Origin of the sequence: Amycolatopsis sp. cmx-4-54 (assembly GCF_046548895.1) — a bacterium.
Taxonomy (GTDB): Bacteria; Actinomycetota; Actinomycetes; order Mycobacteriales; family Pseudonocardiaceae; genus Amycolatopsis.
In genome coordinates this window covers 337,602-562,119 of sequence record NZ_JAEBEJ010000006.1, presented here as the reverse complement: position 1 = coordinate 562,119, position 224,518 = coordinate 337,602, and the positions used below count along the sequence as shown (strand labels likewise).

Annotated in this window: 230 protein-coding genes, 2 tRNA genes and 2 pseudogenes; 74 read left to right on the top strand and 160 right to left on the bottom strand. The window is 68.6% G+C overall.

The features are described from left to right. Window positions 1-224: 224 nt before the first annotated feature. From ACLJQ7_RS23325 to ACLJQ7_RS23315, 3 genes are all read left to right on the top strand, one after another. Complete coding sequence (locus tag ACLJQ7_RS23325; RefSeq protein ID WP_410650275.1) at window positions 225-737, top strand: hypothetical protein; 513 nt, start codon at window positions 225-227, stop codon at window positions 735-737. 83 nt (window positions 738-820) lie between these two features. After that, a complete protein-coding gene (locus ACLJQ7_RS23320) occupies window positions 821-1,414 on the top strand; it encodes a hypothetical protein (protein WP_410650274.1) in 594 nt (197 codons plus the stop codon). 21 nt (window positions 1,415-1,435) lie between these two features. Then, on the top strand, window positions 1,436-2,431 hold the full coding sequence (locus ACLJQ7_RS23315) for a DUF2203 family protein (protein ID WP_410650273.1): 996 nt from the start codon (window positions 1,436-1,438) through the stop codon (window positions 2,429-2,431). 3 nt (window positions 2,432-2,434) lie between these two features. On the opposite strand, the gene ACLJQ7_RS23310 is transcribed toward ACLJQ7_RS23315, so the two are convergent. Both ACLJQ7_RS23310 and ACLJQ7_RS23305 read right to left on the bottom strand, forming a co-directional pair. Then, window positions 2,435-3,289: an esterase/lipase family protein gene (locus ACLJQ7_RS23310; RefSeq protein WP_410650272.1), complete on the bottom strand. Its 855-nt coding sequence runs from the start codon at window positions 3,287-3,289 to the stop codon at window positions 2,435-2,437. 108 nt (window positions 3,290-3,397) lie between these two features. Beyond that, the gene (locus ACLJQ7_RS23305; RefSeq protein ID WP_410650271.1) at window positions 3,398-3,832 is read right to left on the bottom strand and encodes an Lrp/AsnC family transcriptional regulator; all 435 of its coding nucleotides are present in this window, start codon (window positions 3,830-3,832) and stop codon (window positions 3,398-3,400) included. A gap of 115 nt (window positions 3,833-3,947) precedes the next feature. Here ACLJQ7_RS23305 and ACLJQ7_RS23300 point away from each other — a divergent pair, with 115 nt between their 5' ends. Together ACLJQ7_RS23300 and ACLJQ7_RS23295 are read left to right on the top strand one after the other, a co-directional pair. Then, window positions 3,948-4,787, top strand: coding sequence for a reductase (locus ACLJQ7_RS23300; protein WP_410650270.1), 840 nt, complete (start codon window positions 3,948-3,950; stop codon window positions 4,785-4,787). Window positions 4,788-4,792: 5 nt separating this feature from the next. Further along, window positions 4,793-5,617 carry an aldo/keto reductase gene (locus ACLJQ7_RS23295; protein ID WP_410650269.1) on the top strand — a complete coding sequence of 275 codons (825 nt, stop codon included), beginning with the start codon at window positions 4,793-4,795 and terminating at the stop codon, window positions 5,615-5,617. On the opposite strand, the gene ACLJQ7_RS23290 is transcribed toward ACLJQ7_RS23295, so the two are convergent. Continuing rightward, a complete protein-coding gene (locus ACLJQ7_RS23290) occupies window positions 5,618-6,232 on the bottom strand; it encodes a LysE/ArgO family amino acid transporter (RefSeq protein WP_410650268.1) in 615 nt (204 codons plus the stop codon). Window positions 6,233-6,298: 66 nt separating this feature from the next. Here ACLJQ7_RS23290 and ACLJQ7_RS23285 point away from each other — a divergent pair, with 66 nt between their 5' ends. Beyond that, window positions 6,299-7,177, top strand: a complete 879-nt coding sequence (locus ACLJQ7_RS23285) for a LysR family transcriptional regulator ArgP (RefSeq protein WP_410650267.1) — start codon at window positions 6,299-6,301, stop codon at window positions 7,175-7,177. A gap of 95 nt (window positions 7,178-7,272) precedes the next feature. Next, window positions 7,273-7,860, top strand: a complete 588-nt coding sequence (locus tag ACLJQ7_RS23280; RefSeq protein ID WP_410650266.1) for an HhH-GPD-type base excision DNA repair protein — start codon at window positions 7,273-7,275, stop codon at window positions 7,858-7,860. Between the two features lie 7 nt (window positions 7,861-7,867). Here the strand turns inward: ACLJQ7_RS23280 and ACLJQ7_RS23275 are convergent, their stop codons facing one another. After that, a complete protein-coding gene (locus ACLJQ7_RS23275; protein ID WP_410650265.1) occupies window positions 7,868-9,556 on the bottom strand; it encodes an FAD-binding oxidoreductase in 1,689 nt (562 codons plus the stop codon). A gap of 467 nt (window positions 9,557-10,023) precedes the next feature. On the opposite strand from ACLJQ7_RS23275, the gene ACLJQ7_RS23270 reads away from it, so the two are divergent. After that, window positions 10,024-10,650: an LmbU family transcriptional regulator gene (locus tag ACLJQ7_RS23270; protein ID WP_410650264.1), complete on the top strand. Its 627-nt coding sequence runs from the start codon at window positions 10,024-10,026 to the stop codon at window positions 10,648-10,650. A 231-nt stretch (window positions 10,651-10,881) separates the two neighbouring features. Beyond that, window positions 10,882-11,658 carry an SDR family NAD(P)-dependent oxidoreductase gene (locus tag ACLJQ7_RS23265; protein WP_410650263.1) on the top strand — a complete coding sequence of 259 codons (777 nt, stop codon included), beginning with the start codon at window positions 10,882-10,884 and terminating at the stop codon, window positions 11,656-11,658. Between the two features lie 71 nt (window positions 11,659-11,729). Here the strand turns inward: ACLJQ7_RS23265 and ACLJQ7_RS23260 are convergent, their stop codons facing one another. Both ACLJQ7_RS23260 and ACLJQ7_RS23255 read right to left on the bottom strand, forming a co-directional pair. Beyond that, window positions 11,730-13,223 carry a DHA2 family efflux MFS transporter permease subunit gene (locus tag ACLJQ7_RS23260; RefSeq protein ID WP_410650262.1) on the bottom strand — a complete coding sequence of 498 codons (1,494 nt, stop codon included), beginning with the start codon at window positions 13,221-13,223 and terminating at the stop codon, window positions 11,730-11,732. A gap of 205 nt (window positions 13,224-13,428) precedes the next feature. Then, window positions 13,429-13,890, bottom strand: a complete 462-nt coding sequence (locus ACLJQ7_RS23255) for an RrF2 family transcriptional regulator (RefSeq protein ID WP_410650261.1) — start codon at window positions 13,888-13,890, stop codon at window positions 13,429-13,431. A gap of 316 nt (window positions 13,891-14,206) precedes the next feature. Here ACLJQ7_RS23255 and ACLJQ7_RS23250 point away from each other — a divergent pair, with 316 nt between their 5' ends. From ACLJQ7_RS23250 to ACLJQ7_RS23180, 15 genes are all read left to right on the top strand, one after another. Then, window positions 14,207-15,370 (top strand): 3-deoxy-7-phosphoheptulonate synthase, encoded by a 1,164-nt coding sequence (locus tag ACLJQ7_RS23250; protein WP_410650260.1) that lies wholly within the window; start codon window positions 14,207-14,209, stop codon window positions 15,368-15,370. A 70-nt stretch (window positions 15,371-15,440) separates the two neighbouring features. Continuing rightward, a complete protein-coding gene (locus ACLJQ7_RS23245; RefSeq protein WP_410650259.1) occupies window positions 15,441-16,787 on the top strand; it encodes a salicylate synthase in 1,347 nt (448 codons plus the stop codon). Beyond that, on the top strand, window positions 16,784-17,827 hold the full coding sequence (locus ACLJQ7_RS23240; protein WP_410650258.1) for a ketoacyl-ACP synthase III family protein: 1,044 nt from the start codon (window positions 16,784-16,786) through the stop codon (window positions 17,825-17,827). Before ACLJQ7_RS23245 ends, ACLJQ7_RS23240 begins: the two co-directional genes overlap by 4 nt. A gap of 1 nt (window position 17,828) precedes the next feature. After that, window positions 17,829-19,457, top strand: a complete 1,629-nt coding sequence (locus ACLJQ7_RS23235) for a (2,3-dihydroxybenzoyl)adenylate synthase (RefSeq protein WP_410650257.1) — start codon at window positions 17,829-17,831, stop codon at window positions 19,455-19,457. Window position 19,458: 1 nt separating this feature from the next. Continuing rightward, window positions 19,459-19,716: a phosphopantetheine-binding protein gene (locus tag ACLJQ7_RS23230; protein ID WP_410650256.1), complete on the top strand. Its 258-nt coding sequence runs from the start codon at window positions 19,459-19,461 to the stop codon at window positions 19,714-19,716. Beyond that, on the top strand, window positions 19,713-20,129 hold the full coding sequence (locus tag ACLJQ7_RS23225) for a cupin domain-containing protein (protein ID WP_410650255.1): 417 nt from the start codon (window positions 19,713-19,715) through the stop codon (window positions 20,127-20,129). The genes ACLJQ7_RS23230 and ACLJQ7_RS23225 overlap by 4 nt, the downstream gene beginning before the upstream one ends. After that, complete coding sequence (locus ACLJQ7_RS23220) at window positions 20,126-20,452, top strand: hypothetical protein (RefSeq protein ID WP_410650254.1); 327 nt, start codon at window positions 20,126-20,128, stop codon at window positions 20,450-20,452. The genes ACLJQ7_RS23225 and ACLJQ7_RS23220 overlap by 4 nt, the downstream gene beginning before the upstream one ends. After that, window positions 20,449-20,850 (top strand): cupin domain-containing protein, encoded by a 402-nt coding sequence (locus ACLJQ7_RS23215; RefSeq protein ID WP_410650253.1) that lies wholly within the window; start codon window positions 20,449-20,451, stop codon window positions 20,848-20,850. The genes ACLJQ7_RS23220 and ACLJQ7_RS23215 overlap by 4 nt, the downstream gene beginning before the upstream one ends. Continuing rightward, window positions 20,843-21,562 (top strand): cupin domain-containing protein, encoded by a 720-nt coding sequence (locus ACLJQ7_RS23210; protein ID WP_410650252.1) that lies wholly within the window; start codon window positions 20,843-20,845, stop codon window positions 21,560-21,562. The genes ACLJQ7_RS23215 and ACLJQ7_RS23210 overlap by 8 nt, the downstream gene beginning before the upstream one ends. Beyond that, the gene (locus ACLJQ7_RS23205; RefSeq protein WP_410650251.1) at window positions 21,559-21,945 is read left to right on the top strand and encodes a cupin domain-containing protein; all 387 of its coding nucleotides are present in this window, start codon (window positions 21,559-21,561) and stop codon (window positions 21,943-21,945) included. The genes ACLJQ7_RS23210 and ACLJQ7_RS23205 overlap by 4 nt, the downstream gene beginning before the upstream one ends. A 19-nt stretch (window positions 21,946-21,964) precedes the next feature. Next, complete coding sequence (locus tag ACLJQ7_RS23200) at window positions 21,965-23,542, top strand: GMC oxidoreductase (protein WP_410650250.1); 1,578 nt, start codon at window positions 21,965-21,967, stop codon at window positions 23,540-23,542. Then, entirely contained in the window at window positions 23,511-24,746 is a 1,236-nt protein-coding gene (locus ACLJQ7_RS23195) for a DegT/DnrJ/EryC1/StrS family aminotransferase (RefSeq protein ID WP_410650249.1), read from the top strand. Before ACLJQ7_RS23200 ends, ACLJQ7_RS23195 begins: the two co-directional genes overlap by 32 nt. Window positions 24,747-24,748: 2 nt before the next feature. Then, window positions 24,749-26,263, top strand: coding sequence for an iron-containing alcohol dehydrogenase (locus tag ACLJQ7_RS23190; protein ID WP_410650248.1), 1,515 nt, complete (start codon window positions 24,749-24,751; stop codon window positions 26,261-26,263). Next, window positions 26,260-26,829, top strand: a complete 570-nt coding sequence (locus ACLJQ7_RS23185; protein ID WP_410650247.1) for a VOC family protein — start codon at window positions 26,260-26,262, stop codon at window positions 26,827-26,829. Before ACLJQ7_RS23190 ends, ACLJQ7_RS23185 begins: the two co-directional genes overlap by 4 nt. 94 nt (window positions 26,830-26,923) lie before the next feature. Continuing rightward, entirely contained in the window at window positions 26,924-27,412 is a 489-nt protein-coding gene (locus ACLJQ7_RS23180) for a quercetin 2,3-dioxygenase (RefSeq protein ID WP_410650246.1), read from the top strand. A 2-nt stretch (window positions 27,413-27,414) separates the two neighbouring features. Here ACLJQ7_RS23180 and ACLJQ7_RS23175 read toward each other — a convergent pair whose 3' ends face one another. The 4 genes from ACLJQ7_RS23175 to ACLJQ7_RS23160 are packed head-to-tail and all read right to left on the bottom strand — an operon-like array spanning window position 27,415 to window position 29,348. Then, a complete protein-coding gene (locus ACLJQ7_RS23175; RefSeq protein ID WP_410650245.1) occupies window positions 27,415-27,981 on the bottom strand; it encodes a GNAT family N-acetyltransferase in 567 nt (188 codons plus the stop codon). A gap of 7 nt (window positions 27,982-27,988) precedes the next feature. Next, the gene (locus tag ACLJQ7_RS23170; RefSeq protein WP_410650244.1) at window positions 27,989-28,570 is read right to left on the bottom strand and encodes a hypothetical protein; all 582 of its coding nucleotides are present in this window, start codon (window positions 28,568-28,570) and stop codon (window positions 27,989-27,991) included. Then, window positions 28,552-29,196: a spermidine synthase gene (locus ACLJQ7_RS23165; protein WP_410650243.1), complete on the bottom strand. Its 645-nt coding sequence runs from the start codon at window positions 29,194-29,196 to the stop codon at window positions 28,552-28,554. The genes ACLJQ7_RS23170 and ACLJQ7_RS23165 overlap by 19 nt, the downstream gene beginning before the upstream one ends. Next, on the bottom strand, window positions 29,193-29,348 hold the full coding sequence (locus tag ACLJQ7_RS23160) for a hypothetical protein (RefSeq protein ID WP_410650242.1): 156 nt from the start codon (window positions 29,346-29,348) through the stop codon (window positions 29,193-29,195). The genes ACLJQ7_RS23165 and ACLJQ7_RS23160 overlap by 4 nt, the downstream gene beginning before the upstream one ends. 41 nt (window positions 29,349-29,389) lie before the next feature. On the opposite strand from ACLJQ7_RS23160, the gene ACLJQ7_RS23155 reads away from it, so the two are divergent. Beyond that, window positions 29,390-29,578, top strand: a complete 189-nt coding sequence (locus ACLJQ7_RS23155; RefSeq protein ID WP_034304523.1) for a DUF1918 domain-containing protein — start codon at window positions 29,390-29,392, stop codon at window positions 29,576-29,578. 3 nt (window positions 29,579-29,581) lie between these two features. On the opposite strand, the gene ACLJQ7_RS23150 is transcribed toward ACLJQ7_RS23155, so the two are convergent. Continuing rightward, a complete protein-coding gene (locus tag ACLJQ7_RS23150) occupies window positions 29,582-30,751 on the bottom strand; it encodes an MFS transporter (protein ID WP_410650241.1) in 1,170 nt (389 codons plus the stop codon). Between the two features lie 176 nt (window positions 30,752-30,927). Between ACLJQ7_RS23150 and ACLJQ7_RS23145 the strand changes: the two genes are divergently transcribed. Beyond that, window positions 30,928-31,242, top strand: coding sequence for an ArsR/SmtB family transcription factor (locus tag ACLJQ7_RS23145; protein ID WP_410650240.1), 315 nt, complete (start codon window positions 30,928-30,930; stop codon window positions 31,240-31,242). Window positions 31,243-31,426: 184 nt separating this feature from the next. Further along, the gene (locus tag ACLJQ7_RS23140; RefSeq protein WP_410650239.1) at window positions 31,427-32,599 is read left to right on the top strand and encodes an MFS transporter; all 1,173 of its coding nucleotides are present in this window, start codon (window positions 31,427-31,429) and stop codon (window positions 32,597-32,599) included. Between the two features lie 64 nt (window positions 32,600-32,663). On the opposite strand, the gene ACLJQ7_RS23135 is transcribed toward ACLJQ7_RS23140, so the two are convergent. Then, the gene (locus ACLJQ7_RS23135; protein ID WP_034304513.1) at window positions 32,664-32,963 is read right to left on the bottom strand and encodes a DUF3017 domain-containing protein; all 300 of its coding nucleotides are present in this window, start codon (window positions 32,961-32,963) and stop codon (window positions 32,664-32,666) included. A gap of 154 nt (window positions 32,964-33,117) precedes the next feature. Between ACLJQ7_RS23135 and ACLJQ7_RS23130 the strand changes: the two genes are divergently transcribed. Beyond that, window positions 33,118-35,718, top strand: a complete 2,601-nt coding sequence (locus tag ACLJQ7_RS23130) for a glycohydrolase toxin TNT-related protein (protein ID WP_410650238.1) — start codon at window positions 33,118-33,120, stop codon at window positions 35,716-35,718. Window positions 35,719-35,790: 72 nt separating this feature from the next. Here the strand turns inward: ACLJQ7_RS23130 and ACLJQ7_RS23125 are convergent, their stop codons facing one another. The 8 genes from ACLJQ7_RS23125 to ACLJQ7_RS23090 all read right to left on the bottom strand — a co-directional run bounded on the left by ACLJQ7_RS23125 (window position 35,791) and on the right by ACLJQ7_RS23090 (window position 44,640). Next, window positions 35,791-36,414 (bottom strand): pentapeptide repeat-containing protein, encoded by a 624-nt coding sequence (locus ACLJQ7_RS23125; RefSeq protein WP_410650304.1) that lies wholly within the window; start codon window positions 36,412-36,414, stop codon window positions 35,791-35,793. Between the two features lie 25 nt (window positions 36,415-36,439). Beyond that, window positions 36,440-37,510, bottom strand: coding sequence for a reverse transcriptase family protein (locus tag ACLJQ7_RS23120; protein ID WP_410650237.1), 1,071 nt, complete (start codon window positions 37,508-37,510; stop codon window positions 36,440-36,442). Window positions 37,511-37,649: 139 nt separating this feature from the next. Continuing rightward, the gene (locus ACLJQ7_RS23115) at window positions 37,650-38,132 is read right to left on the bottom strand and encodes a VOC family protein (protein WP_410650236.1); all 483 of its coding nucleotides are present in this window, start codon (window positions 38,130-38,132) and stop codon (window positions 37,650-37,652) included. A gap of 68 nt (window positions 38,133-38,200) precedes the next feature. Next, window positions 38,201-38,710: a hemerythrin domain-containing protein gene (locus ACLJQ7_RS23110; protein ID WP_410650235.1), complete on the bottom strand. Its 510-nt coding sequence runs from the start codon at window positions 38,708-38,710 to the stop codon at window positions 38,201-38,203. Window positions 38,711-38,816: 106 nt separating this feature from the next. Further along, complete coding sequence (locus ACLJQ7_RS23105) at window positions 38,817-42,170, bottom strand: error-prone DNA polymerase (protein WP_410650234.1); 3,354 nt, start codon at window positions 42,168-42,170, stop codon at window positions 38,817-38,819. A gap of 3 nt (window positions 42,171-42,173) precedes the next feature. Further along, window positions 42,174-42,326, bottom strand: a complete 153-nt coding sequence (locus tag ACLJQ7_RS23100; RefSeq protein ID WP_410650233.1) for a hypothetical protein — start codon at window positions 42,324-42,326, stop codon at window positions 42,174-42,176. Window positions 42,327-42,328: 2 nt separating this feature from the next. Beyond that, window positions 42,329-43,921, bottom strand: coding sequence for a DNA polymerase Y family protein (locus ACLJQ7_RS23095; RefSeq protein ID WP_410650303.1), 1,593 nt, complete (start codon window positions 43,919-43,921; stop codon window positions 42,329-42,331). A gap of 14 nt (window positions 43,922-43,935) precedes the next feature. Beyond that, on the bottom strand, window positions 43,936-44,640 hold the full coding sequence (locus tag ACLJQ7_RS23090) for a hypothetical protein (protein WP_410650232.1): 705 nt from the start codon (window positions 44,638-44,640) through the stop codon (window positions 43,936-43,938). A 178-nt stretch (window positions 44,641-44,818) separates the two neighbouring features. Here ACLJQ7_RS23090 and pip point away from each other — a divergent pair, with 178 nt between their 5' ends. Further along, window positions 44,819-45,766, top strand: coding sequence for a prolyl aminopeptidase (gene pip, locus ACLJQ7_RS23085; RefSeq protein ID WP_410650231.1), 948 nt, complete (start codon window positions 44,819-44,821; stop codon window positions 45,764-45,766). Here the strand turns inward: pip and ACLJQ7_RS23080 are convergent. From ACLJQ7_RS23080 to ACLJQ7_RS23070, 3 genes are all read right to left on the bottom strand, one after another. Further along, on the bottom strand, window positions 45,763-46,680 hold the full coding sequence (locus tag ACLJQ7_RS23080) for a hypothetical protein (RefSeq protein WP_410650230.1): 918 nt from the start codon (window positions 46,678-46,680) through the stop codon (window positions 45,763-45,765). The two genes, pip and ACLJQ7_RS23080, sit on opposite strands and share 4 nt — an antisense overlap. A 293-nt stretch (window positions 46,681-46,973) precedes the next feature. Continuing rightward, window positions 46,974-47,423: a VOC family protein gene (locus tag ACLJQ7_RS23075; protein ID WP_410650229.1), complete on the bottom strand. Its 450-nt coding sequence runs from the start codon at window positions 47,421-47,423 to the stop codon at window positions 46,974-46,976. A 2-nt stretch (window positions 47,424-47,425) separates the two neighbouring features. Next, window positions 47,426-47,911, bottom strand: a complete 486-nt coding sequence (locus ACLJQ7_RS23070) for a pyridoxamine 5'-phosphate oxidase family protein (RefSeq protein ID WP_410650228.1) — start codon at window positions 47,909-47,911, stop codon at window positions 47,426-47,428. 178 nt (window positions 47,912-48,089) lie between these two features. Here ACLJQ7_RS23070 and ACLJQ7_RS23065 point away from each other — a divergent pair, with 178 nt between their 5' ends. Continuing rightward, window positions 48,090-48,794 carry an SRPBCC family protein gene (locus ACLJQ7_RS23065; RefSeq protein WP_410650227.1) on the top strand — a complete coding sequence of 235 codons (705 nt, stop codon included), beginning with the start codon at window positions 48,090-48,092 and terminating at the stop codon, window positions 48,792-48,794. Here the strand turns inward: ACLJQ7_RS23065 and ACLJQ7_RS23060 are convergent. The 9 genes from ACLJQ7_RS23060 to ACLJQ7_RS23020 form a co-directional block, all read right to left on the bottom strand. Further along, on the bottom strand, window positions 48,791-49,564 hold the full coding sequence (locus tag ACLJQ7_RS23060; protein WP_410650226.1) for a hypothetical protein: 774 nt from the start codon (window positions 49,562-49,564) through the stop codon (window positions 48,791-48,793). The genes ACLJQ7_RS23065 and ACLJQ7_RS23060 overlap by 4 nt on opposite strands. 233 nt (window positions 49,565-49,797) lie before the next feature. Beyond that, complete coding sequence (purH, locus tag ACLJQ7_RS23055; protein ID WP_410650225.1) at window positions 49,798-51,360, bottom strand: bifunctional phosphoribosylaminoimidazolecarboxamide formyltransferase/IMP cyclohydrolase; 1,563 nt, start codon at window positions 51,358-51,360, stop codon at window positions 49,798-49,800. After that, complete coding sequence (gene purN / locus ACLJQ7_RS23050; RefSeq protein WP_410650224.1) at window positions 51,357-51,974, bottom strand: phosphoribosylglycinamide formyltransferase; 618 nt, start codon at window positions 51,972-51,974, stop codon at window positions 51,357-51,359. Before purN ends, purH begins: the two co-directional genes overlap by 4 nt. A 76-nt stretch (window positions 51,975-52,050) precedes the next feature. After that, complete coding sequence (locus tag ACLJQ7_RS23045; RefSeq protein ID WP_410650223.1) at window positions 52,051-53,487, bottom strand: DUF6350 family protein; 1,437 nt, start codon at window positions 53,485-53,487, stop codon at window positions 52,051-52,053. A gap of 144 nt (window positions 53,488-53,631) precedes the next feature. After that, a complete protein-coding gene (locus ACLJQ7_RS23040; RefSeq protein ID WP_410650222.1) occupies window positions 53,632-54,444 on the bottom strand; it encodes a DUF5336 domain-containing protein in 813 nt (270 codons plus the stop codon). Window positions 54,445-54,740: 296 nt separating this feature from the next. Continuing rightward, the gene (gene sucD / locus ACLJQ7_RS23035; protein WP_410650221.1) at window positions 54,741-55,628 is read right to left on the bottom strand and encodes a succinate--CoA ligase subunit alpha; all 888 of its coding nucleotides are present in this window, start codon (window positions 55,626-55,628) and stop codon (window positions 54,741-54,743) included. A 1-nt stretch (window position 55,629) separates the two neighbouring features. Continuing rightward, a complete protein-coding gene (gene sucC, locus ACLJQ7_RS23030; protein WP_410650220.1) occupies window positions 55,630-56,799 on the bottom strand; it encodes an ADP-forming succinate--CoA ligase subunit beta in 1,170 nt (389 codons plus the stop codon). A 117-nt stretch (window positions 56,800-56,916) separates the two neighbouring features. After that, window positions 56,917-57,276, bottom strand: a complete 360-nt coding sequence (locus ACLJQ7_RS23025) for a hypothetical protein (protein ID WP_410650219.1) — start codon at window positions 57,274-57,276, stop codon at window positions 56,917-56,919. Beyond that, the gene (locus ACLJQ7_RS23020) at window positions 57,273-59,141 is read right to left on the bottom strand and encodes a hypothetical protein (RefSeq protein ID WP_410650218.1); all 1,869 of its coding nucleotides are present in this window, start codon (window positions 59,139-59,141) and stop codon (window positions 57,273-57,275) included. Before ACLJQ7_RS23020 ends, ACLJQ7_RS23025 begins: the two co-directional genes overlap by 4 nt. Window positions 59,142-59,736: 595 nt before the next feature. Between ACLJQ7_RS23020 and ACLJQ7_RS23015 the strand changes: the two genes are divergently transcribed. Next, window positions 59,737-60,423, top strand: coding sequence for a M23 family metallopeptidase (locus ACLJQ7_RS23015; RefSeq protein WP_410650217.1), 687 nt, complete (start codon window positions 59,737-59,739; stop codon window positions 60,421-60,423). 692 nt (window positions 60,424-61,115) lie between these two features. On the opposite strand, the gene pcrA is transcribed toward ACLJQ7_RS23015, so the two are convergent. Further along, on the bottom strand, window positions 61,116-63,521 hold the full coding sequence (pcrA, locus tag ACLJQ7_RS23010; protein WP_410650216.1) for a DNA helicase PcrA: 2,406 nt from the start codon (window positions 63,519-63,521) through the stop codon (window positions 61,116-61,118). 90 nt (window positions 63,522-63,611) lie between these two features. Here pcrA and ACLJQ7_RS23005 point away from each other — a divergent pair, with 90 nt between their 5' ends. The 7 genes from ACLJQ7_RS23005 to ACLJQ7_RS22975 all read left to right on the top strand — a co-directional run bounded on the left by ACLJQ7_RS23005 (window position 63,612) and on the right by ACLJQ7_RS22975 (window position 70,645). Further along, window positions 63,612-64,031, top strand: a complete 420-nt coding sequence (locus tag ACLJQ7_RS23005) for a DUF1707 domain-containing protein (protein WP_410650215.1) — start codon at window positions 63,612-63,614, stop codon at window positions 64,029-64,031. A gap of 167 nt (window positions 64,032-64,198) precedes the next feature. Beyond that, entirely contained in the window at window positions 64,199-64,486 is a 288-nt protein-coding gene (locus ACLJQ7_RS23000; protein ID WP_410650214.1) for a chorismate mutase, read from the top strand. 222 nt (window positions 64,487-64,708) lie between these two features. Then, the gene (locus ACLJQ7_RS22995) at window positions 64,709-65,014 is read left to right on the top strand and encodes a hypothetical protein (protein ID WP_034304453.1); all 306 of its coding nucleotides are present in this window, start codon (window positions 64,709-64,711) and stop codon (window positions 65,012-65,014) included. Window positions 65,015-65,352: 338 nt separating this feature from the next. Beyond that, on the top strand, window positions 65,353-66,648 hold the full coding sequence (locus ACLJQ7_RS22990) for a hypothetical protein (protein WP_410650213.1): 1,296 nt from the start codon (window positions 65,353-65,355) through the stop codon (window positions 66,646-66,648). Window positions 66,649-66,903: 255 nt separating this feature from the next. Then, window positions 66,904-67,749, top strand: coding sequence for a hypothetical protein (locus tag ACLJQ7_RS22985; RefSeq protein WP_410650212.1), 846 nt, complete (start codon window positions 66,904-66,906; stop codon window positions 67,747-67,749). A 219-nt stretch (window positions 67,750-67,968) separates the two neighbouring features. After that, window positions 67,969-69,588: a serine/threonine-protein kinase gene (locus ACLJQ7_RS22980; RefSeq protein WP_410650211.1), complete on the top strand. Its 1,620-nt coding sequence runs from the start codon at window positions 67,969-67,971 to the stop codon at window positions 69,586-69,588. Window positions 69,589-69,601: 13 nt separating this feature from the next. Next, entirely contained in the window at window positions 69,602-70,645 is a 1,044-nt protein-coding gene (locus ACLJQ7_RS22975; protein ID WP_410650210.1) for a serine/threonine-protein kinase, read from the top strand. Window position 70,646: 1 nt separating this feature from the next. Here ACLJQ7_RS22975 and ACLJQ7_RS22970 read toward each other — a convergent pair whose 3' ends face one another. Together ACLJQ7_RS22970 and ACLJQ7_RS22965 are read right to left on the bottom strand one after the other, a co-directional pair. Next, window positions 70,647-71,315: an alpha/beta fold hydrolase gene (locus ACLJQ7_RS22970; RefSeq protein WP_410650209.1), complete on the bottom strand. Its 669-nt coding sequence runs from the start codon at window positions 71,313-71,315 to the stop codon at window positions 70,647-70,649. A 70-nt stretch (window positions 71,316-71,385) separates the two neighbouring features. Beyond that, window positions 71,386-72,318 (bottom strand): LysR family transcriptional regulator, encoded by a 933-nt coding sequence (locus tag ACLJQ7_RS22965; RefSeq protein WP_410650208.1) that lies wholly within the window; start codon window positions 72,316-72,318, stop codon window positions 71,386-71,388. Between the two features lie 102 nt (window positions 72,319-72,420). Between ACLJQ7_RS22965 and ACLJQ7_RS22960 the strand changes: the two genes are divergently transcribed. Further along, window positions 72,421-73,362: a DMT family transporter gene (locus tag ACLJQ7_RS22960; protein WP_410650207.1), complete on the top strand. Its 942-nt coding sequence runs from the start codon at window positions 72,421-72,423 to the stop codon at window positions 73,360-73,362. Window positions 73,363-73,439: 77 nt separating this feature from the next. Here ACLJQ7_RS22960 and ACLJQ7_RS22955 read toward each other — a convergent pair whose 3' ends face one another. The 3 genes from ACLJQ7_RS22955 to ACLJQ7_RS22945 are packed head-to-tail and all read right to left on the bottom strand — an operon-like array spanning window position 73,440 to window position 75,879. Beyond that, window positions 73,440-73,808, bottom strand: coding sequence for a DUF4345 domain-containing protein (locus ACLJQ7_RS22955; RefSeq protein ID WP_410650206.1), 369 nt, complete (start codon window positions 73,806-73,808; stop codon window positions 73,440-73,442). After that, window positions 73,809-74,516, bottom strand: coding sequence for a response regulator (locus ACLJQ7_RS22950; protein WP_085939730.1), 708 nt, complete (start codon window positions 74,514-74,516; stop codon window positions 73,809-73,811). Between the two features lie 7 nt (window positions 74,517-74,523). Continuing rightward, window positions 74,524-75,879 (bottom strand): PspC domain-containing protein, encoded by a 1,356-nt coding sequence (locus tag ACLJQ7_RS22945; RefSeq protein ID WP_410650205.1) that lies wholly within the window; start codon window positions 75,877-75,879, stop codon window positions 74,524-74,526. Window positions 75,880-77,793: 1,914 nt separating this feature from the next. On the opposite strand from ACLJQ7_RS22945, the gene ACLJQ7_RS22940 reads away from it, so the two are divergent. Beyond that, a complete protein-coding gene (locus ACLJQ7_RS22940; RefSeq protein WP_410650204.1) occupies window positions 77,794-79,065 on the top strand; it encodes a PspC domain-containing protein in 1,272 nt (423 codons plus the stop codon). Then, on the top strand, window positions 79,058-79,291 hold the full coding sequence (locus tag ACLJQ7_RS22935; RefSeq protein WP_410650203.1) for a hypothetical protein: 234 nt from the start codon (window positions 79,058-79,060) through the stop codon (window positions 79,289-79,291). Before ACLJQ7_RS22940 ends, ACLJQ7_RS22935 begins: the two co-directional genes overlap by 8 nt. A 236-nt stretch (window positions 79,292-79,527) precedes the next feature. Here the strand turns inward: ACLJQ7_RS22935 and guaA are convergent, their stop codons facing one another. Beyond that, on the bottom strand, window positions 79,528-81,084 hold the full coding sequence (gene guaA / locus ACLJQ7_RS22930) for a glutamine-hydrolyzing GMP synthase (protein ID WP_410650202.1): 1,557 nt from the start codon (window positions 81,082-81,084) through the stop codon (window positions 79,528-79,530). Between the two features lie 126 nt (window positions 81,085-81,210). Here guaA and ACLJQ7_RS22925 point away from each other — a divergent pair, with 126 nt between their 5' ends. Genes ACLJQ7_RS22925 through ACLJQ7_RS22915 form a run of 3 tightly spaced genes read left to right on the top strand, consistent with a single transcriptional unit; the run spans window position 81,211 to window position 84,291 of the window. Continuing rightward, window positions 81,211-81,747 (top strand): DinB family protein, encoded by a 537-nt coding sequence (locus ACLJQ7_RS22925; RefSeq protein WP_410650201.1) that lies wholly within the window; start codon window positions 81,211-81,213, stop codon window positions 81,745-81,747. A gap of 45 nt (window positions 81,748-81,792) precedes the next feature. After that, window positions 81,793-82,827, top strand: a complete 1,035-nt coding sequence (locus tag ACLJQ7_RS22920; protein ID WP_410650200.1) for a zinc-dependent alcohol dehydrogenase family protein — start codon at window positions 81,793-81,795, stop codon at window positions 82,825-82,827. Between the two features lie 18 nt (window positions 82,828-82,845). Further along, window positions 82,846-84,291, top strand: a complete 1,446-nt coding sequence (locus tag ACLJQ7_RS22915) for an aldehyde dehydrogenase family protein (RefSeq protein ID WP_410650199.1) — start codon at window positions 82,846-82,848, stop codon at window positions 84,289-84,291. On the opposite strand, the gene ACLJQ7_RS22910 is transcribed toward ACLJQ7_RS22915, so the two are convergent. The 4 genes and pseudogenes from ACLJQ7_RS22910 to ACLJQ7_RS22895 all read right to left on the bottom strand — a co-directional run bounded on the left by ACLJQ7_RS22910 (window position 84,288) and on the right by ACLJQ7_RS22895 (window position 88,546). Then, a complete protein-coding gene (locus tag ACLJQ7_RS22910) occupies window positions 84,288-85,724 on the bottom strand; it encodes an FAD-binding oxidoreductase (RefSeq protein ID WP_410650198.1) in 1,437 nt (478 codons plus the stop codon). The genes ACLJQ7_RS22915 and ACLJQ7_RS22910 overlap by 4 nt on opposite strands. A gap of 64 nt (window positions 85,725-85,788) precedes the next feature. Beyond that, window positions 85,789-86,052 (bottom strand): annotated as a pseudogene (locus tag ACLJQ7_RS22905) (ATP-binding cassette domain-containing protein); the annotation flags it as partial. Between the two features lie 55 nt (window positions 86,053-86,107). Then, entirely contained in the window at window positions 86,108-86,830 is a 723-nt protein-coding gene (locus ACLJQ7_RS22900; RefSeq protein WP_410650197.1) for a maleylpyruvate isomerase N-terminal domain-containing protein, read from the bottom strand. A gap of 9 nt (window positions 86,831-86,839) precedes the next feature. Continuing rightward, window positions 86,840-88,546, bottom strand: coding sequence for a GMC oxidoreductase (locus ACLJQ7_RS22895; protein ID WP_410650196.1), 1,707 nt, complete (start codon window positions 88,544-88,546; stop codon window positions 86,840-86,842). Between the two features lie 120 nt (window positions 88,547-88,666). Between ACLJQ7_RS22895 and ACLJQ7_RS22890 the strand changes: the two genes are divergently transcribed. Continuing rightward, window positions 88,667-89,044 carry a hypothetical protein gene (locus ACLJQ7_RS22890; RefSeq protein ID WP_410650195.1) on the top strand — a complete coding sequence of 126 codons (378 nt, stop codon included), beginning with the start codon at window positions 88,667-88,669 and terminating at the stop codon, window positions 89,042-89,044. Between the two features lie 111 nt (window positions 89,045-89,155). Here the strand turns inward: ACLJQ7_RS22890 and ACLJQ7_RS22885 are convergent, their stop codons facing one another. The 3 genes from ACLJQ7_RS22885 to guaB all read right to left on the bottom strand — a co-directional run bounded on the left by ACLJQ7_RS22885 (window position 89,156) and on the right by guaB (window position 92,512). After that, window positions 89,156-90,289 (bottom strand): GuaB3 family IMP dehydrogenase-related protein, encoded by a 1,134-nt coding sequence (locus tag ACLJQ7_RS22885; protein ID WP_034304399.1) that lies wholly within the window; start codon window positions 90,287-90,289, stop codon window positions 89,156-89,158. 160 nt (window positions 90,290-90,449) lie between these two features. After that, window positions 90,450-90,920: a DUF3574 domain-containing protein gene (locus tag ACLJQ7_RS22880; RefSeq protein ID WP_410650194.1), complete on the bottom strand. Its 471-nt coding sequence runs from the start codon at window positions 90,918-90,920 to the stop codon at window positions 90,450-90,452. An 80-nt stretch (window positions 90,921-91,000) separates the two neighbouring features. After that, window positions 91,001-92,512, bottom strand: coding sequence for an IMP dehydrogenase (gene guaB / locus ACLJQ7_RS22875; protein ID WP_125680005.1), 1,512 nt, complete (start codon window positions 92,510-92,512; stop codon window positions 91,001-91,003). Window positions 92,513-92,647: 135 nt separating this feature from the next. Between guaB and ACLJQ7_RS22870 the strand changes: the two genes are divergently transcribed. Beyond that, window positions 92,648-93,034, top strand: a complete 387-nt coding sequence (locus ACLJQ7_RS22870; RefSeq protein WP_005166667.1) for a DUF5319 domain-containing protein — start codon at window positions 92,648-92,650, stop codon at window positions 93,032-93,034. 110 nt (window positions 93,035-93,144) lie between these two features. On the opposite strand, the gene ACLJQ7_RS22865 is transcribed toward ACLJQ7_RS22870, so the two are convergent. The 5 genes from ACLJQ7_RS22865 to ACLJQ7_RS22845 form a co-directional block, all read right to left on the bottom strand. Beyond that, entirely contained in the window at window positions 93,145-94,086 is a 942-nt protein-coding gene (locus ACLJQ7_RS22865; protein WP_410650193.1) for an anti-sigma-D factor RsdA, read from the bottom strand. After that, on the bottom strand, window positions 94,087-94,659 hold the full coding sequence (locus tag ACLJQ7_RS22860; RefSeq protein WP_026467317.1) for a sigma-70 family RNA polymerase sigma factor: 573 nt from the start codon (window positions 94,657-94,659) through the stop codon (window positions 94,087-94,089). A gap of 380 nt (window positions 94,660-95,039) precedes the next feature. Then, a complete protein-coding gene (locus ACLJQ7_RS22855) occupies window positions 95,040-95,636 on the bottom strand; it encodes a response regulator transcription factor (RefSeq protein WP_003073605.1) in 597 nt (198 codons plus the stop codon). 140 nt (window positions 95,637-95,776) lie between these two features. Further along, entirely contained in the window at window positions 95,777-96,616 is an 840-nt protein-coding gene (locus ACLJQ7_RS22850) for a hypothetical protein (RefSeq protein WP_410650192.1), read from the bottom strand. A 9-nt stretch (window positions 96,617-96,625) separates the two neighbouring features. Next, window positions 96,626-97,537, bottom strand: coding sequence for a MerR family transcriptional regulator (locus tag ACLJQ7_RS22845; RefSeq protein WP_410650302.1), 912 nt, complete (start codon window positions 97,535-97,537; stop codon window positions 96,626-96,628). A gap of 248 nt (window positions 97,538-97,785) precedes the next feature. Here ACLJQ7_RS22845 and ACLJQ7_RS22840 point away from each other — a divergent pair, with 248 nt between their 5' ends. Beyond that, the gene (locus tag ACLJQ7_RS22840) at window positions 97,786-98,088 is read left to right on the top strand and encodes a WhiB family transcriptional regulator (protein WP_037335869.1); all 303 of its coding nucleotides are present in this window, start codon (window positions 97,786-97,788) and stop codon (window positions 98,086-98,088) included. A gap of 222 nt (window positions 98,089-98,310) precedes the next feature. Here the strand turns inward: ACLJQ7_RS22840 and groL are convergent, their stop codons facing one another. Both groL and groES read right to left on the bottom strand, forming a co-directional pair. Beyond that, window positions 98,311-99,924, bottom strand: a complete 1,614-nt coding sequence (groL, locus tag ACLJQ7_RS22835) for a chaperonin GroEL (RefSeq protein WP_410650191.1) — start codon at window positions 99,922-99,924, stop codon at window positions 98,311-98,313. Window positions 99,925-100,024: 100 nt separating this feature from the next. Next, the gene (gene groES, locus ACLJQ7_RS22830; protein ID WP_007031106.1) at window positions 100,025-100,318 is read right to left on the bottom strand and encodes a co-chaperone GroES; all 294 of its coding nucleotides are present in this window, start codon (window positions 100,316-100,318) and stop codon (window positions 100,025-100,027) included. A gap of 289 nt (window positions 100,319-100,607) precedes the next feature. Between groES and ACLJQ7_RS22825 the strand changes: the two genes are divergently transcribed. Together ACLJQ7_RS22825 and ACLJQ7_RS22820 are read left to right on the top strand one after the other, a co-directional pair. Further along, window positions 100,608-100,742 carry a hypothetical protein gene (locus ACLJQ7_RS22825; protein ID WP_410650190.1) on the top strand — a complete coding sequence of 45 codons (135 nt, stop codon included), beginning with the start codon at window positions 100,608-100,610 and terminating at the stop codon, window positions 100,740-100,742. Between the two features lie 33 nt (window positions 100,743-100,775). Then, window positions 100,776-101,467, top strand: a pseudogene (locus ACLJQ7_RS22820) (UbiA family prenyltransferase). On the opposite strand, the gene ACLJQ7_RS22815 reads toward ACLJQ7_RS22820, so the two are convergent. Beyond that, entirely contained in the window at window positions 101,464-102,114 is a 651-nt protein-coding gene (locus tag ACLJQ7_RS22815; protein WP_410650189.1) for an HAD family hydrolase, read from the bottom strand. The pseudogene ACLJQ7_RS22820 and the gene ACLJQ7_RS22815 sit on opposite strands and share 4 nt — an antisense overlap. 214 nt (window positions 102,115-102,328) lie before the next feature. Here ACLJQ7_RS22815 and ACLJQ7_RS22810 point away from each other — a divergent pair, with 214 nt between their 5' ends. Continuing rightward, the gene (locus tag ACLJQ7_RS22810; protein WP_410650188.1) at window positions 102,329-104,224 is read left to right on the top strand and encodes an N-acetylmuramoyl-L-alanine amidase; all 1,896 of its coding nucleotides are present in this window, start codon (window positions 102,329-102,331) and stop codon (window positions 104,222-104,224) included. A gap of 15 nt (window positions 104,225-104,239) precedes the next feature. Here ACLJQ7_RS22810 and ACLJQ7_RS22805 read toward each other — a convergent pair whose 3' ends face one another. After that, the gene (locus ACLJQ7_RS22805) at window positions 104,240-105,628 is read right to left on the bottom strand and encodes a glycosyltransferase (RefSeq protein ID WP_410650187.1); all 1,389 of its coding nucleotides are present in this window, start codon (window positions 105,626-105,628) and stop codon (window positions 104,240-104,242) included. Beyond that, window positions 105,628-106,131, bottom strand: a complete 504-nt coding sequence (xrtP, locus tag ACLJQ7_RS22800) for an exosortase P (RefSeq protein WP_410650186.1) — start codon at window positions 106,129-106,131, stop codon at window positions 105,628-105,630. Before xrtP ends, ACLJQ7_RS22805 begins: the two co-directional genes overlap by 1 nt. Before the next feature lie 427 nt (window positions 106,132-106,558). Here xrtP and ACLJQ7_RS22795 point away from each other — a divergent pair, with 427 nt between their 5' ends. The 3 genes from ACLJQ7_RS22795 to wecB all read left to right on the top strand — a co-directional run bounded on the left by ACLJQ7_RS22795 (window position 106,559) and on the right by wecB (window position 108,791). After that, window positions 106,559-107,335 (top strand): choice-of-anchor P family protein, encoded by a 777-nt coding sequence (locus tag ACLJQ7_RS22795; protein WP_410650185.1) that lies wholly within the window; start codon window positions 106,559-106,561, stop codon window positions 107,333-107,335. 21 nt (window positions 107,336-107,356) lie between these two features. Continuing rightward, the gene (locus tag ACLJQ7_RS22790; RefSeq protein ID WP_007031099.1) at window positions 107,357-107,536 is read left to right on the top strand and encodes an LPXTG cell wall anchor domain-containing protein; all 180 of its coding nucleotides are present in this window, start codon (window positions 107,357-107,359) and stop codon (window positions 107,534-107,536) included. A gap of 103 nt (window positions 107,537-107,639) precedes the next feature. After that, window positions 107,640-108,791 (top strand): non-hydrolyzing UDP-N-acetylglucosamine 2-epimerase, encoded by a 1,152-nt coding sequence (wecB, locus tag ACLJQ7_RS22785; RefSeq protein ID WP_410650301.1) that lies wholly within the window; start codon window positions 107,640-107,642, stop codon window positions 108,789-108,791. Here wecB and tsaD read toward each other — a convergent pair. From tsaD to tsaB, 3 genes are read right to left on the bottom strand one after another with little or no spacing between them, the layout of a single operon-like run. Continuing rightward, the gene (gene tsaD / locus ACLJQ7_RS22780; RefSeq protein ID WP_410650184.1) at window positions 108,788-109,834 is read right to left on the bottom strand and encodes a tRNA (adenosine(37)-N6)-threonylcarbamoyltransferase complex transferase subunit TsaD; all 1,047 of its coding nucleotides are present in this window, start codon (window positions 109,832-109,834) and stop codon (window positions 108,788-108,790) included. The genes wecB and tsaD overlap by 4 nt on opposite strands. Beyond that, complete coding sequence (gene rimI, locus ACLJQ7_RS22775; RefSeq protein WP_410650183.1) at window positions 109,834-110,313, bottom strand: ribosomal protein S18-alanine N-acetyltransferase; 480 nt, start codon at window positions 110,311-110,313, stop codon at window positions 109,834-109,836. Before rimI ends, tsaD begins: the two co-directional genes overlap by 1 nt. Continuing rightward, window positions 110,310-110,963, bottom strand: a complete 654-nt coding sequence (tsaB, locus tag ACLJQ7_RS22770) for a tRNA (adenosine(37)-N6)-threonylcarbamoyltransferase complex dimerization subunit type 1 TsaB (protein ID WP_410650182.1) — start codon at window positions 110,961-110,963, stop codon at window positions 110,310-110,312. Before tsaB ends, rimI begins: the two co-directional genes overlap by 4 nt. Before the next feature lie 287 nt (window positions 110,964-111,250). On the opposite strand from tsaB, the gene ACLJQ7_RS22765 reads away from it, so the two are divergent. Together ACLJQ7_RS22765 and ACLJQ7_RS22760 are read left to right on the top strand one after the other, a co-directional pair. Then, complete coding sequence (locus ACLJQ7_RS22765) at window positions 111,251-112,672, top strand: acyl-CoA synthetase (RefSeq protein ID WP_410650181.1); 1,422 nt, start codon at window positions 111,251-111,253, stop codon at window positions 112,670-112,672. Further along, window positions 112,669-114,033 carry a carboxyl transferase domain-containing protein gene (locus ACLJQ7_RS22760; protein WP_410650180.1) on the top strand — a complete coding sequence of 455 codons (1,365 nt, stop codon included), beginning with the start codon at window positions 112,669-112,671 and terminating at the stop codon, window positions 114,031-114,033. The genes ACLJQ7_RS22765 and ACLJQ7_RS22760 overlap by 4 nt, the downstream gene beginning before the upstream one ends. 43 nt (window positions 114,034-114,076) lie before the next feature. On the opposite strand, the gene tsaE is transcribed toward ACLJQ7_RS22760, so the two are convergent. The 8 genes from tsaE to glmS all read right to left on the bottom strand — a co-directional run bounded on the left by tsaE (window position 114,077) and on the right by glmS (window position 123,683). Next, the gene (gene tsaE / locus ACLJQ7_RS22755; RefSeq protein WP_410650179.1) at window positions 114,077-114,541 is read right to left on the bottom strand and encodes a tRNA (adenosine(37)-N6)-threonylcarbamoyltransferase complex ATPase subunit type 1 TsaE; all 465 of its coding nucleotides are present in this window, start codon (window positions 114,539-114,541) and stop codon (window positions 114,077-114,079) included. After that, window positions 114,541-115,638, bottom strand: a complete 1,098-nt coding sequence (locus ACLJQ7_RS22750; RefSeq protein ID WP_410650178.1) for an alpha/beta fold hydrolase — start codon at window positions 115,636-115,638, stop codon at window positions 114,541-114,543. Before ACLJQ7_RS22750 ends, tsaE begins: the two co-directional genes overlap by 1 nt. Then, entirely contained in the window at window positions 115,635-116,774 is a 1,140-nt protein-coding gene (gene alr / locus ACLJQ7_RS22745; protein ID WP_410650177.1) for an alanine racemase, read from the bottom strand. The genes ACLJQ7_RS22750 and alr overlap by 4 nt, the downstream gene beginning before the upstream one ends. Before the next feature lie 28 nt (window positions 116,775-116,802). Next, window positions 116,803-117,894 carry an ABC transporter ATP-binding protein gene (locus ACLJQ7_RS22740; RefSeq protein ID WP_410650176.1) on the bottom strand — a complete coding sequence of 364 codons (1,092 nt, stop codon included), beginning with the start codon at window positions 117,892-117,894 and terminating at the stop codon, window positions 116,803-116,805. Between the two features lie 4 nt (window positions 117,895-117,898). Beyond that, a complete protein-coding gene (xylB, locus tag ACLJQ7_RS22735; protein WP_410650175.1) occupies window positions 117,899-119,326 on the bottom strand; it encodes a xylulokinase in 1,428 nt (475 codons plus the stop codon). Beyond that, window positions 119,316-120,131 (bottom strand): DeoR/GlpR family DNA-binding transcription regulator, encoded by an 816-nt coding sequence (locus ACLJQ7_RS22730; protein ID WP_410650174.1) that lies wholly within the window; start codon window positions 120,129-120,131, stop codon window positions 119,316-119,318. The genes xylB and ACLJQ7_RS22730 overlap by 11 nt, the downstream gene beginning before the upstream one ends. Window positions 120,132-120,365: 234 nt before the next feature. Beyond that, on the bottom strand, window positions 120,366-121,805 hold the full coding sequence (locus ACLJQ7_RS22725) for an NAD(P)H-hydrate dehydratase (RefSeq protein ID WP_410650173.1): 1,440 nt from the start codon (window positions 121,803-121,805) through the stop codon (window positions 120,366-120,368). A gap of 15 nt (window positions 121,806-121,820) precedes the next feature. Continuing rightward, entirely contained in the window at window positions 121,821-123,683 is a 1,863-nt protein-coding gene (gene glmS, locus ACLJQ7_RS22720; RefSeq protein WP_410650172.1) for a glutamine--fructose-6-phosphate transaminase (isomerizing), read from the bottom strand. Between the two features lie 171 nt (window positions 123,684-123,854). Between glmS and ACLJQ7_RS22715 the strand changes: the two genes are divergently transcribed. Next, window positions 123,855-124,679 carry a dienelactone hydrolase family protein gene (locus ACLJQ7_RS22715; RefSeq protein ID WP_410650171.1) on the top strand — a complete coding sequence of 275 codons (825 nt, stop codon included), beginning with the start codon at window positions 123,855-123,857 and terminating at the stop codon, window positions 124,677-124,679. 48 nt (window positions 124,680-124,727) lie between these two features. Here ACLJQ7_RS22715 and ACLJQ7_RS22710 read toward each other — a convergent pair whose 3' ends face one another. From ACLJQ7_RS22710 to ACLJQ7_RS22690, 5 genes are all read right to left on the bottom strand, one after another. Then, window positions 124,728-125,261 carry a hypothetical protein gene (locus ACLJQ7_RS22710; RefSeq protein ID WP_410650170.1) on the bottom strand — a complete coding sequence of 178 codons (534 nt, stop codon included), beginning with the start codon at window positions 125,259-125,261 and terminating at the stop codon, window positions 124,728-124,730. A gap of 28 nt (window positions 125,262-125,289) precedes the next feature. Further along, window positions 125,290-127,701 (bottom strand): hypothetical protein, encoded by a 2,412-nt coding sequence (locus ACLJQ7_RS22705; protein ID WP_410650169.1) that lies wholly within the window; start codon window positions 127,699-127,701, stop codon window positions 125,290-125,292. Further along, entirely contained in the window at window positions 127,701-128,015 is a 315-nt protein-coding gene (locus ACLJQ7_RS22700) for a hypothetical protein (RefSeq protein ID WP_016331125.1), read from the bottom strand. The genes ACLJQ7_RS22705 and ACLJQ7_RS22700 overlap by 1 nt, the downstream gene beginning before the upstream one ends. 138 nt (window positions 128,016-128,153) lie before the next feature. Beyond that, window positions 128,154-128,459 carry an acyl carrier protein gene (locus tag ACLJQ7_RS22695; RefSeq protein WP_410650168.1) on the bottom strand — a complete coding sequence of 102 codons (306 nt, stop codon included), beginning with the start codon at window positions 128,457-128,459 and terminating at the stop codon, window positions 128,154-128,156. Further along, window positions 128,449-130,110 (bottom strand): fatty acyl-AMP ligase, encoded by a 1,662-nt coding sequence (locus ACLJQ7_RS22690; protein WP_410650167.1) that lies wholly within the window; start codon window positions 130,108-130,110, stop codon window positions 128,449-128,451. The genes ACLJQ7_RS22695 and ACLJQ7_RS22690 overlap by 11 nt, the downstream gene beginning before the upstream one ends. 62 nt (window positions 130,111-130,172) lie before the next feature. On the opposite strand from ACLJQ7_RS22690, the gene ACLJQ7_RS22685 reads away from it, so the two are divergent. After that, a complete protein-coding gene (locus tag ACLJQ7_RS22685) occupies window positions 130,173-131,105 on the top strand; it encodes a cytochrome P450 (protein WP_410650166.1) in 933 nt (310 codons plus the stop codon). Window positions 131,106-131,109: 4 nt separating this feature from the next. Here ACLJQ7_RS22685 and ACLJQ7_RS22680 read toward each other — a convergent pair whose 3' ends face one another. From ACLJQ7_RS22680 to rplM, 6 genes are all read right to left on the bottom strand, one after another. Next, entirely contained in the window at window positions 131,110-131,595 is a 486-nt protein-coding gene (locus ACLJQ7_RS22680; RefSeq protein ID WP_410650165.1) for a hypothetical protein, read from the bottom strand. 29 nt (window positions 131,596-131,624) lie between these two features. Continuing rightward, entirely contained in the window at window positions 131,625-134,084 is a 2,460-nt protein-coding gene (locus ACLJQ7_RS22675; RefSeq protein ID WP_410650164.1) for a hypothetical protein, read from the bottom strand. Next, complete coding sequence (locus ACLJQ7_RS22670; RefSeq protein WP_410650163.1) at window positions 134,081-134,392, bottom strand: hypothetical protein; 312 nt, start codon at window positions 134,390-134,392, stop codon at window positions 134,081-134,083. The genes ACLJQ7_RS22675 and ACLJQ7_RS22670 overlap by 4 nt, the downstream gene beginning before the upstream one ends. A 136-nt stretch (window positions 134,393-134,528) precedes the next feature. Beyond that, entirely contained in the window at window positions 134,529-135,863 is a 1,335-nt protein-coding gene (gene glmM / locus ACLJQ7_RS22665; RefSeq protein ID WP_410650162.1) for a phosphoglucosamine mutase, read from the bottom strand. A gap of 257 nt (window positions 135,864-136,120) precedes the next feature. Continuing rightward, window positions 136,121-136,624: a 30S ribosomal protein S9 gene (gene rpsI / locus ACLJQ7_RS22660; RefSeq protein WP_410650161.1), complete on the bottom strand. Its 504-nt coding sequence runs from the start codon at window positions 136,622-136,624 to the stop codon at window positions 136,121-136,123. A 14-nt stretch (window positions 136,625-136,638) separates the two neighbouring features. After that, on the bottom strand, window positions 136,639-137,091 hold the full coding sequence (rplM, locus tag ACLJQ7_RS22655; protein WP_005166833.1) for a 50S ribosomal protein L13: 453 nt from the start codon (window positions 137,089-137,091) through the stop codon (window positions 136,639-136,641). Between the two features lie 276 nt (window positions 137,092-137,367). On the opposite strand from rplM, the gene ACLJQ7_RS22650 reads away from it, so the two are divergent. Together ACLJQ7_RS22650 and ACLJQ7_RS22645 are read left to right on the top strand one after the other, a co-directional pair. Continuing rightward, entirely contained in the window at window positions 137,368-138,258 is an 891-nt protein-coding gene (locus ACLJQ7_RS22650) for a hypothetical protein (RefSeq protein WP_410650160.1), read from the top strand. A gap of 59 nt (window positions 138,259-138,317) precedes the next feature. Continuing rightward, the gene (locus ACLJQ7_RS22645) at window positions 138,318-139,061 is read left to right on the top strand and encodes a DUF4333 domain-containing protein (protein WP_410650159.1); all 744 of its coding nucleotides are present in this window, start codon (window positions 138,318-138,320) and stop codon (window positions 139,059-139,061) included. Between the two features lie 123 nt (window positions 139,062-139,184). Here the strand turns inward: ACLJQ7_RS22645 and ACLJQ7_RS22640 are convergent, their stop codons facing one another. The 5 genes from ACLJQ7_RS22640 to eccCa all read right to left on the bottom strand — a co-directional run bounded on the left by ACLJQ7_RS22640 (window position 139,185) and on the right by eccCa (window position 146,466). After that, window positions 139,185-139,469, bottom strand: coding sequence for a WXG100 family type VII secretion target (locus tag ACLJQ7_RS22640; RefSeq protein ID WP_410650158.1), 285 nt, complete (start codon window positions 139,467-139,469; stop codon window positions 139,185-139,187). 52 nt (window positions 139,470-139,521) lie between these two features. After that, the gene (locus ACLJQ7_RS22635) at window positions 139,522-139,842 is read right to left on the bottom strand and encodes a WXG100 family type VII secretion target (RefSeq protein ID WP_350573364.1); all 321 of its coding nucleotides are present in this window, start codon (window positions 139,840-139,842) and stop codon (window positions 139,522-139,524) included. Window positions 139,843-140,074: 232 nt separating this feature from the next. After that, window positions 140,075-140,437, bottom strand: coding sequence for a hypothetical protein (locus ACLJQ7_RS22630; RefSeq protein ID WP_410650157.1), 363 nt, complete (start codon window positions 140,435-140,437; stop codon window positions 140,075-140,077). A gap of 12 nt (window positions 140,438-140,449) precedes the next feature. Continuing rightward, window positions 140,450-142,390, bottom strand: a complete 1,941-nt coding sequence (locus ACLJQ7_RS22625; protein ID WP_410650156.1) for a type VII secretion-associated protein — start codon at window positions 142,388-142,390, stop codon at window positions 140,450-140,452. Window positions 142,391-142,458: 68 nt separating this feature from the next. After that, window positions 142,459-146,466: a type VII secretion protein EccCa gene (gene eccCa / locus ACLJQ7_RS22620; RefSeq protein ID WP_410650155.1), complete on the bottom strand. Its 4,008-nt coding sequence runs from the start codon at window positions 146,464-146,466 to the stop codon at window positions 142,459-142,461. A 469-nt stretch (window positions 146,467-146,935) separates the two neighbouring features. Between eccCa and eccD the strand changes: the two genes are divergently transcribed. Then, window positions 146,936-148,300 carry a type VII secretion integral membrane protein EccD gene (gene eccD / locus ACLJQ7_RS22615; RefSeq protein WP_410650154.1) on the top strand — a complete coding sequence of 455 codons (1,365 nt, stop codon included), beginning with the start codon at window positions 146,936-146,938 and terminating at the stop codon, window positions 148,298-148,300. A gap of 23 nt (window positions 148,301-148,323) precedes the next feature. Further along, the gene (gene mycP, locus ACLJQ7_RS22610; protein ID WP_410650153.1) at window positions 148,324-149,964 is read left to right on the top strand and encodes a type VII secretion-associated serine protease mycosin; all 1,641 of its coding nucleotides are present in this window, start codon (window positions 148,324-148,326) and stop codon (window positions 149,962-149,964) included. 87 nt (window positions 149,965-150,051) lie between these two features. Here mycP and ACLJQ7_RS22605 read toward each other — a convergent pair whose 3' ends face one another. The 3 genes from ACLJQ7_RS22605 to eccB form a co-directional block, all read right to left on the bottom strand. Further along, window positions 150,052-151,191 (bottom strand): WXG100 family type VII secretion target, encoded by a 1,140-nt coding sequence (locus ACLJQ7_RS22605; RefSeq protein WP_410650152.1) that lies wholly within the window; start codon window positions 151,189-151,191, stop codon window positions 150,052-150,054. A gap of 4 nt (window positions 151,192-151,195) precedes the next feature. After that, window positions 151,196-151,510: a hypothetical protein gene (locus ACLJQ7_RS22600; protein ID WP_410650151.1), complete on the bottom strand. Its 315-nt coding sequence runs from the start codon at window positions 151,508-151,510 to the stop codon at window positions 151,196-151,198. A 68-nt stretch (window positions 151,511-151,578) separates the two neighbouring features. Beyond that, window positions 151,579-153,192, bottom strand: coding sequence for a type VII secretion protein EccB (eccB, locus tag ACLJQ7_RS22595; RefSeq protein ID WP_410650150.1), 1,614 nt, complete (start codon window positions 153,190-153,192; stop codon window positions 151,579-151,581). A 558-nt stretch (window positions 153,193-153,750) separates the two neighbouring features. Between eccB and eccE the strand changes: the two genes are divergently transcribed. The 3 genes from eccE to ACLJQ7_RS22580 all read left to right on the top strand — a co-directional run bounded on the left by eccE (window position 153,751) and on the right by ACLJQ7_RS22580 (window position 156,858). Further along, window positions 153,751-154,932, top strand: coding sequence for a type VII secretion protein EccE (eccE, locus tag ACLJQ7_RS22590; protein ID WP_410650149.1), 1,182 nt, complete (start codon window positions 153,751-153,753; stop codon window positions 154,930-154,932). Further along, window positions 154,929-155,651 carry a hypothetical protein gene (locus ACLJQ7_RS22585; RefSeq protein WP_410650148.1) on the top strand — a complete coding sequence of 241 codons (723 nt, stop codon included), beginning with the start codon at window positions 154,929-154,931 and terminating at the stop codon, window positions 155,649-155,651. The genes eccE and ACLJQ7_RS22585 overlap by 4 nt, the downstream gene beginning before the upstream one ends. 244 nt (window positions 155,652-155,895) lie before the next feature. After that, window positions 155,896-156,858: an endonuclease domain-containing protein gene (locus tag ACLJQ7_RS22580; protein ID WP_410650147.1), complete on the top strand. Its 963-nt coding sequence runs from the start codon at window positions 155,896-155,898 to the stop codon at window positions 156,856-156,858. Here the strand turns inward: ACLJQ7_RS22580 and truA are convergent. The 14 genes from truA to ACLJQ7_RS22510 form a co-directional block, all read right to left on the bottom strand. Next, window positions 156,828-157,661, bottom strand: coding sequence for a tRNA pseudouridine(38-40) synthase TruA (truA, locus tag ACLJQ7_RS22575; protein ID WP_410650300.1), 834 nt, complete (start codon window positions 157,659-157,661; stop codon window positions 156,828-156,830). The two genes, ACLJQ7_RS22580 and truA, sit on opposite strands and share 31 nt — an antisense overlap. A 73-nt stretch (window positions 157,662-157,734) precedes the next feature. Continuing rightward, on the bottom strand, window positions 157,735-158,298 hold the full coding sequence (gene rplQ, locus ACLJQ7_RS22570; protein ID WP_034304270.1) for a 50S ribosomal protein L17: 564 nt from the start codon (window positions 158,296-158,298) through the stop codon (window positions 157,735-157,737). 75 nt (window positions 158,299-158,373) lie between these two features. Further along, window positions 158,374-159,447, bottom strand: coding sequence for a DNA-directed RNA polymerase subunit alpha (locus ACLJQ7_RS22565; protein WP_005166811.1), 1,074 nt, complete (start codon window positions 159,445-159,447; stop codon window positions 158,374-158,376). A gap of 127 nt (window positions 159,448-159,574) precedes the next feature. After that, a complete protein-coding gene (gene rpsD, locus ACLJQ7_RS22560) occupies window positions 159,575-160,180 on the bottom strand; it encodes a 30S ribosomal protein S4 (protein ID WP_184899070.1) in 606 nt (201 codons plus the stop codon). A gap of 23 nt (window positions 160,181-160,203) precedes the next feature. Beyond that, complete coding sequence (gene rpsK, locus ACLJQ7_RS22555) at window positions 160,204-160,611, bottom strand: 30S ribosomal protein S11 (protein WP_004558885.1); 408 nt, start codon at window positions 160,609-160,611, stop codon at window positions 160,204-160,206. 18 nt (window positions 160,612-160,629) lie between these two features. Further along, on the bottom strand, window positions 160,630-160,815 hold the full coding sequence (locus tag ACLJQ7_RS22550; protein ID WP_034304268.1) for a hypothetical protein: 186 nt from the start codon (window positions 160,813-160,815) through the stop codon (window positions 160,630-160,632). Continuing rightward, entirely contained in the window at window positions 160,812-161,192 is a 381-nt protein-coding gene (gene rpsM, locus ACLJQ7_RS22545) for a 30S ribosomal protein S13 (RefSeq protein WP_005166805.1), read from the bottom strand. Before rpsM ends, ACLJQ7_RS22550 begins: the two co-directional genes overlap by 4 nt. A 205-nt stretch (window positions 161,193-161,397) precedes the next feature. After that, window positions 161,398-161,511, bottom strand: coding sequence for a 50S ribosomal protein L36 (rpmJ, locus tag ACLJQ7_RS22540; protein WP_004558882.1), 114 nt, complete (start codon window positions 161,509-161,511; stop codon window positions 161,398-161,400). Window positions 161,512-161,547: 36 nt separating this feature from the next. Further along, window positions 161,548-161,769 carry a translation initiation factor IF-1 gene (infA, locus tag ACLJQ7_RS22535; protein ID WP_005166804.1) on the bottom strand — a complete coding sequence of 74 codons (222 nt, stop codon included), beginning with the start codon at window positions 161,767-161,769 and terminating at the stop codon, window positions 161,548-161,550. Window positions 161,770-162,232: 463 nt separating this feature from the next. Next, window positions 162,233-163,009: a type I methionyl aminopeptidase gene (gene map, locus ACLJQ7_RS22530; RefSeq protein WP_410650146.1), complete on the bottom strand. Its 777-nt coding sequence runs from the start codon at window positions 163,007-163,009 to the stop codon at window positions 162,233-162,235. 44 nt (window positions 163,010-163,053) lie between these two features. Next, window positions 163,054-163,608, bottom strand: coding sequence for an adenylate kinase (locus ACLJQ7_RS22525; RefSeq protein ID WP_410650145.1), 555 nt, complete (start codon window positions 163,606-163,608; stop codon window positions 163,054-163,056). After that, on the bottom strand, window positions 163,605-164,912 hold the full coding sequence (gene secY / locus ACLJQ7_RS22520) for a preprotein translocase subunit SecY (protein ID WP_410650144.1): 1,308 nt from the start codon (window positions 164,910-164,912) through the stop codon (window positions 163,605-163,607). The genes ACLJQ7_RS22525 and secY overlap by 4 nt, the downstream gene beginning before the upstream one ends. Window positions 164,913-165,218: 306 nt before the next feature. After that, on the bottom strand, window positions 165,219-165,851 hold the full coding sequence (locus tag ACLJQ7_RS22515; RefSeq protein ID WP_410650143.1) for a LysE family translocator: 633 nt from the start codon (window positions 165,849-165,851) through the stop codon (window positions 165,219-165,221). A gap of 51 nt (window positions 165,852-165,902) precedes the next feature. Beyond that, a complete protein-coding gene (locus ACLJQ7_RS22510) occupies window positions 165,903-166,427 on the bottom strand; it encodes a hypothetical protein (RefSeq protein WP_410650142.1) in 525 nt (174 codons plus the stop codon). A 3-nt stretch (window positions 166,428-166,430) separates the two neighbouring features. On the opposite strand from ACLJQ7_RS22510, the gene ACLJQ7_RS22505 reads away from it, so the two are divergent. Further along, a complete protein-coding gene (locus ACLJQ7_RS22505; protein WP_410650141.1) occupies window positions 166,431-166,745 on the top strand; it encodes a hypothetical protein in 315 nt (104 codons plus the stop codon). A 254-nt stretch (window positions 166,746-166,999) separates the two neighbouring features. On the opposite strand, the gene rplO is transcribed toward ACLJQ7_RS22505, so the two are convergent. The 26 genes from rplO to ACLJQ7_RS22375 all read right to left on the bottom strand — a co-directional run bounded on the left by rplO (window position 167,000) and on the right by ACLJQ7_RS22375 (window position 181,891). Further along, window positions 167,000-167,446 (bottom strand): 50S ribosomal protein L15, encoded by a 447-nt coding sequence (rplO, locus tag ACLJQ7_RS22500; RefSeq protein ID WP_410650140.1) that lies wholly within the window; start codon window positions 167,444-167,446, stop codon window positions 167,000-167,002. Next, window positions 167,443-167,628 (bottom strand): 50S ribosomal protein L30, encoded by a 186-nt coding sequence (gene rpmD / locus ACLJQ7_RS22495; protein WP_378434148.1) that lies wholly within the window; start codon window positions 167,626-167,628, stop codon window positions 167,443-167,445. The genes rplO and rpmD overlap by 4 nt, the downstream gene beginning before the upstream one ends. A 1-nt stretch (window position 167,629) precedes the next feature. Beyond that, the gene (gene rpsE / locus ACLJQ7_RS22490; protein WP_007031046.1) at window positions 167,630-168,274 is read right to left on the bottom strand and encodes a 30S ribosomal protein S5; all 645 of its coding nucleotides are present in this window, start codon (window positions 168,272-168,274) and stop codon (window positions 167,630-167,632) included. A 34-nt stretch (window positions 168,275-168,308) separates the two neighbouring features. Beyond that, window positions 168,309-168,707 (bottom strand): 50S ribosomal protein L18, encoded by a 399-nt coding sequence (gene rplR / locus ACLJQ7_RS22485; protein WP_007031045.1) that lies wholly within the window; start codon window positions 168,705-168,707, stop codon window positions 168,309-168,311. A 2-nt stretch (window positions 168,708-168,709) separates the two neighbouring features. Then, the gene (gene rplF / locus ACLJQ7_RS22480; protein WP_034304256.1) at window positions 168,710-169,249 is read right to left on the bottom strand and encodes a 50S ribosomal protein L6; all 540 of its coding nucleotides are present in this window, start codon (window positions 169,247-169,249) and stop codon (window positions 168,710-168,712) included. 16 nt (window positions 169,250-169,265) lie between these two features. After that, window positions 169,266-169,664, bottom strand: a complete 399-nt coding sequence (gene rpsH / locus ACLJQ7_RS22475; protein WP_005166791.1) for a 30S ribosomal protein S8 — start codon at window positions 169,662-169,664, stop codon at window positions 169,266-169,268. Window positions 169,665-169,742: 78 nt separating this feature from the next. Then, entirely contained in the window at window positions 169,743-169,928 is a 186-nt protein-coding gene (locus ACLJQ7_RS22470; RefSeq protein ID WP_005166789.1) for a type Z 30S ribosomal protein S14, read from the bottom strand. Between the two features lie 4 nt (window positions 169,929-169,932). Further along, window positions 169,933-170,496: a 50S ribosomal protein L5 gene (gene rplE, locus ACLJQ7_RS22465; RefSeq protein WP_007031042.1), complete on the bottom strand. Its 564-nt coding sequence runs from the start codon at window positions 170,494-170,496 to the stop codon at window positions 169,933-169,935. A 2-nt stretch (window positions 170,497-170,498) separates the two neighbouring features. Then, window positions 170,499-170,813, bottom strand: a complete 315-nt coding sequence (gene rplX, locus ACLJQ7_RS22460) for a 50S ribosomal protein L24 (protein ID WP_181777239.1) — start codon at window positions 170,811-170,813, stop codon at window positions 170,499-170,501. 3 nt (window positions 170,814-170,816) lie between these two features. Then, window positions 170,817-171,185 (bottom strand): 50S ribosomal protein L14, encoded by a 369-nt coding sequence (rplN, locus tag ACLJQ7_RS22455; RefSeq protein WP_005166785.1) that lies wholly within the window; start codon window positions 171,183-171,185, stop codon window positions 170,817-170,819. 77 nt (window positions 171,186-171,262) lie between these two features. After that, window positions 171,263-171,544 (bottom strand): 30S ribosomal protein S17, encoded by a 282-nt coding sequence (gene rpsQ, locus ACLJQ7_RS22450; protein ID WP_410650139.1) that lies wholly within the window; start codon window positions 171,542-171,544, stop codon window positions 171,263-171,265. Beyond that, window positions 171,541-171,789 (bottom strand): 50S ribosomal protein L29, encoded by a 249-nt coding sequence (rpmC, locus tag ACLJQ7_RS22445; protein ID WP_007031040.1) that lies wholly within the window; start codon window positions 171,787-171,789, stop codon window positions 171,541-171,543. Before rpmC ends, rpsQ begins: the two co-directional genes overlap by 4 nt. Then, window positions 171,789-172,208, bottom strand: coding sequence for a 50S ribosomal protein L16 (gene rplP, locus ACLJQ7_RS22440; protein ID WP_004558864.1), 420 nt, complete (start codon window positions 172,206-172,208; stop codon window positions 171,789-171,791). Before rplP ends, rpmC begins: the two co-directional genes overlap by 1 nt. A 3-nt stretch (window positions 172,209-172,211) precedes the next feature. After that, window positions 172,212-173,069 carry a 30S ribosomal protein S3 gene (rpsC, locus tag ACLJQ7_RS22435; RefSeq protein ID WP_410650138.1) on the bottom strand — a complete coding sequence of 286 codons (858 nt, stop codon included), beginning with the start codon at window positions 173,067-173,069 and terminating at the stop codon, window positions 172,212-172,214. Next, complete coding sequence (gene rplV / locus ACLJQ7_RS22430) at window positions 173,069-173,485, bottom strand: 50S ribosomal protein L22 (protein ID WP_007031038.1); 417 nt, start codon at window positions 173,483-173,485, stop codon at window positions 173,069-173,071. Before rplV ends, rpsC begins: the two co-directional genes overlap by 1 nt. A gap of 29 nt (window positions 173,486-173,514) precedes the next feature. Continuing rightward, a complete protein-coding gene (gene rpsS, locus ACLJQ7_RS22425; protein WP_003102083.1) occupies window positions 173,515-173,796 on the bottom strand; it encodes a 30S ribosomal protein S19 in 282 nt (93 codons plus the stop codon). A gap of 18 nt (window positions 173,797-173,814) precedes the next feature. Next, window positions 173,815-174,648: a 50S ribosomal protein L2 gene (rplB, locus tag ACLJQ7_RS22420; RefSeq protein ID WP_005166779.1), complete on the bottom strand. Its 834-nt coding sequence runs from the start codon at window positions 174,646-174,648 to the stop codon at window positions 173,815-173,817. A gap of 16 nt (window positions 174,649-174,664) precedes the next feature. Further along, the gene (gene rplW, locus ACLJQ7_RS22415; protein ID WP_378238597.1) at window positions 174,665-174,976 is read right to left on the bottom strand and encodes a 50S ribosomal protein L23; all 312 of its coding nucleotides are present in this window, start codon (window positions 174,974-174,976) and stop codon (window positions 174,665-174,667) included. Next, window positions 174,973-175,662 carry a 50S ribosomal protein L4 gene (rplD, locus tag ACLJQ7_RS22410; protein ID WP_410650137.1) on the bottom strand — a complete coding sequence of 230 codons (690 nt, stop codon included), beginning with the start codon at window positions 175,660-175,662 and terminating at the stop codon, window positions 174,973-174,975. The genes rplW and rplD overlap by 4 nt, the downstream gene beginning before the upstream one ends. A gap of 2 nt (window positions 175,663-175,664) precedes the next feature. Next, complete coding sequence (rplC, locus tag ACLJQ7_RS22405; protein WP_410650136.1) at window positions 175,665-176,315, bottom strand: 50S ribosomal protein L3; 651 nt, start codon at window positions 176,313-176,315, stop codon at window positions 175,665-175,667. 34 nt (window positions 176,316-176,349) lie between these two features. After that, window positions 176,350-176,655 (bottom strand): 30S ribosomal protein S10, encoded by a 306-nt coding sequence (rpsJ, locus tag ACLJQ7_RS22400; protein ID WP_003102098.1) that lies wholly within the window; start codon window positions 176,653-176,655, stop codon window positions 176,350-176,352. Window positions 176,656-177,064: 409 nt separating this feature from the next. Next, window positions 177,065-178,258 (bottom strand): elongation factor Tu, encoded by a 1,194-nt coding sequence (gene tuf / locus ACLJQ7_RS22395; protein ID WP_005166772.1) that lies wholly within the window; start codon window positions 178,256-178,258, stop codon window positions 177,065-177,067. Between the two features lie 124 nt (window positions 178,259-178,382). Continuing rightward, window positions 178,383-180,482, bottom strand: a complete 2,100-nt coding sequence (gene fusA, locus ACLJQ7_RS22390) for an elongation factor G (protein ID WP_410650135.1) — start codon at window positions 180,480-180,482, stop codon at window positions 178,383-178,385. Between the two features lie 75 nt (window positions 180,483-180,557). Then, window positions 180,558-181,028, bottom strand: a complete 471-nt coding sequence (gene rpsG / locus ACLJQ7_RS22385) for a 30S ribosomal protein S7 (protein ID WP_005166770.1) — start codon at window positions 181,026-181,028, stop codon at window positions 180,558-180,560. Further along, window positions 181,028-181,402: a 30S ribosomal protein S12 gene (gene rpsL / locus ACLJQ7_RS22380; RefSeq protein ID WP_003102113.1), complete on the bottom strand. Its 375-nt coding sequence runs from the start codon at window positions 181,400-181,402 to the stop codon at window positions 181,028-181,030. The genes rpsG and rpsL overlap by 1 nt, the downstream gene beginning before the upstream one ends. Window positions 181,403-181,744: 342 nt before the next feature. After that, window positions 181,745-181,891: a hypothetical protein gene (locus ACLJQ7_RS22375; protein WP_091597937.1), complete on the bottom strand. Its 147-nt coding sequence runs from the start codon at window positions 181,889-181,891 to the stop codon at window positions 181,745-181,747. 325 nt (window positions 181,892-182,216) lie between these two features. On the opposite strand from ACLJQ7_RS22375, the gene ACLJQ7_RS22370 reads away from it, so the two are divergent. From ACLJQ7_RS22370 to ACLJQ7_RS22355, 4 genes are all read left to right on the top strand, one after another. Then, window positions 182,217-182,783 carry a YbaB/EbfC family nucleoid-associated protein gene (locus tag ACLJQ7_RS22370; RefSeq protein WP_410650134.1) on the top strand — a complete coding sequence of 189 codons (567 nt, stop codon included), beginning with the start codon at window positions 182,217-182,219 and terminating at the stop codon, window positions 182,781-182,783. A gap of 130 nt (window positions 182,784-182,913) precedes the next feature. Next, complete coding sequence (locus ACLJQ7_RS22365) at window positions 182,914-183,273, top strand: hypothetical protein (protein WP_410650133.1); 360 nt, start codon at window positions 182,914-182,916, stop codon at window positions 183,271-183,273. Between the two features lie 15 nt (window positions 183,274-183,288). Further along, complete coding sequence (locus ACLJQ7_RS22360; protein WP_410650132.1) at window positions 183,289-184,476, top strand: hypothetical protein; 1,188 nt, start codon at window positions 183,289-183,291, stop codon at window positions 184,474-184,476. Window positions 184,477-184,479: 3 nt separating this feature from the next. Then, window positions 184,480-185,085, top strand: coding sequence for a hypothetical protein (locus tag ACLJQ7_RS22355; protein ID WP_410650131.1), 606 nt, complete (start codon window positions 184,480-184,482; stop codon window positions 185,083-185,085). A gap of 4 nt (window positions 185,086-185,089) precedes the next feature. Here ACLJQ7_RS22355 and ACLJQ7_RS22350 read toward each other — a convergent pair whose 3' ends face one another. The 8 genes from ACLJQ7_RS22350 to ACLJQ7_RS22315 all read right to left on the bottom strand — a co-directional run bounded on the left by ACLJQ7_RS22350 (window position 185,090) and on the right by ACLJQ7_RS22315 (window position 192,647). Beyond that, a complete protein-coding gene (locus ACLJQ7_RS22350) occupies window positions 185,090-185,590 on the bottom strand; it encodes a GNAT family N-acetyltransferase (protein WP_410650130.1) in 501 nt (166 codons plus the stop codon). Window positions 185,591-185,661: 71 nt separating this feature from the next. Then, entirely contained in the window at window positions 185,662-186,147 is a 486-nt protein-coding gene (locus ACLJQ7_RS22345) for a hypothetical protein (RefSeq protein ID WP_410650129.1), read from the bottom strand. 55 nt (window positions 186,148-186,202) lie between these two features. Then, window positions 186,203-186,436 carry a hypothetical protein gene (locus ACLJQ7_RS22340; protein ID WP_410650128.1) on the bottom strand — a complete coding sequence of 78 codons (234 nt, stop codon included), beginning with the start codon at window positions 186,434-186,436 and terminating at the stop codon, window positions 186,203-186,205. Window positions 186,437-186,462: 26 nt separating this feature from the next. Further along, window positions 186,463-186,687 (bottom strand): hypothetical protein, encoded by a 225-nt coding sequence (locus ACLJQ7_RS22335; protein ID WP_410650127.1) that lies wholly within the window; start codon window positions 186,685-186,687, stop codon window positions 186,463-186,465. Window positions 186,688-186,721: 34 nt separating this feature from the next. Next, on the bottom strand, window positions 186,722-188,470 hold the full coding sequence (locus ACLJQ7_RS22330) for a hypothetical protein (protein ID WP_410650126.1): 1,749 nt from the start codon (window positions 188,468-188,470) through the stop codon (window positions 186,722-186,724). 80 nt (window positions 188,471-188,550) lie between these two features. Further along, window positions 188,551-190,395 carry a hypothetical protein gene (locus tag ACLJQ7_RS22325; RefSeq protein WP_410650125.1) on the bottom strand — a complete coding sequence of 615 codons (1,845 nt, stop codon included), beginning with the start codon at window positions 190,393-190,395 and terminating at the stop codon, window positions 188,551-188,553. A 635-nt stretch (window positions 190,396-191,030) separates the two neighbouring features. Then, window positions 191,031-191,231 (bottom strand): LPXTG cell wall anchor domain-containing protein, encoded by a 201-nt coding sequence (locus ACLJQ7_RS22320; RefSeq protein WP_410650124.1) that lies wholly within the window; start codon window positions 191,229-191,231, stop codon window positions 191,031-191,033. Window positions 191,232-191,357: 126 nt separating this feature from the next. Next, the gene (locus tag ACLJQ7_RS22315; RefSeq protein ID WP_410650123.1) at window positions 191,358-192,647 is read right to left on the bottom strand and encodes a hypothetical protein; all 1,290 of its coding nucleotides are present in this window, start codon (window positions 192,645-192,647) and stop codon (window positions 191,358-191,360) included. Window positions 192,648-192,786: 139 nt separating this feature from the next. Here ACLJQ7_RS22315 and ACLJQ7_RS22310 point away from each other — a divergent pair, with 139 nt between their 5' ends. Further along, entirely contained in the window at window positions 192,787-193,056 is a 270-nt protein-coding gene (locus ACLJQ7_RS22310) for a hypothetical protein (protein ID WP_410650122.1), read from the top strand. A 236-nt stretch (window positions 193,057-193,292) separates the two neighbouring features. Here ACLJQ7_RS22310 and ACLJQ7_RS22305 read toward each other — a convergent pair whose 3' ends face one another. From ACLJQ7_RS22305 to rplJ, 15 genes are all read right to left on the bottom strand, one after another. Beyond that, entirely contained in the window at window positions 193,293-197,204 is a 3,912-nt protein-coding gene (locus ACLJQ7_RS22305; RefSeq protein ID WP_410650121.1) for a DNA-directed RNA polymerase subunit beta', read from the bottom strand. Between the two features lie 89 nt (window positions 197,205-197,293). Continuing rightward, window positions 197,294-200,794: a DNA-directed RNA polymerase subunit beta gene (locus tag ACLJQ7_RS22300; protein ID WP_410650120.1), complete on the bottom strand. Its 3,501-nt coding sequence runs from the start codon at window positions 200,792-200,794 to the stop codon at window positions 197,294-197,296. 951 nt (window positions 200,795-201,745) lie between these two features. Next, window positions 201,746-202,741 (bottom strand): hypothetical protein, encoded by a 996-nt coding sequence (locus ACLJQ7_RS22295; RefSeq protein WP_410650299.1) that lies wholly within the window; start codon window positions 202,739-202,741, stop codon window positions 201,746-201,748. An 84-nt stretch (window positions 202,742-202,825) separates the two neighbouring features. Continuing rightward, window positions 202,826-203,347 carry a hypothetical protein gene (locus ACLJQ7_RS22290; RefSeq protein ID WP_410650119.1) on the bottom strand — a complete coding sequence of 174 codons (522 nt, stop codon included), beginning with the start codon at window positions 203,345-203,347 and terminating at the stop codon, window positions 202,826-202,828. A gap of 31 nt (window positions 203,348-203,378) precedes the next feature. After that, window positions 203,379-204,644, bottom strand: coding sequence for an MCE family protein (locus tag ACLJQ7_RS22285; RefSeq protein WP_410650118.1), 1,266 nt, complete (start codon window positions 204,642-204,644; stop codon window positions 203,379-203,381). Continuing rightward, window positions 204,644-205,888, bottom strand: coding sequence for an MCE family protein (locus ACLJQ7_RS22280; protein WP_410650117.1), 1,245 nt, complete (start codon window positions 205,886-205,888; stop codon window positions 204,644-204,646). The genes ACLJQ7_RS22285 and ACLJQ7_RS22280 overlap by 1 nt, the downstream gene beginning before the upstream one ends. Before the next feature lie 23 nt (window positions 205,889-205,911). Next, a complete protein-coding gene (locus tag ACLJQ7_RS22275) occupies window positions 205,912-207,090 on the bottom strand; it encodes an MCE family protein (RefSeq protein ID WP_410650116.1) in 1,179 nt (392 codons plus the stop codon). Next, window positions 207,087-208,073 carry an MCE family protein gene (locus ACLJQ7_RS22270; RefSeq protein WP_410650115.1) on the bottom strand — a complete coding sequence of 329 codons (987 nt, stop codon included), beginning with the start codon at window positions 208,071-208,073 and terminating at the stop codon, window positions 207,087-207,089. Before ACLJQ7_RS22270 ends, ACLJQ7_RS22275 begins: the two co-directional genes overlap by 4 nt. Continuing rightward, window positions 208,070-209,101 carry an MCE family protein gene (locus ACLJQ7_RS22265; RefSeq protein WP_410650114.1) on the bottom strand — a complete coding sequence of 344 codons (1,032 nt, stop codon included), beginning with the start codon at window positions 209,099-209,101 and terminating at the stop codon, window positions 208,070-208,072. The genes ACLJQ7_RS22270 and ACLJQ7_RS22265 overlap by 4 nt, the downstream gene beginning before the upstream one ends. Beyond that, window positions 209,098-210,441 (bottom strand): MCE family protein, encoded by a 1,344-nt coding sequence (locus ACLJQ7_RS22260; protein WP_410650113.1) that lies wholly within the window; start codon window positions 210,439-210,441, stop codon window positions 209,098-209,100. The genes ACLJQ7_RS22265 and ACLJQ7_RS22260 overlap by 4 nt, the downstream gene beginning before the upstream one ends. After that, complete coding sequence (locus ACLJQ7_RS22255) at window positions 210,438-211,274, bottom strand: MlaE family ABC transporter permease (protein ID WP_063274319.1); 837 nt, start codon at window positions 211,272-211,274, stop codon at window positions 210,438-210,440. Before ACLJQ7_RS22255 ends, ACLJQ7_RS22260 begins: the two co-directional genes overlap by 4 nt. Window positions 211,275-211,277: 3 nt before the next feature. Beyond that, window positions 211,278-212,030: an MlaE family ABC transporter permease gene (locus ACLJQ7_RS22250; RefSeq protein ID WP_125791473.1), complete on the bottom strand. Its 753-nt coding sequence runs from the start codon at window positions 212,028-212,030 to the stop codon at window positions 211,278-211,280. A 38-nt stretch (window positions 212,031-212,068) separates the two neighbouring features. Then, window positions 212,069-213,238, bottom strand: coding sequence for an ABC transporter ATP-binding protein (locus tag ACLJQ7_RS22245; RefSeq protein WP_410650112.1), 1,170 nt, complete (start codon window positions 213,236-213,238; stop codon window positions 212,069-212,071). A gap of 512 nt (window positions 213,239-213,750) precedes the next feature. Next, window positions 213,751-214,137 (bottom strand): 50S ribosomal protein L7/L12, encoded by a 387-nt coding sequence (rplL, locus tag ACLJQ7_RS22240; protein ID WP_276366348.1) that lies wholly within the window; start codon window positions 214,135-214,137, stop codon window positions 213,751-213,753. A 47-nt stretch (window positions 214,138-214,184) separates the two neighbouring features. Further along, window positions 214,185-214,736 carry a 50S ribosomal protein L10 gene (gene rplJ / locus ACLJQ7_RS22235; RefSeq protein ID WP_276366346.1) on the bottom strand — a complete coding sequence of 184 codons (552 nt, stop codon included), beginning with the start codon at window positions 214,734-214,736 and terminating at the stop codon, window positions 214,185-214,187. Window positions 214,737-215,064: 328 nt separating this feature from the next. On the opposite strand from rplJ, the gene ACLJQ7_RS22230 reads away from it, so the two are divergent. After that, window positions 215,065-215,910, top strand: coding sequence for a hypothetical protein (locus ACLJQ7_RS22230; RefSeq protein ID WP_410650111.1), 846 nt, complete (start codon window positions 215,065-215,067; stop codon window positions 215,908-215,910). A gap of 127 nt (window positions 215,911-216,037) precedes the next feature. Here the strand turns inward: ACLJQ7_RS22230 and ACLJQ7_RS22225 are convergent, their stop codons facing one another. From ACLJQ7_RS22225 to ACLJQ7_RS22200, 6 genes are all read right to left on the bottom strand, one after another. Next, on the bottom strand, window positions 216,038-216,802 hold the full coding sequence (locus ACLJQ7_RS22225) for an alpha/beta fold hydrolase (RefSeq protein WP_410650110.1): 765 nt from the start codon (window positions 216,800-216,802) through the stop codon (window positions 216,038-216,040). 77 nt (window positions 216,803-216,879) lie between these two features. Further along, window positions 216,880-217,593 carry a 50S ribosomal protein L1 gene (gene rplA, locus ACLJQ7_RS22220; protein ID WP_410650109.1) on the bottom strand — a complete coding sequence of 238 codons (714 nt, stop codon included), beginning with the start codon at window positions 217,591-217,593 and terminating at the stop codon, window positions 216,880-216,882. Between the two features lie 81 nt (window positions 217,594-217,674). After that, the gene (gene rplK, locus ACLJQ7_RS22215) at window positions 217,675-218,109 is read right to left on the bottom strand and encodes a 50S ribosomal protein L11 (protein WP_020633284.1); all 435 of its coding nucleotides are present in this window, start codon (window positions 218,107-218,109) and stop codon (window positions 217,675-217,677) included. Window positions 218,110-218,187: 78 nt separating this feature from the next. Further along, window positions 218,188-219,021: a transcription termination/antitermination protein NusG gene (gene nusG / locus ACLJQ7_RS22210; protein ID WP_410650108.1), complete on the bottom strand. Its 834-nt coding sequence runs from the start codon at window positions 219,019-219,021 to the stop codon at window positions 218,188-218,190. A 78-nt stretch (window positions 219,022-219,099) separates the two neighbouring features. Beyond that, window positions 219,100-219,552, bottom strand: a complete 453-nt coding sequence (secE, locus tag ACLJQ7_RS22205; RefSeq protein ID WP_007031001.1) for a preprotein translocase subunit SecE — start codon at window positions 219,550-219,552, stop codon at window positions 219,100-219,102. Window positions 219,553-219,579: 27 nt separating this feature from the next. Next, window positions 219,580-219,652, bottom strand: a tRNA-Trp gene (locus ACLJQ7_RS22200). A 206-nt stretch (window positions 219,653-219,858) separates the two neighbouring features. Here ACLJQ7_RS22200 and ACLJQ7_RS22195 point away from each other — a divergent pair. Both ACLJQ7_RS22195 and ACLJQ7_RS22190 read left to right on the top strand, forming a co-directional pair. Next, window positions 219,859-221,088 carry a pyridoxal phosphate-dependent aminotransferase gene (locus tag ACLJQ7_RS22195; RefSeq protein WP_410650107.1) on the top strand — a complete coding sequence of 410 codons (1,230 nt, stop codon included), beginning with the start codon at window positions 219,859-219,861 and terminating at the stop codon, window positions 221,086-221,088. Then, window positions 221,085-221,981, top strand: coding sequence for a TIGR03619 family F420-dependent LLM class oxidoreductase (locus tag ACLJQ7_RS22190; RefSeq protein ID WP_410650106.1), 897 nt, complete (start codon window positions 221,085-221,087; stop codon window positions 221,979-221,981). The genes ACLJQ7_RS22195 and ACLJQ7_RS22190 overlap by 4 nt, the downstream gene beginning before the upstream one ends. A 37-nt stretch (window positions 221,982-222,018) precedes the next feature. Here the strand turns inward: ACLJQ7_RS22190 and ACLJQ7_RS22185 are convergent, their stop codons facing one another. Further along, window positions 222,019-222,168, bottom strand: coding sequence for a hypothetical protein (locus tag ACLJQ7_RS22185; RefSeq protein WP_410650105.1), 150 nt, complete (start codon window positions 222,166-222,168; stop codon window positions 222,019-222,021). 117 nt (window positions 222,169-222,285) lie between these two features. On the opposite strand from ACLJQ7_RS22185, the gene ACLJQ7_RS22180 reads away from it, so the two are divergent. After that, complete coding sequence (locus tag ACLJQ7_RS22180) at window positions 222,286-223,218, top strand: SGNH/GDSL hydrolase family protein (RefSeq protein WP_410650298.1); 933 nt, start codon at window positions 222,286-222,288, stop codon at window positions 223,216-223,218. Window positions 223,219-223,286: 68 nt separating this feature from the next. On the opposite strand, the gene ACLJQ7_RS22175 is transcribed toward ACLJQ7_RS22180, so the two are convergent. The 4 genes from ACLJQ7_RS22175 to ACLJQ7_RS22160 form a co-directional block, all read right to left on the bottom strand. Then, window positions 223,287-223,691: a MaoC family dehydratase gene (locus ACLJQ7_RS22175; RefSeq protein ID WP_410650104.1), complete on the bottom strand. Its 405-nt coding sequence runs from the start codon at window positions 223,689-223,691 to the stop codon at window positions 223,287-223,289. Continuing rightward, window positions 223,688-224,137 (bottom strand): MaoC family dehydratase N-terminal domain-containing protein, encoded by a 450-nt coding sequence (locus ACLJQ7_RS22170; RefSeq protein WP_410650103.1) that lies wholly within the window; start codon window positions 224,135-224,137, stop codon window positions 223,688-223,690. Before ACLJQ7_RS22170 ends, ACLJQ7_RS22175 begins: the two co-directional genes overlap by 4 nt. An 88-nt stretch (window positions 224,138-224,225) precedes the next feature. Continuing rightward, window positions 224,226-224,390: a 50S ribosomal protein L33 gene (rpmG, locus tag ACLJQ7_RS22165; RefSeq protein ID WP_005152047.1), complete on the bottom strand. Its 165-nt coding sequence runs from the start codon at window positions 224,388-224,390 to the stop codon at window positions 224,226-224,228. 45 nt (window positions 224,391-224,435) lie between these two features. Further along, window positions 224,436-224,508: transfer RNA gene (locus tag ACLJQ7_RS22160), tRNA-Met, on the bottom strand. Window positions 224,509-224,518 lie beyond the last annotated feature (10 nt).

The following is a 224,518-nucleotide window of genomic DNA, read 5'->3' as shown; positions in this document are numbered from 1 at the left end:
TCCGCGGATCTTCGCGTTCTTCTTCAGTCTCTCCGGTAGCGGTACAAGCGTACTGCTTAACGGTCCTGGATGGTTCCAGTAGTGGTCGGTATCAAGTCTCCACGAGGCGGTTGTGACCGACGTCACCCGGTCGGACGACGGTCATCCGGCCGTCACGGGACCGCGCGGGCCGCGACATCATCGAACAGCACTCCTCTGCCGGCCCACCGGAAAGGGCGGTCCCCATGACGAACAACCCCTACGCCGTGCCTCCGTACGAGCAGGCTCAGGCTCCGGAGCCTTACGGCGCCCAGCCTAGGCAAAGCGGCCGCGCGGTGCCCCGGGTGATCAGCGGGCTCGGCGGTGTCCTGCTCACGCCGGTCGCGCTGAGCGTGACGATCTACGGCGGCTCGCGGCTCCAGCGGAGTTTCTCGCAGTACATGTCCGTCACCGAAGACCCGCTCGGCCTGATCCTGTTGATCGTCGGTGGCCTGCTCCTGCTCGGCGTCGCGTTCCTCGGCGCACTGTCCGGGCTCGGGCCGGTGGCGGGCGGGCTGCTGTGGGGAGTGCTGCCGGGCCTGACGTTCCTCCTGAGCCCGCGCGACGTCATGAGCCTCGTCTACGACGTCGGCGGCAGTGATCTCGGCGTCGGCATGGTGACGTGGCTGGTGATGGGCGCCCTGTTCGCGAGCGGATTCCTGCTCATCGGGGCAGGTCTGGTCGGCACCCTCGCGCGGCGCCGCGCGGATCGCGTTTAGCGGGCTAAACGCGCTCCGGCGGAGATCGAAGTGAACCGAAGGGGGCCCGCGTCCGTAGTCCGGTGCAGGGAGGTGACCCGCCCATGTCATCGCACCGGTACGTCGCGGAGTACGACGACGAGGACTACCAGGAGTACGGCGAGTACGAGCAACCCGAAAACCCGCGAGACCCGCGAAGGCCGTACGAGGACGTCGAGTCGTATGAACCGTACGAGCCTTTCGACGAGGACCTGAGCCCCGAAGACCCGCGCGCCGGCCGAGGTGTGCGGCGCGTCCTCAGCGGCGCGGGTGGCCTGATCCTGACGCCGGTCGCCCTCGGCCTGCTGGCGTGGGGCGGCCTGCGGCAGCAAATGCTCGTCCAGGCCACGCTCAGCATCCAGCGTGACGTCCTCAGCATCGGCCTCCTCGTGGGCGGCGGGATCCTGTTGCTGTCGGTCGGGCTGCTCGGCGCGCTCTCGGCGACCGGCCCGATCCTCGGCGGCCTCGTCTGGGGTGTCGCCCCCGGCGTGGCCACGATCGCGGTCCCGGAATGGGGCTTCCGCCTGGTGAAGTACCTGCCGCAGAACGACGTCACCCACGGCGTCACGAGCTGGCTGTTCATCGGCGGACTGCTCGCGACGGGTTTCCTCCTGATCGGTGCGGGCCTCGCGTCGAGACTCGCCCGGCGGCGCCGCTGAGCGGGCTGGGACCATCGGCGCATGGGTTTGTTCACCGTTCCCGAAGCCCGCGCCGAGCTCGCCCGGCTACGCCCCGTGCTCGACGAGCTGGTCCGCCTGCGCGCCGACGCGGCCGAACTCGCCGCGTCCCTGCGCCCTGGCGGCCGCGAGACCGCGCTCGGCGGGATGCCGGAATGGAAGGCCGCGCAGGCCCGGCTGGACGACCTGATGACCACCGTCCAGCGGACGGGTGCGGAGCTGAAGGGATTCGCCCCGCTCCTGATCGATTTCCCCGCCGAACTCGACGGCGCCGACGTCCTGCTCTGCTGGCTCGAAGGTGATGCGGAGCTGTCCTGGTATCACCGCGCCGACCTGGGTTTCGCCGGACGCCGCCGTCTCCCGGATAAGGTCGCGGTCGTGACCGAGGAGATCGCGGCCGGGCTGTTCGACGGCATCGCCGCGCACTACGACGAAGACACCTTTCACGGCTTGGTCGCCGACGCGCTCGTCGACGGCCTCGGCTGCACGGCACCCGAGCGCGTTCTCGACGTCGCGACCGGGACTGGGGTGGCCGCGTTCGCCGCGCTGCGCCTGGACCCGGGCGAAGTGCTCGCGATCGACCTCTCGCCGGGCATGATCGCCCAGGCCGAGGCGAAGGCGGCGGCGCACGATCCCGGCAAACGCATCACCTGGCAGGTCGCTTCCGCGGTTCCGTCGCCGGTGGAGGACGAGGGCGCGGACGCCGTGCTGTGCGCGTCTTCGCTGCATTTCCTCGGCGCGGCCGCGCTCCGCGACTGGCTGCGGGCGCTGCGCCCGGGCGGCAGGGTCGGTTTCAGCCTGCCGCTCGCGTCGGCGTTCCGGCCTTCGGAGGCGTTCGCCGCCCTCGTCCCCACCGACCTGAAGCTGCCGGAAACCGAGGACGACGCGGCGGAACTGGCCTCCGGGGCCGGGTTCACCGAGGTGACCGTGAAACGCCTCGACGTCGAGACCGAGGATCGGGTCCGGTCGGTGTTCGTGGTGCACGCGACCAGGCCCTGACCCCTACAGCGGCGCGAAGAACGGCACGCATTTCGGCGCGGACGCGTTCTCCGGGTCGAGCGCCTTGAGGATCAGGCTCGTCACGTTCGGATCGATCGCCTGGCTCAGGTGCCCGGAAACGTCGGAACCGCACCTGTCCTGCAACACGATGTCGGTCGCGCCCGGCTCGTCCAGGACACCGCTGGTGTACGGCGTGACCACTCGATCATGGCGGCTCACGATGCTCGTGTAGGTCGGCCCCGGCACGGTCACGCCGCCGCGGGCGAGGTCGTCGAGGAACTCCGACGGCGCGAGGTATTCGCGACACGCCCCGCAGACGCCGTCGGCGAGGAGATCGATGCCGGGCAACGTCAGCACGGCCTTGGCGAGGCCCGAGAGACCGTTGAGCGACGTGCCCTTGAAGTTCGAACCGAACCCGACGAAATGCTTCACCTTCTCCGCGCCTCCCTCGAATTTGAGGTAGTACGCGGGCATCGTCGTGCCCTCGGAATGCCCGACGATGTCGACCTTGTCCGCGCCGGTGCTCGCTCGCACGCGGTCGACGAACGCGCCGAGTTCGACGGCGCTCTTCCGCATGGAGGCGAGCCCGCCGAACAACTGCCCACCCAGGACGGTGGCGCCGTAGGTCAGCGAATAGACGCAGTAGCCGGCGTTCTTGAGCTTCGGCGCGTGGTGGAACCAGTTGGTCGTCGCGTTGCCGCCGAGGCCGTGCACCAGCACCACGGGCTCGGCGTGACTCGCGCTCGGCCGGCACGACCAGTCGTTCCAGCCGCTCGACGGTGCCGCGCTCGCCGCCGCCGGGACGGCGATCGTGAACGTCAAGGCCGCGATCAGCGTGGTGAGGATCCGAGCCCGCATCCCTGCCTCCGGTTACTCGTCAGTATATGATGCGAGTCATCATGCGTCACAAACCGACGACCAGGACCAGGAGAAAAACCAGACTTACCGGCCGCTTCTTGTGACGGATTACAAGGGCAGCAGCACTCGCCGTTCGATCGGGCTGGACATGACGATCGATGTCGTCGTGGCACCCAGCACGGAGAGATCCTCCAGCAACTCTTCCAGGTGCGTGGTGTCGCGCACGGCGATCTTGAGGATCCAGCAGTCCTCCCCCACCACATGGTGCAGTTCGAGGATCTCCGGCCGGTCCATGATCTTCCGCGTCCGCGGATGCCGGACGGTGAACCCGCTGTGCGGCGCCATCCGCACGAACGCCCGCAGCCCCAAGCCGACCCCGGCGGGCGAAACGAGCGCCGCGTAGCCGGTGATCGTGCCGCCGGCTTCGAGCCGTTTGACGCGCTCGCCGACGGCGGCGGGACTCAGCGAAACACGGCGCCCGAGCTCGCTCAGGGTGATGCGGCCTTCCTCCTGGAGGAGTTCGAGGAGTCGCCGATCGATCACGTCCAGTGAGCTTTCGGTGAAACCACGATCAAGCCGAGATTCTTTCAGTGATTCCGCCGATTCACCCATGTTCTCCCCTTCAAGCACCCGGATCGCCACCGTAACACTGGTATCCATGAAGAAAGTGCTCGTTCTCGGCGGAAGCCGGTACTTCGGCCGCGGGGTGGTCGAGCGGCTGCGTGACGCCGGCTCGGACGTCACCGTCCTCAACCGCGGCTCCGCGCCTGCCCCGTCCGGCGTCGCTCACCTGCTCGCCGACCGTGACGACGAAGCCGGGTTGAAGGCCGCACTGGGTTCCCGTTCCTTCGACGTCGTTCTCGACCAGGTCTGCTACACACCGGTCCAGGCGGAGATCGCACGCCGTGTGTTCCGCACGGACCGCTACGTGATGACGTCCACGATCGAGGTCTACGACCAGGTGCGGGCCGAGACGCCGATGACCGAATCACTGGTCTCCCCCGTTCCGATCGACCTCGGGGCCCCTTCGTACGACTACGGCGAAGGCAAGCGACAGGCCGAGACGGTCTTCGCGGCGGGAGACGCACCGTTCGCTTCGGTGCGCGTCGCGCACGTCCTCGGCGGCGAGGATTTCACCGGGCGGCTGCGCCATTACGTCGAACGGCTGGACGCGGGGCACGCCGTGGACGTCCACGCGAAACCGCGGCCGTCGACGTTCATCCACGCGAGTGAGATCGCGGACTTCCTGACCTGGGCCACGCTCGCGGATTTCACGGGTCCGGTCAACGCCGGCTCCCACGGCGAACTTTCCGCCGTGGACATCGCCCGCGCGATCTCGATCGAGCCCCGGTTCCGGGTCGTCGAACGGGACGCCTCGCCGTTCTCCTTCGACCGGTACGCCGTCCTGGACACCTCGCGCGCGACGGGCCTCGGCTTCTCCTTCTCCTCCACCACCGATTGGCTCGGCGAAGCCATCGAAGACACCAGAAAGGCTTGAGCCCCATGCGTTACCGCAGCATCGGAGACGTCGAAGTGAGCGCGATCGGGCTGGGCGCGATGCCGCTGTCGATCGAGGGCCGCCCGGATCGGGACCGCGCGATCGCCACGATCCACGCCGCGCTCGACGCCGGTGTCACGCTGATCGACACGGCCGACTCCTACCACTGGCACGCGGGTGAAACCGGCCACAACGAGATGCTGATCGCCGACGCGCTGGCCGTCCGCGGCGATTCGGACGGGGTCCTCGTCGCGACCAAGGGCGGTCGTGGCCGTCCCGGTGACGGTTCGTGGACGGTCACCGGAACTCCCACGCACCTCAGGAACGCCTGCGAGGGCTCGCTGAAACGGCTCGGCGTCGACACCATCGGGTTGTATCAGCTGCACAAGCCCGACGAGAACGTGCCGTGGGCGGAATCCGTCGGCGCGATCAAGGAACTGGCCGACGAAGGCAAGATCCGGCTCGCCGGGATCTCCAACGTCTCCCGCGCGCAAATCCTCGAAGCGCGGGAAATCCTCGGCGCGACACTGGTTTCGGTGCAGAACGAGCACGCGCCCGCGCAGCTCGCGCACGAACCGGAGCTGGCCCTGTGCACCGAACTCGGGCTCGCCTACCTGCCGTGGGGTCCGCTCCGCGGCATCGGCGGCGAATTCCTTTCCGTGGCCGAAGAACTCGGGGCCAGCCCGCAACGGGTGTGCCTGGCCTGGCTGCTCGCGAAGTCGCCGTCGATGATCGCGATCCCCGGTTCGACGAGACCCGCGACCATCCGCGATTCGGCGGCCGCGGCCGATCTGGTGCTCACCGCCGAAACGCTGGCTCGCTTGCCGTGATCAGGCTCCGGCCACCAGCGCCACCCCGAGCCCGATCATCGTCGCGGCGACCAGCCCGTCCAGCACCCGCCACGACGACGGCTTGCGGAAGAACCCGCTGAGCAGCCGCGCGCCGAAACCGAGCGCGAGGAACCAGATCACGCTGGCCGACACCGCACCCACGCCGAACGCCCACCGGTCGCTGCCGTGTCCGGCCGCGATGGCGCCGAGCAGGAGGAGGGTGTCGAGGTAGACGTGCGGATTCAGCCAGGTGATCGCCAGCGTGGTCAGCACGATGCGGCGCAACGAGCCGCCGGTCTCCGGGCCGCCGGTCTCCAGGGCGGCCGGCTTGAAGGCGCGACGGGCCGCGAGGGCGCCGTAACACAGCAGGAAAGCACCGCCGACCAGCGCGACCATGGTCAGCGCTTCGGGTGACGTCCCCACCAGCGCGCCGACGCCGCCGACGCCGAGACTGACCAGGATGGCGTCCGAAAAGATGCAGATCAGCACCACGACGAGCACGGATTCGCGCCGGATGCCCTGGCGCAGCACGAAGGCGTTCTGTGCGCCGATCGCGACGATGAGGGCCATGGTGGCGCCGAACCCGGCGACCGCGCTGAACAGAACGTCTCCCATACGGATGACATTAGAAAGCCACTCGTCAACAGTACAGCTAAAGATTCTTACGTAAGATTAGCGTTCGTGATGACAGATCTGCCTCTCGACCTGGTCCGCACGCTGCTGGTGGTCGCCGACGAAGGCACGTTCGACGCGGCGGCCTCGGCACTGCACGTGACCCCGTCGGCGATCAGCCAGCGCGTCAAGGCGCTCGAACAGCGCACCGGCCGGGTCCTGCTGATCCGCACGAAACCGGTACGCCTGACCGAATCCGGGCAGGCGGTCGTGCGGTTCGGCCGTCAGACGGCGCTGCTGGAGGCCGACACCCGGGCCGAACTCGGCCTGACCACCGGCGACGAGCCGGTCCGATTGCCGATCGCGGTGAACGCCGATTCGCTGGCGACCTGGTTCCTGCCCGCCCTCACGAGAGTGCCGCCCGAGCAGAAGATCTGTTTCGAACTGCATCGCGAGGACCAGGACCACACCACGAGCCTGCTGCGGGAGGGCCTGGTGATGGCCGCCGTGACGTCGTCACCCGATCCGGTCGCGGGGTGTTCGGTGCACCGGCTCGGGCACATGCGCTACCTCGCCGTCGTGAGCCCGGCACTCGGCACGGACCTCGACCTCGCCGAAGCACCCGTCGTCGTCTTCGACCGCCGTGACGACCTCCAAGACCGCTTCGCGCGCGAGCGCGGCACGATCGCGAGCCGGCTGCGGCACTACGTCCCGTCGTCCGAAGGGTTCTTCGACGCCGTCGCGGCCGGGATGGGCTGGGGCATGGTGCCGCTCGCGCAGATCGGCGACCGCCTGCGCGACGGCAGTTTCGTCTGCATCGACCCCGATCACCCGATCGACGTACCGCTGTTCTGGCAGCAGTGGAAACTCGACTCCCCCGCGCTGGCGGCGGTTCCGGCCGCCATCACCACGGCGGCCGCGGAACTGCTGGTCGACCCACAAGGATGAAGACGCGCGGACCGGCCGGGTCGTGAGATCCTGGGCGCAGGACGCGCGGATCGCGGGTGACCGCCGCGCCACCTCTGATCCGGGAAGATGATGCCATGCCGAACGAGCTCCGACTGACCGGCGACGCCGATGCCGACAAGCTGCTCAACGACGATCCGTTCGCCCTGGTGACCGGGCTCCTCCTTGATCAGCAGTACCCCATGGAACACGCCTTCCGGGGGCCGAAGAAGATCGCCGACCGGATGGACGGCTTCGACATCCGCAAAATCGCCGAAGCCGACACCGAGACCTTCGTCGAACTCTGCGTCATCCCACCCGCCATCCACCGCTACGGCGGCTCCATGGCCCGGCGCGTCCAAACCCTGGCCCAGTACGTCATCGAGCACTACGACGGCGACACCACCGCGATCTGGACGGCCGGACGGCCCAAACCCAACGGCGAAGAGGTCCTCAAACGCCTCAAAGCCCTCCCCGGCTACGGAGAACAAAAGGCCAAGATCCTCCTCGCGCTCCTCGGCAAACAACTGGGCGTCCAGCCCAAGGGATGGCGCGCCCTCGCCGGCGCCTACGGCGACCGCGGTTCCCGCCGTTCCATCGCCGACGTCACCAGCCCCGAGACCCTCGCCCAGGTCCGCGCCTTCAAGAAAGCGGCAAAGGAAGCCTCCCGGGCGAACGCCGAATAGCCGCGGATCAGGACGGACGTTTGACGGACTGCTTGTGCCGGAAGACGTCCTTCGGGTCCCACTTGGCCTTGACCTGTTGCAGGCGTGCGTAATTGCTCTTGTAGTACAGGTCGTGCCAAGGAACCTTGGACGAATTGTATGCGGGGTCCGACAGGTCGGTGTCGGGGTAATTGACGTAGCAGCCGTCGGTGCGGTCGTTGGGCACCGGAACTCCGCCGGTGGCGCCGTAGAGCTCGGCGTAGAACTTGCGGACCCAGGCCAGGTTCTTGGCGTCGTCGCCGGGGGCGGACCAGAACGTCTGGCACAGCGCCTGGAAGGCCGAACTCCGGTGCGAGGCGGCGGTCGCGGCCGGGTCCACGGCGTTCACCTTCCCGCCGTACGGCAGCAACAGCAGCATCGCGTTCGGGTTGTCGATCGTGGTGCTCGTGAGGTGCTTGTGGATGACCGCCAGATCGGTGTCGGTGAAGGCCTTGCGATGGTAGGCCGACTTGTGGTCCGCGCGGAGCGTCGGATTCGTCAGCATGGGCGAATTGGTCGCCAGCAGCCGGACCGACTGGAACCACGGCAACCGCTGGGCGTTGACCAGCTGCGGCATCGCGCTGTATTCGCCCACGTTCCCGTCCAGCGGACGCACCGCCGCCGACATGCCGTCGCGGATTTCGGCCACGAAATCCTCCAGCAACCGCTCCGCGTTCGGAACGTCGCCGTCGACCTGGACGAACATGCCCACGTTGCCATTGGACTTGTGATTCAGGGCGAGTGAAGCCGACAAGGCCGTGCCCGGCGAATCCGGCGCGCTGTTGCGCTCGTGCCATCCGGTGAAGTTCTTCACCAGCCTGGCGAACTTCGCCTCGGTGAGTTCCGCCCACGAGAACGACATTCCGTTGACCAGGACGGTCGACGGCGGTTTGGGCAGCGCGGTGGCCGGATCGGCACCGCTCACGCCGGGTGAGCGCAGCCAGTAGCGGGTGATCACGCCGAAGTTCCCGCCGCCGCCACCGGTGTGCGCCCACCACAGATCACGGTTGGGATCGGCGGGCTCGCGGGTCGCCACGACGCTGCGCGCCTTGCCCGCTTGATCGACCACCACGACCTCGACGGCGTACAGGTGGTCGACGGTGAGCCCGAGGCGCCGGGACAGCGGGCCGTCGCCACCGCCGCAGATGTGCCCGCCCGCGCCCACCGAGTAGCACCGTCCACCCGGGAGGGTCACACCCCAGCCCTTGTAGAGGGTGGCGTACAGATTCAGCAGCCGCGCGCCGGGTTCGACGGCGAAGGCCTTCATGGCGGGGTCGTAGCGGACCGAGTCCATTTCGGACATGTCGATCACCGTGCGCACGTCGGGATTGCTGACGAAGTCCTCGTAGCAGTGCCCGCCGCTGCGCACGGCGATCCGCCTGCCCGACGTGACCGCGGCCTGGACGGCGTCGACCACCTGCTGGGTCGAACCGACCAGCTGGAAACAGTCGGGGGATCCGACCCAGCGCTGATTGTTCCCGGTGATCAATTCCCCGTATCGGGGGTCGCCCGGCTTGACGGTGAAGGGACCGAACGGGTCGGCCGTCCGGTCGGTCGCGTTCGCGGTCCCGGAGCCGAGGAACGGGAGCGCGGCGGCGCCGACGGCCAGCCCCGCGCTCGCGCTGAGAAATGCCCGCCTGCCCTTTCCGCGCGCGGCATCGGCGATTCTTTCGTCCATTGTTTTTCCCCACTGAAGTCAGGTCGAATACGCGCTGGAGATCAAGGGCAGAACAAAGATGACGGACCTCGCCGTCGAGCCGAGCCGTCGGAGAATACGCGCCGCTGCCCCCACAGCACCCCATCCTCGGCGGGCCCCCGTGCCACCAAGTGAGCGCGAGCCTACCAGAGCACCGCAGCCATTGGTGCGCATTCGGAGTAGCCCGTAACAGGCGTCACGGGCAACGCATATGAGTAACGACTGGGCTACTATCGGAGGTGGCCTATGGGGGGTGTCCATGCGGTGAGTTCACGGCGTCCAGCCGGTATACCCGGAGCGGTTTCACGGAGTGAGACGCGCGCGGGCCGTCCCTTATCGTTTCACCGACGGCTCCGTCAGGTCGCCCATTGTCTGCTGCGTCGATCCACGCCGTCTGGAATTCATCGCTAGTACACCAAATGACAATGTCCGACCCTTCAGGGGGAACTGTGCCACCAACCAACCGAGATGTTCTCGAGCCGGCGCAACTGGAACCGAAGACGCAGGCCCGCGCCGACCAGGTGCTGATTTCGCGCCTTGGCCTGCGTATTCCGCCCAGCCTCACCTATGGCGACTGGGAACGAGCAGGAGTACAGCTTTCCCGGATCTTCGATTCGTCGGCCTGGTGTCTTGGCGACTGGCTGGTCTGCGGTCAGGAGAACTACGCGGATCGCTATGTCCGGGCCATCGACGCCGCCGGGCTCGACTATCAGACCCTGCGTAACTATGCCTGGGTCACTCGCCGATTCCGACTGGAAAGACGCCGGGAACTGCTGAGCTTCCAGCATCATGCCGAGGTCGCCGCACTCGACGCCAGAGCACAGGACCATTGGCTGGATCGTGCCGAGAAAGAGAGATGGTCGCGCAACGAACTCCGCCGTCGGTTGCGCGGGATCAAATCGAACAAGAAGGCGGCCGCGGAGCCGGCCTCGGTGGTACCGAGGCTGGCCGTTGCCAGGGAACGCGTCGAGCGCTGGCGGGCCGCCGCACAGCAGGCGGACGATCACTTGGAGAACTGGATGGTACTGATACTGGACCGGGCGGCGGAGGATATATTGAGCACGAAATCGACGTGATGACGGTGAATGCCTGTCGGTGAGCCGCGACGCTCTCCGAAAAGGGATATTACACGTGAACGCGGTTTCGGGGAGAACCCGATCGGCGGCCGTCGGTTCGTCCCGCTGGCGGGACGGACTTCCGGAGCGGCCGCCGGTCCGGGCGAATGCGGGATTCGGTCATCTGAGACCGGGCGATGATATGACGATCCAGCACCACTAGTGCCGCTGAAGCGGTGGAGGACACTTTTCATGACGACGAAGACAACACGTGTCGCGGTAGTGACCGGAGCCGGAAGGGGAATCGGCCTGGCGATCGTTCGCGCGCTGGTCGAAGACGGATATACGGTCGTCGCGGGCAGCCGCACCGTCACCGCCGGATTGAAGGAACTGACCGCGGACGCGCTCGAGGCCGATCTCGGCCATCCCGACGAGCCCGCCCGCGTCGTACGGCACGCTCTCGACCAGCACGGCGGGATCGATTTGCTGGTCAACAATGTCGCGGGCACGTCGACGCCGCCCGGCGGATTCCTTCAGCTCGACGACGAGGCGTTCCTGCACACCTTCAATGTGACGTTCATGTCGAATGTCCGTGCGACGCGGGCCGCGCTGCCGAGCCTTTTGGAGCGCCGCGGCGTGGTGATCAACATCAGTTCGGTCAACGCGAAACTGCCCCAGCCGCGGCTGGTCGCGCAATCCGCGGTCAAGGCCGCGGTGTCGAACCTCGGTAAGGCACTCGCCGAGGAGTTCGGCGGCCAAGGTCTGCGGGTGAACACGATTTCGCCCGGCCCGGTGTGGACCGACCTGTGGACTTCACCCGGCGGCCCCGGCGAAATGATCGCGAAACGAGCGGGTGCCACGCTGGACACGTTCAAGGACCAGCTGCCCGCCACCGTCGGCACCTCGACCGGCGAGTTCGCCGACCCGGAGGAGATCGCGGCGCTCGTGGTGTTCCTCGCCTCCGGCAAGGTGGCCAACATGAGCGGTGCGGATCTGGTGATCGACGGCGGGATGATGAAGACCGTCTGAGCCGGTTGACCGAGAAGGCCCCTTTCGCCGAAGCGAAAGGGGTCTTTTCGGCATCCTGTGGTGTGCCGGATTCAGCGCCCCGCAGTGGTTTTCGCCGCCTGCGCGGTCGCGGTTTCGGCGGCGCGGGGTCGTCCCACGAACAGCGCGGACGCGACCAAGCCGACCAGCAGGACCAATGCCGGCAGGTACATGGACTGGCTGAGCGCGCTGCTCAGTTTGTGCAGCACCGTTTCGCGCAGTTCGGGTGGCAGGTCGCGCACGCTGGTGCCGTCGCCGCTTTCGCCGATCGGACCGGCCGGAAGTCCCTGAGCCGCGATACGTGTCGACAGCAGCGCGCTGATGGCCGCCGAGCCGAGCGTGAAGCCCATCTGGCGGGTGGTCAGGAACACGCCGGAACCGGCTCCCGCCTGATGCATGGACAGGTTCCGGATCGCGTTGGCCGCGAGCGGCGCCCAGACGAAGGCGTTCGCGATACCGGCGATCGCGCCGAGGACGACGAACAGCGCCAGTGACGAATCCGGCGTCATGATCCACGTGTAGCCGAACAAGGTCCCGGCGAACAAGGCGAAACCGATGGTCGGGATCATCCGCGGCGGCAACCGGTCGGCGATCTTGCCGACGAAGGGCGCGAGCAAGCCGGTGAGGATCGCCATCGGAGCGAAGACCATCGCCGACTTCGTCGGTGACAGGTCCCGCACCTGTTGCAGATAGAAGTAGGCGACCACGAACAGGCCGTTCACCGCCGCGGCCATCGAAGTGACGGCCACATTGGACAGTGAGAAGTTGCGGTCCTTGAACAGGCTCAGTGGCACCAGCGGTTCCCGCGTGTTGCGCGACTGGTTGAAGACGAACAGGATCAGCACGGCGACGCCGGCCACGATCAGCGCCCAGATGACGAGGTCCCAGTTCCGGGCGTTACCCTCCTGGATGCCGAACACCAGCAGGAACATCCCGATCGCGGAAAGCGCCATACCGGTGATGTCGAACTTGTGCTCCCGGGTCTCCAGCGCGGGCACCAGCCAGACCGCCAGCACGAAGGCGACGATGCCGATGGGCACGTTCACGTAGAAGATCCACTGCCAGCCCTGCCAGTCCACCAGCACGCCGCCCACGATCGGGCCGACCAGCGCCGCCAGCCCGGCCGCGCCGCCCCAGAGGCCCATGGCCGCGCCGCGTTTGTCCGGCGGGAAGGTCCGGGTGATGACGGCCATGGTCTGTGGTGTCATCAGAGCCGCGCCCAGTCCCTGCACGACGCGCGCCGCGATCAGCATGTCGATACTGGTGGACGCTCCGCACCAGAGCGAGGCCCCGGTGAACACCACCAGGCCGATCAGGTAGACGTTCTTGGGGCCGAAGCGGTCGCCGAGCCGTCCGGTGATCAGCAGCGGCACCGCGTAGGCCAGCAGGTACGCGCTGGTGGCCCAGATCGCCTGGGAGATGTCGGCGTGCAGGTCCGCCATGATCGCCGGGTTGGCCACAGCGACGATGCTCATGTCCAGCAGGAGCAGGAAGAAACCGACGATGACCGCGTAGAGCGCGGGCCACGGGTTGGATTTCGAGGACATGGCTTCCGTTTCTGGTGTCCGTGCCGGTGGATCGGGCCGGTCGTGAGTGGCGTTCCGGCCCGGTTTTCCTGTCATATCGCGTGATCGGATGGACGACACGCGTGATCAGACGGACGACACGCGTGATCGGATGGACGACACGGCCTCGCCGGGGCTCTCACGCGTGTCGTCCCGCTGATCACAACCAGAAGGGCTCCTGTGACCTTCAGGCGCGGCCGGCGCGAAGAGCTTCCTCGCGGGCGAGCTCGCGACCCTTGGCCAGCACCTGCTGGACGAGATGCGCGATCGTCGTGCGGCCGAGCCGTTCTTCCATGGCCTGCTCGGCTTCCCGGAACTCCGCGTCGAGCAGCGCGCGCATATGGCGGCCGACATCGCATGTGGTGCTGGGCGGATGGGCATGCCTGGTCAGGATCGGTCCCTGCTCGACCGCGGTGTACGCGTCGTAGAGCGTGATCTCCTCCGGTGGGCGGGCCAGCGTCCAACCGCCGCCGCGCCCCTCCGTGGACCGCACCAGCCCGGCGTCGCGGAGGCTGCCGAGAATGCGCCGGACCAGCACCGGGTTGCTCGCCAGGCTGTCCGCGATCTCCGCCGACGTCAGCGAATCGTCCCAGCGCGCCAGCATCGTCAGTGCGTGGATAGCCGCCGCGCTCCTGCTGCTGAGAGCCACCCGTCCCCCCTTCGAAACTGCAACCAGCATAGTTTCAGTTCGGGTCGTCGTCAACGACGGGGTGGGACCGTCCCGATCGGGCGCGAAGTGGCGGATCCGCCGCGAGCGCATTTGTCCCGCTGGCGAGACGGGCGGGGAACGGCAGACCTACTCAGGTGCCCGTTGTTCTGCTAGATTCGGTTATCGAATCCGCCGCGAATTCCTGCGGTATTCGGCGCGCAAAGTCGCCGCCCATGCCCAGCGGCAGGTAATGATCGAACGTCGCCAGTCAGGCAAATCAAGTTTCGGCGGACTTTGCTCATTGGGGGAGGCTCTTGTGCGGAGTGAGCTACCGGTGATTTCGGCCGAATCGGCTTTGCAACAGCCGGAATGGCCGGATCACCAGCACGTACGAATGGTGAGAGAGGTGCTCGCCGATCGGCCGCCATTGGTATCCGCGGACGATGTCCGGACATTGGGTGCCCAATTGTCCAGGGTCGCGGCGGGTGAACTACTGGTCGTGCAGACAGGCGACTGCGCCGAGGATCCGGCGGAATGCACGCCGGGTTATGTGGCCCGCAAGATCGCCCTGGTGGACATGCTGGCCGGGGCGCTGAAGATGGCCACGGGCAAGCCCGTCCTGCGAGTGGGGCGGATCGCGGGCCAGTTCGCCAAACCGCGGTCGAGGCCGACCGAACGGGTCGGCGGTGTCGACCTGCCCGTCTATCGCGGTCACCTGGTCAACAGCCCGGAACCGGACCCGCTGCTTCGGAGGCCGGACCCGGATCGCCTGCTCGACGGCTACGACGCGGCGAGCGCGGCGATGGAGTACCTGCGCCTGCGCAACCGCGAACGGCCGGAGGCGTCGGTCTGGACCAGCCACGAGGCACTGCTGCTCGACTACGAGCTGCCGCTACTGCGCCGGACCGAGACCGGCCGGTGGCTGCTCACTTCGACGCACTGGCCGTGGATCGGCAACCGCACCAACCAGCTGGACGGTGCCCACGCGGCGCTGCTGGCCACGATCGACAACCCGATCGCCTGCAAGGTCGGGCCGGATATGACGCCGGACGCGCTGGTCGCGCTCTGCGAGCGGCTCGACCCCTTCCGCACCCCCGGCAGGCTCACCCTCATCGCCAGGATGGGCATCGAGAACGTGGCCGAGCGGCTGCCACCGCTGGTCGCCGCGGTCCGCGAGGCGGGCCACCGGCTCGGCTGGCTCACCGACCCCATGCACGGCAACACCGTGAGCGGCCCGGACGGGCTGAAGACCCGGTTCGTGGAAACGGTCGCGAAGGAGATCGCCGAATTCAGGCGTGCGGTGGCCGCGGGGCGCGGGGTGGCCGCCGGACTGCATTTGGAGACCACGCCCGACGAGGTCACCGAATGTGTCGCCGATGAGTCGATGATCGGCCACGTCGGCGACAAGTACACCAGTTTCTGCGATCCGAGACTCAACCCGAAACAGGCCATCGAAGTGATTTCGGCCTGGCGCCGGTAGCACACCCCGGTTGAATTCGGATCCGTATTCCTTTTCCGGTCGTCGTGTCAGCAGAATCGAGGTCTTTGTAATGGGCGGGACAGAGTGGGCGCAATACGTCGAGACGTCGATCGAGGTGGCGGGGGATCCGCTCGATCTGTCGGCAAGGCTGGCCGAGGCGGGCCCGCACGGCGAATTCGTCATCTACGAAAAGGACGGGCACTGGTCCTATGCGGGCGGGGTGCTCGCCGAGGTGATCCTCGACCGGGACGGAGCCCGGCTCGGCGGCGTACGGACCGCGCGACTGCCCTGGAGCGATCGGCCGTTGCGTCAGGTCAAGGAACTGCTCGGAACGCTGCCGGTCCGCGGCTGGCGGGCTTATGGCGCCGCGACGTTCGAGCTGTCCTACGCCAAGGACGGTGATCGCGAGCATGTGGACGACCAGCCCCTGCTGCATCTCGTGGTGCCGAAGAGCGAGGTGCGCATCGGCTCCGGCCGGGCATCGGTGCGCTCCACCGACCCGGACACCCTGGCCGTCCTCGTCGACCTGCTCGTCCGCCCGGTCGAAGGCCGGGAGAGCGACGCGGTTCCGCTCGACGTCAGGCAGACCGGCCGCGACGAGTACCGCGCCGCGGTCGCGGGCGCGGTACAGGACATCGCCGACGCGCGGCTGCAGAAGGTGATCCTGTCCAGGCTCGTGCAGGTGGAAGAGGACATCGACCTGGTCGGCACCTATGTGCTCGGCCGCCGCCGGAACACCCCGGCCCGGTCGTTCCTGGTCCGGCTGGGCGGGCTGGAGGCCGCCGGGTTCAGCCCGGAGATCGTGGTCAGCGTGACCGAGGACGGCACGGTCGTCAGCCAGCCGCTGGCCGGCACCAGGGCGCTCACTTCGGATGCCGCGACCAACGACCGGCTGCGCGGGGAACTGCTGTCGGACGAGAAGGAGATCTTCGAGCACGCGATATCGGTGAAGGTCGGCAACGACGAGCTGCTCACCGTCTGCGAACCGGACTCGGTGGGTGTCCGCAATCTGATGACGCTGGAGGAACGGGGCAGTGTCCAGCACATCGCCTCCCGCGTGACCGGCAAACTCGCCGCCGGTCACGACGCTTGGGACGCCTTCGCCGCCGTCTTTCCCGCCGTGACCGCGTCCGGGGTGTCGAAAGAGGCCGCGTACGAGGCCATTCGCCGCTACGAGACCGAGCGCCGCGGCCTGTACAGCGGAGCCGTACTGACCGTGGACGAGTCCGGTGCGATGGACGCCGCGCTGGTGTTGCGGACGGTCTACCGCCAGGACGGCCGGACCTGGCTGCGGGCCGGCGCGGGCATCGTCGGCCGGTCGCAGCCGGACCGGGAGTTCGAGGAGACCTGCGAGAAGCTCGACAGTGTCGCGCGTTTCCTGGTCGCCGCCGAGATCAAGGCGGAGGTGCCCGCGTGAGGACCGACGACGTCTGTCTCTCCGGGATCGGCAGCGTCCTGCCCGGCCTGGTGAGCACCGAACACGCGGTGGCGCAAGGCTGGTACGACGAGGCGGCCCGCGAGGCGTCGGGGATCCTGTCGGTCACGGTCGCCGGGTCGACGCCCGCGCCGGACATGGCGGTCGGGGCCGCGAACCTCGCGATCCGGCGGTCCGGCCGGGCCGCGGACGATTTCGGGGTCCTGCTGCACAGCCACGCCCACCACCAGGGCCCGGACGCCTGGTCGCCCGCGCACTACATCCTCAACAACACCTTGGACCGGCCGATCCCGGCGATCGAGGTCAAGCAGGGCTGCCTCGGCGGGCTGGCCGCGCTCGAACTCGCCGCGACCCGGCTGCTGGCCAATCCGAGTCACCCGGCCGCCCTCGTGACCGCCGCGGACAACTTCTCCATCCCGCTGGTGGATCGCTGGCGCACCTCCTCGGCGTTCGTGCTCGCCGACTCCGCCGCCGCGGTGGCCCTGTCCCGCGGCGACGGATTCGCCCGGCTGCTGGCGATCGGTTCGGTGTCCGACGCCCGGATGGAGGCACTCGACCGCGGCGGCGACCCGCTGTTCCCACCGGGGGTGACCGTCGGGGAGCCGTTGGACTTCACCAAGCGGCGGGAGTACATGCGCGAGCAGTGGGCGCAGGGGGTCACCCCGCCCATCGGCTACTTCGGCGACAAGATCGTCGCCGTCACCGAGTCGGTGCTCAAGGAAGCGGACGTCACCTTCGACGAGATCGCCAGGGTCGCGCATCCCGGTTTCGGCTGGGAATCACTGGAGACGATGTTCCTCGACCCGCTGGGGATCGACCCCGAACGCGGGATCTGGGACTACATCAGGCGAATCGGGCACGCCGGGGTGACCGAGGTGTTCCTCGGGCTCGAGCATCTGTGGACCTCCGGGCAGGTCGGCCCCGGTGACCGCGTGCTCCTGGTGTCCTCGGGGGCGGGCGCCTCCATGGGCGCCGCCGTCGTCGAAATCCTCACCGCCCACCAGCCGGCGACGGAGAACTGACGTGTTGGAAGGATGCACCCCCTGGCCCGCCGATCTGGCGCGGCGATACCGGGAAGCCCTGCTGTGGCGGGGTGAAACACTCGGCACCGTGCTGCGGACGGCCGCCGCCGAGTACGGCGACGCCACCGCGCTGGTGCACGGCGACCGCCGGATCACCTATGCCGAACTCGACCGCTGGGCGGACCGGATGGCGGCGGGGTTCGCCAGGTACGGCATCGCCCCCGGCGACCGGGTCGTGGTCCAGCTGCCCAACGTGCCGGAGTTCGTCGCGGTGTGTTTCGCCCTGTTCCGGCTCGGCGCCAAACCGGTGTTCGCGCTGACCGCGCACCGCTCGCAGGAGATCGGGCATCTGTGCCGGATCACCGGCGCGGTGGCGTATGTGCTGCCCGGCGTGCACCGTGGGTTCGACCACCGGGTGCTGGCGAAGGAAGTCCGCTCGGGAGCGCCTTCGCTCCGGCTGTTGTTCAGCCTCAGCGGCATGGGCGGCGACGTCATCGATTTGTCCACTGTGGACGCCGAACCCGGAGAACTCGCCGAGCAGGAGCCGTCGGACGCGGCGTTCTTCCTGCTTTCCGGCGGGACGACGGCACTGCCGAAGGTCATTCCGCGCACCCACGACGACTACGCGTACCAGGTCCGCGCCACATCCGCGGTGCTCGGAATGTCCACTTCGGACGTTTACCTCGCGGTTCTGCCACTGGAGTTCAACTTCACCTGGGGCTGCCCCGGCGTGCTCGGCACGCTGGTCTCCGGCGGCACGGTGGTGCTCGCCGACGACCCGACGGCCGACGACTGCTTCGCCCTGATCGCCGGCGAGCGGGTCACCGTGACCTCGGTGGTGCCGAGCATCGCCCAGCTGTGGCTGGAGGCGGCGGAGTGGTCCGAGGCGGACCTGTCGAGCCTGCGGGTCGTCCAGATCGGCGGCGCCAAACTGCAGCGGTCGGTCGCCGAGCGGATCACCCCGGTCCTCGGCTGCGAGCTCCAGCAGGTCTTCGGCATGGCCGAGGGACTGCTCACCCTCACCAGGCTCGGCGACGCGCCGGAGGTCGCGCTGGGCACCCAGGGCAGGCCACTGTCCGAAGAGGACGAACTCCGGATCGTCGGCCCGGACGACCGCGAGGTCGCCGACGGCGAGATCGGCGAACTGCTCACCCGCGGCCCCTACACCTTGCGCGGCTACTACCGCGCGCCCGAGCACAACGCGATCGCGTTCACCGAGGACGGCTTCTACCGCAGCGGGGACCTCGCCCGGCTCACCGCCGACGGTGATCTGGTCATCGAGGGCCGGATCAAGGACGTGATCATCCGGGGCGGCGACAAGATCTCCGCGGCGGAGGTGGAGGGGCACCTGCTCGGTTATCCCGGAGTCCTCCGCGCGGCGGTGGTCGGCGTACCGGACGACTTCCTCGGGGAACGGACCTGCGCCTACCTCGTGGTGAACGGTGAACGCCCTTCGCTGCCCGACCTCAAGCGCGCACTGCACGACTGTGGGCTGGCGGGCTACAAGCTTCCCGACCGCGTCGAGTTCGTCGACGAACTCCCGGTCACCCCCTTGGGGAAGGTCGACAAGGTCGCGCTGGTGCGGCTCGCCGAGCGATCCCGTCTGTCGGTAACGAACCGGAAAGGCTGACATGGACACCGATCCCCCGTCGAAGACGCAACCACCCGGCGAACAGGAACTGCGCGAACTCCTGGCCCCGTTGCTCGATACCCGGCCCGAGGAGGTTCCCGGCGACGCCAACCTGATCCTGCTGGGCTTGACTTCGATCGACATGATGCGGCTGGTCGGCCGCTGGCGCCGGGCCAAGGTGCCGGTCGTCTTCGAAGAGCTGGCCTCCGCTCCCACGCTGAACGGCTGGCTCACCCATTTCGACGGACTGCGGGCATGAGCGGCGCTCTGGTGGTCGCCGATCTCGACCAGGCGTCCGTCGTCCACGGCGTGCACGGCGCGGACGGCGCCTCCGAATGGAAGGCGTTCGCCCGCCGCCATGACCTGTTCGGTTACTGGGAGGCGGTCGAATGGGCCGCGCTGCCGCCCGGCGGGATCAGCGGCGAACACGTGCACACCCGGACCGAAGAACTGTATTTCATCATCTCCGGCACGGGGACCATGCTCCTCGACGGTCAGGAGCATCCGGTGCGGGGCGGTGACCTGATCCTGAACGGCATCGGCACCCGGCACGGCTTGATCAACGCAGGCGACGACCGGCTGACCTGGCTCGTCATCGAAGTGGTCGGCCCGCACCTGGCCGCCGTCTATTCCGAACACCAGAAGCTGACCGAAAATGGGGGAAAACGATGAGCAACGCCGTGGTGATCAATCTTCGCGAGGTGCGGGAGATCGACGCGCGTGTCTTTCTGAGCGGGCCGCTCGGCCGGATCCGGCTGCCGCAGTTCGAGCCGGGACAGCAGGAGACGCTGGTCGCCGAGGACCAGGAGCACACCCTGTTCATCGTGCGCGGCAACGGAACCGCGGTGACCGGATCGACGACCGTCCCGCTGCGCGCCGGCGTCGCGCTGACCCTGCCGTTGGGCAGCAATGTCACGGTGGAAGCGGGCGACGAGGGCCTGGAACTGTTCATCGCCAGCCTCGCCACACCGCAGGCCGCCGGGGCGGCGCGGTGATCGTCACCAACGCCGATGGGCTGAGCCGGAGCCAGGACGGCGGCGCTTGGCGCTGTCTGGCCCGGCGCGGCATGCTGCACAGCGAATGCGAGGCCTTCGACTATCTCCGCTTGCCGCCGGGCGGTACGCGGGACGGGCGCGGCAGGGACGGTGTCGACGCGGTCTGGTTCGTACTCGATGGTGAAGGCGAATTCCGGGGCGGTGCCGAGGATTCCGTCCCGCTGCGCCCTGGTGACCTCGTCCTCTGGTCCGGGGGGACGCGCGGGTCGGTGCACAACCCGTCCAGCGGAAACCTCGAACTGCTGTCCTTCGCGGTGCTGCCCACCGCGGTGACCGACCGGCTTCCCGCCCGGATCCCGGTGGCGCCCGCACCCTTGACCGGAGCCGACCATGGCTGACCGGCTGATCGTCACGACCCTGGACGAGCTGTCCGAGGTCTACGAAATGCACGGCGGCGAGAAGGTCGCCCGGTGGAAATGCCTTGCCAGGCGGAACAACCTGTTCGGGGCGTGGGAAGCGGTGGAGTGTTCCTTCCTGCCCGCGGGCGGGGCCAGCGGGGTGCACCTGCACAGCCGGACCGAGCAGTTCGACTACGTGGTGTCCGGCAGCGGCGTGATGACAATCGACGGCGTCGATCATCCGGTCACCGCCGGCGATCTGCTCACCACCTGCCTCGGCACCCGGCACGGCATCCGCAATGTCGGTGACGAAGACCTGATCTGGCTGGTCATCGAGGTTTCCGGCCCGGGAATGGTGCCGGAGGTACCCGCGCAGGACACCAGTGGCGACCGCGCCGAGGTGATCAAGCTCCGCGAGGTCCGCGAGGTCGACGCGCTGGACTATCTGTCCGGACCGCTTCGCCGGGCCCGGCTGATCGAGCTCGCGCCAGGGCGGTCCGAGACCTTGGTGGCCGACGAGCAGGAGCACGTTCTGTTCACGCTCGGCGGTACCGGGTCCGCGACGTCCACGTCCACCACCGTCCCGTTGCGCTACGGGGTCTCGGTCGGGGTGCCGTTCCGCGGTTCCGTCACGGTCGAGGGCGGGCCGGACGGACTGGAGTTCTTCGTGGTCAGCCTGGTCGTCCCGGCGAACGTGGGTGGTGCGGAATGATCGTCTCGAACTCCGGTGACGGGCTCACCCGGACCCTCGACGGCAGCGCCGGCGAAGCGGTGTGGCGGTGCCTCGGGCGCCGCGGGATGTTGTTCAGCGAATGCGAATCCTTCGATTTCGTCCGGCTCGCTCCGGGGGCGGTTCTCGACGAACGCGGCCGGGGTGACATCGAGGAGGCCTGGTTCGTGCTTCGCGGCGAGGCCGAGTTCGCCGAGGACGGCCAAGACCCGCTGCTCGCCCGCGAGGGCGAACTCGTCTTCTGCGCGCACGCGACGGCCGGTCGATGGCGGAACACCGGCGACTCCCCGCTGGAAATGCTGTTCCTGGCGTTGATGCCCGCTTCGGTGAGCCTGCGGTTGCCGACCCGGACACCGTCCGACTGACCAGGGAAAGGAGAGTCCCATGAGGCACCAGCGAATCGACGTCGACGTCCTCGTCGTCGGCTCCGGGCCGGTGGGCGCGACCTTCGCGCGCACGCTCGTCGAAGGCGGGCGCAGTGTCCTGATGGTGGACGCCGGACCGCAGCTCTCCAGCCGTCCTGGCGAGCACTTGAAGAACCACTTCGCCTACCAGCACAGCCACGAGCGCTTCGGCGGTCTGGTCGGCGGGCATCTGCACCCGCTGTCGGTTCCGGCCGCCGAGCCGGCCGAGCCCGGCCGGTTGATCAGCCTGGACGCGGGCGTCGCCACCTACGCGGTCGGCGGGATGGCCACCCATTGGACCGGTGTGACCCCCCGGCACCACCCGTCCGTCGAACGGTCCGACGCCTTCACCGCCGCCGAGTGGGACCGGCTCTACGGCGACGCGGAGACACTGCTCGGCACCGGAACCGACCTGACCGCGCACGCGGTCTCGCATCAGGTCGTCCTGGACGCGCTCGCTTCGGAATACCGGGAACTGCCCGGCGGGTACGGGGTGCGGCATCTGCCGATGGCGGCGCGGCGCCGCGCCGACAACCCCCGGCTCGTGCGCTGGACCGGAACGGATACCGTGCTCGGTCCGCTCGCCGACGGCGGCCGGGACGGGTTCGTGCTGCGCGAACAGCATCTGTGCCGTCGTCTCGTATCGTCGCCGGACGGCGGGCGGATCGAGTACGCCGAGATCGAGGACCACCGCGACTGGCGGACTCTGCGGGTCACGGCGAACACGTACGTCCTCGCCGGTGGCGCCGTGCTCACCCCACAGCTGTTGTACGCCTCCGGTATCCGTCCGCGGGCGCTCGGCCGCTACCTCACCGAACAGCCGGTCGCCTTCTGCCAGGTCGTACTCGGCGACGACCTCGTCGACGGCGTGGCGGCCGACGAGCGCTTCGCCGAGCGGGTCGCCGCCCACCGGGCACGCCATCCGGAAGATCCCTTGCCCATCCCGGCGGACGACGCCGACCCGAACGTCTGGATCCCGGTGTCACCGGACCGTCCGTGGCACTGCCAGATCCATCGCGATCTGCCCTACGCCGATCTGGTGCCGAACCGGGAGATCGACCACCGGCTGGTGGTCGACCTGCGCTGGTTCGGGCTCGTCGACCCGCGCCCGGAGAACCGGGTGCGGTTCTCCGACACCGAACAGGACGTCTTCGGCCTGCCGCGGCCGGGCTTCGACTTCTCGCTCAGCGACCGGGACCGTGAACGACAGCATCGGATGATGGCGGACCTGCGGCGGGCCGCGGCGGCGCTCGGGTCGTACCTGCCAGGGTCCGAGCCGCGCTTCGTCGTTCCCACCCTTCCGTTGCACATCGCGGGAACCACCCGGATGGGCACCGACGCGGACACCAGCGTGGTCGACCCCGGTTCGAAGGTCTGGGGCGTCGAAAACCTCTATCTCGGCGGAAACGGCCTCATCCCGACACCCAACGCGAGCAACCCGACCCTGACCAGTGTCGCGATGGCACTGCGGGCGGCGCGCGGAATTCTCGGCACGGAAAATCCATCCTCGGCGGAAAGGCGCGCAGATGAGCGGCCCGGGCTACTTGTTCCTCGGTGATGAAGAAAAGGCGTTGGTCACTCGTGCGCTGGACACCTGGCAGCTGAACAGGTACCGGTTCGACGAGACCGCCGAACCGTCCATGGTGTTCACACTCGAACGCGAATTCGAGCAGCGCACCGGCGCCGCCCACTGCCTGGCGGTGAACAGCTGTACCTCCGCGCTGCTCACCGCGCTCGCGGCCTTGGGCGTCGGCCCCGGCGACGAGGTGATCGTCCCCGGCTACACGTTCATCGCGTCCATCGCCGCCATCGTCCACCGCGGCGCGGTCCCGGTGCTCGCCGAGATCGACGAGTCGCTGACCCTCGACCCCGAGGACGTGGCGCGCCGGATCACCCCCGCGACCAAGGCCATCCTCGCGGTGCACATGCTGGGTGCGCCCGCCGCGCTGGACGAGCTGCGCCGGATCGCGGACGACCACGGCCTGTTCCTGATCGAGGACGCCGCCCAGGCCATCGGGGGCCGATACCGGGGCCGCGCCCTCGGCACCATCGGCGACGCCGGCGCCTTCTCCCTCAACCTGTTCAAGATCATCACCAGCGGTGACGGCGGGCTGCTCACGATCGCGGACGACGCCGTCTACGAACGGGCTTTCGCCTTCCACGACCACGGGTTCAAACCGATGCGTCACGGCATCGCCGACGCCGACTCGCTGTTCGGGCTGAACCTGCGGATGCACGAACTGAGCGGCGCCGTCGCGCTCGGCCAGCTGCGCAAGATCGATCTCATCCTGGAAACCCTGCGCAAGCAGAAGACCGCGCTGGCCGAGGCGATCGGCGAGCTGCCCGGCGTCGAACGCAGGCGGCTCAACGATCCGGACGGCGAATGCCACTCCTTCTTCGTCCTGCGGTTCGAGACCGTCGAGGTGGCGCGGGCGGTGGCCGCCAAGCTCGGCACCGCCACGCTCATCGACTCCGGCCGTCACTACTACGGGAACATGCCCCAGCTGATCAGCCGTCGCATGCCCACCGCGTCGGAACACCCCTTCGGGTGTCCGGCCCATCCCACCGAGGCGCGGTACGAGCCGCACATGCTGCCCCGTACCGACGACATCCTCGGCCGGTCGATCACGCTGTCCGTCGGCGTGGTCGACGCCTATCTCGGCGCCGGATTCGGTATCACCCCGCTCTCGTCGTCCGACGAGATCGCGGCCGTCGCCACCGCAGTGAAGTCAGCCGTCAACGAAGTGGTCGCGAGGACGTGAACATGCAACCGGTCGAATCGAAACCGGTGGAGACGGGTCTTCCCGCCCACCACTGGCGGGTCGAGGCCCAGCTCCCCGTCGACTACGAAGTCCAGCTGACCACCGGCGTACTCGATCCGTCCAACCCGGCGTTGCTGGACGCGGGCACCCTCGTCCGCGCCGAGCGGCTCCGGCGGTTCGTGGTGGTCGACGCCGAGGTCTACGCCATCTACGGCGACAACGTGCGCAAGTACCTGGAACACCACAACGTCGAATACAGCCTCTGCGTCCTGCCCGTCTCGGAGGAGACCAAGACGATGGAGTCGGTGTTCACCGTGGTGAACGGACTCGACGCGTTCGGGATCTCCCGCCGGAACGAGCCGATCATCGCCATCGGTGGCGGCGTCGTGCTCGACATCGTCGGCCTGGTCGGCAGCCTGTACCGGCGCGGGACCCCGTACGTCCGGGTCCCCACCTCACTGATCGGGCTGGTCGACGCCGGGGTCGGCATCAAGACCGGGGTGAACCACGGCAGCCACAAGAACCGTCTCGGCTCGTACTTCGCGCCGACGGTGGCGTTGCTGGACCGCGATTTCCTGGCCACATTGGACGGTCGGCACATCAGCAACGGGCTCGCGGAGATCCTCAAGATCGCGCTGATCAAGGACGCGCGGTTGTTCCAGCTGCTGGAGGACCACGCCGAGTTGCTCCTCGCCGAGCGGCTCACCGGGCAGACCCAGACCGGCGACCTCGTCGCCGGTGAGGTGTTCAGCCGGGCGGTGGGCGGCATGCTGGAGGAGCTGCGGCCGAACCTGTGGGAGAAGCAGCTGGAACGGGTGGTCGACTACGGTCACTCGTTCAGTCCCACTCTGGAGATGCGGGCGCTTCCCGCGTTGCTGCACGGCGAGGCCGTGACCATCGACATGGCGCTGACCACGGTGATCGCCGAGGCCAGGGGTCTGGTGTCCACAGTGGACCGTGAACGGATCTTCCGGCTCATGCGACGGCTGCGCCTGCCCGTCTGGCATCCGTTGATGGAAGCCGAGCTGCTGGAACACGCACTGCGGGAGACCGTCCGGCACCGGGACGGGCGGCAACGGATGCCGATCCCGGTCGGGATCGGCGCGGCCTGCTTCCTCAACGACCTCACCGCCGCCGAACTCGCCCGTGCGGCGGAAATCCTTCGTACGCTGCACGAGCCGGGGGTGAACGAGGTGATCGTCACCGACGTCGGCGGCCGGTCCGATGCCACCGGGAACCGGCTGATCGACCGGGGCGGGCTGAGCAGCACGTGGCAGGCCATCCACTGGGCTTCGCTGCCGCCCGGCGCCCTGCGGGAAGAGGACACGCGGACCGCTACGGGCAAGTTCTGTTTCGTGCTGGCGGGCGAAGGTGAACTGCGTATCGACGAGGTGTCGCACGACCTGCGCCCCGGCGACCTGATCGCCACCCGGGCCGGTGCGGTGCACCGGTTCGCGAACCAGGGCACGGAACACCTGAGCTGGCTGATGATCGAAGTGCCCGGAGGCGTGACGTGACCCGGCCGTCGGTGCGGGAGACCCGGCAGCGGGGCATCCCCGGAGCCAGGGCGGTGCACCATGTCGCCTACACCGTCCCGGATCTGGAGCAGGCGATCGAGTTCTTCGTCGAGGTCATCGGCGCGGAGCTGATCTACACCGAGGGCCCCGTACAGGACCGGGACGGCGACTGGATGACCCGCAAACTCGCCGTGCACGCCGCGGCGGTCGCCAGGGTCGCCATGCTCCGGCTGGGGCCGGTGACCAATCTGGAGCTCTTCGAGTACACCGCGCCGGATCAGCGCCGCGAACTTCCCCGCAACAGCGACTGGGGCGGTCACCACCTGGCGATCCACGTCACGGACGTCGACGCCGCCGCGGCCTATCTGCGCGCCCAGCCGGGTGTCCGGGTCCTCGGCGACCCGGAGACGATCACCGACGGGCCGATCGCGGGAGATCGGTGGGTGTACTTCGTGAGTCCGTGGGGGATGCAGCTGGAGTTGATCAACATCCCCGCGGGCGCGCCGTTCGAACGGGAGACCGCCGCGCGCCCGTACCAGTCCGACCGGCCGTGGTCCAACCGCTGAGGATCGCCCGGAAGACGGATACAACGCGTGAACCCGCCCGGCCGGAGGCCCCGCGATCGCGGCGCGGGTTCACCAACAGACACTGAGGAGCAGCATGACCGAACCATCCGCGCTCGTTCCCGCCGGCCACGGGCCGACGACCTGGTTCGACGGCAACGTCTACACCGTGAAGGCGAGCGCCGAGAGCACCAATGGCGCCATGTCCGTCCTGGAGTCCTCGATCCTGCCGGGCAGCGGTCCGCCGCTGCACGTCCACACGCAGGAGGACGAGGCGTTCTACGTCCTGTCCGGCCAGCTGAGTTTCACCGTCGGCGACGAGGAGTTCCTCGGCAGGGCGGGGGATTTCGTGCTCGTCCCCCGCGGCATCCCGCACTGCTTCAAGAACATCGGCGCCCACGTCGCTCACACGATCTTCGTCTACACCCCCGCCGGGTTCGAGAAGTTCTTCCAGGAAGCGGGAGATCCGGCCGTACCGGGTATGCCGGTCCCGACGTGGGGGCCCGCGGAGTTCGAACGGGCGGCGGAGATCGCCGTCCGCCACGGCTGGGAGGGACCGAGGACAGGTCAGGAGGCCGGCCGCTGACGTCACTTCTTCTCGGCGCACGGCCACGGTCCCGGGGTCTCGGCGGGCAATTCGACCTGCTCGGCTTCGGTGCGGAACAGCCGGAAGCCGCGCGCCTGGTAGTTCTTGAGCGCGGCCGGGCCGTCCGTGGTGCAGGTGTGGACCGTGACACGGCGTGTGGTCGTCCTGCCCGGCCAGCGCTCCGCGAGCGCCCACGCCTCCCGCAGCGCGACGGTCAGCAGGTGCCCGCCGACGCCCTTGCCGACGAAGGACGACATCAGGCCGAAGTACGCGAGTTCTACTTCGCCGTCGACAGTGCCGTCGAGTTCGAAGTAGCCGCACGGCGTCCCCTGCGCGTAGGCCACCCAGGTCTCGACGCCCGGCCTGTCCAGCCACTCGACCCACTGCGCCCACGTCCAGCCGAGCCGGTCGATCCAGAACCAGTCGCCGCCGACGGCGGTGTAGAGATAGCGGTTCAGTTCCGGGCTGACCAGCTCGGCGCGGGCGACCTTCACCGGGACGGCCGGCGGTTTCGCCGCGTTCAGGTCGTCCGGTGAGGTCTGCTCGAGGTGCCAGGTCGTGATCTCCATGCGGTGATCATTTCACCCAGACCCGCAGCGGCCCCAGAGCCGTGTAACCGTTGCGAAGTGCGGCGACGAGGTCTTCTCCGTGCTCGTAGCCGGTGATCGGCAGGCCGGGGAAGCTCGCCGCGACGGCCGAGGTCGCGCCGCGCCAGGCGTCGTCCAAGTCACCTTGAGTGTACAAATTGGACAGTCCGGCGAAATCGCCGCCCCGGTTGGCCGTCACTCCGGCGACCCCGTTCGACCACAGGGCGACGGACGCGTCCCCGAAGGAGTCGGCAACGCGGGACCAGCCCGGTTCGAGCGGCACTTGCGCCGTACGAGTGATCCAGGTGGCCTCGAAGAGGACCTCGAAACCCGCCCGCGAAAGATCCAGGCAGCCGAAGCTGTCCTTGACCGCACAGCCCGGCGAGGTGTCGATCCCGTCCAGGACTTCTTCGGCCGTCGCGTCCGGCGTCAGGGTCATCGCGTCGGGGTACGACGGCGGCGTCCGGCTCGCCGATTTCCAGACGCGGGCGGTGAAGGTGCCCGTCCGGCACACCGTGTCGCACCAGCGGGCGTTGACCCGCACGGCGTCCGCTACACCCGCGCGAACCACAGCACGTCCGGTTCTCCTTGCGGCACCGGGATCTTCAGCTCCCGCACCTCACCGAACCGCGCGCGGAGCCGCTTCGCGAACGACGGCACCGACTCGGCGCTCCACACCCCGAGCACACCGCCGGGCCGCAACCGCGCGGCGAGCAGGTCGAGGCCTTCGCCGGAGTACAGCTTCGCGTTCCCGTCGGTGACCGTCCACTCAGGACCGTTGTCGATGTCGAGGCACAGCGCGTCGAACCGTTCTTCCGTCCGGCGCAACCACTTCACCAGATCGGCCTCGACGACGGTGACCCGATGGTCGGACAGGGCGTCGTCGTGGACGTCCTTGAGCGGGCCCTCGCGGTTCCAGCCGATCACGGCGGGCTCGCGCTCGACCACCACGACCTCGCCGACCCCGGGATGGTCCAGCGCGGCGCGCAGCGAATAACCGACGCCGAGGCCGCCGATCAGCATGCGTGCCTTGCCCGGAAACAGGTCCGCCGCCACCGACACGAGCAACCGTTCGGATTCACCGTTCCGGGTGTCCATCAGGAAGACGCCGTTGGCGATGACCTCGAAATCGGCTCCGGTCCGGCGGAGCACCAGTTCGCCACTCTTCCCGGCGACCTTGTCGAGTACGTCGGTCATCCGGGCAGCTTATCGGCGACGGTCACCGCAGGGCCGCCGATTTGTACCCGCCACGGGATTTCGACGACGGTGTCGAGAAAGCCGAGCGCATCCGGCGGAACGCCCTGCTGCTCATGGCCCAGCACGGCGATCGCGTCACTGGCGAGAATCACCCCGACGCTCCTAACCTGGAAAGCTTCGGAGGTGATTTCTCATGCAGGCGACCGTCGGAGACGAGATCCACGTGCACGGGCGCACGGTCGGATCGGCCGGGCAGCGCGGTGAGATCCTCGAGGTACGCGGCGAACACGGCGCCCCGCCGTATCTCGTCCGGTTCGCGGACGGACACGAAGGGCTGGTGTTCCCCGGCCCCGACTGCGAAGTCCAGTCTCGTGCCGAGTAGTCGTCACTCGGCCGGCGCGGGCCGCGGCACGCGGTTCCGCCAGCCCGCCACGACCACGGCCGCGCCGAGCGCGGTCAGCACCGCCGCGATCTCGGGCAGCAGGAGCGGCCCGCCGCCGCTCAGCACCGCTCCCCCGACCAGGCCGGAGAGGCCGACGCCGAGATAGATCGCGGACGCGTTGAGCGAGAGGACCAGTCCGGCGTTCTGCTTGGACAGCTCGATCAGCCGGTGCTGGATCGGCGGGTTGACCGACCAGGTGGCCAGGCCCCACAGGAAGAGGACGACGGCCGCGCCCACGACGGTGGTCGCCACCAGCGGCAGCAGCGCGAGCACCACGGTGATCCCGCCGAACACGACCAGCAGCGGTCCCCTGGCGCCCCAGCGGTCGGCCGCGCGGCCGCCGAGGACGTTGCCGAGCGCGCCGCCTGCCCCGTAGACGAACAGGAGCAGGCTGACCGTCGTGCCGTGGATGCCCGCGGTGGCGGACAGGACCGGCGAGATGAAGGTGTAGACGGAGAACGCGGCGAGGCAGCCGAGCACGGTCGCGCCGAGCATGGCGAGGACGCGCGGATCCTTGGCGACGGTGAACCGTTCGGCCAGCCGGACCGGGGGCGGCGCCGGGACGGCGGGCAGGACCAGCCGGACCGCGAAGGCCCCGAGGAGCGAGAAGGCCGCGACGAGTGCGAAGACGGCCTGGTAGCCGACGCTCTGCGACAGGACGCTGCCGAGCGGGACACCCAGGATCGTCGCGACGGTGAGCCCGCCGAAGACGAGCGCGACCGCGCGGCCCCGGCGTTCCGGCGAAGTGAGTTCGGCGGCGACGGCGCTCGCGGCCGGGGTGAAGACCGCCGCGCCGATCGCGGTGACGACCCGCGCGAGGAGCAGGGTCACGTAGCCGGGCGCGAGGGCGGCGAGGGCGTTGCCGATGGCGGTGACGACGAGGGCGGCGACCAGGAGCGTGCGCCGCTCCCAGCGGCCGGTGACCGCGGCGAACAGCGGTGAGCCGACCGCGTACGCGATGGCGAAGGCGGTGACCAGCTGGGCGGCGGCCGTCTCGGAGACCGCGAGCTCGCCGGTCAGCGCGGGCAGCAGCCCGGCGACGACGTAGCCGCTGGTGCCGACCGCGAAGGTACCGAGCGCCAGCACCGCGGTCCTGGGTGGTGCGAAATTCATGAGTCCCCAGCTCCAGACCCCACAGAGCGCGATTAGCCCGCTAAACGCAGGTCGGGGCCGGATCGCGATTAGCCCGCTAAACGCAGGTGGGGGTCGTTGTTCGATGGTTGTCGTAGTTCGATGGAGACCGTACTACGAACTCGCCGGAAGTTCGAGGGGCGTCGTACTATGGACGGATGGCCGCGACGCAGCAGTACGTCTATCCCGATCAGGGCGAGATCCGGATCGAGGCGGTCCTCGCCGCGCTCGCGGACCCGGTCCGGCTCGACATGGTCCGCCAGCTGGCCGCGTCCGGCACCGAGATCTCGTGCAGCGGATTCGACGTCGCCGTGACCAAGTCCACACTCACCCATCACCTGCGCACGCTGCGCGAAGCGGGCATCATCATGGGCCGCCAGCAGGGCACCGCCCGCTACAACTCCTTGCGCCGCAAGGATCTCGACGAACTCTTTCCCGGCCTGCTCCAGGGAGTGCTCGCCGCCCGCCGCTGAGGGTGGGCAGCCTCACCCCAAACCGGGATGACAAAGGCCCCCTTGATCGGTTGAACTGGATGCAGGACAGCGGGGCCGCACGCGCTGTCTTCTTTTGTGTCCGAGACCTAAATCGATTCAGCTCCCCATCCGCGACGCTGGGCGAGTAATCGTTTACTTCACGTTCGACCCCGGAAGGAGAGCCGTGCCCGTCGCGCTGCTCGCGCTCGCCATCGGTGCCTTCGGCATCGGGACCACCGAATTCGTCATGATGGGCGTACTGCCCGAAGCCGCCGCGGACTTCGGCGTGTCGATCCCGTCCGCCGGTTACCTCATCTCCGGCTACGCCCTTGGCGTCGTGGTCGGTGCCCCACTGCTCACCGCCGCCGCCGTCCGGCTGCCGCGCAAGACGATGCTGCTGGCGATGATGGGGCTGTTCACGCTCGGCAACGTCCTATTCGCGCTCTCGCCGAACCAGGAGTTCGGCGTCGCCTTCCGCTTCCTCGCGGGCCTGCCGCACGGCGCGTTCTTCGGCGCCGGCGCCGTCGTCGCGTCCAGCCTGGCCAAACCGGGCGAGCGCGCGAAGGCCGTCTCGATGATGTTCATGGGCCTGACCCTGGCCAACGTCGTCGGCGTGCCGCTGGGGACGCTGCTCGGCCAGAAGGTCGGCTGGCGCGCGACCTTCGGCGTCGTCGCCGTGATCGGCCTGCTCGCCATGGCCGCGATCGCGAAACTGGTCCCCCACCAGGGCAAACCGGTCGAGCCGTCGCTGCGCGGCGAACTCGGCGCCTTCCGCCGCCCGCAGGTGTGGCTCGCGCTCGCGATCGTCACCTTCGGCCTCGGCGGCGTGTTCGCCTGCCTGTCCTACATCGCGCCGATGCTGACCGACGTCACCGGCTATTCGCCGTCCCACGTCACGCTGCTGCTCTCCCTGGCAGGCGTCGGCATGACGATCGGCAACTACCTCGGCGGCAGGCTCGCCGACAAGGCGCTGATGCCGAGTCTCTACGTCTCGCTGATCGGGCTCGCTTCGGTGCTGGCGATCTTCACCTTCACCGCGAACGGCAAGGTCGGCGCGGCGGTGACGATCTTCTTCGTCGGTCTGGCCGGCTTCATGATCGGCCCGATGATGCAGGCCAGGATCATGGAGAAGGCGGGCGGGACGCCGTCGCTGGTGTCCGCCGCCGTGCAGTCGGCGTTCAACATCGCGAACTCCATCGGCGCCTACCTCGGCGGTCTGGTGATCGCCGGCGGGCTCGGCCTGGTCGCGCCCAACTGGGTCGGTGCGTCACTGGCCGTGCTGGGACTCTCGCTGGCCGTGGTGTCCGGCGGCATGGACCGCCGCGAAGCCCGGCCCGCCCCCGCCATGGCTTCCTGACTTTCCGTGCGCGTGAAGGCCCCCTTCCCTCGGCTCAGTCGAGGGAAGGGGGCCTTCACGCGCGTCAGGACAGGGGGCCGCCGGTGATCGTGAAGGCGATGAACAGGATCAAGACGGAAAGCGCGCCGTAGGTCAGCACGTCGACCGGTTTGCCCCGGATCGCCAGCAGCCCGGCCTTCGCCTCGGGCAGTACCGCCCGCAGCAGGCCGGCGAGCAGCAACGCGCCGCCGATCAGCGCGGCCCCCTGCCGCCAGTGGTACTGGCCGATCCGCAGGGCGGCGACCGCCACCACCAGCATCACCAGCAGGAACGGCAGGTGATGGAGCAGTGCCCCACGGTCACGCCGTTGTCCGGCCACCGCCATCAGTCCTCGTCCTTCAGGGTCGTTTTGGCGATTCGGTTCACTCGGTCAGTATCCCGGGTGAGTGACCCGGCACCAGGTCAGGGCATCTTCTTGAAGAGTCAATAGCGGCAAAACCCACATGCGGGGTGCACACGAGCGCGGATACGGTCAAAATGTGACCGTGGCACAACCGACGACTCAGCTGAACGCGACCGAGCAGGACACCCTGGTCAAACAGATCGGCCTCGCCCTGCTGCGGGCCGCTCCGCGTGATTGGCGGAAGGTGACCGCCGAGTACCGAGCCGTCGGCAGGTACCACGAGATGACCGGCGAGATCATCACCGAGGACGGCACCTCGCACGAATGGGTCGCGACGCACGACATCGCGACGCTGTTCGGCAGGCTCCGTGCCGGGATGTATCGCGACGGCCGCGGCACCTGGTTCAACGCCCGTTACCAGCTCGACCACCCGTCCAGCTACAACCTCGAGTACAACCGCGACGAGCCGCAGTGGCGTCTCGCGCCGCCTCCGCAGGCGCTCTCCGACGAACTGCGCATTTTCCCCCGCTCCGAGGAGAACGTGCCCGAATGGCTGATCCGGCGCATGTCCGGCCTCGGCCCCGAGCAGCCAGGACCGCATTTCCGCATCGCCCGCATCTTCGACACCATCGGCCCGGCCGGGCGTCCGGTGATCAACCGGCCCGACCTGGAGATCGAGGAGCAGGACAGGCTGCTCGATTACCTCGACCGCGCACCGCTGGTGGTCACCGAACGCGGCTATGACATCGACCGGCTCGCGCAGAACCCCGAGGCCACCGTCCCGGTCGCCTTCCACAGCGACGGCCAGTGGATCTGGCCCGCCGCCGTGAACTTCTACCTGCGCCAGTACGGCGTCTCGCCGGAACTCGACCTGATCGAGCACGTCCGGCAGAACGACTTCACGCTGCCCGAGGTCGACCCCCCGACGCTGCAGGCCGCGGCGGGGTACCTCACCCGGGGGAATCAGCCTCCGCAGCAGCGTCCCAACGGCCCGGGCGGACCTGGTGGCCCCGGTGGGCCTGGTGGACCCAACAACGGCTCGCCCGCGGGCCCGCCTCCGCAGGGGCCGCCGCAGAACGGCCCGGTGCCGCCCCAGCAGGCCGCGCCCGGTGGCCCCGCGGGCCCCGGTCCGAACCAGCCCCCCGCCCAGCCACCGCACCAGCAGGGCCGGGATCAGGTCGCGATGGCCGCCGCGGCCGCCGCACCGGTCGCCGCGGCGGCGGCCATGCCCTCCGCCGAGACAGGCGTCCCGGACCAGGCCGAGCAGGCCCAGCGGTACGAAGACGACTACGACACCCGGGACTACCAGGCGCAGGACTTCCACGAAGCCGCCGCCGAGCAGCAGTACGAAGACGGCTACGAAGACCCGTACGCGTCCGAACAGGACGTCTTCACCGACGAGGAGCGGCAGGGCACCGAACCCGAGCCGGAACCTCGGGCCGATCCGGAGGCCACCACGTACGCGCGGGCCCCGCAGGCCGACGCCTACGAGCAGCCGCCGCTCGAGGAAGAACAGGACGCGTACGCCCGGCAGGAAGAAGACCAGCCGTACGCGCCCCCCGAAGAGGAGGCGACCACCGGTTACACCCCGGTCGAGCAGGCCGACGCCGGTCCCGAGTTGCCTCTTCTCACGCACGACGCGGAGCGGAACGTGGCTCCTCCGCCGTCGGACACCGAGGTCACGCAGGTCGACGCCCCGCCGCAGGAGCGGGGGACCTTTGCTACCGCCCCCGTGTCCCACCCGGAGCCCGAGCCGCGGCGCGCCGAGCACCCCGAGCCGGTGCTGAACGAGTTGCAGGCGAAGTTCGACGAACTCGACGTGCCCGGCGACGTCTACCGCATCGGCTCGCCCGCCGAGCACGGCTGGAGTGTCGAACCGGTCGACGGTGGTGGCTGGCGGGTCGGCTGGTACGACGGGAAGCTGACCAATCCGGCGGTGTTCGGCGACGCCGAGGACGCGGCCGCGTTCATGCTCGGCAAGGTCCTGCTGAACCCGAACGGTGCTCCGCCTCCCTCGGAACAGCCCGCCGTCGCGGAGGAACCTGTCGAGGAGCCTGTTCCGGCGCCGCCCGTGCTGGCGACGCTGTCCCCCGAGATCGCGACCGGTTCGCATCCGGTGCCGCCGCGGGAGTCGATCCCGGCGCAGGAACAGACCGCGTTCACGACGGCCGAAGAGCTGCTCGGGGACGATTTGGACGACGAGCCCGCTCCGGTCCCGCCCGCGCCCCCGGTGCGGCCGAACCCGGTGCTGGCGAGCCCGCCGCCCGCGCCGCCGCGGCGCGAGCCGCCGGTGACGACGCCTCCGCCACCGCCGATGCGGCGCGAGGAACCGGCCCGTCCGCCGGCCCCGGCGAACGCCGCCGGGGCGCCCGACGCCAAGCAGAACTGGCCGATTTCGCCGCTCAACGGTGAACCGCCGCTGACGCTGTTCCGTGGCAAGGAGCTGCGTGAGCTGCCCGCGGGCAGCGAGCTGGACCGCTTCGGCGGCCCGAACGGGAACCTGACCTATGCGGCCGGGACGCCGTTCGAGGAGCGCTCGCTCGTGCCGGAGTGGGTGAACCGGCCGTACCACGTCTATCGCGTGCAGCGTCCGTTCGAAGCCCTCGCCGGTGTCGCGATCCCGTGGTTCAACCAGCCCGGTGGCGGGTCCGCGTACCTGCTGCCGGCGTCCATCGAGGAACTGCTCGCCGAGGGCGACCTCATCGAGCTGGACCCGGGCGAACCGCCGATCGACTAGCCCCCGCATGTGCAATGAAAGGTCCTTTCCTGGCGAATTTCGCAAGGAAAGGACCTTTCATTGCACGCGGGGTCAGTGGATGACGAGGCCGTGCGCGGCGGCGTAGGCGATCGCGGTCTCGGTGTCCACGTGGACCCCGGAGAGGTTCGCCTGCACCAGGCCGTTGGCGTCGAGCCGCGCGCCGCGCAGGTCCGCGCCCTCGAACTTCGCGCCCGCCAGCCGGGCGCCGGTGAGGTCCGCGCCACGCAGGTCGGCGCCGGTCAGGTCCGCGTCGAGCAGGTTCGCCTCACGCAGTCGCAGGCCGCCGAGGTCCACTTTGGACAAACGGGCCTTGCTGAGCGAGACCAGCGAGAGGTCGCATTCGGTAAAGGCGATCTTCTGGAACCGGCAGTCCACAAAGGACGATCCGAGCATCGAACAGGAGCTCCACCGCGTGCTCGCCAGCACACTGCGGTCGAAGGTGCACGAGCGGAACGCGGACGCCTCGTGGCGCGAGCCTTCGAAGTCGGTCTTGGTGAAGTCGCACTGGTCGAAGGTGCAGCCCTGGGTCCGCAGCCCGCGCAGGTCGGCCTCGGTGAAATCGCAGCCGACGAAACTGCGTTTTTCCCACCACTGCTGGGAAAGGACGGCTTCTCGGAAATTCGAAGCACTCCTTCCCGCTGAGAAGTCATCCGGCTGAGCCTCGGCGGTCTCGATCACCGGTCCAGGATCCCATACCCGCTCAAACCCAGGTTATCCCGCCGAACAAGGCGCGCAACTTCGCCGCCCGACGCTCCGACGACGCGGCGATCCAGCCGATCCGGCCGAGCAGATGGGCGCGGAAGTCGGGATGTCCGGCCCGGTTCTGCTCATCCGGGCCGATCCGGACACAGTTGTGCAGCAGCGCACGCAGGGCGTCGTAGTCGGCACGCGTCGCGGCGGGCGCGCTGTTGACCACCAGTCCCGCGACCCGTTGCCGTTGGTGCGCGGCGGCGATGGAGGTCTTGTCGTCCCGGAGCCGGAAGCCCTCGTCGGTCACGATCCGCCGGACCCCGGGCAGCAACCGGTGCAGCGGCAGGGAATCCCCGGAGAACGCCAGATCGTCGGCGTACCGCGTGTACGCGGCACCCAAGGCCTGAGCGAGGCCGTCGATCCGCCGGTCGAGATGGTGCGTGACCGCGTTCGCGACCGCGGGTGAAGACGGCGCGCCCTGCGGAAGATGCGTGCCCGCCAGGTTGCTCAGCAGCCGCACGCGCGCCGGATCCCGCCGGCCCGCGGGCACGGTGGCGAGGACATCGGGCGGAACGGCGGTGGTGAGCACGCCCGCCAGCGCTTCCGCCACGGCGGACGGATACCCCGCGAGGGCGAACAGCGCCGAGATCCGGCGCGCGGACACCGTCGGGAAGAACCCTTCGAGGTCCATCCTGACCACGGTCTTCCGGCCCGCATGCGGTGCCGCGCACGACATCGGCGACCGTCCGCGCCGGAACCCGTGCGCGGCCTCGTGCACCGGCAGCGCGTCGACGACGTGCCGCACGATCCGGCGCTGCAGTTCGGCGAGTCGCGGTTTCGGCCGCTCGATGAGCCGCACGCCGCCCGAAGCGGTCGGGATCCAGCGGTAGGTGTAGTGCCGGATCGGATCGGCCGCACGCCTGTTCCAGCCCTTCGCGTCGGCGAACCACGAGAGTTCGCCGGGGGTCAGGTCGAGCGCGGCGGCGCACTCGTCGAACGTCACCCAGCGGGCCACCTGGAAGCGCCAGACCGGCGGCAAGGGGTCGAGGAGCGACGCGGAGGTGACTCTTTCTCCTGTCATCCGCGCGGACTCGCACGCGAAGCATGCCGCGCTCGCGCGGGACGCCTTGTCTCGCTGACTTCGTACTCCCCGGGGTTGCCCCGGAGTGGGTGGTGATCCACCGGCTCACCTCCGCGTCGCGATCACCACCCTACCGAAATCAGCGGCTCGGGATGATCTCCGTACCGGAGACGTACCGCATGGCCTCGATGAACTTCGGGTCGTTCATCCGGCGCTCCATCTCCGGATAGTCGAGGTCGGCCAGCCGGGTCTGGATCCACCACAGGTTGCCGAACGGGTCGCGGACCCGGCCGACGCGGTCGCCGAAGAAGAGTTCGGTCTGCCTCGTCACCTCTTCGGCGCCCGCTTCGATCGCCCGGCGCTGCGTCTCGATGCTGTCTTCGACGTAGAGCCGCAGGTGCGCCGGAGTGTCGACCCAGTGGTCCCGCGAGTCGAACAGCATGACGACCGAGTCGCCGATCCGGACCTCCGCGTGCCCGATCTTCCCGCCCTCGACGTACACCGGGTCGCCCAGCGGCTCGGCGTCGAAGACGCGCTTGAGGAAGTCGATCATGCCCGCGGTGTCGCGCGAGATGATCCACGGGGTGACCGAGTGGTAGCCGTCGGGGATCGGGTTGGTCATCGGGGTTCTCCTCGGTCGTCGTGGTGCGATGAGAAGAACACTAGAACCCGTATAGGACAGATCGTGTCCTAATGCGATTTCAGCAGGAAAGATGGCTTCTTTTCCTGCCACTCCGGCATGTCCAGCGAGTTGAGCACCTCGACGATCCGCTTCTCCTCGTACCGGAAATGCGTCTCCATGATCGCCGTGAGCCCGTCCAGTTCCCGCTGGACGAAGAGGATCTCGTCCTGACTCGACCCGGGGCCGACACCGGCGACCAGCTCTTCGAGCCGTTCGATGATCCCGGTCATGACCTCGTGGTCGTGCGCGAGCTCTTCGAGCGACGGCCGCAATTCGGGGAATTTGTCCGCCAGCACGAGGAAAGCACCGCCGTCCTCGCCGGTGTGATGCCTGGTGAGCGCCGAGCAGAAGGTGAGGCAATGCGCCCGGAGATCGCGCAGCCGCTCGGCGCGCCCCGCCGCGACCGACCCCAGGTCGTCGTGCAGCGCGGCCAGCTCTTTACGCAGCCAGTTGTGAACCTGAACGAGTTGATTTCCGAACGCCGTCAACCGGCCGTCCGTTCGAGAAGGGGTTTCCATGATTTCCCATGGTCCGGCGCCTCCATGCCCGCGACGGTCTCTTTGCCGGGTGCACTGCGACGCTGGATCAACTTCAGCACGACGCCCCGATGATCGTCAAGAGGGTTCAGCGGAAGTCACGGGACTTGGCGGTGATCCGCAGCGGCAGATGCCTGATCTGTTCGGCGAGGACGTTCACCACCTCGCCGGTGCGCTCGACCACGCCCCGGACCAGCAGCGCGGGGCTGCCGCGGGCGACCCGGTGGTAGCGCTGCCACACCCCCATCGTGCAGATCACGTTGATCATCCCCGTCTCGTCTTCGAGGTTCATGAAGGTGACCCCGCCCGCCGTCGCCGGCCGCTGGCGATGGGTCACCGCGCCGCCGGTCAGCACCTGCGCACCGTGCGGGATCCCGCGCAGGCCCGCCGCCGTGACGACGCCGAGTTCGTCGAGGTGCTCCCGGACGAACTGGGTCGGGAAGCTGTCCGGCGACACCCCGGTGGCCCAGACGTCCGCGGCCGCGACGTCGATTTCGTCCATCCCCGGCAACATCGGCGCCCTGGCCCCGGTGACGAGTCCCGGCAGTTTCTCCGGGCTTTCGTCGGCCACCGCGCCCGCCGCCCAGAGCGCGCTTCGCCTGCTCTCGCCGAAACAACCGAAGGCACCGGCCGCGGCCAGCGCCTCGACCTGCGGTTTGGTCAGCCGCACCCGCCGGGCGACCTCGGACAGATCCGCGAACGGGCCATCGCGTTCCCGCTCCTCGACGATCTTCTTCGCCAGGTTCTCGCCGATCATCCGCACGGTGGACAGCCCGCCCCGCACGGCGCGCAGTTCTCCTCCGTCCGGCAAGGGTTCCAGCGTCGCGTGCGGAAGACTCGCGTTGATGTCCGGGCCGAGCACGCGCACCCCGTGCCGCCGCGCGTCGGCCACCAGCGACTGCGGTGAGTAGAACCCCATCGGCTGCGCGCGCAGCAGACCCGCCAGGAAAGCGTCCGGGTGGTAGTACTTGAAGTACGCGCTCGCGAACACCAGCAGGGCGAAACTCAGCGCGTGGCTCTCCGGGAAGCCGAAATTCGCGAACGCCTTGAGTTTGCCGAAGATCTTCTCGGCGAGCTCGCCTTCGACGTCGTTCTTCGCGGCGCCTTCGAGGAATCGCCGTTTGAGCCTTTCCATCTTGTGTTCGGAACGTTTGGCGCCCATGGCGTGCCGCAACTGATCCGCCTCCGCCGGGGTGAAATCGGCGACGTCGAGCGCGATCTGCATCATCTGTTCCTGGAACAACGGGACGCCGAGGGTCTTCTTCAGCGCGTTCTCCAGTGTCGGATGGTCGAAATCCCATTTCTCCTGGCCGTTCTTGCGCCGGATGTAGGGATGCACCGAACCACCCTGGATCGGACCGGGCCGGATGAGCGCGACCTCGACCGCCAGGTCGTAGAACGTCTTGGGGCGCAAGCGGGGCAGCGTGGCCAGCTGCGCGCGGCTTTCCACCTGAAAGACACCGATCGCGTCGGCGCGGCAGAGCATTCCGTAGATGTTCTGATCCTTGAGATCCAATTCGGAGATGTCGACCTCTTCCCCTTTGTGGTCGTGAACGAGATCGATCATATAGTGCAGGGCCGACAACATTCCGAGCCCGAGCAGGTCGAACTTGACCAATCCGGCGGCGGCGCAGTCGTCCTTCTCCCACTGCACGACACTGCGATTCTCCATACGGGCCCATTCGATCGGGACCACCTCGCTCACCGGCTGTTCGCAGATCACCATGCCGCCGGAATGGATGCCCAGATGCCGAGGGAAGTCTTCGAGCGCGCAGGCCAGCTCCACGACCTCTTCCGGGATGTCGTGATCGTGGTCCTTCTCCGTGGCCCGCAACGCACCCCAACGGTCGATCTGCTTGCTCCACGCGTCCTGCTGGCCGGGCGAGTACCCCAGCGCCCGCGCCGCGTCCCGGACGGCGGACCGCGCCCGGTAGGTGATCACGTTCGCCACCTGCGCGGTGTTCAGCCGCCCGTATTTCCGGTAGACGTACTGGATGGCCTCCTCCCGGCGATCGGATTCGATGTCGAGGTCGATATCCGGGTAACCGTCGCGTTCCGGGGCGAGGAACCGTTCGAAGAGCAGACCGTAGCGCACGGCGTCGACCTTGGTGATGCCGAGCGCGTAGCAGACTGCCGAGTTCGCGGCCGATCCCCGGCCCTGGCAGAGGATGTCGCTCTCCCGGCAGAACCGCACGATGTCCCAGACGATCAGGAAATAGCCGGGGAAACCCAGTTCTTCGATGATCTCCAGTTCGTGCTCGATCAGCTTCCTGGCCTTTTCGCGGTACTCCTCGTCCTTGTTCTTCTCGTGCTTCTTCGCTCCCGCGTAGGTGAGTTCCCGGAGGTAGGACGCTTCGGTGTGGCCTTCCGGAACGTCGAACGGCGGCAACTTCGGCTCGATGTGGTGGAGTTCGAACGCGCACTCCCGGCCGAGCAGCGCCGCGCGCTGCACGGCGCCCGGATACCGCGCGAAGATCTCGGCCATCTCCTCCCCCGACCGCAGGAACGCCGTTCCCGCGGCGGGCAGCCAGCCCTCCATGTCCTCCATGCCTCGCCGGGCGCGGATGGCGCTGAGCGCGTCAGCGAGCGGAGCCCGCTCCGGCCGGGCGTAGTGCGCGGCCGTGGTCGCCACCGTCGGGAGCCCGAACTCCTCGGCCATTTCGCTCAACAGGTCGTTGTGCGTGCTGTCCAAGGGAAGGCTGTGGTCGATGAGCTCGACGTAGACGTTCTCCCGGCCGAAACAGTCGATGAGTTCCTTCAGCCGCACGACGGCCGCGGCGGGCCCTTCGGTGACGAGCGCCTTACGCACCGCGCCTTTTCGGCAGCCGGTAAGCACCACGCACTTCCCGCGTACCTCTTCGGCGACCGCGCGCAGGTCGTAGACCGGCCTGCCCTTCTCCGCCCTTTCCTTGGGGGACAACGACCGCCTGTCGAAACCGTGCAGCTGTCCGGCGGTGATCGCCCGGTTCAGGCTCAGATAGCCGTCCTTCTGCTTGGCCAGCAGGAGCAGATGCTCCCCCTCGGGATCGGTGAAGCCGTTCTGCGGCCCGGAAAGCCCGAAACTGAGTTCCGTGCCGAAGACGGTGTGCACGCCCAGTTCCCTCGCCGCTTCGGCGAAGCGCACCACTCCGTACATGCCGTCGTGATCGGTGAGCGCGATCGCGTCCAGGCCCAGCCGCGCCGCCTCCTCCACCAGCTCCTCGGGATGGCTCGCCCCGTCGAGGAAGCTGAAGTTCGAATGGCAGTGCAGTTCGGCGTACGGCACCCGGCACGCGGTGGCGCCGTCGTCATCACCGATCAGCCCGGTCAGATCCGCGGGCGGCCGATAACCCTGCCGCTTGGCACTCCAGGCGGGGCTGTCACCGCCGTCGCCGGGCGGCACCTCGCCCGCGAGCTCGCGGGCGAGGTCCTTCCACGGCCGCGGAGGGTTGTTCCAGCCCATGGGTCACCGGTTCTCGGTCGAGCTTCTCGGCGCGGGGACGAACACTTCCGCGCGCGGGACGCAGGCCGCCCAGGCGGTGTCCAACTCGGCACGTTGCACCGGGATGGCCGGTTCATCCAGCCAGCGCCGTACCAGCCGCGTGTACTCCTCGTCCATGGTCAGTCGTACTTCCCTTCCAGTGTCCACATCGGATTCTTGTGGTGTTCGAAGCGGAGCAGCACCGCTTCTTCGGCGTCCTGGCCGTCGGCCAGCAGCACCTGCAACCGCATCCGGGTCCCCGACCGGGCGTGCCCCGCCCCGGCCCGGACACCGACGAACCACGGCCCGGCCCAGGCGATCACCTCGCGCGGCTCACCGCCCTCGAAACCCACGAGGTACGGAGCGGCGGTGACCCGGCGGCGCGCGGTGATCTCCACGACGCGCCCGTTCTCGTCCAGTACCTGAGCGGGCACCGGGCGGGTGAACACCGTCGCCGGGGAGGGCGACGGGAGCCGCCCCGCCCAGTTCGCGTCCGCCTGCGCCGACTTCTCCCGCCTGTCGCCCCACGGCACCAGCCGGACCCGCTCGGCGGGATCGCGACCGCCGTCGAGCACCGCGGTGAAGACGCTCTCCGGACCGAGCAGACCCTGCACCCGCACCAGGGCGCGGCCTGCCCGCTCACCGGACAGGTCTTCGTCCTCTGTGGACGGACGCAGCACACCCGTCGCGCCCGCCTGCCACAACCCGAGCTGCAGCGACCGCCCTTCGACCGTCTCCTCCGGCTCCAGCCGCAACCGAACGACGCCGGAGTGGGGGCGGTCCTTGGCTTTCAGCCAGCCTTCGAACTGCCAGCGCACCCTGTCCGCGACACCGAGCGGGGTCAGCGGTTCGGCGCAGCGCCACACCCGGCCGAGTTGTTCGCCGGTCTCGGTGGTGGCGTAGATACCGAGCCGGGTGCAGGCCAGCCCGTGCGCGACGAGCCCGGCGTGGAAGCGTTCGCCGAGCCCTTTCGCCACGAACGCGGCGGCGTCCACCCGGTCGATCGGCGGGTCGAACGCCTTCGCCAGGGAGAGTTCCGGTGGCGGCCGCCGACGCGACGGCGGACGTTCGGACCGTCCCCGCGCCAGCCGGTGCGCGAGCACGCCCTCCGCACCGAAGCGCGCGGAGACGTCACTTTCGCTGAGGGCCGCGAAGGCGCCCAGCGTGTGCAAGCCGAGCTGCTTGAGCAAGGTGACCAGCTCGGCGCGGTCCGCCTCGGGTTGATCGAGCTCGCGGATGGGCAACGGGGCCAGGAATTCCGCCGTGCCACCGGGTTCGACCAGCGTCGACCGGCGGGCGGCGAGCGTCGCGGCGAACAGGCCGTCGGCGACGCCGACCTGGCTTTCCACTCCCGCCGCCACGGACACTTCGTCCACGAGTCTTTCGAGAAGGCCGTGCTCACCGCCGAAGTACCCGGCCGCGCCGTCGACCGGGACGGCGACGATCCCTGGGCGGACCACTTCGACGCCGACGGCCAGCTCCTCCACGGCCCGTGCGACGGACTCGAAGAGCCGGGCGTCAAGACCGTCGTCCTCGCCGAAGACCGCCAGCTCCGGGCAGCAGGACTGGGCCTCGCGCCGCCGCATCCCGCGGCGGACGCCGTAGCCCCTGGCCACCGCGGTGCAGGCGACCACACGGTTCGCCGAGAAGACCGCGGCGGGACGGCCGACGGGTTCGCCCGCGACGGCCGCGGCGGCGACCGCGGGCCAGTCCGGGCACCACAGCACCAACATGCGCACAGGTGAGTTCACGCCGTCCCCCACCTGGTCGCGGGGAAGTCCGCCCGCTCGACCTCGCCTTGGCCGGGAAACCGCAATAAGGCCGACATCGGCCGGGCGGCCGCGCCCCGGCCACCCGTCCGTACCTCCGCCTCACGGGTGCGCAGGTAGCCCGCGCCGCCGCCGGTGAAACCCGTCCATCGCGTGCGACGACAGCTCAGCTCGACTTCCGCACCGGGCCAGGAGCCCAGCGAAAGCAGCACCGACCCACGGTTGCGCGCACGGGCGGACAGCCTTCTCGCCACGTCGGGCCGGGCCAGTCCCGGACCGACGACCACGAGGTCGAAGCCGTCGAGCAGGGCCGCGGTCACCGCCGGGAACTCGGCACCGGGACGGGGGACCAGCGCCAGCCTGCCCACCTCGACCCCGAGTTCCGCGGCGGCGACCACCCCGAGCGCGGGCAGGCCGACCGCGGCCGCCCACGCACCGCCGGCGGTCGCGGCGGCCAGCAGGGTGAGCATCAGTGACGTGGACCCCAGCACCGAAACGGTGCTCCCGCGCCGGAGCCCCGCGGCGGGCAGCAGACCGGACAACGCCGGGGACACCGGGAGCACCCTTCCCGTCGTCCTCGCGTGTTCGGCCGCGGAAGCCACGCCACTGGCCGTGCTCACTCCTGGCAAGGCCGCCAGCCTCGCCAACGGCAAGGCCCGTGCCTCGACCACCTCCGCTGTCACCGGACCTCGCCTCCCCACGACACCTAGACCGTCCCTTGTGGACGGCACCGGCATGCCACGGGGAAGGCGGCACTTCGAACGCTTGTTCGATGACTCCAGTAGACCGGGTGGCGCAGCGGTTGTCAAGCGAGCCGGGGCCGACCGCCGGAAACCGCGCCGCGTGCCCGACGATGGACCCATGTACCCGGAGATCGAGCCCCACGCGTCAGGCCACCTGGACACCGGAGACGGCAACCTCGTGTACTGGGAGGAATGCGGGAACCCCGACGGCAAGCCCGTGGTGTTCCTGCACGGCGGCCCCGGCGGCGGCTGCTCACCGTCGCACCGGCGGCTGTTCGACCCGTCCGCCTATCGGATCGTCCTGTTCGACCAGCGCGGGTGCGGGCGGTCGCTGCCGCACGCTTCGGCGTCGGGCGATCTTTCGTCGAACACGACCTGGCATCTCGTCGACGACATGGAACGCCTGCGGGAGTCGCTGGACATCTCCCGGTGGCAGGTGTTCGGCGGATCCTGGGGATCGGCGCTGGCGTTGGCGTACGCCGAGAAGCACCCGGAACGGGTGTCGGAACTGGTGCTGCGCGGGGTCTTCACGCTGCGTTCGTCCGAAGTGGACTGGTACTTCCGGGGTGGCGCGGCGAACGTCTTCCCGGACCTGTGGGAGAAGTTCAAGGCGCCGATCGCCGGACTCGACGGTGATCCCGTCGAGCTGTACGCGAAACTGCTCGCCGACCCCGACCCCGCGGTGCACGGCCCCGCCGCCGTCGCGTGGAGCACCTGGGAGGGCGCGACGATAACGTTGCTCCCCCGCCCCGAACTGGTGGCGGATTTCGCCGTGCCGGAGTACGCGCTGGCTTTCGCACGCATCGAGAACCACTATTTCGTGCACAACGGCTGGCTCGAGGAGGGGCAGCTGATCCGAAACGCCGCCGTGCTGAAGGACATCCCCGGCGTGATCGTGCAGGGGCGGTACGACCTCGCCACGCCCGCGGTATCCGCGTGGGACCTGCACAAGGCATGGCCGGAATCGGAGCTGGTGATCGTTCCTGACGCCGGGCACGCGTACGACGAGCCCGGCGTCCTGGCCGCGTTGCTGGCGGCGACGGACCGGTTCCGCGCTCAGCCCTAGCGAGGAAGCGGCGCCGGGTGGTACCGCCGGAAAGCGGGCGCGGCGGTACCACCTTCACCGTGCAGCCAGTCGTAGAGGAAGCGGAACTCCGGGCCGAACCGGTTCGCCTCGGCGTTCAACCGTTCCGGTGACGTCGACGGCCAGCGACCGGTCTCGACGCGGTCGCCGTAGGTCCGCTCGTGTTCGGGGGCGACGCCATCACCGATGGGGTGCAGCGTGACGACGGGCGACCGGCCACGTCCCGTCGGTGTCCCGACGCGGGTGAGCCATCGGGCGGCGGCGTTGTCTGCCTTGACCCGGGGCGCTTCGGCGAGCGCGGCCAAGTCGGCGCCGAGATCCAGGCCGGCCTCACGGTAGGCCTGGTTCACGAGGTCACGTTCACTGGATCGGGCGAGCACGTCGCGGTAATCCACCCCGGTGTTCCCGACCGGGTTCCCGCCGGCCCGCACCTCCAGATCGGCCCGGTGCGCGCCCCGGGACAGCTGGTCGTAGACGGCCAGAACGAACTCCGTCTGCTGACGGATCTGCGCATCGACATCGGTGGACCGGGGTCGATGCGCCGTCGACCAGCCGGGGGCGTCGGCGAACGCGGTGGCGAGGGCGAGCCGCGCCCGTCCATCGGGTGATTCCAGCGCCTTCGCGAGCACCTGGCGGGCTTTCTCGAGGTTCGCCCGCGGGTCGGCGATGCGGACGACCTCCAGTTCCGGCGCCAGCAGCGTCCGGACCGCGAACCCGAGGTCGAGCGCCTGACCGAACAACGCGGAACCGCCCGCGACGGGACCGCACATCGCCGGCACGCCGTCGATCCGGTGCGGAAGCCGCTCGGACAGCAGGACCGCGTTGAGCCCGCCGCCGGAAGCTCCCCAGGTGAGCACCTGCTCCGGACGGCCGACGGTGCGGTCGAACCACGACATGGTCTTGAACGGCTTCGAGGGCCGAGAAGCCGTTCGGCTTGCTGTACAGCGACGCGGCCAACGCGTAACCCTCACCGAGGAGCACGGGTTTCGCCTCCTCCTGGCCCGCCAGCTCGATCTCCTCGGGCACGTAGCCCGGCGGATAGATGCCGTGGTTGTACAGCAACAACTTGCCGTTCCAGTTCGACGGCACCTCGACCCGGTACCGGGCGCCGTCGATCGCTCCGGTGTGCACGCGGACGTCGTCCGTCGCGATGGCGGGCGCGCCGGTGACGATCAGCGCGGCTTCTCGGCTACGTCTCCCGGCGTACGAGCTCTTCCGCCAGCTCGACGACGATCCCCTCTGGACCGCGGACGTAGCAGAGCCGATAACTGTCCTCGTAGCGCACCAGCTCGCCGACGAGCGTGCCGCCATGCGGCCGCAATCGCTCGAGGACGTCGTCGATGTCCTCCACCGAGAACACGAAGTGGCGGATGCCGGGCATGTTCATCGGCGCGCGCGGATCGGCTTCCGGCCCCTCCGGCGTATGGAACTTGATCAGCTCCAGGCCGCCGTGGCCGTCCGGCGGGCGCAGCACCACGATATCCGTCCGGACCCCTTCCAATCCGGTGAGCCGGTCGACCGTGTCGCCCTTGAGCGACGCTTCACCTTCCAGTTCGAGGCCGAGCGCGGTGAAGAACGCCTTGGCCGCGCCGAGATCGTGGACGACGACGCCGACGTGTTCCAGCTTCTTGAGTGTCATGCTCAGGCACTCTTCCGGCGGATGAGCTCCTCGACGGCGGAGGGCAGGGTGGTCTCGAAGTCGATGAGCTTGGCCCAGGTCGGGGTCGTCACGACGCGAACCATGCCGTCGTAGAGCGACCGCACGTTTTCCTCCCACTCGACCCGCTGTTCGGGCGTCATCTCATAGGTCCCGTTCCACCGCAGGTACTCGTCGGGGATGCCGTCGACGTAGTCCAGTTCGACGGTGCCACGGAGAAGCAGGACCTTCGGCGGGTGCGATTCGGTGTCGATCGTCAGCGCGACGGCGGGGTCGCGGCGCAATGCCGGCAGCTTCGGGGCGTTCGTCGAGGTGCACATGACAATCTCCTTGCCGTTCCAGTGGATGCCGATCGGGATCGACCGCGGCGTGCCGTCGAGCGCGGTGTAGGCCAGTCTCACCAGGTCACGGGCCAGGAGCTCCTGGCTGAGCGGGCGGTTCAGGATCTCGTCGATCGTGTTCTGCTGCATGTCGCTCTCCTCGGGTCGCCGTCTTCGCGGACACCCCAGGGACGCCGCTGTCCAGCGCACTTCGACACTCCAGAACGTGACCCGAGTCACATCGCCTTTAGCGGGCTATACGCGATCCGGTGTCGAAAGCGCCCCTGGCCAGGCGTCGCTCTTGTAAAGGCAGAGAGAGGGACAAGTCATGGCGAAGGAATCCGAGGTCCGCTTCGAGGGCTTCCTCCCCACCACACCCGCGGACACCTGGGCCGCGATCACCACGGGCAGCGGCGGCTGGCTCTGGCCGATCCGGTACGAACCCCGCGACGGCGGTGCCGAGTCGGGCCTCACCCCCGACGGCGGCATGGTCACGGTCTGGAAGCCGTCACGGCGCTTCGTCACCTACGCGGAAGACGAGAGCGGCTGGTTCAACACGCTCGAATACGTTCTCGAACCGAAGGACGGGGGCACGTACCTGCGCTACGAGCACACCACCGTCCTCGACGACTGGGACGTCGAATACGACGCGTGCCGTCAGCACACGTCGTTCTATTACCACTCGCTGGGCGAGTACCTGACGCACTTCAACCGGCGTCAGGCGAAGTACTTCAAGACCGACGCGCCCGACACGTCGAAGGCCCCGGAGGCGTTCGAGGCCGTGCGGGCGGCGATCGGCGCGAAGGCCGTGGGTGACCGCGTGTATCTCGATGTCCCCGGTGTCGAGGGAGTCGTCGACTACCTGACGCCGACCTTCATCGGCGTCCGGACCGAAGACGCGCTGTACCGCTTCTACGGCCGGAACGTCTGGGGCTGGCCTGTCGGCATCGGGCATCACCTCTTCGCCGAAGACGCCGACGCGGACGAGGCCGAGAAGGCGTGGACGGCCTGGCTGAACGGCCTGTACGCCTAGCGGGGCAGGTTCTTCACGAGCTCCGCGCCGACGGACTTCGCCACTTCGGCGGACTCCGCGGGCGGGATCGGCGAGTTCGTGAAGAACCCTTTGTCCCATCCCTTGTAGGTGACGATGACGACGTACACGCCCTGGGTGACCCGCAGCTCCGCGCCGCTGAAGGCGCTGTCGGTGGCGAGAGAGACGAGAACCGCCTTCTGCCCGATGCCCTGCACCTGCTGCTGACGTTCGGACGGCGCGGCCGACCCGGTGGACGACTCCGCCGCGCGCTTCGCGGCGTCCGGCCCCTCGTAGCGGTACACCATGACCTGGAGCGCGCGGTCATGGACGTTGTCGCTCTCCGGCGGCAGCCAGGAACAGCCCTGCTGCTTGGTGACGATCTCGCCCGCTTTGAACTCGTTGTCGCGGACGCCCTGGAAGCTGCTGGTGAACGTCTTGTTCAGGATCTCCGGGGAGAGGGCGCACTCGGCGGGCGGCTGCTGCGAGACCGGTGCCTTGCCGACCGACGAGTAGTACTCGGACGCGAAGATCCCGCCGGGGATGCCCAGCCCGAGAAGGACCACGCCACCCACGATCAGGCCGACGATCAGCCCGGTCTTTTTCTTCTTGGGCGGCCGGCCGTAGCCGGGCTGCCCGGAGCCGGGCGGCGGACCGTACCCAGGCTGAGGCGGGCCGTAACCCGGCTGCTGTCCGTAGCCCGGCTGGCCTCCCTGCCCGGGTGGCGGGCCGTAACCCGGCCCCTGGCCGTACCCCTGCGGCGGCTGGTGCACCGATCCTCCCCTACCGATTCGCGTACATCCGGATCGCGTTTAGCCCGCTAAAGGCGACAGGCGCCCGGACCTGCGTTTCGCGGGCTAATCGCGATCCGCGGCCAGCATGGCACGACCGCCGCGGTCGGGCACCGAAATGCCCGTGGTCCGGTCCACCCCGCCGGATCGCGATTAGGGGGCTAAACGCAGGTCCGTGCCCAGATCGCGATTAGGGGGCTAAACGCAGGTCGGCGTCAGTGGGCGAAGTGGCGCGTCCCGGTGAGGTAAAGGGTGACCCCGGCGGCCTCGGCGGCGGCGATGACCTCGGCGTCGCGGATCGAGCCACCCGGCTGGACGACGGCGCGGACGCCGGCCTCCAGCAGGACCTCGAGCCCGTCCGGGAACGGGAAGAAGGCGTCCGAAGCGGCGACGGAGCCCTTCGCCCGCTCCCCCGCCCGCGACACCGCGAGCCGCGAGGAGTCGACCCGGTTGACCTGGCCCATGCCGACGCCGACGGTCGCGCCGTCGTTCGCCAGCAGGATCGCGTTCGACTTCACCGCGCGCAGCGAACGCCACGCGAACTCGAGGTCGGTCAGCGTCCGCTCGTCGGCGGGCGCGCCGGTCGCCAGGGTCCAGTTCGCCGGGTCGTCGCCCTCGGCGGCGATCGTGTCGACGGTCTGCACCAGCATGCCGCCGGAGATCGGCCGGAACTCGATCGGATCCGGCGACGTGATCGCGGGCAGCTTCAGCAGCCGCACGTTCTTCTTGCGCTGAAGGATCTCCAGCGCCTCGGCGTCGAAGTCCGGCGCCAGGACGACCTCGGTGAACACCTCGGAGATCTGCTCGGCGGCCTCGCGGCTCACCGGCCGGTTGGTCGCGATCACCCCGCCGTAAGCCGAAACCGGGTCGCACGCGTGCGCCTTCCGGTGCGCCTCGGCGATGTCCTCACCGACCGCGATCCCGCACGGGTTGGCGTGCTTGATGATCGCGACGGCCGGGGCGTCGAAGTCGTAGGCGGCGCGGCGCGCGGCGTCGGTGTCGACGTAGTTGTTGTACGACATGGCCTTGCCGTGCAGCTGTTCCGCGTGCGCGAGGCCCGGCCGCCAGTGCTTGTACAGCGCGGCCTTCTGGTGCGGGTTCTCGCCGTAACGCAGGACGTCACCGCGCTCCCACGAAGCACCGGTGAAGTCCGGGAAACCGGAGTCGTCCGCGGGCGCGTAGACGTTCGCGAACCACGAGGCGACGGCGGTGTCGTACGCCGCGGTGTGCGCGTAGGCCTGCGCGGCGAGCCGCTTGCGGTCGGCCAGCTCGAAACCACCGGCGGCGACGCGCTCCAGCACCCACTCGTAGCGGGAGGGGTCGACCACGACGGCGACACTGTTGTGGTTCTTCGCCGCGGCGCGCACCATCGCCGGGCCGCCGATGTCGATGTTCTCGACACAGTCCTCGGGGCTCGCGCCCGAGGCGACGGTCTCCGTGAACGGGTACAGGTTGACCACGAGCAGGTCGAACGGCGCGATGTCGAGCTGCTTGAGCTGCTCGACGTGCTCCGGGCGATCGCGGTCGGCGAGCAGGCCCGCATGCACGCGCGGGTGCAGCGTCTTGACCCGGCCGTCGAGGGACTCCGGGAACCCGGTGACCTCTTCGACCGGCGTCACCGGCACCCCGGCGTTCGCGATGACCTTCGCCGTGCCACCGGTCGACACGATCTCGACACCCGCCGCGTGCAGCCCGGTGGCGAGTTCGAGCAGGCCGGCCTTGTCGGAGACGCCGATCAGCGCGCGCCGGACGGGACGCTGTCCCTGTGCGGTACTCACGAAAACCTCACCTTTCGTCCCTCGACCGCGCACCCGCTCCGGCCGAGTTTTTCGATCGTTTCCACCAGGAGCCTGCGTTCCACGGCCTTGATCCGCTCGTGCAGGACGTGCTCGTCGTCGTCGGGCTCCACGATCACCGGCTCCTGCGCGATGATCGGCCCGGTGTCGACTCCGGCGTCGACGAAATGAACCGTCGACCCGGTGACCTTGACGGCCATCGCCAGCGCGTCGGCCACGGCGTGCGCGCCGGGGAACGACGGCAGCAACGCCGGATGGGTGTTGATCACGCGGCCGGGGAACCGCGCGAGGAATTCGGCGCCGAGGATCTTCATGAACCCGGCCGAGACGACCAGGTCCGGCTGGTAGGCGGCGACGGCTTCGGTGATCGCCTTGTCCCACGCCGCGCGGTCCGGGTGATCGGCCATCCGCACGGTGAACGACGGAACGCCCGCGCGTTCGGCCCGGGCGAGCGCCTCGATTCCGGCGCGGTCCGCTCCGACGGCGACCACCTTCGCCGGGAAGTTCGGCTTTTCGACCGCGTCGAGCACGGCTTGCAGCAGCGTGCCGGAACCGGACGCGAGGACGACGAGCTTCACCGGAGTGGGCAGGTCCAACCGACTAGCCAGAACGGGCTCCTTGCCACGGCGGTACGCACTCGGGCGTACGGCGCTTCACCTGGTCGCGACAACCCTAACGGTCGTCACCGGGCGCGCTTTCGTCGCCGGACCCGTCGGTGGATTCCGTCACAGCGTCGTCGACTGCACCGTCCTGCTCAGGCTCGGTTTCGGGCTCCGCTTCCGGCTCCTCTTCGACCGGAGCCTCGTCGACGTCCTCCGCCGGCTCTTCGGCTTCGGACTCGGTTTCTTCCTCCGCCGGTTCCGCCGGTTCCGGCTCGACGAGGTCTTCCTCGACTTCGGGTTCACCCGGGGGTTCGGGGGCGTCGTGCGCTCCGGCGAAGAACGCGACGAACCCGCCGGGGACGACGATCCAGCAGAAGGCGATCACGGACGCGACCCCGACCGGCACGCTGACCGGATCGAACGGCCCGTCTCCGAGCCTGCCACCGGCAAGGGTGCCGAGGATGACGCAGCCGAACGCGACGAGCGCGCCCGCGACGGCGACCGCCCGCATCCGCAGCATCGGATCCTCGTCGATCGCGCGGATCCGCCAGCCGACCAACGCGCCGACCAGCGCGGGCAGGAGCAGCAACGCGGGCCACCAGACGGCGTGCTGCGACGGGATCCCCGCCAGCAGCGGCACCCCGGGCAGCTTGCCTTCCTGGTAGCCGAACATGCCGACGGTCAGCGAACCGACCGAGAAACCCGGCCCGGTGGTGAACGACAGCGCGGCGACGACCGCGTTCGGCAGGTACGCGACGGAAAGCACGAACAGGCCGAAGCTCGCACCGAATCCCGGCTCGAACAGGCTGTCCACAGTGGACCACGAGAGCGCGGTGGCCGCGGTGAACACCGCGGCGCCGCAGGCGATCAACGCGGCGAGGCCGAGCGCGCCCGCCCGCAGGCCCTGGACGGCCACCGGGTCGAACCGGTCCCGCACCGCGGCCGGGAGCCCGCAGACCTTGGCGACTCCCGCGATGGCGGTGAGTCCGGCGAGGAGGCCCGGCACGCAGAAGGCGGTCAGCGGGTTCACGTCGACCGGCGATCCGCCCGCCAGCAGGGCGACGAGCACACCGAACAGGGCGTGGGCGCCGGCGATCGCCGTCACCACCGGAACGGCGTCCGCCGGGGTCCGTCCGCCGACCCGGCGGGCGGCACGCGCGGCCGCCCGCGCCACGAGCCAGCCGACGACGAGCGTCGGCAGCAGCGGCAGCACGCCGAGCGGATGACCGCCGAGGTCGAGTTCCACCTGCCACGAGGCGAGCCAGCCGGGGCCGGCGGCGAGCAGGGCGCCGGTGGCGGAGAACCGGGACCGGTCGGCGGCGAACGAGACCATCGCGAGAACGGCCGCGATGGCGGTGAAGGAGAACAACAGGGGCGCGCAGGCCGCCGCGAGCAACACACGAACCCGCTTCGCCCTGGAGACCTCCAGCTCGGGGACGAGGTCGCTCACCGGCTCTTCGCCCGGCGGGCGTTCGTCGCGGGTGAGCAGCTTCATGATCCGCACCATGACATCCGGACTGGGCCGTCCGGGTGAGGCACGCCGCCGCCCGTCGGCGCACGTGGCCCAACCCACCCGGTCGGGTAACCCCGAAAAGAAAAGCACCCGCCGTGACACGGAGAGTCACAGCGGGTGCTTTTTTCGTGCGAGAGGTCAGCTCTGCTGGCCGAAACCGCCGGGCGGCGTGCCCGGGTTCTGGCCCGGCTCCGACGAGGAGGACGGCGGCTGCTGGAAGAACTGGCCCTGCTGCGGCGCGTACGTCGTGGCCTGCTGGCCCGGCGGCTGCGTGACCGGCGGCTGGAACCCGCCGGGCTGCGAGAACGGACCGGACTGCTCACCCGGCTGCTGCCCCTGCTGGCCCGTGCCGGGGAACGGCTGGACCTGCGTGGCGGCGGCCGGACCCTGCTGACCCTGCTGGCCGAACGGACCCTGCGGGCCCTGCTGCGGGAACTGCTGGCTGTACGGGGCCTGCGGCGCCTGCTGCTGGGGCTTCGCGGCGGGCAGCTTGATGACGTCGTGCTCGAAGAGCAGGGCGGCGACCGCGACCAGCATCTGCAAGATGCCGAGGATCAGCACCACGGTGAGGATGCCCGGGACCGAGACGTCCTCACGGCCGCTCCCATAGCCGATGACCAGGTCCAGCGCCCCGAACGCACCGATGACGCTGAACAGCGCGGCGAACGGCAGCGTCTTCGGGCCGCGCGGCAACGCGTGCAAGGCCGCGAGCAGACCGCTGACCAGCAGGAATAGCGAGACCTGTCCGGCGGCGTCGGCCTCGTCGGAGAACCCGATGAAGAACTGCACCAAGCCGAGGACGGTGACGGCGAGCGCGAGCAGCAACGCCAGGTTCAGCGGACTCGCCTGCGACGGCGCCTGCTGCTGCGGAAAGGCTCCCGAGCCGGGGTTGGGGTGTTGCTGGCCGCCACCCTGCTGGGGGTAGCCGGGCCCACCGCTGGGATAGGACATCCGAATGCTCTCCTGTCGTTCGACCGGCACCCCGGGGCGCGCGGAACTCCCGGGACAAACGAGGCGGCTGTGATGCTCGAACGCTAGCGCACACGCGGTCACCCCACGCCTCGGGCTCTGAGACGTCTCTACACCCGGCCAGGTTCCGTGCGGAACCCCTCGGCGAGGACCGGATCGCGATTAGGGGGCTAAACGCACGTGCGTTTAGCCCCCTAATCGCGATCCGCGCGGAAACAGGCGGGCCGGGCACCGGTGAGGGTGCCCGGCCCGCCGGGGAAAGCTCAGTCTCCGAAGGGTCAGAGGCTGTTGTACAGCTCGCGCGCCAGGACGGCGGTCTCGCTCGGGGTCTTCCCGACCTTGACGCCGGCGGCCTCGAGGGCCTCCTTCTTGGCGGCGGCCGTGCCGGAGGAGCCGGAGACGATGGCGCCGGCGTGGCCCATGGTCTTGCCCTCGGGCGCGGTGAAGCCCGCGACGTAGCCGACGACCGGCTTCGTCACGTTGTCCTTGATGTAGGCCGCGGCACGCTCTTCGGCGTCGCCGCCGATCTCGCCGATCATCACGATGACCTTGGTCTCGGGGTCGGCCTCGAACGCCTCGAGGGCGTCGATGTGCGTCGTGCCGATGACCGGGTCGCCGCCGATGCCGACACCGGTCGAGAAACCGATGTCACGCAGCTCGTACATCATCTGGTAGGTCAGCGTGCCCGACTTCGACACGAGACCGATCGGGCCGGCACCGGTGATGTCGGCCGGGATGATGCCGGCGTTCGACTTGCCGGGACTGATCACGCCGGGGCAGTTCGGCCCGATGATCCGGGTCTTGTTGCCGGTCGCGACCGCGTGCGCCCAGAAGTAGGCCGAGTCGTGCACCGGGATGCCCTCGGTGATCACCACGGCGAGCGGGATCTCGGCGTCGATCGCCTCGATCACCGCGTCCTTGGCGAACTTCGGCGGCACGAAGATGACCGAAACGTCGGCGCCGGTCTCCTTGATGGCCTCCTCGACCGTGCCGAACACGGTGAGGTCCTTGCCCTCAATGGAGACGGTCTGACCGGCCTTGCGGGCGTTGACGCCACCCACGATGTTCGTGCCGGACTTCAGCATCTTGGTCGCGTGCTTCATGCCCTCGGAGCCGGTGAGCCCCTGGACGATGATCTTGCTGTTCTCGTTGATGAAGATCGACATCTCACGCACCTGCCGCGGCGAGCTCGGCGGCCTTGTCGGCCGCGTTGTCCATTGTGTCCACCACGGTGACGAGCGGGTGGTTCGCGTCGGCAAGGATCTGACGTCCCTCGACGACGTTGTTGCCGTCCAGCCGCACGACGAGCGGCTTGGTGGCCTCGTCGCCCAGGATCTTCAGCGCTTCGACGATGCCGTTCGCGACCGCGTCGCAAGCGGTGATGCCACCGAAGACGTTGACGAAGACGCTCTTCACGTCGGTGTCGTTGAGGATGACGTCCAGCCCGGCCGCCATGACCTCGGCCGAAGCGCCGCCGCCGATGTCGAGGAAGTTGGCGGGCTTGACGCCGCCGTGCTTCTCGCCCGCGTACGCCACGACGTCCAGCGTGGACATCACGAGGCCCGCGCCGTTGCCGATGATGCCGACCTCGCCGTCGAGCTTGACGTAGTTGAGGTCCTTGGCCTTGGCCTTCGCCTCGAGCGGGTTCTCCGCGTCCTTGTCGACCAGGGCCTCGTGGCCCGGCTGACGGAACGAGGCGTTCTCGTCGAGGGTGACCTTGCCGTCGAGGGCGATGATCTTGTCCTGCGGGTCACGGACCAGCGGGTTGACCTCGACCAGCGTGGCGTCCTCGGAGACGAAGGTCTCCCAGAGCTTCACGACGACGTCGGCGGCCTCGTCGACGACCTCCTCCGGGAACTTGCCCGCGGTCAGGATCTCGACGGCCTTCGCCTTGTCGACACCGATGATCGCGTCGACCGGGATCTTCGCGAGCGCTTCGGGACGCTCGACGGCCAGCTGCTCGATCTCCACGCCGCCTTCGGCGGAAGCCATCGCGAGGAAGGTGCGGTTCGCACGGTCCAGCAGGAAGGAGAAGTAGTACTCCTCGGAAATGTCCGAGGCTTCGGCCACCAGCACGCGACGCGTGATGTGGCCCTTGATGTCCAGGCCGAGGATCGCCTCGGCCTTCTCGGCGGCCTCATCCGGCGTCTGGGCCAGCTTGACGCCGCCCGCCTTGCCGCGGCCGCCGGTCTTGACCTGCGCCTTGATGACGACCTGGTTGCCGATCTTCTCGGCGGTGGCCTTGGCTTCTTCGGGGGTGTTTGCCACGGCACCCGGCAGAACCGGTACTCCGTGGGCGGCGAAGAGATCCCTCGCCTGGTATTCGTAGAGGTCCACTACTCCAGTCTCCTGACGACACGCCACTGTGGTGGTCCGTTGCCGGACCGCGCTGTCGGACCAGTCGAGGTTAGCGACCTGCGCAGAAGCAGGGGACTCCGCACCTGGTGAAGTCGGTCACCGTACGCGGTCAGACGGTGTTTCCACGGTGTGAGACCGCACACCGGAGACCCAGTTCGCCGCGTCTTCCAGGGATTCGAAGGAGTTTTCGAACCCGCTCGGGCCGTTACCGACCGCGAAGAGGAGAACGCCGGGGACCGCCTCGGCGAGTCCTTCCGGTTCGCTCGCGCCGCGCAGGACGCCGAGGATGTCCGGATCCTCCTGGTCGACCGTCCTGGCCGCTTGATCGACCGTGTCGAGGCGCCCGACATAGACGACCTCGACGCCGTCATCACGCAGCAGCCGTCCGAGCGCGACCGCCGCGCCTTCCTCGACGTCGAACTCGGCCAGCACGACGCGAAGAAGACGGCGCGTCATCCGGCCCGCCGTGAGCCCGCGACGGCCATCCCGGCCGTGACGAGGGTGGCGACGGCGCCGCCCAGCGCGAGCCAGAACCCGATCCCGGCCGACGAGCCGTCGTACTCCGAGCCGACGAGCGGAAGTTCCGCCGCACGCAGGCCGAGCACCAGCGCGGCCCCGGCCAAGGCGGCCGCCGCCGCGATAGGCCGTGAACGCGGGACGAGGGCGTACAGGCCGAGAACGACCGCGAGCGCGCCGAGCAGGCCCCACGACGCCGCGCCGAAGTGCGACCACAGTCCCGGAGCGGTGTAGCCAGGCGCGGTGAACACCGGCGTGCCGAACGCGGCGATCGCCAGTACCGCCGCCGCGACGAGCGGGGTGAGCACGTTCCCGCTCGCCCGCGTCCCGTCCAGGCCGGTGTCCAGTTCCGCGTTGTCGTCAGCGTCATCAGCGTCATCAGCATCGTCGGAGACGTCGCGTTCGACGACGCCGGTGATCACCGCGGCGAGCGCGGCCACGGCCGCCAGCACGAGCGCGATGAACGTCCACGTGACGCCAGGGCCCGCCGAGTAGCCGACCTTGTCCGGCAACGGCACCGGCAGGTCGACGCCGAACAGCGCCGGGTCCACCGCCTTGTCCTCGGTCACGGACAAGGCGGCGCTCAACACCGCCGCGCCCGCGAGGACGACACCCGCCCACGTGGCCGCGACGACTCCCCGGGCGAACGCCGAGAGCCGCGGCACGAAGACGAATAGCGCGGGCACGGCGAGCACGACGGCCGCGCCGAGCAGCAGCCAGCGCACCGGCGTCTCGGGGACCGGCGTCGGACCGTTGGCCTTCAGTACCGGGGCCAGCGCACCCGCCGTCGCGGCCAGGGCGGCGAGCAGCGCCAGACCTCCGGTGGCCAGCCGCCACCAGAACAGCCCCGGCAGCCTGACCTCGCCCGCCAGGTCGCCGGTGACGGCCTCGTCCGTTTCCGCGACGTCGAACCGGGTGAAGGCCAGCCCCACCAGCGCCAGGCCCGCGACGGTCACGACCACCGAACCCGGCGCGACCGAAAGCCGGTCCACGACCAGCCCCGCGATCACGGGCGGGAAACCGACCGCGAGCGCGGCCAGCCCCGCTCCGGCGAACCCGCCCTTGCCGACCTCGGCCGAAGGCGAACTCACCGCCACAAGCGCGGTCAGCGGCAGCAAGGCCGCGAGCAACAGGTACCCGGCCATCGCGACCGTCGGGCCCTCGAAGGCGTTCTTGGCCAAGAGGTACGCGTTGCCCGAACCGAACGGCGCGAGGAGCAGGCCGACCCCGCCCGCCACACCGAGCACGGGCCCGAGCAGCCGCCAGCGGCGCCGTCCGTCGAGTTCGCCCGCCAGTTCCGCCTCGTCGCGAGCGGCTCCGGCGGCGAACGCTCCGGCCGCGAGCGTGAGCAGGTGGCCCGCCACCAGCGGCCACAGCCCCGGTCCCGCCGGAGGCAGCGCGAGCAGCCTGTCGGCGAGGAACAGTTCCGGGCGCGCGGCGAGGGAACCGTCGGCGAGCAGCTGCAGATCAAGCAGGAGCCGTCCGGGCGCGAGCGCGGTGAGCCCGAGGACCAGACCCGCCGCGAGCCCCGAGCGTCCGGTGACCAGCGCGTAGAGCACGGCCGCCGCGGGCGCCAAGGCCAGCACGACCAGCAGCGGAGCTGCGGTGAAACCAGGCGAACCACCCTGGATGACGGGCAGCAGCGCGCCGACCGCCAGCGCGACCGCACCGGCCGACACTGACCCTGCCGAGAGCAGGAGCGCTCGCGGGCGGGAGCCCGGTTCGCTCCGGAGAAGTTCGGCGGACGCGGTACCGGAGACGGCTTGCCCGGCGGAGTCGCCAGGGTGCCGTGAGCGCGAAGTCATCGACGGCGACGCTAGCAAGCCGGGGTCGGCACGGCCCGGCAGCAGGGGCGTCGTGGTTCTCACCGGCGCTCGGCCAGTCCCGGAAGAAGGGTTGAAGCGGCCCAGTCCGGGTAAACCTCCTTCAACACCGTCGGGCAACCGCTTATTTCCCTCGTTTGCCTCCTTTCGGCCTTCCGGTACCCCCGAATGGCCCTCTGATCTTGTAACGCAAGTCACACGGTTGTGAGTAAACCTCCTCTAACTTTGGGTAATTTTCACTGGACAACGGCCAGATCGCCGTCGCCCGTTCGGCCGAGAGCGCCGTCAGATCTTGCTGATCGGGGTGCCGCTTCGTTACTGTCCCGGGGTCCCCATTACAGTCAGATCACGAATGAGAGCACCGAACGAACCACCCCCGAGGTCGTTCACCGGGATCCCCCGCCCGGGCTCTTGATCCGACTCCCCGAACATGGAAGGCCCCGTCTTGGCTTCACACCGCTCCCCCGGCGGCCAAGCTCCTTCCCCGGCGCTCGAGAACGCACTCGATGGTGCGGTCGTTCGCGTCCGGGGCTCGCACCGCCTGTCGCCCCCGTCCTCGGCCCTTCGTGGTCGTGTCGTGGTCGCAGCCGTCGCTGCCGGCGCCTTCGCGGCCGCCGCTGCCGGGCAGACCCTGAAGTCCGTTTCGGAATCCTCCGACGCCGCCGTCACCCCACTGGCCAGCACCCAGGACGCGAGCGCTTCGTTCGCCCTCGGCGGCGGAGCCGGTGGTGGCGCCCCCGAACTGCTTCCGACGAGCCAGCCGGCGAACGCCTCCGCCGAAGCCCAGAAGCTCTCGGAGAACAACAGCATCACCCAGGCCCGCGTCAAGCGTGAGGCCGAAGCGGCCCGCAAGGCCGAAGAAGAGGCCAAGCGGCCCAAGACCTGCATGCCGACCAAGGGCAGCTTCACCTCGGGCTTCGGTGCCCGGTGGGGCACGAGCCACCTCGGCATCGACCTCGCAGCCCCGATCGGCACGCCGATCGTCGCGGCCTCCGACGGCACGGTCATCGAAGCGGGCCCCGCCAGCGGTTTCGGCCTTTGGGTCAAGGTCCAGCTCGCCGACGGCACCGTCCACGTCTACGGCCACATGAACTCGTTCTCCGTCCGCGAGGGCCAGAAGGTCAAGTGCGGCGAGGAGATCGCCGAGGTCGGCAACCGTGGTCAGAGCACCGGCCCGCACCTGCACTTCGAGGTGTGGCAGAACGGCACGAAGAAGATCGACCCGCGCCCGTGGCTCGCCGCCCGTGGCGTGAACGTCGGCTGATCGAGCCGCGGCTTTCCTTTCACCACACCGTTTCACCACGCCGGTGACTCCGCCCGCGATGAGGGCGCGCCGGGCAACGACGCTCTGGTGCGCCTTCAGGACCTCCGCTTTCCCCCTCCGAAGACATCGGCTTCGCGGACAAGGGGAAGCGTCGTAGGCCGTCCGGCCAGGAGCATCTGTGGTTTTACGGGCTCTCAAAGCCTCACGCGACGCCGCCGGGCTGCTTCCTGACGAAGTACCCCACGGCGATCTGCCAGACCGTGCAGAGACCCGCCGGGCGCCGTTCGATCGGCCGCCATCCGGCGAAAAGTCCCCGAGTGAGATTTCGGCACCCGGCTGGCCGCGGCCCGAACAGCCATCGCCGCGCGTGACCGCATACGACACACCGTCCGGCCCCGTCCGGTTCGTGCGTCCGCAATAACGCGCGCCAGGCCGCGACCAGCCTGAGCACTTCCGGCGGTTCCGGACCCCGATCCGTCCCCGCCCCTTCTTCAACACCCCGCAAGTACTCGAGTACCCCACTCGAGAGAACCCCAAACAAGACCCCGTCCACACCGTGCGCCCCCTCCTCGTGATCGGGGCACACCGGCTCGTCCAGCCTACCCCAGCGCATCGAACTCGTGTTCGATGACACAGGTATACGGGAGGGGTCCGACAGTTTTCGCGAGCGGCGAAGAAACCGCAGGTCAGAGCTAGAGTTTGACCATCGGGACGCTGCCGATGAGCATCAGCCGGACCTTGCCGGCGGCGCCGAAGTCGATCGTCGCCGTGGCACGGGGGCCCGCGCCGTCGCAGGCGACGACGGTCCCGAGTCCGTACTTGTCGTGGCTGACCCTGTCGCCGACGTCCAGTTTGAGCGCGACGGTGTCCTTCCAGCCCTTGCCGAACGGGCTCGTGCCCGCCGACCTCGAAGGCACCGAGCCACCGCCGCGGCTCCCCCAGGTCGTCGCGGCCCGCGGCGATCCACCCGACGAACCGAAGCCGCCGGAGGAAGAGGAAGGCGCGAGCCTGCGCCAATCGACCAGATCCGCGGGCAGTTCGTCGAGGAAGCGCGAGGCCGGGTTCATCTGCGGCTGGCCCCAGGCGGAGCGCACCATCGAACGGGAGACGTACAGCCTCTTCCTCGCCCGCGTGATCGCGACGTAGGCGAGCCGGCGCTCTTCGGCGAGTTCGGTCGGGTCACCGAGCGCGCGCATATGCGGGAAGATCCCGTCTTCCCAGCCCGTTCCGAAGACTACCGGGTACTCGAGGCCCTTCGCGGTGTGCACGGTCATCAACGTGACCACGCCCGCGTCGTGCCCCTCTCCGTCGTCGCCGCCGTCGGGCGACGGGACCGAATCCGCGTCCGCCACCAGCGAGACCCGCTCCAGGAACGCGGGCAGCGAGCCCGGCTCCGGCACCCCCGGCTCGGCCTCCGGCAGTTCGCCGTCCGGGCCGGCGACCTCGGCGGTGAATTCGGTGAACTCCCGCGCGACGGTGACGAGTTCCGTCAGGTTCTCCACCCGCGACGCGTCCTGCGGGTCATCGGACTCCTCGAGTTCCGTGCGGTAGCCCGTGCGCTCCAGGACCGCTTCGAGGATGTCGGCGACTTCCGCGCCGCTCTGGACGACGTCGCCGAGCTCGTCCATCAACTCGACGAAACCGGTGATCGCCTTGGCGGAGCGCGGGTTCAGCAACGGCACCTCGCCGTCGACCGCGCCGCGCAACGCCTGCGCGAACGAGATGCGCTCGCGCTCGGCGTACGTCGCGATGACCGCTTCGGCGCGGTCGCCGATGCCTCGTTTGGGAACGTTGAGGATACGGCGCAGGCTGACCGTGTCCTCCGGGTTCGCCAGCACCCTCAGGTACGCGAGCATGTCCCGGACCTCGCGCCGTTCGTAGAACCGCACCCCGCCGACGACCTTGTACGGCAGGCCGAGGCGGATGAAGATCTCTTCGAAGACACGGGACTGGTTGTTGGTGCGGTAGAAGACCGCGACGTCGGAATAGTCCGCTTCGCCCTTGTCCGCCAGCGCGTCGATCTCGCCCGCGACGAACGCCGCTTCGTCGTGCTCGTTGTCCGCGACGTAGCCGACGATCTTCTCGCCGTCACCGGAATCGGTCCACAACCGCTTCGCGCGCCTGTTGGGGTTTCGCGCGATGACCGCGTTCGCCGCGTTCAGGATCGTCTGGGTCGAGCGGTAGTTCTGCTCCAGCAGCACGGTCCGCGCGTTCGGGAAGTCGCGTTCGAATTCCTCGATGTTGCGGATCGTCGCGCCGCGGAAGGCGTAGATCGACTGGTCCGCGTCACCCACGACGCACAGTTCGGCGGGCTCGATGCCCGCCTCGTTCGCCTCGGTGCCGACCAGCTCGCGGATCAGCGTGTACTGCGCGTGGTTCGTGTCCTGGTACTCGTCGACCAGCACGTGCCGGAACCGCCGCCGGTAGTACTCGGCGACGTCCGGGTACCGCTGCAGGAGTTCGACCGTCCGCATGATGAGGTCGTCGAAGTCGAACGCGTTGGCCTGGTTCAGCCGCCGCTGGTACTCGACGTAGACCTCGGCGACGCGGCGTTCGAGGTCGTTGCCCGCGTCGGCGACCGCCGTCTCCGGATCGATCAGTTCGTTCTTGAGGTTCGAGATGTGCACGGCCAGCGTGCGCGCCGCGTACTTCTTCGGGTCGATGTCGAGATCCCGGGCGACGAGGGTGATGAGCCGCTTCGTGTCGTCCGAGTCGTAGATCGAGAAACTCGACGACATCTCCAGCGTTTTGGCCTCACGGCGCAGGATCCGCACGCACATGGAGTGGAACGTCGACACCCACATGGCGTTCGCGCGGCGGCCGACGAGGTCGCTCACCCGCTCCCGCATCTCCGCGGCCGCCTTGTTGGTGAACGTGATCGCCATGATCTGGCCGGGGTGCACGTCCCGTTCGGCCAGCAGGTACGCGATCCGGCGGGTCAGCACCCGGGTCTTGCCGGAACCCGCGCCCGCGACGACCAGCAGCGGCGAGCCCGCATGGGTCACGGCCTCGCGCTGTGCCGAATTCAGGTCGTCGAGCAGGTCCGAGTGCCGAGGCTTGGCCGGACCGTCCGCTGGGAGATCGAAGAGGGTGTTCATCGCCGGTCCACGCTACAGCGCCGGGCGTAGGCGGTGTTGCCGCCTGCCGTCCGACGCGCGAGCGGTGTTCGCGGCGGAGGATCGGATGCCATGGACACCAACGGAATTCCCTCCCGGCTCAGGGCAGCCGACACCGACCGGGAGCGGGTCGTCTCGCTCATCCAGGCCGCCGGCGGCGAAGGCCGTCTCACCCTCGAAGAAGTGGAAGAGCGGCTCGGCACCGTGTATTCCACCAAGTACACGGACGAGCTCGCCGCGCTCACGGCCGATCTGCCGAAACCCGTGCCGAAGCGGCGCCTGGTCGTCTTCGGGCATCCGGCGGTGCGGATCCATCTCGCGGTCGCCGTCGTGCTTTCGGTGCTGCTGATCGTCCGCTGGACGGCTTCGGGGGTGCCGTTCTTCTGGCCGGCGATGCCGATGTTCTGGCTGGCCATGAGCGTCCTCGTGCACGCCCGCGTCCGCGGAGCGCGCCGCCGCTTCGAGCCGGAGGAGGGTTTCGCTGTGGCATAATGAACCGCATGCGGCATGTGACGCGATTTTTTTACGGGACCCGGACTCCGGCTCCCGTGATCGCATAGTGCCGAAATGCCATCACCCGAAGCCCCGGAGTCCACGGACCCCGGGGCTTTACGCTGTTCCGGGGGCCAGCAGGGAATCCGGACCGAAGAGAGGTCCCGATGAGCACCACACAGAAGCCGGACGCCGACGAACCCACCGCCACCGCCGAAGAGATCGATGAGCTCCGCAAGGAGATCGACTTCCTCGACGGCGAGATCCTGCGGCTGGTCAAACGCCGCGTCGAGGTCTCCAAGACGATCGGTGCGGCCAGGATGGCCGCGGGCGGCACCAGGATCGTCTACAACCGCGAGATGGACGTGCTGGCGCGCTACCGCGAACTCGGGCCGGAGGGACGGCAGCTGGCGATGGCGCTGCTCAACCTCGGGCGGGGCAGGCTGGGGCGGTAAGCGGTAGCAAAGGTCCCTTGCTCCCACGACGCACCCGGATCGCGGTAGCAAAGTCCCTTGCTCCCACGACGCACCCGGATCGCGGTAGCAAAGGTCCCTTGCTCCCCCGGATCGCGTTCAGCGGGCCGAACGCGATCCGGCCACGTCACGATCCTGTGCCGTGAGACGAAACTCAGGGTGTTCCCCGAGCCATGACGGCCCGGGACAGGGCAAACTGGACACATGATTAACCTCATCGCCGTGATCATCGCGATCGCCGGTGTCCTGGCGGCATTGGGCCATCTCGGTTATCTCGCCATGCTGAACAACGCGGCGGGTAAGCGCGCGGGCGGCACCCCCATCGCCCAATACGTCAAGACGCGCTGGCCGATCGCGGCGGGTACCACGGCCGCGTCGCTTTTCGCCTGGCTGCTCACGAGTGGGGGAACGACCCTCGACGTCATCGCCATTTTGCTTGCAGCGGGTAGCGGGATCACGGCCACGAAGGCCCTGCAATCGACCCAGCAGAAGTACCGCAGCGGCAACTGAACGGCTTCACCAGCCCCGATAGCACTCCGTAACGTCACCAAGGCCCGTTCGGCCGCGCCCGACTGAGTGAAACATCTGCAACTTGCAGACTGGGTGAAGACTTGCGGGTGTCGAACTTTTAGTGTGGACCTCGTGTGGACCCTTGCGTCTGGGTCGGGCGATGCCCGCATGGCGCGCGGGGGCGATGGCCCCGCGCGCCCCCAGTCGTATGCGCGTGCATTTGCTCACGAGACTGCTTGGGAGTCTGCAAGCGAGGGATCCCGTGAACCCGCTGCTCCGTTCGGCTTAACCGGCGTCACATCGCCGTCAGGGCCGGCTCGTGAGGGGGTCGCTCGGACATGAACGGCTGGGCGGAACACCAGGGACGGGACGACGCCACGCAAGCGGGCCGCCACCGGGCGGGAAGTACCGAAGGCTGGACTCCCGCCGTGCCACCGCGGCGCCGGCGCCCCACCGGGCACGGGCATCACGCGCACCGCGAGGTCGCCCCACCCTCCACCGGTTCCCTCCCGCTTCCGCCACCGCGGGCCAGGAGGGCGCCGAGCCCCGGCTACGCCCCATCGAGCGGCCGTCTGCCGCTCCCCCAGCCCGCTCGCGAGGTCACCGTGGAGCACCCAGCCCACCAGGCCCGAGTCGAAGTCTCGTTCACCGATCCTCCCGTGGAAGAACGGCGCGCGAAGGCCGCTCAGCGCACGAAGGTGACGCTGACCGCCCCCGCCCCCCGCCGTCCCGAGCCGATCGAGATCGACGACGGTATCGACGATGATGACTGTGTCGACGGTGTTGAGAGTGTCGACGGTGATGACTGTGTCGACAGCGACGTCCGCGTCTACCTCGCCCCGCCGGTCGACGGTCTGAGCACCTTCGACCTCGGTACGGTGCCCGCTTCGGTGACGCCGCCCAAGACCTGGCGCAAGGCCGCCTGGTTCGCGGCGGCCGCGTCCGCGCTGGTCGTGGTCGGCCTGCTCTTCGCCGGTTCGTTCCTGGTCGGCAAACCGCTGCCGGAGCAGCAGAGCCAGGGCGGCTGGCCCGGATACCGCGGTGGCAGCCCGCTGACCCAGGACGGTCTCGCCGGCCATCCGGCCACACCGCCGCAGGGCGGCGCGGCGGGCAACCCGTCCGAATCCGCGTCCGAGTCCTCCACCGGTGACGACCGCAGCTCCGCCAACTCCGGCACCCCCTCGGACGACGAAAGCGCCGGGACCGGCTCGTCGCGGCCCGACTCCGGCGGACCGGCGACGTCCGGGCGGCCCACGCCGTCGTCGAGCGACCGGCCGCAGAAGCCGCCGGTCGTCCCGGCCAACCGCACCACCACACCGGGCCCCTGGTACGCGTCGCAGCCGGACGCGCAGGCGATGGGCGACAACACCGAAGTCTTCCTCAACTCGGTCACCACGAACCCGCAACAGGCGTCCGCGGTGACCTCCGGCGGCCTGCGCGAAGAAGGCGCGGAGGGCCTGCGGGACCGCTACCGCGATGTCGCCTACTTCGAGGTGAAGAAGGTCAGCATCGACCAGCGCCGCGGGGTCACGGTCAACACCGTCGAGGTCACGCACAAGGACGGGACGAAGACCATGGAGCAGCGGACGTTCACCTTCGGCGACGACGACAAGATCGTCGACGACGGCATGTAGGCGACCACGCACGTGCAAGTGTCCTGTTCCTCTGCACGTGCGGTGCGCTGAGCGGTCGTCCCTGGTCCGGGTGGGTGACCTAAGCTGCCGTTCGTCGTATCGCGACGGCATTCCGGCGATGGCCCCTGGCCGTGGACCGTCCGCACAGGGTTACCTGACGACTGCAGGGTCCGCACCGTTCAGAAGACGGCCGCGCGGACCAAAGGCATCGGCCGAACGGCCCAGCGCCTGCCCCGGACCAGAGCGAGGAATTTCGTGCTTGATCGACAGCGCATACGGCGTGAGGACGCCGTACGTGTCGAGGACGTCATCCCGGAAGAGATCCTGAACGACACCCGCGTCGACCGCGAGTATCTGGAGCAGGTCTTCCGAGAGCCGCAGAAGTTCGTTCCCGCGCGCACCCGCGTAGAGCGGTCGCCGCGGCCCGAACCCGAGGTGGACGAGCCGGAGAGCCGGGCCGCCCGGCGGGCCAAGCTGGCCGGTCTGGTCGCCGCCGGACTCCTGGTCGCGGGCGCCGTCGTCACCGCGGGCGTGCTCGCGGGCGCGCAGCCGCAGGGCACCGTGCCGGGTGCCGCCGCACCCGAGGTGATGAGCGGAGCCGCCGCGCTCGGCGGGCTCGCCGTCCCGGACTCCACCGAGCCGCAGCACAAGCACGAGACGCCGACGCCGTCGGGCACCACCACGACGCCTCATCGATCTTCGGGCACCGGCTCGGGTTCACTCCCGCCGCAGGGTTCGTCGTCCAGCAGCACCAGCTCGCAGCCCGCCGTCAAGCCCGCCGCGGTCAACACCGCGGAGGACAAGATCGACGCGGTCCGGAAGTTCTACCAGACCGTCGACGCCGACCCCTACGGCGCGATGTCGCTGGTCACGCCGGTGCTGGCCAAGTCCGAAGCCGGTCGGCTGATCGAGGCGTGGAGCGCCATGGACGCCATCCAGATCCAGGACATCCGGGATCAGGCCGACGGCACCATCCTCGCCGTCGTGACCATGCGCAACCCGGACGGCGGCCTCCTGCGGGTCACGCAGGTGCTCGAATTCGCCGACGAGACCTCCGGCCTGATCACCGACGCGCGACTGTTGTCCGCGCAGCACATGTGACGGACACCGCGCGTGCAACAGCCCTCCACCCAGGGCGATCAGAGTGTGCCGCGTGTGTGTGCGCAGAGTGAGCGCCTAGCCTTGTCACGAGTCGGTCTCGGAAAAGCCGGCACACAGACCACTACATGTGCATACGCTCCAACGCTGTGGCGTGCCGAAGGCCGCACCGCGCACGCGGACGATTCCGCGTCGTGAAGACGGAGCCCAAAGGGAGGTCGCGTGAGCGACGAGGGTCGCCTGGTCGCCGGTCGATATCGCATCGCCGGGCGGATCGGCACGGGCGCGATGGGGGCCGTGTGGCAAGCGCACGACGAGGTACTCGGCCGCACGGTGGCGATCAAGCAGTTGCTTCTGCAACCCGGTCTTGAGGCTCACGACGCCGAAGACGCCCGTCAGCGCACGATGCGCGAGGGGCGGATCGCCGCCAGACTGCACCACCCGAACGCCATCTCGGTGTTCGACGTCGTCACCGACGACAACGGCCAGCCGTGCCTGATCATGGAGTACCTGAACTCCACCAGCCTCGCCCAGGTGCTGCAGGAGGAGCGGACGCTGCCGCCGACCGAGGTCGCGCGGATCGGTGCGCAGGTCGCGGCGGCGCTGACCGAGGCGCACGCGGTCGGCATCGTGCACCGGGACATCAAGCCGGGCAACATCCTGCTGGCGCCCAACGGCACCGTGAAGATCACCGACTTCGGCATCTCGCGGGCGAAGGACGACGTCACGGTCACGAAGACCGGGATGATCGCCGGAACCCCCGCCTACCTGGCGCCCGAAGTGGCCATCGGCGGCGACCCGGGCCCGGAGTCCGACGTCTTCTCACTCGGCTCGACGCTCTACGCGGCCTGCGAAGGCCAACCGCCGTTCGGCCTCAGCGAGAACACGCTGAGCCTGCTGCACGCGGTCGCGGCCGGGCAGATCATCCCGCCGCGTCAGTCCGGCCCGCTCGCCAGCGTGCTGGCCGTACTGCTGCACCCGGAGGTGCGGCACCGCCCCACCGCCGAAGAGTGCGAAGAGCTCCTCGCCGCCGTCGCGCGGGGTGAAACGCCGCTGGGCGGCCCCACGGACGACACCGTGCTCGCCGCCCCGATCGCGGGCGCCCTCGCGGGAGCGGGCGCGACCCAGGCGCTCGACAGCGAGGCCGCCGGTCACTCGGGCTCGCTCCTCGACGAACAGGCCGCGGCCGGGTCGTACTACGACGACGAGGACGACTACCACCAGCCGCCCGCCTCGGGCTACCCGGAAGACGACTACGACGGGTACGACAACTACGACGAGACGGCGCTGCTGGCCGAACGCGGCCACCCCGGCGGCGGCCCGGCGCCGACGCGCGCCGTCCCGATCCCCGCGGGCGACTACGACGATCCGTACGACGACGATTACGACGACCCGCCCCCGCCGCCGCCCACCCGCGCGCAGACCAGCCCGGTGGACGAGGACGACGACGAAAAGCCGGGCGCGTGGAAGAAGCCCGCGATCATCGGCGGTGTCGTGGTCGTGGCGCTGGCCGCGCTGGGGTTCTGGCTGCTGAGCCCGAACAACCCGGAGACGCCCGCGCAGGTGGGGAACTCGTCGACGAAGCCGACGCCGTCCGCGACGTCTTCCGCTCCGGAGACGACCGACACGCCGACGGAGACGGAGTCTGCCGAGCCGCCGAAGGAGACGTCTTCGTCGAAGAAGACGACGAGCCGGGCGACGCAGCCGCAGGAGCCGGACCCGCCGACGCCGACGAAGACGCCGAGCAAGACTCCCTCGAAGACGCCGACTCTGACGACACCGACCACGCCGACTACGCCGACGACCCCGACCAGCCAAACGGGCGAGCCCGGCGGAGCATGATCCGAGGCTGCAATTGAGTTCTGAAGGTTCCATCGTCGGCGGCCGATACCGCCTGGACCAGCCCATCGGGCGCGGCCGGGCAGGCATCGTGTGGCTGGCGTTCGACACCCGCCTGCTGCGCACGGTCGCGATGAAGCGCATGTACCTGCCCGTCGGCCTGCCGCCGGACCGGGCGGAGCAGGCCAAGGCCGTCGTCGTCCAAGAAGGCAAGGACGCGGCCAAGTTCGAGCACGCCACCGCCATCAAGGTGTACGACGTGCTGCCCGACGGGGCGGACGTGTGGCTGGTGATGGAGTACATCCCGTCCCGCGGGATGGCGACCTTCCTCGCCGAGCACGGCAGGCTGACCGCGGAACAGGCCGCCGGGCTGGGCATCGTGCTCGGCCGCGCGCTGGCCGCGATGCACGAGTCCGGGGTGGTGCACCGGACCGTCGAGCCGGGCACGGTCCTGCTGGCCGACGACGGCGGCGTGAAGCTCACCGACATCGGCATCACCGGCGGCGGTCCGAGCCCCGCGTACCGCGCGCCCGAGGTGGCACGCGGCGAACCGGCGACTTCGGCGTCCGACGTGTTCTCGCTGGGCGCGACGCTGTACACGGCCGTCGAGGGGGTGCCGCCGTTCGGTGAGGACGGCGAGTCCTCGGAACGGCCACCGCAGACCGCCGGGCCATTGGCGGGCGCCCTGCGCAAGATGCTGCGGGCGGAGCCGGACGCGCGGCCGACGATGGCCGACACGGTGCGCTCCCTGAACGCGATCACCGAGGGACGGCAGACGGCGTTCATCCCGCCGACCGCGCCCGCCATGCCGACGGTCCCGGCCTCGATGCCGATGCCGATGCAGCAGGCGCCGCAACAGCCGGTTCCGCAGTTCCCCCAGCACCAGCCGCAGCAGTATCAGCCGCCGCAGCCGCAGTACGCGCCACCGGCGCAGCAGTACGCGCCCGCCGCGCCGGTGGCGGCGAAGTCGCGGGAGACCCGGAAATGGCTGATCATCGCGGGTGCCGTGGTGGCGGCGATCCTCCTCGGTGTGCTGTTCGCGGAGCTGTTTTTGATCTGATTCAGAGCCGTTCGAGGACCAGCGTCGCCAGTTCGACCGGACGGCTGAGGTACGGGCTGTGGCTCGCCCGCCAGGTCACCGTCGTGTCGCAGCGCGCGGCGCAGTGGGCCACCAGTTCCGGTGCGAGCGCCCGGTCTTCGGTGCAGGCGATGTACGTGCTCGGCGTGTCCTTCCACGCCGAGCCTTCCGGTGACTCGTCGAAGATCGTCACCGGTTCCGGGCGCAGCAACGCCGTGGCGCGCTCGGCGACGGCGTCCGTGCAGTCGGCGTACATGGACTCGCGGACGGCGGCGAGATCGAGGTGGGTCAGGCCCGCGTCGTCGAAGGTCAACGGCACCTGGTCGGGTTCGCGGCCGGTCTCCTCCTTGATCCGTTCGATCCAGTACTGAGCGGTTTCCCCTGGCTCGCTGACGATCGCGGCCAGATAGATCAGGTGCGAAATCCCCTGAAGCCCGCCGGCGGTGAGCCCGCCGAAGGAATGCGCGAGCACCACCGGCGGCTCGGCCGCTCGGTCGACGAGTTCCTGGACGGTCCGGGTGGTTTCGGCGATCGGACGGCCGCCGAGGTCGGGGACGGTGACCTCGGCGCCTTCCCGGCGCAGGTGCTCGACGACGTCGTCGAAATGGGCGGGCTGGTGCCAAGAGCCGTGCAGGACGATCAGGGGACGCACGGAGGTCCTTTCTCTGGCGGGATTCGTGGCTTCCTGCCAGGTTGTCGACCGCCCGTGCGACTGTTCAAGCTCAGCCGGTTTTCGTGCCCACTCGGCCAGTCCCGCTTACCTGTCCGGCCCCTTCGCGGATCGCGAGGAGGAACCGTCGCACCGCCGGGTGTTCCCTGGCGTGCGCGGCCACGGCGGCGTGGATGGACCGCACCGGATCCGGCCGCCGGACCTTCCGGATGGCGACGCCGGGATGCGGGGCGCCGAGGCCGAGTTCCGGGATCAGCGCGACACCGAGCCCGGCTGCCACGAACCCTTGTGCCGTCTGGTAATCCTCGGATTCGACGACGTGGTTCGGGGCGAATCCGGCCGCGCCACAGGCGTCGAGCAGGATGTCGCGGCAGGCGCCGGGGAGACCGTCGACGCCGACCCACGGATCCTCGGCGAGTTCACCGAGATCGAGGACGCGTTTGCGGGCGAGCCGGTGGTTCTTCGGCAGGATCGCGCGGTACGGATCATCCAGCAGGTGGACGTATTCGACCCCCTTGACCCGGGGGGTGCTGCTGGGGAGCACGATCATCGCGACGTCGGCCTTGCCCGACTCGATCTCGGGCATCGAGTCGTCGGGCTCGACCAGTTTGAGGTCGAGGCGGACGCCCGGGAAGTCCCGGCGCAGCGCGGCGACGGCCAAGGGCACCAGCGACGCGCCGGCCGTGGCGAAGTAGCGGATCGCGAGCCTGCCCGTGCGGCCTTCCTTGAGTTCGGTGAGCGCGGCTTCGGCCTTCGCGAGCTGGGTGCTCAGCGTTTCCGCGTGTTCGGACAGCAGCGAACCGGCGGGTGTCGGCCGCACGCCGCGACCGACACGTTCGAGCAGTTCGACGCCCGCTTCCCTTTCCAGGGTGGACAATTGCTGGCTGATCGCGGAAGGTGTGTAGCCGAGATTCCGGGCGGCGGCGGTGATCGACCCACTGCTGATCACGGCTCGGAGGACCTGCATGCGGCGGACGTCCAGCATGCCCCGATCTTACAGTTCTTCTTAAGGCTCCCTGCAGTTATTTTCGCTTGTCCTTACGCGTTGGCGCGGCGAAGCTGGGCCAGGCACTTAAGGAGGACTGGGGTGGGCGAGACGAAGACCCTACTGCGGATCGGCGCGCTGGCGCTCATGTGGGGATCGAGTTTCTTCTGGATCAAACTGGGGCTCGCCGCGTTTTCGCCGGTGCAGCTGGTGCTGGCGCGGGTGGCGCTCGGCGCGGCGGTGCTGATCGGGCTCTGCTACCTCGGCCGGGGCCGGCTGCCGTCCGGACGGCGGATCTGGGGACATCTGGCCGTCGCGGCGTTCTTCCACAACGCGCTGCCGTTCCTGCTGTTCGCGTGGGGTGAGCTGACCGTCGACTCCGGGATCACCGGGGTGCTGAACTCGACGACACCCCTGTGGGTGCTGCTGGCCGCGCCGATGATGGGCGCGCGGACGAAGATGACCGCGGTGCGGATCGCCGGGCTCGTCGCCGGGCTCGCCGGGATCCTGCTGATCTTCGCGCCGTGGGAGGCCTCCGGCCTGCTCAGCTGGGGTGCGCTGGCGTGCCTCGCGGCGGCCGCGAGCTACGGATTCGCGTTCGTCTACGAGGGCAAACACCTCACCGGTACCGGTGACTCGCCGCTGTCGCTGGCCGGCGGACAGATGCTGCTGGCGACCGGGTTCCTGCTGCTCGCGATGCCGATGGGCGGGTTCGAGCCGATGAACCTGAGCACCGGCGCGGTCGTCGCGGTGGTGATCCTGGGGATCGGGTCGACCGGGATCGCGTTCGCGCTGAACTACCAGCTCCTCGCGAGCGAGGGCGCCGTCGCGGCGTCGATCGTCGGCTACCTGCTGCCGGTGGTTTCGGTGCTGCTGGGGGCGGTGTTCCTGGCCGAGCCGCTGAACCTGCGGGTGATCGCCGGGATGGTCGTCGTGCTGGGCGGGGTCGCGCTGACCCGGCTCCGCCCGAGGGAGCAAGGGACCTTTGCTACCACTCCGCAGGTCGAGCGCCCTTTGGCCGCCGCCGGGGAGGCCGCGCCCTGACCTGCGTTTAGCGGGCTAATCGTGATGCGGTGGGGCCTGGGGGCTCGCCGGATCGCGTTTAGCCCGCTAAACGCAGGTCAGAGGGTCGCGACGATGAGCAGAGCGGCGAGAACGATCTCGACCCAGAAGTAGAGCCAGCTCGGATAGAACCCTTCGGGCCGCTCCGCGAACCGCGCGACCAGCCGCCCGAAGGCCATCCCGGCGAGCGCGACGGCCACCGCGATCGCGGCGCCCCGCTGGATCCCGCCGACGTCGAAAGCCGCGAACCCGAGCAGTACCGCGACAGCCACACCGAAGCCGCCGTACACCGCGCGCACCTCGGTCCGCGCCGTCACCGACTCCAGCGAAATGCCGAACGGCCGGATCAGCCGTTTCGGCGCGACGAGCCCGAGCAGCCCCATGCCCAGGAAGAACACGCCCACCAGGCCGATGAGAACGGGCGCCATCTAGACGAGACGCCGGTCGGAAGCCCAGCGCGAAAGCTCGTACCGGTTCGAAAGCTGCGTCTTCCGCAGCACGCTCGACACATGCGTCTCGACGGTTTTCACCGAGATGAACAGCTCGGACGCGATCTCCTTGTACGCGTACCCGCGCGCGAGCAGCCGCAGCACGTCGCGCTCCCGCGGCGTCAGCAGGTCGAGGTCCGGGTCGCTGATCGGCGCGGAACCCGGCCGGTCGGCGAACGCGTCGAGCACGAACCCGGCCAGCCGCGGCGAGAACACCGCGTCCCCGTCCGAGACCCGCACGACGGCGCGCACGAGTTCCTTCGACGAGATCGTCTTCGTGACGTACCCCCGCGCCCCCGCGCGGATCACGGCGATCACGTCCTCCGCGGCGTCGGAGACCGACAGCGCGAGGAACACGACGTCCGGCAGTTCCGGCCGGACCCGGCGCAGCACCTCGGCGCCGCCGCCGTCCGGCATGTGCACGTCGAGCAGCACGACCTGCGGTTTGGTCCGGGCGATCCCCGCGACCGCTTCGGCGACCGAGCCCGCCTCACCGACCACGCGGACGTCGTCGGTGATCGAGTCCAGTTCGGTGCGCACACCCGCGCGGAAAAGCGCGTGGTCGTCGACGAGGAAGACCTTGACCGGCTCCCGCGTCTGCTGGTTCTCCGTCACGATGCTCCCTCGCTCGCCCTGTCCCGTGAGCATAGCGACCTCACGCCGCGCCCTTCCCCGCCTTGACCGGCATCTCCAGCTGGACCTCGGTTCCTTCACCCGGTGCGGTACGAAGCTTGAGCTTCCCGCCGTGCCGCTCCATCCGCCCCCGGATGGAATCGGCGAGCCCGTGCCGATCACTCGGCACGACGTCGGGATCGAACCCCTTGCCGCGGTCGCGCACGAAGACCGTCACCGCCGTCGGCTCGACCTCGGCGTACACGCTGACCTCGTCGACCCCCGCGTGCTTGGCGGCGTTGACGATCGCTTCGCGCGCCGCCTGGACCAGCGCCGTCAGTGGCTCGTTCAGCGTGGCCTCCCCCACGACGACCTGCTGCACCGAGATCGCGAACGCGTCCTCGACCTCGCCGCACGCGGCAGCGAGCACTTCGGACAGCTGACCGCTGACGGCCTCTTCCTCGGTCTTCTTGTTCTTCCCGTACCCCGACGGCCCGTACAGCCAGCCGCGCAGCTCCCTTTCCTGACCGCGCGCGAGCCTCGCGACCTCGCGCGGCGATTCCGCCTGCTTCTGGATCAGCGCCAGGGTCTGGAGGACCGAATCATGCAGATGCGCGGCGATCTCAGCGCGTTCGTCGGTGCGGATGCGGGCCATGCGCTCGTCGGACAGGTCGCGGACCAGGCGCAGCCAGAACGGGACGGTCAGCACGGCCACCCCGAACAGCGTCGCGATGACCGCGACCAGCGCGAACTTGACCTGGTCGATGCTGCCGCTCTCCAGCACGACGACGCCGATACCGGTCATCACCAGCGCCACCCCGGCGACCACGCGGATCGCGGCCGACCAGCCACCGCCGCCGAGGAACGCCGTGGCGACACCGCCCTTGGCACCGAGGCGCCACCGGCGGCGTTGCGACTCGTCGGCCTCGCGCCAGACGACGGCCGCGCCGATCATGGCCAGCGCCAGCGGAATGGCGACCCAGCCGCTGATCAGGCCGGTGAGCGTGCCGCTGGCGACGGCGAGGCCGACACCCAGCGCCATGAGGCCGAAGGCCTGCTGCTTCTCCTTCGGCGCGGATTTCTCCGGCTCGACCTCGCCGGATTGCTGCTGGACGAACACCCAGAGCAGGCCGTACGCGAGAAGACCGGTGCCGTTCAGCGCGGCCAGCAACGCGAACGCTGTCCGGACCCAGAGCACCTTGACGCCGAGGTGGTCGGCGAGACCGCCCGCGACACCCGCGATGGCGCGGCCGGACCGGCGGCGATACATCTTGGGCGGCTCGAACGGTGCCGGGGACAGGCTGCCGGGAACGGGCACCGGAGGGCGCTCGATGATCGTCGGCTTCACCTGTTCGGCGAGGTCGGTCGGGGCGGGTTCCTGCACGTTCTCCATGGTCACACGGAGTTGGGGTACCGATCCATCCGGGAAACCCCTGACTCTTCCCGCTGGGGGAAGCTCAGCTTCACCTGCCGACTTCAGTCCGGCGGGCGTCCGGAACGGCTTCGTCGCCGGCACGGCGGCCTTCGCGAGGTCAGTCGTGATGCTCCCATCCAGAACGAGCCGGTCAATCACGAGCGGGCCGTCGCCCTCGCGGGTTCGACGGCCTTTTCAGCCAGAGGGCCCCGGCATAAAAGTGAGACCAGGCGACCCTCGCTATACCGGGTCGCCTGGCCTTTCTGTAGTTCCACACCAGCGCTCGCGAGCGCTCGGAGCCCGCCTATGGCGCAGTGCCTTCTTCCCCTGCCGCCGGGAGACCGACAGCGCCGAGCCTGCGCAGGGCGGCCGGTGTCGTCTCAGGCACGATCGCGGCGTGCGTGAAAGAGTGCTGGTCCGGGCACACGAGTGTCGCGTCCGCCAAGACGGTCAGCGGAGCCGTCGCGCCGCATTGAGGGCAGGCAATCGGCCGCATTGCCCCACCCTCCGCGGCGATGTCGATCCCGTTCACCTCACACGAGCTTCCCGGTTCCTTTTCAGGGCCACCTGACCGCGGGGTTTCCATAGCTTCACCGTACTTGACAACCACACCGGCTAGACACAGGCGGGCTTGGCGGTGCGCCAAAAGTAGTCACGACCGGGCACCTTGACCGAACCATAGTAACAATCATTCGCGAACCCAGACATTGGGCACCTTTGATTGTCCCAGGCTCGGAGGTGAAGGTCTCCGAGAAACGAACCAGGCCGGTATTCAGCCCGCTGACCTTGAGTTGCGACGGACCGAATCTCGAACCACTACGGTTATCGAACCACACCGTGGCCGGAATCCCGGGGCCAGTACTAACACAGACAAGTGAGTTGTTCAAGCTCGGAATAGGGCTGCATTCTTGGGCGTACGCGGGTCACCAGTTCTCGCCGGAGCCTTGCTGACATCGACCGGCGCGTTGACCTCGCTTGGCGTGGCAAGCGCTGCCGGAGCGAGCGAGAACATGGCGCCAGCGGCAAACACTCCAACCAGCAGCCGCCTGCGAACTCCGACATGTGAATTCTGCATCATTCCCCCTGAGAACTGATACATCATCGAGCAACGACTTAGTCAAGTAAGTCACAGCTACCCCGGCAGGCTACCGCCGGATGATGGAAGGCTCGAAGAGAAGTAGACGACAAACGACAGCAGGTACTTGAAACTGAATACCCATAGGGTAATTACGAATCCCGCACTCTCCACAATTTCGACCAGCCGATTCGTGATGGATAGGGGCGTCATGCCACTCCAGTTCACCCATGCGTCCGAAGCGGTTCTTCGCGATGTTGAGGTTGAGCATCCCGTTGGGGTCGCCGTTTGTCATACCCGCGAGGCCAGGGAGCTTCGGTTGAGCTGTGCGGTCACGACCACGGCGCGGTAGTGAACGAGGTCTACGTCTACAAGTCGCGGTTCATCCGGCCGTGGCCGAAGGCCGACTGCAACAGGGTATGGACGTGAAGCGCGGAAAGACGAGCGTTGCACACGCCACCCGCGTTCACGACCGACCTCGCTGAAGCACTGGGAATGCTGCCACGAAGGCAAGCGCCACCCATCTCTCTCGATCACGCGTGAGTACGTCCAGTAGACCCAGAGTCCGCGCAGGCCCGTGTCCTGGTCGCCCTCGGCGAGCCGCAGGCCCTGAAGGCCGTGGGACCGCGCGGGGCGGACCCCGGCGACCAAACCCTCCCGAAGTGTCTTCCGATGAGACCGCCTGACCTGGGCGAATGACTCCCAGAAGTGCCCACCGACTCCACAGTGCTCCGAATCACGTTCCCCCGCGCTCACGATCTCGGGGGAACATCAGGGACGTTCCCGGATGTGGCGAGGGCCCGCCGGGGCGCATTCTTTGTGGCATGAGTGGGAGTGAGACACAGGTTCCGAAGCGCGGCCCCGCGGCCGGCTTCGAGGAGACCGTCAAGGATTTCTGGCGGAGCAGGCCGGTCCGCCCGGTGGCGGGCCGCAAGTTCGCCGGCGTCGCCGCGGGCATCGGCTACCGGTACGGCATCGACCCGACCGTGGTCCGGGTCGCGCTGGTCGCCGCGACCGTGTTCGGCGGTTTCGGCGTCTTCGTCTATCTGCTGGGCTGGCTGTTCCTGCCGCGGGAGGGCGACCCCGTTTCCGCGTTCGAGGGCCTGATCGGCCGGGGCCGCGCGTCGAGTTCGCCGGCGTTCGCGGTACTGCTGCTAATCCTGCTGTTCCCAGGTCTCACCTGGACCTTGAGCGGCGGCTGGATGACCGACGGCACCGGACTGATCGGTTTCGCGCTGCTGGCCGTCGCGCTGTACCTGCTGCACCGCAATCGCGGTCAGTTCAACCGGCCGACGATGCCCGCTCCGGCTTATCCGACGGCCGCGTTTTCGATGGCGTCGGCGTCGGCGGCCTCCACCTCGACGGCCACCGAGGGCGGCTGGGACCCGCTCGCGGCCGACCCGTCCGCTTGGGATCTGCCGAACGCTTCGCCCTCCGGCGGGCTGCCGCCGCAGACTCCTCCGCCGCCTCCCGCGCCGCCGGCGCCTCGCGGCCGTAAGTCGAAGATCGGCGCCGCGACCTTCGGGATCGCCGTGCTGGTGGCCGGGGTCGGCACGGTTCTGGGCCTGGACGGCGAGGCGTGGTTCACCCTGCAGCACGTCATCGGGCTCACCCTGGGTGTGGTCGGCATCGGGCTGGTGGCCGGCTCGTTCGTGCGGGGCGGTCGCGGGCTGATCGGGCTGGCGGTGCCGCTGGCGATCGTCGGGATGGCGCTGACCACGGTCCCGTTCGAGAACTTCTCTGTGAAGGGCGGTGTCGGCGACCTGCGGGCGACGCCGAGCCAGGTGTCCGAGGTGCTGCCGGAGTACCACCGCTCCGCAGGAAACATCGACGTCGACCTGACCAAGCTGCCCGCGGGGGCCTCGGTGACCACGAAGGTCTCCAACGGGGCGGGCAACTCGACGGTGCTCGTGCCGGCCGGTGCCGAGGTGAAGGTCTCATGCGAGACGGGAGCGGGCGAGGTCGACTGCCTCGGCCAGTCCCGTTCGGGGGTCGGCGAGGACACCGTCGACTTCACCTCGCCGGGCGACAACGGGCAGAAGATCACTGTGAAGGTCGAGAACGGTGTCGGGAACGTGGAGGTGCGTCGTGGCTGAGTACGACTACGACAACGCGCAGACTCAGTCGTCGCAGCCCGCGAAGCGCGGAGTGGACGTCTTCACCCTGATCATCGGAATCGCGACGCTGCTGGTATCGGGTTACGTCCTCTCGGACGGCTCCTCGTGGCTCCCGCAGTTCGACTTCCGGTGGGTCATGGCAGGCGGGGCGATCTTCGTCGGCGTCCTGCTGCTCGCCGCTTCGCTACGCAAGAGCCGCCGCTAGCGGCGCCGCTCACGCTCCACCCACTCCGAAGGCCCCGGCCCCTCGCCGGGGCCTTCGCCTTGCTCCCACCCCCAGCGCACGACCTGCGTTTAGCCCCCTAATCGCGATCCGGGCCGCGCCAGGTGCCCACGGGCCACCGACCTGCGTTTAGCGGGCTAAACGCGATCCGGTCGCCTGGGTGCCCAAAGGCGGCAGATCGCGATTAGGGGGCTAAACGCAGGTCGGCCCGGGATCGGTCACTCCCACTCGATGGTGCCCGGCGGCTTGGACGTGACGTCCAGGACCACTCGGTTCACCTCGGCGACCTCGTTGGTGATGCGGGTCGAGATCCGCTCCAGGACCTCGTAGGGCAGTCGCGTCCAGTCCGCGGTCATCGCGTCCTCGGACGACACCGGCCGCAGCACGATCGGGTGCCCGTAGGTCCGCCCGTCGCCCTGGACGCCGACGCTGCGGACGTCGGCCAGCAGCACCACCGGGCACTGCCAGATCTCGCCGTCCAGCCCGGCCGCGGTGAGTTCCTCGCGCGCGATGGCGTCCGCCGCGCGCAGCGTCTCGAGCCGCTCGGCGTCGACGGCGCCGATGATCCGGATGCCGAGCCCCGGGCCGGGGAACGGCTGCCGCTGCACGATCGTCTCCGGCAGCCCGAGCTCCAGCCCGACGCGCCGCACCTCGTCCTTGAACAGCAGGCGCAGCGGCTCGACGAGCTCGAACTGCAGGTCGTCGGGCAGCCCGCCGACGTTGTGGTGGCTCTTGATGTTCGCCGCGCCCTCGCCGCCGCCGGATTCGACGACGTCCGGGTACAGCGTGCCCTGGACCAGGAACTTGTAGTCGCCTTCGGCCTTGAGATCGCGCTCGGCCTGCTCGAACACGCGGATGAACTCGCGCCCGATGATCTTGCGCTTCTCCTCGGGGTCGGTGACCCCGGCCAGCGCGTCGAGGAACCGGTCGCGCGCGTCGACGGTCACCAGGTTCACCCCGGTCGCGGCGACGAAATCGCGCTCGACCTGGGTGCGCTCGCCGGAGCGCAGCAGACCGTGGTCGACGAACACGCAGGTCAGCCGGTCACCGATGGCCCGCTGGACCAGCGCGGCGGCCACGGCGGAGTCGACGCCGCCGGAGAGCCCGCAGATCGCCCGGCCGTCGCCGACCTGCTCGGCGATGCGCTTGACCTGGTCGTCGACGATGGACGACGTCGTCCACTGCGGCTTGATGCCCGCGATTTCGTGCAGGAAGCGGCGAAGCACCTCCTGGCCGTGCGGCGAGTGGTGCACCTCGGGGTGGTACTGGACGCCGGCGAAGCGGCGCTCGACGTCTTCGAACCCCGCGACGGCGGCGCCGTCACTCGAAGCGGTCACGGTGGCGCCCTCGGGGGCCTTGGTGACGCTGTCGTTGTGGCTCATCCAGGCGAGCTGGTTGCCCGGGAGGCCGGCGTGCAGCACGCCGCCCTCACCGGCGACGCGGACCTCGGTGCGGCCGAACTCGCGGATCCCGGTCGGCTCGACCGTCCCGCCGAGGGCCTGCGCGAGGACCTGGTGGCCGTAGCAGATGCCGAGGATCGGCACGCCCGCGTCGACCAGCCCGGGGGCCAGGGCGGGAGCGTTCTCCGCGTACACACTGGAAGGACCACCGGAAAGGATGATCGCGGCGGGGTCCTTGGCGAGGATGTCCTCGGTGGTGGCGGTGTGCGGGACGACCTCGGAGTAGACCTGCGCCTCACGCACGCGCCGCGCGATCAGTTGCGCGTACTGCGCCCCGAAGTCCACGACGAGTACCGGACCGGTGGGACTGGGCACCTGAAACCTCCAGATCAGAGCAGTACGCTTCCCCACCATCGTCCCAGGTGGGCCGGGTCACCCCGCCGCCAACCCCCTCACGATTCGGGACAGCGGATGACCGCGAGGCGTCCTACCTTCCGGAACATGGACATCGACTGGAGCAAGGAACTCTCCGAACAGCTCGACTGGCACTGGACGCAGCATCTCCGGCCCCGGCTGGACACCCTCACCGACGACGAATACCTCTGGGAACCCGCCGAAGACTGCTGGACGATCAGCCCCGACGAGAACGGCGCTTTCACGATCGACTGGGCGTATCCGGAGCCGTCCCCGCCGCCGGTGACGACGATCGCGTGGCGCCTGGCCCACATCGTCATCGGCGTCTTCGCGATGCGGACCGCGTCGCACTTCGGCGGTCCGCCCGCCGACTACCAGACCTTTCCCTACGCGGGCTCCGCCGAGGAAGCGCTGAAGCAGCTCGACGACGCGTACGCGCGCTGGCGTGACGGCGTCCGCGGCCTCACCGCCGAAGACCTCCAGCGCCCCTGCGGCGAAGCCGAAGGCCCATACGCGGAGTACCCATTCGCGACCCTCGTCCTGCACATCAACCGGGAGGCCATCCACCACGGCGCCGAGGTCCTCCTGCTCCGCGACCTCTACAGATCGCGTTTAGCGGGCTGAACGCGACGCGCCCATACTGGGGGCCGGCCGAGGAAAGGACCCGACTTGCGAGCGACTCTCATCTACGGCGCGGGTGACGTACGCGTCGAGACCGTCCCGGACCCGAAGCTGAGCGCACCGACCGACGCCCTCCTCCGCGTCGTCCGCTCCTGCATCTGCGGCAGCGACCTCTGGCCGTACGGCAGCATGCCCACGCGCGACCGCGGCGTCCGGATCGGGCACGAGTTCCTCGGCATCGTCGAGGCCGTCGGCTCCGACGTCACCACGCTCAAGCCCGGCGACCTGGCCGTCGCGCCCTTCGTCTACTCCGACAACACGTGCCAGTTCTGCCGTGAAGGCCTCCACACCTCCTGTCTGCACGGCGGCAACTGGGGCGCGAAGGGCGTCGACGCCGGCCAGGGCGAGGCCGTCCGCGTCCCGCAGGCCGACGGCACGCTGGTGAAACTGCCGCAGACCGAGGACGACGACCTGCTCGCCTCGTTCCTCACGCTCTCCGACGTGTTCGCGACCGGCCACCACGCCGCGGTCAAGGCGGGCGTGAACGAGCGCACCACCGTCACTGTCATCGGTGACGGCGCCGTCGGTCTCTCCGCCGTTCTCGCGGCGAAGCGCCTCGGAGCCGAGCACATCATCCTGATGGGCCGTCACCGGAGCCGCACGGACCTCGGCCGCGAGTTCGGCGCGACAGACGTCGTAGCCGAGCGCGGCGACGAAGGCATCGAGAAGGTCCGAGAGCTGACGAACGGTGAAGGCACGCACGCCGTCCTCGAATGCGTCGGCACGAAGCCCGCCTTCGAGATGGGCGTCGGCGCGGTCCGCCCCGGTGGCACGGTCAGCCGCGTCGGCGTGCCGCAGTACGCCGAGGGCCCGATCGGCCCGTCGCTCTTCCGCCGCAACATCACGGTCACCGGCGGCGTGGCCCCCGCCCGCCACTACATCCCCGAACTGCTCGAAGACGTCGTCGAGGGCAGGTACCAGCCGGGCAAGGTGTTCGACCGGACCATCGGGCTCGAAGAGGTCCCCGACGGTTACCGCGCGATGGCGGACCGCGAAGCGCTCAAGGTGCTCGTCAAACCCTGACTGGAATACCTTGTCCCCATGGACATGATCACTCCGGAGCCGCGCCCCGCCTGGATCGCCGGACGCCCCGAGCAGGGCGCCTCGACGGTCACCGTGCATCACCCTTATGACGGCAGCGAAGTCGCCACCGTCGCGGTGCCCGGACCGGAGCAGGTCGAACGAGCGGTGAGCGCGGCGGCGAGCGTCGCGAAGGAGTTCCGGCGTTCCTCGGCGCACAGCCGCGCCGCGGCGCTCGACCACGTTTCGCGGGTCATCGCCGGCCGGGCCGAGGAGATCGCCGAGGTCATCACCGCCGAGAACGGCAAGCCGCTCAAGTGGGCCGAAGCGGAGGTCCGGCGCGCGGTGTCGGTGTTCCGGATCGCGGCGGAAGAGGCCCGCCGGTTCAGCGGCGACCTGCAGCGCTTGGACACCGACCCGGCGGGCGAGGGCAGGCTGGCGCTCACCCGGCGCATCCCGCGCGGCCCGGTGCTGGGCATCGCGCCGTTCAACTTCCCGCTGAACCTGGTGGCGCACAAGGTCGCGCCGTCGCTCGCGGTCGGCGCGCCGATCATCGTCAAACCCGCCCCGCGCACGCCACTCTCCGCGCTGATCCTCGGCGAGATCCTGGCCGAGACGGATCTGCCGGAAGGTGCGTTCTCGGTGCTGCCGCTCGGCAACGAGGAGACGTCGGCGCTGGTCGCGGATCCTCGGCTGCCGGTCGTGTCGTTCACCGGATCGGGTCCGGTCGGCTGGTCGATCGCGGACGCCGCGCCGCGTAAGCACGTCGTGCTCGAACTCGGCGGCAACGCGGCCGCCGTCGTCCTGCGCGACTGGCCGGATCCCGAAGGTGCCGCGGAGCGCATCGCGACCTTCGGCAACTACCAGGCCGGACAGTCCTGCATCGCCGTGCAGCGCGTGATCGTCGAACGCGAGGTCGCCGAGGAATTCGTGCCCGCCTTGGTGGAAGCCGTGCGCGCACAGCGAACCGGCGACCCGTACGACAAGAACACCGACGTCGGCCCGGTCGTCGACGAGGCCGCCGCGGAGCGGATCGTGGCGTGGATCGACGAGGCCGTCGCCGCGGGCGCGAAGCTCCTCACCGGCGGCAAGCGGGACGGCGCGACGGTGGAGCCGACCGTGCTCACCGACGTGCGACCGTCCACAAAGGCCTGGGCGGAGGAGATCTTCGGACCGGTGCTCGCCGTGTCCATTGTGGATGGTGTCGACGAGGCTTTCGCTTCGGTCAACGAATCCGCGTACGGCTTGCAGGCAGGCGTGTTTACCCGCGACGTGCATCTGGCCTTCTACGCGTCGACGGAACTCGAAGTCGGCGGCGTGATCATCGGCGACGTCCCGTCCTACCGCGCGGATCAAATGCCGTACGGCGGCGTCAAGGGATCGGGCGTCGGCAGGGAAGGCGTCCTCGCCGCGATGCACGACCTCACCGAGGAACGGGTCACCGTCTTCACCGGCATCGACCTCTAGTCCGGGGTGACGGCCTGCGCGAATCCGAACACCTTGTCCGGGTCGTAGGTCTTCGCCACCTGCTTGAGGCGGGTGGCGTTGCCGCCGTAGTAGGCCGTCATCCAGTCGGGCAGGGCGGGGTCGATGTAGTTGACGTAGCCCCCGCCCAGCCCGAGCCCCGTCACCACCTCCGCGACGGAATCCGTTGCCGTGGAACGGTTACGTGCGTCCGCCTGGCTGTAGATCTGCACACTGCCGAGTGCTTTCCGATGCCAGAACGCGGTGGCGTCCGGGGCGATGTCGGCGACGGCGCCGCCGAGACCGTCGACCAGCAGGTCCATTCCGCGCCTGCCCTTGAGGATCGACGTCAGCTTCGCGGGATCCGCCGGCTCGCCGAGAATCCGCGATGAGGCCACAAAGGACTGACGGCTTTCGCTGCCGGAAAAGTGCTTCATCGCGCCAAGATAGTCGAGCTGCTTCACCGTCCGCGTCCCACCGACCTGGTCGAGCAACCGGGCAAGTGAAGCGGAATCGCCGACGTAGCAACCGGAAATCCGCGCACCGACCGGAGATCCGCCGGACAGCACCACGTTCGCCCACAACTCCGGCGGGGCTTCGGGAAGCCAACGCTGCCACTCGGCGAGAACGTCGTCCGCGCTGCCTGCCGGGAAACGCAAGGAGAACACCGAAACGGCCGACGGCGCCGGATCCGTGCGGAAGGTGAACGAGGTGACGACGCCGAAGTTCCCGCCTCCCCCACCGCGCAACGCCCAGAACAGCTCCGGCTCGGAATCAGCCGACGCCATCCGGAGTTTCCCGTCCGCCGTGACGACCCGCGCGGACACCAGATGGTCACACGTGAGACCGTATTTCCGGGCCAGGACGCCGATTCCGCCGCCGAGTGTCAGCCCGGCGATCCCGACGCTGGGACAGGAACCCGCGGGCAGGCAACGGCCGGCGTTACCGAGAGTCGCGTAGACGTCCTTCAGTTTCGCGCCCGCGCCGATCACGACCTGTTCACCTTGGACGTCCACTGAGGACATTCCACTCAGGTCGATCATCAAGCCGCCGTCGGGAACCGAATAGCCGGCGTAACTGTGGCCACCACCGCGCGCGGCGATGGGAACCCGTCTCGCGGCGGCGGAAATGGCCGCCTGCACGTCTTCGGGCTTGGCGCATTTCGCTATGGCAGCGGGATTGAGCCCATCGAAGGCCGGGTTGAATACGCGTTTGGCACTGTCGTAACCGGAATCCCCCGGCAGGAGCAGGGAAACCTTCGTCCGCAAGGCCGCCCAGTCCGGCGGACCGGACGGCGGCGTGACGCCGGTACTCGGCGGCAACGACGTTCCCGGAGCGGAACTGGGCGCCTGCGCGGGAGGCGCGGCGGAACACGCCGTCGCGGCCACCCCGGCCACGGTCGCGCCGGCGAACTTGAGGAACGCCCTTCTCTCCATGCCCGTTAGACGTCCAGCGGGCGAGCAGGTTGCGGCACTACCCCCGAAAGTGTACGACCAGCGGCGCCAGGTCGAGGTAGGTGATCGGCTCGTCGAGCAGGAGCAGGCCGGTCTCATGCGCCGGCGTCATCGAGATCCACGCCCGCTGCGACAACAGGCCGATCATCTTGGCGATCTCACGGATCGGCAGCTTGTCGATACACTCACCGTCGAGCAGCACCGCGCCCTGGCGTGGCTTGAGCAACTGCGCCAGCGCGCGCAACAGGGCCGACTTGCCGCAGCCGTTGGGCCTGCAGGAGGCGCACGCCATGCTGGACGACATCGCCAAGCAGTTCGGCGTGGACTCGTTCCGTAGCTGATCCAGTCTTCTTTGGACGGTGCCGTCACAGCCAGCGTGGCAGCGTCGGCACATCACCGTCCAAAGAGGAACCATCGCTGCGGCCGGTGACCCAGGCCAGCACTTCGCCACGGGTCCCGGTCAGCGTCGTCAGTTGCCCTTCGCTCATCCGCCACTCGTGGCGGTACCCGTCGTCTTCGGCGGCGACCAGGAGCACGGCGGGCAGTTCGCCGCCGTACATCCCGATGGCGTTGCCGACGACGGTGTCGAACTCGTCACCGAGCAGATCGGCGACGCGGGTGAAGTCGTAGCCGAGGTCCAGATCGGCGAGATGGATCGACGTCTCGGAGAGCCGGAGCCAGAGCACGAACTCCGCCGGGATTTCCCGTCCCTGCCGGGCGCGCACGCGGACCTGCCACGCGGCGTCCGGCAGGCTCTCCGCGACCTGGACCAGACGCGCGGCGGAGCCGACGACGTCCTCGGCGATGTCCTCGACGGACCGGTACGCGCCCTTCTCGATGTCGTGGTCCCTGACCGACTCGCCGACGTACATCGGCGTCTCGATGCCGGATTTGGCCCAGGTGAGCAGGTTGACCAGGCCGTCGGCGTTACGCGCGAGATGGGACAACAGATGCGCTCGCGTCCAGCCGGGCAGCGCGCTGGGACCGCGCACGGCCTCCTCGTCCATCCCACGCACGACGCGCTCCCATTCGTCGTGCAGGGCGCGGACGCGGTTCAGCAGGGCGTGTGCGCGTTCGGAGGCTGTCACACCCCTAAGTTACCGCCGAAGCGCCGCGGGCGCGTCCGCCGGAACGGACGGGTTCTTCGGCGCGATCGGTTCGAGCCGTGCGTACGGCGAGTCCTGCGACGGCCTGCTGTCCTGTTCGCCCTTGTTGGGCCAGAACGAGAAGGCCCGCTCGGCCTGCGCGGTGATGGTCAGCGAGGGGTTCACGCCGAGGTTGGCCGTGATCGCCGAACCATCCACAATGGACAATCCGGGATAGTTGAACACGCGGTGGTACGGGTCGATCACGCCGTTGTCGGGTGCCGTGCCGATCGGGGCGCCGCCGATGAAATGCGCCGTGAGCGGGATGTCGAAGATCTCGCCCCAGGTGCCGCCCGCCATGCCGCCGATGCGCTCGGCGGTGCGGAGGTTGGCCTCGTGCCCGGCGGGGATGAAGCTCGGATTCGGCTCGCCGTGGCCCTGCTTGGACGTGTACTTGCGGCGGCCGAAGAGCCCGCGTTTGGTGTACGTGGTGATGGAGTTGTCGAGGCTCTGCATCACCAGCAGGATCACCGTGCGCTCGCTCCAGCGGTAACCGTTGAGCAGCTTCACCGTCTGGACCGGGTGCTTGAGCATGAAGTTCACGGCCTGGCGCCAGCGCGGGACCGCCGAATCGCCTTCGGTGGCGATGGTCTGGAGCAGGCTCATCGCGTTGCTGCCCTTGCCGTAGCGCACGGGCTCGATATGCGTGTTCTCGTCGGGGTGGATCGACGACGTGATCGCGACGCCGCGGCTGAAATTCCGCTCCTCGTCGACCGAGGTCCGGGCGGCGCCGATGATGGCCTCGGAGTTCGTGCGGGTCAGTTCGCCGAGACGCGGCGAGAGCTTCGGCAGCTTGGCGGTGTCGCGCATGCCGTGGAGCAGGTTCTGCGTGCCCCAGGTGCCGGCGGCGAGCACCACCTGCGCGGCGGTGAGCTTGTGCCGGAACCTGCGCGAGGTGGTCCCGGTCTTCTTGATGCTCACCTCGTACCCACCTGCGTTTAGCGGGCTAATCGCGCTCACGGTGGTCAGGGGGATGACCTTCGCGCCGTCCTTCTCCGCGAGGTACAGGTAGTTCTTGACCAGCGTGTTCTTGGCGCCGACGCGGCAACCGGTCATACAGGCGCCACATTCGGTACAGCCGGTGCGCGCCGGGCCCGCGCCGCCGAAGTACGGATCCGCGGCGCGCTCCCCCGGCTTGCCGAAGTACACGCCGACGGGCGTCGGGTGGTACGAATCCGGCACGCCCATGTCCTCGGCGACGCCCTTCATCACGACGTCCGACGGCGTGACGCTGGGGTTGGTGACGACCCCCAGCATGCGGCTGGCCTGGTCGTAGTGCGGGCCGAGCTCGGACTCCCAGTCGGTGATGTGAGACCACTGCGGGTCGACGTAGAACGGCCTCAACGGCCGGTACAGCGTGTTCGCGTAGACCAGCGAGCCGCCACCGACGCCCGCGCCGGCGAGCACCATGACGTCCTTGAGCATGTGGATGCGCTGGATGCCGAAGCAGCCGACCTGGGGCGCCCAGACGTAGCGGCGAAGGTCCCAGGACGTCTTCGCGAACTCGTCGTCGGCGAAGCGGCGGCCCGCCTCGATGACGGCGACGCGGTAGCCCTTCTCGGTCAGGCGGAGGGCGGCGACACTGCCGCCGAACCCGGAGCCGACGACGATCACGTCGTAGTCGAAGTCGTCTTCAGTGGTGGTGTTACTCGCAGTCACACCCTCGACTGTAACCCCGGCCACCCCTTCTGACCAGAGGTAAGTTACTCGTCGGTTACCTTCCATCCGAATGCACGAACGCGGCTGGGGCATCATCGACCGGTGGATACGGATGCCCCGGTGGCGATCGATTTGACGCGTGACGAGCGCACGGTGCTGCGCTGTGGCCTGGCGGAATGGGGTGGGCCGGCCGCGTGCACCGACGAGCTCGCCGTCGCGATGGGCTTCAAGGACGTGACCGACCTCTTCGAGCAGGCGCGAAGGTTGCGCGCGGCGCTGGCCGACGAAGAACCGCTACGCGCGTCGGAATGGCGTAAGACTCTCGTCGCGACCGAGATCGTGTTCGCCAGCGACGTCTTCGGCTCCGGGATGGACTGGTCGATCACCACGGGCTTCGCGGACGACGAAACCCTCCCGATCCTGCGGGACCTCCAGCGGAAGATCGCCCGCGCCCTCGGTCCCTCTCGCTACCGCCCCCGGCCGCCGGAGCGCCTTTAGCGGGCTAAACGCGATACAGGAGGGACGCATGGGGCTGATGGGACACCTGAGCACAAAAACGGCCCGGATCGCGATTAGGGGGCTAAACGCGATCCGGGCCGGGAGCGAGCGTCAGCGGCGGACGGTCAGGCCCACCCGCTGGAACTCCTTCAGGTCCGAGTAGCCCGTCTTCGCCATCGCGCGGCGAAGCGCGCCGAAGAGGTTCACGACGCCCTCGGCGTCCGAGGACGGCCCGAAGAGCAGCGTCTTCAGGTCGACGGCGTAGTCCGGCCCCAGCGCCACGCGCGAACGCGGCAGCGACGGGTGCGCGGCCGCCGACGTCCAGTACAGCCCCTGCCCCGGCGCCTCGGAGGCGGCGGCCAGCGGCGCGCCCAGCATGACCGCGTCGGCACCGCAGGCGATGGCCTTGGCGATGTCGCCGGACGTGCTCATCCCGCCGTCGGCGAGCACGTGGACGTACCGGCCACCCGTCTCGTCGAGGTAGTCGCGGCGCGCGGCGGCGGCGTCGACGATCGCCGTCGCCATCGGCGTCCCGATCCCGAGCACGCTGTCGGTGCTCGTCACGCCGCGGCTGGCCCCGTGGCCGACGATGACGCCTGCCGCGCCGGTGCGCATCAGGTGCATCGCGGTGCGGTAGTCGCTGACGCCGCCCGCGATCACCGGGACGTCGAGCCGTCCGATGAAGTCCTTCAGGTCCAGCGGCTCGGCGTCCCGCTGGACGTGCTCGGCGGAGATGATCGTGCCCTGCACAACGAGGATCTCGACGCCCGCCGCGAGCAGGTCCGGCGTCAGCTCGGCGGCGTGCTGCGGGCTGACCCGCGCGGCCACGGTGACCCCGGACTCGCGGACGGTCTTGATCGCCTCGGTCAGCAGGTCCAACCGGATCGGGGCGGAGTGCAGTTCCTGCAGCTCACGCACGATCGCGGTCGGGTCCTCGGTGTCCTCGGCCGCCCGGACGAGGCGGAAGATCGCGTCCTCGACGTTCGGGTGCCGCGCCCACAGTCCTTCGGCGTTGAGGACGCCCAGCCCGCCGAGCTCGCCGACGGCCACCGCGGTTCCCGGCGACACGATCGCGTCGGTGGGGTGGGTGACCAGCGGCAGCTCGAAGCGGTACGCGTCGATCTGCCAGGCGGTGGACACGACCGAAGACGACCGGGTGCGCCGCGACGGCACGATCTCCACGTCATCGAGGTCATACGCCCGCCGCGCGGTGCGGCCCATGCCGATCTCGACCAGATCCCGCACGTCAAGTCCCTTCTCACCGACGACCGTTACACCCCATTGTCGCTAGGCCGCGTGGGTGACCTGCGCACGGGGCACCCGAACCGGGCCGGAAGTCACACCAGCCCCATGTGCCCCACCGTTTCACGTTTAGCCCGCTAAAGGCGCTCCGGGGGTCGGGGGGTCAGAAGGAGACCTTCTCCACGGAGTCGGTCCGGAGGACGGATTCCTGTGCGAAGGCCTTCTTGTAGTCGGTCCGGATCTCTTCGATCTCACGGTTCGCGTCGCGGTCGCTGAACGGATACACGACGACGATCACCTTCGACTTCTCCCGCGAGATCACGCCGTCCGAACCGCGCCACTGGCCGCGCCCGGTCAGCTCGGTGAACCCGTCCGGGAACCTCGGCGTGATCACCTTGTCGGTGAACGCGGCGAACTCGGCATCGGTCAGCTCACCACCGCCCGGCTTCGTGGTCCCGAAGTACAGCTCGGTGCGCTTCCACACCTCACCCGGCGACGCCTGGAAGGCGACGGCCTCGGGCGTGGACGGTGCGGCGGAAGCGGCGGGGACGGCGGAAGCGGCCACCCCGCCGCCGAGCCCGAGGGCCGCGGCGGCGAAGACGGCCAGAGCGGTCCGGCGCGACGTGAAAGACATCGGTTCCTCCCAGGAGACTTGATCAGCGAGCCAAGTCTCCCGGGAACGGAACCGGATCGGTAAGTGTCCTAAAGGGCGGACTAACGGGTGGTGTAGTTCGGGGCCTCGACGGTCATCGTGATGTCGTGCGGGTGGCTCTCCTTGAGCCCGGCCGCGGTGATCCGCACCAGCTGCGCCTCCTGCAGCTCGGGGATCGTCGACGCGCCCGCGTAGCCCATGCCCGACCGCAGCCCGCCCACGAGCTGGTGGACGACGTTCGCGAGCGGCCCACGGAACGGGATCCGTCCCTCGATGCCCTCGGGGACCAGTTTGTCCTCGCTCAACACGTCGTCCTGGGCGTAGCGGTCCTTCGAGTAGGACTTCGCCTGGCCGCGCGACTGCATGGCGCCCAGCGAGCCCATCCCGCGGTAGGTCTTGAACTGCTTGCCGTTGACCAGGATCAGGTCGCCAGGCGATTCCGCGGTGCCCGCGAGCAGGCTGCCGAGCATCACCGTGGAAGCGCCGGACGCGATCGCCTTCGCGATGTCACCCGAGTACTGGATGCCGCCGTCGCCGATCACCGGGATCCCGGCCGGGCGCGCCGCCTGGTCGGCCTCGTAGATCGCGGAGATCTGCGGGACGCCGACCCCGGCGACGATGCGGGTAGTACAGATGGAACCGGGGCCGACACCGACCTTGATCCCGTCCGCGCCCGCATCCACCAGCGCCTGCGCGCCTGCCCTGGTCGCGACGTTGCCGCCGACGATGTCGACGGTGTCGCCCAGTTCCTTCTTCAGCAGCGCGACGGTCTCGACGACGGCGCGGGAGTGCCCGTGCGCGGTGTCGACCATCAGCACGTCGACCCCGGCGTCGGCCAGCGCCATCGCGCGCTTGTGCCCGTCCGGGCCGACGCCGACGGCGGCACCGACGATCAGGCGGCCGTTGGTGTCCTTGGAGGCGTTCGGGTACTGCTCGGTCTTGACGAAGTCCTTGACCGTGATCAGCCCGCGCAGCTTGCCGGCGCCGTCGACGATCGGCAGCTTTTCGATCTTGTGGCGGCGCAGCAGGCCGAGCGCGGCCTCCGCGGTGACCCCGACCTGCGCGGTGACCAGCGGCGGCTTCGTCATCACCTCGTGCACCGGGCGCGTGTGGTCGACCTCGAACCGCATGTCGCGGTTGGTGATGATGCCCACCAGGCTTCCGGCCGCGTCCGTCACCGGCACACCGGAGATCCGGAACCGGGCGCACAGCGCGTCGACCTCGGCGAGGGTGTCCTCGGGCGAGCAAGTGACCGGGTCGGTCACCATTCCCGCCTCGGAGCGCTTCACGACCTCGACGGCGGCGGCCTGGTCGTCGATCGGCAGGTTGCGCTGCAGCACGCCCATTCCGCCCTGGCGCGCCATCGCGATCGCCATCCGGCCTTCGGTGACCGTGTCCATGGCGGCGGAGACCAGCGGGATGTTCAGGGTGACGTTGCGGGAGAGCCGGGTGCGGGTGCTGACCGCACTGGGCACCACGTCGGACTCGGCCGGCAGCAGCAGCACGTCGTCGAAGGTCAGCCCGAGCATGGCGAACTTGCTCGGGACGGGGGCGGTGACGCTGTCGCTGGTCATAGCAGGCGAAGGGCCTTCCTGGCGGTGTTGAAGGGGAGCCGCCGTAGCTGTTGGCATCACGGCGCGGGCCTGCCCCTCATGATATCCGGGCCGGGCGGCCGCCCGGCCCGGGTGGGCGCCCGGTAGCGTGCAGACGTGCCGCAAGATGCGTTGCCCCCAGACCCGTTCGCGGATGACCCGGACGACCCGGCCCGCGCGTTCATCGACGACGCCGACCGGCTCGACGAGCCGATCAGCGACGAAGAGCGCACCGAGTTGCTGGCCGACCTCTCCGATCTCGCCGTCTACCAGGCGCTCCTCGAGCCGCGTGGGGTGCGCGGGATCGTGGTCGACTGCGGTGAATGCGACGAACCCCACTACCACGACTGGCATCTGCTGCGCGCCAGTCTCGAGCAGTTGCTCGCCGACGGCCGCATGCGGCCGCACGAGCCCGCGTTCGACCCGAACCCCGGCGACTACGTGAGCTGGGACTACTGCCGCGGGTTCGCGGACGGTGTCACGGCCAACGAAAGCGCCTACTGATCGCGTTTAGCCCGCTAAAGGCGATCGCCTTTAGCGGGCTAAACGCGATTTGAGACGGCGAAGGGCCTGGTGAGAGAGATCTCACCAGGCCCTTCGGCGTTTGCGGGGTGCTACGTCGTCTCGCCCGCGGCGGGTGCCTGCGCTCCGGCACCCGGCGTCGGCTCGTTCCGCGAGCCACCGGGGTCGTTGCCCGAGGCTGGCGGCGTCGTCGACGTCGTGGGCGGCGGCTCGCTGCTCGTGGTCGGCGGAGTCGGCGAGGGGGTCGTGGTGCCCGGCAGAGTCGTGCCGGGGTTGCCGCCTCCGGGCAGCGACGTCGGCGAGGGAGTCGGCTGCGGAGTGGGCTGCGGCGTGGTCGCGACCGGTGTCTGCGACGGCAGCTGCTGATCCGGCGGCAAGGGCTGCTGACCGGGATTCTGCAACTGAGCACTCAACTGGCGGTGCTGTTCGAGCAGCTGACCGCGGTTCTCTTCGTCGGTCACCTGACTCAGCGCGGCCTGGGCCTCGTCGAGCGCCTTGCGGGCGTCGTCGAGGCGCCCGCCGGCGAGCGCGAGGTTCGCCTTCTCGAGATCGAGTTTGGCCGCCGCGGCGGCCTCGACCGACCGGGCGTGGTCGGCGTAAAGCACTTTGGTCAGGCCCCAGAGCGTGTCACCAGGCTGCGCGTCCTTCGCGGCGAGACCGGTACCGGCGAAGGCGATGGCCAGGACGGCCGCGGCGGCGGCCACCGGGACCAGCAGCCGGCGTCTTCCCCCGTGTTTGCGGGCGAGCGCGGCGGTCTTCACGGTGACGACGGCGGTGTCGACGTCGACGAGTTCCGCGAGCGGTTCGCTGTCGATGTCACGCCGCCAGGCCAGCAGCAACGCGTTGAGCTCCTGATCGCCGAGGTCATCGGCCATCTTCGGATCCGAGCCACCGAGCGCGTCGAGCAGCGCGTCGTCGGCCTGAACGGCCGACAGATCCGCGGCGAACTCGGCCTCCGAGGGCGTCAGCCCTCTTTCGAAGGCCGTCAGTTCACGATCGGTCCCAGGGGAGAACCGATGGTCGCGATCGGTCACTCAGATCACCTCCTCAGCGGCCAGAACCTTACGTAGGCGCGCGAGGGCGCGATGCTGGGCCACCCGGACGGCGCCGGGCGTGGACCCCACGGCCTCGGCGGTCTCCTCGGCGGACAATCCCACGACCACCCGCAGGACCACGATCTCACGCTGTTTGTCGGGGAGGACCCGCAGCAGCTGCGACATGCGCTCGTTCAGCTCGCCCTGGAGGGCACGCTGCTCGGGACCGACGCCGCCCTCGACCTCGTCGGGGACTTCGGCGACCGGTTCGGCGCGGTTGCGGGCCGCGGCGCGATGCGCGTCGGCCACCTTGTGCTGGGCGATCCCGTAGACGAAGGCCAGGAACGGGCGGCCCTGATCACGGTACGAAGGCAATGCCGTGAGCACCGCGAGACACACCTCCTGAGCAACGTCGTCTGCGGAAGCGAACGAACGCTCCTGCCTGCCAACCCGAGCGCGGCAGTACCGCACTACCAAAGGACGGATGGCCGCCAGCAACCGCTCGACCGCTTGAGGATCACCCTCAACAGCAGCGGCGACCGGCTCATCCAGTCCGTCCCCCACATTGGCCATCGCAGACAACAGTCCCAGTGTTACGTATAGGCGTGCAAAGAGTCCGGCGTGTGACTTCGGAATCCACTACCGGTGACAGCTACCGTACCGCTCGGGCTCGCCGCCTTCGTTGACGGCCGTCATCGGCGCGCCGCCCTGTCGGCGAGCACGCTGAACCCGGATCTTCCTGGTCCCTTTCGCTCGTGGTCGAACTTTCAACGAGCCGGAACACAGCGAGGTACGACGGTCCGCCCGGAGGCGGACTCGCTCGGGCCAGGGTGCCCGAGCAGTGAACGTAAAGGCGCGAAGCGTGACAGGGAACACAGGTACGGGCCGGGGTACACCCCCGGCCCGTTCGTCACCCGTTGTGCGATCTCGCCGTAGAAATCAAGAAAGCGGTGTCAGGAAACAAGCCCACGGCGGAATCCGTGGGCGACCGCCTGAGCGCGGTCTCGCACGCCGAGCTTGCGGAACAAGCGGCGGGCGTGGGTCTTCACGGTGTCTTCGGACAGGTACAGCTCGCGGCCGATCTGTCCGTTGCTCTTGCCCTGGCTCATCCCGCGAAGCACCTGAAGCTCTCGCTCGGTGAGCTGGACGCCGGGGTCGGACGGCTGACGCGGCGCCGGCACCGAGGTGCTGGCGAGCGTGTGCGCCAGTGCGGCGACCAGCTCGGGACGCGAGGCGTCCCAGCGCAGGTAGCCGCGAGCACCGCCGGCGATGGCGGCGGCGATGCTGCCCGCGTCGTCCGGGGCGCCGAACACGATCACGTTCGCTTGGGGGTTCGCCGAGACGAGCCGCCGGGTGGCTTCGACGCCGGTCGGGACGGCGCGCTGGGTACCGACCAGCACGACGTCGACCGGCTGACGGGAGTACCGGGCCAGCAGCTCGTCACCGTGCGCTACGCAGTCGATGCGACTGACCCCTGGTACCGCGGACATCACTCGAGTGAGCCCTTCGCGGACACTGCGTCGGTCGTCGCAGATCAAGACCGTCGTCACGGGGTTTCCTTCCTGCAGCCGGGTGACATTCCACTTCCCCTATCGGACGCTTTAGCCCGAACCTTGACACGATCCGGTGGCTTTTTTGAAAGTTTCTTAGCCCGGTTGCCGGAATGGGCCCTCCAACAGGCTAGACGCCCTCAGCGGGGGACCCACGGAGATTCCCGTGCGAGCCGCCTCCCGCAAGGATCTGCGTGCCGTAACACTGCGTGCAACAGTTCGGCACCTCTGAATCGATACTCATCGGCGTGTCCTGCCGAGAAGTCGGCCGAGACCCGGCATGCCACCCACAGAAGTGAATTGAATTCGTATTTCTCGGCGGTTTCCCGCGCGCTCTCGACCAGCGCTTTCGCGCGGTCCCGCTCAGCGGAACCGGCATTCACCATCGTCACGCCGAGTACAAGCTGTGATTTGACGACGTGCCGGGCGGCACCCCGCGCCAGCGCCGTTTCCAGTGCCATTTCCGCAGGTGCGATCCCCGCGGCGGAAATGTTACTCGCCAGTTCGATTTCTGCGCCCACCCAACCGGCCCTGGTCCGGGTCCGCCAGTTGCCGAGGTGCACGTCCGCACGAGCGAGCAACCGCCGGGCGGCGGCCAGCCTGCCGAGCCCGAGATTGTCCGCCGCGAGGCCGAGGAGGGCGTCCGCCCGCGCCCCCTCGGCGTCCAGACCGTCGGGGTCGGGTTCGGCTCGCGGCTCCGTGATCACCCGCGCGAGCGCCTCGCCGTCGAGGACGAGAGCCGCCGCGTGCCCGCCCAGCTGCCGCCGATGCGAAGCCAGCGTGCTCGCGGCCAGCGACGCGACCACCGGATCCTTGCCCGCGCGCAAACCGCTCAGCAGCGAGGCCGCCGCCGCGTACCGGCCGCGGGCGCCGAGCCCGATCGCGGCGAGCAACCGGCCACGAGGCGACGCGGGCACCGCGAAGGGACTCGGCGGTGGCACGCCGTCGCCGAACGCGGCGGACCGCAAGGACGATTCCATGCGTCCTTTCTATCGCCTCGCACCGACAAGAACGTGCTCTATCCGGTCGGCGGCGGTCGTCAGTTCGCCGAGCAGTTCGATCTTGTCCGGGAGGGTGGCGGGATCCCAGCCGGGACCGCACGCGAACAGCCTGCTGCGCTGACGGCCGCGGGACACCCTGGCGAACAGGCGCGGGTCCGCGGTCGCGTGCCTGCCCGACCACAGGACCACCGCCGCCGGGACGCTTCGGCGCACGGTCACCGCGAGCACTTCGGCGGGCAGGGACGCCCCGAACAGCTGAGCGCCGATCCGGCGTCCCGCCAGCGCCGCGGCGAGCGCGTACATGGGCAGGTTGTCGCGCTCGTCCGGGACGCAGGTCAGCAGGACCGGGCGCTGGTTTCGCGGTTCGCGCAGCACCGGCGTCGCGCGGACGAGGGCGGCGTACACGCATTCGGCGAGCAGGTACTCGACCTCCGCGCCGGCGCTGACACCGCGCCAGCGCGCGCCGAGCGCGGTCAGGACCGGCGACACGACACCGGTCCAGGCCGGCAGGACGCCGAGTTCGCGGATCGTGTCGGCGAGCATGCGCTGGACCGCGCCGAAGTCCATCGCGAGCGCGGCGGTGCTCAAGCGTCGGGCGAGACGGGACGGGACGTCATGATCGTCGGCGGGCGGCGTGGCCCGCTCCTCCACTTGGACCATGACGGCTTCCGGCGGCTCCGTCGCCGTCCTGGGCATCTGCTCCAGTGCGTACTTCGCCGCTTCAGCCGTCGAGGCGCCGCGAAGCAACGCGCGCTGCATCAGTTCGAGGCGGCCGATGTCGGAACTGCCGTAGCGACGGTGACGGCCATTGGTGTGGCGACTCGGTCCTACGCCGTATCTGCGGTCCCAGGTGCGCAGGGTGGACGGCGCGACCCCGAGCCGACGAGCGACCGAGGCCACCGGCAGGGTGGGTTCTTCACTGCTGATCCGAGATCCCACTCGACCCAATATCCAGGCAGGCAGGGACCGGGGCAACCGGAACGGAAAGTACCGCTCACACATCCGGGGGATGCCTAACGGCTGAATCGTCTTGAATCTCTTGAACAAGTATTGGCGCGCTTCTAACGTTACCGCCGTTGCACCGAATGGAGTATCCGCAGCGCAGCAGAGCAGGTAAACGCTTCGACCGGATGACGGAGGCGGTCAGGATGGCGGACACACGCAGGCTCCCGGGGCCCAACGCGGATGTATGGGACTGGCAGCTCGAAGGGTCGTGCCGAGGCATGGACAGCGCGTCCTTCTTTCACCCTGACGGCGAGCGGGGGCCGGCGAGAGCCCGCCGCGAGGCGAGGGCCAAAGCCGTGTGCCTGGCCTGTCCGGTACTGGCCATGTGCCGGAACCACGCGCTCGCCGTGCACGAGCCGTACGGGATCTGGGGCGGACTGTCGGAATCGGAACGCGAGCACATCATCAAGGCGGACAAGCGCACATTGAGCATGTCGAACGGCTGAACCGGCCGAGTCGGCGACGCGGCAGGGCGGCATCCGGGTGGGGTGCCGCCCTTCCGCGTCTCCGGCGCCGGAGCGCGATTAGGGGGCTAAACGCAGGTCGCGCCGGGCCCGGGCACCCACCCCACCCAGATCGCCTTTAGCCCGCTAAACGCAGGTCGGCGCCGGGCACAGCAAAACGGGGCGGCACTCCGGCTGGAGTACCGCCCCGCTTCGGGGATGGAACTAGTGCGCGTGGCCGTGACCGGCCGCGGCGGGCTCCTCCTCGACCGGCTTCTCGACGATGGAGCTCTCCGTCGTGAGCACGAGCCGGGCGATGGAAGCAGCGTTCGCCACCGCGGACCGGGTCACCTTGACCGGGTCGACGATGCCGGCGGCCAGCAGGTCGGTGAGCTCACCGGTGGCGGCGTTGAAGCCGTGCCCCCAGCTCTGCTCCTGGACCTTGTTCACGATGACCGCGCCCTCGTGGCCCGCGTTGGTCGCGATCCAGAACAGCGGGGCGGACAGCGCGTCACGGACGATGCGGACACCGGTCGCTTCGTCGCCCTCGAGGCCGAGGCCGCCTTCGAGCTCCTTGACCGCGTGCACGAGCGCCGAGCCACCGCCGGGCAGGATGCCCTCTTCGACGGCCGCCTTGGTCGAAGCCACGGCGTCCTCGATGCGGTGCTTGCGCTCGTTCAGCTCGGTCTCGGTGGCCGCGCCGACCTTGATCACCGCGACACCGCCGCCGAGCTTCGCCAGCCGCTCCTGCAGCTTCTCGCGGTCCCAGTCGGAGTCGGTGTTCTCGATCTCCTTGCGGATCTGCGCGACGCGTCCCGCGATGTCGTCCTTGGTGCCGCCACCGTCGACGAGCGTGGTGTCGTCCTTGGTGACGACGATCCGACGCGCGTTGCCCAGCTGGGCCAGCGTGGTCTCGGACAGCTTGTGCCCGATCTCGGCCGAGATGACCTCGCCGCCGGTGACGACCGCGAGGTCGTCCAGGAACGCCTTGCGGCGGTCGCCGAAGAACGGCGCCTTGACCGCGACGGCGGTGATCGTCTTGCGCAGCGAGTTCACGACGAGGGTCGACAGCGCTTCGCCGTCGACGTCCTCGGCGATGATCAGCAGCGGCTTCTTGGCCTCGACGACCTTCTCCAGCACCGGGAGCAGGTCGGCCAGCGCCGAGATCTTCTCGCGGACGAGCAGGATGTAGGCGTCCTCGAGGATCGCCTTCTGCTCCTCCGGGTTGGTCGCGAAGTGCGCCGACAGGAAACCCTTGTCGAACTGCACACCCTCGGTGATCACGAGCTCGGTCGCCAGCGTGGACGACTCCTCGATCGTGATGACACCGTCTTCGCCGACCCGCTCGACGGCCTCGCCGAGCAGGGCGCCGATGGCCGCGTCACGCGAGGTGACGGTGCCGACCTGGGCGATGTTGTCGCGTCCCTTGACCGGGGTCGCCTTCTCCTTGAGGACCGCGATGACCTTCTCCGCGGCGGCCTCGATGCCACGGCCGACGGCGGTCGGGTTGGCACCGGCGGCGACGTTGCGCAGGCCGACCTTCACCAGCGACTGCGCGAGCACGGTCGCGGTCGTGGTGCCGTCACCGGCGACGTCGTTGGTCTTGGTGGCGACACTCTTGGCGAGCTGGGCACCGAGGTTCTCGAACGGGTCGTCGAGCTCGATCTCGCGAGCGACGGTGACGCCGTCGAGGGTGATGGTCGGGCCACCGAACTTCTTGTCGAGCACGACGTGGCGACCGCGCGGGCCGAGGGTGACCTTGACCGCGTCGGCGAGCTTGTTCACCCCGCGCTCGAGCGCGCGACGAGCGTCCTCGTCGAAACTGATCTGCTTGGGCATGGCGTGTTCCGCTTACCTTCCAGTTCTAAAGCTCGGAAAACACGAACGCCCCGGTCCCCGGCAATGCGGGGCCCGGGGCGTCATGCGCTGAGAGCGGACGTCAGTTGATGACGGCCAGCACGTCGCGGGCGGAGAGGATCAAGTAGTCCTCACCGTTGTACTTCACTTCGGTGCCGCCGTACTTGGAGTAGATGACGACGTCGCCGACGGAAACGTCGAGCGGGACGCGGTTGCCCTTGTCGTCGATGCGGCCCGGGCCAACGGCCAGAACCTTGCCCTCCTGGGGCTTCTCCTTGGCGGTGTCGGGGATGACGAGGCCGGAAGCGGTCGTCTCCTCGGCCTCACTCGTCTGGACAACGATCTTGTCCTCGAGCGGCTTGATGTTCACGCTCACCGGGTTGACCTCCACGGTCGTCGAAAGCGTTGGCAGGATGAGTTACGGCTCCTACCACCCCCGCCGTCGCGGGTGCCGGGGCGTGTTCGGGCCGTGCAATTAGCACTCTAGCCATGTGAGTGCCAGCTTCGCAAGGAGGGTCCGCTCACCTCGTCCCCGAGCGCCTGACCGGCCGTTTTCACACCCCGATGATCGACGGCTGCCCATCCGGTTATCGCGGCTTGCACCTGAGGGCCGAGTTCGTGCCGGGCAAGCCGCCGCGGCCCTAACGTCGGGCCGGGGAGGCACGATGTCGCTGCTCGCCGCTCGGGCCAAGCTACCGGTGTACCTGCGCCTGATGCGGGCGGACAAGCCGATCGGCGCGCTGCTGCTCCTGTGGCCGACGTTGTGGGCGCTTTGGATCGCGGGTCCGCCGTCGCCGTGAATCGTCGCCGCCTTCGTCGCCGGAGTGTGGCTGATGCGCGCGGCGGGGTGTGTGGTGAACGACTACGCGGACCGCGGGTTCGACGGGCACGTCGAGCGCACCGCGAACCGTCCGCTGCCCAGCGGCGCGGCGACGGGCACGGAAGCACGACGGCTGTTCGGCGTCCTGGTGACGCTTTCCTCACTGGTCGCCATGACGCTCGACACGTTGGCCGTCCTGCTCTCGGTGGTGGCGTTGGCACTGGCGTGCGTCTATCCGTTCGCGAAGCGCTATACGCATCTGCCGCAGGTGGTGCTGGGCGCGGCGTTCGGCTGGTCGATCCCGATGGCGTCGCCGCCGTGGTCGGATCCTTGCCGCCGCTTTGCTGGCTCCTGTTCCTCGCCAACCTTCTGTGGGTGGTCGCCTACGACACGCAATACGACGCGGTCGACCGGGAAGACGACCTGAAGATCGGCGTCAGGTCCACGGCGATCCTGTTCGGCCGTCACGACCGGACTGCCATCGGTGTGCTGCAGGGCACGATGCTGGTGGTCTTGGTCGTGGTCGGCTTCGCGGGCTCGCTCGGCTGGGGGTTCTACGCCGCCGTCGCGACGGCGGGCGCCCTGTTCGTCCATCAGGCCAGGCTGACCGCACGGCGGGAGCGTGCGGGCTATTTCCGCGCGTTCATGGCGAACAACCACGTCGGCCTGGTGCTCTTCCTCGGCCTGGTGGCGGATCGCGTTTAGCCCGCTAAACGCAGGTCGGCGAGGGCACCCACCAGAGCATCGGGGTCGAGAGCGGCGAGGGTCCGACGCTTGCCGGGCGTCTTCGCGAGGGCGATCGAAGCGACTCCGGCGGCGCGGGCGGCCAGGATGTCCGCGGCCGAGTCGCCGACCATGACGCACTGTGCCGGCGACGTGCCGAGCGCCTTCATCGCGGAGTCGAGGAGCGCGGGTCGAGGCTTCAGCCTCGCGGGATCGCTCGACGTCCGCGCGCTGATCCCGCGCACGAACTCGGCGAGTTCGTGCATCCCCAGGAAGGACCGGACCGCGTCGACGGAGTTGTTGCTGACGATCGTCACTGTGAATCCCTGTGCACGCCAGTCATGGAGTACCTCCACGACACCGGGAGCCGGCGAGGTCAGCGCGACGGCCTCCCCCTCGAAGCGGCTGAGTTGCCGCTCGACGACGTGCGCGGCGTTCGGCCCGCACGAGGCGGCGTACCGGAGCACGTCGAACGGATCGGACGAAGCGATCACCTCGGGCTCGATGAGGCGTTTGAGCCTGTCCGCGACCTCGCTCGCCGGGAGCCTGGCGAACACGTCGCACACCGGCCCGTCGAAGTCGAGGAAGACGTGGTCCTTCTCCTGCAGAAGCTCCTTCACCCCAGTCATGCCCCCACCTTGCCACCGACCTGCGTTTAGCCCCCTAATCGCGCTCCGGCCACCGACCTGCGTTTAGCCCCCTAATCGCGCTCCGGCCACCGACCTGCGTTTAGCCCCCTAATCGCGCTCTGGAGGGACCTTACGAACGAAGCCGGTTTCTGGTTAGGTTCCGACATTGGGGTCGGTCCTGTTCAGCAGACCTAGTCACTGGGGGTATACGCCCATGCCGCGTCCCTTCCGTCCCGTAACCCTCGAGCCGCTCCGGCGCCGGTCCAAACGGACCGCCGGGCTCGCGGTCCTCGCCCTCGCCGCCGGCCTCCTCGCCGCCGTCCCCGCCGAAGCCGCCCCTGCCGACCAGCAACGTCAGCGGGACTTCGCGGCCGCCGCGCGGGAGTTCGGCGTCCCGGAGAACGTCCTGCTCGGCGTCTCCTTCCTGGAGTCGCGCTGGGATTTCAACGCCGGCACCCCGAGCACGTCCGCCGGATACGGCCCGATGCACCTGACCGACCTGCGCGACGCGGGCACGGGCACGCATCACGACGAAGGCGAGGAGGACCCGCGCGGCGACGACGCCCGCCCGGCGAAGCTCCCGGCGACTCCGGCGCCGAAGCCTCCCCCGCCCGGTCTGCAGACCATCGACGAGGCGGCCGCGCTCATCGGCCAGGACGTCGCGACGCTGCGCACGAACACCACCCAGAACATCCGCGGTGGCGCCGCTCTCCTGGCGAAGTACCAGCGCGACACCGGCGACTGGCGAGCCGCCGTCGCGCGCTACAGCGGCGCGAAGGACGCGGAGGGAGCGCAGTCCTTCGCCGACGAAGTGTTCGACACCATCTCCAAGGGCGTCAGCCGCAAGACAGACGACGGCCAGAACGTCACCCTCGCCGCGTCACCGGCGAGCCCGGCGCGCGCCCAGGCCGACGACCCGAAGATCGAGTGCCCGAAGAAGATCTCGTGCCTTTCGGTGCCGGCGCCGTACCAGGAGCTGCCGAACAACGACTACGGCAACCACGACAAGGCGGACCGGCCGAAGAGCCAGAAGGTCGAATACATCATCATCCACGACACCGAGGGCTACTGGGACACGGCGATGGACCTGGTCACCGACCCGACGTACGTGAGCTGGCACTACACGATCCGCTCGTCCGACGGTCAGATCGCACAACACGTGCCGACCAAGGACGTCGCCTGGCACGCGGGCAACTGGTACGTCAACGCGAAGTCCGTCGGCATCGAGCACGAGGGCTTCGCCGCGAAGGGCACTTGGTACACGGAGGCGATGTACCGCACGTCCGCGAAGCTCGTCGGCTACCTCGCGCGGAAGTACGACATCCCGCTCGACCGCGCGCACATCCTCGGCCACGACAACGTCCCCGGCACGATCCCCTCGACCATCCGGGGCATGCACTGGGATCCGGGCCCGTACTGGGACTGGGCGCACTACTTCGAGCTGATGGGCGCGCCGCTTTCCGGTTTCGGCCGTCCCGGCTCACCGCTGGTGACCATCACCCCGGACTTCGCCACGAACCAGCCCGCGTTCACCGGTTGTGAGGCCGCTGGAAAGCCTTGCCCGGCAAGGGGTTCCGGTTCGGTCGTGCTGCGCAGCGAGCCGAGCGACTCGGCGCCGCTGCTCAAGGACATCGGCCTGCGCCCGGACGGTTCGGCGAGCACGATGGCCGTTTCCGACATCGGCAGCCGGGCCGAGACCGGCCAGCGGTACGTGGTCGCCGAGCGGCGTGACGGCTGGACGGCGATCTGGTACCTCGGCCAGAAGGGCTGGTTCCGCGACCAGCGCACGACGAGCCCGGCGTTCGGCCTGGTCGTCACGCCGAAACCCGGCCTGACGACCGTGCCGGTGTTCGGGCGCGCGTATCCCGAGGCCGAGGCCTATCCGGCGAACGTGCCGGTGCAGCAGGTGATCCCGCTGCCGTACACGTTCTCGGCCGGGCAGCGGTACGCCCTCGGCAACGTCCTCGGTTCCGAGTACTACTCGGCGACGACGTTCGACCCGGCGAACCACGTGGTCGTCAAGGGCAAGACGAAGTACGTGCAGATCCAGTTCGGGCATCGCATCGCCTTCGTGAAGGCGGACGACGTCCGGATCCTGCCCGCGCTCTGAAAACCGTCCCCGGGGTCAGGAGTCCAGCGCGACCTTGACCCCGGGGGCGTGCTCGGTGTTCCGCCGCGTCTTCGACCAGCCGTTGCGGCCGCGCACCAGCCGGAACAGCGCCCGCCACGACGTGATGTAGAACGTGTAGATGTACAGCGCGTAGGCGAAGCCCATCCCCAGTCCACGCAGGACATTGCGGCTCTTCAGGCATTTGAACTGATAGATCGGGCCCCATACGATGAACGGCAGCAGCCCGAACGAGCCGTAGATGGCGAACAGGATCCACGCGCCGTCGTCGGCGAACCAGGTCCAGACCTGTGCCGGGTCGCCCGCGGTGCTGAAGAGCAGCAGGATGAACGGGATCGGGTACAGCAGCGAGCCGAGCAGCTGCATCCACGGCTGCGCGAGGTAATACATCATCTCCGCCGCGCCCAGCGTGCTCACGTGCGGCGAATCCCAGATCCGCCGGAGATACCGCGAACACTGCATCGTGCCCTGGCCCCAGCGCGTGCGCTGTACCAGGAATCGCCGCAGGCTGTACAGACCTTCCTGTTTCACATGGGAATCCGGGGTGTAGCCGGTCCGCCAGCCCGCGGTCAGCAGGTGCACGCCGAGTTCGAAATCCTCCAGCAGCGAACCGCGCCACGGCTGTTCGTCCGGCCCGGCGATCGAGTCCAATGCGGACAGCCGGGTGAACTGACCGTTGCCACCCATGGAGATCGTGCCGGTGAACCCGCGCGAGGTCTGGATGGCCGCGATGGCCGTGCGGAACTCGAGATCCTGCATCTGGGCCAGCTTCAGCCCGAAAGCGCGCGAGAACCAGTTCTTCCCCGGCGGGCGGGCGTCGGCGTTGCCCATCCAGACGTCGAGCTGGACCGCGCCGATCGTCTCGTCGCCGAAGAGATGGTCCGCGGCGCACACCTCGAGGCAGTTCGCCGCCGGCCGTCCGTCCGCGTCGACGACCACGACGACCACGTCGTCCCGGCTCGCGTCCGGTCCCATCCAGTCGTTGAGCGCCTGATAGGCCGCGTTGAGCGCGTCCCCCTTGCCCGTCCGCGCCTCCGGACGGCGCCGGGGAACGAGATGCAGGTACGGGTCGTAGCCGCCGTTGCGGCGCCAGATCGACCTCACCACCCGCGCCGTGCGGTCCTCGGAGTCGTCGTCGACGACCCAGACGTGCGCGTGCCGGAACGTCGACCGCAGGTACCGCACGGTTTCGCGGATGACGGTCTGTTCGTCCCGGCACGGAACGAAGAAATGCCAGGTGAAGTCGGCGGCGTCACCGACCGGCGCGGGTTTGCGCCGCAGGTACGGCACGACGATCACGACCACGTACACGATGAACGCCACGCTCATCGTGAGCGCGAAGGCCTGCGTGATCGCGAGAAGGATCTTGATCGAGCCGCCGCCCATCAGGCGGCTCCGCGTTCGGCACGCGGCTTGCGGGTGCTCAGCCAGACGAACAGCACGAGCGCGACCGCGCCGCCGAGGACGCTGACCATCGAACCGAGCAGGGTGTGACCCCAGTAATAACCTTCGTCGATACCCATCACGTTCACGAGCCCGACGATGGCCAAAACCCTCATCTGATTGACAAGAATGACGACGATCGCGGCAATCGCCAACGAAGTGAACAGTCGCTTCGCATTTTTCGGACGGAAATACAACATGACGGCGGTCACCAACAACAAGGGCAACAACATGAATGCCGACGAGCATTCCGGAGTCATTCTTAACCCGAGTGGAGTATCGCCGGACAACCCAAAGTAGACAGTCTCGCGTTCACCGGCGACAAAGACACCCGATGTGGTGATAACCCTCAGTATCAGGCCCGAGAGCTGGACTTCGAAAACCCGGTACAGGCGTTCGGCCAGCACCAGGCCGACCGCGACGGCGAGTACCGCCAGCACCGCCATACGCAGCGGAAATCGGCTTGAACTCGGCAAAGGAGCGCTCGCAACGGCCACGGTGACCCTCTCAGGAAAGACGCAGCAGACGACGGAGGACGTCGAAGCGGACAGGGACCTCGCCGACGAGAGTAAGTCAGCGAGAACCGGCCCTTTCGACCGGGGTTCGCCTTTTCAACTTGATCGTGGGCCTTTCGGCACGATCGTGGAGAAACTTACTAGACCGAAAGAGTGACACTGTCGGAACCTGTGGCAATTGACCGCAAGATCACCCGATCCGGTGATCCTCGTGGTTTTTCGTTCAATCTAAGAAACACTCGGCGATAGACGATCCGCGAGCCGAGTCAGGCCAGCCGAGGATTCGTCCGCGACGGTTGTGCCACTCGTGCCGACCGCAGATGTAGAGAAATCCCCACCAATCAATTCGGAGGACCAGTTGAAGAACACGCACCTCTTGCGACGAGGTGGATTGCTCGCCGCTGTGGTGGCGACTGTGGCCATCGCCGGCGCGGCGCCCGCCTCGGCGGCCCCCGGTGACGGCTCCGCGTACGGCGTCAAGGTCGATGTGAAGCTCCTCGGCCTCGACGCGGTGAAAGCCGGGCCGCTCGCCGAGGCGAAGACCTCCGGGCCGACCGCCAACAGTCTCGCGAAGGTCGATCTCACCGGTGTGCTCACCGCGGGCGCGATCAACACCGAAGCCAAACGCGACGACAACTCCGGTGCCGTGACCGCCAAGGCCAGCACCGCCGATGTCGGCTTGCCGCTGCTGAAGAGCACGCTCGGCACGGTCGGTGTCAAGGTCGTCGAAGCCACCTGCACCGCGACCCAGAAGGGTGTGCAGGGTGCGACGAACCTGGTCGGCGCGAACCTCGGCAGCGCGGGGGCGGTCGACTCGACGCCCGCGCCGAACACGCAGATCAAGGTCGGCCTCGGCACCGTCAACGTCGCGACGATCATCCTGAACGAGCAGATCAAGAACAGCGACGGCAGCCTCACGGTCAACGCCATCCACGTGAAGCTGCTCGGCCAGGCCCTCACCCCGCTCGGTTCCGGTGACGTGATCGTCTCCTCGGCCACCTGCGGTCCGGCCGGCCTGCCCGTGCCGCTCGCTTCGGGCGCGGGGCTGTGGATCGGTCTCGGCCTGCTCGGTGCCGTCGCCATCCCGGTCGGTATCCGCGTCGTCCGCAACCGGCGTCCGGCGACCACCGCCTGACCTGGGTGAAGTGAGGTCGAAATGTACAAATTGCCTGGCGCCGGAGTCGGCGTCGCCGGTGGCGGGGTGGGTGCCCTCGCCGCCACCGGGGCCGATGTCGGCTGGTGGCTGGCCGTCGGGGTGATCCTGCTGGTTCTCGGAACCATCGCGGTCATCGCGGGCTATCGCCGCACGAAACGGCTCGGCGAGATGGGAAGCTGACGCTTCCCGGACCAACCGGCCGCCGGCGTGTGCCCCTCGCACGCCGGCGGCCGGCCCCCGCGTTTTGCGGGACACTCGAAACGTGGATGAGGAGCGCGAACGCGTGGATGTGATGTTGCTGGCCGGAACGCGGCCGGAGGCGGTCAAACTCGCGCCGCTGGCGTTGGCGCTGGCGGGGCACCCGCACCTACGGCCCTTCGTCGTCCACAGTGGACAGCATCAGGGCATGGTCGAACAGGCGTTGATCCCGTTCGGGCTGCCGGTCGACGCCTGGCTCGACACGCCACCCAGGGCCACCGGCACGCAGGCGGAGCTCGTTTCCGGGCTGCTGCCCGCGCTCGACGATGTGCTGCGACGCGTCGCCCCGGCCGCGGTCGTCGTCCAAGGCGACACGACGACGGGGCTGGCCGGCGCGCTCGCCGCGTTCTGGCAGGGCATCCCGGTCGTGCATCTGGAGGCGGGCCTGCGCACACACGACCTCGCCGCCCCGTTCCCCGAAGAGGGGACGCGGCAGATGATTTCGCGGATCGCCGCGCTGCATCTCGCGCCGACACCGGCCGCCGCGGCCGCGCTGCGCACGGAAGGTGTTCCGCGCCAGCGGATCGCGGTCACCGGCAACACCGTCGTCGACGCCGTGATCGCGATCGCCGAGCGGGATCTCCCGGCGAGGGACACCGCGCTCGCCCTGCTGGAGATGGAGATCGCCGAGGCAGGCGAACGCCTCGTCCTCGTGACGTCGCATCGGCGCGAGTCCTGGGGCGAGCCGCTGAGCCGAACCCTCGCGGCCATCGGACTGATCGTCGCGGAGCACAGCGACGTCCAAGTGCTGTTCCCGGTGCATCCCAATCCGGCCGTGCGGGATCAGGTGACGGCCGCGCTCAGCGGGACCCCGCGGGTGACGATCACCGAGCCGCTCGAATATCCCGACCTCGTGCGCGCGCTGCGGCTCGCCGAGCTCGTCCTGACCGATTCCGGTGGTATCCAAGAGGAAGCGCCGACCTTCGGCACGCCCGTCCTCGTGCTCCGCGACGTCACCGAACGGCGCGAAGCGATCGAGGCGGGCTGCGCCTGGCTGGTCGGGACGGACACCGGCCTCATCGCGGACACCGCGGCGAAGATCCTGAGCGGCGATCTCCATCCGACGCATGCCGGAAACCCTTACGGTGACGGCAATGCCGCCGCCTTGTCGGTGGCGGCGCTGGAGGAACTGCTCAACCTTTCCCCGGCGCCGCGCACTACCGCCGAATCGCGTTAGATCGAGACGATCTGCACCGGCAGCGCCGGATTGGCGGAGAAGTCGAGCGACGCCCGCGGCCGACCGGCGGCGACCACGTGCGCGCCGAGCGCGGCGATCATCGCGCCGTTGTCCGTGCACAGCCGGGGCCGCGGAACGCGCAAGGTGATGCCGGCTTCGGCACAGCGCTCGGCGGCGAGTTCGGACAGGCGGGAATTCGCCGCCACGCCACCGGAAATCACGAGCGTGTCCACGCCGTGTTCCTTGGCGGCGCGGATCGCCTTCATGGTGAGCACGTCGGCGACGGCCTCCTGGAACGACGCGGCGACGTCGTCGACGGGAATCTCCTCACCGCGGCGTTCGGCGCCTTCGACCCAGCGCGCGACAGCGGTTTTCAAGCCGGAGAAGGAAAAGTCGAACTTGGCGTCGCGCGGCCCGGTCATCCCGCGAGGGAACGCGATCGCCGCGCCGTCGCCGTTCTTGGCGGCCTTGTCGATGGGCGGGCCGCCGGGGTACGGCAGGCCGAGGACGCGGGCGACCTTGTCGTAGGCCTCGCCCGCGGCATCGTCCACAGTGGACCCGAGTTCGGTGATCTCGGAGGCGATGTCTTCCACCAGCAGCAATTGCGTGTGCCCGCCCGAAACGAGCAGGGCGAGACAGCGGTCCGGCAGCGGGCCGTGCTGGAGCGTGTCGACGGCGATGTGCCCGGCCAGATGATTGACGCCGTAGAGCGGGATGTCGAGCGCGGCGGCATAGGCCTTGGCCGCGGCGACGCCGACCAGGAGCGCGCCCGCGAGGCCGGGTCCAGCGGTGACCGCGATCGCGTCCACATCGGACAGTTTCAGCCCGGCCTTTTCGAAGGCCCGCTCGACCGTCGGGACCATCGCCTCCAGGTGCGCGCGGCTGGCGACCTCGGGTACGACGCCACCGAAGCGGGCGTGCTGGTCGACGCTCGAGGCGACCTCGTCGGCGAGGAGTTCGACCGTGTTGTCGTCGTGCAGGCGGACGAGGCCGACACCGGTCTCGTCGCACGAACTCTCGATGCCCATGATGATGCGCGGCATCAGCCCGCCACCTCGTCTCGGACCTGGGCCCGCGGGCGGGCCATCGTGTAGGCGTCGGCGCCGGAGGGCTGGTAGTAGCGCTTCCGGAGACCGATGTGTTCGAAACCGTGCCGCTCGTAGAGTGTGATCGCCGCGTCGTTGTCGGTGCGGACTTCGAGGAAGACCGGCGCGGCGAGTTCGTCCGCGCGGTCGAGGAGTGCCTTCAGCAACATGGTGCCGATGCCCTTGCGCTGGTGGACGGGGTCGACGCCGATCGTGTGAATGCTCGCCTCGTAGTCGCCTCGGCGGCCGACGACGGCGAGCCCGGCGTAACCGATGACCTCGTCGCTTTCATCCGGACGGACGACCAGGTAGTAGCCGCCGCCGTCGAGTTCGGCGTGGAAGGCGTACGCGGTCCATGGCGAGTCGCCGGGGAAGAGGATCTTCTCTATCTCGACACAGCGGGGAATATCATTGCGGCGTAAGGGTTCCAGCCTCACGGCGTGGTCACCTTCTTGCGCGCGGCCGGCTCGACGGCGTCCGGGCGGCGGAGGTACAGCGGGGTGAGCGGGGCGGGCTCGTGGTCGAAGTCGGCCGCCTTGACCAGTCCGACGGGTGACGGGAAGCGCGGCTCGATCGGCTGGACCCCGAGGACGTCCGCGTAGAGGAGCGCGCCGTCACCCGCCGCGACCTTGATGGCGGTCTCGAGGTCGGCAGGCCGCTGGACGTGCGGTCCGTCGGTGCGGGAACCGTCGGCGGCGTACGCGGCCCAGTAGACCTCACGACGCCTCGCGTCGGTGAGGACGAGGAAGGGCGCTTCGCCGGGGGCGACGTCGGCGGCGATCGCGTCGAGGCTGCACACCGGGTACGCGGGGATGCCGAGCGCGTGGGCGAGCGACGCGGCGGTGGCCATACCGGCGCGAAGGCCGGTGAAGGGGCCTGGGCCGACGCCGCAGACGATGGCGTCGAGGTCGCGAAGCGTGACGCCCGCGGCCTTAACGGCTTCGAGGGCATGGGGCGTGATCAGCTCGCCGTGTGCGCGCGGGTCGACCGTGACGCGGTCGCCGCGCGACTCGAGGACGTCGCCGTCCAGGGCGACGAGGCCCGCGGTGACCGCCGGGGTCGAGGTGTCGATGGCCAGTACCAGCACGGTTACCCAGCCTACGACCAGCGCCCCGGATCACGATTAGGGGGCTAAAGGCGATCGGGTGGCGTGGCCGCTCCCCCGCCGCCGGAGCGCGTTTAGCCCGCTAAACGCGCTCCGCCCGGGACCTGCCTCTCCGGCCCCGGCACCCTGCCGCCGGATCGCGATTAGGGGGCTAAAGGCGATCCGCCCGCAGCGTGTGAAGCAGGTCGCAGGGGTACGGGTGGGCAGCGCGGTACGGTCCTGCGAGGGCCACGTGCCCCGGCCGGCGGAGTCGAGCAGGAGGTCACACGGTGCCCGATCGGTTGTTCCCCACGCTGGCGAGCGGCTCGGCCAAGGAGGCGCTCCGCTTCGGCGACATCTCCCTCACCTACGACGACGTCGCGGCCGTCGCCGGCACACTCGCCCGCGACCTGCCGAGCGGCCGCGTCGCTGTCTGGGCGACGCCGTCGGTGCACACCAGCGTCGCCGTCGTCGCCGCCCTGCTCGCCGGCGTCCCCGCCATCCCGCTCAACCCGAAGATCGGCGAACGCGAACTCGCGCACATCCTCACCGACAGCGAACCCGTCCTCGTACTCGCCGAGCCGGGCGTCGAGCTGCCCGCCGGCCTCGGCGGCCCGCCGCGCCGCGACATCGTCCTCGAAGGCACGCCTGTCGATCTCCCCGCGGAACCGGACGCCGAAACCCCGGCGCTGATCGTCTACACCTCGGGCACCACCGGCCCGCCCAAGGGCGTCGTCCTTCCCCGGCGGGCCATCTCGACCACTCTCGACGCGCTCGAAGACGCCTGGGAATGGACCGCCGACGACGTCCTGGTCCACGGTCTCCCGCTGTTCCACGTGCACGGCCTGATCCTCGGCATCCTCGGGCCGCTCCAGCGCGGAGGGTCGGTCCGGCATCTCGGTCGCTTCTCCACCGAAGGCGTCGCGCGCGAACTCGCCTCCGGGGCGACGATGATGTTCGGTGTCCCCACCATGTACCACCGCATCGCGGGCGAAGTCGGTGAAGACCCGTCGCTCGCCGAAGCGCTCAGCAGCGCCCGGCTGCTCGTCTCCGGGTCGGCCGCGCTGCCCGTCCACGACCACCAGCGCATCACCGCGGCGACCGGCCGACGCGTGATCGAGCGTTACGGGATGACCGAGACCCTCATGAACACCAGCATCCGCGCCGACGGCGAGCACGTGCCCGGCACGGTCGGTGTCCCGCTGCGGGGCGTCGATCTACGGCTGGTCGACGAAGCGGGTGAGCCCGTCGAGGAGATCGAGACCGTCGGCGAGATCCAGGTCCGCGGGCCGAACCTGTTCACCGAGTACCTCAACCGCCCCGACGCCACCGAAGCCGCCTTCGACGACGGCTGGTTCCGGACCGGCGACATGGCGACCCGCGACGCGGCCGGATACGTGAAGATCGTCGGCCGGAAGGCGACGGATCTGATCAAGAGCGGCGGCTACAAAATCGGCGCGGGTGAGATCGAGAACGCGCTCATGGAGCATCCCGCGGTCGCGGAGGTGGCGGTGACCGGCGAGCCCGACGACGACCTCGGCGAGCGCATCGTGGCCTGGGTGGTGCCCGAAGGGGAACGTCCGGCGGAGTCGGAACTCGCCGACCATGTCTCGCGCCTGTTGTCGCCGCACAAACGGCCGCGAGTGGTCCGCTACCTGGAAGCGTTGCCGCGCAACGACATGGGCAAGGTCATGAAGCGGGCGCTCGGATGAGCAGGTTCTCCGCGCGGTCCGTCGTCAAGGAGATCGCGACCGGTTTCGAGGATCTGGACGTTCCGCGTTCCGAGGAGCCGGACGACGGGCCGATCGGCTGGCCGGGTTACCGATCGGCACGCGAGGCCGCCGAGGAGCGGTCCGGTGAGGACGAGTCCGTGCTCTGCGGAACCGCCAAGATCGGCAACGTCGAAGCTGTCGTGATCGCGTTCGAGTTCGGCTTCCTGGGCGGGTCGATCGGCCAGCGGACCGGTGATCGCGTCGAAGCGGCGTTCGCACGGGCGGTCGAATCCCGGTTGCCGGTGGTGTCGCTGATCGCGACCGGCGGCAGCCGCATGCAGCACGGGATGCGGGCGCTCACGCAGTTGCAACGCATCGCGCGGGCGGCGGCCGGAGCCCGATCGGTGCCGCAGATCTCGGTATTGCGCGATCCGACCACGGGCGGCGGCTGGGCGACCCTCGGTGCGAGCGCCGACGTCGTTCTCGCGCTACCCGGGGCACAAGTCGGTTTCGCCGGTTCCCGCGTACGGCCTGCCGACGCTTCTCCGGAGGCGTACACGGCCGAAGCGAAGCTCGCGTGGGGCCAGGTCGACCAGATCGTGGCGCCCTCCCACCTTCCCGCGGCACTGGAACGGTGGCTTCGCCTGCTGACTTCGCCGACGCCGGAAGCCGCGGAGCCTCCCGGTGCACTCGGAGCGACGGACTTGCCCGGCAGCGGATGGGACGCGGTCCAAGCCGCGCGCTCTGCCGAGCGGCCTAGGGCAGCGGAGTACCTCGACGCGTACTTCGACTGGCGTGAGGAAGTCTCGGGCGACAGGTGCGGCGGCGTTGACTCCGGTGTCTTGTGCGGCTTCGGCTGGCGAAGCGGCCGAGCGATCGCGTACGCGGCACAGTGCGGGACACCGACGCTGCCCGCGGGCTTTCGGACGGCGGCGCGTCTGGTGCGGCTCGCGTCGAGGCTCGGAATCCCGGTCCTCACCCTCGTCGACACTCCCGGAGCGGCGAACGACGAGGCGGCTGAGCGGGCCGGGGCCGGCGCGGCGATCGCTGAGTTGTTCGAGGCGGTCGCGAGCGCGGCCGTGCCGATCACGACGCTGGTGATCGGTGAGGGCGGATCCGGGGGCGCGCTCGCGTTCGCGGCGCCGGGGTCGACATGGGTGACGCCCGGCGCGTACTTCTCGGTGACCTCGCCGGAGGCGGCAGCGGCGATCCTCAAACTGCCCGCCGACGAAATCCCCGCCCTCGCGGACCGGCTGCGGCTACGCCCCCAAGACCTGGTGGACCTGGGCATCGCTCGCTCCGTGGTGGGCCAGAGCGCGATTAGCCCGCTAAACGCAGGTCGGCCCACAGATCGCGATTAGGGGGCTAAACGCAGGTCGCCCCGCCCACGGCCCCGGATCGCGATTAGCCGGCAAAACGCAGGTCGGGCGTGCGGGACGTCCAGGTGCCGTGTGGCTCCAGGGTGACCATGCGGACATCGTCTTCCCGGCGCTCCAGGCGCACGACGAGGTAGTCGTCCGACAGGCGTTCGGCCGCCCCCTCGCCCCACTCGACGACCAGCGCGGACCGCTCCAGTTCGGTATCGAGGTCCAGGTCGTCCAGCTGCGAGAGATCCCCGCCGAGCCGGTACGCGTCCACGTGCACCAGCGCGACCCCGGAATCCCCAGCCGGATGCACCCTGGCGAGCACGAACGTCGGCGAGCTGACCCGCCCGCCGACGCCGAGACCGTCCGCGATCCCGCGGGTCAGTGTGGTCTTGCCCGCTCCGAGCGGCCCGGCGAGCAGCACGACGTCACCCGCGCGCAGCAAACGTCCGAGCTCACGCCCGAAATCGATCGTCGACTCGGGAGTCGGGAAAGCGAAATTCATCAGCGTTGCCACCACCAGGTCCGCCGTTCGTAAGTCTCACCATCGGTGCCCGTGCACCGTTGCACCAGGTCGATCAGGTGACTGTTCACCAGTTCGGGTTGTTCCAGCTGCACCATGTGCCCCGCGCCGCGGACGCGCACCAGCTCGGCATCCGGCAGCTCCGCCGCGATCCGCTCGGCGTGCGCGATGGGCGTGAACCGATCGGAATCCCCACCGATGACCAGCACGTGCGCGTGCTTCAACCCGGCGAGCGCGGCGTACCGGTTGTGGCTGCCGAGCGTGTCGACGAAGTTCACGAGCCCGCGCACCGGCGTGACTTCGAGCATTTCCAGCATGAAGTCGACGAGTCGCGGAGACACGTCACGGCTGCCGAAGGCCAGTCTGCGCACGGCCTGCCGGGTCAGCTGCCCGCCTGCCGCGCGTACGAACTCGACGAGCCCCGGCTGCCAGCCGGCCAGCCCGCCGACGCCTCGCGTAAGCGGGTTGTACTTCGAGAGCAGTGATCTCGGTAGTCCCCGAGCGCCGACTTCGCCCGCCGCGGTCGCGATGAACGCGACGCCGCAGACACGGTCTTCGAACAGCTCGGGATGCTCCGAGGCGAGCTCCATGATCACCATGCCGCCCATCGAGTGCCCCATGAGCACGATGGGCCCCTCCGGCACCACCGACCGCAGGACCATGTCGAGGTCGCGCGCCAGCTGCTCGATGGTGCTGGTCTCGGCGTTCGCGACGCCGGACTGCCCGTGCCCGCGATGGTCGAAATACACCTGACGCACGCGCGGCAGCTTCAGCGACGCGAGGTCTCGCCGCTGGAAATGCCAGCAGCGCTTCGACAACGCGAAACCGTGCACGCCGACGACGGTCAGCTCCGGTTCCCCTCCATCGGCCGGATCGATCTCCTCGACCGCGAGCGGCGTGCCGTCCTCCGCCGCCACTGTCGAGGTCCGGTCCGGTGCGAGATCCCCCAACGGCTCGTCCACGAACGGATCCTCACTCTGCCGCCGCTGCTGTGCGGCGACGGCGATCGCCGCGGCGGTGCCGGTGGCCACGGCCCCGACTCCGCCGACTATGGCCAGCAGTCTTCGTGAAGGTGTCACGAGCCTGCCTCCAGATACGTTCGGTGGACACGCGGGCGGTACATCGAAGTCACGATCTCGTAGTCGATCGTCCCCAGCTTGTCGGCCCATTCCCGCGCCGTGGGCTCGCCAAACGCGCCCCTGCCGAAAAGGATCACTTCGCTGCCGATGGACGGCTCGTCGTCTCCGCAGTCGACGATGAGCTGGTCCATGCAGACGCGGCCGACGACCGGCCGTCGCTTTCCGCCGAGCAGGACGTCCATCCGCCCGGACAGCGACCGCGGCACGCCGTCGGCGTATCCGACGGGAACCAGCGCGAGGGTGGTGTCACGTTCGGCCGTCCAGCTGTGGCCGTACGAGACCGATTCACCGGCCGGGATCCGCTTCGTGAGCACGACCGACGATTTGAAGGTCATCGCCGGACGCAGATCGTCGTCGGTGGGCACCGGGTTCAGCCCGTAGATCGCGATCCCGGGGCGGACGAGGTCGAAGTGCAGGTCGGGCCTGGTCAGCACGGCGGCGGAATTCGCGATATGCCGCATCGGGTCCAGGCCGGCGGCGCGGGCGATGTCGTAGGCCTCGTCGAACCGCTTCGCCTGCGCGTCGATGGAGGGGTGGCCGGGCTCGTCGGCGCAGGCGAGGTGCGACCAGATCGCGACGACCTCGATGAGCGGCTTCGCGGCCGCCGCGGCCTTGACCAACGCCGGCCATTCCGCAGGTGGACAGCCGTTTCGGGACAGTCCGGTGTCGATCTTGAGGTGCACGCGGCAGATCGCGTTTAGCCCGCTAAAGTCGCGTGCCCGGCGAATGCCGTCGGCCACGCGGGCCAGCTCGTCGAGGGAGCTGACGGCGACGTCGATGTCTTCGGCGACCGCGGGCGCGAAGTCGGCTTCGGGAGTGTCGAGCCAGCTGAAGAGGCGGACCCCGATCCCAGCCCGGCGCAGCGCGAGCGCCTCGCCGAGGGAGCAAGTGCCCAGCCAGGTCGCCCCACCCTCGACAACGGCACGGGCGACTTCCAGGGCTCCGTGCCCGTAACCGTCCGCCTTGACCACGGCCATGGTCTGAGCCGAGGGGGCGCGGGATGCGAGCAGGGCGACGTTGTGCCGGATGGCGGACAGGTCGATGACGACCTCGGCACGCGGGAAACTGGCGGTCATAACGACCACCAGTTTCCCACGAACCGGCTCAGGACAGGCGCGCCCCGTCGGTGGCGGAGAACACGTGCAGTTCGTCGGGACGGATCCGCAGGTGCAGGGTGTCGCCCATGGCCGGCGGCTTGCGCGGGTCGACACGGGTGACGACGTTCGGCTTCGTGCCTTCGGCGTCGGTCTCGGCCAGTTTGCCGTACACGTACGCGTCCGAGCCGAGCTCCTCGACGAGCTCGACCTTGACCGGCACGGTGCCGTCCTCGCTGGTCGTCACCTCGAGCGACTCCGGGCGGAAGCCGAGGGTGACCGTGTCGCCGTCGGCCTTGGCGAGGATTTCACGGGTCAGCGGCACGCGCGCGCCACCCAGCTCGGCACCGTCTTCGGTGAGCTTCGCGGTGACGAGGTTCATCGCGGGCGAGCCGATGAACCCGGCGACGAAAGCGTTTGCGGGCCGGTCGTACAGGGCGCGCGGGGTGTCGCACTGCTGGAGGAGACCGTCCGAGAGGACCGCGACCCGGTCGCCCATCGTCATGGCCTCGACCTGATCGTGCGTGACGTACACGGTGGTGACGCCGAGGCGGCGCTGCAGCGCGGCGATCTGCGTACGGGTGGAGACACGCAGCTTCGCGTCGAGGTTCGACAGCGGCTCGTCCATCAGGAAGACCTGCGGCTCACGCACGATGGCGCGGCCCATCGCGACACGCTGGCGCTGACCACCGGAGAGCGCCTTCGGCTTGCGGTCGAGGTACTGCTCGATGTCGAGCAGCTTCGCCGCGTCGAGCACCTTCTGCTTGATCTCCGCCGCCGGGCGGCCCGCGATCTTCAGCGCGAAGCCCATGTTCTGGCCCACGGTCATGTGCGGGTACAGCGCGTAGTTCTGGAACACCATCGCGATGTCGCGGGCCCGCGGCGGCAGCTGCGTGACGTCGCGATCGCCGATCCACACGGCGCCTTCGTCGATGTCTTCGAGGCCGGCGAGCATCCGCAGGCTGGTGGACTTGCCACAGCCGGAAGGGCCGACCAGCACGAGGAATTCGCCGTCGGCGATCTCGAGGTCGAGTGCGTCCACGGCGGGCCGCTCGGAGCCCGCGTAGCGCCGGGTCGCCTTGTCGTAGGTGATCGTGGCCATCGGTTCAGTCCTCTTTCGGTTTCGCGGAAATGCCGTGCCCGAGTTCGCGGGCTTCGAGATGCCGTCGCCGGATCCGGCGCCCCTCGGCGCTGTCCGCCTCGGTCGGCTCGAGTGGGGTGTAGCCGTGCTGTTCCTGCCAGCGGGGAGGTTCCGTGCTGGAAGCGAGGGCCCAGGCCGCCTGCCGCGCGGCACCGACCGCGACGTACTCGGCGACTTCGGGGATGACGACGGGCACGCCGAACACGATCGGCGCGACCGCGCGGACGGCGGCCGACTGCGCGCCGCCACCGATCAGGAGCACGCGGCGGACTTCGAGCCCCTGCTCGCGCAGGGCGTCGAGACCGGCGGCGAGCCCGCACAGCATGCCTTCGACAGCGGCGCGGGCGAGGTTCTCGGGCGTCATGTTCGCGCGGGTCAGGCCGAAGAGCGTGCCGCTGGCGTCCGGGAGGTTCGGCGTCCGCTCACCGTCTAGGTAAGGGAGGAAGGTCAGGCCACCGGAACCGGGCATGGCGGCGAGCGCCAGCTTGTCGAAGTCCGCGAGTTCGACGCCGAGCATCGCGGACGTGGCCGTGAGCACGCGGGCCGCGTTGAGGGTGCAGGCCAGCGGGAGGAAGCGGCCGGTGGCGTCGGCGAATCCCGCGACGATTCCGGACGGGTCGGCGCTCGCGGTTTCGGAGACGCCGAAGACGGTGCCGCTGGTGCCCAGCGAGACGACGACGTCACCGGGGGCGAGTTCGAGGCCGAGCGCGGCGGCCATGTTGTCGCCGGTTCCGGCCGAGACCAGGATCCCGTCCGGGGTGTGGCCCGCGGCTTCGGTGGGGCCGATGACCTTGGGCAGTTCGGGCGTGCGGCCGCCGAAGGCATGCGCGAGCAGGTCTTGGCGGTACTCGCCGGTGGCGGGCGAGAAGTACCCGGTGCCGGAAGCGTCGCCGCGGTCGGTGACCGGCTCGGCGCCGTCACCCAGCAGTCGCCAGGTCAGCCAGTCGTGCGGGAGCAGGACACGGGCGACGCGATCGGCCAGCTCCGGCTCGTTCTCGGCCATCCAGCGCAGCTTCGTGACGGTGAAGCTCGCGACCGGCACCGAGCCGACGGACTTCGCCCAGCTCTCCGGACCGAGTTCGCCGCTGAGGTCTTCGGCCGCTTTCGCGGACCGGGTGTCGTTCCACAGCAGCGCGGGCCGGACGACCTCGCCCGCCTCGTCGAGGGTGACCATGCCGTGCTGCTGGCCGCCGACGCCGATGGCGCCGACGCCGTCGAGCAGGCCGTCGGCGGCCTCGCGGAACGCGTCCCACCAGGCGGCGGGGGCGACCTCCGTGCCGTCGGGGTGCGAGGTGCGGCCGGTGCGGACGATCTCGCCGGTGTTCGCGTCACAGACGACGACCTTCGTCGACTGGGTCGACGAGTCGATTCCGGCGACGAGGTCAGAACTCATATTCCGGGCCCTCCGGTGCGCATTCGACCTGCTCGATGGCGGTTCCCGCGGTGAGCGCCGCCTCGATCTCCTCGGTGGGCGCCTCTTCGTCGGTGATCAGGAGGTCGTAGTCGCCGATGTCGCCGTACGCGTAGGTGGCCGTGCGGCCGAACTTGGAGTTGTCGACGACCAGGACGTTGCGGTCGGCGGTGCGCAGCGCGGCCTTCTTGAGTTCGGCGTAGTCCTGGACCGGGTGGAACAGGCGGCCGACCGCGACCGCGGCGACCGAGACGAACGCGATGTCGGCGTGCGTGCGGTCGAGGAACGCGATGACGTCCGGGCCGGCGCACGAGTCGAACTCGTGGTGGTAGCGGCCGCCCGCCAGGACGATCTCGACGCTCTTGGCCGGGCCGAGGATGCGGGCGGCTTCGAGCGAGTTGGTGAGGACGGTGAGGTCTTCGATCTGGCCGAGGCGGCGGACGAGCGGGAAGAGCGTCGTCGAATCGTCGACGAAGACCGTCTGGCCGGAGTGGACGTGCGCCGCGGCGGCCTCGCCCAGGGCGTCCTTTGTGGCCTGGTTGAAGGTGTCGCGGAAGCGGGCGGCGGACTCCATGGTCGTCGCGGAGTAGGCCTCGACCTTGCCGCGGAGTTTGCGTAAAAGGCGACGGTCGGCGAGGTCGTCGAGGTCACGGTGCATCGTCATCAGGCTGACGCCGAAGCGGGTGGTGAGGTCGTCGATGCGGACGTCGCCGGTGGCGATGACGTGGTCGAGGATCTCCTGGCGTCGTTGCTCGACGGCGGCGTCCGAGGGCCTGGTCTTAGACATGGGCGACACCGTTCACGACGCGGACCATCGCGGTCTCGGCGGGGTGGGTGTCGGCGCTCACACCTGCTTCTTACCAGATTATTCGCCCGGAGTTAACACGTAACTCGATAACTCCCGCATTTTTTGTCACCTCCCCCTCTGGCTCACCGACCTGCGTTTAGCCCCCTAATCGCGCTCTGAGGGCACCCGCCCGCAGAGCACGGTTAGGGGGCTAAACGCAGGTCGTGGCCCTGGTCAGGGGGTCAGGCGGCGGACGGACCGGATGGCATCCGGGACGGCGCCGAGGATGCCGGAGGCCGAGGTCGGGGCGCCGTCGGCGGCGAGGGACCCGGCGAGGGAGTGGACGTGCGTGGCCGCGCCGGCCGCCAGCCACGGGTCGAGCCCGGCGGCGAGCAACGCGCCGACCAGACCGGACAGCACGTCCCCCGAACCGGCCGTCGCGAGCCACGACCCCCGCGGCGTGTTCACCAACGCCCGCCCGTCCGGCGCCGCGACCACCGTGCAGTGCCCCTTCAAGAGCACGACGGCGTCGTACTTCCGCGCGGCCGAACGCGCCGCCGCGACCCGGTCCGCCCCCGGCGGCGAACCCATCAGCCGCTCGAACTCCCCCGCGTGCGGCGTCAGCACGAGCGGCGTGTCCGGATCGCGCGCGTCGAGCACGTCGGGCGAACGCGCGATGATCGTCGTCGCGTCGGCATCCGCGCACACCGGCACACCGCGACCGAGCACGAACCGCAGCACGTCCCGCCCCTCGTTCCCGGTGCCGATCCCCGGCCCGACGACCCAGGCCTGCACGCGGCCCGCGTCGGTCACCGAACCCGTCGCGATGATCTCGGGCCACTGCCCGCGCACGACGTCCGCGGCGTGACCGGCGTACCGCACCAGCCCGGACGTCGCCCGCACCGCCGCACCGGCCGCGAGCACGGCCGCCCCCGGATATGTCGCCGATCCGGCGGCCACCCCGACCACGCCCTGGCTGTACTTGTCGTCATCCGGACCGGGCACCGGCCACGCCGCGGCGACGTCCGCCGTATCGAGCCGCCGCAGATCGGGCTCACTGAGCCGCAGTCCGATGTCCACCAGCGAGACGTCGCCACAGGACGCGGGCGCGAGGGCGTGCACCGGCTTGAGCGCGCCGAAGGTGACGGTCCGATCCGCCACGACCGCCGGGCCGTCGACGGCACCGGTGTCCGGATCCACCCCACTCGGCAGATCGACCGCGAGCACCGGCGAACTCACGTGCTCCAGCAACGCCGCGGCATCCGGCCGCAGCGGCCCACGCGCCGAAATACCGACGATCCCGTCGACGACGAGATCGGCCCACCGGATCCACTGTGGACTGTCCTCAAGGGACACGACCTTGCCGCCGGCTCGCTTCAAGGCGGCCAAACCTGGGCCGTGTGCGCGTTCAGGCTTCAGCAGGATCGCCGAGACTGCGACATTGCGGCGGCGCAGGAAAGCACCGGCCCACAGTGCGTCACCGCCGTTGTTGCCCGACCCGACGAGCAGCGTCACCCGCCGCCCGGATACCGAACCCGTGTGCTCGGCGAGCATGTCGGCGGCGTGTATCGCGAGGCCGAAAGCCGCGCGCCGCATGAGCTCGCCGTCGGGGGTGACGGCGAGCAACCGGTCCTCCGCCGCGCGAATCCGTTCCGTGGTCCAGATTCCCTGCACGACGCCTCCGGTCTGCTACTCGACGGTGACCGACTTCGCCAGGTTACGCGGCTTGTCGACGTCGTACCCGCGCGTGCGGGCGATCTCGGCGGCCAGCACCTGCAGCGGCACCGTGGAGACCAGCGGCTGGAGCAGCGTCGGCACGGCCGGGATCTCGATCAGTTCGTCGGCGAACGGGCGGACGGTCTCGTCACCCTCCTCCGCGATCACGATCGTGCGGGCGCCGCGAGCCTGGATCTCGCTGATGTTCGACACCAGCTTCGAGTGCAGCACCGCGCGCCCCTTCGGCGACGGCATCACCACGACGACGGGCAGGCCTTCTTCGATCAGCGCGATCGGACCGTGCTTGAGCTCGCCCGCGGCGAAGCCCTCGGCGTGCATGTACGCCAGTTCCTTGAGCTTCAGCGCGCCTTCGAGGGCGACCGGGAAACCGACGTGACGGCCGAGGAACAGCACGGCCTTCGAGTCGGCGATCCGGCGGCCGAGGTCACGGACCTGGTCCACAGTGGACAGGACCTTCTGCACCGCGGCGGGCATGGCCTCGAGTTCGGCGAACTCACGGGCGACCTCGTCCGGGTACTTGGTGCCGCGGGCCTGCGCGAGCGCCAGGCCGACCAGGTAGTTCGCCGCGATCTGCGCGAGGAACGCCTTCGTCGAGGCGACACCGATCTCCGGGCCGGCGTGCGTGTAGAGGACGGCGTCGGACTCGCGCGGGATCTGTGCGCCGTTGGTGTTGCAGACCGCCAGGACGCGGGCCTTCTGCTCGCGGGCGTGGCGGACGGCTTCGAGGGTGTCCGCGGTCTCGCCCGACTGGGACACGGCGACGACCAGCGTCGCGCGGTCCAGCACCGGGTCGCGGTAGCGGAACTCGCTGGCCAGCTCGACCTCGACCGGGAGACGGCACCAGTGCTCGATGGCGTACTTGGCGACGAGGCCCGAGTGGTACGCCGAACCACAGGCGACGACGAAGACCTTGTCGACGTCACGCAGGTCCTGATCGGAGATGCGCTGCTCGTCGAGGATGATCCGGCCGCCGTCGAAGTGGCCGCGCAGCGTGTTCGCCAGCGCTTCCGGCTGCTCCTCGATCTCCTTGAGCATGAAGTACTCGTGGCCGCCCTTTTCCGCGGCCGAGAGGTCCCAGTCGACGGTGAACGGCTTGGCCTGGGCGGCGTCGCCGTGGAAGTCGGTGACCTCGTACCCGTCGCGGGTGATCACGACGAGCTGGTCCTGACCGAGCTCGACCGCCTCGCGGGTGTGCTCGATGAACGCGGCGACGTCGGAGGCGACGAAGTGCTCGCCCTCGCCGACACCGACGACCAGCGGCGACGAACGGCGCGCGGCGACGACGGTGTCCGGCTGGTCGGCGATGGTCACGACCAGGGTGAACGCGCCTTCGAGACGGCGGCAGACCGCGGCGACGCTGGCCGGGAAATCGCCCTTCGTGTCGCCCTCGGTGTACGCGCGGGCGATCAGGTGCGCGGCGGTCTCGGAGTCGGTGTCGCTCGCCATCTCGACGCCGTCGGTCTCGAGCTCGGCGCGCAGGGCGGCGAAGTTCTCGATGATGCCGTTGTGCACGACGGCGACGCGCTGGGAGGCGTCGCGGTGCGGGTGCGAGTTGCGGTCGACCGGCGCGCCGTGGGTGGCCCAGCGGGTGTGGCCCATCCCGGCGGTGCCGGTGAAGGCGTCCCTGCCGACGGTGTCGAGCTGGGTCTCCAGGTTGGCCAGGCGGCCCGCTTTGCGTTCGACGTTCAGCGCGCCGGCGCCGTCGAGGACGGCGACGCCCGCCGAGTCATAGCCGCGGTACTCCATCCTGCGCAGGCCGCCGATGACGACGTCCAGGGCCGGGCGGTGTCCGACGTATCCCACGATTCCACACACGCCCACCAGCCTAACGACGGAAATTCGGCCCCTTCCCCCGGGCGCCCGCACCTGCGTTTAGCGGGCTAAACGCGACGCTTAGGCACGCTAAGCAGCGCAGTTAGCCCGCTAAAGGCGAACGCCGGGGCGGCGCGCGGGCCGGACGGGGGCGCGGGCAGTAAGGTCACGAGCATGGCCAGCAAGCCCAAGCAGCTGCTCGCGGAGCTGTCCCACCCAGGTCCGCACGAGGTTCTGCGCGGCAACCTCGCCCTAGTCGGACTGCCCGGCGTCGTGTTCACTCCCCGTTCGGGACTCGGTCTGCCCGCGATCGCGTTCGGGCACGGCTGGTTGCAGCCGACCGGGAGCTACCGCCATCTGCTCCGGCACCTCGCGAGCTGGGGCATCGTCGCGGCGGCCCCGGCCACTCAGCGCGGCCCGTTGCCTTCGCATCGGCTGCTGGCAGGCGACCTGCTCACGACGCTCGACCTGATCACGGCGGTCCGCCTCGGACCGGACGGCATCAGCGTCGACCCGGCGAAACTCGGCTTGGCCGGGCATTCGACCGGCGGCGGTTCGGCGGTGCTGGCCGCCGCGCAGGCCGCCGAGAGCGACGGGCGGCCCGAGATCCGCGCGGTCGCGACCATCACTCCCGCGCAGACGCTGCCGCCGGCGACGGTGTCGGCCCGCTCGGTGACCGCGCCCGGCCTGCATCTCGCGGCGGGCCACGACCTGGTCGCGCCGCCCGTCGGACATGCCGAGGCCATCGCGGACGCGTGGGGCGGGCCGGTGCAGCTGCGGACGCTCGGGAAGTCGTCGCATCTCGGCGTCACCGAGGGCAAGCACTGGAGCCAGCTGCTGCTGCACGGGAAGCCGCACCGCGGGACCCAGCAGCTGACGCGGGCGCTGTTCACCGCGTTCTTCCTCACGCACCTGACGGGGACGACGAAGTACCAGCCCCTGCTGGACGCCGACGTCAAACGCGCCCCCATCGAACTCCAGGACGAACCCGCGGCCTGACCCCGGATCGCGTTTAGCCCGCTAAACGCGATCCGGCGCCGAAGCCGGTCAGTCGACCATCCACGAGTTGTTCGAGAAGTCGTCGTCGTCGAATCCCTTGTCGTCACGGGCGTGACGACCGCGGCGACGCGCGGGCGTGCCAGGCTCTTCGGGCGCCGCGGCGCTGGGAGCGGGTGTCGGCGCCGCGGGCGGGACGTCCACCGTCGCCGGCATTCCGGGCACCCCCGGCGCGACCGGGAGCGGCGGAGGAGGCGCCGGCCGCGACGCGTCAGCACGGGCACCGAACTCGGCGAACCGGGCGTCCGGCTTCTCCTCGTCCTCGATGTCGAAGCCGATCGTGTGGCTGCGGTCGGCGGTCGTCTTGCCGGTCAGCCAGCCGCCCGCCTCCTTGCTCCGCTTCCCCAGCTCCTGCATGTGCGCGGCGTACTTGTCGTGGATGGCGGCGTCCTTCTGCATGGTCTCCGCCGCCTGGGCCTTGGCGTCGGCGAGATGCCGCTCCCGCAGCCCGCGCTGCTCCAACTGCTCCGTGATGGCGGCGTCCTGCCTGGACATGGCGGCCGCCAGCCGGTCAACAGCGCTCATCGGTCCTCCCTCGTTCCCCGGCTACCGATCATCGCTCGTAGCTGATCGAACGGTCGCCGCCCTCGTCGTCGAGCGATCCGCTGATCCGGCCGCCCGCGCCACTGGTCTCGAAAATGCCACCCTCGACGCGGTACTGGCTCGACCCGCGCTGCGTGTCACCCCCGCCGCCACCGGCCGCGCCGCCCATGGCGCCCATTCCACCCATCATGCCGCCCATTCCTGCGGGCGAGCTCCCGGCACCGGCGCTCGCGGGCGCCGGGTCCATCCCGCCGGGAGCCATCCCGAGACCGCCCTCGGCCCCGGAAGGCTGCGCGCCGCCGCCGGACTGCATGCCCGCTTCCAGCGAACCGGCTTCGTTCAGCGACCCCGCCGAACCGCCGTCGAGGGGGCTGCCGATCGCGCTTTCGAAGCTGCCGCCGCCTCCCGCGGTCGGCACGGTGCCCTCGCCACTGGCACCCGACGCGCCGCCCGCGGCGGCTTCGGCCCCCGCGGACACCGAAGCGGTCCCTTCGGCACCGACACCGACCTCGACTCCGCCCGGAGCGCTGAAGCCACCACCACCACCACCACCGCCGCCGCCACCGGGCGCCAATCCGCCGTCGGCCGGGGCGGGCATGGGACGAACGTCTTCGACCTTGCCGGGCTGCGGGTTGCCGGGGTTCCGGTCGTCGAGGCCGTTCTTGATGTCGTCGGTCTCGAGGGTGTCGCCGGGCTTGAGCTCCTTCTTCTCACCCTTTTCGTCGAGGGTGTAGGTGGTCGGCTCGCCCTTGCCGTCGTCGACGGTCACCACGGTCGGACCGTTCGGTCCCTGCGGCTGCTCGGCGGTGATCTTGAGGTTGCCGTCCTGGATGTGGATCTTGCCGTCCGGGCCGGGCCGGTAGACGCCGTCGGCGCCGGGCTCGCCCTCCTTGACCGTGCCCTTCGGCCCGAACTCGCCGTCCTTGCCCTCTTCGCCAGGCTTGCCGTCTTTGCCCTCTTCGCCCTTCGGGTCGTCGAAGTCGAGCTTGTAGTCCTTCTCGTTGCCCTTGCCGTCGTCGACCTTGATGTCCATTTTGCCGTCTTTATCCGGCTCGGTCATCTCGATCTTGTTGTCGCCCTTTTGGACGGTCATGGTGTCCTGACCGTCGATGCCGTCCTTGATCGCCTCGCCCGTCGCCGGGTCGATCGGGTACGGCTTGCCGGTCTCGGGGTCCAGCTCGAGCGGCTTGCCGGTGACCGGGTTCGTGCCCTCGGCGGGCTTGTCCTCGGGCTTCGGCGTTTCGGGAACCTCCGCGGCCGGCGGCGTGCTGGCGCCGCCTCCACTGCCGCTTCCGCCGCCACTCCCGCTTCCGCTTCCACCACCGCTGCCGCCGCCGGTGTCCCCACCGCCGCCCTTGTCGTCGCCCTTGCCCTTGCCGTCGTCGGCGGGCGGCTTCTCGGCCCCGGGCGCGGGGAAGGGGTTGGTGTAGTCCTCCATGAATCGCGAAAGCTCGTGATACTGGGTGTTGATCGTCTCGGTCGCGTTCTTGCAGAGCTTCTTGAAGTTCTCGTACCGCTCACCGAATTCGGTGGCGAAAGAACCCTTCAGCCACTGCTTCGCGGCCCCGATCGCGTAGTCCTTGTTCTCGTCGTTCAGCTTGCAGTCGTCGTGACGCAGCCGTTCGGCGAGGTTGTTGCCCGGACACGCGGAGTCGAGCCAGTACGCGACGTCCATGAGCTTTTCTTTGGAATCGACCTTGCCGTTCGCGATTTCGACGACCTGTTTCGCGATGTACAAAGGCGCCGTGGCGACTTTGTCGACGCGCAGTTTCAGCGTTTCGTCGACTTTCAGCTTGAGCGCGCTGTAGATCTTGTCGATGGTCGAAGGCACCAGTTTGATGGCACCTTCCATCTGCGCGATGAGTTCTTTCGCGTCGGGCTGGATCCGCTGCTCGTACTTGACCTTCGCGGCCGTCGCGCCCTCGCCCTTCCAGTCGTGGAAGAGCGTGGTCAGCGCCGAAGTCGCGTCCTTCTGGGTCTGCTCGACGATCTTCTTGGCGTCGGTGAGGTCCTCGACCTCGTCGAACATCTTCTGGAAATTGATCTCCCGGTTCTCGTGGAACCGGTCCCAGATGTCGGTCTTGTAGCTGATTTCGCCCGACTTCTCCGGCATCTTGTTCCAGACCTGCTCGGCCCAGTCGGAGAAGAAGTCCAGTGCCGGCTTTCCGAGATCGAGCACCTGGTCGGATTTGGTGGTCGCACCCCCGGCGGCGGGCCGGGACATGGCGTCGAGGTCCTTGGCGGCCTGTTTCGTTTCGGCCGCCTGCTTCTTGTCGCCCGCCGCGTTCGAGTCACGTTCGGCGACGGCCTTCTTGTAGGCCTCTTCCCTGCTCCACGGCATCATCAAGGCGTCTTTCGTGCCCTGGGTGACGTAGGGGTCCTTCAGCATTTCGTTGATCTGTGCCTGCGTCGGTTCGCTCATTACTGGGCTCCCGCCTTGTTGGCAGCCGCGGCGTTCGCCTGGTCGGACGAGGTGTAGCGGGTCGACGCGGTGCTGACCCCGCCGGCGAGCTGGGTGAGCTGGCCCGCGTACCCCTTCATCGCGTCGGAAATGGCGAGGATCCCGGTGGCGTAACCCTTTTGGTAGTCCTTGTGGACCCGGCCGAAGTTCTCGGGCCCGACCTGGGTCGGGCCCACCTTCCCCGCCTCGGACGTCGTTTTCTCAGCCGCGCGCTCCAACGACGTCGACGCCGTGAGCATCGCCTCTGAATCGGCTTTGTAGCCCCCGTCCGGCATGACCGGTGCCCCCTTCGTCCCGCTCTGTATTCGCCTCGTTGTCCTACCTACGACGCACGCCGACGACATCAGGTGCCGTCGCATATGCACAGAATGTACCCACCGGCCATCGAGACCGCAGGAACATTCACACCTTTGCTAACTCAAACGATTTCGGCGCAAGAAGCCTGGTAGACCGCGCTTTCGCGGTTTGGCGCCTGCCTCGATGGCCTCGGCGAGCACGGTCGCCGCGCCCCGGATGTCGACCAGGCGATCCAGTTCGTCGAGATCGAGGTCGACACCGAACTCCACTTCGACCGTCGCCAGCAGCCGGACGCGGCGCCGGGAGTCGACGCCCATCTCGGCGAAGGGCGTGTTCTCGTCGATGGTGTCCGGATCGACGTCGAAGGTTTCACAGACGAGGGCCTTGATCTCGTCGACGTACTCGCTCCCGTCAGCTGCCATGGGGGAATTCTGTCCCATCCGCGGTCCAGTACCGCGTTCTGGCCGCGGAACGCGCGACCTTGCCGCTGGAGGTCCTCGGCAGGCCGCCGGGTTTCACCAGGAAGAAGGCGCGAAGCCGCACGTCGTGCCGTTCGGCGACGGCGCGGGTGGCGGCCCGCGCGATCTCGGCTTCGTCGAGGTCGGAGGATTTCCGCGCGCGCTCGGCGACCACGACGACACCCTCCCCCTCGTCGCCGTCGACCGAGAACGCGGCGACGCGTTCCGGCCCTAGAACGGGGTGTGCGGCGGCGACCGTCTCCTCGATGTCGTGGGGGCTGTGATTGCGGCCGTCGATGATGATCAGGTCCTTGATGCGGCCGGTCACCGACAGCCTGCCGTCGCGGATCATGCCGAGGTCGCCGGTGCGGAGCCAGCCACCTTCGCCGTCGAGTTCGGCGCCGAACACCTCGGCGGTCGACTCCGGACGGCGCCAATACCCGGCGGCCACGTTGGGCCCCTTGACCCAGATCTCGCCCGTGTCGACTTTAGCGGGCAAACTGCGATCCGACGGCGGGACGACGCGGACCCGCTGCCCCCTGGGCCAGCCGATCTCGACGATTTCCCGGCCGTCCACTTCGGTCACCACCGGGCCGCCGGAATCGCCGCTGGCGACGTAGACCGTGGCCTCGGCCAGACCGTAGGACGGCCGGAACGCGCCCCTCGGGAAGCCGTGGGGTTCGTAAGCGGCGAGGAACTCCCGGACGGTCGCCACCCGGACCGGCTCACTGCCGCTGAGCGCGATCGACACCGTCGAGAGGTCGTACTCGGCGCGCTTCGATTCGGGCACGGCCTCGGTCACCAGGTCGTACGCGAAGTTCGGGGCCGCGGTGAGCGTGTTCGGATACGACGACATCAGCAGCAGCCAGCGCTCCGGGCGCCGGATGAACTCCAGCGGCGCGATGAACACCGTCCGGCCGCCGGCGTGCATCGTCCCGGCGAGCAGCTGCGCCAGCCCCATGTCGTGGAAGAACGGGATCCAGCCGACGCACGTGGTGTGCTCGTCGACGTCGTAGGCGTCGCAGATCTGCCAGCAGGCGGCCGACAACGCCCGATGCGTGATGATCACGCCGGCCGGAGATCGTGTAGTGCCGGAGGTGTACTGCAGGTAGGCGGGGTCTTCGGGGGAGACCGGCGACGGCGGTGACTGGTCGGCCGGGTCCAGCGGCAGGGTGTCGACGGCGATGATCTCGCGGGGCATCGGAACCGGCTCGGCCCCGGCGAACTCCGTCAACCGCTCGACCAGGGCCTCCGACGTGAGCCAGATGTCGGCGTCGCAGTCGTTGAGGACCCCGACGAGCCGCTCGCGGTGAGCGCGGACGTCCGGTGCGGACAGTGGCACCGCGACAGCCCCGGCGTACAGCGCGCCGAAGAAGGCGACGACGTAAGAGAGGTCCTGCCGCGCCGTGATCGCGACGCGGTCTCCTGGCTGGATCACCTCACGCAGCTTCGCCGCGACAGCGCGGACGTGGACGAGCAGTTCAGCCCAGGTCAGCGTGTCCTCGACGGGCTCGTGCCGGTTCGAGCAGTCGAGGTGCGTGTACGCCGGACGATCGACATCGGCGCGTTCGAGCAGGCGGCGGACGAGCGGGGTCCGCAACACTTCGTCGGGCACTTCTGGTGACGGTTCTGCAGGCACTGGCACATCCTCCGGCCGCGCATGGGCATCATACGAACGTGGACGACTTCTTCGTGCTGGACGATCCGGCGGATCGCGTCAAGGCCCTGCGCGACCGCGAGCTCAGCTCGAACCCGGGCGGTGCCGCGGCCGAGACGCCGAACCTCCTGCTGATGGACGGCGCGGACCACCGGCGGCTCCGCGCGGTCGTCAAGGAGGTCATCGCCCTGGTCGAGCCCCTGCCGAATGCCCTGCTCAGCGACCTACGCGTCACGATTAGCCCGCTAAAGTCGAGTGCGCGCTTCGACCTGGTGACCGATTTCGCCAGGCCGGTGGCGGCCAGGGTGACGGAGGCGGTGCTGGGCACGGTCGAGCCGCTCGGCGAGAAGCTGCTGACGAACCTCTCGGAGACCGCCGCGAATCTGGACGTCTGGTCGGGCGGGCCCGCCGGGGCCGACACCGCCGCGCTCAGGGTCGCGATGTTCTTCCTCAAGGCGACGGCCGTCGAAGGCGGCGGGCTGGCGCTGCTCCGCGAAGCGCACGAAGCGGGCCGGATCACCGAAGACGAGCTGATGATCACGCCGGTGATGCTCGCCCACGCGGCGTACGAGAACTCCATGAACTTCCTCGCCCTCGCCGGACTCGAACTCCTACGCCGCCCAGACGTCCTCGACGACGTACGCGGCCTGATCCACGAAATCGCCCCGACTCGCTTCGCCGCCCGCCGCGTGACCGCGCCATTCTCTTTGGCGGGCAAGGACTTCACGACCGGGGACAAACTGGCCATCCCGCTGGGCCCCGACGCCGAACTCGCCTTCGGCCTCGGCCGGCACACCTGCCCCGGCTCGCGAGTCGCGGTCGCCGAAGGCGAAGCCGCGCTTCGCGCCCTTGCCGAGGTCCTGACTCCCGACCACGTCGTCGAGGAAGTGCGGTACAAGACGCACGCCGTCTTCCACGGCGTCGAGCGGGCCATCGTCGCGCTGCGAACCTGACCGCTCAGGTCGCCAGCCAGTCGGTGTCGGCGAAATCGTCGTCGTCGCCCCGCGCGGCGGCCGCCCGCCGGTGCCGCCCGGCCGGGCGCTCCTCCGGCACGGGCGCCGGAGGTGGCGGGGGCTGCGGCGGCGCGGGAACGGGCGGAGCAGGCGGCCGGTACGCGATCGGCGGATCCTCGGCCGTCCGGTATCCGGCGCGGCGCTCGTTCTCGGTCTCGTCCTCCTCGAACCCGAAGTCGCCGTCGTCCTCGACCTTCTCGCTGAGCGTCGACTCGGTCGCCCAGCCTCCCGCGGCCTTGGCCTTACGGTTTCGCTCCTGCAACCGGACGATGACGCCGCCCTGGATCTTCGACTGTTTCTCGAACTTCTCCTTGGCCTCGGAGAGCGCCTCTTCACGGCGCTTGTCGAGCAGAGCCATCCTGGCGGAGTTCTCGGACTCCAAGTTCGCCAATTTGCTCTTCATCGCGGCAAGCGCGTCTTCGGAACCCACGGTCAGTCCTCCCTCGCTGATGCCGGCCGCTAGCGGAACCCGATGACACCGTCGTCGTCGAGAGAGCCACTGATCCGGCTGCTCGACGTCGCGGTGTCGAAGAGACCGCCGTCGACGCGGTAGCCGCTCGAGGTGCGCTGCTGATCCTCGCCACCGCCGCCCGCTCCGGCACCGCCCATCATGCCGCCGCCCATCATGCCCATTCCGCCGCCCATGGCCATGGCGGACTGCTCGCCGCCGCCCGGCGCCGAGCCGAGCCCCGAGGAGGTGGACGTGGACGCGCCGCCGCCGGCTCCCGCCGGGTCGGAGGCCTCGCCGAGTCCGTCTTCGCCCATGGGGTTGCTCAGCGACTGTGGTGACGTCGACTCCGAATCCGCCGCCGGTGCGGTCTGCTCGGTGGCGGCCGCCGGGACTTCGACCGCGCCGGAAACCGGAATGTCGTGCGTTCGCGCGGACTGGCCGCCGTTGTGCGATGCCGGCTCCGGAGCGGCCTGCGCCGCCGCATGGTCCCTCGCCACCGCTTCGACCGGCTGACCGGGACTGTGCTCGGCGGCGTGCCTGCCACCCGGCACGGCGGCGGTGTCCGAACGAGCTTCGGGAGCGCCGCCGTCGATTGTCTTGGCCGCAGGGCTCTCTTCGCCGAGGGTGTAGGTCGTCGGTTTGCCGCTGCCGTCGTCGACCGTGACGCGGGTGGGTCCATCGGGCCCGTCCGGCCGCTCGGCGGTGATCTTGAGGTCACCGTCCTCGATGTGGATCTTCCCGTCCGGACCGGGTTCGAACGCCTGATCATCCGCACGCGGAGTGTCCGGCACCTGAGCGGCGCCCCCCGGTCCGCGGTTCGGTGTGTCGTCCGGCAACGGCCGCGAGTCACCGAAGTCGAGCTTGTACTCCTTCGGCTGCCCTGCGCCGTCTTCGACCGAGATCCCCATCTTGCCGTCCTTGCCGGGCTCGGCCATGGAGATCTTGTGGTCACCCTGCTCGACGGTGACGGATTCCGGGCTCTCCGGTTTGACCGCCTCGCCGGTGCGGGGATCGATCGGATACGCCTCGCCGGTCTCCGGGTCGACTTCGAGCGGCTTGTCCGTGACGGGGTTGATGTTCGGATCCGGCGGGGTCGGCGGCGCCGGAGGAGCGGGAGGTTTCGTGTCGCCGATCGGCGTGGTGTCGCTCCCACCGCCACTACCTGGCCCGGCGCCCGGACCTCCGCTACGACCGCCGCCGTCGTCCGATCCTCCGCCGGTCTTGAACCCACCGTCCGAGGTTCCGGCCGCCGCGTCGAGATTGACGAACGGGTTCTCTTCGAGCTGGCCGAAGAAGTCGGTCAGGCCCTGCCAAGCCCCCGCGACCGCGGTGTGGGTGTTGGCGCACATGGTTCGGAAGTCGGTCAGGTACTTCGAGTAGAAAGCGTTGAAGGTGCCTGACAGATAGGCCTGGACCTGCCCGATGATGTGATTGATCGTCTCGTCGTCGAGGTCGCAGTCCTCGTCGTTGATCATGTCGCGCGACTGCTGATCGAGGAACTTCGAGCAGTGCTTGAAATCGTCCTGGCTGGCGTTGTTACCGAGCTCGGCGATGCGGATGATCCGATCAAGGTCCTGCGCGGTCACCTCGCCGAGGCGGTCGCACGACGCCTTGATCATCCAGTCGGCCTTGTCGCGGCAGAACTTCGCGACCGATCCGGCCGCCGTCATCATCGCGACGGCGGCGTGTTCCGCACCATCTGCGACGACCTTCGTCTTGGCCTCGTAGTTCTGCTGATAGGTCCGCGCCTGGTCGGCGGCGGCACCCTCCCAGCCGCCGAGGTTCTTGTTCATCTCCCCGGACACGTCACCGGAGGAAGAGGCGACCGCTTCCTTCAGCTTCGTGAACTCGTCGGCACCGGCCGCGAACTTGCCGAACGGGATCTTCCGCTGCTGGTCGTACAGCTCACGCAGCTGATTGATGTCGGCGGGCGCACCGGAACGCACCGCCGCGACCGAACGGTTGTAGAGGGGTACGAAGATCTCGATGTTCTGGAACGACGCTTTACCGAAGTCGAGGATCTGGTCCGAGGTTTCCGCGGCGGGATTGGTGGCGGTCGCTTTGGAGGCCATCTGATCGAGGCCCGCCCTGGCGTCTGCGTTGGCCTTCTGGTTCGCCTGGCGGCCTTCTTCGGCGAACTTGTCGACATAGCCCTTGGCGTTGCCGTAGGCGACCTGGACACTTTCTTCCAGGCTGTTGATCACCGGGATGTCGGACAACATCCCGCCCCAGAAGTTGTTCCCGTTGAGATCGCCTTCGCTGATCTTCATCTGCGCCTTTACGGCGTCACGGAAACCGTTCTTGTCCTCATCGCTGGCGAAGCCGACCTCATCGGGGTCTTCGTCTTCGATGTAGTCGATGTACTGAAGGGCGAGATCACGCCGGACGTCCCACGGGATCCGCGTGTCGTTGATGATCTGCTCGACCTCGGCACGGGTCGGGAGGTCGTCTTCTTCCTGGGCGGTCACCGGCCGCTCGCCTTCACGGCCTGGCTCGTGTCGGCTTCGTTGGCCTCGTACTTGCCGCCCGAAGCGGTCAGCTTCTGCGCGAACAGATCAGCGGCCTTGAGGTAGCTGTCGGCCATAGTGGCCAGCCGTGTGACGGCCGGCCGGTACGGACCGTAGCTGTCCTGGTGCCCCTGCCCGAAATCCAGCGCGATCAACTGGATGTCCTTGACCGCGGCCAACGGCTGTTCCAAAGCGTGCTTCGGAATGTCGCTCAATGCCTTGGCCGCCTGCGTCAACGCCTGCGGATCGACCTTGTGGCCGCCGGCCATGTCTCCCCCTCACCCTGGGCAACGATCTGCGTCGGAGATCAGACGTGACCCAAGCCCTCCCGGTGCCGTTCCTTGCACACGGAATGTACCGGGCCGGTAACCCCAGCGCAGTGACTTGCGGAGATCGTGAGAGCGGTTACGAGGCGGAGGAGACGACTCCCGCGAGCCGGTCGGCGGCCGCCTGTGCGGTGTCGTGCGCGGGGGCCTCGACCATGACGCGGACCAGTTGCTCGGTGCCCGACGGGCGCAGCAGGACACGGCCTTCTTCGCCGAGTTCGGCCTCGACGGCACCGACGGCGTCGCGGACCGCGGCCGAGACGGCGACCGCCGCCTTGTCCGCCACCGGGACGTTCACCAGCACCTGCGGCAGGCGGTTCATGACCGCGGCGAGCTCGGCGAGCGGTTTGCCGGTCGACGCCATGCGGCTCATCACACGCAGCGCGGTGAGGAGGCCGTCACCGGTGGTCGCGTAGGCGGGCAGGACGACGTGGCCCGACTGCTCGCCGCCGAGCGCGAACCCGCTCGCGCGGAGCTCCTCGAGGACGTAGCGGTCGCCGACGGCGGTGGTGACGAGGTTGATTTCGTGCGCGCGCATCGCCAGGTGCAGGCCGAGGTTGCTCATCACGGTCGCGACCAGGGTGTTCTTGGTCAGCTCGCCGGACTCGGCGAGGGCGAGCGCGAGGACGGCCATGATCTGGTCGCCGTCGATGAGTTCGCCCGAGGCGTCGACGGCGACACAGCGGTCGGCGTCACCGTCGTGCGCGATCCCGAGGTCGGCGCCGTACTCGACGACGGCGGCGCGCAACGCTTCCGGGTGATTCGACCCACAGTGCTCGTTGATGTTCACGCCGTCCGGGTCGGCGTGGATCGCGATGACCTCGGCGCCGGCCTTGCGGTACACCTCGGGGGCGGCGAAGGAGGAGGCGCCGTTCGCGCAGTCGACGACGACACGCAGGCCCGCGAGCGGGTGCGGGGTGGCCGACAGCAGGTGCTCGATGTAGCGGTCACCCGCGTCGGGGACGTCCTTCACCCGGCCGACGCCGATGCCGGTCGGACGGGTGACGGGAGCGGCGAGACCGGCTTCGATCTCGTCTTCGATCCCGTCGGGAAGTTTGTGGCCGCCCGCCGCGAAAAGCTTGATGCCGTTGTCGGGCATGGGGTTGTGGGAGGCGGAGATCATCACGCCGAGATCCGCTTCGAGCGCGCCGACCAGGTACGCGACGGCGGGCGTCGGGAGGACGCCGAGGCGGAGCACGTCGGCACCCGCGGAGGTGAGGCCCGCCACCACGGCGGCCTCGAGCATCTCGCCACTGGCACGCGGGTCACGGCCGACGACCGCGACCGGGCGGTGCGAACGGTCGTGGGCGGCGAGGACGCGGGCGGCGCTGGCGGCGAGCGAGAGCGCCAGCTCCGGGGTCAGCTCCTCGTTGGCGAGGCCACGTACGCCGTCGGTACCGAATAGACGAGCCATCTGTCGACCTCCTTGAAAAACCACCACGACAACCTAGCCAGTCCCCCCGCCTGCCCGCCCGCGCCCCCGTTTCGCCTTTAGCGGGCTAATCGCGACGCGCGCGACTTTAGCGGGCTAAACGTGACACGGGTGGGGCGCATGGGGCGAGTGTGACTGGTGGGACTTCGGGGCGAGCGGGGGCCGAAGGACCCCGGAAACACGGAAGCGCCCATCCGAGAGACGGATGGGCGCTTCCGCGGGTTGCGCCAGAGGCGCGATCAGCGCTTGCTGTACTGCGGAGCCTTACGGGCCTTCTTGAGGCCGTACTTCTTCCGCTCCGTGGCGCGGGCGTCACGGGTCAGGAAGCCGGCCTTCTTCAGGGCCGGACGGTCGTCGGCGTCGACCTCGACGAGCGCACGGGCGATCGCGAGACGGAGCGCACCGGCCTGGCCCGAGATCCCGCCACCGTGCAGGTTGGCGAAGATGTCGAACGATTCGGGCTTGTCGACCGTCACCAGCGGCTCACGGATGAGCTGCTGGTGCACCTTGTTCGGGAAGTACTCTTCGAGCGTGCGGCCGTTGAGCTTGAACTCACCGGTACCGGGAACGACGCGCACCCGGACAACGGCTTCCTTACGACGGCCGACGGTCTGGGCGTTGCCACCGGCGGCACGCGACGGGCGCGGGGTGGCCGGGGTCTCGCTGGTCGCGACGGCGTCGCCGACCGGAGCGGTCTCCGTGGTCGCGACAGCCTCGACGGCCTCGGTCTCGGTGCTGGTCACAGACTGTTCCTCACTCACTGCGCGACCTGCGCGATCTTGGTGATCTCGCGCGCCTGCGGCTGCTGCGCGGCGTGCGGGTGCTCGGCACCGGCGTAGACCTTGAGCTTCTTCGCCTGGGCGCGGCCGAGCTTGTTCTTCGGGAGCATGCCCTTGACGACCTTCTCGAGCAGGTGCTCGGGCTTGGTGTCCAGCAGCTCGCCGAAGGAGCGCTTACGCAGACCACCGGGGTAACCGCTGTGCCGGTACGCGAACTTCTGCTCGCGCTTGTTACCGGTGAGCGCGACCTTCTCGGCGTTGACGATGATGACGAAGTCACCGGTGTCCACGTGCGGGGCGTAGGTCGGCTTGTGCTTGCCGCGCAGCAGCGTGGCGACCTCGGTCGCGAGCCGGCCGAGCACGACATCCTCGGCGTCGATCACGTGCCAGGCACGAGTGACGTCGCCGGGCTTGGGGCTGTACGTGGGCAAGGGTCTACCTCGTCGTCAACATTGCGTGTGGGTTCTGTGCGGGCCTAGCGCTTACGCGCCGCAGCGCACAACGACATATGAAGATACCCCCACGCCCGACCCTACTGCGAAGCGGGGGTCGGTCCGGGGTCCCCTACTAGGACCGGCGCCCGGCGGGCGCCCCGCAACTGTACCCCGCCGGTGTGGCGGAACCGCCCACGGCATCGTCCTTCGCGGGAGAGGATGAGACGATCCGGACGCGCACCGCGCGCGGGGGACTCGATCAGGGGAACGGCGATGACCAAACGTCCAACGACCATCTTGTGCGTGCTGAGCGCCGTGCTGGCGCTCACCACCGCCTGCGGCCAGGGGCGGGCGGGCACCGCCGTGCCGAAGGGTGACGACGCGGCGACCTACGTCGGCACGAAGTTCGAAACGGCGATGAACAAGCTCCAGGACACCATCGGCCAGCAGCGCGACGTCACCAGCGAGTCGGGCGCCTACTTCCGGTTCGACGAGAAGTACATCCGCAGCACGATCTCCTCGGCCCGCACCGGTTCGCCGGAAGGCCGGATCAGCCGTCAGCGCTCGCAGAAGAACCCGGACGACAGCATCGACTGGTACACCCCGGCCGACGGGACCGTCGAGTACGTGTACCTCGGCCCCGTCTACAAGAGCCTCGCCCCGACGCCGTGGGTCTCGATGCCGAAGTCGGAGGCGGGGCTGGCGATCCCGTGTGCCTGGGTCGGGATCATCACCGCCTGCAAGATGGCCGACGCGATCGCCGTGTCCTACAACGCGGACAAGAAGATCGTGAAGGGCGCCAAAAGCCTTCCGGAGAACCGGATCGAGCTGACCGCCGACGTCCCGTTCGGGAAGTTCATGGAACGGCGGGTGGAGGTCCTGCCGCCGTCGATCAGCGGGGCGGTCACGGCCGAGATGAAGAAGGCCCCGGTGCGCACCACCGTCTCCCTCAACTCGGACGGCACGCTGAACCAGATCGTCATGGACGCCAAGTTCGAAGGCGGCGGGCACAAGATCGAGCTGCGCTACGACTTCCGCTTCACCGGCAAGGCGAGTACGCAGGACCTGCCCAAACTGCCCGACGCCTCGCAGATCACCGTGCTGCCGGACAAGGCGGCCAAGGAGGACTTCAATCGCCGCTTCAGCGAGTTGAAGGGCGTCTGAGGCATGGCTCCCTTTAGTCCCGACGCCGTGAAGTTCCCGAAGTCCCGAGGTGACCACCGATGAGCCAGCCCCCCGAACAGCAGCCGCAGCAGTGGTGGCAGCCGCCCGCGAATCCCCCGAACCAGCAGCAGGGCTGGCAGCAGGAGGGCCAGGCCACCGGACCGCATGCCGGGCAGTGGCAGCAGAACGACCCGAACGCGGCGGCCACTGGCTCCTACACGGGGCAGTGGCAGCAGCAGCCCGGCGTCACCGGGTCGTTTTCCGGGCCCTGGCAGCAAAGCGGCGCCCCCGCGCCGGGGACGGCATGGCAACAACAGCCGCAACCGCAGCAGCAGCCCGTGCCGCAGCAGCAGGATTGGCAGGCACAGCAACAAATTCCGGGCACTCCCCCGCAGGGACAGTACGGCGGCGGGTTCCAGCCCGCCCAGCAGACACAGTCTTCTCAGTACGGCGGGCTCGGTGCTTTCGGGGCAGAGCCGAAGAAGCCCAAGGCGGCCAAGAAGACCTTGCTGATCGGCGGGATCGCCGCCGCCGTCGTGATCGCGGGCGGCGTCGGTGCTTGGCTGCTCGGCGCGTTCGCGGGCGACACGCTCGACCAGAAGTCGGTCCAGGACGGTGTCGTCCGCGTGCTCAACGAGCACTACGGGGAGCCGGACGTGAAGAACGTGTCCTGCCCGTCCGGTCAGCCGGTGGAGAACGGCACCACGTTCGACTGCTCGATCGATCTTTCGGGACAGCAGAAGAAGGTCACCGTCCGGGTGCTGAACACCACCCCGGAATTCGAGGTCGGTTCACCACACTGACCCCGCTGCCGGACGAGAAAAGCCGCGACGATCCCGTCGCGGCTTTTCCTTTGACACAAACGAAACGGCGGGCTCGGCATCCGGAGATGCCTGCCCGCCGTTGCTCGTTCGGAGCCGGAAGACTCAGAACAGGCCGGTGACGCCCTGTTCCGTGGCCTGGTAACCGTCGGCCAGCTGCGGCAGCACGCCGGCGACCTGCGCGAGCAGCTGCTTGAGCTCCTCGAACTTGTTGTCCCACTCGGTCTGCGCGGCGATGTACGCGGTCTGCGCGTCACCCTGCCAGGTGTTGACCAGCGGAGCGAGGTCGCTCTTCAGCTGACCGAAGAGGGACTCCAGCTCGCCTCCGGTGGTCTTGCAGTCGTCGGCCGCCGCGTGGATCGTGGCGTAATCGACCTTCATCTCGCCCATGAATTCCTCCAGTGATTAAGAAAAGTCTTGGATTTTGCGGGGTGAAGCCAGCTCAGCCGAGGACGCCGAAGCCCTTGTTGACCGAGTTGATGAGTTCCTGCTGCTGCTGCTCGGAAGCGTTGTACTTCGAGCCGGCCTGCTCGAGCAGGTCACCGATGTTCTGGAGGGCCTGGTTGAGTCCGCGGCCCGTCTCGTCGAAGCGCTTCATCACGTTGTTGAACGCGATCGAGGCGTCGCCGGTCCAGCCCGCGCGGGTGGCCTCGATGTTGTCGCGAAGCTTGCTCAGGTTCTGGTCCATCGAAACGCGAACCTCGGTCACCCGCTTCTCAGCCTGGGTGAACTGCTCGACATTCCCCTGAAAACCGCCAGCCATGGGAGCTACCCCCTTCGTTCGTGGTTATCCGTACTCGGTGAAGTTCGTTTGGTACGGACCTACGACGGAGACACTGCCACGTCTGGTTCCCTCTTGTCGCTCGTTGGTTTCAAGTAGTTGCTTGCGTTAACGCTCCCGGCGGGAACCGGACGCGGGAACTCGGCGCGCGCGCCGCGGTTCGCCCACAGAAAATGGCTCTCACCACGCGATTTAGCGAACGCACACAGATCGTTCAATCGCCGCGGCTCATGATTCGCGACTGCGAAAAGTCCTCATCGTCATCACCCACACGTGGCCGTCTGGCCGCCGGTTCTGGCCGAAGGGGAACCAACTCGGCCGCCGAGGGCAAAGCGGGAACCGGAAGACCGGCGCCGACGCGGAACCGTTTCGCCGCGTTCCGGACGACGGCGGGAGTCGGCGCGGTCTCGCCGCCCGCGAGCCGTCCCTTGCCGAATTGCTTCGCCAGTTCGGCGTTCTCACCCCGGCGGCGTTCGTAGCGCGCCTTGGCCGTGCGGGCGACCTGCCGCGCATAAGTGACCGCGTCGCGCCCTGTACGCGCGAAGTGTTCGGCGGCGGTCTCGGGTTCGGGTGGCATGCGCCTCCCCCTTCAGTTGATGACCACCATCGTCTTGACGACCTGCTCGCAGGCCGCGCTCACGCGTTGTTCGAGCGGTGAGCCGGTGCCGTACTGGCACCCGATGTGAACGCGAGTCTTTCCCTGCACGACGACGTACCAGTCGACGCGCGCGCTCGGCTTGGTCTCGCGGTAGTAGATGACGGTCTTCCCGGCGTACTGCGCGGCACCGTTGAAGCCGCTGTACTTGTCCGGCTCTTGCCGCGCCAGCGCGGCGAGTTCGTCGACGAGCTTCTGTCGGTCGGCCGTCGCGTCGTAGTCCATCACGTTCTCCTGCGCGACCACGAGGTCGTCGCCGGTGAGGGATTCGCTGGGGTGGATCACCACCTGACGCTTGGCGACGCGGTCGTCGGTCTGTGTCCAGTCCGGCGGCGCGATGAAGCGGTAGTCGTACTGGGCGAGCGTGCGGCCCTCCGGCTCGGCCTCGCCGCTGTTGACCGCCAAGAGGATGCCTCCGACGACCGCCGCGACGGCCACCACGGCGCCGGCGATGATCCAGGGCAGCTTCTTGTTCTTCCCACCGCTCTCGGCGGGCTTGGGTTCCCGGGCGGGCTCACCCGGCCGCCACGGCGGGGGCGCCGCCATTCCCTGCTGTCCCATCGGAGGCGACGGCGGCCCTTGTCGCGTCGCGTTTAGCGGGCTAAACGCGCTCTGCGGCGGTGGGCCGGGCGGGAACGGAGGGCGCGGGACATCGGGACGCCGGTCGGCCGGGGCGGGCGCGGGGCCGCCGCCGACACGGGAGACCGCGGAGCCCGCGAGCGAACCCGTCCGGTCGGGATCGATCAGCACGGCGCGCAGGGCACCGCGGGCGACCACGGTCTCCGGCTGATCCAGGGTCGTGGGTACGACACCGGTCCGCTCGTGCACCAGCCGGGACACCATCGGGATCCGGCTGGACCCGCCCACGAGGAAGATCGCCGTCAGCTGCTTCGGCCGCAGCCCGGAATCGCCGATCGCGGCCACGGTCAGCTCGACCGCCCGGCCGAGCGGGCCCGCGATGAGCCGCTCGAGGTCCTCCCGGGTCACATGCGCGTCGGCGAACGGCGGCGGCATCGGGACGTCTGTGTACGCGTGCCGCGACAGCGTCTCCTTCGCGCCCCGCACGTCCTGCCTCAGGACGCGGCGACGCCGTCTGTCCGTGAGCTCGCGGCCCTCGACGAGCTTCCGCCATTCCGGCGGGTCGACGGACGACACCAGCGAACCGACGTGTTCCAGGAGCGCCTGATCGACGTCCGCTCCCCCGAAGCTCGGATCGCCCCGGGTGGCCAGCACCTGGAACCCGGCGCGTTTAGCGGGCGAACTGCGATCCGCCGGGCTGCCGGGCATGCGCTGCACCACGGAGACGTCGACGGTGCCGCCGCCGAGGTCGAGTACCGCCAGCGCGTCGCCGGGGCGGCCGCTGAACTCGATGGTGCGCTCGGAATTGAGGTCGGCCGGGGCGAACGTCGCCGCGTGATAGACCGCCGCGGCGACCGGCTCCGGCACGAGCGCGACCTGACGCGCGAGCCCGCCCGCCGCCTGCCGGAGCAGCCGGGTACGGGTCGCGCCCCAATCGGCGGGATGGGTCAGGACGAGCAGCTCGACCTCGGCGTCACCGGCGAGCCGGCGCGCCTCGGTCACCGCGCGCTTCAGCACGGCGTGGACGACGTCGGTCACGCGCAGGACGTTGTCGCCCAGCAGCAGGTCGCCTTCGTCGATCCGGCGCTTCGGATTCGGCTCGTAGCGCGACGGATCCACCGCCGCCTGCCGCTCCGCCTCCTGGCCGACGAACAGCGTCCCGTCCGGCGCGGCGTAGACCGCCGACGACATCAGGGGCTGCCCGTCCACCACGACGACCTGCGGCTCGCGGCCGTTGATCGAAGCGACTACGCAGGTGCTCGATGTCCCGAAGTCCACCGCAACCCGCACTGTCACAAGCCACTCCCGCAGATCGTCGTCGTCATCCCACGCCCGGCCCGTACCTCACCTGGTTCCGCGGGAGGTCAGTCCGGCTGGATCCACGAGACCTGCATGAGCTGCTTGCCGTGCTTCCGGGTCACGAGGTTGCCTCGGCCCGGCGGCATCTGGCTCGGCTTCACGTTCGCGACGAGGTTGCCTTCGTCGCGCGAGCCGTTCATGACCATACCGGGCGCCGCGATCTCCCTGAGCTTGCCGAGGATCGGGTCGAACATCGCTCGGCTCGCGCCACCACTGCGGCGCACGACGACGATGTGCAGACCGACGTCCTTCGCCTGCGCGAGGAATTCGGCGAGCGGCTTCAGCGGGTTGCTCGTCTGCGTGGCGACCAGGTCGTAGTCGTCGACGATGACGAACAGTTCCGGACCGGTCCACCAGGACCGCGTCTTCAGCTGCTCCTGCGTGACGTCCGGGCCGGGGAGCCGCCGGGTCATCGACCCGTGGACGTCCTTGACCATGCTGTCCAGCTGCGCGGCGGACACCGCGTAGCCGAGCAGCTGGTCTCCGCCGACGAAGCCGAGCATCGTGCGCCGGTAGTCGACGAGGATGATGACCGCTTCCTGCGTCGTGTACCGCTCGGTGATGCCCCGGGTGATCTGGCGCAGCAGGTTCGTCTTGCCCGACTCGCCGTCCGCGAACGCGTAGAAGTGCGAATCGGCGGCGAAGTCGAGGTAGATCGGCTGGAGGTCTTCCTCGTTGACACCGATCGGCACCAGCTTCGTGTTGCGCTTGGTGTCGATGGACAGGACCTCGTCGTAGGTGACCATCTCCGGCAGCAGGCGGACCTGCGGCGCCGGGCGGCCCTTCCACGCGGCCTTGATCTTCGCGACCGCGTCGGCGACGCCGGCGGCGACGTCGTCCGGGTTGCTCGATCCGTCGATCCGCGGCAGACCGGTCAGCAGGTGTAGCTTGTCCCTGGTGAGACCGCGGCCGGGACGCGCGGCCGGGACGTTCACCGCGACCCGGCGGTCGATGTCCGACTCGCTCGGGTCACCGAGGCGCAGCTCGAACCGGGAACCGATCATGTCCTTGATCGCCGGACGGATGTCCGCCCACCGGTTCGCCGCGATGATGACGTGCACGCCGTACGAAAGACCCTGGGTGGCGAGCTTGGTGATCGAGATCTCCAGCTCGTCGAAGTCGTCCCGCAGCGCCTTCCAGTTGTCGACGATCAGGAAGGCGTCACCGAAGGCGTCTTCCTCGGGCTTGATCTCGCCCCGCCGCTTGCGGTTGCGGAACTCGTTCATCGAGTCGATGCCCATCGCACCGAACCGGCCTTCCCGCTCGGTGAGCAGGGTGGTCAGCTCGGCCACGATCCGGCGGGCCTTGTCCGGCTCGCGCCGGGCGACGGCCACCCCGCCGACGTGCGGGAGGCCCTGGAGACCGGCCAACGTACCGCCACCGAGGTCGAGCGCGTAGAACTGCGCTTCCTCGGGGGTGTGGGTCAGCGCCATCGACATGATCAGCGTCCGGAGCATGGTCGACTTGCCCGACTGCGGACCCCCGACGATCACACCGTGCCCGGCGCCACCGGAGAAATCGGCCCACAGCAGGTCACGACGCTGCTCGTACGGGCGGTCGACGATGCCCATCGGCACCTGGAGCCGTCCGTTGCCGAAGAACCCGACCGGGGAAAGACCGCGGTCGTCGGTGGGGTTCAGGTTCGGCAGCAGGGTGTCGAGCGAGTTCGGTTCCTTGAGCGGCGGCAGCCACACCTCGTGCGCGGGCGGGCCCTGGCCGATCAGCCGGGACACGATCACGTCGAGCTCACTCGGCTCGACGGCCTCCTCCGACTTGGCCTCTTCCACCGGCGCGGCCTCGATCTGCTGCGGCTCCGGCTCCTTCGGCAGTTCGACGAAGTCCGGGACGAACAGCTGCGGGCGCTTGTCCGCGCGGACCACGGTCGCGACCGGGCCGGCGGCCTTGATGCCCGCGGGCCGGTACGGGCCCGAGACGTACGCGGCCTTGAAGCGGACCAGCGTCGAGGTGTCGTACTTGAGGTAACCGCCACCGGGCACGGACGGCAGCTCGAACGCGTCGGGCACACCGATCGCGGCACGGGATTCCGCGGCGGAGAAGGTCTTCAGACCGATGCGGTAGGACAGGTGCGAGTCGAGACCGCGCAGCTTGCCCTCTTCCAGCCGCTGCGACGCGAGGAGCATGTGCATCTGCAGCGACCGGCCAAGACGGCCGATGGCGACGAACAGGTCGATGAAGTCCGGCTTCGCGGCCAGCAGCTCGGAGAACTCGTCACAGACGATGAAGAGCGCGGGCAGCGGGTCGAGGTCGGCGCCGTTCTCGCGGGCCTTCTCGTACTCCCAGACGTTCTTGAAGTTACCGCCGTTCTTCAGCGCCTCCTGGCGCCTGTTCATCTCGCCGGCCAGCGCGTCCTTCATGCGGTCGACCAGCGTGACCTCGTCCGCGAGGTTGGTGATCACCGCGGAGACGTGCGGAGCGGCGTCCAGACCGAGGAACGTCGCACCACCCTTGAAGTCGACGAGGACGAAGTTCAGCGTGCTCGACGAATGCGTGGCGAGCATGCCCAGCACCAAGGTGCGGAGGAACTCCGACTTACCGGAACCGGTCGCACCGATGCACAGGCCGTGCGGGCCCATGCCCTCCATCGCGGCTTCCTTGATGTCCAGCTCGACCGGCTGGCCGTACTCGCCGACGCCGAACGGGACGCGGTAGCGGTCTCGCACCGGACGCGGCCGCCAGGCCTGCTGGACGTCGAAGGTCATCGGGTCGCCGGGAATGCCCAGCAGCTCGAGCAGACCGGGGTTGGACAGCAGCGGCTCTTCCTCGGCGGCGTCCTGCGCGGCGGTGCCGACGCGGTACGGGGCCAGGAGCCGCGCCAGTGCTTCGGATTCGACCACGCTGAGCGTGTCCGGGCGGCCGAACCACTCGACGCCGCCGGCGCTGCGCGCGCCGAGGCGGTCTTCCTCGACGACCAGCCGCAGACCGCGACGGGCCGCGAGGTTGCCGATGGAGTCGGAAAGGTCGATCAGGGTGACGCCGACCAGCCCCTCTTCGAGGATGATCTGCTCCTCGCGGGTGACCTCGGCGTCGTCGACGATGATGACGACGTGCGGCTGGTCCGGGGCGGGCGTCGCGTTGCGGGAGAAGCGCTGGCGGTCACGGAGTTCCTCGTCGAGCCACTGCTCGATCTGCGCGAGGGAGCCGGCCATCATCCGCAGCTGGCCGATACCGTCGGCGAGCGCCGGGTGCTGCGCGTGCGGCAGCCACTTCGCCCACTCCCACTCCTCCTTGGCGCGGCCCGCCGTCGCGACCGCGATGAGGACGTCGTCGGGGCTGTGGAAGGTGACCAGCTGGGCCAGCATCGCCCGGGTGAGACCGCGGGTGAGACCGCGGTCGCCCTGCATGCTGACCGCGGCGAACCCGCGGAGGGTGATCTGGGTCGGCAGGTCCGGGACGATCGAATGCGCGCGGACGAACCGGCGCAGGGCCAGCGTCGCGATCGGCTCCAGCTCGTCGACCGGGCCGGTCTGCGGCGGCACCAGCCGCGTCGCGAGGCGGTGCGAGCTGCGGCCGACGCGGAGGTGAAGGAAGTCCTGGTCGTTCTGGCGGCGTTCCCACATGCGGCGGCTCGCGGCCAGCGACCACATCGTCTGCGGGTCGGGGTGGACCCACTCGAGAGCAGCGCGCTGGTCGACCATGGCCTCGCGGGCCCTGTCGCGCATCTGGCCGAGGTAACGCAGGTAGTCCTTGCGGTCCTCGTCCATCTCGGCCTTCTTGGCGCCGCCGCCCTTGCCCGCGCCGCCGGCCATCATGCCGACGGTGCTGAGCACCATCATGCCGCCCATCATCATCATCATGGGATTGCGTCCACCCGTGGTGAACATGAAGACCATCATCCCGAGGGAGGCGACGATCATCACCGCGGGAAGCAGCTTCATGACGATGTTGCCCGGGATGGTGCGCGGCACCTCAGGCGGCGGTTCGAGATGCACCTCGCCGCCCGGCGGCCGCGGCGCCGCCAGACGCGGTGACTTCTTGAACTGCAGCGTGCTCATCGAAGGACCCCTCTTCAAACTCGACGATGGCGGCCACCGTTGGTGCGCGTACTGGTGCGCGAGACAACCTATCGAACGTGGCCGACGAAATCCGGACAACGCCGAGAACGGCCCCGGCCGGGACCGTACGCATGTCGGGAGTGTAGGGCTCCGGCTCCGCCGACGTGCGTTTAGCGGCCTAACTGCGATCCGGCGCCCAGACGCCCGACGTGCGTTTAGCCCCCTAATCGCGCTCCGGCGGTCGTGGGGCACCCGGGCGCCCAGGGCTCCGGCGCGTGACGATTAGGGGGCTAAAGTCGACGCGCCGGCGGCCGACCTGAGGGGGCTCGGGGGTCGCCTCTCTTACTTTTGCCGGTCTTTTTCCGACAGTCGATGATGTGGGCACCCGGGTTCGGTATAGGTTCCCCGGGGAGCAGACTCTCAGGGCAGGGGGAAGGCAGTGGCAACGGGCACGACGGTATTCAGCAGGGTGACGGTGGTCGCGCCACGCACCCGGATCGACGTGGCTTTGCCGGCTGACGTCGCGGTGGCGGACCTGCTGCCCATGCTGTTGGAGATGGCGAAGGAGGCGACGCCGGACGGCGGCGCCCGCCACGGCGGCTGGGCGCTGGCGAAGCTGGGCGACGCACCGCTCGACCCGAGCCGGACCCTCGCGTCCCTCGGCGTGGTCGACGGCGAGCTGCTGCAGCTGCGCAAGCGCAACGAGAACCCGCCGCCTCCGCTCTACGACGACGTCGTCGACGCGATCGCCGAGTCGTCTCCGGACAGCTTCCGTCCTTGGACCAAGGAGACGGCACGCCGCTTCGGGCACATCGCGGGCGGCCTCGCACTGTTCTTCGCGGCCCTCGCGCTCTTCACCAGTGGTTCTTTGTACGGCGGCAACGCGCTCGCCGCCGCGATCGCCGGCGGTGTCGGCGCGATCGCGTGCGTCGCGATCGGCGCGACGCTGGCCAAGGCCTACCAGGCCCAGGCCACCGGTGTCCTGATCGCCGCCGCGGGCGGTCTGCCGCTGGCGTTCGTCAGCGGGTTCTACATCGTGCCGGGGCTGTCCGTATGGGCGAACCTGCTGCTCGCGAGCGCCCTCGTGATCATCGTGGCGGCGGTCTGCATCCTCGTCATCGGGCACGGGATCACCATCTTCATCGCGGCCGCGACGACGGCCACGATCTCGGCGCTGACCTTCCTGGCCGCGACGCTCATCGACACCCCGATCGCCGGGATCGCCGCCGGCGCCACCGCGTTCTCACTGGCCTGCATCTCGATCCTGCCGCGCGCGACGATCAAGCTCGCGGCCCTCCCGACGCCGCACGTTCCCGGCAGCGCCGAAGAGCTCAAGGAAGACTCGGGCTTCCCGGACTACCGCGCCATCGAGCGCCGCACGGCGGTCGCCCACGAGTACATGACCGGTCTGCTGACCGGCTGCGGCGCGGCCACGGCGTTGTTCGCGATCATCGCCTCGACTTCGCCGACGGTCTTCGGCCCGATCCTCGGCGTGATCGCCACGCTGGTCCTGCTCCTCAGGGCGCGGGCGTACGCGAACGGCGCGCAGGCCATCGCCCTGCTGACCACCGGCATGGTGTCCGGCGCGGGCATCCTGCTCGGCTGGATGTGGTCGGCGAGCCCGCTGAACCGCGTCCTGTTCGTGTTCGGCGTGCTGCTGCTCATCGGCGCCGGCGCGCTCGTGGTCGGCGTGATCTTCCCGAACCAGCGCTTCTCGCCGCCGCTGCGGCGGACGGTGGAGATCTTCGAGGCCGTCTTCATCGCGACGGTGCTCCCGCTGGCGCTCGGCGTCATGGATCTCTACACGACGCTGCGCCACCTCAACTTCAAGTGACGACCCGATCGGATGATGCTCTGATGGCCGTAGCGCGGAAGTCCAGGGGGACGCGCGTCCGCCACCTCGGCCTCGCCGGACGCACCGGAGCGGTGCTGCTGGCGGCCGGGATCGGTGTTCTCTCACCAGCGCCGGTGGCTCTTCCCGCGTGGGCACAGCAAGGCAGCGTCGCGCCGGACGCCGGCGGCTACTACGCGATCCCGCCCCGGGTGGACCCGTCCAAGAAGCCGGCCGACTCGGGCAAGCCGGACAAGACCTACGAGAAGAAGACCGAGTGCGTCCAGCGCAGCAAACTCGGCGGCGACCAGGTCGACATCAAGAACCGGCCTTGGGGCCAGGAGTACCTGCAGATCGAAAAGGTCCACCAGCTGATGCGCGGCGCCAAGAAGTCGGTGGGCGGCGGCATCAAGGTCGCCGTGATCGACACCGGTGTCTCCGCGCACCCGTACTTCGGGGGCCGGGTCGAATCGGGTGGCGACTACGTCGCGCCACCCGGCGGAGGCAAGCCGCCGGGGCTCGAGGATTGTGATGGTCACGGCACCGAAGTAGCGGGGATCATCGCCGCGAACCCGCCCGACGCGAGCATCGGGTTCCGTGGGGTGGCGCCGGACGCCACGATCCTGTCGATCCGGCAGTCCAGCCAGAACTACGAGGAAGTCGAGAAGAAGGAAGAGCCGCCGCCTCCCGCGTCCAGCTCGGCTCCGCCGCCTTCGTCGAACAACCCGGGATCGCAGCTTCCGCCGTCCTCGCAGGGGAATGGCGCTGTCGGCGGGACCGCGCCTGGCCAGGACAAGGGCGGACGGCAGCAGGAGCAGGGCAAGACCGCGGGCACGCTGACCACACTCGCGCAGGCGGTGGTTCGCGCTGTCGACAAGGGCTCCAACGTCATCAACATGTCGGTCGACAACTGCCGCTCGGCCAACGGAAGCATCACCAAGGGCGAGCAGGAGCTTCAGGCGGCGGTGAACTACGCCGTCAATCGCAATGTGGTCGTCGTCGCGGCGGCGGGCAACGTCGGCGACAAATGCGTGCAGAACGATCAGCCGGATCCCAAGTCCCCCAAGACCATCGTCACGCCGCCTTGGTTCTCCGAAGACGTGTTGTCGGTCGCGGCGATCGACGAGACCGGCGGTGTCGCGGAATTCAGCGTCCACGGGCCGTGGGTCAGTGTCGCCGCGCCGGGCACCAAGATCATCTCCCTGGACCCCGCGGAGGGTTCCAGCAGCCTGGCCAACCTGACCATCGAGGGCGGCAAGGACCCCGGTCCCATCCAAGGGACCAGCTTCGCCGTCCCGTACGTCGCCGGTGTGGCCGCGCTCGTGCGCCAGAAGTTCCCGGAACTGACGGCCCGTGACGTGATGACCCGGATCAAGGCGACGGCGCAGCACCCCGCGGCGCCGGGCGGGCGGGACAACTTCGTCGGCTTCGGCGTCATCGATCCGATCGCGGCGTTGACGGCGATCGTGCCGTCGGAGGCGGACAAGGCCAAGCCGGTCCAGCTGCCCGCGAACCTGCCGCCCGCGAACGACCGCGACCCGGCCCCGATGATCGTCGCGCTCGCCGGAACCGGCGGGGGCCTGGTGGCGCTGCTCGTCACGCTGTTCGTGGTGCACTCGGTCCGCCGCAACCGGCCGACCGCCTCACCAGGCCGCAAGACCCCGTAAGACCTGCGTTTCGCGGGCTAAGTGCGATCTGACGCGGGCTCACCCCGAGCCGCCCAGATCGCACTTAGCCCGCGAAAGTCGCTCTGCCTACTTGGCGGGCTTGGGCTTCGGGGTGGGCTTCGCCGGCTTCTCGTCCTCGCCGATCACGGGCGGGACGACCTGACCGGGCTCACCGACCACGTCGGACGGCTTCGAGGCGGGCCGGGTCTTGGACTGGTGAGCCGTCTGACCGCCCCCGCCCATGCCGCCCATCCCCATCATCGGCGCCATCCCCATCGGCATCATCGCCGATCCGGCCCCGGCGACCCCCTGCCCGTGAGCCGGTGCGGCCTGAACGGGCGCGACCTCCGGGACCAGCGCCTGCCCTTGCTCGATCAGCGGTTCGTGCGACCCGGTCTGCCTGCCGTCGGCCGCGGACGGCGACGTCGACTGCTCTTCGTCCGCCGCATCGGAATCCGCCTGAGCGGGGGCCTTCTCGGGCACCGGCGCACCCTGCGCCTCGGAATCGTCGTGAAGCTTGAACTCGTCCTGCGGGTACCGGTGAGCGATTTCGATGCTCCGCGAGCCGGCGTCGGGATCGTCGACGCCGTCGCAAAACCGCACGAAGCCTTCGAGGACATTGCGCGCGGCTTCGTAGAGCGCCTTGGCCGACTCCTGCGCCTCCTCCAGCTGGGTCCGCGCCCGCCGGGCGCCGCCGACCGGCAGCATCGCGGTCTCGGAGGTCAGTTCGGCCGTGTCGACCAGGATCTCGACGAGGTCGGTCAGGATGCGGCGGATCGACAGCACCAGTTCGTCGAGCGAGCTCGCCAGCGTGGTGAGGGCGTCTTCGACGTCGGAGCCCGCGGCGTTGATGTCCACGATGTACGCGACGAAGGCGTCAGCGTCCTTCCCGGACCACCCGGCGTCGAGACGACCGAGGTCCTCCGACAGTTCGTTCGAGACGTTGCCCGCGGTCTTCGCTGCTTTCCGGAGCAGCTCCGCCTCGTCCTTCAAGTCCTCCCAGCGCCCCGCCAACGGGGTCAGGTAGGTCTCGACCGGATCGATCAGCCCCAGATGCCCGGCCAGCTCCGAGACGAAGGCGAGATGCGGTGCCGCGGCGTCGATCAGCTCCTCACCGCCTGACCCGATCGCGTTTAGCGGGCTAATCGCGATCGGGGTCGTCGCCGGGCGTGCGGCCGCCATCGGGTGCGGGATGGAATCCGTGGGGTTCTCCGATTCGGCGATCATGCGTTCAGAGCTCCACTGCGCGCTTGATCGTCTGCGCGGCCTCGTCGTCGTGCCCGGCGTGCCGCGCGGTCACCGTGTGCAGGGCTTCGGATGCCGACCTCAGCGCGGCCGCGCCCTCCACCAGCTGACGCCGGATGGCCTCGGCCGCACGACCATAGGACGCCCCGAGGCCCAGTTCCTCGCCCAGCGTGCCGTGGGACTCGACGGTGACGCCCTCGCCCGTCACCTCCGCGGCCGCCACGTCCAGCTCTCCGGCGGCCGCGTCCACCCGTTTCGCGTAGTCACCGACGACGTCACCGTCGATCTTCAGGCCGGCCACTGCACCCTCCACTCACCCGATTCCGCTCGGGCGTTGAGACGCTCGCGCCGTCCGGCGGGTTCCCGTGCTCAGTTACCCGCCGGAGCCTGCTGCGACTGCGTGGCGACCGACCCGGCCCTGTCGTCGATCGGCACCGTGTCGAACGTCCGGAGCACGTCCTGCGTGTTCAGCGAAGCACCCGTCGGCAGGATCCTGATGATGGACTCGGGGGCGGGCACCCGCTTGTTGAGCCCGATCGAATCCGCCGTGACGGCGTCGGGAACGCCGTACCGGATCCCGCGATCGGAGATCAGCTGGATCGGCCCCTTGTCGAAGGTCTCCTTGCCGGTCGCCGACTGGACGACCGCCGCGAAACCGGGCTCCATGTAGAAGCTGTTGATCGGCGCACCGACCGGGCCGGGGGTACCGATCTTGACCCCGGGGGCGGAACCGTCGGCGTTCCTGCCCTTCGGCAGCTTGTCGTCGACGAACACCGCCGTGTGCGCGTCCCGGGTGGCGCCCTCGCCGGCGACGGACCAGCTCAGGCAGGAGACCCGGGAACCCTGGGTCGCGTTGAGCACCGTCGGCACGGCCTGGGGGTAAGAGTCGAGCTCGACGACCTGGGAAACCCGCGTGAGGTTGCGGATCTTGCCCAGCGGCACGGACATGACCGAAGTGCTGCCGTCGTTCTTCCCGGTCTGCACGATGTCGGCGACGGCCGGGGAGATGGACTGGATGCCTTCCCTGGTGATGAGGTAGAAGTCCTTCCGGCCTTCGGCCTGCTCCGTGGAGAACACGTCGCCGACCCTCATGCCTTCGATCTCGTAGTTCGGGTTCTCACCCTTGCCAGGGACGTCCGGGAGCTTCAGCTCCGGCACCTCGGGGATCGCGTCCAGCAGGCCCTGCGAGATACCGCGGGGCTGATTGGGCAGCTTCAGGGCGGACCGGACGGCGTTCGCGTCAGGCTGGATCTCGGCCTTGACGGCGTTCGCGTTCCGGACGTTCGGGTCCGGCTTCTGCCGGTAGATCAGATACTCGCGGCCGTTGGCGCCCTTGGCCAGCAAGGCTTCGTTCTGACCGAGTTCGCGGCTTCCGAGCTGCTTCACACCCGCGTAGACGGTCGTCTCCGTCTTCGTGAGGTCCGGCTGGGGCACCGACGGGTCGTACATGACCTCGTCGCACACTCCCCAGTCCGCGGAGACCCGCTGGGATTCCGTCGGCATCAGCTGCGGGCCGTTCGGGATTCCCATGAGCTGGCCGCGGGGGATGTTCTTCAGCTGTTCGTCCGAGACGACTGTGGGGTTCTTCACTTCGGAGGCCTGCGTGGGCCCGGCGGGCTTGGCGCCCGCCTGCTGCGCCCCTTGCTTCGACTGCGCGATGATCAGCAGCCGCGCGGAGGCGAGGTTGAAGGTCGGGATCAGTTTCTTCGGGTTCCCGGCCACGACGTAGACCGTTCCGGACTGCTCGCCGATGACGATGTTGCCCGCCTCCGGCACGGATGGCTTCGGGCTCAGCAGGCCCCAGATGACGAAGACCAGGACGCCCAGCGCGGCCAGCACGACACCCACGATGGTGGCCCGCGTGTGCGTGCGCATCGGGTCGTGGAGCATGACCGCGTCGCGACGGACCAGCGCGGATTGCATCCGTCGCAGAACGAACTGATAAGCCTGAACTTGAGACTTAGTAGTCGGTGTTGATGGCATTCTCGACCTACAGTCCTCCCCGTCGCGGTACGGTTCCGCAGGATAGCCGTACGGGGACCGTCTGGTGTGGGGTTTCTACCAACTCCAGCTAGTGTCAAGTTCCTCGGGACCGGCTTTCCGGGTACGCAGCAAGCACGAGGGGAAGAGAAAGCGCGGATGTCCGTCACCACTCCTCCACGTCCGCCCGGCCCTCCGGGGTCGCAACCTCCCGGTCGTCCGCCGGGGCCGCCGCCCAGGCCCGGCAGACCGGGTGGTCCGGGTGGCCCGGCCGGAGGCCCGGGAGGCCCCGGTGTTCCTCGCGGTCCCGGGGGCCCAGGCGGCCCTGGAGGGCCTGGCGGACCGCAGGGTCCTGGCGGTCCCGGGGGTCCTGGAGGGCCCGGTGGTCCCAAGGGTCCCGGTGGCCCTGGGGGTCCGGGAGGTCCTGGTGGGCCAGGCGGTCCCGGCGGTCCTCCGTCCGGCGGCCCCGGCCCGCAGCCCGGTCCTCCGCCCGCTCCGGCGGTACGGATCGCCGCGCCCGCCCGACGCCGGACCGGCGGGATCAACCTCGGTCCGCTGCCCGTGGCGAACCTGGTCGTGCTCGAACTCGGGCTCGCGATCGGCCTCGTCCTGCTCGCGATCGACATGGAGCTCAAGTACGTCGCGATCGGCGTGCTCGCGTTCGCGATCATCATCGCGTTCCTGCGCTGGGGCGGCCGCTGGTTCACCCAATGGGCCGGACTCACCATGCGGTACACGTTCCGTTCGCACGATCGGGTGGCGAATCCGCTTCCGCCGAGCAGCATCGAGTCGCTCGCGGCCGAAGAGGACGCCGTCACCGGTCCCGACGACGCCCGCGTGAACCTGCTTCGCCTCGCCGTTCCCGATCTCGTCGTCGCGCACGGCGTGGACCACGAGCGCCAGCAGGTCGGCCTCGCGTGGAACGACGGGACGTGGACCGCCGTCCTGCTCGTCGAACCCGCGCCCGCGCTGATCACCCAGGCGGGTGGCGCGCCGAGCCTGCCGCTGTCCGCGCTCGCGCCGTGCCTCGAAGACCGCGGTGTGGTCCTCGACTCGATCCAGATGATCTGGCACTGCTACCCGGGCAGCGCCGCGCTTCCGTCGGACTCGCCCGCGCTCAGCTCCTACATGGAGGTGCTCGGCCCGCTCCCCGCGGCGGCCCGGCGGACGACGTGGGTCGCCATCCGGCTCGACCCACGCCGGTGCCCGGCGGCCATCCGCGAACGCGGCGGCGGCGTCGTGGGTGCGCATCGCGCCCTGATCGGCGCGCTCTCGCGGGTGCGCAACGCGTTGGAATCGCAGGGCGTGCCGACCCGGCCGCTCGACCCGGACGAGTTGCTGCGGTCGAGCATTTCGGCCGCGGAACTGACCGCGGTCGCCGGTTCGCAGGGCAAGGTCGGCCTGCAGGAACGCTGGACCGGCGTCACCGCTGCCGGTATCGGTCACGCGAGCTACGCGATCACCAGCTGGCCGAAGGGCAAGATCAGCGGCAGCCTGAACGCGCTGACCAGTGTCCGCGCGCTGTCGGCGACGGTGGCGATGTCGATCTCGCCGTCGGCGGACGAAGGCAAGATCGGCCTGCGGGGAATCGTTCGCCTGAGCGCGCGAAACCCGCGTGAACTGGACGCGGCCGATCAGCGGCTGCAGGGCATCTCGGACCGGTTGGGTGTGACGCTGACGCCGCTGCGCGGCCTGCAGATCTCCGGGTTCTCCGCGACTTTGCCGATCGGAGGCACGGCATGAGCACCCGCATGCGCGACGCAGGCCAGAGCACCGGTGTCGCCCCGGAATTCACCGTCGACCCAGCGATGCTCGACGCGATCAGCCCATCCGGTGATCGCGGCGGCATCGTCCTCGGCTCCGGCCTCAAGGGCGAGCCGCTGACGATCTCCGCGCTGCGCTCGACGCCGACCCGGATCGTGCTCGTCGGTGGTCTTTACCTGGCTCGCCAGGTGGCGCTGCGGGCGATGGCGGTCGGGGCGTGGGTCGTCGTGGCGACCGGCCGTCCGGCCGCGTGGCAGGTGCTCCCGCAGGCCGCGGGGAACCAGCCCAACGGCAGGCCTTCGCCGCTGGTGCAGATCCGGCGGCTGTCGCCGGTGGACCTCCCGCGGCCCTCCGAGGACGCGCCGCTGCTCGTGGTGACCGATGGTGGCCCGACGCCGCAAGATCTGTTCCCGCCGCGGTCGCCGTGGCAGACGACGATCTACGTGCTGCCGTACCTGCACCCGCAGGCCGGGGCGACCGCGAACGCGGCCGACCTGGTGCTGATGCAGCGGCTCCCGCCGGGGCAGGCCGAGCTGGCCGCCCGGATCTGGCGGCTCCCGCCCCAGATGATGAAGCAGCTCACGACGTTGAAGGACGACCAGGTCGTCGCTCTGGGCCGGAACCTCTGGCGACCTCTTCGCCTGGTCACCACGGCGAAAGAGCAACAGATCCTGGGCCCCGTTCGCCGGGGCGACTAACCCGCTCGCGTCGACTTTAGCGGGCTGATCGTGCTCTGCGGGGGCACTGTCCTTTTCGGACGGTGCCCCCGTCTTGCGTCCTGCGCGCGTCACGGTTAGGCCGCTAAATGCGCTCCGGGGCGCGAGGTTTGCATGTCAAGAGGCAATCTCGCCGGCTGTGGATAGACCGCGCGTTGTGGATAAACCGGGCTCGGATAGGCGGTCACGGCCATGGGTTGTCGGTCTTGTCGATCACCGTGTCGATATGACCAAACCCTTCGATTCATCTCATCTCCCCGAAGTCTTCCGCGGCTCGGAGGCGCGCAAGGCAGGCCTCATCACGGCAAGCCAGCTCCGCGGCTCGAGCGTCCGACGGCTGTTCCAGGACGTCTACACACGCGCCGACGTCGAGGTCACGCATGAGTTGCGGTGCCGAGGAGCCGCGTTGCTGGCGCCGCCCGAAGCGGTGCTGACCGGGCGATCGGCCGCGACCGTTCAAGGCGTCGAATTGGCGAAACCCAATGATCCGGTCGAGATGGTCGTACCGGAGAAACACCGCTTCGGCCCGATAGTCGGTATCAAGGTTCGGCGTACCGAAGTCCAACCCGAGGAATCGAGACCGTGGAACGGCATTCGGATCGCCCGGAAAAGCCGGACCGCGCTCGATCTGCTCCTCCGGCTTTCTCCTCGCAAATCCGGCTGGGTACGACGGCTCCGCATCGGCGTGCCTGATCTGGATCAGTTCATGAGAGCCGAGAAGCTGACCGACCTGCATCTCAACAGGGAGTTCTACGGCCGCCGTAACAGAGGAATCCGCTTGGCCAGACATGCTCTACGGCTGTCCGACCCGCGCGCGGAGTCGCCCCCGGAGTCGGAGCTTCGCATCGTGCTGGCCGCCGGCGGCATCACGGCGACGCCTCAACTCGAGGTCACCGCCCGGTCCGGCCATTTCCTCGCTCGCCTCGACCTTGGGGACGAGCAATTCAAGGTCGCCGTCGAATACGACGGCCGTTGGCACAACACACCGAAGCAACAAGCCCACGATCGCAAACGCCGAAGACGTGTGGAGGCCGAAGGCTGGCGATTCGTCATCGTCACCGCGGAGGACCTGGCGAACGACTTCAAAGGCATCGTCGAGTCCGTCTGGCGGGCCCGCCGCCGCGGCGCGTTTAGCCCGCTAACCGCGCCGCGGCCGGATCAGGAGGGAGTGCGCATGGCGCGCGTTTGATCGGCACGGGACGCGAGTTCGGCATCCGGCGGGTAGTCGACCGCCACCAGCGTCAGGCCGTGTGCGGGAGCCACAGCGCTGTCGCGCGTCCGGCTTGCCAGGACGTCGCCGGGCCAGCCCAGCGGACGACGGCCGTCACCGACCAAGAGCAATGCCCCCACCAGGCTGCGCACCATCGAGTGGCAGAACGCGTCTGCGGAGACGGCGACCTCGACCGCGTGCGGCCCGGTCCGCCGCCAAACAAGCCGCTGCAGCTCGCGAATGGTCGTCCCACCCTCGCGCTGCTTGCAGAAGGCCGCGAAGTCCTGCAGGCCCAAAAGAGCCTCCGACGCCTCGTTCATCGCATCGACCGAGAGCGGGCGGCCCCAGGCCAAAGTGTCGTGACGTCGCAACGGATCCACGCCCCAAGGCGCGTCCGAAACGCGGTATAGGTAATGCCGCCGCACGGCCGAGAAGCGCGCGTCGAACCCAGGCGCCGCGACCCGGGCATCCAGCACCCGCACGTCGCCCGGCAGGTACCGGTTCCAGCGGTGACGCATCCGCCCCAGGTCAGGAATGCCCTGCTGGTCCACTTCCAGACGACCGGATCGCGTTTTGCCCGCTAAAGGCGATGCGTCGACGTGGACCACCTGGCCGCCCGCGTGCACACCGGCATCGGTGCGGCCGGCGACGACGACGGACTTCGGGACCGATCCTCCTGGAGGCTGCTTCGCGAGCGCCTCTTCGAGCACTCCCTGGACGGTGCGCCGGCCAGGCTGCCGCGCCCAGCCCGAGAAATCGGTGCCGTCGTAGGCGACATCCAGACGCAGACGAACGAGCCCGCCCTCCGCAGTGGGAGTGGCGGGCTCGTCCGGGGTGTTCGGTGCTGTCAGGACGTCAGTCCTTCTTGCTGTCCGCGTCCGCGGCGGGGGCCTCAGCGGCCTCGTCGGCGGCGGGAGCCTCGGTGGCCTCCGGAGCCTCGGTGGCGGCCGTGTCGGCAGCCTCAGGGGCGTCGGTGGTCTCCTCGGCGGCCGGGGCGGCAGCCTTCGGCTCGTCCTTGGCGAACTTCGTCTTGCGCGCGGCCTCGGCCTCGGCGGTGACGGTCTTCTCGGCCACCAGCTCGATGACGGCCATGGGGGCGTTGTCGCCCTTGCGCGCCATCGTCTTGGTGATCCGGGTGTAGCCACCCGGACGCTCCGCGAAGAACGGACCGATCTCGGCGATCAGCTTGTGCACGACGTCCTTGTCGCGCACGATGCGCTGGATCTGACGACGGTTGTGCAGGTCGCCCCGCTTCGCCTTCGTGATCAGCTTCTCGGCCAGCGGGCGCACCCGCCGGGCCTTCGCCTCGGTCGTCGTGATCTTGCCGTGCTCGAACAGCTGGGTGGCCAGGTTGGCCAAGATCAGCCGTTCGTGCGCGGGCGACCCGCCGAGACGGGGTCCCTTTGTGGGGGTGGGCATCGGTTCTCCTCGTTCAGCTCACAGCTGGAGGCCGGGGCTCCCCCACCCCTACCGGTGAGGGAGCCGAAGCTGGCCTTACAGCTGCTCCGTCTCTGCGTAGTCCTGGCCATCGTCGTGGCCGTTGTCCGAAATTCCGTCCGTGATGCTGTCGACGCCCTCGGACCAGCCTTCACCGTCGTAGCTGGCCGCGGCCGCGGTCGGGTCGAACCCGGGCGGGCTGTCCTTCAGCGCGAGGCCGAGACCGACGAGCTTGAGCTTGACCTCGTCGATCGACTTCGCACCGAAGTTGCGGATGTCCAGCAGGTCGGCCTCGCTGCGCGAGACCAGTTCGCCGACGGTGTGGATGCCCTCGCGCTTGAGGCAGTTGTACGACCGGACGGTGAGGTCCAGGTCCTCGATCGGCATCGCGTAGGCGGCGATGGTGTCCGCCTCCTGCGGCGACGGGCCGATCTCGATGCCTTCGGCGTCGACGTTCAGCTCGCGCGCGAGACCGAACAGCTCCACCAGCGTCTTACCGGCCGACGCGACAGCGTCCCGCGGCGTGATCGACGGCTTCGTCTCCACGTCCAGGATCAGCTTGTCGAAGTCGGTGCGCTGCTCGACACGGGTCGCCTCGACCTTGTAGGTCACCTTCAGCACCGGGGAGTAGATGGAGTCGACCGGGATCCGGCCGATCTCCGCGCCCGCCTGCTTGTTCTGCAGGGCCGGAACGTAACCGCGGCCGCGCTCGACGACGAGCTCGATTTCGAGCTTGCCCTTGCCGTTCAGCGACGCGATGTGCAGATCCGGGTTGTGCACGGTGACACCGGCCGGGGGCACGATGTCGGCAGCGGTGACCTCACCGGGGCCCTGCTTGCGCAGGTACATAGTGACCGGCTCGTCCTCTTCCGAGGAGACCACGAGCTCCTTGAGGTTCAGGATGATGTCGGTGACGTCTTCCTTCACCCCGGGAACGGTGGTGAACTCGTGCAGCACGCCGTCGATGCGGATGCTCGTCACGGCCGCGCCCGGAATGGACGACAGCAGCGTACGACGCAGCGAGTTGCCGAGCGTGTAGCCGAAGCCGGGCTCCAGCGGTTCGATGGTGAACCGGGAGCGGGTCTCGTTGACCGTCTCTTCGCCGAGAGCCGGTCGCTGGGAAATCAGCATCTTTCCTATTTCCTTTCCAAACGGCGCCCGCCATATGACACCGAAAGGGATGGCGACGCGGCGGCGCATTCCGAGCGCCGCCGCGCGAACCCATACCGGGCCGGAGGATCTCCGGCCCGGTGATGGATCACTTCGAGTAGAGCTCGACGATCAGCTGTTCCTGAACCGGAACGTCGATCTGAGCGCGCTCCGGGAGCTGGTGGACCAGCACACGGAGGTTGGACGGAACAACCTGGAGCCACGCGGGAACGGGACGTTCGCCGAACGACTCCTTGGCAGCGACGAAGGGCAGCATCGCGAACGACTTCGGCCGAACGTCGATGATGTCCCACTTGCTGACCTGGAACGAGGGCACGTTGACCTTGACGCCATTGACCACGAAGTGACCGTGGCTCACCAGCTGACGCGCCTGACGGCGGGTGCGGGCGATACCGGCGCGGTAGATCACGTTGTCCAGACGGGACTCGAGGATCTGCAGCAGGTTCTCACCGGTCTTGCCCGGACGCCGGACGGCTTCCTTGTAGTACCGGACGAACTGACGCTCGAGAACGCCGTAGGTGTAGCGAGCCTTCTGCTTCTCCTGTGACTGCAGGAGGTACTCGGACTCCTTGATGCGCCCGCGGCCGTGCTGGCCCGGCGGGTAGGGGCGACGCTCGAAAGCCTGGTCGCCGCCGATGAGGTCAACCTTGAGGCGACGCGAAATACGCGTCGCGGGGCCGGTGTAACGAGCCATTTCTTCTTACTCCTCCCCGTTCCTCAGACCCGGCGCCGCTTGGGCGGGCGGCAGCCGTTGTGAGGCTGCGGGGTCACGTCCTGGATGGTGCCGACCTCGAGGCCGGCCGCCTGCAGCGAGCGGATCGCCGTCTCGCGACCCGAACCCGGGCCCTTCACGAAAACGTCGACCTTCTTCATGCCGTGCTCGGCAGCCTTGCGGGCGGCGTTCTCGGCGGCCATCTGCGCGGCGAACGGGGTGGACTTACGCGAGCCCTTGAAGCCCACGTGACCACTCGACGCCCACGCGATCACGGCACCGGTCGGGTCCGTGATCGAGACGATGGTGTTGTTGAAGGTGCTCTTAATGTGCGCGTGACCGTGCGCGACATTCTTCTTTTCCTTACGGCGGACCTTCTTGGCCCCCGCCGCAGTACGAGACTTCGGTGGCATGTTTTGAGGGTTCTCCTGTTAGCGCGCGTTCTCTTGGTGAGCGGCGACCGCTTCGGCCTGTCCGCGCCGGATGATCGAACCGGCGTCGGTGTACAGGTTGCGGAGCGCCATCGGGCGGGCGTAGAGCGCCTTGGGCGAGACACAAGCCGAGCCACGACGGCGGACGCCGCCCATCTGCACGACCTTCTTGCCCTGGACGCTCACTTCTTGCCAGCCTTCTTCTTGCCGGCGACCGTCTTCTTCGGACCCTTACGGGTGCGGGCGTTCGTCTTGGTGCGCTGACCACGGACGGGAAGTCCGCGGCGCCAGCGAAGGCCCTCGTAGCACCCGATCTCGATCTTCCGACGGATGTCGGCGTTCACCTCGCGGCGAAGGTCACCCTCGACCTTGAAGTTCTCCTCGATGTAGACCCGCAGCTTGGCGAGGTCGTCATCGCTCAGATCCTTGACGCGAGTGTCCGCGTTGAGCTCGGCAGCAGCGATGAGCTGCTTCGAGCGGGTACGGCCGATGCCGTAGATGTAGGTCAGCGCGATCTCCAACCGCTTTTCGCGGGGGAGGTCTACGCCAGCGAGTCGTGCCATTGGCGTTGATGCTCCTTCATAGAATTCATCTTCAGGTCTGCTCCCCGTCCGGTCCCGGGACCGACTCGCCTGTCGTGCCCTCTGCTTGCGCTTCGGGTGTCCCGGCCTCGGCCTGAAGTCCGAGGGTGAACCGGGCCGTTCGCACGGCCCGGCAGGTGCGGGGAGATTGTGTAGCCGTCAATCCACTCTGTACGAGTGCGAGTGATCAGCCCTGCCGCTGCTTGTGCCGCAGGTTTTCGCAGATCACCATGATCCGGCCGTGACGGCGGATCACCTTGCACTTGTCGCAGATCTTCTTGACGCTCGGCTGGACCTTCACGTCTCCTGCTCTCCTGCTTGTGCTAACTCGTCGTGATCACTTGTAGCGGTAGACGATGCGACCACGTGACAAGTCGTAGGGCGAGAGCTCCACGACAACCCTGTCCTCGGGCAGGATGCGGATGTAGTGCTGCCGCATCTTGCCGCTGATGTGTGCAAGGACCTTGTGGCCGTTCTCCAACTCGACGCGGAACATCGCGTTGGGGAGCGGCTCGACTACGCGGCCTTCGACCTCGATGGCCCCGTCTTTCTTGCCCATGTCCTCCGCATTTCCTGTCGCTACGCTGTGTTATCAGTCAGAGCTTGAGTGCTTGGCTGGGTGGTGCATCGGCACACTCCTGCCCGGGTCCAATGTCCGTTCGCGAGAAGTCACGAGCGCGCAGGATCCGGGCGCGATGAGTACACCGACTTGACAGTGTACGCAACCCGTGTCGCGAGGCCCAAACGGGGGTGACTGTGTTAGGTGACCCCTGAGCCCGCCGGTTGCGGCCTCCCCCATCGTACGCCCTTGTCGACCTGCGTTTAGCGGGCTAATCGTGATCCGGCGGTCCCGTGACCTGGGGGCGCTCGGCGGGGTTGGTGGCAGCGCGCGGGTGCCCCACCGACGGGCCCGGGGCCGCTCCGCCGACCAGCGGGCCGACCTGCGTTTAGCGGGCTAATCGCGATCCGAGGGCGCACTTGCGTTTCGCGGGCTAATCGCGCTCTGGAGGCGAAGGGCGAGGTCAGGCGTCTTCGGGGGCGGTCAGCACCCACGGGCCGTCATCAGTGATCGCGACGGTGTGCTCCCAGTGCGAGGCCCGCGAGCCGTCGGCGGTCACGACGGTCCAGCCGTCCTCGAGCTCGACGGTCTCACCGCCGCCACCCGTCAGCATCGGCTCGATCGCGAGCGCCATACCGGTCTTGAGCCGCGGCCCCTTGCCCGGTTTGCCCAGGTTCGGCAGGAACGGGTCCATGTGCATCTGGCGCCCGATGCCGTGGCCGCCGTACTCGACGATCATCCCGTACTCGATGCCGTCTTCCCGGCCTGCCTTCTCGGCCGCGGTCTGCACCGCGTGCGAGATGTCCGTCAGCCGGCCTCCGGACGACACCGCGGCGATCCCCGCCCACATCGCCGCCTCGGTGGCGGCCGAAAGCGCGAGATCCGCCTTCGACACCTCACCGATCGCGAGAGTGACCGCGGAGTCGCCGTGCCAGCCGTCGAGGATGGCGCCGCAATCCACCGAAATGATGTCGCCGTCGTTCAAGACCTGGGCCTTCGACGGGATGCCGTGCACGATCTGCTCGTTCACCGAAGCGCAGATCGACGCCGGGAAGCCGTGGTACCCCTTGAACGAGGGCACCGCCCCCGCGTCACGGATCGTCTGCTCGGCGAGTTCGTCGAGATCGGCCGTGGTCAGCCCCGGCTTGGCGAGCTCACGCACCGCGGTGAGGGTGCGCCAGACGACCAGGCCGGCCGCCCGCATCGCCTGAAGCTCGCCGGGGGTCTTGATTTCGATCATGCGCCCACGGCGAAGCCGTTGCAGTACACGCAGTCCTCCGAGATTCACGTGCGGTCGCGCAGCGCTTCCAGCACGCGGGCGGAGATCTCGTCGACCGAACCGACGCCGTCGACCCTGACCAGGATGTCCGAGTAGTACTCGAGCAGCGGAGCGGTCTCGGACACGTAGATCTGCTGACGGCGGCGGATGACCTCTTCGGTGTCGTCCGAACGGCCGCGGGACAGCAGCCGATCGACGACGACGTCTTCCGAGACCTGGAGCTGGATGACCGCGTTGAGCTTGGCGTCGACCTCACCGAGGATCTCCCCGAGGACATCGGCCTGCTTGGTGTTCCGGGGGAACCCGTCGAGCAGGAAACCGGCCTTGGCGTCGGGTTCGGCGAGGCGCTCGCGCACCATCTCGTTCGTGACCGAGTCGGGCACGAGTTCGCCGGAATCCAGGTAGCGCTTGGCCTCCTGGCCCAGCGGCGTCTGCTCCCCCACGTGGGCGCGGAACAGATCGCCGGTCGAGATGTGCGGGATCCGGAGCTTCTCCGACAGTGCTACCGCCTGAGTACCTTTGCCCGCGCCAGGAGGGCCAACGAGAACCAGGCGCGTCACTTCAAGAACCCTTCGTAGTTACGTTGCATCAGCTGGCTTTCGATCTGCTTGACGGTGTCGAGACCGACACCGACCATGATCAGCACAGCCGTGCCACCGAACGGGAAGTTCTGATTGTTCCCGCTGCCGGTGACGGACAGGAAGAAGTTCGGAAGGATCGCGATGATGCCCAGGTACAGCGAGCCCGGCAGGGTGATCCGGCCGAGGACGTAGCTGAGGTACTCCGCGGTGGGTCGGCCCGGGCGGATACCCGGGATGAAGCCACCGAACTTCTTCATTTCTTCCGCACGCTCGTCCACGTTGAACGTGATCGTGATGTAGAAGTACGTGAAGAAGATGATCAACGCGAAGTACAGCAGGACGTGCGCCCAGCTGGACTGGTTGACGATGTAGTTCTGGATGAAGACCTGCCAGCCCGAGTTGCTGTTGGCGTCGCCGACGAGGCGGCTGATCAGGTCCGGCAGGTAGAGCAGCGACGAGGCGAAGATGACCGGGATGACACCGGCCTGGTTCACCTTGATCGGCAGGTAGGTCGAAGTCCCGCCGTACATGCGGCGGCCGATCATGCGCTTGGCGTACTGCACCGGGATCCGGCGCTGGCCCTGCTCGACGAAGATGACGCTGGCGATGATCACCAGGCCGAACACGCAGATCAGGGTGAAGACCACCGGGCCGGCGCTGCTGAGGATGTTGCCACCCTCGATCGGGATGCGGGCCGCGATGTTCAGGAAGATGAGGACGGACATGCCGTTGCCGACGCCGCGCTCGGTGATCAGCTCACCCAGCCACATCATGACGGCGGTACCGGCGGTCATCGTGATGACGATGATGGCCAGCGTGTAGACGCTGTTGTCCGGGATGATCGCGGTGTCGCACTGCGGGAAGAGCTGCTTGCGGTCGGCGAGTGCCACCACACCGGTCGCCTGCAGGACCGCGAGGGCGATCGTCAGGTACCGGGTGTACTGGGTGAGCTTGCCCTGGCCGGCCTGGCCTTCCTTCTTCAGTTCCTCGAACCGAGGGATGACCACGGTGAGGAGCTGGACGATGATGCTCGCCGTGATGTACGGCATGATGCCGGTCGAGAATAGCGACAGCTGCAGCAGTGCACCGCCACTGAACAGGTTCAGCAGCTGATAGACGCCCTCCTGCGACCCGGTCTCCGTGCATTGCTGCACGGCGGAATACGAGATGCCCGGGGCCGGAATGGTGGCACCGATTCGGTAGACCGCGACGATGGCTAGCGTGAACAGGATCTTCTTACGTAGATCCGGCGTCGCTAGAGCCGAGCGGAAGGCGCTGAGCACGCGGGGAACCTCCTCGGCGTCGTCGGCTGTCTTACCGACGATCGGCTTGGCCGGCCTGGGGCCGGCGGGAACACACAGCTTTCTGGCACAAGCCAGGAACGCTTCGGGGCACACTCGTCCCGAAGCGTGTCGCCGACTCTAACAGCTTCACAGGGCGTGTCCGCAGTGCGTGTGGGTTTTCCGAACGAAGGTTGGTTCGCTGGGCTGATCGAGTGGCTCATCTCGCCCCTGCGCCTTGACAGATCACCTTGTCGTGCCTCACTTTCCGGCCCCCGGATCGCGATTAGGGGGCTAAACGCACCGTGATCAGGAGCTCGAAGCGGCGAGGGCTCCCGCCATGCCGAGGAGCACGACGCCGGTGCCGCGGTCGACGTTGCGAGTCGCCCGGCGGGACAACCGGAACGACTTCACGAGCGCGCCCGCACCGACGTAGGTCGAGCCTGCCACGAACTCAGCGAGCAGGTAGACAGCGCCGAGAATCGCGATCTGGCTGGGAAAGGAGCCGTGAGCTGCGTCGATGAACTGGGGCACGAACGCCGTGAAGATGAGGATCGCCTTCGGATTCGTGATCGCGACGACGAATTCCTTCCTCGCGATCCGGAGCGCGGGTACGGATTCTGCGCTCTGTGGCGCCTGGACCAGCGTGGTCCGCCCGGCACGGAACGTCGACCACAGCAGGCGTCCACCGATCCAGACCAGGTAGGCGACGCCGGCCCATTTGATCACTGTGAGTGCAAGCTCCGATGCCGCGAGGAGCTGCCCGAGCCCGGCGGCGACCGCCGCGATCAGCACCGTGAATGCAGCCAATCGGCCTAACAGCCCGGCGAGCCCTTTCCAGGCCCCCTGTGTCATGCCGTGGTGCATGCCGAGCAAATTGTTCGCCCCTGGCGTAAAAGCCACGAGGATCGCCGCTCCGAAAAAGACCACCGCCCAAGCCATCGGCCACCTCCTCCCCTCACCGTATCGGCGACCGCGAGCGCGTTTAGCGGGCTAATCGCGCTCTTTCGCGCCAGGATCCGGCGGAGGCGCGAAGGCCGAATAGTCCGGTTTCTCGAGCTGAGGCTCAGGTGGGAGCACCGTGATGGAGATGCCGTCCTTCGGTGTGAGCATGTCCGCGAGACTCTGGTCGCCACTCACCGGGACTTCGTCGTCCTGGACGCGGTGGCTCATGACGGCCGCTCCCGCCGCGGCGACGACCGCGGCGAAGAGGGCCCACATACCCGCTTCGAGAGTCAGAGTCACCGTGATGTCGTCTCCGAGCACGCGCCCGGACCCCAGTGTGGCGACGCTGCTGACGACTCCGGCTAGGAACACCGCCGCGATAGTGGTGAGCCACCTGTCCAAAGTGCCCGGACGTCGATGTCCGGCGACGCGGGTACTGACGATCGTGGCTGCCAGCAGGAGCACCGCGGCGACCAGGAGCGGGATACCGATAGGCGATGTCGACGTGGTGAAGGCGGGGTGACCGCTCTGATACGCCTTCGTCTCCCAAGCGCCTTGCACGAACACGATCATGAGTTGCTCGACGGTATCGAAGCCGAACCGATGCTCGGTCTTGAAATGCGGGAAGAAGCAGCCTACGAGCGTCAGCACCAGGGCCAGAGCGGCCAGACCCGCCGCGATGAGCCTCCGGGGCTCAAGCCGGCCAGATCGCACCGGCTCGTCCGCAGGATCCATGGGCCCGGGAACCGATATGACCATCGGCGGGGCGTCCGGCTGCTGGAAGGGCTGCGGATCCTGCCCGGGAGGTATGGCCACCTGGCGATCCTTCCAGCCCGGGCCGCCTTCCGCCATGGTCGCGGCCTGACGGCCGACCTGCGTTTCGCGGGCTAAACGCGATCTGGGCGGCGGGCACCTGGCCACGGGCGGATCGCGTTTAGCCCGCGAAACGCAAGTCGGGCGCCAGGAGGCCGTCCGCGCTCGGATCGCGATTAGGGGGCTAAACGCAGGTCGGCGCGCGAGCGCCTGCCGAGGGGCCAGATCGCGATTAGGGGGCTAAACGCAAGTGCCGCCGGGCGGAGGAGCGCAAGCGAAAGGCCCGCCAGGCGGAGCCGGGCGGGCCTTTCGGTGAAGCGAGCGAAGAGAGCTCAGAGCGTGGTGGCGGAGCCACCGGCAGCGGAGAGCTTCTCCTTGGCGGAGCCGGAGAAAGCGTCGGCGGTGACGTCCAGCTTGACGCCGTTCAGATCACCGTTGCCGAGCACCTTCACGAGCTTGCCCTTGCGGACCAGACCGTTCGCGACGAGCTCCTCGGCGCCGACCTTGCCACCGTCCGGGAAGACGCGGGCGATGTCGCCCACGTTCACCGGCTGGTACTCGGTGCGGAACCGGTTCTTGAAGCCGCGCAGCTTCGGCAGCCGCATGTGGATGGGCATCTGCCCACCCTCGAAACCGGCGGGCACGTTCTTCCGGGCCTTGGTGCCCTTGGTACCGCGACCGGCGGTCTTGCCCTTCGAGCCCTCACCACGGCCGACGCGGATCTTGTCGCGCTTCGCGCCCGGAGCCGGACGAAGGTGGTGGATCTTGATGGCAGTCATGCCTTGACCTCCTCGACCTCCACCAGGTGGCGGACGGCGTGGATAAGGCCGCGCACCTCGGGAGTGTCATCACGCACGACGCTCTGGCGGATCTTGCGCAGCCCGAGGGTGCGCAGCGACTCGCGGTGAGCGTGCTTCGTGCCGATCTTGCTCTTGACCTGGGTCACCTTGAGCTGAGTCATGTCAGACCCCCTGGCCGGCGCGCTGGCGCAGCATCCGAGCCGGAGCGACGTCCTCGAGCGGGAGACCGCGGCGGGCCGCGACCTCTTCGGGACGCTGCAGACCCTTCAGGGCCGCCACGGTCGCGTGCACGATGTTGATCGCGTTGTCGGAGCCGAGCGACTTCGACAGCACGTCGTGGACGCCCGCGCACTCCAGCACCGCGCGCACCGGACCACCGGCGATGACACCGGTACCGGCCGAGGCCGGACGGAGCAGCACGACACCGGCGGCTTCCTCACCCTGGATGGGGTGGGGGATGGTGCCGGCGACGCGGGGAACGCGGAAGAAGTTCTTCTTCGCTTCCTCGACGCCCTTGGCGATGGCCGCGGGAACTTCCTTGGCCTTGCCGTAGCCGACGCCGACCTGACCGTCGCCGTCACCGACGACCACCAGGGCGGTGAAGCTGAAGCGACGACCACCCTTGACGACCTTGGCGACGCGGTTGATCGTCACGACCTTCTCGAGGTGCGGGGTCTTTTCCTGGCCGGCCCCGCCACGGCCGCTGTCGCGCCGGTCACGGCGGTCGCGACGGTCATTGCGGTCGTTGCCGCCCTGCCCGCCGGGTCCACCCTGGCCACCGCCGAATTGCCGTGTACGTCCCGGCATCAGGCTTTCCTTCCATTCACGAGCATCTGCTGCATCAGAACTCCAACCCCGCCTCACGCGCGGCGTCGGCGAGCGCCGCGATGCGGCCGTGGTAGGCGTTGCCACCACGGTCGAACACCACGGTCGAGACACCGGCGTTCTTGGCGCGGGCGGCGACGAGTTCCCCGACCTTGGCGGCCTTGGCCTTCTTGTCGCCTTCCAGCGCGCGGACGTCCGCCTCGAGGGTGGACGCCGACGCCAGGGTCTTGCCGGCGAGGTCGTCGATCAGCTGCACGGCGATGTGCCGCGACGAACGCTTGACGACCAGGCGCGGACGCTGGTCCGTGCCGTTGATCTTCTTGCGAAGGCGGAAGTGCCGACGGGCCTTCGCGACGCGGCGGCGGGTCGAGATGTCCTTGCCGACCGGCTTGCGCTTCGTAGTCGTGTCGCTCATGATCACTTACCCGTCTTTCCGACCTTGCGGCGGATCTTCTCACCCTCGTAGCGCAGGCCCTTGCCCTTGTACGGGTCCGGGCGGCGCAGCTTGCGGATGACCGCGGCGATCTGGCCGACCTTCTGCTTGTCGATGCCCGAGACCGAGAACCGGGTGGGGGTCTCGACCTTGAAGGTGATGCCTTCCGGGGCCTCGATCTTCACCGGGTGGCTGTAGCCGAGGGCGAACTCGAGGTCCGAACCCTTGGCCTGCACGCGGTAACCGACACCGTGGATCTCGAGCTTCTTCTCGTAGCCCTCGGTCACACCGACGACGAGGTTGTTGACCAGCGTCCGGGTGAGACCGTGCAGGGCACGGCTGGTGCGCTCCTCGTCGGGACGCTTCACCTCGAGAGTGCCGTTCTCGGCCTTCTCGACGGTGATCGGCTCGGCGATGGTGTGCTCAAGGGTGCCCTTGGGCCCCTTGACCTTGATCTGCTGACCTTCGATGGTCACCTCGACCCCGGAGGGGACGGCGACCGGCAGCTTTCCAATGCGTGACATGTCTTTGCCCCCTTCCTTACCAGACGTAGGCGAGGACTTCGCCGCCCACGCTGTTTCGCTTGGCCTGACGGTCGGTCTGGAGGCCGGACGACGTCGAGATGATCGCGACGCCGAGGCCACCGAGAACCGACGGCAGTTCGGTCGATTTTGCGTAGACCCGCAGGCCGGGCTTGGACACGCGGCGGAGGCCGGCGATGCTGCGCTCACGGTTGGGGCCGTACTTCAGCTCCACGATGAGGTTCTTGTGCTTCTCGCCCGGCTCGTCGCGGTAGCCCGAGATGTAGCCCTCGCGCTTGAGGATCTCGGCGATGTTCGCCTTGATCTTCGAGTGGGGAAGCACGACCTCGTCGTGGTACGCCGAGTTCGCGTTACGCAGACGGGTCAAGAAGTCTGCGATGGGGTCGGTCATCGTCATGGTGACCTGTCAACCTTTCTCGCCCTGGTTCCCTGTGCAAGACAGGGCCTGTGGCGAAGTGGGAGTTAAAAAAGACTCTTACCAGCTGGACTTGCGGACGCCGGGCAGCTCGCCCGCGTGTGCCATCTCGCGAAGGCAGATCCGGCAGAGCCCGAACTTGCGGAACACCGAGTGCGGGCGACCGCACCGCTGGCAACGCGTGTAACCGCGAACCTTGAACTTCGGCGTCTTCGCGGCCTTGTGGACCAGTGCTTTCTTGGCCATCGACTCAGTTCTCCTTGAACGGGAAGCCGAGCTTGCGAAGCAGCGCGCGGCCCTCGTCGTCGGTGTTGGCGGTGGTGACGACAGTGACGTCCATACCGCGCGGGCGGTCGATGGCGTCCGGGTCGATCTCGTGGAACATGGACTGCTCGTTGAGACCGAACGTGTAGTTGCCGTTGCCGTCGAACTGCTTCGGCGAAAGCCCGCGGAAGTCACGGATACGCGGCAGCGCGATGGTCAGCAGCCGGTCGAGGAACTCCCACATCCGGTCGCCGCGCAGCGTGACGCGCGCACCGATCGGCTGGCCCTCACGCAGCTTGAACTGCGCGATGGACTTGCGGGCCTTGCGCACCTCGGGCTTCTGCCCGGTGATCGCGGCCAGGTCGCGGATGGCGCCCTCGATCAGCTTGCTGTCACGGGCGGCGTCACCGACACCCATGTTCACGACGACCTTGACGACGCCCGGGATCTGGTGGACGTTCTCGAAGGAGAACTCCTGCTGGAGCTGCCCCTTGATCTCCTCGCGGTACCGCACCTTGAGGCGCGGGGCGATCTTCTCTGCGGTGGTCATGATCAGATGTCCTTACCGTTCCGGCGCGAGACCCGGACCTTCTTGCCGTCCTCGCCGATGCGGTAGCCCACCCGGGTCGGCTTGCCCTCGGAGTCGACGACCATCACGTTCGAGACGTGGATGGGCGCTTCCTGCGTGACGATGCCGCCGGACTGCGCACCGCGCTGGGTCTGGGAGATCCGCGTGTGCTTCTTGATCCGGTTCACGCCCTCGACCAGCACGCGCTCGCGCTCGGGGTAGGCCTGGATGACCTTGCCCTTGGCACCCTTGTCCTTGCCGGCGATGACGACGACCGTGTCGCCCTTCTTCACCTTCATGCTCTACAACACCTCCGGCGCGAGCGAAATGATCTTCATGAACTTTCGGTCGCGCAGCTCGCGGCCGACCGGCCCGAAGATGCGGGTGCCGCGGGGCTCATTGTCGTTCTTGATGAGCACAGCAGCGTTCTCGTCGAAGCGGATGTAAGAACCGTCCGGACGACGGCGCTCCTTGCGCGTGCGAACGATGACCGCCTTGACGACGTCACCCTTCTTCACGCCGGCGGCCGGCATGGCGTCCTTCACGGTGGCGACGATGATGTCGCCGATGCCCGCGTAGCGCCGCCCCGAGCCACCGAGAACGCGGATGCAAAGGATTTCCTTCGCGCCCGTGTTGTCGGCAACCCGAAGCCGCGACTCCTGCTGGATCACGTCTACTCCTGTATGTCGCGCTGGTTCTCGCGCTGACGCGCGAGCCTTGCGGAACTAAGGGACTCAGAGAGCCCTACTTACTTGGCCTTCTCCACGATCTGCACCAGACGCCAGCGCTTGGTCGCCGACAGCGGGCGGGTCTCCATCAGGGTGACCCGGTCGCCGATGCCCGCCTCGTTGTTCTCGTCGTGCACCTTGACCTTGCTGGTGCTGCGGAGAACCTTGGCGTAACGGCGGTGCTTCTTGCGGTCTTCGAGCTCGACCACGATCGTCTTGTTCATCTTGTCCGAGACGACGTAACCCTCACGGACCTTGCGGTCGTTGCGGGGGGCCGCCTCAGCGTTGGGCTGCTCGCTCATGCGGCACCTTCACTCTCGGCGTCAGGGGAAACGGACAGGCCGAGTTCACGCTCGCGCATGACCGTGTAGATCCGCGCGATGTCCGTGCGGACGGTGCGCAGACGGCGGTTGTTGTCGAGCTGTCCGGTCGCCATCTGGAAGCGGAGGTTGAAGAGCTCCTCCTTGTATTCCTTCAGACGCAGAACGAGCTCTTCCGCGGTGAGCTCACGCAGCTCCGATGCCTGGGCGGCACCTGCCTTCGCCATCAGAACTCACCACCTTCACGGGTCACGATGCGGCACTTCATGGGCAGCTTGTGGATCGCGCGACGGAGCGCCTCACGGGCGGTCTCCTCGTTCGGGAACGAGATCTCGAACATCACGCGGCCCGGCTTCACGTTGGCGATCCACCACTCGGGCGAACCCTTACCGGAACCCATGCGGGTTTCCGCCGGCTTCTTGGTCAGCGGGCGGTCCGGGTAGATGGTCGTCCACACCTTGCCGCCACGCTTGATGTGACGCGTCATGGCGATACGAGCGGACTCGATCTGCCGGTTGGTCACGTAGCTGTGCTCAAGCGCCTGGATGCCGTACTCGCCGAAGCTCACCTTCGTACCGCCCTTGGCGGCACCGTGGCGCTTCGGGGAGTGCTGCTTCCGGTGCTTGACCCTGCGCGGGATGAGCACGTGTCAGCCCTCCGTCTTTTCTGCAGTCTCAGCAGCCGGGGCCTCGGTGGCGGTGCCACCCTTGGGGGCGTCGTCGCTCTTGGCGGCGGCGGCCGCCCGGCCGGCTTCGGTCGAGGTCGGCGTCGTGCCCGACGCGCCGGAGCGGCGCGGGCGGGACGGACGGTCACCACGGTCACGGCGCGGGGCGCGCTCGGCGGCCGCGGCGGCGTCACGCGCCTCCTTGGCCTTGAGGCCACCCACGAGCTCGCCCTTGTAGATCCACACCTTCACGCCGATGCGACCGAACGTCGTCTTGGCCTCGAAGAAGCCGTAGTCGATGTCGGCGCGCAGCGTGTGCAGCGGGACGCGGCCATCGCGGTAGTGCTCGGAGCGGGACATCTCGGCACCGCCGAGACGACCGCCGCACTGCACGCGGATGCCCTTGACCTGCGGCGAACGCATGGAGGTCTGGATCGCCTTGCGCATCGCGCGGCGGAAGGCCACACGGTTGCTCAGCTGCTCCGCGACACCCTGAGCGACGAGCTGGGCGTCGGCCTCGGGGTTCTTGACCTCGAGGATGTTCAGCTGGACCTGCTTGGCGGTCAGCTTCTCCAGCGCACCGCGGATGCGGTCGGCCTCCGCGCCGCGACGGCCGATGACGATGCCCGGCCGGGCGGTGTGGATGTCGACGCGGACCCGGTCACGGGTGCGCTCGATCTCGACCTTGGAGATCCCGGCGCGCTCCATGCCCGTGGACAGCAGCTTCCGGATCTTGACGTCCTCGGCCACGTACTCCGCGTACTGCTTGTCGGCGTACCAACGCGACTTCCAGTCCGTGGTGATACCCAGGCGGAAGCCGTGCGGGTTGATCTTCTGGCCCACTACCGGCCACCTGCCTTCTTCTTGCCCTGTGCCTTCTTGGCCTCGGCCTTCGGACGCGACTCCACCTCGACGGTGATGTGGCTGGTCCGCTTGCGGATCCGGTACGCGCGGCCCTGGGCCCGCGGACGGATGCGCTTGAGGGTCGGGCCCTCGTCGGCGTAGGCGTTCTTGACCCAGAGGGTGTCAGGGTCGAGATCGAGGTTGTTCTCGGCGTTGGCCATGGCGCTGGCGAGCACCTTCGCGACCGGCTCGCTTGCCGCCTGCGGGGCGAACTGGAGCACGGCCAAGGCGTCGGCGGCGCTACGTCCCTTGATCAGCTCGATCACCCGGCGCACCTTGGTAGGCGAGTCCCGGACGAAGCGAGCCCGCGCGTAAGCCGTCGGCAGAGCCTCGGCCACGTCGTTCTGGGCGTTCATCGCTAGCTTCCTTGTTCTCTCGTGCCCGCTCAGCGGCGGCGCGACTTGCGGTCGTCCTTGATGTGGCCCTTGAAGGTCCTAGTCGGGGCGAACTCGCCCAACTTGTGACCCACCATCGCCTCGGTGACGAACACCGGGACGTGCTTGCGGCCGTCGTGCACCGCGATCGTGTGACCCAGGAAATCCGGGATGATCGTGGAACGACGCGACCACGTCTTGATCACGGTCTTCTTGCCCGACTCGTTGAGAGCGTCCACCTTCTTGAGCAGGTGGTCGTCCACGAAGGGGCCCTTTTTGAGGCTACGTGGCATGTTCTTCTACCTCCCTGCTCAGCGCTTCTTGCCGGTACGCCGGCGGCGGACGATCATGGCGTCGGAGGCCTTGCGGCGGCGGGTGCGGCCTTCGGGCTTTCCGTTCGGGTTCACCGGGTGGCGACCACCGGAGGTCTTACCCTCACCACCACCGTGCGGGTGGTCGACCGGGTTCATGACGACACCACGGACGGTGGGACGCTTGCCGCGCCAGCGGTTACGGCCCGCCTTGCCCCAGTTGATGTTGGAGTGCTCGGAGTTGCCGACCTCGCCGATGGTGGCGCGGTTGCGCACATCGACGTTCCGGATCTCGCCCGAGGGGAGACGAAGCTGGGCGTAAGGCCCGTCCTTCGCCACCAGCTGCACCTTGGCACCGGCGGACCGCGCCATCTTCGCGCCGCCACCGGGGCGGAGCTCGATCGCGTGGATCACGGTGCCGACCGGGATGTTGCGCAGCGGCAGGTTGTTACCCGGCTTGATGTCGGCGCGGGGGCCGTTCTCGACCGTGTCACCCTGCTTGAGCTTCTCCGGGGCGATGATGTAGCGCTTCTCGCCGTCGGCGTAGTGCAGGAGCGCGATACGAGCGGACCGGTTGGGGTCGTACTCGATGTGCGCGACCTTGGCGGGAACGCCGTCCTTGTCGTTCCGGCGGAAGTCGATCAGCCGGTACGCACGCTTGTGGCCACCACCCTTGTGGCGGGTGGTGATCTTGCCGCTGGAGTTACGGCCGCCGGACTTGCTCAGCGGACGCAGCAGCGACTTCTCCGGGGTGGACCGAGTGATCTCGGCGAAGTCGGAGACGCTGGAACCGCGACGACCCGGGGTCGTCGGCTTGTACTTGCGGATGCCCATGTGTCAGCTCAGTCCTTTACGCGGTGGGTCCGCCGAAGATCTCGATCGGCTTGCTCTCAGCCGAAAGAGTCACGATGGCGCGCTTGGTGTCCTTGCGCTTGCCGAAGCCGGCGCGAGTCCGCTTACGCTTGCCCTGGCGGTTGAGGGTGTTGACACTGACCACCTTGACGCCGAACACCTTCTCGACCGCGATCTTGATCTGGGTCTTGTTGGCGTCCGGGCGAACCACGAACGTGTACTTGTGGTCTTCGAGCAGTCCGTAGGACTTCTCGGAGATCACCGGCGCGAGCAAGATGTCGCGAGGATCGGCGATGGCGATAGCACTCACTGCTCGTCACTCCCTTCCGAAACCTCGCTCGACCGCGCCGAGGCCTTGACGCCCTTGCCCCGAACGGGACCGGCGACGAACACGTCGTAAGCGGCCTTGGTGAACACCACGTCGTCGTTGACCAACACGTCGTAGGTGTTGAGCTGGTCGGGCGTGATGATGTGGACCTCGGCCAGGTTCCGCAGCGAGTTCCAGCTCAGCTCGTCGTCGCGGTGCAGCACCACGAGAACGCGCTTGGCCTGGGTCACCGCGGCGATGGCGGCCTTGGCGGATTTGGTGGACGGCTTCTCGCCGGTCACCAGTTCGGTGACGACGTGCAGCTGTCCGGCGCGGGCCCGGTCGGAGAGGGCGCCACGCAGGGCGGCGGCCTTCATCTTCTTCGGGGTGCGCTGGGTGTAGTCACGCGGCGTGGGGCCGTGGACGACGCCACCACCGGTGAACTGCGGCGCCCGGGTCGAACCCTGGCGGGCGCGGCCGGTGCCCTTCTGGCGGTACGGCTTCTTGCCACCACCGCGGACTTCACCGCGGGTCTTGGTGTCATGCGTGCCCTGGCGCGCGGCGGCCAGCTGGCCCACCACGACCTGGTGCATGAGGGGCACGTTGGCCTGCACGTCGAAGATCTCCGAGGGGAGCTCGACCGTGCCGTCGGCTTTACCGGCCGGGGTCTTCAGCTCGACGCTGGTCATGTTCAGTTACCACCCTTCGCGGCGCTGCGAACGAACAGCAGGCCGCCCTTGGGACCGGGCACGGCGCCCTTGATCAGCAGCAGGCCGTCCTCGGCACGCACCGCGTGCACGGTCAGGTTCTGCGTGGTGACCCGGTCGTTGCCCATCCGGCCCGCCATGCGCAGGCCCTTGAAGACGCGGCCCGGGGTGGCGCAGCCACCGATCGAGCCGGGCTTGCGGTGCACGGCCTGGGCACCGTGGCTCGCGCCCTGGCCCTTGAAGCCGTGACGCTTCATGACACCGGCGTAGCCCTTGCCTTTGCTGGTACCGGTCACGTCGACCTCGATACCGGCCTCGAACACCTCGGCGGTGATCTCCTGGCCGACCTCGTAGGTCTCGGCGTCGGTGGTACGCAGCTCCGCAAGGTAACGACGCGGGGTCACGCTCGCCTTGTCGAAGTGGCCGGTGCGCGGCTTGTTCACCCGGCGCGGGTCGACCGCGCCGAAAGCCAGCTGCACGGCCTTGTAGCCGTCGGTTTCCTGGGTCCGAACCTGGGTGACCACGTTCGGCCCGGCCTGGACGACGGTCACCGGGACGACCCGGTTGTTCTCGTCGAAGACCTGGGTCATGCCGAGCTTGGTGCCCAGAATGCCCTTCATTTGCCTGTCAGACATGAGTCTCTTACTCTCCGCCGCTCGCCAGCCGCTGCTACTGGATGTTGACGTCGACGCTCGCCGGCAGGTCGATGCGCATGAGCGCGTCGACCGTCTTCGGCGTCGGGTCGAGGATGTCGATCAGACGCTTGTGCGTGCGCATCTCGAAGTGCTCGCGCGAGTCCTTGTACTTGTGCGGCGAGCGGATGACGCAGTAAACGTTCTTCTCGGTGGGCAGCGGCACCGGCCCGACAACACGGGCGCCGGTGCGCGTGACCGTCTCGACGATCTTGCGCGCCGAGGTGTCGATCGCCTCGTGGTCGTAGGCCTTGAGCCGGATGCGGATCTTCTGTCCCGCCATGGTGGCTGCTCGTTCCTTGTCGTCTCGTGCCGCTTTTGTCTTTTCAAACCTCAGTCTGACTGAGGTTTTCCCAGTTCAACGGCCCTGTCCCCGGTCCACGCGGTCGGGCGTGTCGTGCCCGACGCACAGACGGATCCCGCGGGATCTTCGTCTTGCCTGGTCTTCCTCAACGTGAGGAGGCATCGAGCCGGCGGAAATGCTGAATCGCCGTCTCAAACGCCCTTGCCCGCTAGCCTCACCCGAAGGAAGTGCTCCGCGGACCGTGGCCGCTCATACCAGGGCGGCCGGAACCTGTCTTCCGAAGGAAGTACGAGTTCGGCCGCCCCGGGACGAGCAACCTGAATAGTGTCGCACACGTGATTTGACGCCTTGAACCCGGGGGTGTATCAGACCCCCGGGTGGCGTTGAATCACTTGTTGATCTTGGTGACCTGGCCGGCGCCGACGGTCCGTCCACCCTCACGGATGGCGAAACGCAGACCCTCGTCCATGGCGACCGGCTGGATCAGCACGACGCTGATGTCCGTGTTGTCGCCCGGCATGACCATCTCGACACCCTCCTTGAGGGTGACGACGCCGGTCACGTCCGTGGTACGGAAGTAGAACTGCGGGCGGTAGTTGTTGAAGAACGGGGTGTGACGGCCACCCTCGTCCTTCGACAGGATGTAGACCGAGCCCTCGAACTCCGTGTGCGGGGTGGTGGTGCCCGGCTTCACGACGACCTGGCCGCGCTCGACGTCTTCGCGCTTGATGCCGCGGACCAGCAGACCGACGTTGTCGCCGGCCTCACCCTGGTCGAGCAGCTTGCGGAACATCTCGACACCGGTGACGGTGGTCTTGGTCGACTTCTCCTTGATGCCGACGATCTCGACCTCTTCGTTCACGTTGACGCGGCCACGCTCGATACGGCCGGTCACGACCGTGCCACGACCGGTGATCGTGAAGACGTCTTCGATCGGCATCAGGAACGGCTTGTCGAGCTCGCGCACCGGGTCGGGCACGTTCTCGTCGACGGCCGCCATGAGCTCGAGAACGCTCTCGCCCCACTTGGCGTCGCCCTCGAGGGCCTTCAGGCCGGAGACCTTGACGACCGGAGCGTCGTCACCAGGGAAGTCCTGGGAAGACAGCAGCTCGCGGACCTCGAGCTCGACGAGCTCCAGGATCTCCTCGTCGTCGACCATGTCGGCCTTGTTCAGCGCGACCACGATGTAGGGCACGCCGACCTGCTTCGCGAGCAGCACGTGCTCACGGGTCTGCGGCATCGGGCCGTCGGTCGCCGCGACCACGAGGATCGCGCCGTCCATCTGCGCCGCACCGGTGATCATGTTCTTGATGTAGTCCGCGTGACCGGGGGCGTCCACGTGAGCGTAGTGACGCTTCTCGGTCTGGTACTCGACGTGCGAGATGTTGATCGTGATGCCGCGCTGCTTCTCTTCCGGCGCGTTGTCGATCTGGTCGAACGCCGACGCCGTGTTCAGCTCGGGGTACTTGTCGTGCAGAACCTTGGTGATCGCCGCGGTCAGAGTGGTCTTACCGTGGTCGACGTGACCGATGGTCCCGATGTTGACGTGCGGCTTGGTCCGCTCGAATTTCGCCTTCGCCACTGGAATGTCCTCCTGGACTGTTTTGCTTACTCACCGGCCAACGTGGCTGTCGGACGGGGATTCGTTTCTTGACGGATGCTGCGGACGTTCAGGAGTGTTCCTTATGCCCGCGAGCGGACGGGAACTACTCCCCCGTCGCCTTCGCGATGATTTCCTTCGCGACGTTCGCGGGAACCTCGGCGTAGGAGTCGAACACCATGGAGTAGTTGGCACGTCCCTGCGTACGCGAACGCAGGTCGCCGACGTAACCGAACATCTCCGACAGCGGGACCAGTGCCTTGACGACACGGGTACCGGCGCGCTCCTCCATGGCCTGGATCTGGCCACGGCGGGAGTTGAGGTCGCCGATCACATCGCCCATGTAGTCCTCGGGCGTGGTGACCTCGACGGCCATCAGCGGCTCGAGGATGACCGGACCGGCCTTCTTCGCGGCTTCCTTCATCGCCATGGAGCCGGCGATCTTGAAGGCCATTTCCGAAGAGTCGACCTCGTGGTACGCGCCGTCCAACAAGGTGAACTTCAACCCGACGAGCGGGTAGCCGGCCAGCACGCCGTACTGCATGGCGTCCTGTGCGCCCGCGTCGACCGACGGGATGTACTCCCGCGGCACGCGGCCACCGGTGACCTTGTTGGAGAACTCGTAGAGGGCACCGTCGGTGGACTCGAGAGGCTCGAGCTTGACGATGACCTTCGCGAACTGACCGGAACCACCGGTCTGCTTCTTGTGCACGTAGTCGAGCTTCTCGACCGTCTTGCGCACCGTCTCGCGGTAGGCGACCTGCGGCTTACCGATGTTCGCCTCGACCTTGTAGTCGGACTTCATGCGGTTGACCAGCACCTCGAGGTGCAGCTCGCCCATACCGGCGATGATCGTCTGGCCGGTGTCCTCGTCCAGGTTGACCTGGAACGTCGGGTCCTCTTCGGCCAGCTTCTGGATCGCCAGGGACAGCTTCTCCTGGTCGGCCTTGGTCTTGGGCTCGATCGCGACGCGGATGACCGGCGCCGGGAACGTCATCGACTCGAGGACGACCGGGTTCTGCGGGTCGGCGAGGGTGTCACCGGTGGTGGTGTCCTTCAGGCCGATGACCGCGTAGATGTGGCCCGCCTGGGCCTCGTCCACCGGGTTCTCCTTGTTGGAGTGCATCTGGAAGAGCTTCCCGATGCGCTCCTTGCGCTCCTTGGTGGCGTTGATCAGCTGCGCGCCGGAGGAGACCTTGCCCGAGTACACCCGGATGTAGGTCAGCTTGCCGAAGAACGGGTGCGCGGCGATCTTGAACGCCAGAGCGGAGAAGGGCTCCTCGGTCGACGGCTTGCGCGACACGACGGTCTCGCCGTCGGGCAGCGTGCCCTCGACGGCGGGGACGTCCAGCGGCGACGGCAGGTAGTCGATGACCGCGTCGAGCATGGGCTGCACGCCCTTGTTCTTGAACGCGGAACCGGTGAGCACCGGGTACGCCTCGCGGCTGACGGTGAGCTTGCGGATACCGGCCTTCAGCTCGGCCTCCGTCGGCTCCTCGCCCTCGAGGAACTTCTCCATCAGGGAGTCGTCGGTCTCGGCGATGGCCTCGACCAGCTTCTCCCGGTACTCGGCCGCCTTGTCGGCGAGCTCGGCCGGGATCTCCTCGACGGCGTAGTCCTCGCCCTTCTGGACCTCGCCGCGCCAGGTCAGCGCCTTCATGCGGACCAGGTCGACGACGCCTTCGAACTCGTTCTCGGCGCCGATCGGCAGCTGGATGACCAGCGGGCGGGCGCCGAGGCGCTCCTCGATGGTGCGGACGGTGAAGTAGAAGTCCGCGCCGAGCTTGTCCATCTTGTTGACGAAGCAGATACGAGGAACCTCGTACTTGTCCGCCTGACGCCAGACCTGCTCGGACTGCGGCTCGACACCTTCCTTGCCGTCGAAGACGGCGACGGCACCATCGAGCACGCGCAGCGAACGCTCCACCTCGACGGTGAAGTCGACGTGACCCGGGGTGTCGATGATGTTGATCTGGTGATCGGCCCAGAACGTGGTGGTGGCAGCCGAGGTGATGGTGATACCCCGCTTCTGCTCCTCCTCCATCCAGTCCATGGTGGCGGCGCCATCGTGGACTTCACCGATCTTGTAGTTGACCCCGGTGTAGAACAGGATCCGCTCGGTGGTGGTGGTCTTACCGGCGTCGATGTGGGCCATGATGCCGATGTTGCGGACCTGGTTCAGGTCGGTCAGCACTTCACGTGCCACGAGAGTGTTCCCCTGTCTCAAAATTGGGGCCCGGCAAGGCTTTGACCCGAAGGACGGGCGGCGGCACCGGACTGATTACCAGCGGTAGTGCGCGAAGGCCTTGTTGGACTCGGCCATCTTGTGCGTGTCCTCGCGCCGCTTCACGCTGGCGCCGAGGCCGTTGCTCGCGTCGAGGAGCTCGTTCTGCAGGCGCTCGATCATGGTCTTCTCGCGGCGGGCCGCGGAAAAGGACACCAGCCAGCGGAGCGCGAGAGTGGTGGAGCGACCCGGCTTGACCTCGATCGGCACCTGGTAGGTGGCACCACCGACGCGGCGGCTCTTCACCTCGATGGTGGGCTTCACGTTGTCGAGGGCGCGCTTCAGCGTGACGACCGGGTCGGTGCCGGTCTTCTCGCGAGCGCCTTCGAGAGCGCCGTAGACGATGCGCTCGGCCAGGGACCGCTTGCCGTCCTTCAGCACCTTGTTCACCAGCTGGGTGACCAGCGGGGATGCGTAGACGGGGTCAGAGATCAGCGGCCGCTTCGGGGCCGGACCCTTGCGGGGCATTAGCTCTTCTCCTTCTTCGCGCCATACCGGCTGCGCGCCTGCTTACGGTTCTTGACACCCTGGGTGTCGAGGGAACCGCGGATGATCTTGTAACGGACACCCGGCAGGTCCTTCACACGACCACCGCGCACGAGCACCATCGAGTGCTCCTGCAGGTTGTGGCCTTCACCGGGAATGTAGGCGGTGACCTCGATGCCGCTGGTCAGCTTCACACGAGCGACCTTGCGAAGCGCCGAGTTCGGCTTCTTGGGGGTTGTGGTGTACACGCGAGTGCACACGCCACGCCGCTGCGGGCTCCCCTTGAGGGCCGCGGTCTTCTGCTTGGCAGCCTTGTCCTGGCGGCCCTTACGGACCAGCTGCTGGATCGTGGGCAATGGACCAGCTTTCTGTTCGCGATCTTGCTACTACGTGTCTGTCTCCGGCCCCCGCGGTCGGGCGTGTCGGCCCGCGTCACGGTCTTGCGACCGGTAACTTCCCGTAGGGATTTTCCGTCGGATCCCGCGTGGGCGAAGCCTTCGGACCGGATGCCTGAGCACCCCGTCCATGCCGCACGGCACACGGGACGGCCCGACGCCTGCCGGGCACGGTCTCCAAAGATACCCGGCCACTTCCGGACCGGCCAAATCGGGGGGTCGATAACTATATCGTGCCGGGCGTCACGCCGCGGCGACCCTGATGGAACGGCGTTTCGGGGCGTTTCATTCCGCGCCCGGCCTTCATTCCTCGTCGGGCTTGGCGTGGTCCGCCCGGCCGGGGTGCGGGTCCCTGGAGAGATCGATCAGCGGATGCACGGGAGCCCCCTCCGGCGCCGCGTGACTCCCCCGCCTGGGTTCCTCGCTGCTTTCCTTCTGCTCGGCGTCCACGACGCCTCCCCTCGTTTCGTACTGATACCGCCCTGCTCGGCGGACCACGCTACCTATTCCCCTGCCGGATGAGCCGGATGGATCCGGAATGCACACCGGAACCGAACGGTCTCCCAGAGCCCGATCAGGACGGCCGACCTGGACACTGGGACACTCGCCCGGATCGCGTTCAGCGGGCTAAACGCGATCCGACCTGGCCGTGAAGCCCTGGGCGACGTCCGTTCACAAAGGGGTGGGCCTGGGTGGATCCGGGACCGACCACGTCGCGTCGAACCGGTGAATAGGTCACGATGACACCGGTCACACGCAAGGCACGGGAGGTTCCATGTCGGCCGAGTTCGAACAGCTGGTCGCGGAATTCGACAAATTCCAATCCAAGCTTCAGAACGTCGACGATCGCTTGGCGAACATCGGCGGGATGCAGGACGAGCTGAGCAGGCTCGAGGCGACGGCGACATCGCCCGACCGTTCGGTGACCGTGGTGGCGGGCCCCGGCGGTGCCATCATGGACGTCCGATTCACCGAGGAGGCCTTGCGCCAGCGTCCCGAGGGTCTCTCGGCCGCCCTGATGTCGACCATCCAGCAGGCCGTGGCCGAATCGGCCCGCAAGCAGGCCACCATCGTCGAAGAGCACATGGGCGACGACCTCCACCTCGTCGACCAGGTGCTGGAGACCCAGGCCGAGCTGTTCGGGACCACGGTCGAGGACCTGAAGGCGCAGATGGCGGAGGACGCGCCCGCGCGGGGACGGGCCGAGCAGCCCGACGACTACTCCGAGCGGACGGTCCTGCGGTCCGAAGCGGAACCGCAGCAGCAGCCGTCCCCGCCGCCGGCCGTCGCCTCCGACGGCGACCGTTTCCTGAAGAACCTGTTCGACGAGGACGACCGCTGAATCCGGCGCCGATCGCCTTTAGCGGGCTAAACGCGATTCGAAGGTCCGGGGAACCGGGGGCGGCGCCACCGGGTCCAAGGGGCCGATCACGAGGATCCGCACCGGAAAGGTGCTTGAGGAGGGGTCACTGATGGGCGAGGGACACGCGGTTGTCATCAGCGCTCTGCGCACTTACTCGGGCAAGCTCGCGCAGGACGTCCGGGTCCCGGCCGAGGTGGGGCGGCTGGTGCAGCAGTCCGACGTCGGTGACGAATCCTGGGGCGTGGTCGGCCTGTTCGTGAAGAACGAATACACGGGGATGCTCACCGACCTGCAGGATCTGCTGATCGAGATGTCGGCGGGGCTGACCGCGGCGTCGGAGAAGCTCGACAACGCCGCCACCGTCTACGAACGCAACGAAGAGGACAACGTCAAGTCGCTCAACGAGATCCTCAAGCTGCTCGAACAGCCCGCGCAGTCGCGGACACCGCAAATCGGACCGGCCAAGTAACAAGGGGGCACGATCGTGGCCGACCAGAAGATCACCGGCGAGCACACCGGCATCAAGATCAACGACTACAACCCCGACGTCGTCCGCACGGACAAGATGCTGACGTCGCTGCCCGGTCCGCTCGGCAGCGGGGTCAGCACCTTCAACACGGTCAAGACCGCGACCGCGGACGGCTTTCAGGCGAGCGACATCGGCACCATCGCCGCCAGCGGGGCCGGCTTCATCAGCTCGTGTGCCGGCGTCGCGGACATCGCGAGCGACCCGATCGGCTGGCTGGTCGGCCAGGGGCTCAACTTCCTGATGAACGTGTGCCAGCCGATCCAGGACGCCATCCACATGGTCAGCGGCGACGGTCCGGCGTTGTCGAACGCGGCGGGCAACTTCAACAACATCGGTGTCTGGCTGCAGAAGTACAGCAAGGAGTTCAGCGACAACGCGGTGAATTCACTGTCCCAATGGGACGGTGACGCGGCGAACGCGGCCGGCGAGAAGCTGGCGAAGTTCGGGCAGGGCATCGACGGGATCGCGGCGCAGGCCGGGGACATCGCTCAGCTGCTGCAGATCTCCAGCATGGTGATGACGGTGATCGAGGAGTTCATCAAGGCGATCCTCACCGAGTTCATCACCTGGCTGATCATGATCTGGATCCCCGCGCTGGCCGCGGCCGTCCCGACGTGTGGCGGCTCGACGGCGACGGCGGGCGGGCTGACGGCCACCCGCGCGGTTTCCACCACGTCGAAGGTGCAGAAGTTCCTGAACAAGCTCCGCCAGCTGCTCGACAAGATCAAGCAGTTCCTCGGCAAGCTCAAGGAGTTCTTCGGCAAGTGGAAGGGCAACTACAAGGACCTGATGGCCCACAACAAGACCACCGCGCAGCTGGCGGCCGGGCCGGGCTCGTCCGCGTGGGGCAAGTTCGCCTCGAAGGACGGCGCCATGGGCGGCAGGCTCGCGGACGGGTTCGGTGAGCGGATGACGTCGGCCACGAAGAAGGCCGCGTTGAACACCGTCGGGCTCGGCAAGGCCACGAATCCGGACGGCAGCTGGAAGACGCCGGAGACGGGCAGGGAGAAGGGCGAGGTCGCGGCCGGCGTCACCGGGAAGGTCGGCACGTACACCTCGGGCGGGATCAAGGCCGGCGAGTACGGTTCCGTGGGTGACGACGAGCAGACGACCGAGGAGACCAGCGACAACCTGGACTTCTGAGTCGTGACCGGATGGATCGTCGCCATCGCCGCGGTGGCGCTGCCGCTCGCGCTGGCCGCTTGGTGGATCGCCGCCGGGGCGGCGAAGAAACGCGGGCTGGCCAAGCTGGCCAAGGAACGGGGCTGGGACTTCTACAGCGGTGCCAGGCTCGGGCCCTCGGGCGGGCGGCACGAGCAGGCCGCGACGGGCCGGGCGCCCGCTCCGTTGCGGCGGACCGGCGAGTCGATCGACCAGGCCGTGGTGGGCACGCACCGCGGGGTGCCCTTCGGCGTCTACCGGTACCACCAGCCGGGTGCCGGGTTCCGTCAGGACGGCACCCGGGAGTCCGGTTCGCTGCGGACGGTCGTGCACGTCGAGGTGGGGACGGCCATGCCCGACTGCACGCTCTCGATCAGCGGATCCGAAGTGGACTGCTCGAATCCCGGCTTCGTGCTGCGTCCCGAGGTCCGCGAATGGCTGCAGGCAAACGTGGGCCGGTGCCAGGAGTTCCACACGTCCGGCCGGACGGTGGCGGTGGTGCCGAAGTCGCTGCCGAGCGGCCCTCAGCTCTTGCGCACCTTGGACTACCTGACCGACGTCGCCGGCCAGGTACCCCTCAATCGCGTTTAGCGGGCTAAACGCGATCCGGCACGGCCGGGGCCAGGGACTTCGCAAAGTAGTGGTTCGCGTAGGGCTCGTCGTTGAAGGGCTCGACCGTCTCGTAGCCGAGCCGTGCGTACAGAGCCCTCGCCTCGACGAGGTCGTCGCGGGTGTCGAGGCGGATCAGCGTGGCCCCGAGGCCGCGGGCGACGTCTTCGGCGGCGGCCACGAGCAGCGCCGCGCCGCCCTTGCCGCGTTCGGGCTTCCGCAGGAACACGCGTTTGAGTTCGGTGATCTCGGGCGTCATCACCCGGAGCCCGGCGCAGCCGGCGAGCACCCCGTCGCGCCACGCGAGGAGGAAGGCACCGGTCGGCGCGACCATGTCCCGGCTGTGCTGCTCATCGAGCAGGACGTCGAGCTCGTCTTCGGTGACCTGGCGCCCGTAGTAGCGGGACGCGATCTCGTCGAGGTACTCGCGCAACAGCTGAGCGGCGTCCGGGTGATCGACGGGGGTGATTTCGAAGCTCCAGGTCATGACTACATTCTGCCCATCCTGGCCACCGGTTTTCGCTGGCGCCGGATCGCGATTAGGGGGCTAAACGCAGGTCAGACGGGGGCGAGGCGGCCGGTGCAGGTGGCGACCTCGCCGGGGGCCGACTTCTCCGAGGTGACGACGGCGCCGCCCACGGCCACCCGGCATTCGACGGCGCCCTCGCCCTGCCCCATCAGCTGGACGGTCGGCGGGGTGCCGGTGTTCTTCCACGTGAGCTCCTTGCGCCACGGCAGCGTCACCTGCGGCTCCTGATGCACGAGCCCCAGCCCATTCGAGTCGTAGACCACGGTCGCGGTCCCCGTCCCGACGAGCTCGTACGCGATCTGCCAGTCGTTCGACACCGGCTGCGCCTGGCTGAGCGTCCGGGTGATCGTGCGGTCCGGCCCCCGCGACGGCACGGCCCCGGTCGGCTCGCCGACCACCGCCACGGTTTCGGCCTGCGGCTCCTCGCCGCCGTTGAGCAGCACCACACAGGTCGCGAGCGCGGCCACCACGATCCCCGCGATGGCGATACGCCCGATCAGCTGTCTGTCGGCCATCGGTCCTCCTCACCGAAGGCGGCGGCGCGGCCCGGGAGCCGCGCCGCCGCGGAAGTCAGGACGGCAGCAGCCGGCCGGGGACGCCGTTGAGCGACTGGACGAGGCCCAGCACCGGGACGCCGAGCGGCGCGAACGTCCAAATGTTGTCGAGGTCGCTCGTGTCGGGTTCGTCGACGACCACGACATCGTTCGGGGCGTTCTGTGCGGCGAGCGCCGGAGCGGCCGAGCCGAGCACGACGAGGCCGGCGAGCGCGGCGCCGGTGACCGCGCGGACGAAGGTCTTCTTCATGAGATTCCCCTTTGCTGGTATCGGTTTTATGAGATCGGCGTGATGAGCCCGTAGATCGGGGCGAGAACGTCGGTGGGCACGGGAACGGTCGGTCCGAGCAGCCCGCCGAGGTCGAGGCCGGGGATCAGCCAGACCGCCGGGGCACCGCCACCGGCCGGCAGCGGGTCGGCTGAGGCGACCCCGCCGGCGAGTCCGGACAGCGCGCCCGCGACGGCGAGCGGCAGCAGCACACGGGCCGCGATTCGTTTCATCTCTTCTCCCTTTTTTTTGGTGAAATCGGATCAGTCACCGCAGTACCGAGCTGACCGGCACGATCGTGCCGTCGGGGATCCATTGCCCCGCGTAGTTCCGGTCGGCGATCATCCCGACGGCGTGCGGTTCGCCCGGGTACATCGGCATGGCGTTGACCTGCGCCGCGGCGAAGATCTGGACGTCGCCGTCGATCGACCTCCACTGGTCGCCCAGCCAGCTCCGGAAGCCGCCGAGCGTGGGACTTTCGCCACCGAAGGCGTTGCCCGCGGCGACCGCGAAACTCACGGCCACCTGCTCGCGCGGGTCGAACCTCAGTGGCACCGAAGAACTCGCGACGGAGTTGACGATCGGCCCGTTCAGAAGCCAGGGCGCCAGGTACAGGCCGTATTGATGGGTCGGCTTGAGCCGCTGGGACTCGGCCGCGCGGGTCATCGCCGTGTAACCGCCCGCCCAACCGGACACGACGACCAGCGCGGTGTTCGGCCCCGCCTCGGTCTGCACCGGCAGACCGGAGCGCGCGGCGGTCTCTCGGACCAGCTTCGCGGCGGCCACGCTGCGCGGCGAGTTGTCCTCGACGAGAGTGAGCGCGGAAGGCTGGCGCCCGGCGAGAAATTCGACGAGCTTGACGAGAGAACCGCTGTCCTCACTCGAAAGCGCGTCCGCCGGGCATGAGGTGAGGACTTCACGGCGGGCGGCGACAAGGCCGCCCAGCGCCGCCGAAGCACACTCGGGTGCGTCCGCGTCCTCGATGGCGAGCCCCGGCTCCTCCCCCGCGTCGACCTCGATCTTCGTCTTCTCCTCACCGCGGCTGATGACGAGGTCGCTGCGGCCTTTCGGCAGGTCGACCTCGGCCCAGGTGCCCTCGGCGCCGGGTCGCACGATGGCCTTGCCGATCAGGCCGCCTTCGATTCCGGCGGACAGGTCTTCTCCCGCGCTCGCGGGGAAATGGACGAGGTTCTTGCCGGGCCGCTGCGGACTCACGAGTACGGGAAATCGCTGTTCACCGAGGGAGGCGTCAGCGAGCAGCGCGACACCGGGAACCGGGAGCTCGGGTGGTTTGGGAATGGCCGCGAGGGCGCTCCAGGCAACGAAGGCGACGGCCACGGCGACCGCGCCGAATCGGTAGGCACGTGTGGAATCGTTGCGGGAGAAGAAGAAACCGGCCGCGATCGGCAGCACAGCGGTCACCAGCAACGTGACACCGAAGAGCGTGCCGTAGATCCGGCGGTCGAACCCGAGCCCCGAGGTGAACAGCTGCACCGCGCCGGCGACGACAAGAAGCCCGCCCAGCGTCAGGGAAAGCGGGCCGAGCCGGAAGTTCGTCTGGCGCCACTGATCGGCGGGAACCCAGACGGAGAGAACGGTGACGCCGAACCACAAGGCCGCGGCCGCGACGTAGACGGTGTCGATGGCGAATTCGACACCCGTCCGCCCGAGCGAGGTTTCAAGCACCACCAGCGTGGCGAGCGCGAGAGCGGCCCAGCGGCCTGCCGACGGCCTGCGGATCAGAACCGGAATGGCCAGCGCGAGCACGAGATGCACGATCAACGCGATGACGTTGACGTCGGTCGCGAAGGCGGAAACCGCGGCGAGCGCGGCGGAAACCCCGCCGAGCACGGCGATGGTGAGCTGGAGCCGTCGAGGCAGCTCACCCACCAGCGGGCGCAGGATCCCTGTGCCCGCGAGGAAAGCGGTCGCCAGCAGGAGTCCGAGCCGGAGCAGGACGAGGGCGATGCCGACTCCGGCCGAACCCGAGCTCGCCGGTATGACGTGGTGATCCATGGGACCTTCTCCGAACAGGTCGGCGGAGCCGTGGGCGACGGGATGTGCCCGCCACCCACGGCCTTCCGCGCCGAGCAGGGTTACTTGAGATCCGCGTCCGCCACGACGAACAGTTCGGAGTGCGGTTTGGCGTTGCCGAAGGACCCGTGCGGCCAGGTCTTCCGGTTGAAGTTGATCCCGACCTGTCCGGTGAACTCGTCCCGGAAGTTCCGGTCGACCGCGACCTTCCCGTCCTCGCCGAGGTTCAGCAGGTTGACCTTGTGGTCACCGTCCAAACCGGACCGTGCGACGAAGTAGTTCGACACCGCGAGGTGCTGCGGCTTGTCGGTTTCGTGGTAGTAGCCGTCGTCGCCGAGCACGAAGTTGTCGTACGCGCCCCAGTGCGGGCCGCCGCCGGGCGTACCCGGGTTGATCGGCGCCGCGCCGACGACGGTCGGCAGGTCGCCGCCACCGCCCTGCTGGGACTTCTCCTTCGTGTCGATCCGGCCCTCGATGTTCTCGATCTTGTCGCCCGCGGCGACAAGCTTCTGGATGTCGAGGACGTAGACGCCACCGGTGGTGCCGGGGTCGTCCGGGCCGAGCGCGCCCTTCTGACGGCCGGTGATCGCGCGGTAGAGGTACTTGTCGTCGGGGCTGGTCTGGATCCAGCCACCGTTCGAGCCACCGCCGTTGGAGTCGTTGTTCGGGTGGATCGCCTTGTTCGCGGCGCCGTCGTCGAACACCTGGATCCAGTGCGGTTCCTTGGCGGTGATGTCCGGTGTGTAGAACACCGCGCCGCCCTGCATGGTCTGGGCGAACGCGCCCTTGTGGCCGGGCAGATTGGTCACCGTGGTCTCCATGACCGCGCGGCTTTCCGCGTGCAGCGGATCCGCGGGATCGGCCCTCGGGCCGTCCGGCAGGTACGAGACCGCCTTGAGCTTCGGCTTGTTGCGGTCGGAGATGTCCCAAGTGCGGACGGTCGGCCGCCGCAGATACGGCGACGGCTGCTTCACCGGGTCGAGGATGATGTTGCGTGGCTCGGCGTAGTCGCTGGTGACCAGGGTGTTGAGGTCCTCGCGGGCCTGGATGCCGTGCGGGTTGGCGCAGGTCGGCTTGTCCAGTTGCGGGAGGTTGTCGCACAGCTTCTTGTTGTCACCCTGCGGTGTGGCCGCCGGGGACTCGGAAAGTACCTGCGCGTTCTGGTCGAAGCGGACGACCTCGCCGGGGCTTCCGGCGAAACCGTTGCCCACCACGGTGGAACCGTTGGCGTAGGTGTGCGGGCCGGGCACGACCGGACCGCCCATGTAGGTGCCGTAAGCGGTGCCGTCCTTGAGCACCCAGTACGCGTCCGGCACGGAGCCGCCGAGGGTCTGGGTCGGGAGGCTGACGCCCTTGAGCTTCAGTTGCGGCAACGCGGAGACGTCGAAGGCGTACGTCGCGGCGGCGAACAGCGCGCCGGCGTAGATCGTGTCTCCCTTGTGCCACACGTATTGCATGTGGTGTGGCTCGTTCTCGACGAGCGGCCCGACGGTGGCGGTGTTGACGACCTTGCCGTACGTCGGCGACCCCTGCGTCGCGTCGATCACGGCGAGGAAGTCCGGACCGGGCAACGCGTTCTTGATCTTGTTCAGGCCGCCGCCGAGCGAACCCGGCAGGTTCTTGACGTCCTTGACCAGGGTGTCGGCGATGTTCTCGTCACCGGCCCAGACCAGCAACCACTTCTTGCGCTTGCCGTCCGCACTCCGGGACGCCGCGACGTCCTTGGACACCAGGTGGTTCTGGACCCAGTACTCCTTGCCGTCGGCCGCCTTCTTCGCGTCCTTGACGACCTGGACGTCGGCGTAAGCGCTCGTCGTGGAGCCGGTATAGGTCACCGTGCCCACGGCGAGCGCCGCCGCCAAGGCGCCGATCACCACTTTTCGCCACTTTGGCGAGTTGGATAGCATTCTTTCTCCCTGTTTTCGCTACCGAAGCGCCAGACAATTGGCACACCTCTCCCTTTTCGCGCAGGCGTCACCGGCACGGATCGAAGGGAAAGCAATCAGCCGCCGGCTCCAGCAGGGAACCGTTGCGGCACAGCGGAAAGCATCAGCGCGCGAGGAACAGGCGCATCCGTTTCGGATACGCGATTCGACTACGACGCGACCAGCCCGGAATAGGTCAGGAATTCATACACAGCGCGCTTGCTTGCTGCCGCAAGTCAACGTGCCGGCGCCACACCAAGGCGACTGGGGATTGCATGGGCGAAATACTCATGTGAAGCCGTTGGAGTGTCAATCTCGTGGTCAAAGAATGGGACACGCCACGGCAGGGTGAATTTCCCACGATGCGGATGAGACGCTGGGCCGAACGGGTGGCGATTTTCCGAGCATTGGGAATTAGGCCACCTGGCGGCACTACGGCAGGTCACAACGGACCAGTAACCCACCTCCGGCACTCAGATGGCCGTTATGGATTCGTTACGATTTCCCGGGGAACTCGACGCAGCAGAGCGCTGCTGCCGACACCGCTCCGGAGCCCGCGACCGGATCGCGTTTAGCGGGCTAAACGCGATCCGGCCGGGAAATGGATCATGCGAGCGTCAGGCAGTGAACCGGCGACGGGCGCCGAACACCAGGCCCGCCCCGAGCCCCAGTGCCGCCAGTGCGAGCGCGCCGAGCCAGATCACGTCGGCGCCGGTGCTGGCCAGACCCGTCGCGCCCACACCGGCGAGGTCCTCTCGCGGCCGTAGTGCGCCGTCGACCGGGTTCTCCGGTGGGCCGAGCTCTCGCCGCCGGATCACGATTAGGGGGCTAAACGCAGGTCGGACCGGGGGGCGGCGTGTGGGCGGAGCGCGTTTAGCCCGCTAAACGCAAGTGCCGCCGGGCGCGGGTAGGTGACAGATCGCGATTAGGGGGCTAAACGCAGGTCAGTCGGCCTGGCGAAGGCGGCGGCGCGAGGTGAAGATCAGGCCCGCGCCGAGTATCAGGGTGGCCAGGGCGAGGGCCCCGAGGCCGAGGACGTCGGCGCCAGTGCGGGCCAGCCCCGATCCACCACCGGACTCCGGTGAGCCCGGCGTACCGGGCGCGGGCGTGGAAGTGCCGGACGCGTCGCAGCCGTGACGCCGGGTCGGCATGGTGAGCGGTGGCTCCTGACCCTCCTCGACGACGAAACGCAGCTCGTGAAGATCGTCCGCCGGGCCGATGGCATAGACCCGGGCCGGGTTCTCGTCCTTCATCCGCCACCCCAACGGCGGCGCGAAGAACAGGCGGTACTTCGGCCCGGTCACGATATTGTCGATCTTGAAGCGCCCCTCCCCGTCGGTCATCGTCTCGGCGACGGTCGGGCAGTCACCGTCGGAGGTGAGCGCGAGCTTGACGCCGGCCAGCCCCATCTCCGGCTCATTCGGACCAGTGGACCGGATCACCCGGCCGGCGAGGGTCGCCACCCCACCCGGCACCTCGGCGGCGTCCATCGCGACCGGGCTGCTGTCGAGACCGACGTCGGCATAGCCGAAGTCACAGACGACGGAGACGCGGCCATAGTTGAGCGTGATGTCCGGGATTTTCGTGGTCACGTCGAAAACGCGGGTCTGGCCGGGAAGGATGGTCGCCCCGTTTCCGTGACCGGAGAGCTCGCCCCAACCGGGACCGTCGCTCTGCAGCCCGAAATCCATGCCGACGCGGTTGCACCCGGCGACGATTCCGACCAGCGGAAGGGATCCGGAGTTCGACAGCGTCACGGTGACATGGGCGAGTTCACCGACCTTGTAGACGTCCTTGGTGAAGGACATCGACGCCTTGAGTTCGCCGTTCAACGGCCGCACGCCGCGGAGGGACAGGTCCTTGGTGCCCTCTCCGACCTGAACGATCCGGAACGGGAACAGCCAGCCCTTGACCCCGTCGCCGCTGAGAAAGTACCTCGCCGCCGGGACGTCGCCGAAGTCGATCTTCCCGTCGGGGCCGCTCGTGGCCTGGTACTCCTTGGCGCTGATGGCGTGCCGCAAGGTGAGCGGGATACCGGCCAGCCGCTCGCCCTCGTCCAGCTCGCCGTCGCTGTTCTTGTCACCGAACACGACACCGGTCACCCGTCCGGTGCTCTTCGTGACGGTGACCTCGGCGTCGAAGTTGCCGACGCCGAATCCGGTCGTGTCGGAAACGAAGCCTCGGACGACGGCTTTACCCAGATCGAGATCGCCGACCTGGCCGGTGACAGGCACTTCGAGAGACTTTTCCGGTGCGAGGCTCACTCCCGACGCACGCCCCAGCTCTCCCCACCCTGGTTCGTAGGGGATCGACAGCGCTCCCGGCACGGTGAGCAAGTGGTTGACTCGAAGACCGGCCGCGGGAATTCGGCCGATGTTCGTCAGCTTGAAGGTGAACCGGACGGTTTCGTCGGTCCGGTACTCGCTCTTTTCGAAGACGATGGACGCCTGGATCTCCGGCCGCTCGGCCCGCGGCCTCGGCACCGCGGGCGAAGAGCTTTCGGCGAGTGGCGCGCTGGGCGTCGGCGACGGAGAGCTGCTCGGTACTTCCGACGTCGTCGGTGCCGTCGAGGCAGGTGCCGACGGCTCCGCCACCGCGGGCGTCGTGATCATGCTGGTCAACGCCATCACGGCGGCCAAGTAGACGACCCCAGCACGCGCGATCGATCTCGCGCCAGGTCCCTTGCTCACGCAGAGTCTCCCCAGATAACCCCAATGAATGCGCACAGCCCCCGAACCGCGTGGAACCCGCTCAATTTAGCGAGCGCAGAGTAAAATGCGTACCCGTTTCGGGTGAGTGGACTCAAACTGGAACATTCGGGGAAACGGGAAGGGCCCCCGCCGGATCGGCGGGGGCCCTTCGCGTGGATTTCGCTTCGGTCAGCGGAAGTCGCGGCCGAAGTCGTAGTCGTCCAGCGGCACCGCGGCACCCGGGGTGGAGCCGAAGACATCCGGGGTGTAGTAGCCGTCGTCGTAGGACGGGATCGCGTAAGCGGCGACCCGCGCCTCCTCGGTCGGCTGCACCTGGATGTTGCGGTACTTGTTGATCCCGGTACCGGCCGGGATCAGCTTACCGATGATCACGTTCTCCTTGAGGCCCACGAGCCTGTCCGAACGGCCGTTGATGGCCGCGTCGGTCAGAACACGCGTGGTCTCCTGGAACGAGGCCGCCGACAGCCACGAGTCCGTGGTCAGCGAGGCCTTCGTGATCCCCATCAGCACCGGGCGACCCGAAGCCGGCTCGCCACCTTCGGCGACCGACGCACGGTTCTTCGCCTCGAACTTGGTCCGCTCGGGCAGCTCGCCCGGCAGGAAGTCCGTGGCACCGGAGTCGATGATCGTCACGCGGCGCAGCATCTGCCGCACGATGACCTCGATGTGCTTGTCGTGGATCGACACACCCTGCGCCCGGTACACCTTCTGGACCTCGTCCACCAGGTGCATCTGCGCCTCGCGCGGCCCCATGACCCGCAGGACCTCGTGCGGGTCCGGCGTGCCTTCGAGCAGCTGCTGACCGACGTTGACGCGGTCACCGTCGCCCAGCGGGCCGTTCGGGGTGTTCGCGAGCCGCTGACGCTTGGACAGCTTGTCGAAGACGATCTCTTCGCTGCCGTCGTCCGGGATCAGCGTGATCTTCCAGAACCGCTCGCTCTCCTCGATGCGCACGCGGCCATCGACGTCGGCGATCGGCGCCTTGCCCTTCGGGACCCGGGCCTCGAACAGCTCCTGGACACGGGGCAGACCGGTCGTGATGTCGTCACCGGCGACACCACCCTGGTGGAACGTACGCATCGTCAGCTGCGTACCCGGCTCACCGATCGACTGGGCCGCGACGATACCCACGGCCTCGCCGACGTCGACGAGCTGACCGGTCGCCATGGACCGGCCGTAGCAGGTGGCGCAGATACCGACGGCCGACTCGCAGGTCAGCACCGAACGCACCTTGACCTTGGAGATCCCGCTCGAGATGAGCTTGTCGATCGCCGGGTCACCGATGTCGTCACCGGCGTTGAGCACGACGTTGCCCTTGGCGTCGACCGCGTCGGTCGCCAGGTTCCGCGCGTACACGCTGGTCTCGACGTGCTGGTCGCGCAGGACCTTGCCGTCGCCGATGTCCTCACCGATCGGCATGTTGATGCCGCGGGTGGTGCCACAGTCGACCTCGCGGACGATGACGTCCTGCGACACGTCCACCAGACGACGGGTCAGGTAACCCGAGTCGGCGGTACGGAGCGCCGTGTCCGCCAGACCCTTACGGGCACCGTGCGTCGCGATGAAGTACTCCGCCACCGACAGGCCTTCACGGAAGTTGGCCTTGATCGGACGCGGGATGTACTCACCCTTCGGGTTCGACACCAGACCACGCATACCGGCCAGCGACCGGACCTGCGTCATGTTGCCCGCCGCGCCCGACTTCACGATCATCGCGATCGGGTTGTCGTCCGGCAGCGCCGTCTCCATGATCTTGTGGACCTCTTCGGTGGCCTGCGTCCACACCTTGACGAGCTCGTTGTTGCGCTCGGTGTGCGACAGCTGACCACGCTGGTACCGCTTCTCGACCTGGTCGGCCTTGCCTTCGTACTCGTCCAGAATGGCTTTCTTGCCCGTCGGGACCAGCACGTCGGAGATCGCGACCGTGACACCCGAACGGGTCGCCCAGTAGAAACCGGCGTCCTTCAGGCGGTCCAGGGTCTGCGCGACCTGGGTCATCGAGTACCGCTCGGCGAGGTCGTTCACGATCGCGGCCTGACGCTTCTTCGGCATCGGCTCGTTGATGAACGGGTAGTCCGCCGGCAGCAGCTCGTTGAACAGCACGCGGCCAAGGGTGGTCTCGGCCAGCCAAGCCTTGCCCGGCTCCCAGCCCTTCTCCGCGAGCGCCGCTTCGTCGGCCTTGGCGGGCTGACGGTCGACGATGCGGATCTTGACCGGGGCGTGCAGGCTCAGCGCCTTGAGGTCGTACGCCATGATCGCTTCGGCGGGCGAGGAGTACGCGTTGCCGGCACCCTCCGCATTCTCGGTGAGCCGGGTCAGGTGGAACAGACCGGTCACCATGTCCAGACGCGGCATGGCGAGCGGACGGCCCGACGCCGGCGAAAGGATGTTGTTCGCCGACAGCATCAGGATGCGGGCCTCGGCCTGCGCCTCCGCGGACAGCGGGAGGTGCACGGCCATCTGGTCACCGTCGAAGTCCGCGTTGAACGCTTCACAGACCAGCGGGTGCAGCTGGATGGCCTTGCCTTCGACCAGCTGCGGCTCGAAGGCCTGGATACCGAGGCGGTGCAGGGTCGGCGCACGGTTCAGCATCACCGGGTGACCGGTGATGACCTCTTCGAGCACGTCCCACACCTGCGGCCGCGACCGCTCCACCATCCGCTTGGCGGACTTGATGTTCTGCGCGTGGTTCAGGTCGACCAGCCGCTTCATGACGAACGGCTTGAACAGCTCGAGCGCCATGTCCTTCGGCAGACCGCACTGGTGCAGCTTCAGCTGCGGACCGACGATGATGACCGAACGGCCCGAGTAGTCGACACGCTTGCCGAGCAGGTTCTGCCGGAACCGGCCCTGCTTGCCCTTGAGCAGGTCGGACAGCGACTTCAGCGGGCGGTTACCGGGACCGGTGACCGGGCGGCCGCGGCGGCCGTTGTCGAACAGCGCGTCGACGGCCTCCTGCAGCATCCGCTTCTCGTTGTTGACGATGATCTCGGGCGCGCCGAGGTCGATGAGCCGCTTCAACCGGTTGTTCCGGTTGATGACCCGTCGGTAGAGGTCGTTCAGGTCGGAGGTGGCGAACCGGCCACCGTCGAGCTGGACCATCGGGCGCAGGTCCGGCGGGATCACCGGGACGGCGTCGAGCACCATGCCGCGCGGGTCGTTGCCGGTGGCCTGGAAGGCCGCGACGACCTTGAGCCGCTTCAGCGCGCGGAGCTTCTTCTGCCCCTTGCCGTTGCGGATGGTGTCGCGCAGGTTGTCGGCCTCGGCCGCGACGTCGAACTCGGTGGCCAGCTTCTGGATGGCCTCCGCGCCCATGCCGCCGGTGAAGTACTCGCCGTAGCGGTCGACGAGCTCGCGGTAGAGCAGCTCGTCGGCGATCAGCTGACGCACGTCGAGCTTGGTGAAGGTCGTCCAGACCTCCTCGAGACGGTCCAGCTCGCGACCGGCGCGGTCACGCAGCTGACGCATCTCGCGCTCGCCGCCTTCCTTGACCTTGCGGCGGACGTCGGACTTGGCGCCCTCCGCCTCCAGCTCGGCCAGGTCGGCTTCCAGCTTCTGCGCCCGTGCCTCGATGTCCGCGTCGCGCTTGGTTTCGAGGTTCTTGCGCTCGACGCCGATCTCGTTCTCCAGCGTCGGCAGGTCGTTGTGCCGCAGCTCGGTGTTCACACCGGTGATCACGTAGGCCGCGAAGTAGATGATCTTCTCGAGGTCCTTCGGCGCCAGGTCGAGCAGGTAGCCCAGGCGGGAGGGAACACCCTTGAAGTACCAGATGTGGGTGACGGGGGCGGCCAGCTCGATGTGGCCCATCCGCTCACGGCGCACCTTGGCGCGGGTGACCTCGACGCCACAGCGCTCGCAGATGATGCCCTTGAAGCGGACCCGCTTGTACTTACCGCAGTAGCACTCCCAGTCCCGGGTCGGGCCGAAGATCTTCTCGCAGAAGAGGCCGTCCTTCTCGGGCTTGAGCGTCCGGTAGTTGATGGTCTCCGGCTTCTTGACCTCACCGAAGGACCACTGACGGATGTCGTCGGCGGTCGCGAGGCCGATGCGGAGCTCATCGAAGAAGTTGACGTCCAGCACGTCTTTGCATCCCCTTGGGGTTGAGTCGACTAGAGGGGTTGGCGGTCGAGGCGGGGCCCACGGGAGGCAGGCCCCGCCTCGGACAGCCGTCAGTGCACGACGTCGTCCACCGAGGGCGACTCGTTGCGGGACAGGTTGATGCCGAGGTTGGCCGCGGCACGCTCGAGGTCCTCGTCGTCGGAGTCGCGCATCTCGATCGCGGCGCCGTCGCTGGACAGCACCTCGACGTTGAGGCAGAGCGACTGGAGCTCCTTCAGGAGCACCTTGAACGACTCGGGGATACCCGGCTCGGGGATGTTCTCCCCCTTGACGATGGCCTCGTACACCTTCACGCGGCCGACCACGTCGTCCGACTTGATGGTCAGGAGCTCCTGCAGGGTGTATGCGGCGCCGTACGCCTGCATCGCCCAGCACTCCATCTCACCGAAGCGCTGGCCACCGAACTGCGCCTTACCACCCAGCGGCTGCTGCGTGATCATCGAGTACGGACCGGTGGACCGGGCGTGGATCTTGTCGTCGACGAGGTGGTGCAGCTTCAGGATGTACATGTAGCCGACCGCGACCGGGTACGGGTACGGCTCGCCGGAGCGGCCGTCCAGCAGCGTGGCCTTGCCGTTCTGCTTCACCATGCGCTCACCGTCACGGTTCGGCTTGGTGGCACCGAGCAGGCCGGTCAGCTCGTCTTCCTTGGCACCGTCGAACACCGGGGTGGCGGTGTTCGTGCCGGGGTCGACGTCGTACAGCTCCTCGTTGAGGTTCTTCGCCCAGTCGGGGTTGCCCTCGATCTTCCAGCCCTGCGACGCCAGCCAGCCCAGGTGGAGTTCCAGGACCTGGCCGATGTTCATACGACGCGGGACACCGTGGGTGTTCAGGATGATGTCGACGGGCGTGCCGTCCTCCATGAACGGCATGTCCTCGGCGGGGAGGATCTTGCCGATGACACCCTTGTTCCCGTGGCGGCCGGCGAGCTTGTCGCCCGGCTGGATCTTCCGCTTCTGGGCCACGTAGACGCGGACCAGTTCGTTGACGCCCGGGGGCAGCTCGTCGTCGTCCTCGCGCGAGAACACGCGGATACCGATGACCTTGCCGGTCTCACCGTGGGGAACCTTCAGCGAGGTGTCGCGGACTTCGCGGGCCTTCTCACCGAAGATCGCGCGGAGCAGACGCTCTTCCGGGGTCAGCTCGGTCTCACCCTTGGGCGTGACCTTGCCGACCAGGATGTCGCCGTCGCGGACCTCGGCACCGATGCGGATGATGCCGCGCTCGTCGAGGTCGGCGAGGACCTCCTCGGAGACGTTCGGGATGTCCCGGGTGATCTCCTCGGCGCCCAGCTTGGTGTCGCGGGCGTCGATCTCGTGCTCCTCGATGTGGATCGACGTGAGCACGTCGTCCTGCACCAGGCGCTCGGAAAGGATGATCGCGTCCTCGTAGTTGTGGCCCTCCCACGGCATGACCGCGACGAGCAGGTTCTTGCCGAGCGCCATCTCACCGTTCTCGGTGGACGGGCCGTCGGCGATGACCTGGCCCTGCTCGACCCGGTCGCCCTCGTTGACGATCGGGCGGTGGTTGAAGCAGGTGCCGTGGTTCGAGCGACGGAACTTGTACAGTCCGTAGCTCTTCCGCGTGCCGTCGTCGTGCATGATCGTGATCAGGTCGGCCGAGAGCTCCTCGACGACACCGGACTGCTCGGCGACGAGCACGTCACCGGCGTCCACCGCGGCGCGCAGCTCCACACCGGTGCCGACGTACGGCGCCTGGTTACGGAGCAGAGGCACGGCCTGACGCTGCATGTTCGCGCCCATGAGCGCGCGGTTCGCGTCGTCGTGCTCGAGGAACGGGATCATCGCCGTCGCGACCGAGACCATCTGCCGCGGCGAGACGTCCATGTAGTCCACGTCGAGCGGGTCGATCAGCTCGACCTCGCCGCCCTTCTTACGGACCAGGACGCGGTCTTCGACGAAGGTGCCGTCTTCCGAGATCGGCGCGTTCGCCTGCGCCTTCACGTAGCGGTCTTCCTCGTCCGCGGTGAGGTAGTCGACCTGGTCGGTGACGCGGCCCTCGACGACCTTGCGGTACGGGGTCTCGATGAAACCGAACGGGTTGACCCGCGCGTACGAGCAGAGCGAACCGATCAGGCCGATGTTCGGGCCTTCCGGCGTCTCGATCGGGCACATGCGGCCGTAGTGCGACGGGTGGACGTCACGGACCTCCATGCCGGCGCGCTCACGCGACAGACCACCCGGGCCGAGAGCGGACAGACGACGCTTGTGCGTCAGCCCCGACAGCGGGTTGTTCTGGTCCATGAACTGCGACAGCTGCGAAGTACCGAAGAACTCCTTGATCGCCGCCACGACGGGACGGATGTTGATCAGGGTCTGCGGCGTGATCGCCTCGACGTCCTGGGTGGTCATCCGCTCGCGGACGACGCGCTCCATCCGGGACAGACCCACGCGGATCTGGTTCTGGATGAGCTCGCCGACGGTGCGGAGACGACGGTTGCCGAAGTGGTCGATGTCGTCGGTCTCGACCGGGATGACCTGGTCGCCGACGGTCGCCTTGTCCTCGCCCGCGTGCAGGCGGACCAGGTACTCGATCGTCGAGACGATGTCCTCTTCGGTGAGCGTCCCGGTGTCGTACGGCGTGGTCAGGCCGAGCTTCTTGTTCAGCTTGTACCGGCCGACCTTGGCCAGGTCGTAGCGCTTCGGCTTGAAGAACAGGTTCTCCAGCAGCGTCTGCGCGCTCTCCTTGGTGGGCGGTTCGCCCGGGCGCAGCTTGCGGTAGATGTCGAGGAGCGCCTCGTCGGTGCCGGCGGTGTGGTCCTTCTCGAGGGTGGCGAGCAGCGTCTCGGAGAAGGAGAAACGCTCGCGGATCGCCTCGGTGGTCCAGCCGAGCGCCTTCAGCAGCACGGTCACCGGCTGGCGGCGCTTGCGGTCGATGCGGACGCCGACGGTGTCGCGCTTGTCGACGTCGAACTCCAGCCAGGCACCCCGGCTCGGGATGACGCGGACGTTGAAGACGTCCTTGTCGGTGGTCTTGTCGACGCTGGTGTCGAAGTACACACCCGGCGAACGGACCAGCTGGGACACGACGACACGCTCGGTGCCGTTGATGACGAAGGTGCCCTTGTCGGTCATCACCGGGAAGTCACCCATGAAGACCGTCTGGCTCTTGATCTCGCCGGTGTTGTTGTTCACGAACTCGGCGGTCACGAACAGCGGGGCCGCGTACGTCATGTCCTTGTCCTTGCACTCCTCGACGGAGGCCTTGACCTCGTCGAAGCGCGGGTCGGAGAAGGACAGCGACATGGATCCGGAGAAGTCTTCGATCGGCGAGATCTCGTTGAGGACCTCTTCCAGGCCACCGACCGGGTTTTCTTCACCTTCTTCGACGCGGCGTTCGAACCACGCCTCGTCGCCGGTGAACCATTCAAAGGACCTGATCTGCACGTCGAGCAGGTTCGGGGTGCTGAGCGGCTCGCGAATCTTTGCGAAGGAGACCCGCTTGGGGGCTCCCGGGATTCCCGTGGACTCCGAGCGAGATACAGCCGAGGTGGTCGCAGCAGTGGCCTGGTTCGCGGGAGAGACTGCCAAGATGCGTCCTTCCGGGGACAATGAGCGGTGAGCAGCCGCGTCAGCAACAGCTGATGCGGTCTGTCAAGGGTGCCGTGTGCCCACTATCCTAACTACCGGCTCCGGGCAGCCTGAAAGAGGGCAGCGCAAAGAAGCAGTCTAGCCCGAACGTCGCGGTCTGTCCAGGGGGCGCTCCCGATGGGGCCCAGCCTGCATCGCAACGTCTTCAGGTATGCCTCTGCTCGGCGTCCCCGGACCGTCCCTCCCGCAAGGGCACCGCCGGTTCTCACCGTTGCCAGTAAGCGTGACCCCACAGGGGCTCTGAGTCAAGATGCCGCGCGGTGGTCCCGCCGGTTGGCGCAGCGTGGAAGTAGCTCCGGACGGGGTGCCTCACAGGACGATCATCCTGGTTACCGTCCGGTACCCGCAGGTGGCGGCGACCTGCGTTTAGCGGGCTAATCGTGATCCGGACCCGAGGTACTTCGGGAGTCGTCGGGGCGGGCGGCGGGGTGCCTTCGGGCGTCTCTCGGCGTTTCGGGGGCGTGTGGCGGCTGTGGCCGGTGAGTTTTCTGGTGCGGCGCATAGGGAGGGCTCCCGGATCGCGTTTAGCCCGCTAAAGGCGATCCGTCGGGGCGTGGCTGTGGGGCGAGCCGACTCGGGCCAGGACTTGAGATGGGCGCGGCGCGCTCGCTCGTGGGTGGATGTGCGTCGCCGCGCCGGTGGCCGGGCGGCCCCTGGGCCTACCGGAACGCGTTTAGCCCGCTAAACGCGTTCCGGGGCGGGCGGTGAGCCCTGAAGGCCTCCTTGAGGGACTCAGGGTCCCTTAAGGAGGCCTTCACGGACTTCACGGTCGACGGCCCCCACGAAGCGCGTGAAGGCCCCCTTCCCTCGGCTGGGCCGAGGGAAGGGGGCCTTCACGCGCGTCCGACCAGGCGGATCGCGATTAGGGGGCTAAACGCGATCCGCGCCGGGCTACTTGGAGGGGGCGGGGGGTGAGGCGGGGGCCGAGGAAGCGGTCGGGTTGGGCGGAGCGGCGTAGGTGTTCATCGCCGTGATCTTCCACTTGTCGCCCTGCAGCTCCGCGTTCAAGTGCAGCTGCGCGCTCCCGGCGGTGGTCTTGTTCGTGTCGGCCCGCGTCGAGCTCTGGTCGACGAACACCATCACGTCGGCCCGGTCGCCTTCCAGCCGGATGACGGCGCTGCGGGTGACCTTGCAGGTCACGACCATCTTCTGCTGCGGGGCCAGCCGCTTGACCTCGCCCATCAGCAGGTTGTACTTCGCCCGCACCTCGTCGTTGACCAGCAGGTCACCCGCCGCAGTCTCGGTCTTCGCGATGTTGTTGTAGTCGTACGAGAACAGCGCCTCGGTCGCCTTCGAGACCTGGTCCTTGACCTGCGCGGTCTTCGCGACGTCCAGCAGCGCGGTGTTGTTCGTCGAGCTGGACACCTCGTCGGCCTGGATCTTGAAGAGCACCGCGGTCGCGGCCAGCAGCAAGCCGACGACGACCAGGGCGCCGGCCAGGATCAGCTGCCGGGAGCCCGGCTTCTTGGGCTTCGAAGAGTCTGAATCCTCATCGGAAGCGACCTCGGCTTCAGCCTCTTCAAGGTCGTCCGGCTTCCCTTCGACGGCCGCAGAAACCTTCGCACGCGGACTCGGCTTCTCGACGACCTCGTCAGGAGCCTCGACAGCGGCCACCTCAACCTCAGCCTCTTCGAGGTCGTCCGGCTTCTCTTCGACGGCCGCCGAAACCTTTGCACGCGGACTCGGCTTCTCGACGACCTCGTCAGGAGCCACCTCAGCCTCAGGCTCCTCAACAAGGGCCTCGGGCTCAGGACGCGGAGCCGGCCGCGGCGAAGGTCGGCGAACCGGCGTCGGCGTTTCGTCGACCTCGACCTCCGGAACCTCGGAAGCGGAGACTTCCGGAGAGGCGGGAACAGGAGACGCACCGGGCCGTCGCAGACCGGCCACCCGGGGGCGGCGCACCGGCGGAGTGCTGCGAGGGGGCTGGCGACGGGAGGGGGGCACTACGTGGCTCCGTTCTAGGTGACGCTCTTACTGACCGGCCGCGACGAGGGGCACGTTGTCGATCCCGGACAGCTTCCACTCATCGCCGACCCTGGTCATCGAGACCTCCAGGCGCAGCGCCTTCGAACTCGCCTTGTCGCCCTGGGTGACCTGCGTGGAGATGGCGGCGAGGAAGCTCGCCTTGCCCTCGTGGTCGTCGAGTTCCTCGACCGCGATGTCCTGGATGGTGGTCACGACCTTGGTCTTCGCGTCGCCGAGCGCCTTGCGGTAGGTCGGCTCCAGCTGGGCCAGCTGCTGGCTCATCTTGTCGTCGGAGACGGCCTTCTGCCTGCTGAAGAACTCGTCGAGTTTCTCGAAGTCGACCTCGGTGTACGCCTTGATCGCGGTACCGCCCGCCTTGACCACTTCGTCGCGCGAGCGCGCCAGGTCGGCGTTGTCGTCCGACGCGGCCACGGCCCACATGACACCGAAGATCGCCGCGGCGACGAAGGCCGCGAGCGCGAACGCCGCCGCCCCGAGGACCAGGGTCCGCGATCGAGAAGAACTCATGACACTCCAGGTTAGATATACGGTCTCGGCGTCAGCCGGGCAGGCCCAGCAGCGTGCCGAGGGTGGGCAGGCTGACCCCGGGGCTCTGCAGGACGCTCGGCATGCCCTGTGCCGCGCGCAGGCTGGCCAGTTCCTCGGCCGAGCGGCCGGCGTTCGCCGCGACGTCGCCTTCCGACGGGATCTGCGGGACCCCGTTGTACGGCACGTTCTGCGAACCGCGCACGTTGATCGGGCTGCCCTTCGGCTCGGCACAGTACGCGTCGTCCTTCGGCGGGCGAGGTGTCGTGTCGGTGCCTTCGCGGTACTTGTCGAGGCCGATGTAGCCCTTGGTGCACGAAGGCGGGTTGAACAGGTTGAGCGCGAGACCCAGGTGCGCGGTTCCGTCGTTGGCGACGCTGTTCGCGCCCGCGGCCAGCATCGGGTAGGTCACGAGGCCCTGTTCGAGCCCGTCCAGCCGGGTCACCAGCAGATTCGACGTCGTGAGCAGGTTCGCCGTCAGCGCGCCCAGGCCCGGACCGGATTCGGCGAGCACCGAGCTGATCTGGTTCGCCACCTGGGGGGTGATCCCGATCAGCTTCCGGATGTCGGCGTCGGAGTTCTTCAGGGTGCCGGAGAGCTTGTTGAGGTCGGCGCTGAACGACTTCATCGAACTCGCCAGGTCGTTCTGCGTTTCGAGGACCTGCCCGCCCTTTTCCAGCAGCTGGACGGTCTGCGGCAGATACTCCTGCGCGGTCGCGGTGAAGCTCCGCGCGGTGTCGAGCAGCCGCTGCAGGTCCGGGCCGGTGCCGTTGAAGGCGTTGTACGACTCGTCGACGACCTTGCGCAGCGAGTCGGTCGGCACCGAAGCCGCGAGGCTGTCGAGGTCGCCGATGAGCTGCTCGGTGGGCACGGGCGTCTTGACCTTGTCGGCCGGGATGACCGAGCTCGCGTTCAGGAACGGTCCCTTGTCGCTCTTCGGCTTCAGGTCGACGAACTGTTCGCCGACCGCCGACCGGTTCGCGACGACGGCGTCGAGATCGGCGGGCACCGGCGGGGCGTCCGGCGCGATGTTGAGGTCGGCCTCCAGCCCGGTCTTGGTCAGGCGCAGCTCGCCGACCCGGCCGATGTTGAAGCCCCGGTAGGTGACCTCGGCGTTCTGGAAGATGCCGCCGGACTGCTTGAGCTGCAGTTTCACCGTGTAGCCCTCGTCGCCGAAGACCTGGCCGAGCCCGGCGAACCGGATCAGCGCGTACACGATGGCGACCACGGAGATGATCGCGAACGCGACCAGCTGGATCTTCGTCCTACGGACCAGCATCAGCCGGCACCTCCCGACAGCACGCCGAAGATACCGGCGGGTCCGGTCTGTCGCGGCTGTCCGCCGCCCTGCGGCGCGCTCACCTGACCACCGGTGACACCGCCGACGCTGTCCGGAATCGGCAGCGGCGGGTTCGCGCCCGGTCCCTCGGTACCGCCGGTCAGCCCCGGGACCGGGATGACGTCCTGGAGCGGGTTCTGACGGCTGCGGCCGAGGTTCTTGAGGATCTCGTTCAGGTTCAGGTCGATCTTCGCGAACAGGTTGAAGTAGTCGCCCTTGACGCCGTCGTAGGCGGCGTCACTGAACGGGAAGGTCAGCAGGATCTCCAGCGCCTTCGGCAGATCCGCGCCCGCCTCACCGAGCTTCTGCAGCGTCGGCTGCAGCGCCTTGAGGTCGGCGACGAGGTCTTCCTTGCTCTTGTTCACCGTGTCGACGGCGACACCCGAGAGGTTGTTGAGCGCGTTCAGCATGGTCACCAGCTGGCCGCGCTGCTGCTCCAGCACACCGAGACCGGGACCGAGGTTGTCGACCGCGCCGACCAGCTTGTCCTTCTGCCCGTTCAGGGTGAGTGAGAGCCGGTTCAGCCCGTCGAGTGCCCGCGTGATGTTCGCGGACTGCTTGTCCAGGTTCGTGACCAGCTCGTTGGTGTTGTTCAGCAGCGCCTTGAGCTCCGGCGAGCGGCCGGTGGTGGCGTTGTTGAGTTCCTTGGTGATGGTGTTGAGCTGTTCGACCCCGCCGCCGTTGAGCAGCAGCGAGAGCGCGCCGAGCAGTTCTTCGACCTCGACGCTGCGGTTCGTGCGGGCCAGCGGGATCACCGCGTTGTCGGCGAGCTTGCCCTGCCTGTCGGCGGGCGCCGCCAGCTCGACGTACTTCTCACCGAGGAGGCTGGACTGCTTGACGTTGGCGAGAGCGTTCGCCGGCAGCTTCACGTCTCCGTTGACCCGGAGGGTGACTTCGGCGTTCCAGCCGTCCGGGGTCAGCCCGATCGCTTCGACGCGACCGATGGCGACCTCGTTGACCTTCACCCCGGCCTGCGGGGTCAGGTCGAGGACGTCGCGGAACTGCACCTTGACCGTGTACGGGTGGTCGCCGAGTTCGGCGCCACCGGGCAGCGGGACGTCGTAGATCCCGCTGAACCCGCAGCCGCTCAACGTCAGCGCCGCGACCGTCCCGGAGGCGATGAGAGCGATCTTCTTCAGTGTCCTTCGCGGCACTCCGTGCTCGTCGGCTGAGCTCTGCGCCATGAGTCCTCTTTTTTTGCAACGCATCACTTCGCCGCCGTTCCGTAGAGCTGACCGGCGATGGGCAGCGGCAGCGGCGGCAACTGGCCCGCCTGCGAAGACTGGATCACCTGCGCGATCGACGGCAGCGGCACCAGCCCGTCGACCAGTCCGGCGACCCCCTTGCAGGCGTCGCCCAGCGCGTCGAGCGCGTCCGGGGTCTGCTTGAGCAGGTTGCACACCATCACCAGCGGCGGCTGGGTGAGCTCGTTGAGGTTGGCTCGCGCGTCGAGCGTTCCCGACGAGGCGTTGTAGGTGTTGACCAGGTTCCCGAGGCCGACCGGGGCGACGTCGAGGATCTCGGCGAGCGCGCCGCGCTGGTCCACGAGGACCTTGGTCACACTGGCCAGCTTGTCCACATTGGACTTGAGCCGGTCGCGGTTCTTCTCGATGAACGCCTGCACCGCGGTGAGCGTGTCGGACAGCTGCTTCACCGTGGCCGAGAGGTTTTCCCGTTCGCCCGCGAGGAATCCGCTGACGTCGGCGAGTTGCCGTTCGAAGTCACGGACCTGCTGGTCGCTGTTCACCAGCGTCTGCGAGAAGGAACCGAGGTTCTCGACGGTCTTGAACAGGTCGTCCTTGTTGCCGGACAACGTGCCCGCGGCCTGCCCGAGTTTCGTGATCGTGTCGTGCAGCGCCTGCCCGTTGCCGTCGAAGTTCTTCGCGGCGGTGTCGAGCAGGTTCGACAGCGAACCGTTCTTGTTGGCACCGTTGGGCCCGAGCGACCTGCTGACCCGGGAAAGGCTGGCGGCGAGCTCGTCGACTTCCAGCGGGACCTCGGTGCGGTCGAGCCCGATGACGGCGCCGTCGGCGATCCGCGGCCCGCCCTTGTAGGCCGGGGCGAGCTGGACGTAGCGGTCACTGACCAGCGACGGCGACACGATGATCGCCTTCGCGTCCGCGGGCACGGCCACCGAACGGTCGTACTCGAGTTCGACGCGGACCTGGTTGCCCATCGGCTGGATCTTGGTGACCTTGCCCATGTCGACGCCGAGCATGCGGACACTGTTGCCTTCGTAGAGGCCGACGGTGCCGGCGAAATACGCGGTCACGTGGTTGCGGCCGGCGTCCTTGAGCGTCCACCACAGCGCGCCGGCGACGACCAGCGCGAGCACGATCGCGATGGTGAAGCCGCGCGCGAGGCTGGAACCGAGACGGGTACTCATTTCTCGTAGCACCCCTTGTCGTTGATCGGCCCGAACGACGGCAGGACCAGTCCGCAGATGTAGTTGTCGAACCAGCGGCCGTTGCCGATCGTGTTCGTGAACACGCGGATGAACGGCGCGAACCGCGCGATGCCCTGGCCGAGGGCGTCCTGGTTGCGCTGGAGCATCGAGGTCAGCTGGTCGAGCTGGGTGAGCACCGGGTCGAGCTGTGCGTCGTTGTCGTCGACCAGGCCCTTGAGCTGGGTGGCGAGGTTGCGCGAACCGTCCAGCAACGCGGAGATCGCTTCCTTGCGCTTGGCCACCTCGCCGAGCAGCTTGTTGCCGTCGGCCAGGAGCTTCTCGAACTCGGCGTCGCGGTCGACGAGCGTCTGCGAGACCTGCCGCGTGTTCGCGAGCAGGCTCGACAGCTGCGAGTCACGCTTGGCGATGGTGTCCGAAAGCCGCGAAAGGCCGTTCAAGGCGCCCTTCACGTCGGCCGGGGTGTCCGCGAAGGTCTCCGTGATGACGTCGAAGCTCTTCGCCAGCTGCGTCGTGTCGATGTCGTCGACGGTCTGCGAGAGCCCGCGGAAGGCGTCGAGGACGTCGAACGGCGACATCGTGCGCTCGCGCGGGATCGTCGCGCTCGGGTCGAGCGTGCGCTGCCCCTGCGGGTCGAGCGCCAGGTACTTCTGCCCGAGCACGGTCTTGATCTTGATGGCCGCGCTGGTCTTGTCACCCAGCCAGGCGTCCTTGACCTTGAAGGAGATCCGGACCTTGTCGCCGTCGAGCTTGATCTCGGAGACCTTGCCGACCTTCACGCCCGCGACCCGCACGTCGTTGTCCTCCTGCAGGCCCGAAGCCTCGCTGAAGTCCGCGGAGTACGTCGTCCCGCCGCCGATGACCGGCAGGTCCTCGGAGTTGAGCGCGGCGAGGAAACCCAGCAGCAGCACCGAGATGCCGACCAGCGCGATCGGGATCGGATTGCGTTTCTGGAACGACTTCATGCCGTGCACCTCGCCCGGTTCACCGGCAGCAGCGGCAGGTTGATCGGCTCGTTGATCAGCGGAGGCAGGGCGACGGCTCCCGTCAGCTCACAGGCGAAGAAGTTGAACCAGGAGCCGTAGTCGGCGGTGCGGGTCAGCGCCGTCACCTTCTGCGGCAGGAACTGGATGAAATGCTCGACGATCGGCTGGCTGTCGTTGAGGTTCTTCGTCAGCGTGCCGAGCGCGGCGATGTCCTGCTTGAGCGGCTCACGGGCCTCACCGAGGAGACCCGACGTCGTCTCGGCGAGGGTGCCGAGCGATTCGATGGCGTCGCCGATCGGCTCGCGGTCCGCGGCCAGCCCGGAGACCAGCTGCTGCAGCTTGACGATCAGGTCGTTCAGCTGCGGCGTGTGCGCGTTGACCGTGTCGAGCACCGAGTTCAGGTTGTCGATGACCTCGCCGATCACCTTGTCCTTGTCGGCGATCGTGGTGGCCAGCGACGCGGTGTGCTTCAACAGGCTTTCGACCGTGCCGCCCTCGCCCTGAAGGACCTGGATGACCTCGTAGGACAGCTTGTTGATGTCGTCCGGGTTGAGCGCGGTGAACAGCGGCTTGAACCCGTTGAACAACTGCGTCAGGTCGAGCGCGGGCGTGGTCCGCTCCAGCGGGATGTTCCCGCCGGGCTCCAGTGTCTTGCCGGAGCTGTCGGTGCCCTGCCCGAGCGAGAGGTAGCGCTGGCCGACCAGGTTCCGGAACTTGATCTGCGCGGTCACCCCGGCGGGCAGCTTGCGGCCGGAGTCCACCTCGAACTCGATCTCGGCCTGACGCCGGTCGACGATGCGGACCTCTTTGACCTGCCCGACCCGGACACCGGCGATGCGGACGTCGTCGTTGGGCAGCACGAGGGTCGCGTCGCTGAACCGTGCCTTGTAGGCGTTGGTGCTGGTGGTGTTCACGTTGGCGATGCTGATGCCGAGGATCGTCGTGAACAGCACGGTGACGACGATGAAGGCACAGAGTTTGATCAGCGGAGCGAGCAATCCCCTCACTGGACGTGCACCTCCGCTCCTCGGTAGAGCGGCCCGACGAGCAGCGATCCCCAGCCGGGCACGTCCGAGGCGGTCATGCCGACCTGCGGGGCGACCAGCTGCGCGAGGAAGTCCGATTCGGACGCGCTGTACGACGGGCTACCGCCGGGCGCTCCCCCGCCGTTGCCGTTGTAGCCGCCGTAGTTCGCGAAGCCGTTCGACGGCGAAAGACCGTCGTTCGCCGAGCGTGCCGGCGCCTTGACCGTGCTGCCGTCCTTGATCGGGCCGTCCGGCGGATACTGCGGGAACGGGTCCGGGAACTGCTTCAGGTCGTAACAGCGCGGACCGCGTTTGTCCTCGAACCGCGGCTCGTCCTTGCCGGGCAGGTACGGCCCGCGATTGACGGTGACCTCGATGGTCGCGTGCAGGCCCGGCCGGTCGGTGCCCTTGCCGAGGGCTTTGTCGATCTTCGGCAGGTTGGCCGCCATCTGCCCGATCACGCACGGGTACTCCGGCGCGTACTTCGCCAGCAGCTCCGCCGTCGGGCGGGCGGTGTCGGCGAGCCGGATCAGGTTGTCCGCGTTGTTCTGCAGGAACGTCTGCAGATCGACCGAGGCCTGGGTGACGCTGCCATAGAGGTTCGCCAGATTCATCTTCTGGTCCACCACGGTGCGGGTGGTGGTGCTCAGGTTGTCCAAGGTCTGCACCAGATCCGGGGCGACGGCGCCGAGGTTGTCCGAGAACTTCGCGAGTTCCTTGAGGTTCTGCTGGAGCTTGGGCTCGTGCGGGTTCAGCTCCCCGACGTAGCTGCCGAGCTGCGCGAGGGTGTCGCCGAGCTGGTCGCCGCGGCCGTTGAGCGCGGTCGAGATCGCCGAAAGCGTGCTCGACAGCTTCTGCGGCTGGACGGCCTGCAAGACCGGCATCAGATGGGCGAAGGCCTGCTCCAGCTCGACCGCGCCGGACGTGCGGTCCTGGGTGATCACGTCGCCTTCGGCGATCGTCTCCTCCGACGGCGCGTCCGGGATCTCGAGGGAAACGAAGCGCTCACCGAACAACGTCTTCGGCAGGAATCGCGCCGAAACGTTCTGGGGGATCAGTTTCGCCGACTCCGGATTCAGCGCGAGCGTGAGTTCGGCGCCGTCCGGGGTCGCGTTGATCTCCTTGACCGAGCCGACGATGAGCCCGCGGACCTTCACGTCGGACTGCTTCAGCAACTGGTTCCCGATGCTGCCCGACTGGAGCTTCACACTCACCACGGGAGTGAACGCCCGTTGGTACAGCGCGATGCTCAGCGCCACTCCGCCGATGAGCACGGCGACAAGCAACAGACCGAGAAGCCTGCGCCGGACTGTCGCGATCATCCTGCGATCCTCACCGTGACGTCGGTTCCCCAGATCGCGAAACCGATGAAGAAGTTCATGATGGACACCGTGACGATGCTCAGCCGGACCGCCTTGCCGACGGCCACGCCGACACCGGCGGGGCCGCCGGAGGCCCGGTAGCCGAAGTAACAATGCGACAGGATGATCAAGACGCTGAACAACAGCACCTTGATGAACGAATACAACACATCCTGTGGTGGTAGGAACAGGTCGAAGTAATGGTCGTAGGTACCCGCTGACTGGTTGTAGATGTAGATAACGACCAACCGGGACGCGAGATACGAACTCAGCAGGCCGATGACGTACAGCGGGATGACCGCGACGAAACCGGCGATGATCCGCGTGGTCACCAGGTACGGCAGGCTGGGCACGCCCATGACTTCGAGCGCGTCGATCTCCTCGGAGATCCGCATCGCGCCCAGCTGGGCGGTGAACCCGGCGCCGACCGTCGCCGAAAGCGCCAGGCCGGCGACCAGCGGCGCGATCTCACGGGTGTTGAAGAACGCGGTCAGGAAGCCGGTGAAGGCCGACGTGCCGATCGAGTTCAGCGCCGAATATCCCTGAAGACCGACGAGGACACCGGTGAACAGCGTCAGGCCGACCATTACGCCGACCGTGCCGCCGATGACCGCGAGCGAGCCGGAACCGAAGCTCACCTCGGCGAGTAGCCGCAGAACTTCTTTCATGTAGCGGCGAAGCGTCCTCGGCGTCCACAGCAACGCGCGGCCGTAGAACGACATCTGGTCACCGAGGTTGTCCAGAGTCTGCAAAGGACGGTTGGCAACCCCCTTGGCGCGGGTAAGGAAGGTCATGCGTCAGTCCAGCTTTCCGGGCACGATCTGCAGGTAGATCAGCGTGATCACGAAGTTCACCACGAACAGCATGAGGAACGTGATGACGACCGACTGGTTCACCGCGTCCCCGACGCCCTTCGGGCCGCCGGACGGATTCAGTCCCCGGTAAGCGGCGACGACCCCGGCGATGAAGCCGAAGATCAGCGCCTTCAGCTCGCCGACCCACAGGTCCGGCAGCTGGGCCAGCGCGGAGAAGCTCGCCAGGTACGCGCCCGGCGTCCCGCCCTGGAGGACGACGTTGAAGAAGTAGCCGCCGAGCACGCCGATGACGCTGACCATGCCGTTCAGCAGGAGGGCGATCAGCATCATCGCGAGCACGCGCGGCACGATCAGGCGCTGCACCGCGGAGACACCGAGCACCTCCATGGCGTCGATCTCTTCACGGATCGTCCGCGCGCCGATGTCGGCGCAGACGGCGCTACCACCGGCGCCCGCGACCAGCAGTGCCGTGACCAGCGGACTGGCCTGCTGCACGGTGGCGAGCACCGACCCGGCGCCCGTGTAGGACTGGGCGCCGAGCTGGCGGGCGAGCGAACCGAACTGAAGCGAAATGACCGCGCCGAACGGGATCGCGACGAGCGCCGTCGGCAGGATCGTGACGCTCGCGATGAACCAGGCCTGCTGGATGAACTCCCGCAGCTGGAACGGGCGCTGGAAGATGCCACGAACGATGTCGAGGCCGAGAGCGAACAGGTTCCCGGTCTCGCGCAACATGCCGATCCCGGGAATCTTCGCCGATGAAGCGGAAGAGCTCACGCGCCACCTGACCCCGGATCTTGTGGCCGCAAGCGGTGGTTGCCTGTTCTCCCGGGATGCGGGATGTGGGCGACCTGGTCGTCGGGCAACTGGCCCTGGTGGTGGTTCGGCATCGAGGTCTCGGCCGGCGCCGACCGGTGGCCTGCGGTCGCGAGCCGCTGCGGGCGGACACCGTAGTGCTGCTGCTCCTCCGGGGAGAGCGACTCGATGATGCTCTGCTGCGCCTCGTTCGGCAGGCCGTGCAGGATCTGCATGACCCGGTCCTTGCGGCGGACCGCGCCCATCCGGGTCGGCACGCCGGGCGTCGGCTGCATCTGCGGCGGCACCCCGCTGACGTCCTCGACCCCGCCCGCGTGGTGACCGGCCTCGAACATCGCGCGCTCGGCGGCGAGCTGGGCCGAGTCCTTCTCCTCGCTCATGCCGATGGGGCCGTCCATCTTGCCGTTGAGGAACTGCTTGACGACCGGCTCCTCGCTGGTCAGCAGCACCTCGCGCGGGCCGAACATGACCAGTTCCTTGCGGAAGAGCATGCCGAGGTTGTCCGGAACGGTGCGGGCGAGGTTGATGTTGTGCGTGACGATCAGGAACGTCGCGTCGATCTGCGCGTTGACGTCCAGGAAGAGCTGGGAGATGTAGGTGGTGCGGACCGGGTCGAGACCGGAGTCCGGCTCGTCGACCAGGATGATCTGCGGGTCCAGCACCAGGGCGCGGGCGAGGCCGGCACGTTTGCGCATACCGCCGGAGATCTCGCCGGGCAGCTTCTTGTCGGCGCCGTTGAGACCGGTCATCTCGAGCTTCTCGAGCACGATCCGGCGGACCTCGGTCTCCGACTTCTTCGTGTGCTCGCGCAGGGGGAACGCCACGTTGTCGTAGAGGTTCATCGAGCCGAAGAGCGCGCCGTCCTGGAACAGGACGCCGAAGAGCTTGCGCACCTCGTAAAGCTGGTGTTCGGAGCACGTCACGATGTCGACGCCGTTGATCATGCACCGGCCCTTGTCGGGCTTGAGCAGACCGATCATCGACTTCAAGAAGACGGACTTACCGGTTCCGGACGGGCCGAGCATCGCCGAAACCTCGCCCGGAGGCAGGGTCAGCGTGACGTCCCGCCAGATGGCCTGCTTACCGAAGGACTTGGAAAGACCTTCGATGACCACCTCGGCACCCATCGCACCTCCAGGAGCTGTTCCGCGTCGTCGCGCACTGCCGTCCCGTGCCACTGGCCCGGGAGGACGCATGCGTTCGCGCAGCGATACCCGCGTCAACCAGGTGCAACGAGCTGAGTGCGAACAGGTTACTCACCAGTTTTCTTTTCTGGCCAGACCCGCGGGTAACTTTTCGCGCAGCCCGCCGCCTGCCCGTGCGCCGCTTGCAGCACCGTAGTGCACGTCACTCCCGTACGCAGATCCACGACCTGCCCCTGCCCAGGTCGGATCGCGATTAGGGGGCTAAACGCAGGTCAGGTGCCCCGGCCGCCCTCCGCGCCACGCGGATCGCGATTAGGGGGCTAAACGCAGGTCGGCTGCCCCGGCCGCCCCCAGGTGCTTAGCGTGGCTACGCGTCGCGATTAGGGGGCTAAACGCAGGTCGGGGCGGAGGGGCGGGAGACGGCGAAGGGGCGGGCATCCGTGTGGATGCCCGCCCCTTCGGCGGTGCTGCGGTAGGCGCTGACGCGCCCGGGATCACTTGATGGTGATCTTGGCGCCCGCGGCCTCGAGCTTCTCCTTGGCGGCCTCGGCGGCCTCCTTGTCGACCTTCTCCAGGAGGGCCTTGGGAGCGGCCTCGACCAGCTCCTTGGCCTCCTTCAGGCCCAGACCGGAGACGACCTCACGGACGACCTTGATGACCTGGATCTTCTTTTCACCGGCGGACTCGAGAACGACGTCGAACTCGTCCTGCTCCTCGGCGGCCGCGGCGGGGGCGGCACCCGGGGCGGCGGCGACGACGGCAGCCGGGGCGGCCGCGGTCACGTCGAAGGTGGTCTCGAATTCCTTCACGAACTCGGACAGCTCAAGAAGGGTGAGCTCCTTGAAGGCGTCGATCAGCTCGGTGGTGCTCAGCTTCGCCATGGTGGCTTTCCTCTCTGAAACGAACTAAAAGTTCGGGGTGGGGGTGTTCAGCTCTCGGCGGGTGCTTCGGCTGCTTCGGTACCGGCGTTGCGCTGCTTGTCCTCCAGCGCGGCAGCCAGGCGGGCGACCTGGGACGCCGGCGCCTGGAACAGCGCGGCGGCCTGGGACAGCTTCGCCTTGAACGCGCCCGCCGCCTTGGCGAGCAGGACCTCACGGCTGTCGAGATCGGCGATCTTGGTGATCTCGTCCACGGACAGCGTCTTGCCGTCCATGTAGCCGCCCTTGATCACAAGCGCGTTGTTGTCCTTCGCGAAGTCGCGAAGCGCCTTCGCGGCGTCAACAGCTTCACCTTCGACGAAGGCGATCGCGGTCGGGCCGACGAACAGGTCTTCAAGGCCCTCGATGCCCGCGTCCGTGGCGGCACGCTTGACGAGGGTGTTCTTCGCGACCCGGTACTTGGCACTGGTGCCGAGAGCGCGGCGCAGCTGGGACAGCTGGGACACGGAGAGGCCGGTGTACTGGGTAACGACTGTGGCCGAGCTGCTGCGGAAGCTCTCCGCGATCTCGGCGACGGCCGCCTCCTTGTCGGGCTTCGCCATGGTCGCCTCCTCTCTTGGCTAGTGGTCCACTGGCCTTGAGAGCCCTGAAACGACGAAACGCCCCAGCGCAGACAGGCGCGGGGCGTCAGGGCACACGACGATATGCGTCGTGGACGAGCCTCGTTCCTCCTGCGCGGGTCGCCCGCCCTAGCGGGGCCTTCGTTCTCCAGGCCAGATGACCGGGAGAAGACCAGCGGTCTTCGGTAGAACCTTGACAAGGGTACGTGACCCTGTTTCGGCCTCCGCACGGGCCCCTGCCGGATCGCGTTTAGCCCGCTAAACGCGACCGGCGGAGTGCGCGGGCGGGCTCGCGAGGCATCATGGTGACGTGGCGGAGCAGCGTGATGACGGAAAGCCGGACAACGAGCCCGGCACGGACATCGAGCCCAAGGCGGGAGGTCAGCCCGCGCCCCGGCTGGACGAGGAGCAACTGCGCCAGTTCCAGCAGTTTCAGCAGTTTCAGGACTATCTGAAGTTCACCGAGGCACAGCAGCAGGGCCTCGTGCCGACGCAGCCCGCGCAGCCGATGACCCAGCACTACGCAGGACAGCCTCCGGCACCTCCGGGACCGCCGCCCGGCGAACTCGTCAAGGCCCCTCGGCCGCGCACTCCGCGCTGGCTGCGACGCCTGGGCTGGAAGCTCCTCGCCTGGGTGATCGTGATCCTGCTGATCTGCATCGGCGCGACCATCGCCTACCGGCAGATCTTCCCCAGCGACGCCGGGGAGGACACGGCGACGTTCGTCCAGGGCGGCGGGGGCAAGCACCGCACCAACCAGGTTCTTTCGACCAACCCGTGGGAGGCGGTGCGGGCCATCTACGACACGATCGGCAAGCCGTACCCGCCTGCCACCCGCGTCGAAAAGGTCTGCCTGTCGATGAGCGAACAGGCGCAGGCCCAGTTCGCCCGCGACCTCGGCTACCCGGACTGTGCGACCGCTGTCCCGGCCCTGAACGCGAAGGTCACCGACATCACGCCGTACATCTACGCGGTGCGCCCGATGTCGAGCGTGGTCCCGCGGCAGAACCTGACGATCCACTCGTGCTGGTACACCATCCGCGGCGGTCCCCTGCTGGGCAGCTTCACCCTGCAGGAAGTCGAGATGGGCCAGTGGCTGATCACCGGGCACGCGAACTCCCCCGACCCCTGCCCCGCCCCGCCCACCGGCAACTGACCTGGGCGTTTCAACTTCAGATCGCGATTAGGGGGCTAAACGCAGGTCGGCCACCGGATCACGATTAGCCCGCGAAACGCAGGTCGGGCGCCGGATCGCGATTAGGGGGGGCTAAACGCACGTCCGGTCAGAGGTCGTGCGAAGTGAGGAAGCCGGTCAGCGCGGAGCCGAAGGCGGGGTGCATGACGGCGGCCATGTGGTCGCCCGGGACGCGGACGAGGCGGGCACCGGCGATGGCGGCGGCCAGGCGTTCGGGTTCCGCGGCCAGCGGGTCGGTGTCCCCCGCCAGGATCAGGGTCGGCACCGCGATCGCCGTCAGGTCCAGTTTCGGGTTCGCCGTCCCGCGCGCGACGGCCGCCAGCGCGATCCGGTCGGCCCGCAGAGCGTCGGCCAGCATCCGAAACGGCGCCGAAGACGCCGGGAGCGTCGAAGGGTCCGAAGCGAGCAGTGCCTCGCTGATCGCCTCAGGCGTGACGACGCGGGTGTCCACGCCGCCGAAGTCGACGATCCCCGAACCGACCCCACCGATCGCGAGACACCGGATCCGCGGGTCGGCGGCCACCGCGCCGAGCGCGATCATCGCGCCCATCGAGTAGCCGACCATCGACACCTCGTCGAGGTTCAGCGTGTCGAGCAGCGCCGAAACGTCGCGGACCATCGCGTCGTCGCCGTAGCTCGCCTCGTCGTGCGGTTTCGCCGACCGTCCGTGGCCGCGCGCGTCCAGGCTGATCACGGTCAGCCCCGCGTCCTGGAGGGTGTCGACGACGCCCGGCGCGATCCAGTTGGCGTTCGTGTCCGCGGCGAAGCCGTGTTGCAGCAGTACCGGACGCCCTCGGCCTTCCCAAACGGTGTAGCTCAGCTGAAGCCCGTCGAACGACGCGAAGGTAGGCATGCCCTCCAGCAAACACGAAAAAGGGGCGGCCCCGCCGTAGCGGGACCGCCCCCTTCTCAGTGATGTCTAACTCAGACTCACGCTTCCTCGGAGAGGAGGTTGCGGGTCCGGGCGGGGTCGACCGGGATACCCGGGCCCATCGTCGTGGAGACGACGACCTTGCGCAGGTAACGGCCCTTCGCCGACGACGGCTTGGCGCGGAGGACCTCGTCCAGCGCGGCCGCGTAGTTCTCCACCAGCTTCTCGGTGTCGAACGAGGCCTTGCCGATGACGAAGTGCAGGTTGGCCTGCTTGTCCACGCGGAAGTTGATCTTACCGCCCTTGATGTCCGCCACGGCCTTCGCGACCGCGGGGGTCACGGTGCCGGTCTTCGGGTTCGGCATCAGGCCACGCGGGCCGAGGATGCGGGCGATACGGCCGACCTTCGCCATCTGGTCCGGCGTCGCGATCGCGGCGTCGAACTCGAGCCAGCCACCCTGGATGCGCTCGATCAGTTCGTCGGTGCCGACCACGTCCGCGCCGGCGGCCTCGGCCTCGGCGGCCTTGTCACCAACGGCGAAAACGATGACGCGGGCGGTCTTACCGGTGCCGTGCGGCAGGTTCACGGTGCCGCGGACCATCTGGTCGGCCTTGCGAGGGTCGACACCGAGGCGCATGGCGACCTCGACGGTGGCGTCCATCTTCGCGGAGGAAGTCTCCTTGGCCAGCTTCGCGGCCTCGAGCGGGGCGTAGAGCCGCTCGCGGTCCACCAGCTCAAGAGCCTTGCGGTAGGCCTTGCTGTGCTTGGGCATTGCTTCTGTCCTTAACTCTTCAACGGATCAGTGTGGTGTTGGAGCCAGCACTGGCTCTCCCACGGTGGTGCTGGGTGGTGCTCAGTCGACGACCGTGATGCCCATCGAGCGGGCGGTGCCGGCGATGATCTTCGCGGCCTGGTCGATGTCGTGCGCGTTCAGGTCGGATTCCTTGGTCTTCGCGATGTCGCGGACCTGGTCCCAAGTGACCTTGGCGACCTTGGTCTTGTGCGGCTCGCCGGAACCCTTCTCCACGCCCGCGGCCTTCAGCAGCAGCTTCGCGGCCGGCGGCGTCTTGAGCTTGAAATCGAACGAACGGTCTTCGTACACGGAGATCTCGACCGGGACGACGTCCCCGCGCTGCGACTCGGTCGCGGCGTTGTAGGCCTTGCAGAACTCCATGATGTTGACGCCGTGCTGACCCAGCGCGGGGCCGACCGGCGGCGCGGGGTTGGCCGCACCCGCCTTGATCTGCAGCTTGATGATCGCCGCAAGCTTCTTCTTCTTGGGTGGCATTTCGTTTGTTCCTTCTTACTGACTTGAGTCCCCCGCACACCTGCCAGTACGCGGGGACTGCCGGCCGTCTGGCGGCCGTCAGATCTTGGAGACCTGGTTGAACGACAGCTCGACCGGGGTCTCCCGGCCGAAGATCGACACCAGGACCTTCAGCTTCTGTCCGTCCACGTTGACCTCGGAGATCGTCGCGGGCAGCGTGGCGAACGGGCCGTCCATGACGGTGACCGACTCGCCGATCTCGAAGTCGACCTCGACCGCGGGGCCGCCCAGCTGCGACTCGGAAGCGGCGGCCTCGCCCTTGCCGGACTTGGCGGGCGCGGCCGTCTCGACCTTGGGCGCGAGGAACTTGAGCACCTCGTCCACGGTCAGCGGCGACGGACGCGACGTGGCTCCGACGAACCCGGTGACACCCGGCGTGTTGCGCACCGCGCTCCACGAGGCGTCGTTCAGGTCCATGCGGACCAGGATGTAGCCGGGCAGCACCTTGCGCTGCACCTGCTTGCGCTGGCCGTTCTTGATCTCGGTAACCTCTTCGGTCGGGACCTCGATCTGGAAGATGTAGTCCTCGACGTCCAGCGTCTGGGTCCGGGTCTCGAGGTTGGTCTTCACCTTGTTCTCGTAACCCGCGTACGAGTGCACGACGTACCACTCGCCGGGAGCGGCGTTGAGTTCCGCGCGCATCTTCGCGACCGGGTCGACGTCCTCGTCGGCTTCGGCGGCGGTGTCGTCGGCTGCGTTGTCGTCGGTCTCGTCGGACGCGACATCTCCGGCTTCGTCGACCTCGTCGCCTGCGGCGGGCACCTCGACGGAGTCCAGGTGCTCGGACTGCTCGTCGCCGAGTGCCGCGTGCACCTGCTCGTCGGAAAGCTCGGTCAGCTCATGACCGGCTGCTGTGCCGTTGTCGGAGGTCACGTTCCGTCCTCTCAGTTGATCGGTTGCCGTGGCGCAGGGCAGGCGTGCGGCGCCGCTCAGGCCCCGCGACCGGCTGCCTCAGCTGCCGAAGACGGCACCGACGACCTCTTTGAAGGCCAGGTCGAGGCCGCTCACCAGCGCCACCATGAACACCACGAAGACCAGCACCACCGCGGTGTAGGTGACCATCTGCTTGCGGTTCGGCCAGATGACCTTGCGCAGCTCGGCCCAGACCTCACGGATGAAGCGCATGAGCCGGGCGAAGATCGACGCCTGCTTCGGCTTGCGGTCGCGCTTCGGGGTCGCCGTGCCTTTGGCGTCCTTGGACTTCTCGGTCTTGTCCCCGGCCTTCGCCTTGCCGGCGGGGCGGGTCTTGTCGTCCGACTTGGCGTCGGCCTTGCCGGACGGGCGCGCGGACGCACGGCGCTCACGCCGGGCAGCGGCGGTCACCGGGCGGGACTGCTCGTCGGGCTTCTGCCCGGCGCCGTCCTGCGCCTTCTCACCGCTGGCGTCGCTGTCGCTCACGACCACTCCTCCGCCTTCACCAGTTCGCTTACGCAGGGGTGACAGGACTTGAACCTGCAACCTGCGGTTTTGGAGACCGCTGCTCTGCCAATTGAGCTACACCCCTTTGGAACCCCGATGCTCCGGAGCTCCCGAGGACGCATTCCATCGTCCCCACCGCCGTGGCGGGGATGACCGTAGTGCGTTCCGAGACCAGAAGTCTACGGCAACCCCCGAACAGCTTCGCAACCGCGCCCCTCAAAGCGGCGCGGAGCAGCCTTCCGCGGGGAAACTCCCCCACGGCCGACCCCATGATCGTGCCACGATGTCGCCATGAGCGCTCCCGCACCCTCGCCTTCGCCGGCTTCGCGCGTCTCGGCCCGCATCGGCGGCATCACGCCCTCGGCCACGCTGGCCGTCGACGCGAAGGCCCGGGAGCTCAAGGCGCAGGGCCGTCCGGTGATCGGGTTCGGTGCCGGGCAGCCGGACTTCCCCACCCCGGCCAACGTGCTCGAAGCCGCCGAAGCGGCCGTCCGGGACAAGGTCAATCACGGCTACACGGCCGCGGGCGGGCTCCCGGAGTTGCGCGAGGCGATCGCGGCGAAGACCGTCCGCGACTCCGGGTTCGAGGTCGACCCGAGCCGCGTCCTGGTGACCAACGGCGGCAAGCAGGCGGTCCACTCGGCGTTCGCGACGCTGCTCGACCCCGATGACGAGGTGCTGCTGCCCGCGCCGTACTGGACGACGTACCCGGAGTCGATCGCCCTCGCCGGCGGTGTCGCGGTGCAGGTCACGGCCGACGAGACGACGGGTTACCTGGTCACCGTCGAGCAGCTCGAAGCCGCCAGGACACCGCGCACGAAGGTGCTCCTGTTCGTGTCGCCGTCGAACCCGACCGGCGCGGTGTACCCGCGTGAGCAGGTCGAGGCGATCGGGCGCTGGGCGCACGAGAACGGTCTCTGGGTCATCACCGACGAGATCTACGAGCACCTGGTCTACGACGGCGCGGAAGCGCCTTCGCTGCCCGTCCTGGTCCCGGAGCTCGCCGACCGCACGATCGTCCTCAACGGCGTCGCGAAGACGTACTCGATGACCGGCTGGCGGGTGGGCTGGCTGCTCGGTCCGCACGACGTGGTCAAGGCGGCGACGGCGTACCAGTCACACTTGTGCGGCAACGTTTCCAACGTGGCGCAACGAGCCGCGCTGGCCGCGGTGAGCGGCCCGCTCGACGCCGTTTTCGCGATGCGCGAAGCCTTCGATTCCCGGCGCAAGACCGCGCTTTCCCTGCTTTCCGAGATCCCCGGCGTCGAGACTCCGGTGCCGCTCGGCGCCTTCTACGTTTATCCGTCGGTGAAAGCCTTGCTGGGCAAGGAGATCCGCGGCGAACGCCCGGCCGACACGGTGGCGCTGGCCGATCTGATCCTGCGCGAGGCCGAGGTCGCCGTGGTGCCCGGCGAAGCGTTCGGGACGCCAGGATACTTCCGGATTTCCTACGCGCTGGACGAAAACGATCTCGCCGAAGGGATCTCCAGGATGGGCCGGCTGCTCGCGGAAGCACGGTGACCGTGATGCGCTTGGGAATCGCTCTTCCGCAGTATGGTCCCCTCGCGTCGATGGACGCCGTCACCGGTTTCGCCGCGGCCGCCGAGGAGCTCGGGTACGAATCCTTGTGGGTCGGGGATCGTGTGCTGGCCCCAGTGTCGCCGTCGGACTTCTATCCCGGCGGCACGCCCGAACGGCCGTACCCGCCCGAGTTCGTCACCTTCGCCGATCCGCTGATCCTGCTGACCGTCGCCGCGAGCGTCACGAACAGGGTCCGGCTGGGCACCAGCACACTCACCGGCACGGTGTATCCGGCCGTCGTGCTCGCCAGGATGCTCACTTCACTGGATCAGGTGAGCGGTGGGCGGCTGGACGTCGGCCTGGGTATCGGCTGGCTCCGCGACGAGTACACGGCCACGGGCACGCCCTGGAAGGGGCGCGGCAGGCAACTGGAGGAGCTTCTCGACGTTCTCGGGAAGTTCTGGACCGACGACCCGGTCGAGCACGAGGGCGAACGCTGGCGGATCCCGGCGTCGAAGGTGGGCTTGCGACCGGCGCAGAGCCCGCATCCGCCGGTCCTGCTCGGCGGGCTGTCGCCGGTGGCGCTGGACCGCGTCGGCCGCCGCGCGAACGGCTGGCTTCCCGCGGGGCTGCCCGCGCCGTATTTGGCGAAGCTCTGGAAGACCGTGGTGAGCGCGGCCGAGAAGGCGGGCCGAGATCCCGGCACGTTGCGGCGGGTCCTGCGGATCAACCCGAAGCCCGGAACCGATCTCCAAGACGTCGCCGCGCAGCTCGAGGCGGCTGCCGAGACCGGGATCGCCGAAGCCTTCGTCGACCCGCACTATCTCGCGCGGGACGTCGGCCACGCCCTCGATCTCGCCGCCGGACTGCGCGACCTCGTCCCCCGCGACTGAGGGCCCTCCCCGTTCGCCGGGAAGGGCCTTCAGCAGGTCAGGACGCGCCGTCGGCGAGCTGGACGAGCGCGTGGGCCTTCGCCGCGTACTTCCAGTTGCCGAGGTCCCGGATGGTCTTGATCTTGAGCTCGGCGAGGAGTTCGTCATGCTTCTTCGTCAGGCCTTCGAGGGCGGACGGGAGGCTCACGGTTTTCGCCTTTCCTCGGGGCAGGTACGGGCATCACCCTGAACGTGATCCACGTCTCAGGCAACCGGAGATCACCCGTTCACGCGTCGTTCACCGACGAGCGGACCGATGACAAAGGTGACCCAGGTCGCGTACAACGAACGGGTGACGCAGCGAAGAACGGGCGGAGGCTGCCTCTTCCTGGTGATCGTGCTGTCCGTCCTGGGGATCGCCTACCACCTGTGGGAGCGTGGGACGTCGGTGACGCCTGCGGGCGTCACCACTTCGGATGGCTCAGGCCGGTACATCGCGCTGGGGGATTCCTACACGGCTTCGCCGGGCACCGGACGGCCCGTGGGCGCGCCGCCGGGCTGCGACCGCTCGGACAACAACTACCCGAGCCTGCTCGCCGCGAAGCTGCGCCCGGCCGAGTTCGTCGACGCCAGCTGTAGCGGCGCCACGACCGAACACCTCACCGGCGAGCAGAAGACCCGGGACGGCACGAACGCTCCGCAGCTCGACGTCATCGACGGCGACACGACCCTGGTGACCGTCGGGATCGGCGGCAACGACGTGGGCTTCGTCGGCTTCGCGAGCCAGTGCGCGACGCAGGTGCAGACCGCTTCGCCCTGCAAGACCCAGCTGACCGCGGGCGGGCGCGACCAGTTGGCCGAGCGGATCGCCGCCGCGGCGGGGCGTTTCGGCGGGATTCTGGACCAGATCCGCGCGAAGGCCCCTTCGGCGCGCATCGTGGTCGTGGGGTACCCGACAGTGCTGCCGGACGACGACGCCGGTTGCTGGCCGGTACTGCCGGTCGGCGCGGGGGACGTGGCCTACTTCCGCGACTCACTGAAGCGACTGAACGAGGCGTTGCAGGAGAAGGCGAAGGAGCACGAAGCGGGCTTCGCCGACATGTCGACAGCGAGCAAGGGGCGGGACATGTGCAGCGCCGCGAACCGGCGCTGGGTCGAAGGCCCCGCTCCTTCCGTGCCCGCGGCGGCGCTGCACCCGAACGCGCGGGGCGCGGAAGGGATGGCGGAGGTCATCGAGAAGCTGCTGAAGGTCGCGTAGGGCAGCGAGGACGTTGTGAAAGCCACTTTCGCAACGTTGAACGTTGCGAAAGTGGCTTTCACAACCCGTCAGACGCGGACGACCGCCTGCGCCTTGCCCAGGACGGCCTTGCCCTCGAACTTGGCGGTGATGTCGACGCGGGCGGTGCCGTCGTCGTTGACCACGGCGACCTTCCCGGTGAACTCGATTGTCGCCACGCCGTCGTTCGGCACGACCACGGGGCGCGTGAAGCGCGCGAAGTAGTCGACGAGGCGGCCGGGGTCGCCCAGCCAGTCGGTGACGAGGCGCGCCCCGAGCGCCATGGTCAGCATCCCGTGCGCGATGACGTCGGGAAGGCCGACTTCCTTGGCGAAGGCCTCGTTCCAGTGAATGGGGTTGAAGTCCTGCGACGCGCCGGCGTAGCGCACCAGCTGGTCGCGGGTGACGTCGATGGTCAGCGGCGTCAGTTCTTCCCCGGCCGTGAACGTGCTCACGCGTCCTCCCCTCGGACCACGAGCTGGGCGTTCGTGGTGGCGATCGGGCCGCCGTCGGCGCCGGAGATCTCGGCGCGCAGGTTGATGAAGTCGTTCCCGGCGCGGGTCATGATGTTGTCGATGTGCGTGGTGAGCGACAGGACGTCACCCGCGTGCACCGGCCGCGTGTAGGTGAACCGCTGGTCGCCGTGGACCATCCGCGAATAGTCCAGACCCAGCTCGGGGTCCGAGACGATCGCGTTGATCGAGGCGAGGTTGATGATCGTCAGGAACGTCGGCGGGGCGATGACGTCGGGGTAGCCGGCCGCCTTCGCCGCTTCGGTGTCGCGGAAGAGCGGGTTCGCGTCGCCGAGCGCGTCGGCGAACTCCCGGATCTTCTCGCGACTCACTTCATAGGTACTGGTCGGCGGGTACACCCGCCCGGTGAACGACTGGTCCAAGGCCACCCGAGCAGGCTACCGAACCCGAAAAATACCCGAAGCCGCCCTGGTGACCAGGACGGCTTCGGGTGAGACAGGTAGAACCGCCAGACGCTCAGCGGGTCTCTTTGTGAGTCCGGTGCGTACCGCAGTTCGGGCAGAACTTCTTCATCTCCAGGCGATCCGGGTTGTTGCGCCGGTTCTTCTTGGTGATGTAGTTGCGGTGCTTGCACTCCTCACACGCGAGCGTGATCTTCGGTCGCACGTCAGTGGCAGCCACAGCATTTCCTTCTCTACTAGGCCTGGGATACCCAGGATTACCGCGTAGCGGTGGCCGGACTTGAACCGGCGACACAGCGATTATGAGCCGCTTGCTCTGCCAGCTGAGCTACACCGCCCTTACATAAC

Coding starts and splice junctions, on each gene's coding strand:
- ACLJQ7_RS23325 (WP_410650275.1), top strand. CDS start 225: ATGACGAACAACCCCTACGCCGTGCCTCCGTACGAGCAGGCTCAGGCT.
- ACLJQ7_RS23320 (WP_410650274.1), top strand. CDS start 821: ATGTCATCGCACCGGTACGTCGCGGAGTACGACGACGAGGACTACCAG.
- ACLJQ7_RS23315 (WP_410650273.1), top strand. CDS start 1,436: ATGGGTTTGTTCACCGTTCCCGAAGCCCGCGCCGAGCTCGCCCGGCTA.
- ACLJQ7_RS23310 (WP_410650272.1), bottom strand. CDS start 3,289: ATGCGGGCTCGGATCCTCACCACGCTGATCGCGGCCTTGACGTTCACG.
- ACLJQ7_RS23300 (WP_410650270.1), top strand. CDS start 3,948: ATGAAGAAAGTGCTCGTTCTCGGCGGAAGCCGGTACTTCGGCCGCGGG.
- ACLJQ7_RS23295 (WP_410650269.1), top strand. CDS start 4,793: ATGCGTTACCGCAGCATCGGAGACGTCGAAGTGAGCGCGATCGGGCTG.
- ACLJQ7_RS23290 (WP_410650268.1), bottom strand. CDS start 6,232: ATGGGAGACGTTCTGTTCAGCGCGGTCGCCGGGTTCGGCGCCACCATG.
- ACLJQ7_RS23280 (WP_410650266.1), top strand. CDS start 7,273: ATGCCGAACGAGCTCCGACTGACCGGCGACGCCGATGCCGACAAGCTG.
- ACLJQ7_RS23275 (WP_410650265.1), bottom strand. CDS start 9,556: ATGGACGAAAGAATCGCCGATGCCGCGCGCGGAAAGGGCAGGCGGGCA.
- ACLJQ7_RS23265 (WP_410650263.1), top strand. CDS start 10,882: ATGACGACGAAGACAACACGTGTCGCGGTAGTGACCGGAGCCGGAAGG.
- ACLJQ7_RS23260 (WP_410650262.1), bottom strand. CDS start 13,223: ATGTCCTCGAAATCCAACCCGTGGCCCGCGCTCTACGCGGTCATCGTC.
- ACLJQ7_RS23245 (WP_410650259.1), top strand. CDS start 15,441: ATGGGCGGGACAGAGTGGGCGCAATACGTCGAGACGTCGATCGAGGTG.
- ACLJQ7_RS23230 (WP_410650256.1), top strand. CDS start 19,459: ATGGACACCGATCCCCCGTCGAAGACGCAACCACCCGGCGAACAGGAA.
- ACLJQ7_RS23225 (WP_410650255.1), top strand. CDS start 19,713: ATGAGCGGCGCTCTGGTGGTCGCCGATCTCGACCAGGCGTCCGTCGTC.
- ACLJQ7_RS23220 (WP_410650254.1), top strand. CDS start 20,126: ATGAGCAACGCCGTGGTGATCAATCTTCGCGAGGTGCGGGAGATCGAC.
- ACLJQ7_RS23210 (WP_410650252.1), top strand. CDS start 20,843: ATGGCTGACCGGCTGATCGTCACGACCCTGGACGAGCTGTCCGAGGTC.
- ACLJQ7_RS23205 (WP_410650251.1), top strand. CDS start 21,559: ATGATCGTCTCGAACTCCGGTGACGGGCTCACCCGGACCCTCGACGGC.
- ACLJQ7_RS23200 (WP_410650250.1), top strand. CDS start 21,965: ATGAGGCACCAGCGAATCGACGTCGACGTCCTCGTCGTCGGCTCCGGG.
- ACLJQ7_RS23195 (WP_410650249.1), top strand. CDS start 23,511: ATGAGCGGCCCGGGCTACTTGTTCCTCGGTGATGAAGAAAAGGCGTTG.
- ACLJQ7_RS23190 (WP_410650248.1), top strand. CDS start 24,749: ATGCAACCGGTCGAATCGAAACCGGTGGAGACGGGTCTTCCCGCCCAC.
- ACLJQ7_RS23180 (WP_410650246.1), top strand. CDS start 26,924: ATGACCGAACCATCCGCGCTCGTTCCCGCCGGCCACGGGCCGACGACC.
- ACLJQ7_RS23175 (WP_410650245.1), bottom strand. CDS start 27,981: ATGGAGATCACGACCTGGCACCTCGAGCAGACCTCACCGGACGACCTG.
- ACLJQ7_RS23165 (WP_410650243.1), bottom strand. CDS start 29,196: ATGACCGACGTACTCGACAAGGTCGCCGGGAAGAGTGGCGAACTGGTG.
- ACLJQ7_RS23155 (WP_034304523.1), top strand. CDS start 29,390: ATGCAGGCGACCGTCGGAGACGAGATCCACGTGCACGGGCGCACGGTC.
- ACLJQ7_RS23150 (WP_410650241.1), bottom strand. CDS start 30,751: ATGAATTTCGCACCACCCAGGACCGCGGTGCTGGCGCTCGGTACCTTC.
- ACLJQ7_RS23145 (WP_410650240.1), top strand. CDS start 30,928: ATGGCCGCGACGCAGCAGTACGTCTATCCCGATCAGGGCGAGATCCGG.
- ACLJQ7_RS23135 (WP_034304513.1), bottom strand. CDS start 32,963: ATGGCGGTGGCCGGACAACGGCGTGACCGTGGGGCACTGCTCCATCAC.
- ACLJQ7_RS23120 (WP_410650237.1), bottom strand. CDS start 37,510: ATGACAGGAGAAAGAGTCACCTCCGCGTCGCTCCTCGACCCCTTGCCG.
- ACLJQ7_RS23115 (WP_410650236.1), bottom strand. CDS start 38,132: ATGACCAACCCGATCCCCGACGGCTACCACTCGGTCACCCCGTGGATC.
- ACLJQ7_RS23110 (WP_410650235.1), bottom strand. CDS start 38,710: ATGGAAACCCCTTCTCGAACGGACGGCCGGTTGACGGCGTTCGGAAAT.
- ACLJQ7_RS23105 (WP_410650234.1), bottom strand. CDS start 42,170: ATGGGCTGGAACAACCCTCCGCGGCCGTGGAAGGACCTCGCCCGCGAG.
- ACLJQ7_RS23100 (WP_410650233.1), bottom strand. CDS start 42,326: ATGGACGAGGAGTACACGCGGCTGGTACGGCGCTGGCTGGATGAACCG.
- ACLJQ7_RS23095 (WP_410650303.1), bottom strand. CDS start 43,921: ATGTTGGTGCTGTGGTGCCCGGACTGGCCCGCGGTCGCCGCCGCGGCC.
- pip (WP_410650231.1), top strand. CDS start 44,819: ATGTACCCGGAGATCGAGCCCCACGCGTCAGGCCACCTGGACACCGGA.
- ACLJQ7_RS23080 (WP_410650230.1), bottom strand. CDS start 46,680: ATGTCGTGGTTCGACCGCACCGTCGGCCGTCCGGAGCAGGTGCTCACC.
- ACLJQ7_RS23075 (WP_410650229.1), bottom strand. CDS start 47,423: ATGACACTCAAGAAGCTGGAACACGTCGGCGTCGTCGTCCACGATCTC.
- ACLJQ7_RS23070 (WP_410650228.1), bottom strand. CDS start 47,911: ATGCAGCAGAACACGATCGACGAGATCCTGAACCGCCCGCTCAGCCAG.
- ACLJQ7_RS23065 (WP_410650227.1), top strand. CDS start 48,090: ATGGCGAAGGAATCCGAGGTCCGCTTCGAGGGCTTCCTCCCCACCACA.
- ACLJQ7_RS23045 (WP_410650223.1), bottom strand. CDS start 53,487: ATGGTGCGGATCATGAAGCTGCTCACCCGCGACGAACGCCCGCCGGGC.
- ACLJQ7_RS23040 (WP_410650222.1), bottom strand. CDS start 54,444: ATGTCCTATCCCAGCGGTGGGCCCGGCTACCCCCAGCAGGGTGGCGGC.
- sucD (WP_410650221.1), bottom strand. CDS start 55,628: ATGTCGATCTTCATCAACGAGAACAGCAAGATCATCGTCCAGGGGCTC.
- ACLJQ7_RS23025 (WP_410650219.1), bottom strand. CDS start 57,276: ATGACGCGCCGTCTTCTTCGCGTCGTGCTGGCCGAGTTCGACGTCGAG.
- ACLJQ7_RS23020 (WP_410650218.1), bottom strand. CDS start 59,141: ATGACTTCGCGCTCACGGCACCCTGGCGACTCCGCCGGGCAAGCCGTC.
- pcrA (WP_410650216.1), bottom strand. CDS start 63,521: ATGAACACCCTCTTCGATCTCCCAGCGGACGGTCCGGCCAAGCCTCGG.
- ACLJQ7_RS23005 (WP_410650215.1), top strand. CDS start 63,612: ATGGACACCAACGGAATTCCCTCCCGGCTCAGGGCAGCCGACACCGAC.
- ACLJQ7_RS23000 (WP_410650214.1), top strand. CDS start 64,199: ATGAGCACCACACAGAAGCCGGACGCCGACGAACCCACCGCCACCGCC.
- ACLJQ7_RS22995 (WP_034304453.1), top strand. CDS start 64,709: ATGATTAACCTCATCGCCGTGATCATCGCGATCGCCGGTGTCCTGGCG.
- ACLJQ7_RS22990 (WP_410650213.1), top strand. CDS start 65,353: ATGAACGGCTGGGCGGAACACCAGGGACGGGACGACGCCACGCAAGCG.
- ACLJQ7_RS22965 (WP_410650208.1), bottom strand. CDS start 72,318: ATGCTGGACGTCCGCCGCATGCAGGTCCTCCGAGCCGTGATCAGCAGT.
- ACLJQ7_RS22955 (WP_410650206.1), bottom strand. CDS start 73,808: ATGGCGCCCGTTCTCATCGGCCTGGTGGGCGTGTTCTTCCTGGGCATG.
- ACLJQ7_RS22950 (WP_085939730.1), bottom strand. CDS start 74,516: ATGCTCACGGGACAGGGCGAGCGAGGGAGCATCGTGACGGAGAACCAG.
- ACLJQ7_RS22940 (WP_410650204.1), top strand. CDS start 77,794: ATGAGTGGGAGTGAGACACAGGTTCCGAAGCGCGGCCCCGCGGCCGGC.
- ACLJQ7_RS22925 (WP_410650201.1), top strand. CDS start 81,211: ATGGACATCGACTGGAGCAAGGAACTCTCCGAACAGCTCGACTGGCAC.
- ACLJQ7_RS22915 (WP_410650199.1), top strand. CDS start 82,846: ATGGACATGATCACTCCGGAGCCGCGCCCCGCCTGGATCGCCGGACGC.
- ACLJQ7_RS22910 (WP_410650198.1), bottom strand. CDS start 85,724: ATGGAGAGAAGGGCGTTCCTCAAGTTCGCCGGCGCGACCGTGGCCGGG.
- ACLJQ7_RS22880 (WP_410650194.1), bottom strand. CDS start 90,920: ATGTCTTTCACGTCGCGCCGGACCGCTCTGGCCGTCTTCGCCGCCGCG.
- guaB (WP_125680005.1), bottom strand. CDS start 92,512: ATGACCAGCGACAGCGTCACCGCCCCCGTCCCGAGCAAGTTCGCCATG.
- ACLJQ7_RS22860 (WP_026467317.1), bottom strand. CDS start 94,659: ATGGCCAATGTGGGGGACGGACTGGATGAGCCGGTCGCCGCTGCTGTT.
- ACLJQ7_RS22850 (WP_410650192.1), bottom strand. CDS start 96,616: ATGGAATCGTCCTTGCGGTCCGCCGCGTTCGGCGACGGCGTGCCACCG.
- ACLJQ7_RS22840 (WP_037335869.1), top strand. CDS start 97,786: ATGGCGGACACACGCAGGCTCCCGGGGCCCAACGCGGATGTATGGGAC.
- groL (WP_410650191.1), bottom strand. CDS start 99,924: ATGCCCAAGCAGATCAGTTTCGACGAGGACGCTCGTCGCGCGCTCGAG.
- ACLJQ7_RS22825 (WP_410650190.1), top strand. CDS start 100,608: ATGTCGCTGCTCGCCGCTCGGGCCAAGCTACCGGTGTACCTGCGCCTG.
- ACLJQ7_RS22815 (WP_410650189.1), bottom strand. CDS start 102,114: ATGACTGGGGTGAAGGAGCTTCTGCAGGAGAAGGACCACGTCTTCCTC.
- ACLJQ7_RS22810 (WP_410650188.1), top strand. CDS start 102,329: ATGCCGCGTCCCTTCCGTCCCGTAACCCTCGAGCCGCTCCGGCGCCGG.
- ACLJQ7_RS22805 (WP_410650187.1), bottom strand. CDS start 105,628: ATGGGCGGCGGCTCGATCAAGATCCTTCTCGCGATCACGCAGGCCTTC.
- xrtP (WP_410650186.1), bottom strand. CDS start 106,131: ATGGCGGTGCTGGCGGTACTCGCCGTCGCGGTCGGCCTGGTGCTGGCC.
- ACLJQ7_RS22790 (WP_007031099.1), top strand. CDS start 107,357: ATGTACAAATTGCCTGGCGCCGGAGTCGGCGTCGCCGGTGGCGGGGTG.
- tsaD (WP_410650184.1), bottom strand. CDS start 109,834: ATGCCGCGCATCATCATGGGCATCGAGAGTTCGTGCGACGAGACCGGT.
- ACLJQ7_RS22760 (WP_410650180.1), top strand. CDS start 112,669: ATGAGCAGGTTCTCCGCGCGGTCCGTCGTCAAGGAGATCGCGACCGGT.
- tsaE (WP_410650179.1), bottom strand. CDS start 114,541: ATGAATTTCGCTTTCCCGACTCCCGAGTCGACGATCGATTTCGGGCGT.
- alr (WP_410650177.1), bottom strand. CDS start 116,774: ATGACCGCCAGTTTCCCGCGTGCCGAGGTCGTCATCGACCTGTCCGCC.
- ACLJQ7_RS22740 (WP_410650176.1), bottom strand. CDS start 117,894: ATGGCCACGATCACCTACGACAAGGCGACCCGGCGCTACGCGGGCTCC.
- xylB (WP_410650175.1), bottom strand. CDS start 119,326: ATGAGTTCTGACCTCGTCGCCGGAATCGACTCGTCGACCCAGTCGACG.
- ACLJQ7_RS22730 (WP_410650174.1), bottom strand. CDS start 120,131: ATGTCTAAGACCAGGCCCTCGGACGCCGCCGTCGAGCAACGACGCCAG.
- ACLJQ7_RS22715 (WP_410650171.1), top strand. CDS start 123,855: ATGGCCAGCAAGCCCAAGCAGCTGCTCGCGGAGCTGTCCCACCCAGGT.
- ACLJQ7_RS22710 (WP_410650170.1), bottom strand. CDS start 125,261: ATGAGCGCTGTTGACCGGCTGGCGGCCGCCATGTCCAGGCAGGACGCC.
- ACLJQ7_RS22705 (WP_410650169.1), bottom strand. CDS start 127,701: ATGAGCGAACCGACGCAGGCACAGATCAACGAAATGCTGAAGGACCCC.
- ACLJQ7_RS22700 (WP_016331125.1), bottom strand. CDS start 128,015: ATGCCGGACGGGGGCTACAAAGCCGATTCAGAGGCGATGCTCACGGCG.
- ACLJQ7_RS22695 (WP_410650168.1), bottom strand. CDS start 128,459: ATGGCAGCTGACGGGAGCGAGTACGTCGACGAGATCAAGGCCCTCGTC.
- ACLJQ7_RS22670 (WP_410650163.1), bottom strand. CDS start 134,392: ATGGCCGGCGGCCACAAGGTCGATCCGCAGGCGTTGACGCAGGCGGCC.
- glmM (WP_410650162.1), bottom strand. CDS start 135,863: ATGGCTCGTCTATTCGGTACCGACGGCGTACGTGGCCTCGCCAACGAG.
- ACLJQ7_RS22650 (WP_410650160.1), top strand. CDS start 137,368: ATGACCAAACGTCCAACGACCATCTTGTGCGTGCTGAGCGCCGTGCTG.
- ACLJQ7_RS22645 (WP_410650159.1), top strand. CDS start 138,318: ATGAGCCAGCCCCCCGAACAGCAGCCGCAGCAGTGGTGGCAGCCGCCC.
- ACLJQ7_RS22640 (WP_410650158.1), bottom strand. CDS start 139,469: ATGGGCGAGATGAAGGTCGATTACGCCACGATCCACGCGGCGGCCGAC.
- ACLJQ7_RS22635 (WP_350573364.1), bottom strand. CDS start 139,842: ATGGCTGGCGGTTTTCAGGGGAATGTCGAGCAGTTCACCCAGGCTGAG.
- ACLJQ7_RS22630 (WP_410650157.1), bottom strand. CDS start 140,437: ATGCCACCCGAACCCGAGACCGCCGCCGAACACTTCGCGCGTACAGGG.
- eccCa (WP_410650155.1), bottom strand. CDS start 146,466: ATGAGCACGCTGCAGTTCAAGAAGTCACCGCGTCTGGCGGCGCCGCGG.
- mycP (WP_410650153.1), top strand. CDS start 148,324: ATGGCCGTAGCGCGGAAGTCCAGGGGGACGCGCGTCCGCCACCTCGGC.
- ACLJQ7_RS22605 (WP_410650152.1), bottom strand. CDS start 151,191: ATGATCGCCGAATCGGAGAACCCCACGGATTCCATCCCGCACCCGATG.
- eccB (WP_410650150.1), bottom strand. CDS start 153,192: ATGCCATCAACACCGACTACTAAGTCTCAAGTTCAGGCTTATCAGTTC.
- ACLJQ7_RS22585 (WP_410650148.1), top strand. CDS start 154,929: ATGAGCACCCGCATGCGCGACGCAGGCCAGAGCACCGGTGTCGCCCCG.
- ACLJQ7_RS22580 (WP_410650147.1), top strand. CDS start 155,896: ATGACCAAACCCTTCGATTCATCTCATCTCCCCGAAGTCTTCCGCGGC.
- rplQ (WP_034304270.1), bottom strand. CDS start 158,298: ATGCCCACCCCCACAAAGGGACCCCGTCTCGGCGGGTCGCCCGCGCAC.
- ACLJQ7_RS22565 (WP_005166811.1), bottom strand. CDS start 159,447: ATGCTGATTTCCCAGCGACCGGCTCTCGGCGAAGAGACGGTCAACGAG.
- rpsD (WP_184899070.1), bottom strand. CDS start 160,180: ATGGCTCGTTACACCGGCCCCGCGACGCGTATTTCGCGTCGCCTCAAG.
- rpsK (WP_004558885.1), bottom strand. CDS start 160,611: ATGCCACCGAAGTCTCGTACTGCGGCGGGGGCCAAGAAGGTCCGCCGT.
- rpsM (WP_005166805.1), bottom strand. CDS start 161,192: ATGGCACGACTCGCTGGCGTAGACCTCCCCCGCGAAAAGCGGTTGGAG.
- infA (WP_005166804.1), bottom strand. CDS start 161,769: ATGGGCAAGAAAGACGGGGCCATCGAGGTCGAAGGCCGCGTAGTCGAG.
- map (WP_410650146.1), bottom strand. CDS start 163,009: ATGATCGAAATCAAGACCCCCGGCGAGCTTCAGGCGATGCGGGCGGCC.
- ACLJQ7_RS22515 (WP_410650143.1), bottom strand. CDS start 165,851: ATGGCTTGGGCGGTGGTCTTTTTCGGAGCGGCGATCCTCGTGGCTTTT.
- ACLJQ7_RS22510 (WP_410650142.1), bottom strand. CDS start 166,427: ATGATCGTGTTCGTGCAAGGCGCTTGGGAGACGAAGGCGTATCAGAGC.
- rplO (WP_410650140.1), bottom strand. CDS start 167,446: ATGACTGCCATCAAGATCCACCACCTTCGTCCGGCTCCGGGCGCGAAG.
- rpmD (WP_378434148.1), bottom strand. CDS start 167,628: ATGACTCAGCTCAAGGTGACCCAGGTCAAGAGCAAGATCGGCACGAAG.
- rpsE (WP_007031046.1), bottom strand. CDS start 168,274: ATGCCGGGACGTACACGGCAATTCGGCGGTGGCCAGGGTGGACCCGGC.
- rplR (WP_007031045.1), bottom strand. CDS start 168,707: ATGAGCGACACGACTACGAAGCGCAAGCCGGTCGGCAAGGACATCTCG.
- rplF (WP_034304256.1), bottom strand. CDS start 169,249: ATGTCACGCATTGGAAAGCTGCCGGTCGCCGTCCCCTCCGGGGTCGAG.
- rpsH (WP_005166791.1), bottom strand. CDS start 169,664: ATGACGATGACCGACCCCATCGCAGACTTCTTGACCCGTCTGCGTAAC.
- ACLJQ7_RS22470 (WP_005166789.1), bottom strand. CDS start 169,928: ATGGCCAAGAAAGCACTGGTCCACAAGGCCGCGAAGACGCCGAAGTTC.
- rplE (WP_007031042.1), bottom strand. CDS start 170,496: ATGACCACCGCAGAGAAGATCGCCCCGCGCCTCAAGGTGCGGTACCGC.
- rplX (WP_181777239.1), bottom strand. CDS start 170,813: ATGAAGGTGAAGAAGGGCGACACGGTCGTCGTCATCGCCGGCAAGGAC.
- rpsQ (WP_410650139.1), bottom strand. CDS start 171,544: ATGAGCGAGCAGCCCAACGCTGAGGCGGCCCCCCGCAACGACCGCAAG.
- rpmC (WP_007031040.1), bottom strand. CDS start 171,789: ATGGCGAAGGCAGGTGCCGCCCAGGCATCGGAGCTGCGTGAGCTCACC.
- rplV (WP_007031038.1), bottom strand. CDS start 173,485: ATGAACGCCCAGAACGACGTGGCCGAGGCTCTGCCGACGGCTTACGCG.
- rpsS (WP_003102083.1), bottom strand. CDS start 173,796: ATGCCACGTAGCCTCAAAAAGGGCCCCTTCGTGGACGACCACCTGCTC.
- rplB (WP_005166779.1), bottom strand. CDS start 174,648: ATGGGCATCCGCAAGTACAAGCCGACGACCCCGGGTCGTCGCGGTTCC.
- rplD (WP_410650137.1), bottom strand. CDS start 175,662: ATGACCAGCGTCGAGCTGAAGACCCCGGCCGGTAAAGCCGACGGCACG.
- rplC (WP_410650136.1), bottom strand. CDS start 176,315: ATGTCTGACAGGCAAATGAAGGGCATTCTGGGCACCAAGCTCGGCATG.
- rpsJ (WP_003102098.1), bottom strand. CDS start 176,655: ATGGCGGGACAGAAGATCCGCATCCGGCTCAAGGCCTACGACCACGAG.
- rpsG (WP_005166770.1), bottom strand. CDS start 181,028: ATGCCCCGCAAGGGTCCGGCCCCGAAGCGGCCGCTGATCTCTGACCCC.
- ACLJQ7_RS22370 (WP_410650134.1), top strand. CDS start 182,217: ATGTCGGCCGAGTTCGAACAGCTGGTCGCGGAATTCGACAAATTCCAA.
- ACLJQ7_RS22365 (WP_410650133.1), top strand. CDS start 182,914: ATGGGCGAGGGACACGCGGTTGTCATCAGCGCTCTGCGCACTTACTCG.
- ACLJQ7_RS22350 (WP_410650130.1), bottom strand. CDS start 185,590: ATGACCTGGAGCTTCGAAATCACCCCCGTCGATCACCCGGACGCCGCT.
- ACLJQ7_RS22345 (WP_410650129.1), bottom strand. CDS start 186,147: ATGGCCGACAGACAGCTGATCGGGCGTATCGCCATCGCGGGGATCGTG.
- ACLJQ7_RS22340 (WP_410650128.1), bottom strand. CDS start 186,436: ATGAAGAAGACCTTCGTCCGCGCGGTCACCGGCGCCGCGCTCGCCGGC.
- ACLJQ7_RS22335 (WP_410650127.1), bottom strand. CDS start 186,687: ATGAAACGAATCGCGGCCCGTGTGCTGCTGCCGCTCGCCGTCGCGGGC.
- ACLJQ7_RS22330 (WP_410650126.1), bottom strand. CDS start 188,470: ATGGATCACCACGTCATACCGGCGAGCTCGGGTTCGGCCGGAGTCGGC.
- ACLJQ7_RS22325 (WP_410650125.1), bottom strand. CDS start 190,395: ATGCTATCCAACTCGCCAAAGTGGCGAAAAGTGGTGATCGGCGCCTTG.
- ACLJQ7_RS22310 (WP_410650122.1), top strand. CDS start 192,787: ATGTTCGTCAGCTTGAAGGTGAACCGGACGGTTTCGTCGGTCCGGTAC.
- ACLJQ7_RS22290 (WP_410650119.1), bottom strand. CDS start 203,347: ATGAGTTCTTCTCGATCGCGGACCCTGGTCCTCGGGGCGGCGGCGTTC.
- ACLJQ7_RS22285 (WP_410650118.1), bottom strand. CDS start 204,644: ATGCTGGTCCGTAGGACGAAGATCCAGCTGGTCGCGTTCGCGATCATC.
- ACLJQ7_RS22280 (WP_410650117.1), bottom strand. CDS start 205,888: ATGGCGCAGAGCTCAGCCGACGAGCACGGAGTGCCGCGAAGGACACTG.
- ACLJQ7_RS22275 (WP_410650116.1), bottom strand. CDS start 207,090: ATGAGTACCCGTCTCGGTTCCAGCCTCGCGCGCGGCTTCACCATCGCG.
- ACLJQ7_RS22270 (WP_410650115.1), bottom strand. CDS start 208,073: ATGAAGTCGTTCCAGAAACGCAATCCGATCCCGATCGCGCTGGTCGGC.
- ACLJQ7_RS22260 (WP_410650113.1), bottom strand. CDS start 210,441: ATGATCGCGACAGTCCGGCGCAGGCTTCTCGGTCTGTTGCTTGTCGCC.
- ACLJQ7_RS22255 (WP_063274319.1), bottom strand. CDS start 211,274: ATGACCTTCCTTACCCGCGCCAAGGGGGTTGCCAACCGTCCTTTGCAG.
- ACLJQ7_RS22250 (WP_125791473.1), bottom strand. CDS start 212,030: ATGTTGCGCGAGACCGGGAACCTGTTCGCTCTCGGCCTCGACATCGTT.
- ACLJQ7_RS22245 (WP_410650112.1), bottom strand. CDS start 213,238: ATGGGTGCCGAGGTGGTCATCGAAGGTCTTTCCAAGTCCTTCGGTAAG.
- rplL (WP_276366348.1), bottom strand. CDS start 214,137: ATGGCGAAGCTGAGCACCACCGAGCTGATCGACGCCTTCAAGGAGCTC.
- rplJ (WP_276366346.1), bottom strand. CDS start 214,736: ATGGCGAAGCCCGACAAGGAGGCGGCCGTCGCCGAGATCGCGGAGAGC.
- ACLJQ7_RS22225 (WP_410650110.1), bottom strand. CDS start 216,802: ATGCCTACCTTCGCGTCGTTCGACGGGCTTCAGCTGAGCTACACCGTT.
- rplA (WP_410650109.1), bottom strand. CDS start 217,593: ATGCCCAAGCACAGCAAGGCCTACCGCAAGGCTCTTGAGCTGGTGGAC.
- rplK (WP_020633284.1), bottom strand. CDS start 218,109: ATGCCACCCAAGAAGAAGAAGCTTGCGGCGATCATCAAGCTGCAGATC.
- ACLJQ7_RS22195 (WP_410650107.1), top strand. CDS start 219,859: ATGAGCGCTCCCGCACCCTCGCCTTCGCCGGCTTCGCGCGTCTCGGCC.